This window comes from Kaistia sp. UC242_56 (genome assembly GCF_044452255.1).
In the GTDB taxonomy this organism is placed as follows: domain Bacteria; phylum Pseudomonadota; class Alphaproteobacteria; order Rhizobiales; family Kaistiaceae; genus Kaistia; species Kaistia defluvii_A.
Genome location: NZ_JBIOAN010000002.1, coordinates 755,878 through 982,681, shown reverse-complemented (window position 1 = coordinate 982,681; position 226,804 = coordinate 755,878). Strand labels below are relative to the sequence as shown.

Annotated in this window: 205 protein-coding genes, 1 tRNA gene, 2 pseudogenes and 3 riboswitches (1 of these 211 cut by a window edge); of the genes and pseudogenes, 100 read left to right on the top strand and 108 right to left on the bottom strand. The window is 65.4% G+C overall.

The window, feature by feature from the left end:
- Positions 1-1,243, bottom strand: the 5' portion of a protein-coding gene (locus ACHMWQ_RS07315) for a basic amino acid/polyamine antiporter (protein WP_354551946.1). Its footprint begins 191 nt before the window's first position; 1,243 of the gene's 1,434 nt are visible here — the first part of the coding sequence; its start codon is at positions 1,241-1,243; its stop codon lies off the left edge, out of view.
- Positions 1,244-1,585: 342 nt separating this feature from the next.
- On the opposite strand from ACHMWQ_RS07315, the gene ACHMWQ_RS07310 reads away from it, so the two are divergent.
- From ACHMWQ_RS07310 to pip, 3 genes are all read left to right on the top strand, one after another.
- Positions 1,586-2,812, top strand: a complete 1,227-nt coding sequence (locus ACHMWQ_RS07310; protein ID WP_396306924.1) for an amidohydrolase family protein — start codon at positions 1,586-1,588, stop codon at positions 2,810-2,812.
- A gap of 95 nt (positions 2,813-2,907) precedes the next feature.
- The gene (locus ACHMWQ_RS07305; protein ID WP_396306923.1) at positions 2,908-4,746 is read left to right on the top strand and encodes a hypothetical protein; all 1,839 of its coding nucleotides are present in this window, start codon (positions 2,908-2,910) and stop codon (positions 4,744-4,746) included.
- Position 4,747: 1 nt separating this feature from the next.
- On the top strand, positions 4,748-5,722 hold the full coding sequence (gene pip, locus ACHMWQ_RS07300; protein ID WP_396306922.1) for a prolyl aminopeptidase: 975 nt from the start codon (positions 4,748-4,750) through the stop codon (positions 5,720-5,722).
- Between the two features lie 18 nt (positions 5,723-5,740).
- Here pip and ACHMWQ_RS07295 read toward each other — a convergent pair whose 3' ends face one another.
- Both ACHMWQ_RS07295 and ACHMWQ_RS07290 read right to left on the bottom strand, forming a co-directional pair.
- Entirely contained in the window at positions 5,741-6,250 is a 510-nt protein-coding gene (locus ACHMWQ_RS07295) for a hypothetical protein (protein WP_396306921.1), read from the bottom strand.
- Between the two features lie 174 nt (positions 6,251-6,424).
- Positions 6,425-6,883, bottom strand: coding sequence for a MerR family DNA-binding transcriptional regulator (locus tag ACHMWQ_RS07290; RefSeq protein WP_266330781.1), 459 nt, complete (start codon positions 6,881-6,883; stop codon positions 6,425-6,427).
- A 451-nt stretch (positions 6,884-7,334) separates the two neighbouring features.
- On the opposite strand from ACHMWQ_RS07290, the gene ACHMWQ_RS07285 reads away from it, so the two are divergent.
- From ACHMWQ_RS07285 to ACHMWQ_RS07275, 3 genes are all read left to right on the top strand, one after another.
- A complete protein-coding gene (locus ACHMWQ_RS07285) occupies positions 7,335-10,472 on the top strand; it encodes a hypothetical protein (protein ID WP_396306920.1) in 3,138 nt (1,045 codons plus the stop codon).
- 208 nt (positions 10,473-10,680) lie between these two features.
- Positions 10,681-11,610, top strand: a complete 930-nt coding sequence (locus tag ACHMWQ_RS07280; RefSeq protein WP_396306919.1) for a sulfite exporter TauE/SafE family protein — start codon at positions 10,681-10,683, stop codon at positions 11,608-11,610.
- Positions 11,607-12,383, top strand: a complete 777-nt coding sequence (locus ACHMWQ_RS07275) for a TIGR02186 family protein (protein WP_354551935.1) — start codon at positions 11,607-11,609, stop codon at positions 12,381-12,383. The genes ACHMWQ_RS07280 and ACHMWQ_RS07275 overlap by 4 nt, the downstream gene beginning before the upstream one ends.
- 16 nt (positions 12,384-12,399) lie before the next feature.
- Here ACHMWQ_RS07275 and ACHMWQ_RS07270 read toward each other — a convergent pair whose 3' ends face one another.
- Positions 12,400-12,669, bottom strand: a complete 270-nt coding sequence (locus tag ACHMWQ_RS07270) for a DUF6460 domain-containing protein (protein ID WP_396306918.1) — start codon at positions 12,667-12,669, stop codon at positions 12,400-12,402.
- Positions 12,670-12,774: 105 nt separating this feature from the next.
- Entirely contained in the window at positions 12,775-14,436 is a 1,662-nt protein-coding gene (locus tag ACHMWQ_RS07265; protein WP_396306917.1) for a cisplatin damage response ATP-dependent DNA ligase, read from the bottom strand.
- A gap of 108 nt (positions 14,437-14,544) precedes the next feature.
- A riboswitch (FMN riboswitch) is annotated at positions 14,545-14,695 on the top strand.
- A gap of 88 nt (positions 14,696-14,783) precedes the next feature.
- Here ACHMWQ_RS07265 and ACHMWQ_RS07260 point away from each other — a divergent pair.
- Positions 14,784-15,677 carry a DMT family transporter gene (locus tag ACHMWQ_RS07260; protein ID WP_396306916.1) on the top strand — a complete coding sequence of 298 codons (894 nt, stop codon included), beginning with the start codon at positions 14,784-14,786 and terminating at the stop codon, positions 15,675-15,677.
- A gap of 160 nt (positions 15,678-15,837) precedes the next feature.
- Here ACHMWQ_RS07260 and ACHMWQ_RS07255 read toward each other — a convergent pair whose 3' ends face one another.
- On the bottom strand, positions 15,838-16,860 hold the full coding sequence (locus ACHMWQ_RS07255; protein ID WP_396309411.1) for a ligase-associated DNA damage response exonuclease: 1,023 nt from the start codon (positions 16,858-16,860) through the stop codon (positions 15,838-15,840).
- 354 nt (positions 16,861-17,214) lie between these two features.
- Here ACHMWQ_RS07255 and ACHMWQ_RS07250 point away from each other — a divergent pair, with 354 nt between their 5' ends.
- The 4 genes from ACHMWQ_RS07250 to ACHMWQ_RS07235 all read left to right on the top strand — a co-directional run bounded on the left by ACHMWQ_RS07250 (position 17,215) and on the right by ACHMWQ_RS07235 (position 21,926).
- Entirely contained in the window at positions 17,215-19,758 is a 2,544-nt protein-coding gene (locus tag ACHMWQ_RS07250) for a ligase-associated DNA damage response DEXH box helicase (protein ID WP_396306915.1), read from the top strand.
- Between the two features lie 162 nt (positions 19,759-19,920).
- Entirely contained in the window at positions 19,921-20,637 is a 717-nt protein-coding gene (pdeM, locus tag ACHMWQ_RS07245; RefSeq protein WP_396306914.1) for a ligase-associated DNA damage response endonuclease PdeM, read from the top strand.
- A gap of 156 nt (positions 20,638-20,793) precedes the next feature.
- Positions 20,794-21,183 carry a DUF930 domain-containing protein gene (locus tag ACHMWQ_RS07240; protein ID WP_396306913.1) on the top strand — a complete coding sequence of 130 codons (390 nt, stop codon included), beginning with the start codon at positions 20,794-20,796 and terminating at the stop codon, positions 21,181-21,183.
- 65 nt (positions 21,184-21,248) lie between these two features.
- On the top strand, positions 21,249-21,926 hold the full coding sequence (locus ACHMWQ_RS07235; RefSeq protein ID WP_396306912.1) for a spermidine synthase: 678 nt from the start codon (positions 21,249-21,251) through the stop codon (positions 21,924-21,926).
- On the opposite strand, the gene ACHMWQ_RS07230 is transcribed toward ACHMWQ_RS07235, so the two are convergent.
- Positions 21,927-23,768 carry a glycosyltransferase family 2 protein gene (locus ACHMWQ_RS07230; RefSeq protein ID WP_396306911.1) on the bottom strand — a complete coding sequence of 614 codons (1,842 nt, stop codon included), beginning with the start codon at positions 23,766-23,768 and terminating at the stop codon, positions 21,927-21,929. It lies immediately after the preceding gene.
- A gap of 143 nt (positions 23,769-23,911) precedes the next feature.
- Here ACHMWQ_RS07230 and ACHMWQ_RS07225 point away from each other — a divergent pair, with 143 nt between their 5' ends.
- Positions 23,912-24,790: a transporter substrate-binding domain-containing protein gene (locus tag ACHMWQ_RS07225; RefSeq protein ID WP_396306910.1), complete on the top strand. Its 879-nt coding sequence runs from the start codon at positions 23,912-23,914 to the stop codon at positions 24,788-24,790.
- A 237-nt stretch (positions 24,791-25,027) separates the two neighbouring features.
- Here the strand turns inward: ACHMWQ_RS07225 and ACHMWQ_RS07220 are convergent, their stop codons facing one another.
- The gene (locus tag ACHMWQ_RS07220; protein ID WP_396306909.1) at positions 25,028-25,453 is read right to left on the bottom strand and encodes a tellurite resistance TerB family protein; all 426 of its coding nucleotides are present in this window, start codon (positions 25,451-25,453) and stop codon (positions 25,028-25,030) included.
- 202 nt (positions 25,454-25,655) lie between these two features.
- On the opposite strand from ACHMWQ_RS07220, the gene ACHMWQ_RS07215 reads away from it, so the two are divergent.
- Together ACHMWQ_RS07215 and ACHMWQ_RS07210 are read left to right on the top strand one after the other, a co-directional pair.
- On the top strand, positions 25,656-27,320 hold the full coding sequence (locus tag ACHMWQ_RS07215) for a lysine--tRNA ligase (protein ID WP_396306908.1): 1,665 nt from the start codon (positions 25,656-25,658) through the stop codon (positions 27,318-27,320).
- 113 nt (positions 27,321-27,433) lie between these two features.
- The gene (locus tag ACHMWQ_RS07210) at positions 27,434-27,943 is read left to right on the top strand and encodes a hypothetical protein (protein ID WP_354551913.1); all 510 of its coding nucleotides are present in this window, start codon (positions 27,434-27,436) and stop codon (positions 27,941-27,943) included.
- Positions 27,944-28,172: 229 nt separating this feature from the next.
- On the opposite strand, the gene ACHMWQ_RS07205 is transcribed toward ACHMWQ_RS07210, so the two are convergent.
- Positions 28,173-29,075: a histone deacetylase gene (locus ACHMWQ_RS07205; RefSeq protein WP_396306907.1), complete on the bottom strand. Its 903-nt coding sequence runs from the start codon at positions 29,073-29,075 to the stop codon at positions 28,173-28,175.
- A 98-nt stretch (positions 29,076-29,173) separates the two neighbouring features.
- Between ACHMWQ_RS07205 and ACHMWQ_RS07200 the strand changes: the two genes are divergently transcribed.
- Positions 29,174-30,502, top strand: a complete 1,329-nt coding sequence (locus ACHMWQ_RS07200) for an MATE family efflux transporter (protein WP_396306906.1) — start codon at positions 29,174-29,176, stop codon at positions 30,500-30,502.
- Here the strand turns inward: ACHMWQ_RS07200 and ACHMWQ_RS07195 are convergent.
- Both ACHMWQ_RS07195 and ACHMWQ_RS07190 read right to left on the bottom strand, forming a co-directional pair.
- Positions 30,497-31,213 carry an anti-sigma factor domain-containing protein gene (locus tag ACHMWQ_RS07195; protein ID WP_396306905.1) on the bottom strand — a complete coding sequence of 239 codons (717 nt, stop codon included), beginning with the start codon at positions 31,211-31,213 and terminating at the stop codon, positions 30,497-30,499. The two genes, ACHMWQ_RS07200 and ACHMWQ_RS07195, sit on opposite strands and share 6 nt — an antisense overlap.
- Entirely contained in the window at positions 31,210-31,779 is a 570-nt protein-coding gene (locus tag ACHMWQ_RS07190) for a sigma-70 family RNA polymerase sigma factor (RefSeq protein ID WP_396306904.1), read from the bottom strand. Before ACHMWQ_RS07190 ends, ACHMWQ_RS07195 begins: the two co-directional genes overlap by 4 nt.
- A 133-nt stretch (positions 31,780-31,912) precedes the next feature.
- Between ACHMWQ_RS07190 and ACHMWQ_RS07185 the strand changes: the two genes are divergently transcribed.
- Positions 31,913-32,716 (top strand): DUF4394 domain-containing protein, encoded by an 804-nt coding sequence (locus ACHMWQ_RS07185; protein ID WP_396306903.1) that lies wholly within the window; start codon positions 31,913-31,915, stop codon positions 32,714-32,716.
- 69 nt (positions 32,717-32,785) lie between these two features.
- Here the strand turns inward: ACHMWQ_RS07185 and ACHMWQ_RS07180 are convergent, their stop codons facing one another.
- Both ACHMWQ_RS07180 and ACHMWQ_RS07175 read right to left on the bottom strand, forming a co-directional pair.
- The gene (locus ACHMWQ_RS07180; protein ID WP_396306902.1) at positions 32,786-33,862 is read right to left on the bottom strand and encodes a quinone-dependent dihydroorotate dehydrogenase; all 1,077 of its coding nucleotides are present in this window, start codon (positions 33,860-33,862) and stop codon (positions 32,786-32,788) included.
- Complete coding sequence (locus ACHMWQ_RS07175; protein ID WP_396306901.1) at positions 33,859-34,203, bottom strand: DUF952 domain-containing protein; 345 nt, start codon at positions 34,201-34,203, stop codon at positions 33,859-33,861. Before ACHMWQ_RS07175 ends, ACHMWQ_RS07180 begins: the two co-directional genes overlap by 4 nt.
- A 209-nt stretch (positions 34,204-34,412) precedes the next feature.
- Here ACHMWQ_RS07175 and ACHMWQ_RS07170 point away from each other — a divergent pair, with 209 nt between their 5' ends.
- Both ACHMWQ_RS07170 and ACHMWQ_RS07165 read left to right on the top strand, forming a co-directional pair.
- Entirely contained in the window at positions 34,413-35,063 is a 651-nt protein-coding gene (locus ACHMWQ_RS07170; RefSeq protein WP_396306900.1) for a helix-turn-helix transcriptional regulator, read from the top strand.
- Positions 35,030-35,896 (top strand): hypothetical protein, encoded by an 867-nt coding sequence (locus tag ACHMWQ_RS07165; protein ID WP_396306899.1) that lies wholly within the window; start codon positions 35,030-35,032, stop codon positions 35,894-35,896. Before ACHMWQ_RS07170 ends, ACHMWQ_RS07165 begins: the two co-directional genes overlap by 34 nt.
- Before the next feature lie 118 nt (positions 35,897-36,014).
- Here the strand turns inward: ACHMWQ_RS07165 and ACHMWQ_RS07160 are convergent, their stop codons facing one another.
- On the bottom strand, positions 36,015-36,275 hold the full coding sequence (locus tag ACHMWQ_RS07160) for a hypothetical protein (RefSeq protein ID WP_354551897.1): 261 nt from the start codon (positions 36,273-36,275) through the stop codon (positions 36,015-36,017).
- 298 nt (positions 36,276-36,573) lie between these two features.
- On the opposite strand from ACHMWQ_RS07160, the gene ACHMWQ_RS07155 reads away from it, so the two are divergent.
- From ACHMWQ_RS07155 to ACHMWQ_RS07095, 13 genes are all read left to right on the top strand, one after another.
- Positions 36,574-37,539 (top strand): aliphatic sulfonate ABC transporter substrate-binding protein, encoded by a 966-nt coding sequence (locus ACHMWQ_RS07155; protein WP_396306898.1) that lies wholly within the window; start codon positions 36,574-36,576, stop codon positions 37,537-37,539.
- Positions 37,540-37,624: 85 nt separating this feature from the next.
- Complete coding sequence (gene ssuD / locus ACHMWQ_RS07150; protein ID WP_396306897.1) at positions 37,625-38,779, top strand: FMNH2-dependent alkanesulfonate monooxygenase; 1,155 nt, start codon at positions 37,625-37,627, stop codon at positions 38,777-38,779.
- Complete coding sequence (locus ACHMWQ_RS07145) at positions 38,779-39,543, top strand: ABC transporter permease subunit (protein WP_396306896.1); 765 nt, start codon at positions 38,779-38,781, stop codon at positions 39,541-39,543. The genes ssuD and ACHMWQ_RS07145 overlap by 1 nt, the downstream gene beginning before the upstream one ends.
- 13 nt (positions 39,544-39,556) lie before the next feature.
- A complete protein-coding gene (locus tag ACHMWQ_RS07140; protein ID WP_396306895.1) occupies positions 39,557-40,411 on the top strand; it encodes an ABC transporter ATP-binding protein in 855 nt (284 codons plus the stop codon).
- 64 nt (positions 40,412-40,475) lie between these two features.
- Entirely contained in the window at positions 40,476-41,153 is a 678-nt protein-coding gene (locus tag ACHMWQ_RS07135; protein ID WP_396306894.1) for a transaldolase family protein, read from the top strand.
- 60 nt (positions 41,154-41,213) lie between these two features.
- The gene (locus tag ACHMWQ_RS07130) at positions 41,214-41,714 is read left to right on the top strand and encodes a cytochrome b (protein ID WP_396306893.1); all 501 of its coding nucleotides are present in this window, start codon (positions 41,214-41,216) and stop codon (positions 41,712-41,714) included.
- A gap of 273 nt (positions 41,715-41,987) precedes the next feature.
- Positions 41,988-42,683: an outer membrane protein gene (locus ACHMWQ_RS07125; protein ID WP_396306892.1), complete on the top strand. Its 696-nt coding sequence runs from the start codon at positions 41,988-41,990 to the stop codon at positions 42,681-42,683.
- Between the two features lie 201 nt (positions 42,684-42,884).
- Positions 42,885-43,082 (top strand): hypothetical protein, encoded by a 198-nt coding sequence (locus ACHMWQ_RS07120; protein ID WP_396306891.1) that lies wholly within the window; start codon positions 42,885-42,887, stop codon positions 43,080-43,082.
- Positions 43,083-43,182: 100 nt separating this feature from the next.
- A complete protein-coding gene (locus ACHMWQ_RS07115) occupies positions 43,183-43,647 on the top strand; it encodes a hypothetical protein (RefSeq protein WP_396306890.1) in 465 nt (154 codons plus the stop codon).
- A gap of 167 nt (positions 43,648-43,814) precedes the next feature.
- Entirely contained in the window at positions 43,815-44,018 is a 204-nt protein-coding gene (locus ACHMWQ_RS07110) for a hypothetical protein (RefSeq protein WP_354551882.1), read from the top strand.
- Between the two features lie 199 nt (positions 44,019-44,217).
- Positions 44,218-44,292: transfer RNA gene (locus ACHMWQ_RS07105), tRNA-Gly, on the top strand.
- A gap of 170 nt (positions 44,293-44,462) precedes the next feature.
- Positions 44,463-45,509: a glycosyltransferase family 2 protein gene (locus tag ACHMWQ_RS07100; protein WP_396306889.1), complete on the top strand. Its 1,047-nt coding sequence runs from the start codon at positions 44,463-44,465 to the stop codon at positions 45,507-45,509.
- Between the two features lie 284 nt (positions 45,510-45,793).
- Complete coding sequence (locus ACHMWQ_RS07095; RefSeq protein WP_396309410.1) at positions 45,794-46,366, top strand: BA14K family protein; 573 nt, start codon at positions 45,794-45,796, stop codon at positions 46,364-46,366.
- Positions 46,367-46,450: 84 nt separating this feature from the next.
- Here ACHMWQ_RS07095 and ACHMWQ_RS07090 read toward each other — a convergent pair whose 3' ends face one another.
- The 3 genes from ACHMWQ_RS07090 to ACHMWQ_RS07080 are packed head-to-tail and all read right to left on the bottom strand — an operon-like array spanning position 46,451 to position 51,432.
- Entirely contained in the window at positions 46,451-47,383 is a 933-nt protein-coding gene (locus tag ACHMWQ_RS07090) for a lytic transglycosylase domain-containing protein (protein ID WP_396306888.1), read from the bottom strand.
- Between the two features lie 21 nt (positions 47,384-47,404).
- Positions 47,405-49,570 (bottom strand): methylmalonyl-CoA mutase, encoded by a 2,166-nt coding sequence (scpA, locus tag ACHMWQ_RS07085; RefSeq protein ID WP_396306887.1) that lies wholly within the window; start codon positions 49,568-49,570, stop codon positions 47,405-47,407.
- The gene (locus tag ACHMWQ_RS07080; protein ID WP_396306886.1) at positions 49,567-51,432 is read right to left on the bottom strand and encodes a methylmalonyl-CoA mutase family protein; all 1,866 of its coding nucleotides are present in this window, start codon (positions 51,430-51,432) and stop codon (positions 49,567-49,569) included. Before ACHMWQ_RS07080 ends, scpA begins: the two co-directional genes overlap by 4 nt.
- Positions 51,433-51,620: 188 nt before the next feature.
- Between ACHMWQ_RS07080 and ACHMWQ_RS07075 the strand changes: the two genes are divergently transcribed.
- Positions 51,621-52,109 carry a BA14K family protein gene (locus ACHMWQ_RS07075; protein WP_396306885.1) on the top strand — a complete coding sequence of 163 codons (489 nt, stop codon included), beginning with the start codon at positions 51,621-51,623 and terminating at the stop codon, positions 52,107-52,109.
- A 72-nt stretch (positions 52,110-52,181) separates the two neighbouring features.
- Here ACHMWQ_RS07075 and dps read toward each other — a convergent pair whose 3' ends face one another.
- Positions 52,182-52,664, bottom strand: a complete 483-nt coding sequence (dps, locus tag ACHMWQ_RS07070) for a DNA starvation/stationary phase protection protein Dps (protein ID WP_354551868.1) — start codon at positions 52,662-52,664, stop codon at positions 52,182-52,184.
- Between the two features lie 254 nt (positions 52,665-52,918).
- On the opposite strand from dps, the gene ACHMWQ_RS07065 reads away from it, so the two are divergent.
- Positions 52,919-53,929, top strand: coding sequence for a zinc-binding alcohol dehydrogenase family protein (locus ACHMWQ_RS07065; protein WP_396306884.1), 1,011 nt, complete (start codon positions 52,919-52,921; stop codon positions 53,927-53,929).
- Between the two features lie 106 nt (positions 53,930-54,035).
- Positions 54,036-55,097: an aldo/keto reductase gene (locus tag ACHMWQ_RS07060; RefSeq protein ID WP_396306883.1), complete on the top strand. Its 1,062-nt coding sequence runs from the start codon at positions 54,036-54,038 to the stop codon at positions 55,095-55,097.
- A 530-nt stretch (positions 55,098-55,627) separates the two neighbouring features.
- Here the strand turns inward: ACHMWQ_RS07060 and ACHMWQ_RS07055 are convergent.
- From ACHMWQ_RS07055 to ACHMWQ_RS07040, 4 genes are all read right to left on the bottom strand, one after another.
- Positions 55,628-56,263: an outer membrane beta-barrel protein gene (locus ACHMWQ_RS07055; RefSeq protein ID WP_354551863.1), complete on the bottom strand. Its 636-nt coding sequence runs from the start codon at positions 56,261-56,263 to the stop codon at positions 55,628-55,630.
- A gap of 221 nt (positions 56,264-56,484) precedes the next feature.
- Positions 56,485-57,750, bottom strand: a complete 1,266-nt coding sequence (locus tag ACHMWQ_RS07050) for a glycerate kinase (protein ID WP_396306882.1) — start codon at positions 57,748-57,750, stop codon at positions 56,485-56,487.
- 74 nt (positions 57,751-57,824) lie between these two features.
- Entirely contained in the window at positions 57,825-58,334 is a 510-nt protein-coding gene (locus ACHMWQ_RS07045) for a hypothetical protein (protein WP_396306881.1), read from the bottom strand.
- Between the two features lie 151 nt (positions 58,335-58,485).
- Positions 58,486-59,271 carry an SDR family oxidoreductase gene (locus ACHMWQ_RS07040; protein WP_266330737.1) on the bottom strand — a complete coding sequence of 262 codons (786 nt, stop codon included), beginning with the start codon at positions 59,269-59,271 and terminating at the stop codon, positions 58,486-58,488.
- Between the two features lie 201 nt (positions 59,272-59,472).
- Between ACHMWQ_RS07040 and ACHMWQ_RS07035 the strand changes: the two genes are divergently transcribed.
- The gene (locus ACHMWQ_RS07035; RefSeq protein ID WP_396306880.1) at positions 59,473-60,279 is read left to right on the top strand and encodes a 2-keto-4-pentenoate hydratase; all 807 of its coding nucleotides are present in this window, start codon (positions 59,473-59,475) and stop codon (positions 60,277-60,279) included.
- Positions 60,280-60,694: 415 nt separating this feature from the next.
- Here the strand turns inward: ACHMWQ_RS07035 and ACHMWQ_RS07030 are convergent, their stop codons facing one another.
- Positions 60,695-61,780 carry a 2'-deoxycytidine 5'-triphosphate deaminase gene (locus ACHMWQ_RS07030; RefSeq protein ID WP_354551858.1) on the bottom strand — a complete coding sequence of 362 codons (1,086 nt, stop codon included), beginning with the start codon at positions 61,778-61,780 and terminating at the stop codon, positions 60,695-60,697.
- Between the two features lie 221 nt (positions 61,781-62,001).
- Positions 62,002-62,082: riboswitch (SAM riboswitch) on the top strand.
- Between the two features lie 59 nt (positions 62,083-62,141).
- Between ACHMWQ_RS07030 and ACHMWQ_RS07025 the strand changes: the two genes are divergently transcribed.
- Both ACHMWQ_RS07025 and hemA read left to right on the top strand, forming a co-directional pair.
- A complete protein-coding gene (locus ACHMWQ_RS07025) occupies positions 62,142-63,338 on the top strand; it encodes an O-succinylhomoserine sulfhydrylase (RefSeq protein WP_396306879.1) in 1,197 nt (398 codons plus the stop codon).
- 239 nt (positions 63,339-63,577) lie between these two features.
- Positions 63,578-64,867, top strand: a complete 1,290-nt coding sequence (hemA, locus tag ACHMWQ_RS07020; protein WP_354551855.1) for a 5-aminolevulinate synthase — start codon at positions 63,578-63,580, stop codon at positions 64,865-64,867.
- A gap of 101 nt (positions 64,868-64,968) precedes the next feature.
- Here hemA and ACHMWQ_RS07015 read toward each other — a convergent pair whose 3' ends face one another.
- From ACHMWQ_RS07015 to mscL, 4 genes are all read right to left on the bottom strand, one after another.
- Positions 64,969-65,727, bottom strand: a complete 759-nt coding sequence (locus tag ACHMWQ_RS07015; RefSeq protein ID WP_396306878.1) for an SDR family oxidoreductase — start codon at positions 65,725-65,727, stop codon at positions 64,969-64,971.
- A 227-nt stretch (positions 65,728-65,954) separates the two neighbouring features.
- Complete coding sequence (metA, locus tag ACHMWQ_RS07010; RefSeq protein ID WP_396306877.1) at positions 65,955-66,902, bottom strand: homoserine O-succinyltransferase; 948 nt, start codon at positions 66,900-66,902, stop codon at positions 65,955-65,957.
- A 39-nt stretch (positions 66,903-66,941) separates the two neighbouring features.
- A riboswitch (SAM-I-IV-variant riboswitch) is annotated at positions 66,942-67,049 on the bottom strand.
- A 178-nt stretch (positions 67,050-67,227) separates the two neighbouring features.
- Positions 67,228-68,400 (bottom strand): pyridoxal phosphate-dependent aminotransferase, encoded by a 1,173-nt coding sequence (locus tag ACHMWQ_RS07005; RefSeq protein WP_396306876.1) that lies wholly within the window; start codon positions 68,398-68,400, stop codon positions 67,228-67,230.
- 150 nt (positions 68,401-68,550) lie between these two features.
- Positions 68,551-68,964, bottom strand: coding sequence for a large conductance mechanosensitive channel protein MscL (gene mscL / locus ACHMWQ_RS07000; RefSeq protein WP_354551851.1), 414 nt, complete (start codon positions 68,962-68,964; stop codon positions 68,551-68,553).
- A gap of 222 nt (positions 68,965-69,186) precedes the next feature.
- Here mscL and apaG point away from each other — a divergent pair, with 222 nt between their 5' ends.
- Entirely contained in the window at positions 69,187-69,579 is a 393-nt protein-coding gene (gene apaG / locus ACHMWQ_RS06995) for a Co2+/Mg2+ efflux protein ApaG (protein WP_266330728.1), read from the top strand.
- 561 nt (positions 69,580-70,140) lie between these two features.
- A complete protein-coding gene (locus tag ACHMWQ_RS06990; protein WP_396306257.1) occupies positions 70,141-71,148 on the top strand; it encodes an IS30 family transposase in 1,008 nt (335 codons plus the stop codon).
- Positions 71,149-71,251: 103 nt separating this feature from the next.
- Here ACHMWQ_RS06990 and ACHMWQ_RS06985 read toward each other — a convergent pair whose 3' ends face one another.
- The 3 genes from ACHMWQ_RS06985 to ACHMWQ_RS06975 form a co-directional block, all read right to left on the bottom strand.
- On the bottom strand, positions 71,252-72,235 hold the full coding sequence (locus tag ACHMWQ_RS06985) for an Hsp33 family molecular chaperone (protein ID WP_396306875.1): 984 nt from the start codon (positions 72,233-72,235) through the stop codon (positions 71,252-71,254).
- Positions 72,235-73,101 (bottom strand): ornithine carbamoyltransferase, encoded by an 867-nt coding sequence (argF, locus tag ACHMWQ_RS06980; protein ID WP_396309409.1) that lies wholly within the window; start codon positions 73,099-73,101, stop codon positions 72,235-72,237. The genes ACHMWQ_RS06985 and argF overlap by 1 nt, the downstream gene beginning before the upstream one ends.
- Positions 73,102-73,175: 74 nt before the next feature.
- On the bottom strand, positions 73,176-74,408 hold the full coding sequence (locus ACHMWQ_RS06975; RefSeq protein ID WP_354551847.1) for an aspartate aminotransferase family protein: 1,233 nt from the start codon (positions 74,406-74,408) through the stop codon (positions 73,176-73,178).
- Positions 74,409-74,816: 408 nt separating this feature from the next.
- Between ACHMWQ_RS06975 and ACHMWQ_RS06970 the strand changes: the two genes are divergently transcribed.
- The gene (locus ACHMWQ_RS06970) at positions 74,817-75,350 is read left to right on the top strand and encodes a GcrA family cell cycle regulator (RefSeq protein WP_396306874.1); all 534 of its coding nucleotides are present in this window, start codon (positions 74,817-74,819) and stop codon (positions 75,348-75,350) included.
- A 210-nt stretch (positions 75,351-75,560) separates the two neighbouring features.
- Here ACHMWQ_RS06970 and phoB read toward each other — a convergent pair whose 3' ends face one another.
- From phoB to ACHMWQ_RS06935, 7 genes are all read right to left on the bottom strand, one after another.
- Positions 75,561-76,259, bottom strand: a complete 699-nt coding sequence (gene phoB / locus ACHMWQ_RS06965; protein WP_266330722.1) for a phosphate regulon transcriptional regulator PhoB — start codon at positions 76,257-76,259, stop codon at positions 75,561-75,563.
- 32 nt (positions 76,260-76,291) lie between these two features.
- Entirely contained in the window at positions 76,292-77,008 is a 717-nt protein-coding gene (gene phoU, locus ACHMWQ_RS06960; RefSeq protein ID WP_354551845.1) for a phosphate signaling complex protein PhoU, read from the bottom strand.
- A gap of 25 nt (positions 77,009-77,033) precedes the next feature.
- Positions 77,034-77,819 carry a phosphate ABC transporter ATP-binding protein PstB gene (pstB, locus tag ACHMWQ_RS06955; RefSeq protein WP_354551843.1) on the bottom strand — a complete coding sequence of 262 codons (786 nt, stop codon included), beginning with the start codon at positions 77,817-77,819 and terminating at the stop codon, positions 77,034-77,036.
- The gene (gene pstA / locus ACHMWQ_RS06950; RefSeq protein ID WP_266330719.1) at positions 77,816-78,718 is read right to left on the bottom strand and encodes a phosphate ABC transporter permease PstA; all 903 of its coding nucleotides are present in this window, start codon (positions 78,716-78,718) and stop codon (positions 77,816-77,818) included. The genes pstB and pstA overlap by 4 nt, the downstream gene beginning before the upstream one ends.
- 11 nt (positions 78,719-78,729) lie before the next feature.
- A complete protein-coding gene (gene pstC, locus ACHMWQ_RS06945) occupies positions 78,730-79,722 on the bottom strand; it encodes a phosphate ABC transporter permease subunit PstC (RefSeq protein ID WP_396306873.1) in 993 nt (330 codons plus the stop codon).
- An 84-nt stretch (positions 79,723-79,806) separates the two neighbouring features.
- Positions 79,807-80,856 carry a phosphate ABC transporter substrate-binding protein PstS gene (pstS, locus tag ACHMWQ_RS06940; RefSeq protein ID WP_354551842.1) on the bottom strand — a complete coding sequence of 350 codons (1,050 nt, stop codon included), beginning with the start codon at positions 80,854-80,856 and terminating at the stop codon, positions 79,807-79,809.
- A 131-nt stretch (positions 80,857-80,987) separates the two neighbouring features.
- Complete coding sequence (locus tag ACHMWQ_RS06935; protein ID WP_396306872.1) at positions 80,988-82,334, bottom strand: ATP-binding protein; 1,347 nt, start codon at positions 82,332-82,334, stop codon at positions 80,988-80,990.
- Positions 82,335-82,681: 347 nt separating this feature from the next.
- Here ACHMWQ_RS06935 and ppk2 point away from each other — a divergent pair, with 347 nt between their 5' ends.
- Positions 82,682-83,569 carry a polyphosphate kinase 2 gene (gene ppk2 / locus ACHMWQ_RS06930; RefSeq protein WP_396309408.1) on the top strand — a complete coding sequence of 296 codons (888 nt, stop codon included), beginning with the start codon at positions 82,682-82,684 and terminating at the stop codon, positions 83,567-83,569.
- A 116-nt stretch (positions 83,570-83,685) separates the two neighbouring features.
- Positions 83,686-85,437 (top strand): hypothetical protein, encoded by a 1,752-nt coding sequence (locus ACHMWQ_RS06925; RefSeq protein WP_396306871.1) that lies wholly within the window; start codon positions 83,686-83,688, stop codon positions 85,435-85,437.
- Between the two features lie 567 nt (positions 85,438-86,004).
- Here the strand turns inward: ACHMWQ_RS06925 and cysN are convergent.
- The 3 genes and pseudogenes from cysN to cysQ form a co-directional block, all read right to left on the bottom strand.
- Positions 86,005-87,916: pseudogene (gene cysN, locus ACHMWQ_RS06920) on the bottom strand (sulfate adenylyltransferase subunit CysN).
- Complete coding sequence (cysD, locus tag ACHMWQ_RS06915) at positions 87,916-88,839, bottom strand: sulfate adenylyltransferase subunit CysD (protein WP_396306870.1); 924 nt, start codon at positions 88,837-88,839, stop codon at positions 87,916-87,918. Before cysD ends, cysN begins: the two are co-directional and overlap by 1 nt.
- A 154-nt stretch (positions 88,840-88,993) precedes the next feature.
- On the bottom strand, positions 88,994-89,806 hold the full coding sequence (cysQ, locus tag ACHMWQ_RS06910; protein WP_396306869.1) for a 3'(2'),5'-bisphosphate nucleotidase CysQ: 813 nt from the start codon (positions 89,804-89,806) through the stop codon (positions 88,994-88,996).
- A gap of 109 nt (positions 89,807-89,915) precedes the next feature.
- Between cysQ and ACHMWQ_RS06905 the strand changes: the two genes are divergently transcribed.
- Positions 89,916-91,466 carry a hypothetical protein gene (locus ACHMWQ_RS06905; protein ID WP_396306868.1) on the top strand — a complete coding sequence of 517 codons (1,551 nt, stop codon included), beginning with the start codon at positions 89,916-89,918 and terminating at the stop codon, positions 91,464-91,466.
- Between the two features lie 101 nt (positions 91,467-91,567).
- Positions 91,568-92,317 (top strand): ArsR/SmtB family transcription factor, encoded by a 750-nt coding sequence (locus tag ACHMWQ_RS06900; RefSeq protein WP_396306867.1) that lies wholly within the window; start codon positions 91,568-91,570, stop codon positions 92,315-92,317.
- On the opposite strand, the gene ACHMWQ_RS06895 is transcribed toward ACHMWQ_RS06900, so the two are convergent.
- From ACHMWQ_RS06895 to ACHMWQ_RS06880, 4 genes are all read right to left on the bottom strand, one after another.
- On the bottom strand, positions 92,318-93,940 hold the full coding sequence (locus tag ACHMWQ_RS06895; protein ID WP_396306866.1) for an arylsulfatase: 1,623 nt from the start codon (positions 93,938-93,940) through the stop codon (positions 92,318-92,320).
- A 421-nt stretch (positions 93,941-94,361) separates the two neighbouring features.
- Positions 94,362-95,360 (bottom strand): ABC transporter substrate-binding protein, encoded by a 999-nt coding sequence (locus ACHMWQ_RS06890; protein WP_396306865.1) that lies wholly within the window; start codon positions 95,358-95,360, stop codon positions 94,362-94,364.
- 36 nt (positions 95,361-95,396) lie between these two features.
- The gene (locus tag ACHMWQ_RS06885) at positions 95,397-96,530 is read right to left on the bottom strand and encodes an ABC transporter permease (protein ID WP_396309407.1); all 1,134 of its coding nucleotides are present in this window, start codon (positions 96,528-96,530) and stop codon (positions 95,397-95,399) included.
- A 253-nt stretch (positions 96,531-96,783) separates the two neighbouring features.
- Entirely contained in the window at positions 96,784-97,716 is a 933-nt protein-coding gene (locus ACHMWQ_RS06880; protein ID WP_396306864.1) for an ABC transporter permease, read from the bottom strand.
- Between the two features lie 68 nt (positions 97,717-97,784).
- Between ACHMWQ_RS06880 and ACHMWQ_RS06875 the strand changes: the two genes are divergently transcribed.
- Positions 97,785-98,204, top strand: a complete 420-nt coding sequence (locus ACHMWQ_RS06875; protein WP_396306863.1) for a cupin domain-containing protein — start codon at positions 97,785-97,787, stop codon at positions 98,202-98,204.
- Between the two features lie 67 nt (positions 98,205-98,271).
- Here the strand turns inward: ACHMWQ_RS06875 and ACHMWQ_RS06870 are convergent, their stop codons facing one another.
- The 5 genes from ACHMWQ_RS06870 to ACHMWQ_RS06850 form a co-directional block, all read right to left on the bottom strand.
- On the bottom strand, positions 98,272-99,111 hold the full coding sequence (locus tag ACHMWQ_RS06870; RefSeq protein WP_396306862.1) for an ABC transporter ATP-binding protein: 840 nt from the start codon (positions 99,109-99,111) through the stop codon (positions 98,272-98,274).
- 7 nt (positions 99,112-99,118) lie between these two features.
- Positions 99,119-100,576 (bottom strand): dihydropyrimidinase, encoded by a 1,458-nt coding sequence (hydA, locus tag ACHMWQ_RS06865; protein WP_396306861.1) that lies wholly within the window; start codon positions 100,574-100,576, stop codon positions 99,119-99,121.
- 162 nt (positions 100,577-100,738) lie between these two features.
- A complete protein-coding gene (locus tag ACHMWQ_RS06860; RefSeq protein ID WP_396306860.1) occupies positions 100,739-101,989 on the bottom strand; it encodes a Zn-dependent hydrolase in 1,251 nt (416 codons plus the stop codon).
- A 155-nt stretch (positions 101,990-102,144) separates the two neighbouring features.
- Complete coding sequence (locus ACHMWQ_RS06855) at positions 102,145-103,653, bottom strand: CoA-acylating methylmalonate-semialdehyde dehydrogenase (protein ID WP_396306859.1); 1,509 nt, start codon at positions 103,651-103,653, stop codon at positions 102,145-102,147.
- A 17-nt stretch (positions 103,654-103,670) separates the two neighbouring features.
- On the bottom strand, positions 103,671-104,993 hold the full coding sequence (locus ACHMWQ_RS06850) for an aspartate aminotransferase family protein (RefSeq protein ID WP_396306858.1): 1,323 nt from the start codon (positions 104,991-104,993) through the stop codon (positions 103,671-103,673).
- 122 nt (positions 104,994-105,115) lie between these two features.
- Here ACHMWQ_RS06850 and ACHMWQ_RS06845 point away from each other — a divergent pair, with 122 nt between their 5' ends.
- Together ACHMWQ_RS06845 and ACHMWQ_RS06840 are read left to right on the top strand one after the other, a co-directional pair.
- Positions 105,116-105,679, top strand: a complete 564-nt coding sequence (locus ACHMWQ_RS06845) for a cupin domain-containing protein (RefSeq protein WP_354551818.1) — start codon at positions 105,116-105,118, stop codon at positions 105,677-105,679.
- 159 nt (positions 105,680-105,838) lie between these two features.
- On the top strand, positions 105,839-106,486 hold the full coding sequence (locus ACHMWQ_RS06840; RefSeq protein ID WP_354551817.1) for a TetR family transcriptional regulator C-terminal domain-containing protein: 648 nt from the start codon (positions 105,839-105,841) through the stop codon (positions 106,484-106,486).
- A gap of 118 nt (positions 106,487-106,604) precedes the next feature.
- Here the strand turns inward: ACHMWQ_RS06840 and preA are convergent, their stop codons facing one another.
- From preA to ACHMWQ_RS06825, 3 genes are read right to left on the bottom strand one after another with little or no spacing between them, the layout of a single operon-like run.
- Entirely contained in the window at positions 106,605-107,927 is a 1,323-nt protein-coding gene (gene preA, locus ACHMWQ_RS06835; protein WP_396306857.1) for an NAD-dependent dihydropyrimidine dehydrogenase subunit PreA, read from the bottom strand.
- A 9-nt stretch (positions 107,928-107,936) separates the two neighbouring features.
- Positions 107,937-109,295 carry an NAD(P)-dependent oxidoreductase gene (locus ACHMWQ_RS06830; protein ID WP_396306856.1) on the bottom strand — a complete coding sequence of 453 codons (1,359 nt, stop codon included), beginning with the start codon at positions 109,293-109,295 and terminating at the stop codon, positions 107,937-107,939.
- 14 nt (positions 109,296-109,309) lie between these two features.
- Positions 109,310-109,726, bottom strand: a complete 417-nt coding sequence (locus ACHMWQ_RS06825) for a hypothetical protein (protein WP_396306855.1) — start codon at positions 109,724-109,726, stop codon at positions 109,310-109,312.
- A 29-nt stretch (positions 109,727-109,755) separates the two neighbouring features.
- Here ACHMWQ_RS06825 and ACHMWQ_RS06820 point away from each other — a divergent pair, with 29 nt between their 5' ends.
- From ACHMWQ_RS06820 to ACHMWQ_RS06790, 7 genes are all read left to right on the top strand, one after another.
- On the top strand, positions 109,756-110,745 hold the full coding sequence (locus ACHMWQ_RS06820; RefSeq protein ID WP_354551813.1) for an ABC transporter ATP-binding protein: 990 nt from the start codon (positions 109,756-109,758) through the stop codon (positions 110,743-110,745).
- 38 nt (positions 110,746-110,783) lie between these two features.
- Positions 110,784-112,064 (top strand): PotD/PotF family extracellular solute-binding protein, encoded by a 1,281-nt coding sequence (locus ACHMWQ_RS06815; RefSeq protein ID WP_396306854.1) that lies wholly within the window; start codon positions 110,784-110,786, stop codon positions 112,062-112,064.
- A gap of 186 nt (positions 112,065-112,250) precedes the next feature.
- Positions 112,251-113,132 (top strand): ABC transporter permease, encoded by an 882-nt coding sequence (locus ACHMWQ_RS06810; RefSeq protein WP_354551810.1) that lies wholly within the window; start codon positions 112,251-112,253, stop codon positions 113,130-113,132.
- 2 nt (positions 113,133-113,134) lie between these two features.
- A complete protein-coding gene (locus ACHMWQ_RS06805) occupies positions 113,135-114,094 on the top strand; it encodes an ABC transporter permease (RefSeq protein WP_354551809.1) in 960 nt (319 codons plus the stop codon).
- A 198-nt stretch (positions 114,095-114,292) separates the two neighbouring features.
- Complete coding sequence (locus ACHMWQ_RS06800) at positions 114,293-114,550, top strand: hypothetical protein (protein WP_396306853.1); 258 nt, start codon at positions 114,293-114,295, stop codon at positions 114,548-114,550.
- A 27-nt stretch (positions 114,551-114,577) separates the two neighbouring features.
- Positions 114,578-114,883 carry a YqjD family protein gene (locus tag ACHMWQ_RS06795; RefSeq protein WP_266330691.1) on the top strand — a complete coding sequence of 102 codons (306 nt, stop codon included), beginning with the start codon at positions 114,578-114,580 and terminating at the stop codon, positions 114,881-114,883.
- Between the two features lie 56 nt (positions 114,884-114,939).
- Positions 114,940-115,221 carry a hypothetical protein gene (locus ACHMWQ_RS06790; RefSeq protein ID WP_396306852.1) on the top strand — a complete coding sequence of 94 codons (282 nt, stop codon included), beginning with the start codon at positions 114,940-114,942 and terminating at the stop codon, positions 115,219-115,221.
- A 122-nt stretch (positions 115,222-115,343) separates the two neighbouring features.
- On the opposite strand, the gene ACHMWQ_RS06785 is transcribed toward ACHMWQ_RS06790, so the two are convergent.
- A complete protein-coding gene (locus ACHMWQ_RS06785; RefSeq protein WP_396306851.1) occupies positions 115,344-117,155 on the bottom strand; it encodes a PAS domain-containing protein in 1,812 nt (603 codons plus the stop codon).
- Between the two features lie 94 nt (positions 117,156-117,249).
- Between ACHMWQ_RS06785 and ACHMWQ_RS06780 the strand changes: the two genes are divergently transcribed.
- A complete protein-coding gene (locus ACHMWQ_RS06780) occupies positions 117,250-117,450 on the top strand; it encodes a CsbD family protein (RefSeq protein WP_354551804.1) in 201 nt (66 codons plus the stop codon).
- Between the two features lie 39 nt (positions 117,451-117,489).
- Here the strand turns inward: ACHMWQ_RS06780 and ACHMWQ_RS06775 are convergent, their stop codons facing one another.
- Positions 117,490-118,293 (bottom strand): response regulator, encoded by an 804-nt coding sequence (locus ACHMWQ_RS06775; RefSeq protein WP_354551802.1) that lies wholly within the window; start codon positions 118,291-118,293, stop codon positions 117,490-117,492.
- 139 nt (positions 118,294-118,432) lie between these two features.
- On the opposite strand from ACHMWQ_RS06775, the gene ACHMWQ_RS06770 reads away from it, so the two are divergent.
- A complete protein-coding gene (locus tag ACHMWQ_RS06770; RefSeq protein WP_354551801.1) occupies positions 118,433-118,678 on the top strand; it encodes a NepR family anti-sigma factor in 246 nt (81 codons plus the stop codon).
- A 57-nt stretch (positions 118,679-118,735) separates the two neighbouring features.
- The gene (locus ACHMWQ_RS06765) at positions 118,736-119,281 is read left to right on the top strand and encodes a sigma-70 family RNA polymerase sigma factor (RefSeq protein WP_354551800.1); all 546 of its coding nucleotides are present in this window, start codon (positions 118,736-118,738) and stop codon (positions 119,279-119,281) included.
- 80 nt (positions 119,282-119,361) lie between these two features.
- Here the strand turns inward: ACHMWQ_RS06765 and ACHMWQ_RS06760 are convergent, their stop codons facing one another.
- A complete protein-coding gene (locus ACHMWQ_RS06760; RefSeq protein ID WP_266337211.1) occupies positions 119,362-119,526 on the bottom strand; it encodes a DUF1328 domain-containing protein in 165 nt (54 codons plus the stop codon).
- A 109-nt stretch (positions 119,527-119,635) separates the two neighbouring features.
- Positions 119,636-120,739: a 3,4-dihydroxy-2-butanone-4-phosphate synthase gene (gene ribB / locus ACHMWQ_RS06755; protein ID WP_354551798.1), complete on the bottom strand. Its 1,104-nt coding sequence runs from the start codon at positions 120,737-120,739 to the stop codon at positions 119,636-119,638.
- Positions 120,740-120,905: 166 nt separating this feature from the next.
- On the opposite strand from ribB, the gene ACHMWQ_RS06750 reads away from it, so the two are divergent.
- On the top strand, positions 120,906-121,655 hold the full coding sequence (locus tag ACHMWQ_RS06750) for an SDR family NAD(P)-dependent oxidoreductase (protein ID WP_354551797.1): 750 nt from the start codon (positions 120,906-120,908) through the stop codon (positions 121,653-121,655).
- A 78-nt stretch (positions 121,656-121,733) separates the two neighbouring features.
- On the opposite strand, the gene eno is transcribed toward ACHMWQ_RS06750, so the two are convergent.
- Together eno and ACHMWQ_RS06740 are read right to left on the bottom strand one after the other, a co-directional pair.
- Positions 121,734-123,056 (bottom strand): phosphopyruvate hydratase, encoded by a 1,323-nt coding sequence (eno, locus tag ACHMWQ_RS06745; protein WP_396306850.1) that lies wholly within the window; start codon positions 123,054-123,056, stop codon positions 121,734-121,736.
- Positions 123,053-124,057: a phosphotransferase family protein gene (locus tag ACHMWQ_RS06740; protein WP_396306849.1), complete on the bottom strand. Its 1,005-nt coding sequence runs from the start codon at positions 124,055-124,057 to the stop codon at positions 123,053-123,055. The genes eno and ACHMWQ_RS06740 overlap by 4 nt, the downstream gene beginning before the upstream one ends.
- 366 nt (positions 124,058-124,423) lie before the next feature.
- Here ACHMWQ_RS06740 and ACHMWQ_RS06735 point away from each other — a divergent pair, with 366 nt between their 5' ends.
- The 4 genes from ACHMWQ_RS06735 to ACHMWQ_RS06720 all read left to right on the top strand — a co-directional run bounded on the left by ACHMWQ_RS06735 (position 124,424) and on the right by ACHMWQ_RS06720 (position 130,338).
- Positions 124,424-125,053 (top strand): TetR/AcrR family transcriptional regulator, encoded by a 630-nt coding sequence (locus ACHMWQ_RS06735; RefSeq protein WP_354551793.1) that lies wholly within the window; start codon positions 124,424-124,426, stop codon positions 125,051-125,053.
- Positions 125,054-125,125: 72 nt separating this feature from the next.
- Complete coding sequence (locus tag ACHMWQ_RS06730; RefSeq protein ID WP_396306848.1) at positions 125,126-126,352, top strand: efflux RND transporter periplasmic adaptor subunit; 1,227 nt, start codon at positions 125,126-125,128, stop codon at positions 126,350-126,352.
- Positions 126,349-129,762 carry an efflux RND transporter permease subunit gene (locus ACHMWQ_RS06725; protein ID WP_396306847.1) on the top strand — a complete coding sequence of 1,138 codons (3,414 nt, stop codon included), beginning with the start codon at positions 126,349-126,351 and terminating at the stop codon, positions 129,760-129,762. The genes ACHMWQ_RS06730 and ACHMWQ_RS06725 overlap by 4 nt, the downstream gene beginning before the upstream one ends.
- A 267-nt stretch (positions 129,763-130,029) precedes the next feature.
- On the top strand, positions 130,030-130,338 hold the full coding sequence (locus tag ACHMWQ_RS06720; protein WP_354551790.1) for a Dabb family protein: 309 nt from the start codon (positions 130,030-130,032) through the stop codon (positions 130,336-130,338).
- A 26-nt stretch (positions 130,339-130,364) separates the two neighbouring features.
- Here the strand turns inward: ACHMWQ_RS06720 and ACHMWQ_RS06715 are convergent, their stop codons facing one another.
- From ACHMWQ_RS06715 to ACHMWQ_RS06705, 3 genes are all read right to left on the bottom strand, one after another.
- Positions 130,365-133,625, bottom strand: a complete 3,261-nt coding sequence (locus ACHMWQ_RS06715) for an error-prone DNA polymerase (protein WP_396306846.1) — start codon at positions 133,623-133,625, stop codon at positions 130,365-130,367.
- A gap of 148 nt (positions 133,626-133,773) precedes the next feature.
- Positions 133,774-135,339 carry a Y-family DNA polymerase gene (locus ACHMWQ_RS06710; RefSeq protein ID WP_396306845.1) on the bottom strand — a complete coding sequence of 522 codons (1,566 nt, stop codon included), beginning with the start codon at positions 135,337-135,339 and terminating at the stop codon, positions 133,774-133,776.
- The gene (locus tag ACHMWQ_RS06705; RefSeq protein ID WP_396306844.1) at positions 135,230-136,063 is read right to left on the bottom strand and encodes an ImuA family protein; all 834 of its coding nucleotides are present in this window, start codon (positions 136,061-136,063) and stop codon (positions 135,230-135,232) included. Before ACHMWQ_RS06705 ends, ACHMWQ_RS06710 begins: the two co-directional genes overlap by 110 nt.
- 253 nt (positions 136,064-136,316) lie before the next feature.
- On the opposite strand from ACHMWQ_RS06705, the gene ACHMWQ_RS06700 reads away from it, so the two are divergent.
- Positions 136,317-137,015, top strand: coding sequence for a YafY family protein (locus ACHMWQ_RS06700; protein ID WP_354551785.1), 699 nt, complete (start codon positions 136,317-136,319; stop codon positions 137,013-137,015).
- Positions 137,016-137,067: 52 nt separating this feature from the next.
- Positions 137,068-137,442, top strand: a complete 375-nt coding sequence (locus ACHMWQ_RS06695; RefSeq protein WP_396306843.1) for a VOC family protein — start codon at positions 137,068-137,070, stop codon at positions 137,440-137,442.
- Positions 137,443-137,492: 50 nt separating this feature from the next.
- On the opposite strand, the gene ACHMWQ_RS06690 is transcribed toward ACHMWQ_RS06695, so the two are convergent.
- A complete protein-coding gene (locus ACHMWQ_RS06690; RefSeq protein WP_396306842.1) occupies positions 137,493-139,553 on the bottom strand; it encodes an ATP-dependent helicase in 2,061 nt (686 codons plus the stop codon).
- Between the two features lie 212 nt (positions 139,554-139,765).
- On the opposite strand from ACHMWQ_RS06690, the pseudogene ACHMWQ_RS06685 reads away from it, so the two are divergent.
- From ACHMWQ_RS06685 to ACHMWQ_RS06675, 3 genes and pseudogenes are all read left to right on the top strand, one after another.
- Positions 139,766-140,074, top strand: a pseudogene (locus ACHMWQ_RS06685) (Wzz/FepE/Etk N-terminal domain-containing protein); the annotation flags it as partial.
- 226 nt (positions 140,075-140,300) lie between these two features.
- Positions 140,301-141,977, top strand: a complete 1,677-nt coding sequence (locus tag ACHMWQ_RS06680) for an AAA family ATPase (RefSeq protein WP_396306841.1) — start codon at positions 140,301-140,303, stop codon at positions 141,975-141,977.
- Between the two features lie 135 nt (positions 141,978-142,112).
- The gene (locus ACHMWQ_RS06675) at positions 142,113-143,537 is read left to right on the top strand and encodes a mannose-1-phosphate guanylyltransferase/mannose-6-phosphate isomerase (protein WP_396306840.1); all 1,425 of its coding nucleotides are present in this window, start codon (positions 142,113-142,115) and stop codon (positions 143,535-143,537) included.
- Between the two features lie 238 nt (positions 143,538-143,775).
- Here the strand turns inward: ACHMWQ_RS06675 and ACHMWQ_RS06670 are convergent, their stop codons facing one another.
- From ACHMWQ_RS06670 to ACHMWQ_RS06645, 6 genes are all read right to left on the bottom strand, one after another.
- Complete coding sequence (locus tag ACHMWQ_RS06670; RefSeq protein WP_396306839.1) at positions 143,776-144,642, bottom strand: NAD(P)-dependent oxidoreductase; 867 nt, start codon at positions 144,640-144,642, stop codon at positions 143,776-143,778.
- A gap of 184 nt (positions 144,643-144,826) precedes the next feature.
- Positions 144,827-145,609 (bottom strand): amino acid ABC transporter ATP-binding protein, encoded by a 783-nt coding sequence (locus ACHMWQ_RS06665; protein WP_266330666.1) that lies wholly within the window; start codon positions 145,607-145,609, stop codon positions 144,827-144,829.
- On the bottom strand, positions 145,606-146,262 hold the full coding sequence (locus tag ACHMWQ_RS06660) for an amino acid ABC transporter permease (protein ID WP_396306838.1): 657 nt from the start codon (positions 146,260-146,262) through the stop codon (positions 145,606-145,608). Before ACHMWQ_RS06660 ends, ACHMWQ_RS06665 begins: the two co-directional genes overlap by 4 nt.
- An 18-nt stretch (positions 146,263-146,280) precedes the next feature.
- A complete protein-coding gene (locus ACHMWQ_RS06655; RefSeq protein WP_396306837.1) occupies positions 146,281-146,940 on the bottom strand; it encodes an amino acid ABC transporter permease in 660 nt (219 codons plus the stop codon).
- An 18-nt stretch (positions 146,941-146,958) separates the two neighbouring features.
- Complete coding sequence (locus ACHMWQ_RS06650) at positions 146,959-147,789, bottom strand: transporter substrate-binding domain-containing protein (RefSeq protein ID WP_396309406.1); 831 nt, start codon at positions 147,787-147,789, stop codon at positions 146,959-146,961.
- 275 nt (positions 147,790-148,064) lie between these two features.
- Positions 148,065-149,426: an aspartate aminotransferase family protein gene (locus ACHMWQ_RS06645; RefSeq protein ID WP_396306836.1), complete on the bottom strand. Its 1,362-nt coding sequence runs from the start codon at positions 149,424-149,426 to the stop codon at positions 148,065-148,067.
- A gap of 129 nt (positions 149,427-149,555) precedes the next feature.
- Between ACHMWQ_RS06645 and ACHMWQ_RS06640 the strand changes: the two genes are divergently transcribed.
- From ACHMWQ_RS06640 to ACHMWQ_RS06615, 6 genes are all read left to right on the top strand, one after another.
- Positions 149,556-150,353, top strand: a complete 798-nt coding sequence (locus ACHMWQ_RS06640; RefSeq protein ID WP_396306835.1) for an IclR family transcriptional regulator — start codon at positions 149,556-149,558, stop codon at positions 150,351-150,353.
- A 257-nt stretch (positions 150,354-150,610) separates the two neighbouring features.
- On the top strand, positions 150,611-151,066 hold the full coding sequence (locus tag ACHMWQ_RS06635) for an RbsD/FucU family protein (protein WP_354551770.1): 456 nt from the start codon (positions 150,611-150,613) through the stop codon (positions 151,064-151,066).
- Between the two features lie 13 nt (positions 151,067-151,079).
- Positions 151,080-152,018 (top strand): ribokinase, encoded by a 939-nt coding sequence (rbsK, locus tag ACHMWQ_RS06630; RefSeq protein ID WP_396306834.1) that lies wholly within the window; start codon positions 151,080-151,082, stop codon positions 152,016-152,018.
- Between the two features lie 357 nt (positions 152,019-152,375).
- Positions 152,376-154,052 carry a sugar ABC transporter substrate-binding protein gene (locus ACHMWQ_RS06625; protein WP_354551768.1) on the top strand — a complete coding sequence of 559 codons (1,677 nt, stop codon included), beginning with the start codon at positions 152,376-152,378 and terminating at the stop codon, positions 154,050-154,052.
- Positions 154,053-154,234: 182 nt separating this feature from the next.
- Positions 154,235-155,350: a sugar ABC transporter permease gene (locus ACHMWQ_RS06620; RefSeq protein WP_354551767.1), complete on the top strand. Its 1,116-nt coding sequence runs from the start codon at positions 154,235-154,237 to the stop codon at positions 155,348-155,350.
- An 11-nt stretch (positions 155,351-155,361) separates the two neighbouring features.
- Positions 155,362-156,303 (top strand): carbohydrate ABC transporter permease, encoded by a 942-nt coding sequence (locus ACHMWQ_RS06615; RefSeq protein WP_396306833.1) that lies wholly within the window; start codon positions 155,362-155,364, stop codon positions 156,301-156,303.
- A 179-nt stretch (positions 156,304-156,482) separates the two neighbouring features.
- On the opposite strand, the gene ligD is transcribed toward ACHMWQ_RS06615, so the two are convergent.
- The 5 genes from ligD to ACHMWQ_RS06590 all read right to left on the bottom strand — a co-directional run bounded on the left by ligD (position 156,483) and on the right by ACHMWQ_RS06590 (position 164,202).
- On the bottom strand, positions 156,483-159,242 hold the full coding sequence (ligD, locus tag ACHMWQ_RS06610; protein ID WP_396306832.1) for a DNA ligase D: 2,760 nt from the start codon (positions 159,240-159,242) through the stop codon (positions 156,483-156,485).
- Position 159,243: 1 nt separating this feature from the next.
- The gene (locus ACHMWQ_RS06605; RefSeq protein ID WP_396306831.1) at positions 159,244-160,125 is read right to left on the bottom strand and encodes a Ku protein; all 882 of its coding nucleotides are present in this window, start codon (positions 160,123-160,125) and stop codon (positions 159,244-159,246) included.
- Between the two features lie 181 nt (positions 160,126-160,306).
- Complete coding sequence (locus ACHMWQ_RS06600) at positions 160,307-162,568, bottom strand: N,N-dimethylformamidase beta subunit family domain-containing protein (RefSeq protein WP_396306830.1); 2,262 nt, start codon at positions 162,566-162,568, stop codon at positions 160,307-160,309.
- A gap of 70 nt (positions 162,569-162,638) precedes the next feature.
- Complete coding sequence (locus ACHMWQ_RS06595; RefSeq protein WP_266330652.1) at positions 162,639-162,959, bottom strand: hypothetical protein; 321 nt, start codon at positions 162,957-162,959, stop codon at positions 162,639-162,641.
- A 22-nt stretch (positions 162,960-162,981) separates the two neighbouring features.
- Entirely contained in the window at positions 162,982-164,202 is a 1,221-nt protein-coding gene (locus ACHMWQ_RS06590; protein ID WP_396309405.1) for an ROK family protein, read from the bottom strand.
- Positions 164,203-164,532: 330 nt separating this feature from the next.
- Between ACHMWQ_RS06590 and ACHMWQ_RS06585 the strand changes: the two genes are divergently transcribed.
- The 4 genes from ACHMWQ_RS06585 to ACHMWQ_RS06570 all read left to right on the top strand — a co-directional run bounded on the left by ACHMWQ_RS06585 (position 164,533) and on the right by ACHMWQ_RS06570 (position 168,934).
- On the top strand, positions 164,533-165,981 hold the full coding sequence (locus ACHMWQ_RS06585) for a substrate-binding domain-containing protein (protein WP_354551760.1): 1,449 nt from the start codon (positions 164,533-164,535) through the stop codon (positions 165,979-165,981).
- A gap of 152 nt (positions 165,982-166,133) precedes the next feature.
- A complete protein-coding gene (locus tag ACHMWQ_RS06580) occupies positions 166,134-167,048 on the top strand; it encodes a sugar ABC transporter permease (RefSeq protein ID WP_354551759.1) in 915 nt (304 codons plus the stop codon).
- A gap of 1 nt (position 167,049) precedes the next feature.
- Entirely contained in the window at positions 167,050-167,883 is an 834-nt protein-coding gene (locus ACHMWQ_RS06575) for a carbohydrate ABC transporter permease (protein ID WP_266330648.1), read from the top strand.
- 7 nt (positions 167,884-167,890) lie between these two features.
- Positions 167,891-168,934 (top strand): Gfo/Idh/MocA family oxidoreductase, encoded by a 1,044-nt coding sequence (locus ACHMWQ_RS06570; protein WP_354551757.1) that lies wholly within the window; start codon positions 167,891-167,893, stop codon positions 168,932-168,934.
- A 66-nt stretch (positions 168,935-169,000) separates the two neighbouring features.
- On the opposite strand, the gene ACHMWQ_RS06565 is transcribed toward ACHMWQ_RS06570, so the two are convergent.
- From ACHMWQ_RS06565 to ACHMWQ_RS06510, 12 genes are all read right to left on the bottom strand, one after another.
- Positions 169,001-169,807, bottom strand: a complete 807-nt coding sequence (locus ACHMWQ_RS06565) for a Ku protein (RefSeq protein ID WP_396306829.1) — start codon at positions 169,805-169,807, stop codon at positions 169,001-169,003.
- A gap of 21 nt (positions 169,808-169,828) precedes the next feature.
- A complete protein-coding gene (locus ACHMWQ_RS06560) occupies positions 169,829-169,981 on the bottom strand; it encodes a hypothetical protein (RefSeq protein ID WP_354551755.1) in 153 nt (50 codons plus the stop codon).
- 46 nt (positions 169,982-170,027) lie between these two features.
- The gene (locus ACHMWQ_RS06555; protein WP_396306828.1) at positions 170,028-170,345 is read right to left on the bottom strand and encodes a plasmid stabilization protein; all 318 of its coding nucleotides are present in this window, start codon (positions 170,343-170,345) and stop codon (positions 170,028-170,030) included.
- 74 nt (positions 170,346-170,419) lie between these two features.
- Positions 170,420-170,872 (bottom strand): PTS sugar transporter subunit IIA, encoded by a 453-nt coding sequence (locus ACHMWQ_RS06550; protein WP_396306827.1) that lies wholly within the window; start codon positions 170,870-170,872, stop codon positions 170,420-170,422.
- A gap of 63 nt (positions 170,873-170,935) precedes the next feature.
- A complete protein-coding gene (locus ACHMWQ_RS06545) occupies positions 170,936-171,628 on the bottom strand; it encodes a response regulator transcription factor (protein ID WP_396306826.1) in 693 nt (230 codons plus the stop codon).
- Positions 171,625-174,327, bottom strand: a complete 2,703-nt coding sequence (locus tag ACHMWQ_RS06540; protein WP_396306825.1) for a DUF4118 domain-containing protein — start codon at positions 174,325-174,327, stop codon at positions 171,625-171,627. Before ACHMWQ_RS06540 ends, ACHMWQ_RS06545 begins: the two co-directional genes overlap by 4 nt.
- A 67-nt stretch (positions 174,328-174,394) precedes the next feature.
- A complete protein-coding gene (gene kdpC / locus ACHMWQ_RS06535) occupies positions 174,395-174,964 on the bottom strand; it encodes a potassium-transporting ATPase subunit KdpC (protein ID WP_396306824.1) in 570 nt (189 codons plus the stop codon).
- A gap of 12 nt (positions 174,965-174,976) precedes the next feature.
- Positions 174,977-177,049: a potassium-transporting ATPase subunit KdpB gene (gene kdpB, locus ACHMWQ_RS06530; protein ID WP_396306823.1), complete on the bottom strand. Its 2,073-nt coding sequence runs from the start codon at positions 177,047-177,049 to the stop codon at positions 174,977-174,979.
- A 42-nt stretch (positions 177,050-177,091) separates the two neighbouring features.
- Positions 177,092-177,277: a hypothetical protein gene (locus ACHMWQ_RS06525; RefSeq protein WP_354551747.1), complete on the bottom strand. Its 186-nt coding sequence runs from the start codon at positions 177,275-177,277 to the stop codon at positions 177,092-177,094.
- A gap of 9 nt (positions 177,278-177,286) precedes the next feature.
- Positions 177,287-178,990 carry a potassium-transporting ATPase subunit KdpA gene (gene kdpA / locus ACHMWQ_RS06520; RefSeq protein ID WP_396306822.1) on the bottom strand — a complete coding sequence of 568 codons (1,704 nt, stop codon included), beginning with the start codon at positions 178,988-178,990 and terminating at the stop codon, positions 177,287-177,289.
- A 49-nt stretch (positions 178,991-179,039) separates the two neighbouring features.
- Positions 179,040-179,129, bottom strand: a complete 90-nt coding sequence (locus ACHMWQ_RS06515) for a K(+)-transporting ATPase subunit F (protein ID WP_266330635.1) — start codon at positions 179,127-179,129, stop codon at positions 179,040-179,042.
- Positions 179,130-179,502: 373 nt separating this feature from the next.
- Positions 179,503-179,721: a hypothetical protein gene (locus ACHMWQ_RS06510; protein ID WP_396306821.1), complete on the bottom strand. Its 219-nt coding sequence runs from the start codon at positions 179,719-179,721 to the stop codon at positions 179,503-179,505.
- Between the two features lie 401 nt (positions 179,722-180,122).
- Between ACHMWQ_RS06510 and ACHMWQ_RS06505 the strand changes: the two genes are divergently transcribed.
- Positions 180,123-181,553, top strand: a complete 1,431-nt coding sequence (locus ACHMWQ_RS06505) for an aldehyde dehydrogenase family protein (protein ID WP_396306820.1) — start codon at positions 180,123-180,125, stop codon at positions 181,551-181,553.
- Positions 181,554-181,609: 56 nt separating this feature from the next.
- Here ACHMWQ_RS06505 and ACHMWQ_RS06500 read toward each other — a convergent pair whose 3' ends face one another.
- Entirely contained in the window at positions 181,610-182,062 is a 453-nt protein-coding gene (locus ACHMWQ_RS06500) for a PPC domain-containing DNA-binding protein (protein WP_396306819.1), read from the bottom strand.
- A 159-nt stretch (positions 182,063-182,221) separates the two neighbouring features.
- On the opposite strand from ACHMWQ_RS06500, the gene ACHMWQ_RS06495 reads away from it, so the two are divergent.
- From ACHMWQ_RS06495 to ACHMWQ_RS06480, 4 genes are all read left to right on the top strand, one after another.
- Entirely contained in the window at positions 182,222-182,443 is a 222-nt protein-coding gene (locus ACHMWQ_RS06495) for a hypothetical protein (protein ID WP_396306818.1), read from the top strand.
- A 213-nt stretch (positions 182,444-182,656) separates the two neighbouring features.
- Positions 182,657-184,675 (top strand): HWE histidine kinase domain-containing protein, encoded by a 2,019-nt coding sequence (locus ACHMWQ_RS06490; protein ID WP_396306817.1) that lies wholly within the window; start codon positions 182,657-182,659, stop codon positions 184,673-184,675.
- An 11-nt stretch (positions 184,676-184,686) separates the two neighbouring features.
- Positions 184,687-185,064: a response regulator gene (locus ACHMWQ_RS06485; RefSeq protein ID WP_396306816.1), complete on the top strand. Its 378-nt coding sequence runs from the start codon at positions 184,687-184,689 to the stop codon at positions 185,062-185,064.
- A gap of 308 nt (positions 185,065-185,372) precedes the next feature.
- Positions 185,373-185,666 (top strand): HdeA/HdeB family chaperone, encoded by a 294-nt coding sequence (locus ACHMWQ_RS06480; RefSeq protein WP_396306815.1) that lies wholly within the window; start codon positions 185,373-185,375, stop codon positions 185,664-185,666.
- A gap of 160 nt (positions 185,667-185,826) precedes the next feature.
- Here the strand turns inward: ACHMWQ_RS06480 and ACHMWQ_RS06475 are convergent, their stop codons facing one another.
- A complete protein-coding gene (locus ACHMWQ_RS06475; protein ID WP_396306814.1) occupies positions 185,827-186,027 on the bottom strand; it encodes a hypothetical protein in 201 nt (66 codons plus the stop codon).
- Positions 186,028-186,183: 156 nt separating this feature from the next.
- Between ACHMWQ_RS06475 and ACHMWQ_RS06470 the strand changes: the two genes are divergently transcribed.
- Entirely contained in the window at positions 186,184-186,420 is a 237-nt protein-coding gene (locus tag ACHMWQ_RS06470; RefSeq protein ID WP_354551736.1) for a hypothetical protein, read from the top strand.
- Positions 186,421-186,467: 47 nt separating this feature from the next.
- Here ACHMWQ_RS06470 and ACHMWQ_RS06465 read toward each other — a convergent pair whose 3' ends face one another.
- Genes ACHMWQ_RS06465 through ACHMWQ_RS06455 form a run of 3 tightly spaced genes read right to left on the bottom strand, consistent with a single transcriptional unit; the run spans position 186,468 to position 190,075 of the window.
- Positions 186,468-186,821, bottom strand: a complete 354-nt coding sequence (locus ACHMWQ_RS06465; RefSeq protein ID WP_396306813.1) for a hypothetical protein — start codon at positions 186,819-186,821, stop codon at positions 186,468-186,470.
- Positions 186,822-186,830: 9 nt separating this feature from the next.
- The gene (ctaD, locus tag ACHMWQ_RS06460) at positions 186,831-189,341 is read right to left on the bottom strand and encodes a cytochrome c oxidase subunit I (RefSeq protein ID WP_396306812.1); all 2,511 of its coding nucleotides are present in this window, start codon (positions 189,339-189,341) and stop codon (positions 186,831-186,833) included.
- A 47-nt stretch (positions 189,342-189,388) separates the two neighbouring features.
- Positions 189,389-190,075 (bottom strand): cytochrome c oxidase subunit II, encoded by a 687-nt coding sequence (locus ACHMWQ_RS06455; RefSeq protein WP_396309404.1) that lies wholly within the window; start codon positions 190,073-190,075, stop codon positions 189,389-189,391.
- Between the two features lie 57 nt (positions 190,076-190,132).
- Here ACHMWQ_RS06455 and ACHMWQ_RS06450 point away from each other — a divergent pair, with 57 nt between their 5' ends.
- A complete protein-coding gene (locus tag ACHMWQ_RS06450) occupies positions 190,133-190,633 on the top strand; it encodes a DUF2231 domain-containing protein (protein ID WP_396306811.1) in 501 nt (166 codons plus the stop codon).
- On the opposite strand, the gene ACHMWQ_RS06445 is transcribed toward ACHMWQ_RS06450, so the two are convergent.
- The 3 genes from ACHMWQ_RS06445 to ACHMWQ_RS06435 are packed head-to-tail and all read right to left on the bottom strand — an operon-like array spanning position 190,611 to position 192,401.
- Positions 190,611-191,108, bottom strand: coding sequence for a CopD family protein (locus tag ACHMWQ_RS06445; RefSeq protein WP_396306810.1), 498 nt, complete (start codon positions 191,106-191,108; stop codon positions 190,611-190,613). The two genes, ACHMWQ_RS06450 and ACHMWQ_RS06445, sit on opposite strands and share 23 nt — an antisense overlap.
- Positions 191,096-191,839 (bottom strand): cytochrome c oxidase assembly protein, encoded by a 744-nt coding sequence (locus ACHMWQ_RS06440; RefSeq protein WP_396306809.1) that lies wholly within the window; start codon positions 191,837-191,839, stop codon positions 191,096-191,098. Before ACHMWQ_RS06440 ends, ACHMWQ_RS06445 begins: the two co-directional genes overlap by 13 nt.
- Positions 191,840-191,888: 49 nt before the next feature.
- Positions 191,889-192,401: a superoxide dismutase family protein gene (locus ACHMWQ_RS06435; RefSeq protein WP_396306808.1), complete on the bottom strand. Its 513-nt coding sequence runs from the start codon at positions 192,399-192,401 to the stop codon at positions 191,889-191,891.
- 921 nt (positions 192,402-193,322) lie between these two features.
- On the opposite strand from ACHMWQ_RS06435, the gene ACHMWQ_RS06430 reads away from it, so the two are divergent.
- On the top strand, positions 193,323-193,742 hold the full coding sequence (locus tag ACHMWQ_RS06430) for an HXXEE domain-containing protein (protein ID WP_396306807.1): 420 nt from the start codon (positions 193,323-193,325) through the stop codon (positions 193,740-193,742).
- A gap of 237 nt (positions 193,743-193,979) precedes the next feature.
- Positions 193,980-195,320 (top strand): amidohydrolase family protein, encoded by a 1,341-nt coding sequence (locus ACHMWQ_RS06425; RefSeq protein ID WP_396309403.1) that lies wholly within the window; start codon positions 193,980-193,982, stop codon positions 195,318-195,320.
- A 114-nt stretch (positions 195,321-195,434) separates the two neighbouring features.
- On the opposite strand, the gene ACHMWQ_RS06420 is transcribed toward ACHMWQ_RS06425, so the two are convergent.
- From ACHMWQ_RS06420 to ACHMWQ_RS06385, 8 genes are all read right to left on the bottom strand, one after another.
- Positions 195,435-196,934 carry an aldehyde dehydrogenase family protein gene (locus ACHMWQ_RS06420; RefSeq protein ID WP_396306806.1) on the bottom strand — a complete coding sequence of 500 codons (1,500 nt, stop codon included), beginning with the start codon at positions 196,932-196,934 and terminating at the stop codon, positions 195,435-195,437.
- Positions 196,931-197,947, bottom strand: a complete 1,017-nt coding sequence (locus ACHMWQ_RS06415; RefSeq protein ID WP_396306805.1) for an ABC transporter permease — start codon at positions 197,945-197,947, stop codon at positions 196,931-196,933. The genes ACHMWQ_RS06420 and ACHMWQ_RS06415 overlap by 4 nt, the downstream gene beginning before the upstream one ends.
- Positions 197,948-197,950: 3 nt before the next feature.
- Positions 197,951-198,883, bottom strand: coding sequence for a tol-pal system YbgF family protein (locus ACHMWQ_RS06410; RefSeq protein WP_396306804.1), 933 nt, complete (start codon positions 198,881-198,883; stop codon positions 197,951-197,953).
- A complete protein-coding gene (locus tag ACHMWQ_RS06405; protein ID WP_396306803.1) occupies positions 198,880-199,872 on the bottom strand; it encodes an ABC transporter permease in 993 nt (330 codons plus the stop codon). Before ACHMWQ_RS06405 ends, ACHMWQ_RS06410 begins: the two co-directional genes overlap by 4 nt.
- Entirely contained in the window at positions 199,869-201,413 is a 1,545-nt protein-coding gene (locus ACHMWQ_RS06400) for a sugar ABC transporter ATP-binding protein (protein WP_396306802.1), read from the bottom strand. The genes ACHMWQ_RS06405 and ACHMWQ_RS06400 overlap by 4 nt, the downstream gene beginning before the upstream one ends.
- Before the next feature lie 38 nt (positions 201,414-201,451).
- Positions 201,452-202,663, bottom strand: coding sequence for a CaiB/BaiF CoA transferase family protein (locus tag ACHMWQ_RS06395; protein ID WP_396306801.1), 1,212 nt, complete (start codon positions 202,661-202,663; stop codon positions 201,452-201,454).
- A 50-nt stretch (positions 202,664-202,713) separates the two neighbouring features.
- Positions 202,714-203,505, bottom strand: a complete 792-nt coding sequence (locus tag ACHMWQ_RS06390; RefSeq protein WP_396306800.1) for an enoyl-CoA hydratase-related protein — start codon at positions 203,503-203,505, stop codon at positions 202,714-202,716.
- A 114-nt stretch (positions 203,506-203,619) separates the two neighbouring features.
- Complete coding sequence (locus ACHMWQ_RS06385) at positions 203,620-204,600, bottom strand: substrate-binding domain-containing protein (protein ID WP_396306799.1); 981 nt, start codon at positions 204,598-204,600, stop codon at positions 203,620-203,622.
- 389 nt (positions 204,601-204,989) lie between these two features.
- Between ACHMWQ_RS06385 and ACHMWQ_RS06380 the strand changes: the two genes are divergently transcribed.
- From ACHMWQ_RS06380 to ACHMWQ_RS06315, 14 genes are all read left to right on the top strand, one after another.
- Positions 204,990-206,594, top strand: a complete 1,605-nt coding sequence (locus tag ACHMWQ_RS06380) for a GMC family oxidoreductase (RefSeq protein WP_396306798.1) — start codon at positions 204,990-204,992, stop codon at positions 206,592-206,594.
- A 57-nt stretch (positions 206,595-206,651) separates the two neighbouring features.
- Positions 206,652-207,722, top strand: a complete 1,071-nt coding sequence (locus ACHMWQ_RS06375; protein WP_396306797.1) for a LacI family DNA-binding transcriptional regulator — start codon at positions 206,652-206,654, stop codon at positions 207,720-207,722.
- 8 nt (positions 207,723-207,730) lie between these two features.
- A complete protein-coding gene (locus ACHMWQ_RS06370; protein WP_396309402.1) occupies positions 207,731-208,303 on the top strand; it encodes a DUF1349 domain-containing protein in 573 nt (190 codons plus the stop codon).
- A gap of 91 nt (positions 208,304-208,394) precedes the next feature.
- Positions 208,395-209,570 carry a glycoside hydrolase family 88 protein gene (locus ACHMWQ_RS06365; protein ID WP_396306796.1) on the top strand — a complete coding sequence of 392 codons (1,176 nt, stop codon included), beginning with the start codon at positions 208,395-208,397 and terminating at the stop codon, positions 209,568-209,570.
- A 300-nt stretch (positions 209,571-209,870) separates the two neighbouring features.
- Positions 209,871-211,037 carry a tyrosine-type recombinase/integrase gene (locus tag ACHMWQ_RS06360; protein ID WP_354554528.1) on the top strand — a complete coding sequence of 389 codons (1,167 nt, stop codon included), beginning with the start codon at positions 209,871-209,873 and terminating at the stop codon, positions 211,035-211,037.
- Between the two features lie 336 nt (positions 211,038-211,373).
- Positions 211,374-212,378, top strand: a complete 1,005-nt coding sequence (locus tag ACHMWQ_RS06355; RefSeq protein ID WP_396306795.1) for a hypothetical protein — start codon at positions 211,374-211,376, stop codon at positions 212,376-212,378.
- A gap of 118 nt (positions 212,379-212,496) precedes the next feature.
- Positions 212,497-212,700, top strand: a complete 204-nt coding sequence (locus ACHMWQ_RS06350; protein ID WP_354554531.1) for a helix-turn-helix domain-containing protein — start codon at positions 212,497-212,499, stop codon at positions 212,698-212,700.
- Between the two features lie 132 nt (positions 212,701-212,832).
- Positions 212,833-213,444, top strand: a complete 612-nt coding sequence (locus ACHMWQ_RS06345) for a DUF1376 domain-containing protein (RefSeq protein WP_396306794.1) — start codon at positions 212,833-212,835, stop codon at positions 213,442-213,444.
- Entirely contained in the window at positions 213,441-214,094 is a 654-nt protein-coding gene (locus tag ACHMWQ_RS06340) for a helix-turn-helix domain-containing protein (protein WP_396306793.1), read from the top strand. The genes ACHMWQ_RS06345 and ACHMWQ_RS06340 overlap by 4 nt, the downstream gene beginning before the upstream one ends.
- Positions 214,078-215,172 (top strand): tyrosine-type recombinase/integrase, encoded by a 1,095-nt coding sequence (locus ACHMWQ_RS06335; protein ID WP_354554536.1) that lies wholly within the window; start codon positions 214,078-214,080, stop codon positions 215,170-215,172. Before ACHMWQ_RS06340 ends, ACHMWQ_RS06335 begins: the two co-directional genes overlap by 17 nt.
- A 411-nt stretch (positions 215,173-215,583) precedes the next feature.
- Positions 215,584-216,882, top strand: a complete 1,299-nt coding sequence (locus ACHMWQ_RS06330) for an AAA family ATPase (protein WP_396306792.1) — start codon at positions 215,584-215,586, stop codon at positions 216,880-216,882.
- A gap of 168 nt (positions 216,883-217,050) precedes the next feature.
- Positions 217,051-218,340, top strand: a complete 1,290-nt coding sequence (locus ACHMWQ_RS06325) for a hypothetical protein (protein ID WP_396306791.1) — start codon at positions 217,051-217,053, stop codon at positions 218,338-218,340.
- Between the two features lie 284 nt (positions 218,341-218,624).
- Positions 218,625-219,653, top strand: a complete 1,029-nt coding sequence (locus tag ACHMWQ_RS06320; RefSeq protein WP_396306790.1) for a hypothetical protein — start codon at positions 218,625-218,627, stop codon at positions 219,651-219,653.
- A 209-nt stretch (positions 219,654-219,862) separates the two neighbouring features.
- Positions 219,863-220,495 (top strand): tyrosine-type recombinase/integrase, encoded by a 633-nt coding sequence (locus ACHMWQ_RS06315; protein WP_396306789.1) that lies wholly within the window; start codon positions 219,863-219,865, stop codon positions 220,493-220,495.
- A gap of 160 nt (positions 220,496-220,655) precedes the next feature.
- On the opposite strand, the gene ACHMWQ_RS06310 is transcribed toward ACHMWQ_RS06315, so the two are convergent.
- From ACHMWQ_RS06310 to ACHMWQ_RS06280, 7 genes are all read right to left on the bottom strand, one after another.
- Entirely contained in the window at positions 220,656-221,486 is an 831-nt protein-coding gene (locus ACHMWQ_RS06310; RefSeq protein ID WP_396306788.1) for a Shedu anti-phage system protein SduA domain-containing protein, read from the bottom strand.
- 373 nt (positions 221,487-221,859) lie between these two features.
- Positions 221,860-222,297 (bottom strand): DUF2721 domain-containing protein, encoded by a 438-nt coding sequence (locus ACHMWQ_RS06305; RefSeq protein WP_354554543.1) that lies wholly within the window; start codon positions 222,295-222,297, stop codon positions 221,860-221,862.
- A 76-nt stretch (positions 222,298-222,373) separates the two neighbouring features.
- Positions 222,374-222,733, bottom strand: coding sequence for an HdeA/HdeB family chaperone (locus ACHMWQ_RS06300; RefSeq protein ID WP_354554545.1), 360 nt, complete (start codon positions 222,731-222,733; stop codon positions 222,374-222,376).
- 50 nt (positions 222,734-222,783) lie between these two features.
- Entirely contained in the window at positions 222,784-223,443 is a 660-nt protein-coding gene (locus tag ACHMWQ_RS06295; RefSeq protein ID WP_354554547.1) for a hypothetical protein, read from the bottom strand.
- Between the two features lie 428 nt (positions 223,444-223,871).
- Positions 223,872-225,314, bottom strand: a complete 1,443-nt coding sequence (locus ACHMWQ_RS06290) for a DUF1254 domain-containing protein (RefSeq protein WP_354554560.1) — start codon at positions 225,312-225,314, stop codon at positions 223,872-223,874.
- 42 nt (positions 225,315-225,356) lie between these two features.
- A complete protein-coding gene (locus ACHMWQ_RS06285; protein ID WP_396309401.1) occupies positions 225,357-225,698 on the bottom strand; it encodes a hypothetical protein in 342 nt (113 codons plus the stop codon).
- Between the two features lie 160 nt (positions 225,699-225,858).
- Positions 225,859-226,680: a hypothetical protein gene (locus tag ACHMWQ_RS06280; protein ID WP_354554550.1), complete on the bottom strand. Its 822-nt coding sequence runs from the start codon at positions 226,678-226,680 to the stop codon at positions 225,859-225,861.
- Positions 226,681-226,804 lie beyond the last annotated feature (124 nt).

The window sequence follows — 226,804 nt, the reverse complement described above, 5'->3', positions numbered from 1 at the left end:
CGAACATGACCAGCGTGTAGAAGACGGCGATCCAGGCGAATATCTGGTCGCGGCGACGCTCCTCCGGAGTGGTCTCATAGCCTTCGCCGCGGCGCGCCAGCAGCACGCCATAGCCTGCCACAAGCAGATAGGGCAGCAGCGCCGTGACGCTGGTCATGTCGAGCATGAAGTTGAAGGCGTCGCGCGACCAGTAGGTCGAGATGACGAACAGCGACACGACGATGTTGGTCAGCCACAGCGCGTTAGCGGGAACGCGGTTGCCGTTCTGGGCGGCGAAGAGTTTTGGCATGTCCTTCGATTTGGCCGCGGCGAACAGCACCTCGGCGCAGATCAGCGACCAAGCGAGATAGGCGCCCAGCACCGAGATCAGGACGCCGATCGAAATGAACACCGCGCCCCAATGGCCGACCACCAGTTCCAGCGCCCCGGCCAGCGACGGGTTGCTGACGCCGGCGATCGCGGCGCGCGGCTGGGTGGCATAGGGCAGCAAGGTAATGGCCACCATCAGGCCGGTCACGCCGACGAAGCCCAGAATCGTCGCGGTGCCGACATCGGCGCGGGTCTTGGCGAAGCGCGAATAGACGCTGGCGCCTTCGATGCCGAGGAAGACGAACACGGTGATCAGCATGGTGTCGCGCACCTGGGCGACCAGCGTCTTCTCCGGCATGCCGACGCCGCCGAAGAAGTTCTCAGCGAACTGGTGGTAGTTGAAGGCAAACAGGAAGGCGAGGATCGCGACAAGAATCGGCACGATCTTCGCTACGGTCACGACCGTGTTGATGAAGGCCGCCTGCTCAACGCCGCGCAGGATCATGAAATGGAACAGCCAGATGCCGGCGAGCGACACGATGATCGCCGTCGGCGAACTGCCGTCGCCGAAGATTTCCGGAAAGAAGCGGCCCAGGGTCGAGCCGATCAGCACCCAGTAGAAGACGTTGCCGAGGCAGCTGCCGAGCCAATAGCCGAAGGCCGACAGGAAGCCCATATAATCGCCAAAGCCTGCCTTGGCATAAGCAAACACGCCGGAATCAATATCCGGCCGCTTCTCGGCCAGGGCCTGGAACACCCGCGCCAGCATGTACATGCCGGTGCCCGCGATGGCCCAGGCGATGATCGCGCCGAACGGTCCGGTCGCCGCGCCAAAGCGCCCCGGCAGGTTGAAGATGCCCGCCCCGACCATGGAGCCGACGACCATGGCGGTCAACGCCCCGAGAGACAACTTTCCAGCCGTCGTCGACGCCATCGTCTTCCCTCCCCGGTTTCCAAGACGTAGAGACTTTATGCCCGCTTCCCGACAGGGAGGCATGAGCGAGGAATCCCAAGTCTAGCCGTGCCGTTCCATTCTTCCGGCATCTTGTGATTACGCTAGGGAATATACCTGCCGCGACCGTCCGACAATGGCGGCGCCCAAGTGATGGCCAGCGGAATGCCATGCCCGCCTTGGAATCCCGAAGTAAAGAGACGCAGGACGCAGGCCAGAAGTCTCTGGGATCGCGCTGCGCCATGGCGTGAAAATTGCTTCGGATATCCCGCAGCCCGCTTGAACGTCCCGCCTGGCTGCGGCGCATCCCAGCCCGGAATTTGCATGCCCTTCGATCTCGTCCTGCGCAACGCCCGCCTGCCCGAACGCGGTCCGGAACCCGTCGATATCGGCGTTCTCGAAGGCAGGATCGCGGCGATCGGGGCCCGCCTCGGCCCGGCCCTGCGGAGCGAGGATGCGCAGGGACGGCTGGTCCTGCCTGGCTTCGTCGACAGCCACATCCATCTCGACAAGTCCTGCATCCTCGATCGCTGCACAGCGGAAGGAGCGCTCTCGGAGGCGATCGCCGAAGTGGCGCGGCTGAAGCGCGACTTCAGCGAAGACGACGTCTATGCCCGCGCCGAGGCGACGCTGGTGAAGGCGATCCTGCAGGGCACGATGCGGATCCGCACCCATGTCGAGATCGACCCGCGCATCGGCCTTCGCTCGTTCAAGGCGTTGAAGCGGCTGCAGCGCGACTATGCCTGGGCGGTCGATCTCGAACTCTGCGTCTTTCCGCAGGAAGGGCTGCTGAACGATCCCGGCACCGAGGAACTGCTTGTCGAAGCTTGCAAAGGGGGAGCGGAACTGATCGGCGGCTGCCCCTATACCGACAGCGATCCGGTCGCCCATGTCGACCGGATCTTCGCGATCGCCGGCCGCTTCGACCTCGATATCGACTTCCACCTCGATTTCGACCTCGACCCGAGCTGGATGCATCTCGACGCGGTCATTGCCGCCACGGAGCGGACGGGCTGGGCAGGCCGCGTCGCCGTCGGCCATGTGACCAAGCTTTCCGCACTGCCGCCGGACGCGCTGACCGCCATCGGCAACCGGCTCGCGGCGGCCGGCATCGCCGTCACCGTGTTGCCGGCTACCGATCTGTTCCTGATGGGGCGAAAGCAGGATCACAACGTGCCGCGCGGCGTCGCCCCGGCGCATCGGCTGGCCGAGCTCGGCGTCACCTGCTCGCTCGCCACCAACAACGTCCTGAACCCATTCACACCCTTTGGCGACGGCTCGCTGAACCGCATCGCCAATCTCTATGCCAATGTCGCGCAGCTCGGCCGCAAGGCGGAGATGCTCTGCTGCCTCGACATGGTGACGGCGAGCGCGGCCCGGCTGATGCGCTGCGCCGATTACGGCATCGACATCGGCAAGGCCGCCGATTTCGTCATCATGGATGCGACCGACTCCGCCTACGCGGTCGCCGAGATCGCGCAGCCGCTGATGGGCTTCAAGCGCGGCATCCAGACGTTCGAGCGCGCCGCCGCCCGCCTGATCCGTCCCTGACGATCTCCATCCAACGCCCGGCCGCATTGACAAGGCCGGCGGGGTCCTGTCCGATCCGCTCCGGATTGGACAGAGAGGCTGGCGTGGTCGGAGAAGTGCGTCTGGGAACAATGGCGACCGTGGCGATGGTCGTCGTGCTGGCGAGCCTCGGACTGGTCGATGCCCTCGACCGCTTCGGCGCATGGCCGGTGCTGCCGGCGCTGTTTCCGCTCGTGCCGCTGGCCATCGCCGCCGCCGTCGCGATCGCCATGCGGTCGCTCGATTTCAACGACATCCTGCGTGGCGGCAACATCCAGTCTTCCAGCATGGGCTGGGCGCTGGGCGGCGCGGCTCTTTCCACCGTAGTGCTGGTCGCAAGCCCCGTCGCGACCGCGCTGGGCGGCGGACGCGGCGTGGTGCTGATCGCCGCCTTCGTCGTCGGCCTTGCGCTCGCGAGCCTGGTCGTCGCGCCCGCCATGCGATCGGCGCGGACCACGACGCTGGCCGAGGCGATCGGCCTGCGGTTCGGCGCTCCGACGCGCACCATCGCGGCCGTCGCCGTCGTGCTGACGTTGCTGCCGCTGCTCGCCGCCGAGACTGCGCTGGCCGGCACCGTCGCGGCGCGCATGCTCGGCCTGTCGCCGCGGCTCGCCGAAGACATCATCCTGGGCCTTGCGGCCATCGCCTGTATCGCCGGCGGCCTGCGCGCGGCGATCGCGCTCGCCGCCGTGCTCGGCCCGGTGGTGGCGCTCTCCTATCTGGTGCCCGTGGCGGCCGTGTCGCTGGGCGAAACCTGGCTGCCCATGCCCTGGATCGGGCTGGTCGAACCGGACACGCTGACGACGGCCACCCGGATCCCTGACGTCGTCATCCTCGCCTTTTCGGTTTCGCTGGTGGCCGGCGTCGCGGTGATGCCCACCCTGCTCTTCCCGGCCTGGACGACCGCCAGACGACCTCCGGCCCGCCGGCATGTGCTTTGGGGCGTCGCCTTCGCGGCCATCATTCTGCTGGCGGCGCCGAGCTATGCCGTCTATGGCCGCCTCGCCGGCATCGACGCGGCGAGCGATCCGCTCGGCCTCGTCGTCAGCTTCCCCGATCGCGTCGGTCTTTCCGCCATGCCGGCCGTGCTGCTGATCGGCGGGCTCATATCGGCCGCGCTGATCACCATCGCCATGGCGCTGGCGACCGCCGCGACGACGCTGGGCCACGACCTCTATGGCGGGTTCATCGAGCGCCGGGCGCCGGCCGGACGGCGGATCTTCATCACCCGCCTCGGCATGATCCTCCTCGGGCTGGCGATCCTCGGCCTCAACCGCCTATCGATCGGCAGCGTCGCCATGCTGGCCGGCCTGTCTTTGTCGATCGCGGCCGCCAGCCTCGCGCCGGTCCTGCTGCTCGGCTGGCGCCTGCCCGCCACGTCCCCGGCCGCGACTTTCGCTGCCATCGCGGTCGGGCTGTGGCTGACGGTCGCCAACGTGCTTCTCGCCCGCTTCGCGCCCGAATTTTCCAGCGCCTATCTCGGCATGGGCACGGTCACGCCGACCGTACTGGGCCCGACCGGCTGGTTCGGCCTGCCGGTCGGGCTTTCCGGACTGATCGGGCTTTGCTGCGGACTGGCGACCTTGCTCGCCGTCTCGCTGCTGCCGCGGGTGCAATGGCCGCTGCTGTGGTTGCGCGTTCGCTATACAGCACGACGGCTGAAGCGAAAGCTTGCCGCCGCCCGCCCCAGGCGAGCCCCCGCGCCCGTCGTCGTGCCGCCAGCGGCGCCCGTCGCGGAGGCCGCTGCCGAACCCGTGGCGGCGGAGACCGCGCCGGAAACCGAACCCAAGCCCGAACCCGGGACAGAGGTCGCCGCGCCGGCGGCCGCTGTTCCGATGTTCGGCCCGTTCCCCGAATTCGTCGGCCCGACGGAGCCCGGCGCGCCCCACCCGATCCGTCGCCTTCCTGGAGTTTGACATGCCGCCTGATTCATCCGCGCAGAGCCGCCTGCAGCTGTTTCCCGCCATCGAGCCCTATGCGGCCCACCGCCTCAAGGTGTCGGATCTGCACGAGATCCATGTCGAGGAATGCGGCAATCCGCAGGGCAAGCCGGTGCTGATGGTGCATGGAGGCCCGGGCGCCGGCTGCGGCCCCAACATGCGGCGCTATCACGATCCCGCCGCCTATCGGATCATCCTGTTCGACCAGCGCGGCTGCGGCCGCTCGACGCCACATGCGGAACTGCGCGAGAACACGACCTGGGATCTGGTCGCCGACATGGAGCGGATCCGGACCCATCTCGGCATCGAGCGCTGGCAGCTGCTGGGCGGTTCCTGGGGCTCCTGCCTGGCGCTCGCCTATGCCGAGACCCATCCCGAGCGGGTGAGCGAACTGGTGCTGCGCGGCATCTTCACCCTGCGCCAGCGCGAACTGCTCTGGTTCTACCAGGAAGGCGCGTCCTGGCTATTGCCGGAGGCTTTCGAGATCTACCGGGCGCCGATCCCGAAAGACGAGCGCCACGACATGATCGGCGCCTATCACCGGCGCCTGACCTCGGGCGACGAAGCCTCGCAGATCAAGGTGGCGCGCAACTGGGCGATGTGGGAGGGCAATGCGCTGTCGCTCCTGCCGGACCCGCTGCGCGTCTCGGCCTTCGGCTCGCCCTATTACGCGCTCGCATTCGCGCGCATCGAGGCGCACTACTTCGTCAACAAGGGCTTCTTCGAGCGCGACGACTACCTCCTGGCGAATGCCGGAGGGATCGCCGATATTCCGGGCGTCATCGTGCACGGACGCTATGACCTCTGCACGCCGGCGGCGATCGCCTGGGATCTGGCGAAGGTGTGGCCGAAGGCGGATCTGCACATCGTGCCGGATGCCGGCCACGCCATGTCGGAGCCTGGCAACATCCACGAACTGGTCGCAGCGACCGAGCGCTTCAAGACAGGCTGATGCGATCGCGGCGGCGGCTCAGCTCTTGTCGCCGTCCGCCTCGCGCTTCATCTCGCGCACCATGCCGAAGAAGCGGCTCATCAGCTCCTCGCTGAAGTTCAGCGCCTTGTCGAGTTCGGGATCCCCCGTGGGCGCGACGGCGCGCGTGTTGGCGCGTCCCTCGACATCCTCGAGCCGGGCGCGCAGATCGGCAACCTCGTGCTCGAGTTCCGTGACCTGGGCACTGAGCGCGACGGCGGGATCAGGTCGGGACAGAACGTCCTCGGGAATGGCGGCGCAGGTCCAGACGGAGCCGCTCCCGGCATCCCCGCGCCGGCAGTGCGATACCGTGCCGGTTTCCGTGTCGAGGCGGACGAAGCCGCCTTCGGCGGGAACCATGGTGTAGCGCCCGGGGCGGGCGACATCGGCGGCAGCCGGTGGCAGCGGCGAGGCCGTCGGCGTCTCGGCAAGGGCCGAGCCCGATATCGGCATGACCGCCAGTCCGAACAGGATCAGTCCGGCACGCCAGGCGGTGAACAAGATCCGCATCGGCTTCCTCCCTCTGATTGGCCCCCGAAGCATGCTAGCACGGAGAACCCATCGGGCGAACCCGGCATGGCTCGTCGGAATGCCAAGGCCGGTGCCCGCGGGAGGAGATTTCCGGGCACCGACCTCGGTGGCGCGCCGAAAAGCGGCGCAGCCAGCCAACCTCGTTCCGGCGCCTTAGGCGGCGCCGGCTTCCTTCTGGCGCAGCAGACCGGCGACGACGTCGACGGTGCGGCGCAATTCGTCGAGCGCCTGCTCGATGTCGACCTTCTGGCGCTCCAGAACGTCGATCTGTTCGTTGAACTTGCGCAGCGCCAGGCGCATCTGCAGAACCTGGCCGTCCTTCAGATCATAGAGATCGAGCATCTCCTTGATCTCGGTCAGCGAGAAGCCGACCTTCTTGCCCATCAGCACCAGCTTGAGGCGCGAACGGTCGCGGCGCGAATAGATCCGGTTCAGCCCTTCCCGGCGGGGGTTCAGGAGGGCCTTGTCCTCATAGAAACGCAGCGTGCGAAGCGTTACGTCGAATTCGCGAGACAGATCACCAATGGTGAAGGTGGTCTGCTTGTTGCCATCAGAGGCACCGGCACCATCGATGTCGTCGCGGGAAATTCCCGCAAGTTGGGCCATGCTCATCTTGTCATCCTTATTCTTGATCGTCGCGAAAAACGGCGGGCCAACGGGCAGCCCGTCGAAATGCGTTCCCCAGTCATGCAGGTGTCGCAGCGTCAGGTAAAGCGCTTTAGCGTCACCTAACGGAAATCTCTTTCCTGATAACTGTTAAGTGGGGCTTCAAAAGCGACGGTTTACGGCGAGAAGGGGAGCAATTCGGGGGAAAACCGTTAAGCCTCCTTACCGAAGCGTTGCCCATGGCGCAGAGGGTTAACGCGTTGTTTACCATGTTGCGGCCAATCTTCGTGAACACGCGGGAGTGGGAATCACGCGTCGCTGCAGCCGAATGCGACGGCACGGAGCGCGGCGAGACGATGAAACGGGGACGATGCCGCTGATAACGGGCATCCGGGGGTTGGACGTCATGAAAACTGGCAGCAGGTCGGGTTATGGAGCGAACCGTTCGGGCCCGGACGTGCCGCCGCGTTCCGCGGCCGACCTCCCGCGACGCTCCGAGCCCGATGGCGCCGAACGCCTGGCTGCCCTCTCCGCCCTCGTCGACAGCCTCTCCCAGCAGATCGAAGTGATCGAAGGCACCTCGGCGCGCCAGCCGATCCGGCACGCGACCCAGCGGCCGGCCGCGCCCGCGCCGACCCCCGCTCCAGCCAAGGCCGCCGAGCCCGATCCCCGCATCTCGCTTGAAGGCCGCTTCGACGCCCTCGGCCGCCAGCTCGACGAACGCCAGTCCGAACGGCTGAGCGGGATCGAGACACGGCTCGCCGGCATCGCATCCCAGCTGGCCGCGGCCAAGGCGGCCGCCGCTCCGGCGCAGAACCCCGCCTTCCGTGCCCTCCCGATAGAGGAGCCGGCCCGCCCGCGGGAAACGCTGACCAGCCTGCAGGCGGCGATCGCCGAGATCTCCAGCCGCCAGAAGGCGATCGATCACGAGATCAGCGCGCCGGCGAACCAGTTCGACGCCATTGCCATCGAGGACGCCATCGCGGCGCTGCGCGACGACATCGCGCTGCTCGGCCGCCGCGTCAGCGCCGAATCGCGCCGCCATGACGAAGCCGCCCAGACGCTGAAGAACGAACTGGCCGCCCGCATCGAGGCCCTGAGCGGCGCCCGGGCGGCGCCGGAAACCGACGCCATCGCCCAGTTGCGCCAGGACCTCGCCGAGATCCGCCAGTCGCTGGACCTCGCGGCGCGCGAGACGACCCTCGCCAGCATCGAATCCGGCTATGGCCACATCATCGAGCGGCTGGACGACATCGTACGCCGCGAGCCCGAGACCGAACGCTTCGACCGGCTGGCGCGCGAGATCGCGCAGCTGGCCAACTCGATCGAGTCCGTCGCGCCATCGCGCGAGGTCGAGACCGAGCTTGAGGATATCCGCAATGCGGTCGCCTCGCTGTCGATTTCCCGCTCCGACGCGGTCAGCGCCGCCGTCGAGCGGCAGATTTCCGGCCTGCATGCCGCGATCGACACGCTGGCCGCCCGGCCCGCGCCTCCCGTCGACCTTTCCGGCATCGAGCGCGAGATCGACGCGCTGCGCCGCGACATGGACGGCTTTTCGCGCGGTGCCGATCCGCTGGCCCTGATCCGGCTGGAAAAGCAGATCGCCGGCATCCGCTCGACGATCGACGAGATCGACCCGCGTCCCGTGGGCCTCGATTCCACCGCGCTGTCGCGGCTCGAAGACCGGATTGACGCGCTGGCCGGCCGCTTTGACGCGCTCGCCGAACTGCCGACGCTGCGGGCGCCCGCCGCTCCCGACGCGCTGGACGGGCTGCGCTCGGAAATCACGCAGCTGCGCGAGGATTTTGCCCTGCCGACGCGGTTCGACGCCATCGAAGAGCAGATGCAGGCCCTGGTTCGCCGGCTCGACGCAACGACGCGCCAGGACGACAACCAACAGCTGGCGCAGCTCGAAGCGCAGGTCGGCGCTCTCGCCGAGCAGTTTTCCGCCGTTCCCGGCGTGCACGCGCTGGCCCGCGTCGAGGAAAACCTCGACCGGCTGCAGGACCTGCTCGGCAATACCCGGCAGGACACGATCGAAGCCGCCCGCGACGCGGCGCGCTCGACCTTCCGCGAATTCGCCAGCACCCTGCCCGCCCGCACCGACGACGCGTTGATCCAGGCGCTGCGCGAGGACATGCGCCAGTTGCAGCAGGCAGCCGAGCGCTCCGACCGGCAGACGCATGACACGCTGGAAGCCGTGCACAACACGCTCGCCAAGGTCGTCAGCCGCATCGCGCAGCTGGAGATCGACGAGGGAGCGGCATCCGGCGCCCTGACCGCGACGCGCGCCCCTTCGCCGCGCGAAACCGCTTCTTCGCTCGCCGATGGCCTGCCCGAGGCGGACCGCCCGCTGGCGCCGGGCTCCGGCCGCCCGGTGCTGCCACCCTTCGTCGAGCCCGAAGCGAGTATCGCCCGCACGCAGACCAGCGTCGCGCCGCAAACCACCCGCCCCGGCGACCGCAAGGCCGACTTCATCGCCGCCGCGCGCCGTGCTGCCCAGGCAGCGCAGGCCGAGTCCGCCGAAGCCGTCGCCGAAGACCATGAGGCCCGCCCGAGCACGCTGGCGCGGATCGGCGATGCCCTGCGCTCGCGCCGCCGCCCGATCGTGCTGGCGATCGCCGCCATCGTTCTGGCGATCGGCGCGATGCAGCTGACGCCGCCGCTCTCGCGCCAGGCCCAGAAGCCCGCCACCGACCCGGTCGCCACCGGCTCGATCCCGGCCACGCCGATGCGCGACGTCACGCCGCCGCCGGCCGCGGCCCCGCAGCCCAACGCCATGGTCGCGCCCTCGACCGACGGCACCAGCGCGCTCGCTTTCACGCCGCCCGAAGCGGGCGACAGCGAGATCGCGGCCCTGGCGACCGACCCGCCGCCGGCGACCAGCTTCAGCGCCATTCCCGACCTCGCCGAGGATGGCTCGGCCCTGCAGACCGCGGCCGCCAAGGGCGATCCCATCGCCGCCTTCGAGGTTGCCCGTCGCCTTGCCGAGGGCAGCAACGGCACGCCGCAGGACCCGCGTCTCGCCGCCGACTGGTACGAGCGCTCCGCCAAGGCCGGCTTCGCCATGGCGCAATACCGCATCGGCAGCCTGTATGAGCGCGGCGAAGGCGTGCCGCGCGACCTGTCGCTCGCGCAGTCCTGGTATGCCAAGGCGAGCGAGAAGGGCAATGCCCGCGCCACGCACAATCTGGCCGTCCTGCTCAGCGAGGGCGCCACGGCTGAGCCCGACTACGTCCGCGCGGCGCAATATTTCACCCAGGCCGCCAATCTGAATGTCGCCGACAGCCAGTATAATCTGGGCGTGCTCTATGCCCGCGGCCTCGGCGTCGACGTTGACCTGGTGCAATCCTACAAATGGTTCGCGCTGGCGGCCCAGCAGGGCGACCGCGATGCCGGCAAGCGCCGCGACGAGGTCGCCAAGGCGATGAAGCCCGACGCGCTGGCCGCCGCCCGCGCTGCCGTGCAGACCTTCAAGCCGAAGCCGCTCGACACCACCGCCAATTCGGAACCCGCGATCAAGCCGGAATGGAAGCAGACCACCGCGCGGACGTCCCTGCGCGACACCAAGCCCGGCGTCCCGACGCGCGGCTAGCGGAACCAACGGCTGGCGCGTTCGCCGCTGCCGCCGGAACAGGCGTTGACAGGGCTGGCCCAAGCGGCTTTATCGGCCCGGTCGGCGATCGCGTCATGATTTCGTCAGCGATGCCGCCTATGGCCTTGCCGGGCTGATGCCCGGCCGGGCTTCGTCGGCCGTCCCGGCCCTTGCCTCCACGCCACCCTTCGCCAGCGGTTCTGTCGTCGTGCAGATCTACCTCCCCATAGCCGAGATGCCGGTGAACATGTTCATCATCTTCGGCATGGGCGGCGCCGTGGGCTTTCTTTCGGGCCTGTTCGGGGTGGGGGGCGGCTTCCTGCTGACACCGCTCCTGATCTTCTCGGGCATCTCGCCGGCCGTGGCGGTCGCCAGCACGACGGCGCAGGTCGTCGCCTCGTCCTCCTCGGCCGCGATCACCTACTATCGCCGCCGCATGATCGACATGAAGCTCGCCGGCGTGCTGGTCGCCTCCGGCGTGGTCGGCTCGTCGATCGGCGTCGGGATCTTCAGCCTGCTGCGCCGCTGGGGCCAGCTCGATCTCGTCATCGCGCTTTGCTACGTCACCTTCCTCGGTCTGGTCGGCGGCCTGATGCTGACGGAATCGATCCGCGCCATGATCAATGCGCGCAAGGGCCGCCCGGCGCTGCTACGCCGGCCCGGCCAGCACAATTGGGCGCATGGCCTGCCGTTCAAGATGCGCTTCAAGCGCTCCAAGCTCTATGTCAGCGTCATTCCGATCATCGCCATCGGCGTCGGAATCGGCATTCTGGGCTCGCTGCTCGGCATTGGCGGCGGCTTCATCCTCGTGCCAGCGCTGATCTATCTGCTGCGCGTGCCGACCAACATCGTCATCGGCACCTCGCTGATCCAGATGACGGGCACCATGGCCGTCGCCACCGTGCTGCAATCGACCAGCAACCACACGGTCGATGGCGTGCTGGCGCTGATCCTGATGGTGGGCGGCGTGATCGGCGCCCAGTTCGGCGCGCGGGTGGGCGCGCATGTGCGCGGCGACCAGCTACGCGCCATGCTGGCGCTGCTGGTGCTGGGCGTCGGCATCCGCTTCTTCGTCGATCTCGTGCAAACGCCGGCGGAACTGTTTTCGCTGGCGACGCTGGCGGGCGACACGCGGTGACGCGGTTCGCCGCCTGGTTCACCCTCTGCGCCCTCGCGCTGGCAGCGACGCCCGCGCGCGCCGAACAGCTGATTGTCGCGCTTTCGGCCGAGGAAGTCCGGATCACCTCCAACTTCACCGGCACGAGCATCACCGTCTTCGGCGCGATCGAGCGGGACGCTGCGACCGTCTCGCGGGCCGAGTTCTACGACGTCGTGGTTTCCGTCAAGGGACCGCCCGAGACCGTCGTCACCCGCCGCAAGGACCGCTTTGTCGGCGTCTGGCTCAACAGCGCGTCGCGCACCTTCGTCAACATTCCCTCGTTCTATGCGGTGAACGCGTCGCGGCCGCTATCCGAGGTGACCACGCCGCAGATCCTGAAACGCTTCCAGATAGGCGCCGACGACCTCGTCTTTCCCGTCTCGGCCGACGATGGAGCGCAGAGCGCTGGACAGGACGATGCGTTTCGCCAGGCCTTCGTTCGCCTGAAGCAGCAGGACGGGCTCTATCGCAGCGAGGCCTATGGGGTGAAATTCCCCGGCACGGAGATCTTCCAGACCGCCGTGCAGATCCCGGCCAATGTGCCGGTCGGACGCTATGTCGTGACGGTCTATCTGTTCCGCGACGGTGCGATGCTCGCCTCCGATCAGTCGGAGATCCGCATCTCCAAGATGGGCTTCGAGCAATTCACCTTCGACCTCGCCCACAATCAGGGCCTGATATACGGCCTGATCTGCGTCATCCTCGCCGTCTTCACCGGCTGGCTCGCTGGCGTCATCTTCCGCCGGGATTGAGCGGGTTCAAAGGCTCTCAGCCGCCCTTGCCGAGATTGAGCAGGCGGATAACGATCCAGATGGGGATGACGATCACCGCACCGAGCAGGAAATACTGCCAGATCCATTCGATCGCGCCGAAGCCCATGTTCCAGACGCGCCGGACCATCTGCTGGGCGTTGTGGACGATATCGTAGGGCGAGATGCCGAGCGCCGACAGCACGATGCCGACGATCAGGGAAATGACGATCAGCCGAAGCAGAACCTGGGCGGGCGAGCCGCCCATGAAGCGTTGAAGGCCGTTCATCGTCATCTCCTGTGACGCCGCCCCGACGTGGGGCCGGCGTTCGATTCGGCCGGATGATAGCGGATCCCTGCGGCGGGAAAACGGGCTAAAATGGTGGCCCGCGTTTCACCCCGCCTCGGGCTCGAGCAACGCCTCCAGCGTCTCGATCCGGTCGGCCTCGCGCGGCGGCTTGTCCCAGCGCAGCCGGCTGACGCGGGGAAAGCGCATCGCGACGCCCGACTTGTGCCGGGCCGACCGGTTCAGCCCCTCGAACGCGACTTCCAGCACCAGCCCGACATCGGCGTTGTGGGTTACCTCGCGCACCGGCCCGAAGCGGTTCAGCGTGTTGCGGCGGACAAAGCGATCGATCTCGACCAGTTCCTCGTCGGTGAAGCCGAAATAGGCCTTGCCCACCGGCACCAGCTCGTCGCCGCCCTCGCCCGCCTTCCAGACGCCAAAAGTGTAATCCGAATAGAAGGACGAGCGCTTGCCATGGCCGCGCTGCGCATACATCAGAACGGCGTCGACAGTGTAGGGATCGCGCTTCCACTTGAACCACGGACCTTTGGGCCGGCCCGGCTCGTAGACCGAGTCCCAGCGCTTCAGCATCAGCCCTTCGATGATGGGCACCGGCGGCAGGCTTCGCTTCGCCATCAGGTCTTCGGCCGAGTCAAAGGCAACCAGCGGCGACAGGTCGATGCGGCCGGCGAGCGAGCCGGCGACCAGGGTTTCGAGCCGCGTCCGCCGCTCGCGGAACGGCAGCGTTCGGAGATCGTCCGTGCCGTCGACCAGGCAATCATAGGCGCGGATGAAGGCCGGATGGCTGGCGATCAGCTTGCCGGAGACGGTCTTGCGGTTGAGCCGCTGCTGCAGTTCGGAGAAGGAGCCCGGCTCGATCGCCTCGCCCGCGCGCCGGCCGACCAGCAATTCGCCATCGATGGCGCCGTCGAAATCGAGCGCGTCGAGCATGTCGGGGAAGGTATCGCCGATATCCTCGCCGGTGCGGGTATAGAGCCGTCGCACGCCGGCATCCGACACGGCCTGGACGCGGATGCCGTCCCATTTCCACTCGGCCGCATAAACTTCCGGCACGATGCGCGGAAGATCGTTTTCCTCCAGCGGCTGCGCCAGCATGACCGGCCGGAACGGCCCGCGCGCCGAGGAGATCGGCTTTTCCTCCCGCCCCTCCAGCCAGGCGAACAGCGCCAGATAGGGCGGCTTCAGCCCGTGCCAGAGCTCCTCGATCTCGTTGACCTGCAGCCCCTCGATCTTCTCGGCGCCGAAATCGGCCAGCGCCTGCTTGGCAAGGCGAGCGGAGACGCCGATGCGCAGCCCGCCGGTGACGAGCTTCAGCAGCGCCCAGCGGCCGTCGGAATCGAGCGCGTCGAGAAACGCCGCCACCCGCTTCGGCCCATCGGCGCGCGACGAGGCGAGCAGCGTCTCGACGATCGCGGACAAAGACGGGATGTTGCTGCCGGTTTGCGGGGCGGGGCTGGCGCGCATCGTCGGGCCGCCGCGCTCGTCCCAGACCAGCGCGATCGTCTCGGCGAGATCGCCGACATAGTCGTAGGAAAAAGCGAACAGCACCTCGTCGATGCGCTCGGCGACCAGAGCTCGCAGCATGGCCGGCTTCACCGATGGCACGTCGAGTCCGCCGGTCAGCGCCGCCAGCGCCCAGCCGCGATCGGGATCGGGAGTGACCCGGAAATACTCCGCCATCAGCCGCAGCTTGGCATTGCGCGAGGGCGTCAGGATCAGGCGGTCGAGGAGGGCGGCAAAATCCTGCATGGCGCCAATCTAGGTTCTGCAACCGGCTGCGAAAAGCCCCCGCCCGGGCACGGGTTGCGATGATGCGGCCGAGCGCCTAAATATCGGCGGCTCGGCCTCGCGGCCGGGACTCGTTCTCAGGGCGGGGTGCAACTCCCCACCGGCGGTAAGAAGGTTTTCCTTCAAGCCCGCGAGCGCCTTTCCGTTCCAACGGGAAGGGTCAGCAGATTCGGTTGAATTCCGAAGCCGACGGTCATAGTCCGGATGGAAGAGAACGGCGAAGACGATGCGAACCGGCCGCTTGCGGCCGGCGCGTGCCTATTCGCTCATGCCCTGATTTCGTGTTGTCGAACCCGATGGGAACCAACATGAGTCAGTCTACCCTTACCAAACCTTCCGCTCTCGGAGCGCCCGTTGCGGGCGCCTTCTGGATGATCCTGGCCGGCGTCGCCTTTGCCGGCGTCAACACGCTCGAACAGATCGCCACCGTCACCCTGCACCTGCCGGCGCCGACGGCGGCCTTCCTGCAATATGCCGTCGCCCTCGTCGTCATCCTGCCGTGGGCGGCGCGACGCGGCCTGCCGTCGCTCAGATCCCGCCGTCCCGGCCTGCAGGCGTTGCGCGTTTTGTTCGCCGCCGTGGGCGTGCAGTTCTGGGTGATGGGGCTTTCGCACGCCGTGCCGATCGGCCAGGCGATCGCGCTGGTCATGACCTCGCCCTTCATCGTCACGCTCGGCGCCGGGCTGTTTCTGGGCGAAAAGGTCTCGCTGGAGCGCTGGCTCGCCGTTGTCGCCGGCTTTGCCGGCGGGCTGATCATCCTGGATCCGTTCTCCGCCAGTTTTACCACCGCCAGCCTTTATCCGCTGGTGGCGTCGGTGCTATGGGCCGGCGTCTCGCTGATCCAGAAGAAGCTGCTCGCCGAGGACAGCCCAGAAACCGTGACGGCCTGGCTTCTGCTGCTGCTCGCGCCGGTCAATCTGGTGCTGGCGCTGCCTTCCGGCATCGCCATTCCCTCCGGCGATGCCTGGATGGCGATCGTCGCGGTCGGTGTGCTCACCGCCGCCGCGCAGGGCTTTCTGGCGCTCGCCTATGCCAAGGCGGACGCCGCCTATGTGCAGCCCTTCGACCATGTGAAGCTGCCGCTCAACGTGCTCGCCGGCTGGCTCGTCTTCGGTTGGGTGCCGTCGAGCCAGCTCTGGCTCGGCGCGGCGCTGATCGTAGGCGCGTCAATGTTCCTGCTCTGGCGCGAAACGCGGCACTAGCTGGGGCAAACGCAGGCACTATTCTTCACCTCTCCCTGAGGGAAAGGCCGACGGCCAAAGGCCGGCGGGTGAGGGTTTACGGCCTCTCCGGATGGTTCCCTAAACCCTCACCCGGAGCTTCGCTCCGACCTCTCCCTCAGGGAGAGGTAAGAAACCAAGCCTACTCCGCCTCGTCCTCGTAGCCGACCATGTGGAGGGGGCGGGCGCGGATGCCGGCCAGTTCGCACCAGCGCACCAGCGCTTCCTCGCGGCCATGCGTGACCCAGACCTCGGCGGGAGCAATCTCGGCGATGGTCTCGGTCAGTTCGCCCCAGTCGCAATGATCCGAGATGATCAATGGCAGTTCTACGCCGCGCTGCTTGGCGCGTTGGCGGATCGACATCCACCCCGAGGCAAAGCACGAGACCGGATCGGGAAAGCGCCGCGCCCAGCGATCGGCGAAAGCGGAAGGGGGGCCCACTACCACGGCGCCGGCGAAATCGACCGCGTCCTTGGATTTTCGCCCGGTCTCGATGGTGGCTTGCTCCAACGGGCCTAGGTCGATGCCCTCTTCCTCATAGAGTCGGCAGAGCTTTTCCAGCGCGCCGTGGATATAGATCGTCCGGTCGTAGCCTTCCTCGCGCAGCCGCTTGATCACCCGCTGCGCCTTGCCCAGCGCATAGGCGCCGACAAGGTGCGCCCGCTCCGGAAAGGACTCGAGCGAGGCCAGCAGCTTGTGGATCTCGTGGCCGTCATCGGGATGGCGGAATACCGGCAGGCCGAAGGTCGCCTCGGTGATGAAGACGTCGCATTGCACCGGCTCGAACGGGGCGCAGGTCGGGTCGCGCCGGCGCTTATAGTCGCCGGACGCGACAATCCGCAGGCCCTTCGCCTCGACAGCGATCTGCGCCGAGCCCAGCACATGGCCGGCGGGGTGGAACTGCACGGTGACGTCGCCGATGCGCGTGACCTCGCCGAAATGCGCCACCGTCTGGCTGGTGGTGAAGCCCTCGCCATAACGCGCCGCCATGATCTTCAGCGTCTCGCGCGTCGCCATCACGGCCTGATGGCCGGGGCGGGCGTGGTCGGCATGGCCGTGCGTGATCAAGGCGCGCGCGACCGGGCGCACGGGGTCGATGTGGAACCCGCCGAGCGGGCACCAGAGACCATCGGGCGTCGGGCAGAGGAGTTCTTCGGGACGGATCATCTCCTTAGGATAGGGATGGAATTTGGCAATGAAAGCCCCTGCAGCCGATCTCGGAAGAGGACGATGGAGCGGATAAGCCTCAAAAACCCTTCCTCTCTTTGCGGTCCAAGACTCCATCCTCATCCTGAGGTGCCCGGCAGAGCCGGGCCTCGAAGGAGGATCCAGACGACACCGTTGGCGAAGGGATCTATTGGAACTCCAGTGAAAGAATGGCCTGCTCCGCTGGACCCTCCTTCGAGGCTTCGCTAACGCGAAGCGCCTCAGGATGATGGCGGAGGGCGTGGCTGCACGCGTTCGCGCCCGATGCTCAACACCCTCGACTTCCGCCCTCCCCGCTCCTACCTCTAGATCGTGACCGAAAGCCCCGACGCCGGATCCTCCCCAGACCTCCTGCCCGCCCCCTTTCTCGACTGGTTCGCCCGTCGCGGATGGGCGCCGCGGCCGCATCAGCTCGCCCTTCTCCAAAAAGCGCGCGAGGGGCATTCCGCGCTGCTGATCGCGCCGACCGGCGCCGGCAAGACTCTGGCCGGCTTCCTGCCCAGCCTCGTCGACCTGGCGACCCGGCCGCCCGCCGGCAAAGGCGGGCGCGGACCGCACACGCTGTACATCTCGCCTCTGAAGGCGCTCGCCGTCGACATTGCGCGCAATCTGGAAGCGCCGGTCGCCGAGATCGGCCTCAAGATCGCGATCGAGACCCGCACGGGCGATACGCCGGCGCACAAGCGCCAGCGCCAGAAACTGAAGCCGCCGGAAATCCTGCTGACGACGCCGGAGCAACTGGCGCTGCTGATTTCCAATCCCGATGCCGGCCGCTTTTTCGGCGATCTCGAGACCGTCATCTTCGACGAATTGCACGCGCTGGTGACGGCCAAGCGCGGCGACCTGCTTTCGCTCGGCCTCGCCCGGTTGCGCAAGCTGGCGCCGGGCCTGCGTGCTGTCGGCCTTTCAGCCACCGTCTCGGAGCCCGACGATCTGCGCGCCTGGCTGATGCCGCAGGCGCCGGAAACGGAACGGGTGCTGGCCGATCTCGTCACCGTCTCCGGCGGCGCCAAGCCCGAGATCACCATCCTCGACACGGAAGAGCGGCTGCCCTGGGCAGGCCACTCGGCCGTGCATGCGATCGGCGAAATCTACGAGGCCGTCCGCGCCAACAGCATGGTGCTGGTCTTCGTCAACACCCGCAGCCAGGCCGAACGGGTCTTCCAGGAGCTCTGGCAGGTCAACGAGGACGCGCTGCCGATCGCGCTGCATCACGGCTCGCTCGAAGTCGGCCAGCGCCGTAAGGTCGAGACGGCGATGGCGGCCGGCAGCCTGCGCTGCGTCGTCTGCACCTCCACGCTGGACCTCGGCATCGACTGGGGCGATGTCGACCTCGTCATCAACATCGGCGCACCCAAGGGCGCCAGCCGTCTGGCGCAGCGCATCGGCCGCGCCAACCACCGCATGGACGAGCCCTCGCGCGCCCTGCTGGTGCCGGCCAACCGCTTCGAGGTGATGGAATGCACCGTGGCGCTGGAGGCGAGCACGTCCGGCGCGCAGGATACGCCCCGACTGAAGGCTGGTTCGCTGGACGTGCTGGCGCAGCATGTGCTGGGCATGGCCTGCGCGGCGCCGTTTTCGGTCGAGGCGCTGCATGACGAAGTCACCTCGGCCGCGCCCTACACGGAACTGCCGCGCGAGATCTTCGAGCAGGTGATCGATTTCGTCGCCACGGGCGGCTATGCGCTGCGCAATTATGAGCGCTTCGCCAAGATCCGGCGCGGACCGGACGACCTCTGGCGGATTTCAAACCCCGCGGTTGCCCAGCAGTACCGGCTGAATGTCGGCACCATTGTGGAGTCCCCCATGCTGAAGGTTCGCCTGGCCTCGCGCAGGCGCGGCGGGCCGCTCGGCATGGGCGGCCGGGTGCTCGGCGAGGTCGAGGAGAATTTCGCCGAAGCCCTTTCGCCGGGCGACACCTTCCTGTTTTCCGGCCTGGTGCTGCGCCTGGAAGGCATCCGTGACAATGAGGCGATCGTCAGCCGCACGGTGAACGAGGCGCCCAAGGTGCCCTCCTACCAGGGCGGCAAGTTCCCGCTCTCGACCTACCTCGCCGATGGGGTGCGCGGCCTGCTCGCCGACGAATCCGCCTGGGGCCGGCTGCCGCACCAGGTCTCGGACTGGCTCGCCCTGCAGCAATGGGCGTCCGTCCTGCCGAAGCGGGACGAGCTGCTAGTCGAGACGTTTCCGAGGGGAAATCGCTTCTACATGGTCGCCTACCCGTTCGAGGGACGGCTGGCGCACCAGACGCTGGGCATGCTGCTGACACGGCGGCTGGAGCGGGCGAAGCTGAAGCCCATGGGCTTTGTGGCTTCCGATTATGCGCTGGCGGTCTGGGGGCTCGGCGACATGGGCGCGGCCTTCGCCAAGCAGAAGCCTTCGGTCGGCGACCTGTTCGACCAGGATATGCTCGGCGACGATCTCGACGCCTGGCTGGCGGAAAGCCATCTGCTCAAGCGGACCTTTCGCAACTGCGCGCTGATCTCCGGCCTGATCGAGCGCCGCCACCCCGGCAAGGAGAAGTCCGGCCGCCAGGTGACGATCTCGACCGACCTGATCTACGACGTACTGCGCTCGCACGAGCCCGACCACATCCTGCTGCAGGCGACCTGGGCCGATGCCGCGACCGGCCTGCTCGACGTGCGCCGCCTTTCCGACATGCTGGCGCGGGTGAAGGACCATATCCGCCACCAGCCACTCGACCGCGTCTCGCCGCTCGCCGTGCCTGTCATGCTGGATATCGGCCGGGAGCCCGTCGCCGGCCAGGCCAACGAGGAAATCCTGCGCGAGAATGCGGACGATCTGGTTCGCGAAGCCATTGGCGAGATGACCGAGGCGCCAGCCGAAGTGGAGTGAGGTTTCCGCCGGCTCCCTGCCCTTACCGTCATCCTCGCCTTTGCCATCTCGATCCGCTGCGGCGATCGGAATCAGGGCTTCGGGGTGTTCGCCGCGTCTTCGAATGCTAAACTCGACGTGAATCGGATGCGTCGGGCGAGATTCCCGGAGACGAAGGCTGGAATGCAGAGCGAGGCAGTGGCGCGAAACGAGACGGAAACGACGCAGCCGGGCCTTTCGGTCGCCTCCGTGTCGCTGATCCCGCTCGTCGAGGGCGCCCTCTGGTGGCCGGAGGAGCGGACCCTCGTCGTCGCCGACCTGCATCTCGAAAAAGGTTCGTCCTTCGCGCGGCGCGGCCAGATGCTGCCGCCCTATGACACGATGGCGACACTGCAGCGGCTCGCCGCGATCCTCGCCCGCCTGTCGCCTTCCCGCGTCATCGCGCTTGGCGACAGCTTTCATGACCGCAGCGCCGGCGACCGGCTGAACGCCGCCGACCGCGCCTCGCTGCGCGCCATGACTGCCGCCGCCGAATGGATCTGGATCGCCGGCAACCACGACCCCGACCCGCCGCGCGGCCTCGGCGGCTGGGCGACGAGCGAGCTTTCGATCGGCCCCCTCACCTTCCGCCATGAGCCTCGTCCGGGCGCGCAGCCGGGCGAGATCGCCGGCCACCTGCATCCCTCCGCCCGGCTCGTCGGCCGCGGCCGTTCGATCCGCCGCCGCTGCTTCGCCGCCGATGGCCGCCGCCTGGTCCTGCCGGCCTTTGGCGCGCTGGCCGGCGGCCTCAACGTCCTCGACGCGGCGTTCCGGCCGCTCTTCGAGGGCCGCGCCTTCCACGCCTGGATGCTGGGCGACGCCGTCCACGCCATCGCCGGCCATCGCCTGGTCGACGGCTAGCCTTCCCGATCTGCCAAGAGAAAGTCCCACGCCGCCCCCTCCGCCTGGCCGCGCCCTTCTACGTTCCTTCCGCGACGGCCCCAGTGCACCAGATGGCCCCGGCAACCGCTGCCGGTCGCACCTGACGCCCTTGAATACCCCTGAAAGGAAACCGCGATGCGCCGCCTGGCCCTGATCCTGCCTGTCCTGATGGCCGCCCTGCCGGGTTCTGCGCTCGCGGCCGACCCCGGCCTTGCCGCCAGCCTGAAGGAACTCGACGCCACGACGCGCCTGATCCAGGTCTGCGACATCGCCGTGATGGACAAGACCTCGAGCCGCAAGGACGGCGTCACCGATCGCGCCTTCATCGACATGCTGCACCGTCCGGAGATCGAGGGGGATGTCGCCGTGGGCGATGGCGGCGCCTTTCGCCGCAAGGGCGAATGGTACGAGTTTTCCTATCGCTGCGCCGTCACGCCGGACCATATGCAAACAACGAAGCTGAGCGTGAACAGCATCCGGCACGTGCCGCATTCCGAATGGGAAGCGAAGAACTTCTATCCCTGACCGGCCAAGCCCGTCCGGCCCGTGTATGGTGCCGGCGATTGTCCCTGCAACAATGGAAACGCCGCTTGATACCCTGGGTCCGGCTCGACACGGCAACCATTCCCGGCGCCAGCGGCGAACTGCGGCTGATGCAGCGGGGCGCCGAATTCTCGATCATGATCGGCTCGAACGAGCTGATGAACAGCCGGCTGAGCGGCTCGGAAGAGGCGCTCGCCTCCCTGTCGGCCGCGAAGATCGCGGGTCGGCCCGGGGCCAGCGTGCTGATCGGTGGCCTCGGCATGGGCTTCACGCTACGTGCCGCGCTAGCCGAGTTCGCCCCCGACGCAGCGATCACCGTGGCGGAGCTGGTGCCGGCGGTCGTCGCCTGGGCGCGCGGCCCGATGCAGCCGGTGTTCGGCGATTGCCTCGACGATCCCCGCGTCACCATCCACGAGGGCGATGTCGGCCCGCTGATCCTCGCCGGCCGCAAGGGTTTCGACGCGATCCTGCTCGATGTCGACAATGGTCCGGAAGGGCTGACGCGCGAGTCGAATGACGGGCTCTACACGATGCGCGGCCTTGGGGCCGCCTTTGCCGCGCTGCGTCCCGGCGGCGTGCTCGCCGTCTGGTCGTCTGGCCCGAACGCCGCCTTCACCCAAAGGCTGAACAAGGCCGGCTTCGCCGTCGAAGAGGTCAAGGTCAAGGCCCATCGCGGCCGCAGCGGCGCCAAGCACGTCATCTGGATCGCCGTCCGGCGCGATTGATCAGGCTTGCCGCAGCCGGGATCGCGGCGCTGCCAGCAGCCTCGGCGGCCGGGGCGGCGGGGCCTGAGGGATCTTGGCGGCCATCGCCTGGGCGGGCGGTTGCTGGCCGTGATGCCGGGTCTTTTCCCAGTGATGCGGCGCGACGATCAGCTGGAAGAAGGCGCGATAGCAGGCGAGCGACAGCAGCAGCCAGTAGCCCGGCAGGAAGGGCAGCACGCCCGGCTGCCGCTTCTTGCGCCTCAGCCGCAGCGTGGCGCGCGACAGCATTCCGAACGCGACATAGCCGGCAACGAAATTGAACACGTTCAGGAAGATCACCGCGGCCGCCAGCGGGCTGCCGGACCGCCAGATGATCGTCGGATCGATCACCAGCGCCACCGCCGAGGCGATATAGACCGGGTGGATCGCCGCCGCGACCAGCGTTCCGAAGCCGGTCAGCACGAAGCCGAGCATCCGTCGCGTGCCGATGCCGCGCCATAGCTGGATCGGGTGGCGGGTATGGACCAGGGACGTCTGCATCCACCCCTTGAGCCAGCGCGTCCGCTGCTTCAGCCAGAGCCGCATCGTGCGCGGCGCTTCCTCATAGGTCGGCCGCGTGATCGTGGCGGAACGATAGCCGCAGCGCACGAAGCGTATGCCGAGATCGGCGTCCTCCGTCACATTGTACGGATCCCAGCCGCCGACCGCGCGCAGCGCCTCGATGCGGAAATGGTTCGACGTGCCGCCGAGCGGCAAGGGCATGTCGAGCGCCGCCAATGTCGGCAGCACACCGTCGAACTGCATGGAATATTCCATGGCGAAGAAGGCGGTCAGGCCGTTGACGTCGTCATTGTCGATCAGCAGCGGCGCCTGGATGCAGGCGAGGCGCTCGTCCCCCGCCTTGAAGGCGAGGTAGGCCTCCAGCAACTGGCCGGGATCGGGCCGGTCCTCGGCGTCATAGACGGTGACGAAGCGCCCGCGCGCTAGCGGCAGGGCGAAATCGAGCGCCTTCGGCTTGGTGCGCGGGGCGCGGTCCGGTACCACCAGGATCTCGAAATGCGGGCCGAGATCGAGACGGTCGAGCGCCCGCTTCGTCGAGCGGTCGCGCGCCTCGACGATGAACTTGATGTCGAGCCGGTCCTTCGGCCAATCGAGCCGGTCGAGCGCCCGGGCCAGGTCGGCCACCATATGCGCCTCGTCATAGAGCGGCACGAGGACGCTGTAGACCGGCAGGCGCGACCGGTCGACCTCGATCGAGGGCGGCGGGCGGAAGGTGCGCTCGAGCGCGACGCTGATCGAGAGCAGGCGCAGCATGACCAGCGCCAGGAACAGCAGGCCGGCGGCGATGTTGAAGATCTGCACGACCAGCCAGCCGGTCTGCCACAGCGCCAGCGCCACCAAAGCCAGGAACACCAGGCCTGCCAGCGACTGGGCCGGCGTCAGCAGGCGACGGGCCGACCAGTCCGGATGGTTTCGAGCAAGTTCGGACACCGCCTCCTCGACCAGTTGCGGCGCAGCCGCCTCTGTGAGGCAGCGCCGGATCGCCGCGGGCGTGGTGACCGTCAGCCGCGCCGCCAGTTCGGGCTTGCGGGCGAGCGCCTCCGCCAGCCTGTCCGCATCCTGCGGACGGGGCGCGATCACTAGGCGGCGCGACCCGCCATCGTCGAGCATGGCGACACGGCCGGCGCGAATGCCCGCCGCGAGGCGTTGCACGTCACCGACGCCACCCTCGTGCGGCACCACGGTTTCAAAATTCTTCTTCGGCGCGAGATCGAAGGGAAGCCCGAGGCGTGCGGCCAGAACCGCATAGCGCAGCGGCTCGTCCGGCGGCTCCCCGCCCGGCGGATTCCACCCATAGCCCATTGGCTCCCCCGCCACGCCTATCCGGGCAGCCCATTGTCCGGGTTCGTGCCCATCGACAATTCGTCTATAGTCGCGCACGCGCCATTCTCGTGGCTTACGTAACGGCAACCAGAACGCAGAGTGATACAGGCATGCGACGGCATTTGGCAAGCATCGCAATCTGGACGAGCATCGCGATGCTGGCGGGCCTGATGGCGACCGTCGGCGGGACGAAGGCCCAGGATGCGGCGGCGACGCTGGCGGCCGGCCCCGCGCCTGCCGTCGCCATTCCCAACCTGTGGGACCCCAACCGCCGTCTCGATCGGCCGGCCACGACCGCGCTGACCGGCATCCGCTTCACCACGACCGACGATTTCCCGCCCTTCAACTTTACCGGCCCGGACGGCAAGCTGACGGGCTTCAACGTCGATCTCGCCCGCGCCATCTGCCGCGAACTGAGCGTGCCCTGCACGATCCAGGCACGCCCCTGGGACGGCCTGGTCGAGACCATTGCCGCGGGCCGCGTCGACGCCGCGCTGGCCGGCATCGCCATCACGCCGGAAAACCGGGCGAAGCTGGATTTTTCCGACGTCTATCTCCGCCCGGTCGCGCGCTTCGCCGGCCGCAAGGGCGAAACCGCCGCGCGGCTCAACGCCGAGGGGCTGGCCGGCCGCAAGATCGCTGTCACCAAGGGCAGTTCCCACGAGGCCTATCTCGCCGCCTTCTTCCCGGCGAGCACGCGGGTGGCCGTCGAGACGCCAAGCGCGGCCGAGGAAGCGCTGAAGGCGGGAAGCGTCGACCTCGTCTTCGGCGACGGGGTGCAGTTGGCCTTCTGGCTGCAATCCGAACCGGCGGCGGGCTGCTGCGATTTCGTCGGCGGCGCCTATGTCGAGCCGCACTTCTTCGGCCAGGGCCTGGCGATCGCGCTGCCGCCCAACCGCAACGACCTGCGCCTCGCGGTCAACTGGGCGCTCGACAGCCTCTATGACAAGGGCGTCTTCGCCGAGCTCTATCTGCGCTATTTCCCGGTCGGATATTTTTGAGGGCGGACGAGTTCCTGCGGGGGCCCGGGAGATCTCTCACCTCTCACGGAGGCCTAGATCTCGATTTCAACATCCTGAGGAGGCTTGCGGAGCAAGCCCTCTCGAAGGACGCACAGCCTAAGGGCAGATCTTGATCCCGCCGCCGCTGCGTGCTTCGAGACGGCCCTCCGGGCCTCCTCAGCATGTTGAGGGTGGTGTTAGCGACGATCTCCCTTAGGGGGAGTTGAAGTCTTTGCCTCAGATCGTGCGGTGCCGGGCGCGGGCGCCGCGTTCGATGGCCGCGGCCGTCAGCGAATCCACGTCGAGCACGTCGCGCAGCAGTTCGAGGAAGCGCAGCTCTTCCTGCTCGACATGCAGGTCGGCCGCCGCGACCTCTACGGCGAGCGCATAGGCCGTCTCATGCAGCTTCTTGGGCAGCGAGGTGGCGATCGTCGCCAGCACGGCGTGCAGGCCGTCCTCTTCCTGGGTGATGGCGGCGCAGTCCTCGGCGATCTTGATCAGCCGGTCGGTATCGAAACCGCCGAAGATCGGCAGCGTGTTCACGACATCGCCGATCTTGCGCAGTTCGCGATCCGTCATCTGCTTGTCGACCGCCGAAAGCGTCACCATCGCATAGATCAGAGCCTCCTGCGGGGAGACCGTGCTGCCGGTGGGCTTGTCCATGTCGAAACGCTCCTAAGGCGGACGGTTGCCGTCCAGAATTGACGGTCCTTAGGGTAGGATCTCTTGCGTCGCCATTCAACAGGCCGGCATGGCATCGCCAAGGCCGATCTCGCGGGCGGACCATTGACGCGGCGCGGGCCGCTGCCTAGGGTCCGCGCCCACGCGCGCCGTCTCGCGCGCGTTTCCCCAGAAGAGGTTTTCGATGTCGACCGGTACGCTCCCAGTTCTCGATCTTGCGCCCGAACTCGTTCAGGCTGCGCAGGTTTCGAAAGCGTGGCCGTTCGAGGAAGCGCGACGGATCGTCGAGCGGCTGAAGCGGCAGGGACGTCCGGACGGCCCGGTGCTGTTCGAGACCGGCTACGGCCCCTCGGGCCTGCCGCATATCGGCACGTTCGGCGAAGTTGCCCGCACGACCATGGTGCGCAATGCCTTCCGCCTCCTGACCGAAGACAAGATCCCGACCCGGCTGCTCTGCTTCTCAGACGATCTGGACGGCCTGCGCAAGGTGCCGACCAACGTTCCGAACCAGGAGATGATGCAGGCCTTTATCGGCAAGCCGCTGACCCGCGTGCCGGACCCGTTCTCGAACGAATATCCCTCGTTCGGCGCGGCCAACAACGCCCGCCTGCGCGCCTTCCTGGATGGCTTCGGCTTCGCCTACGAATTCGCCAGTGCGACCGACTACTACACCTCCGGCCGCTTCGACCACGCGCTGCTGCGCATGCTCGAGGTCTATGACGAGGTGATGGAAATCATCCTGCCGACGCTCGGCCCTGATCGTCGCGCCACCTATTCGCCCTTCCTGCCGATCTCGCCCACCACCGGCGTCGTGCTGCAGGTGCCGATGGTCGACCGCAATGTCGAGAAGGGCACGATCACCTATATCGACCCCGACACGAACGAGCGCGTCGAGGTGCCGGTCACCGGCGGCGCGGTCAAGTGCCAGTGGAAGGCCGACTGGGCGATGCGCTGGTTCGCACTCGGCGTCGATTATGAAATGAGCGGCAAGGACCTGATCGACAGCGTCAAGCTCTCGACCCGGATCTGCCGGGCGCTTGGCGGCGAGCCGCCGGAAAGCTTCACCTACGAGCATTTCCTCGCCGAGAACGGCGAGAAGATCTCGAAGTCGAAGGGCAACGGCCTGACGATCGAGCAGTGGCTGACCTATGCCGACAATGACAGCTTGGCGCTCTACATGTATTCGAAGCCGAAGACGGCGAAGCGCCTTTCCTTCGAGGTGATCCCGCGCACGGTCGACGAATATTTCGGCTTCGTCGACGCCTATCCGCGCCAGCCGGTCGAGCAGCAGCTGGGCAATCCCGCCTGGCACATCCATTCCGGCCACCCGCCGGCGGAAGCCTCGCCGATCCCCTTTGCCATGCTGCTGAACCTCGTCAGCGTCTCGGACGCTACCGACAAGGGCGTGCTCTGGGCCTATATCTCGCGCTACATGCCGCATCTGACGGCCGCGACGCATGAGAAGCTCGACCGCCTCGCCGGCTATGCGATCCGCTACTTCAACGACGTGCTGAAGTCCGGCAAGCATTATGTCGTGCCGGAAGGCGCCATCCGCGAGGCGCTCATCGCCCTCGACGCGGCGCTGGCCGAACTGCCGGCGGGCTCCACGGCAGACGAGATCCAGACCATCGTCTTCGATATCGGCCGGAAGTATTTCCCCGACCCGAACAAGAAGGGTCCGGACGGCAATCCGCCGGGCGTCTCGCTCGACTGGTTCCGCGGTCTCTACCAGGTGCTGCTCGGCCAGGATCAGGGTCCGCGCTTCGGCTCCTTCGTGGCGATCTACGGCATTCCGGAGACGCGCGACCGCATCGCCAAGGCGCTCAAGGGCGAACTCGCGGCCGCCTGAAGCGCCAACGACCCATCGCGATCCGATACTTTTGACCGGATCGTGATGGGTTGTGCATCGCCACCGACGCAACGATTGCCATAGTCAGTCTTTGCCGTTCGGGAGCGATTGCCATGACCTTGTTGAGAATCCTTGTCCTCGCAGTCCTGTTCAGCCCGGCGGGCCTCGCCTTGGCGGACGAACAGGGCTTTCTGAACCGCTTCACCGGCGACTGGTCGGGCAGCGGCGCGGTTCGGCGCAATGCGCAATCGCCCGTCTTCAACGCCCGGTGCACGGTCGCCGGCGACCACGCCGCCAACAGCATGTCGATTGGCGGCATCTGCCGGGGCGCCATCATCGTCTCGCGCGATATCAGCGCCAATGTCCGCTACAACGCCGCCACCGGGCGCTACACGGGCACCTATGTCGGCGCACGCGCCGGGCCGGCGGCGATTTCCGGCAAGCGCAATGGCGACCGCGTCAATTTCACCATGGTGTGGCCGAAGCCGGTCAATGGCAGCACCAAGGCGCGGATGACGATCGTCAATGACGGCAAAGGCCTGCTGCGCATCCAGGTCGTCAGCCAGCCCGATCCAAACGGTCCGACAACGACGCTGTCAGACCTGACGTTTCGAAAGAACTGAGCGGCCTACATCAAGCCTCCCCGGCGGGGACCTTCGCGCAACGCGATGATTGGCTTGCAGGACTCGATCTCCAACATCCTGAGGAGGCTTGCGGAGCAAGCCGTCTCGAAGGACGCACGACGCTAGGGCAGGTCGTGGTGTCGACACCGCTCTGCGTGCTTCGAGACGGCCCGTTGGGCCTCCTCAGCATGTTGAGGATGGGGTTCCGCGACGATCTTGCTCAGGAGAGCTACCCCGCAAACGCCGCCGCAGCATGGTGCAACAAAGCGTGGCGGCGGGCGATCGGCTCGACGTCGGCGCCATATCCGCCGCCGATCACTCCGGCCAGCGGAATGCCCCGGCTGCGCACCGCCTCGATCACGCGCCGGTCGCGCTCCGCCAGCCCGGCATCGGACAGCGACAGGCGGCCGAGCCTGTCCTCCTCATGCGGATCGACGCCGGCATTGTAGAAGACGATATCCGGATGGGTGCGATCCAGCAGCGGCGCCAATATGCCGTCGAGCGCCGCGAGATAGGCGCGGTCGTCGGTCCCGTCGGCGAGGCCGATGTCGATTGTCGAGGCGCGCTTGCGGACCGGATAGTTCTTCTCGCCATGCAGCGACAGCGTGGTCACAGTGGCGTCGGCGGCGAAGATCTCGGCGGTGCCGTCGCCCTGGTGCACGTCGCAATCCACCACCAGCGCCGTGCCGATCATCCCCTCCGCCATCAGCACGCGGATCGCCACGGCGACGTCGTTGAAGGTGCAGAAGCCGGCACCCTGGTCGCTCCGCGCATGATGGCTGCCGCCAGCCGTGTTGCAGGCAAGTCCGTGCGCCAGCGCCAGCCGCGCCGCCAGGATGGTGCCGCCCGTGGCGGCGGCGGCGCGTCGCACCACCGTCTCGTTCATCGGCAGGCCGATCTCGCGTTCGATCGCGGGCGGCACGGCCAGAGCCAGCACCGCCTCGACGTAGGACTGGTCATGCGCCAGCGACAATTGCGCCGAGGTCGCGGGCTCCGGCACGACGAAGCCCGCCGGCGCGAGCCCGTCGGCTGCCACGATCTCCGCCAGGCGGCGGTATTTCTGCATGGGGAAGCGATGGTCGGCCGGGATCTCGGCGGTATAGGCGGGATGGTGGACGATGGGTGGGAGCATGCGCCGAACATAGGGCCTCGCAACGAGCGCGTCGACGCCGGCCGGAGAAGCCGCTATCGCTTTTCAGGCCCCACCACAGCCGCGCGCGCCCCGATTCCATGACCGCCATCCGCCCTTTCGAAGTCACCCATCGCGGCATCCTGGCGATCGCCGTGCCGATGACGCTCGCCTATCTCTCGACGCCGCTGCTCGGCCTTGTCGGCATGGGCGTGATCGGCCGGCTGGGCGACGCCGCCCTGCTCGGTGCCGTGGCGCTGGGCGCGGTCATCTTCGACTTCGTCTTCGCCACCTTCAATTTCCTGCGCAGTGGCACGACGGGACTGGTCGCCCAGGCGCTCGGGGCCGATGACCGCACCGAGATCCAGGCGACCTTCTTCCGCGCGCTGATCGTCGCCTTCGGCATCGGCCTGGTCGTGATCCTCCTCTCCGGGCCGATCCTATCGGTCGCGCTGGCAGCGCTCGGCGGCAGTCCGGCGGTGCAGGCCGCGACGTCCGAATATTATTCGATCCGCGTGTTCTCGACGCCCTTCGCCCTCGCCAACTACGTCATGCTGGGCTGGCTGATCGGTCTCGGCCGCTCGACCCTCGGCCTGTTCCTGCAGACCTTCCTGAACGGCCTCAACATCGTGCTCAACATCGCCTTCGTGCTGGGCCTTGGCTGGGGGATCGCGGGCTCGGCCTGGGGCACGACGCTGGGCGAGGCGGTGACCGCCATTCTGGGCCTCGCCATCGTGATGCGCCGGCTCGACCGCGCGCACCGGCCTTCGATGGCGCGGATCCTCGACCGCACGCAGATCCTGCGCATGGTCGCAGTCAATCGCGACATCATGATCCGCTCCTTCGCGCTGCTGTTCGCCTTCGGCTTCTTCGCCTCGCGCGGCGCCAAGATGGGCGATGTCGTGCTCGCCGCGAACGCGATCCTGATGAACTTCTTCCTCGTCGGCGGCTATTTCCTCGACGGCTTCGCGGCAGCGGCCGAGCAATATGCCGGCCGCGCCATCGGCGCGCGCTACAAGCCCGCCTTCCTGCGCTCGATGAAGCTGACCCTGGGCTGGGGCTATGTGCTGGCGACGATCGCCGCGCTCTGCTTCTGGTTCGGCGGCCCGTATCTGATCGACGCCATGACGGTGAACCCCGAGGTGCGCGAAACGGCCCGCCACTACCTGTTCTGGACGGCGCTGACGCCGCTTGCCGGCGTGCTCGCCTTCGAGATGGACGGCGTGTTCATCGGCGCGACCTGGTCGGACGACATGCGCAACATGATGCTGCTGTCGCTCGTCCTCTATCTCGCCGTGTGGGCCGTGGCGGAGCCGCTCTGGGGCGCGCATGGCCTGTGGCTGGCCATGCTCGTCTTCCTGTCGGCGCGCGGATTCACCCTGCTCTGGCGATGCCGTGTCCGCACCAAGGTCGCCTTCGCCGGATCATGACGGCGAGAAGCGGGCATAGCCCTTGACGAGGATCGGCCCCGTCGGCTTGCCCGTCGGCGAGCCGGGGCTCGGCTCCAGCGTGATCTCGTAGAGCTGCCCCTCATGCGGCAGCGGCAGGTCCGGTCCCTGCAGACGTGTCGTCGCCTGCCGCGGCAGCGTGCCGAGCGAGACCGGCCCCGTCTCGCGGTCGGGCAGCGTCCAGACCTGCAGGATCTTGCCTTCCGGCACGGTGAAGGCGCGCAGCGGCCGCAGCGTGACGCTGTCATCGGCATAGGCCTGCACGATCGCGCCGGGCATCGAATCCGTCTCGTTGAGCAGGACCGCGACGGCGACCGGCTCGCGCGGCGCGCCAAGGCGCGTGCCCGCAAGGTAGCCAACGCCCAAGGCCAGGACGAGGCTGGCGGCAAGGGCCGCCGGCACCCAGCGCCGCCGGGCCCGCGCCGCTTCCAGGCTTACGATGGTCTCGGCGCGGACCGGGCCAAGCTGCGCCATGCCGGCGGTGCGCGCCTCGATCGCCTTCCACATGCCGCGCGGGATGGCGGCGGGCGTCACGGTGTCGTCCAGCGCCTGCATCGATTGCGCCAACCGGTCGACCATCGACGCCAGTTCCGCATCGGCCTGCATCGCCACTTCGAAATCGTCGCGCTCGCGGCCTTCCATCTGGCCGAGCACATAGCGCCCGGCGCGGGCCATCTGGTCCTGGCGGCTCATGACAGGCACTCCTGCAAGGCGATGACGCCGCGCCGGATCCAGGATTTCACCGTGCCGAGCGGCGCCTTCATCGTCGCGGCGACCTCGCCATGGTCGAGCCCGGTGACGTAGCAGAGCAGGATCGCCTGGCGCTTGGGCTCGTCGAGCGCGCCAAGGCAGGATTTGAGCGCGTCGCGGTCGGAAAGCTGGTTCAGCGCCGCCATCGCGTCGCAGGCGCGGTCACCAATGGCGGCGACATCCTCGGCGTCGTGGAATTCGAGGCGGGCATCGTTGCGGATCAGGTTGAGGGCGCGGTTGCGCACGATGGTCGTCAGCCAGGCTCGGGCCGAACCCCGCTGCGGATCGAAGCGAGCCGCCGATTGCCAGGCCGAGACGAAGCCGTCCTGCACCGCCTCCTCCGCCAGATCCTGCCGCCGGACGATGCGGCGCGCGATGGCGATCAGCCGGCCTGCCTCCGCCTCGAACAGCGCGGCAAAGGCGGCGCGGTCGCCGCGCGCCATGGCGAGCATCCATCCGTCCGGTGTCTGATCCAGCATCGGCTCCTGCGGCATGGCGTGGGCGGTCATTCCCTTCATACACATGGCGGCGGCATCGCGATGCAGGATCGAGAATTATTTTCGTCCGCTGCATCCAGCGGCCGGGCTGGTGGGTAACGGACCTGCAGGGCTGCGACCCGCAGTCGTTCCAAAGGAGATGATCGTGCCCAAGAACCAGACCGCCATCCACCAGACCGCCATCCGCCTCGCCGCCACCGCCTTCGTCAGCGTCGCCGGGCTCTCCGCCGCCGCGGCCGCCCCCGCCATAGGCCTCTCCGGCGACAAGACACTGGTGATGTTCGATACCGAGACGCGCAAGGTCACCGGCTCCATGGACGTCGCCGGCGTCGACAAGCTGCATGGCATCGACGTGCGCCCGGCCGACCAGATGCTTTATGGGGTCGCCTCGGATGGCCGCATTGTCACGATCGACCCGGCCTCCGGCAAGGCGACCGACAAGAGTAAGCTGTCGCAGATGCTGCCCGATGGCGTCTCGGCGATCGTCGATTTCAATCCCGCTGCCGACCGCCTGCGCCTGATGGGTACGGACGGCACCAATCTCCGCGTCAATGTCGATGACGGCAAGGTGACGGTCGACGGCTCGCTCGCCTATGAGGCCGGGGATATGCATGAAGGCGAGAAGCCGGCGATCGTTGCCGCCGCCTATACCAACTCCGTCGGCAAGCCGGAAAAGACGGCGATGTTCGACATCGACGCCACCATCGTCGCGCTGATCCAGCAGACCAAGCCGAATGACGGCACGCTGAAGGCGATCGGCAAGCTGAAGATCGACGGAGCGCCGAGCTACGCCTTCGACATCCTTTCGACTGGGGATCTGGTCAATACGGCCTATCTGGTCGCGGGCGATACGCTCTATACGGTCGATCTCGCCAGCGGCGAAGCCAAGGCATCGGGCAAGCTGGAAGGCCTGACGGGCACGCTGCGCGACATCGCCATCCTGCCATAAGCGGGACCCAACCTTACGCAAGACGAGGCAAGGGTTTTAGCGAGCCCTTGCCGAATAGCGGCGGAACGGTCAGGCCGTTTCGCTCGCCCACTTTTCCGTCTCGATGCCGACGGCCTCGGCGATCGAGGGGATGCCGCGGCGGTCGAGGATGCGCGACAGCCCGGCCAGCATGGCGGCGGGCAGGCCGGGGCCGCCATAGACGAAGCCCGAATAGAGCTGCACCAGGTCGGCGCCGGCCGCGATCTTGGCGAAGGCGGTCTCCGCCGACTCGATGCCGCCGACGCCGATCAGCGGCAGGTCCGGGCCGACCAGCTTGCGGAAGCGGGCGAGCTGGATCGTCGACAGGCGGAACAGCGGCCGGCCGGAAAGGCCGCCGGCTTCCTTCGCCGTCGCCCCATCGATCAGCTTCGGCCTGGAGATCGTCGTGTTGGAGACGATGACGCCATCGATTCCGCGCGCCAACGCCACATCGGCGACGTCGGCGAGCCCCGCCTCGTCCATGTCGGGCGCGATCTTGAGCAGCACCGGCACGCGCCGGGATTGCCTGTCTCGCGCCTCGAGCACGCGGGAAAGCAACTCGTCGAGCGCGCCACGCGCCTGCAGGTCGCGCAGGCCGGGCGTGTTGGGCGACGAGACGTTGACGGTGAAATAGGAGGCGAGGTCGGAGAAGGTCTCGATCCCCGCGACATAGTCTGCGATGCGATCCGTGGCATCCTTGTTGGCGCCGATATTGACGCCGACGATCCCACTCTTGCCGCGCCGCGCCTCGAGCCGGCGCCGCGCCGCCGCATGGCCTTCATTGTTGAAGCCGAGGCGGTTGATCACGCCATGGTCCTCGACGAGGCGGAACATTCGCGGCTTGGGATTGCCAGGCTGGGCCAGCGGCGTCACGGTGCCGATCTCGACGAAGCCGAAGCCCATCGCCAGCAGCGGATCCGGCACCTCGGCATTCTTGTCGAGGCCTGCCGCGATACCGATGGGATTGGGAAAATCCAGCCCGAACAGTTTTCGCGCAAGGCGCGGATCACGGTCCGGGCGGACCGACGGGTGCAGCCCCGACGACAGCACCTTGATCGAAAGGCCATGCGCCAGTTCCGGATCGATCCGGAAGAGCAGCGGCCGGACGAGGCTGCCGAACGCGCTCATGCGGCGAGCTCGGGGAAAATGTGCTGGCCATCCGTGCCGACCGGCAGCGCCTTGGTCCAGAGCACGGCGGAGAAATCGAGCGGGCCGTAGAGATGCGGGAACAGCGCGCCGCCGCGCGAAGGCTCCCATTTCAGCTTGTCGCCGAGCTTCTCGCCATCGACGGCGACCAGCAGCAGGTTGGTCTGGCCGTGGAAATATTTGTCGGCCGTCTCGCGCGCCTGCTCGGCGGTCGAGAAGTGGATGTAGCCATCGGCGTGGTCGATCGGCGCGCCGGTGAAGACGCCCGCGTCCTTAGCCTCGCTCCAAAGGGTGTCTGGTGCGATCTTGAAGATGATGGTCATGTGGAATCCTTGAGAAGCTGGCCGCAAACTAGTCACGCGGCCGCGCCGGAACAAGGGCCGCCTTGCCGCAAGCCGCAAAATGCCGAATGGGCGGCTGGACAGGTCTGGCGCGCGGGGATAAAGCTGTTGGAAAGGGATATATTCCTTTCCGTGGCCTTCCAGGCGCGGGACGACGCGGGCGTGGGCCCGCATTCGCAGAGGTGTCCGCCATGTTGTCGCACGAGCGGATCTGGGCGGCGATCGATCGCCTTGCCGCCCGCAACGCCCTGACGACCTCCGGCCTTGCGCGCAAGGCCGGGCTCGACCCGACAACCTTCAACCGTTCCAAGCGGATCGCTGGCGACGGCCGGTTGCGCTGGCCCTCGACCGAGAGCATCTCCAAGATCCTCGACGCCACCGGCGAACCGCTTGACGGCTTCATGGAACTGATCGCGGCCAGGCGAACCACGCCGCCCGAGCAAGCCGGCCCCTTCCGCCATGTGCCACTGCTCGGCTTCGCACAGGCCGGCGCAGGCGGCTATTTCGACGATGGCGGTTTCCCGGTCGGCCAGGGCTGGGACGAGGTCGCGATTCCGCAGACCAACGCCACCGAAGGCGTCTATGCGCTCGAGGTCTCGGGCGAATCGATGATGCCGCTCTATCGCGCCGGCGACATCATCATCGTTTCGCCGACGGCGACCTGCCGGCCGGGCGACCGCGTTGTCGTGCGTACGCAGGGCGGCGAGGTCATGGCCAAGGTGCTGGCGCGCCGGACGGCCAAGGTCGTCGAACTCATCTCCCTCAATCCCGAGCATCCCAATCGCGAGATCGCCGCGCGCGAGATCGAATGGATGGCGCGGATCATTTGGGCGAGCCAGTGAGGACGGCGCTCGCCGTGCTATGTCTCGCCGCGATGCTTGGACTCGCCTTCATCGTCACCTCCCAGATCGGCGGCCTCGACCGAAAGGAACTTGCGGGGCTAATGGGCGCGCCCGCTCCGGGAACGGTTTCGGCCGCGAAGGAGGAGCCAGACCCGACGAACGCCCACCCTACCGACGGTCAGACGCTCGACGACGACGAGCCTCTCAGCGCCGCCACGCCGGCGTCTCCGGCGATGCCGCCGCCCCAGCCGCAAACGGTCAGCGAGACCACCCCGGAACCGCCCCCGCTGGAACCGGCCGAGCCTGTCGCGCGCGCGACCCGAAATGTCACCGCGCCGGGCATGACCCCCGCCCCTTCGGGAAGCGGCCCGCTCGAACGCGAGACTCAGCCGAAAAAGGCGACGACGCCGCCGCGCTGGAAAGCCTATGCGCCGGTGGTGGTGGAGGAAGCCGGGCTGCTCGATATCGGCCCGCGCAAGGTGCGGCTCGCCGGGATCAACACGCCCACCGCCGACCGGCTCTGCAGCCCGCCCGCCAGCGATGGCACGGAGGCCAGGGTGGCCTGCTCTCATCTGGCGCTGGTGGCTCTCCGCCGGCGGATTCGCGCGTTTGGCGTCGAATGCCGGATTTCCGCCGACGAGACAGCCGATCCGGTCGTTGCGTCATGCCGCATCGGCCCGACCGACCTAGCCCTCTGGCTGGTCGAACAGGGCTGGGCGCAGGCGGCGAAGCAAGCGCCCGAGGGCTATGTCGCCGCCGAGAAGGAGGCGCGCTGTGCCAGGCGTGGTGTGTGGCGTGAAGTCGAGACGCCGCCCGATTGCCTGCAGAACTAGCGAGGCTTGCGGCTGCGCAAGCCGGTCACGCCGAGCTTGGCAAGGGAGTTAATTGCTGGAGATAGGATGCCGTTCCGGCCCTCAGCACCGGAAGCCGGAAATACAGCTTGAATCAGGCTCAGACCTTACGGGCCGGCTTGGCCAGGGTCTGCTTGCCGTCGGAGGGCTGCAGGCATTCCGGGGCGATATAGGGCCAGGACTGGATCTCGCAGCCCTTGCGACCGCCCACCGAAGCCTTGTCGAACAGCGTCAGCGCAGTCGGATCCTTGGCGCCGCTCGTGCGGCTGATGGCTTGTCCGCCATAGACCGTGACGCCGAACGCGACGAGCGCCGCGGTGGTGATCAGACTGATGGTAGTGCGCGTGGTGACTGCTGTCATTTTCGATCTGCGTCGCGTTAGACGCCCCCTGTTTCCCGTTGCAGGCCCAACGCCCGCTGTCGTGAGTTCGTTCCACCATGACGGCAGGGAACCGTCAGTGATGGCCATCACAAACTGAGGGATATCAGGCGCAAACACGGCCATCGCGCCAAGGCGGGCGGCGGGGGTTTTCCTTTTCAAGAAATGCAGCCGCAGCAACACTCCATTTTCTTGATCAAACTACTCGTCATTCTGTCCAATGGAGCTCCAGGACGCGCCTCGTCCCCACCCGCAACCGCCTGCGCCTCGGAGACTCGCCATGCTCACACGTCGTCATTTCGAACTTCTGGCCGGCACCGGCCTGGTCGGCCTCGCTGCCACGACCCTCGCGGGACGCACCGCCTCGGCTGAAACGGCCAAGACGCTGCGTATCGGCTACCAGAAGGCGGGGCTGCTCGCCGTCGCGCGGCGCGAGACATCGATCGAGAAGCGGCTCGCGGCCGATGGTGTTGCTGTCACCTGGGTGGAATTCGCCGCCGGGCCGCCGCTGCTGGAGGCGCTCAATGTCCGCGCCATCGATTTCGGCTGGACCGGCGACGCCCCGCCGATCTTCGCGCAGGCCGCCGGCGCCAATCTCGTCTATGTCGGCGCCGCCCCCTCCAACGGCAAGGGCGAGGCAATCATCGTCAAGGATGGCTCGCCGGTGAAGGCGGTCGCCGACCTCAAGGGCAAGAAGATCGCCGTCACCAAGGGCTCCAGCGCGCACAACCTTCTGGTCGCGGCCCTCGAAAAGGCCGGCATCGCCTTTGCAGACATCACCCCGGTGTACCTCTCGCCCGCCGACGCCGCCGCTGCCTTTGCCAGCGACAGTGTCGATGCCTGGTCGATCTGGGATCCCTTCCTGGCGTTGGCCGAGGCGCGCCAGCCGGTTCGCCTGCTGACGACGACGGCCGATACCATCGCGGTCAACACCTACCTGCTCGCCAACAAGACCTTCGCCGGCGCCAATCCCGCTATCGTGACCAAGACCATCGCGGGCCTCGGCGACACCGCCGACTGGGCCAACGCCCATCGTAGCGACGTGGCCGCGGCGCTGACGGAGATCACCGGCGTGCCGAGCGGCCCGCAGACCGTCGCGGTCGAGCGCGCCGTCTACGGCATCCTGCCGCTGACCGACGAGATCATCGCCGGCCAGCAGGTGACCGCCGACCGTTTCTTCAAACTCGGCCTGATCCCCAAGCCAATCACCGTCTCCGACGCCGTCTGGAGCGCGCCGAAGGCTTGATGGAGCGTGCTTCGAGACGGCCTGACCGGCCGCGTCTCGGACCACGCCCCCATGAAGACCGTGCCCCACCACAAAGGCCGCCGCCATGACCGTCACCACCGATCCGCTCAACTTCTTCTGGTTCATCCCGACCTATGGCGATGGCACCTATCTCGGCTCCGAGACGCAGCAGCGGCCGCCCGAGTTCGGCTATTTCAAGGAGATCGCCCAGGCAGTGGATCGGCTCGGCTTCGGCGGCGTGCTGCTGCCGACCGGGCAGGCCTGCGAGGAAAGCTGGGTCACGGCGGCCGGTCTCGCGACGGTGACGGAAAAGCTCAAATTCCTCGTGGCGCTGCGCCCCGGCGTGGTCCAGCCCGCCTATGCCGCGCGGCAGACCGCGGCGCTCGACCGCCTCTCCAACGGCCGGCTGCTGCTCAACGTCGTGGTCGGCGGCAACCCGGTCGAGCTGGCCGGCGACGGCGTGTTCCTGCCGCATGACCAGCGCTATGAGCAGGCGGCCGAATTCCTCAGGATCTGGAGCGGCCTCGTCTCCGGCGAGCGGGTCGACTTTTCCGGCAAGCATTACCGCGTCGAAAAGGGCCGGCTCGACTTTCCACCCGTACAGAACCCGCCGCCGCTCTATTTCGGCGGTTCGTCGGAAGCCGGCATCGATCTCGCCGCCGAGCAGTGCGAGCTTTACCTCACCTGGGGCGAGCCGCTCGAGGCCGTCGCCGCCAAGATCGAGGCGGCCCGCGCCCGCGCCGCGAGCCATGGCCGCAAACTGCGCTTCGGCATCCGCCTGCATTTCATCGTCCGCGAGACCGAGGCCGAGGCCTGGGCCGCCGCCGACAGGCTGATCAGCCGGATCTCTGACGAGCAGATCGAGATCGCATACAAGCGCTTCACCAAGGAAATGGATTCGGTCGGCCAGCGCCGGATGGCGGAACTGCATGGCGGCCGGCGCGACAAGCTGCTGGTGGCGCCCAACCTCTGGGCCGGCGTCGGCCTGGTGCGCGGCGGCGCCGGCACGGCCCTGGTCGGCACGCCGCGCCAGGTGGCGGAACGGCTGCGCGAATACCAGGCGCTCGGCATCGATACGGTGATCGGCTCCGGCTATCCGCATCTGGAGGAGTCCTACCGGGTGGCCGAACTGCTGTTCCCCGAGCTCGGCATCAACGTGGCACGGCGCGGTGTCAGTCGGGCGATCCAGAACGAGTTCGGCGTCGACGAGACGGCGCGCAAGCTGGCCTCGGCCTCGTGATGACGATCCCGCGCGCGCTCATCGGCTGGATCCTGCCGGCCGTCGTCCTGATCGTCTGGGAATTCCTCGCCCGCATCGGCTTCATTCCGGAAAACGTGCTGCCGGCGCCGACCGCGGTCGGCGTGGCGCTCTGGCGCGTGCTGCAATCGGGCGAACTGGTCGAAAACATCCGGGTCAGCTTCTGGCGCGCCAGCGTCGGTTTTCTCATCGGCGGCGCGGTCGGCTTCGCCTTCGGGCTCGCCAACGGCCTCTCCCGCTTCAGCGAAGCGCTGACCGACACGACGCTGCAGATGGTGCGCAACGTGCCGCATCTCGCGCTGATCCCGCTGGTCATCCTCTGGTTCGGCATCGACGAGCAGGCCAAGCTCTTCCTCGTCGCGCTCGGCGTGTTCTTCCCGATCTACATCAACACGCTGGCCGGCATCCGCTCCGTCGACCCGCAGCTGGTCGAGATGGGCAAGACCTATGGCATGAACGGCAGCGACCTGTTCTGGAAGGTGATCCTGCCGGGCGCCCTGCCCTCGATCTTCGTCGGCGTGCGTTTCGGCCTCGGCATCATGTGGCTGACCCTGATCGTCGCCGAAACGATCGCCGCCTCCTCCGGCATCGGCCATATGGCGATGCAGGCGCGCGAGTTCATGATGACCGACGTCGTCGTGCTGACGATCCTGATCTATGCGCTGCTCGGCAAGCTCGCGGACACCACGGCCCGGATCCTGGAACGGCGGACGCTCGCCTGGAATCCGGCCTTCCAGAATGTTTGAGGGAAGCCACGCCATGTTCGCCGATACGCTCGCCTTCATCGAGACCGCCAGCCGCACGGTGCCGCGCGACCTGCCGGCCTCCCGCCCGGCCCCGTTCGAGGTCACCAACGAGGCGGCGCCCGGCACGCGCGGCTTGGGGCTTTGGATCCGCGGGCTGGTAAAGGCCTTCGACGGCGCGCCGGTGATCCGAGGCATCAACCTTGAGATTCCCGCCGGCCAGTCGATCGCGGTCGTGGGAAAGAGCGGCTGCGGCAAGAGCACACTTTTGCGCCTCATCATGGGGCTGGAAACGCCGACCAGCGGCACCATCACCCGGCTTGGCGAGGCGGCAGGGGAATCTGCGCGCTTCATCTTCCAGGAGCCGCGCCTGCTGCCCTGGGCGACCGTCGCGAACAATGTCGCTATCGGCCTCGGCCGGGCCGGCACGGCCAAGACCCGTCGCGAAGCGGCGTTGAAGGCGCTGGCCGAAGTCGGCCTCGACGGTCGCGCCGACGCCTGGCCTTCCGTGCTTTCCGGCGGCCAGAAGCAACGCGTGGCGCTCGCCCGCGCGCTGGTCTCGCGGCCGCGCCTGCTCGCCCTCGACGAACCGCTCGGCGCGCTCGATGCGCTGACGCGGATCTCGATGCAGGGGCTGGTCGAGCGCGTCTGGCGGGCGCAGCGCTTCACTTCCATCCTCGTCACCCACGACGTCTCCGAGGCGATCGCGCTGGCCGACCGCATCCTGCTGATCGAGGATGGCCGCATCGCGCTCGATCTCGCCGTGCCGCTGGCCTGGCCGCGCCAGCGCGGAACGCCAACCTTTGCCAGCCTGGAAAAGACAGTTCTCGACCGGCTTTTCGGCGGCTTCGAAGGTGGTGCAGCGATCTGACGCGTTCGTTCCGGGAGGCGATCCATACTATGCCGGGCCCAATCGAACCACCGGCAGGCTTATGATGCACGACCAGACCCAGACGATCCGCCCACGCCTCTTCCTCGACAGCGCGGACAGGGCGGCCTGGGACGAATGGCTGCCGACCGGCCTGTTCCACGGCATCACCACCAACCCGACCATCCTCGCCGATGCCGGCATTGCCAACACGCTGGCCGAACTGAGCCGGCTGTCGCACATCGCCTTCGAGGCCGATGTCAGCGAATTCCAGGCCCAGACCTGGGGCCGCAGCAGCGACGCGCTGATCGACAATGGCCGCGTCATCGCCGCGCTCGATCCGCGCATGGTCGTCAAGGTGCCGATCACCCGGGAAGGCGCCATCGCCGCCGCGACGCTGAAGGCCGAGGGCGTGCGCATCACCATGACCGCCGTCTATGCCGCCCACCAGGCGCTGAGCGCCGCTGCGCTGGGTGCCGATTACGTCGCCCCCTATCTCGGCCGCATGAACGATGCCGGACGCGACGGCTTCGGCGAGATCGCCGCCATGCAGGAGATCATCCGCGCTTCCGGCAGCGACACCCGGGTCCTCGTCGCCAGCCTGCGCGCCGCGGACGACCTGGTCCGCCTCGGCCGGCTCGGCCTCGACACCTTCACCTTCTCGCCCAAGGTCGCCGCCTCCCTCTTCGCGGAGGAACTCACGGAAGCCGCGGCCGAGGTGTTCGAGATGGCCGCCGAAGGCTGAGGCTTGCTCCGGCGCGGTTTTTGTCTAGATTTATTCTAAACAACTCCGCGCCAGCGAGGCATGATGCAGCAGCCGGTCACCCGAGGCTATTCGGCCAGTCAGATCGCGCTGCATTGGCTGATCGTCGTCATGGTGCTTTTCCAGCTCATCTTCGGCGAGAGCATGTCGCACAGCGTCCGGGCCGCCCGGCGCGGCACGGCGCTTGACCCGTCCGACTCGACGCTCGCCACCCTGCACATCTGGGTCGGCTTCGCCATCCTTGCCGCGGTCGCCATCCGGCTGATGCTGCGCCTGCGCTTCGGGGCGCCGCCCCTGCCCCCCGGCTCGACCCTGCTGGGCACGCTGGCCCGCCTCACCCATATCGCCTTCTATGTCCTGCTGGTCGCCGTGCCGGTGACCGGCATTCTGGCCTACTGGTTCATCCCGTCGCTGGGCGACGTGCACGAACTGGGCAAGCCGGCCTTCATCGTGCTGATCGCGCTGCATGCGGCGGCGGCCTTGTGGCACCAGTTCTGGCTGCGCGACGGCCTGCTGCTCCGCATGCTCAAGCCTGGAAGCTGACGGGCATCCGCATCCCGCTCCGTCTCTACGATTGCTCCGGAACCCGTTTGGGCCGCTCCGCGCCCCAAGGGTGCGCTCCAGATATGCCCGTTGGCGGCGCAACCTCGAGTTACATAAATCCAGAAATACACGACAACTTGAAGTAATCGACTGGCGTAGTCTCTACTCTCGCCGATTTCGCGGCTAATAAAGGTGCAAAAGCGCAACAGCATCCCGTTGGGTAATATGTATATTGGGCTTACAGATTTACTTTCTCGCACCACTGGGAATGTCATGAAGCTCCTTCGTATCCTTTCGGCCACCACCGTCCTCGCCTCTGGCGTCGTTGCAGCCCAGGCGGCTGATCTCACCTACGAGCCCGCTCCGGCGGTCGTGGAAGTTGCCCCGGTTGGCAACTGGACCGGCTTTTATGTCGGCGGCAGCGTTGGCTACGCCTGGGGCAAGACCGACCAGACCGATGGCTTTGACGGCCTGATCACCGCGAATTCGGGCGACCTGAAGCCGGATGGCTTCATCGCCGGCCTGCAGATCGGTGGCGACTACCAGTTCCCGAGCAATGTCGTCATCGGCGCCCTGGTAGACGTGTACTATTCGAACGCCAAGGACACGTTCAACTTCGACGACGGCTTCACCAGCTACACGACCGAATCGAAGATCCAGTATTTCGGCACGGGCCGCGTCCGCGCCGGTTACGCGATGGACAAGTTCCTGCCCTACGTCACCGGCGGCTTCGCCTGGGCGAACAACAAGATCGACGACACGATCTATGGTTCGGACAGCCAGACCCATTTCGGCTGGACGGCCGGCGCCGGCGTGGAATACGCCTTCACGCAGAATTGGACGCTCAAGGCCGAATACCTCTACACGGACTTCGGCTCCAAGACCTACACGTTCCCCGACGACAATGGCTCGTATGACGTCGGCCTGAAGTCGCAGACCGCCACCATCGGCGTGAACTACCGCTTCTGATCGAAGCCTAAATTTCCGGATGCAGGGACCCCGCCGAGACGATCGGCGGGGTCTTTTTTTATTGGTCTGCCCGCCTGTGTGGACCCAGAGGCCAACGCTTTTGCTATCGCATTCGGGATTCGCGTGGACAGGCGAAAGGGCTGGATTGACTCCTGCTGTCATGAGAACAAAATAGGAACATGCCTTTTTGGAGTTCCGCTGATGGCCGAAGCCGCCCACCCGATCGATCCGGCCCAGAGCGCCCTGGACCAGCGTGTCGACAGCCTGATGTCGGCCCATCAGGGCGATGCCCGCGCCGTGATCGAAACCCTGTTGCTGGCCATTGACGCGCGTGCGGCGCGGATCTCCTTCGGCTTCGTCCGGGGCCGGTTGCCGGGCCCGGACGGCGGCGAGATCTGAGCGCGCGGCGGGCTTGTTTTGCCCCGGCGGAAGGGAACGACGCCCGGTTGGCGGCGTTGTCGATCGGTGGCGGGCAGGTTGCAATGTGGAGGGCCGGAAAATGGCGACGTCGACGGAATTGAAGGACAGCCTGCAGAGAATTTCTGCGCTGATGGGCCTGCTCCGCTCCGACTTCCTCGAACTGTCGGAGGCCAAGAGCACCCTGCAGCGCGGCCCCATCGTCGAGCATATCCAGTGGATCGCCGACCAGCTGGACGAATTGCGAAACGAACTGGCTGCCGACAAGCCGCGCCGCTCGCATGCGACGCACTCTCATTCCAAGGAGGCGGAGCCGAAGCACACGGCGCGCCATGACGCCAAGCATCACGGCGAAAACGTCGAGACGCCGCCCATCCCCGACGATCCGAAACAGCCCGATGTCGGCTTGGACGACGTCGACCTCTTGAAGGGCGAGCCGGCGCCCATGCCGGAAGAACCTCAGCCCGCTGCATCCCATGACGAGGCCGCGGCAATTCCGCCGCCACCCGACGTGCCGAAGCCGCACGATAACGACAAGACCCACTGATTTCCCGACCGCGACTACCCCGGGCGGCCCTTGCGGGCGCTTCGGGAGTGCACCTTGCCAGCGCCTCGCCATGGCGGCGCGCTCTGCCGCCATGACGAGATTGCAATGCCATACCCACGCCAGCCCGGGCGGCCCCTGCCGCTTGCACCGCGAGCAGCCAGACGGACATGACGACGACGCTGCTGATGTCAGAATTGATCATTTGCGAAGTGCTGACCGCCCTCGAGCAGCACGAACCGGTAGACCTTCGCGCTTCCGCCCGCCGCTGCAAGGAGCGGCTGCCGGCGCATCACGAAACCGAGGCAGAACTTTGCGAGCGTCTCGAAAGGCTGGCCATGGAATATGGCGCCGCCATCGTCATCGAAGGTTAGGCTGACCGCTCGGTTCCATCCCGGTCCTGGCATCTGCCATGCCGCCTGTCCCGCTGCCCTCCTTTGGCAAGAAATCCCCTGGGTCGCATGACGCGGCCTTGATCCCGGCGGGATGAAACGGGTACAACGTTCCAGCCTCTTCGAACCATTGGATGGGCGGCTCATCGCGCCGGACTCATCGATTGGGGGCGGCAGATGTGCGGGCGTAGTTCAGAGGTAGAACGTCAGCTTCCCAAGCTGAATGTCGTGGGTTCAATTCCCATCGCCCGCTCCATTTTCCTCGCAGGACCCGGCCTACCAGCAGCCCTGCGCTGCGAACTGTGCTACACTCATAAATTGCGCCACGGTCCGAAAGCACGTATCGATCGTGGGCGCGTCGCCACGCCTTTGCGCGAGGCGCACTCCACGTCCTGAAGCAAATTCCGCGGGAATAGGTAAGGGCAGATGGAAAATCTAACGATCGCGGCCGTCATACCCCTTTATAACGGCCAGGATTTCATCGCCGAGGCGCTGCGGAGCGTCCTGTCGCAAACCGTTCTTCCGGACGAGGTCATCGTCGTCGACGATGGATCGACCGACGATGGCGCCGACATCGTCCGCACCATTGCCCTGGAAAACGATCGCGTCCGGCTGCTGACCAAGAGCAATGGCGGCCAGTCGTCGGCGCGCAACCTCGCCATCCGCAGCACGCAATGCACCCATATCGCGCTGCTGGATCAGGACGATGTCTGGTACGACGACCATATCGCCATCCTGAAGGCCGCCGCCCTCGACTTCGACCGGTCCAATCTGGCGCTGATCTATGGCGACCTCGATCAGATGGACGAGACCGGCCGGATGTTTCTGCCGTCCTGCCTGCGCTCCAATCCAAGCCCGCAGCCGAAGCGGTCGCTGTTGGAATGCCTGTCGCGCGACATGTTCATCCTGCCGGGGGCCTCCCTGGTCCTGCGCGAGGCGATCCTGGATGTCGGCATGTTCGACGAGCGCCTGTCCGGCTACGAGGACGACGATCTGTTCCTGCGGCTCTTCCTGAGCGGCTATCGGAGCCTCTTCGTGCCGAAGGGCGTGACGAAATGGCGGATCCATTCGGGCTCAACCTCGTACAGTCCGAGGATGGACCGGTCGCGTCGGATCTACTTCGGCAAGCTGGTCGAGATGTTCCCGGACGATCCGCGCCTGGAACATTACTGGATCCGCGATGCGGTGGCGCCCCGGTTCCTCGGCAAGGGATTGAGCGAATTCGTGTCGGCCACCCGCGCCGGCGACCGGCCGCGCATGGAGGAAGCCTTGCGCGACATGGATTCGATCCTCCCCTACGCCAAGCGCAAGGTCCGGCGGCGGAGCCGCTGGCTCATGCCCCTCATCCGGGCCCTGGGGCCGACCCGGTTCGACGGGCTCGCCCGGACGCTGGCCCGCCTCTGTTTCCGCGATCGCCCTCCAAAGCCGCGCTACCCGGCCCCCTCGGCCGACGATCGCGGCTACCAAACCTGAGCGCCCGGAAAGCCACTCTTTTCGGTCCGGCACACCCTGCCGGGCGGGGGAAGTCTATCGCCGGGCCAAAGCCTGGCGAGGCGTGGCGGGAACCAATCACCAGCCACCACGTTTCTCGTACGCCGGGGCAAATCTGTCTGCCAGACTGATGATCAGCTGGACAGAGTCAAAGCGTTTCATCTATCCGTAGGCTCGAGTCTTTTGGGTCTGGTCAATTAACGTGACCCGCCTTGGCGCCCGCAGAACCCTGCTTGGGCGCAACAGGCAGGGTCTCATGGGAAGGAATACACATGGGTTTGAGCAAATTCAGCACGGCGGCCATGGCGTTCGTTTTCGCCGCTGCGGCCATGCCGGTGCAGGCAGCGCCGCTTATGCGCGTCGATCCGGGCGCGAGCACCTCGTCGGATGTCATCCAGGTCCAGGGCCGGCCCTGCCCGCCGCAGGGTTGCCGTCCGGGCGATCGTCCCGGTCGTCCCAACCATGGCGGCCCGAATCGTCCCGGCCCCGGCGGTCCCGGCTGGAATGGTCCCGGCCACGGTCCCGGACATGGCGGTCCCAACTGGAATCGCCCGAACAACCGTCCGGGCTACTGGAACGGCCACCACGGCTATAACGGCCCGCGCAACGGCTATCGCCGCCATAGCGACGGCTACTGGTATCCGCTGGCAGCCTTCGGCGTCGGCGCGCTGATTGGTGGCGCGATCGCCAACCAGGGCGGCCGCGAAGTGGCTCCGCCGAGCCTGTCGCGCGACCATCTGCGCTGGTGCGAGAACCGCTACCGTTCGTTCCGCGCCTCGGACAACAGCTTCCAGCCGAACAACGGCCCGCGCCAGGCTTGCGTCTCGCCCTACTATTGAGATCGTTCGCCAAGAGTGTTGAAGGAGCCCGCCTTTTGGCGGGCTTCTTTTTTGTCCGCCCGATATCGGACAGGCTGACCGCGTTCAGTTCCGCAGCACCACGCACGCGCCGCCAAGCTTCTGCAAAGCTTTGCAAAGCTGGTTCGCCTTGCCCAGCGTGTCGGCCGGCAGTCGCACCCGATAGAACGCGCGCCGGCCGCGACCGGCGAGGCGCGAGCCCAGGATCAGGGTCGGCTTGCCCTCCAGCAACGAGGGATAGCGCGCCACCTGGCGGTGATAGGAGGCGATCGCGCGGCTCTTGGAGAAATTGCCGGAGAGCTGGACCCCGAACGGCGCATAGGCGCCCTCGATCAGCGCCGGACGATAGGCGCGGATCGCCGCCACCAGCGTGACGCAATCCCTCGCCTTCGGTTCGGCCCTGGCGGCTAAGGATTTCTGCTTAGCCGGATTCGGATCGGCCGCTCTCGCCTCGGCCGGCCGCGGATCGGATGGCCTCGGCTCGACCGCGCCGGGCGGGTCCAGAACCTCGATCTCGCCGACTTTCCAGTCCTGAACGCTGCGGCCGGTGACGAAGGCCACATAGTCCTCCGTCTCGCCGGGCAGATAGCCGCCGCGCTCGATCCAGCGCGCCAGACGCGTCGGGCCGGCATTATAGGCTGCCGCAGCAAGACCCAGATTTCCAAACCGATCCCTTAAGCTTTTCAGATATTTGGCGGAGGCGGGAATCGCGAATTCCGGATCGAACGGGTCGTCCAGCCCCTGCTCTTCCGCCGTCCCCGGCATGAATTGCGCAATGCCCTGCGCGCCGGCGCTGCTGGTCACATGCGAGCGAAAGCTCGACTCGCGCCAGATCAGCCGTGTGAAATAATCGCGGGGCAGACCCTGCGCATCCGCCGCCGTCTCGATCAACCGGCAGATCGTCTGCACCGTCGTCTCCTCCGCCGCCCGCGCCGCGAAGGGAAGCAGCATCGCGCATACGAAGAGCAGCCCGGCCAGGGCGGAGGGGCGAAGCAACATCAGGCCGCCCTCCCCGTCCCGTCAGACATAGGCGGAAGGATGCTTTTGCGCGAAGCCGAGATGACCGCGCAATTTCTCCAGCAGATCGGCGGCGGCTTCGGTGACCGGCGTGCCCGGCGGGAAGATCGCCGCGGCGCCCGCCTCCATCAACGCCTCGAAATCCTGCGGCGGGATGACGCCGCCGACGACGATCATGATGTCCGGCCGGCCCTGCCGGGCCAGTTCGGCCTTCAGTTCCGGCACAAGCGTCAGATGGCCGGCGGCGAGCGACGAGACGCCGACGACATGCACCTGTTCGGCGATCGCATGCGAGGCAACCTCCTCCGGCGTCGCAAACAGCGGGCCGATCACGACGTCAAAGCCGATATCGGCAAAGGCGGTGGCGATCACCTTCTGCCCGCGGTCATGGCCGTCCTGGCCCATCTTGGCGACGAGGATGCGCGGCGGGCGGCCCTCGTCCTGGGTGAATTCGGAGACGAGGCCGGACAGCCGCTGGATCGGCGCGGGATCCTGCCCGAACCCATCGCGATAGACGCCGGAATTGACCTGGATGACCGCCTTGTGGCGCTTCCATGCCTTCTCCAGCGCCGCGGAGATTTCGCCCACCGTCGCCTTGGCGCGGGCCGCGTCGACCGCGAGCGCCAGCAGGTTGCCCTCGCCCGAGCGGGCCGAGCCTGCCAGCGCCGCGAGCGCAGCCTCCACCGCGGCCGGATCGCGCTCGGCGCGCAGCTGACGCAGCTTCTCGATCTGCTGCGCGCGGACGGAGGAATTGTCGACCTTCAGCACGTCGATGTCAGGCTCGTCGTCGAGGCGGTATTTGTTGACGCCGACCACGGTCTGCTGGCCGGAATCGATGCGCGCCTGCGTCTTCGCTGCGGCTTCCTCGATGCGAAGCTTCGGGATGCCGGCCTCGATCGCCTTGGCCATGCCGCCGAGCTTTTCGACCTCGTCGATATGCGCCATGGCGCGCTCCGCCAGCTGCGCCGTCAGCGCCTCGACATAGTAGGAGCCGCCCCAGGGGTCGATGATCCGCGTCGTGCCGCTCTCCTGCTGCAGGAAAAGCTGGGTGTTGCGGGCGATGCGGGCGGAAAAATCGGTCGGCAGGGCCAGGGCCTCATCCAGCGCATTGGTGTGCAGCGACTGGGTATGGCCCTGCGTCGCCGCCATCGCCTCGATCGTGGTGCGGACGACATTGTTGTAGACATCCTGCGCGGCGAGCGACCAGCCGGAGGTCTGGCAATGGGTGCGCAGCGCCAGCGACTTCTCGTTCTTCGGCTCGAACTGGCTGACCAGCTTCGCCCAGATCCGGCGCGCGGCGCGCATCTTGGCGACTTCCATGAAGAAGTTCATGCCGATCGCCCAGAAGAACGAAAGACGCGGCGCGAACTGGTCGATGTCGAGGCCGGCCGCCAGACCGGCGCGGATATATTCGACGCCGTCGGCGAGCGTATAGGCGAGCTCCAGATCCTGCGTCGCACCGGCTTCCTGCATGTGATAGCCGGAAATCGAGATCGAGTTGAACTTCGGCATGTGCTGCGAGGTATAGGCGAAGATGTCGGAGATGATGCGCATCGACGGTTCCGGCGGGTAGATGTAGGTGTTGCGGACCATGAACTCCTTGAGGATGTCGTTCTGGATCGTGCCGGAAAGCTTTTCGGGCGGCACGCCCTGCTCCTCGGCGGCGACGATATAAAGCGCCAGGATCGGCAGCACGGCGCCGTTCATCGTCATCGACACGCTCATCTGGTCGAGCGGGATGCCGGAGAACAGCGTGCGCATGTCGTAGATCGAGTCGATCGCCACGCCCGCCATGCCGACATCGCCGGCGACGCGCGGATGGTCGCTGTCATAGCCGCGATGGGTGGCGAGATCGAAGGCGACCGAAAGCCCCTTCTGCCCGGCGGCGAGATTGCGCCGGTAGAAGGCGTTCGAATCCTCGGCCGTGGAGAAGCCGGCATATTGGCGGATCGTCCAGGGCTGGTTCACATACATGGTCGGATACGGCCCGCGCAGGAACGGCGCGGCGCCGGGGAAGCTGTCGATCGCCTCCAGTCCCTCGCGGTCGGCAGCGGTGTAGAGGGGCTTCACCGCGATCTCTTCCGGCGTGAGCCAAGGCGCGCCATCGGCCGGCGCCGAAAGCGGCGCATCGGCAAAGGGAATGGACGAAAAATCCGGAATGCGGGTCATGGCTGGCCCTCGATCCCGTCGAGCAGTTTCGAGGGATAGTCGGTGATGTCGCAACCGGCATACAGGAAAGCCTCGACGCCGGCATGGCGATAGGCCGCCTCGTGCTCGCCAGGCCGTCCGGCGAGGGCGACATGCTCGAACCCTGCCTCGACCAGCCGCCGCGCCGCCGCTTCGGCCAGCGTCTCGCCCCCGGAGCCGCTCTCGGCCTGATAGACCTCGTCGGAGGCGCAGAGGCAGGCGGCCGCCGCGCCGGAGTCGCGCGCCGCAGCGAGCAGTTCGTCGAGCGAGGCGAACCCGTCCTGCATCGGCGCCGCGATGCCCGCCGCCTCGAACCCGCCCTTGGCAAAGCCGGCGCGGGCGCTGAACGAAGCAGCCTTGCCGAGAGTCGCCAGGAAGACGGAGGGGCGCCGCCCCGTCACCTCGGCCAAGGCATCGGCGCGGTCGCGCAGTTGCTCGAATGGCTCGGCGGTGCGACGCGGCACGAGACGCGAGGGGGCATGCGGCAGGACCGCCGAAGGCGGCGTAGGCGCCAGGATCGTGACCGGCGCTTCGGCGAGGTTGGGGAACTCGCTGGTGCCGGTGATCGGCAGCTTGCGGCGGCGCACGTCGCGATCGCGCTTGTCCGCGACGGTGCGGATCTCGCCCGCCACCCAGCCGGAGGTAAGGGCCGCAACAATTCCGCCCTGCCGCTCGATCTCCTGGAAGATCGCCCAGGCCTTGTCGCAAAGCGCATCCGTCAGCGCCTCGAAGCCGCCTGCGCCGGCAGCGGGATCGAAGACATGGCCAAGGCCGGATTCCTCGAGCAGGATCGTCTGCGTGTTGCGCGCGAGCCGCCTTGCGCCCGCATCGGCAAGGCCGAGCGGCGCGGTGAAGGGCAGCACGGTGACGCTGTCCGCGCCGCCGAGGCCTGCGGAAAATGCTGCGATCGTGCTGCGCAGCATATTCACATGCGGATCATGCCGCGTGGTCATGCGGAAGCTGGTTTCGGCGTCGAGTTGGATCGGCTTCGGCGCCAGGCCGCAGGCATCTTCGACCCGCGCCCAGAGGCGACGCAGCGCTCGAAACTTGGCGATGGTGAGGAATTCGGCGGCATCGGCGGCCAGCAGGAACGATATCAGGCCCCGCGCCCGGTCGAGCGCGACGCCGCGGGCCTCCAACCCGCGCAGGCCGGCGACCCCAGTCGCAAGGGTCAGCGCCAGTTCCTGCGCTTCCGAAGCGCAGGCCTCGTGATACACGCGCCCGTCCGCCCGCAGTAGACGGGATCCTGCCTCCGGGCCGAACAGGCCGGCCAGCTCGACCGCGGCATCGAGCGCCGCGGCGATACCGTCATCGCCATCGCGCGCCAGAACCGAGAACGGATCGATACCGAAATCGAGAGAGAGGCTATCGAGATCGAGGCCCTGGCCGCGCACCAGCGCCAGGACGGAGCGCGCCGCCTCGACGCCGGATCGCCCAGCTTCCAGGCGCAGCGAGACGAGATCCAGCATCACGCCGTCGAGGGCGGCGGCGACCGTCGCCGCGTCGGCGGCGGCAAGGCCGAAGCCGCGCGCGGAAACGGCATCGGCGAAGACCAGCGCCAGGCCGCTGGCGCCCTGGTTCAGATCCTCCAGCGCCTGAAGACTGGCCGCGCCGGCCTCTGGCAGATCGACGCGCTGGACGACGCGCCAGGCGCCGAGCGTGGCGCGGACCGGACGGGCGTGATCACCCTCGGCCTTGGGATAGAGCGGTTCGATGCGGATGTCGTCGGCGGTGCGGGAGACCAGCTTCGCCTCGAAATCGGCACCCTGGATTGCCTTCACCGCCCTTTCGCGCCAGGCGGATTCGGCGCTGCGAATCCCGGGTGACGCCTCTGGCCTGCTCATTGCCGCCTCGATCCTTGCCGCTTTCGTCCTGCCGTTTCGACCATGGATAGGCCGTGGCGCGCTTGCGTTCAACGTGCGAACCCGTCGCGCCCGTGCAAGCCGCTGGAACAAAGTCGCCACTTATGAATTGATGCTTCGATAAAGCTACTCGGTTCTATTGGGAAATTGTTCGAAAGGATGATCGCACCTTGACCCGTCTCTTCACAAAGATCTGCGCCGGCACACTGGCCGCCGCCTTCCTGCTCTCGGTGCCGCTGCCGGCCATGGCCTTGCCGGCCGTCGCCGATCCCGGGATCCGCCCGGACGCCGCGTCCAACGTGCTCGACGTGCAATATCGTCACCGCGGCCGCGACTATTATCCGCGCCATCGCCCCGGCTACCGGCCCGGTTATCACCCCGGTTACCGTCCCGGCTATCGGCCGGGCTACTGGAATGGCCACTACGGCTACCGCTACCAGCGGCCGGGCTATCGCTACTACAATGGCTGGTGGTACCCGCTGGCAGCCTTCGGTGTCGGCGCGGCGGTCGGATCCGCCATCGCCCAGCCGACCTATCGCGGCGGCTATTCCAACGCCCATTACCAGTGGTGCGAAGATCGCTACCGTTCGTACCGGGCTTCGGACAACACGTTCCAGCCCTATAACGGCCCGCGCCAGCAATGCGTCTCACCCTACTAAGGCGCTCCGCCCGCTGAACGACAAAGCCCGCCAATCGGCGGGCTTTGTTTTGCGCGCAATCGGCAGCCGGTCCTAGACCTCGCGGTGCGATTCCAGGAACCAGAGCGACTTGTCGAGGCTGCGAGAGAAGCCGGTGAGGATATCGGCGCTGTCGGCATCGCCGAGGTCGGCGGCCTTGTCGATGCCCTTGCGGACCTCGTTCGCGACCTGAGCGTAGTGCTCGATCAGCTGCGCCAGGTGATCCTTGATCGCCGAGATGTCGGTCGGATAGGGCTTGAGCTTCGTCGCCGCCGACACCGACTGGACCGTGCCGAGCGCAAAGCCGCCCAGCTGCGCCACACGCTCGGCCACCGTGTCGACATGGTCGTCGAGATCGGCCCGGAAGGTATCGAGCATCTCGTGGATGGCGATGAACTGCGGGCCCTTCAGGTTCCAGTGCGCCTGCTTGGTGACCAGCGACAGATCGATGCCGTCCGCCAGCACGGCGTTGAGCAATTCGATCGAGGCGGTCTTCGTATTGGACTTCAGATCAATCGAGGATTTCAGGGGCGCCATCGCGTTTCCTTTTGTCAATCAACTCTGGGGCCTGCGGACAAGGCCCGCGGGCTGCGATCCCAGCGGCGAAGCGGGCCTAGAGTGCCGCGCTGCCGATTCCGATCGCGTTGTGGACGATACGCCCTGGCAACGCAGGCGGGAAGCGCGGCGAGGACAGGCGCGACATTCCTGCCGCCCGTTGCCAACTGTCATCTGGCCGGAAGGCCGCAGCTGCGCTAGGACGGTCGCCACTGGATGATGTCGAAGAGGACAATATGAAAAGCGTGATCTGCGTGGAACCGGGCCGGCTGGAATTCATCGAGCGGCCCGACCCGGAGGCGCCCGCGGCGGGCTTTGCCGTCGTCGACATCAAGCATGTCGGCATTTGCGGCACCGACTACCACATCTTCGAAGGCAAGCACCCCTTCCTCGAATATCCGCGCGTCATGGGCCATGAACTTTCCGGCGTCGTCTCGGCGGTCGGTCCCGGCGGCACGCTCAAGGTCGGCACGCCGGTCGTGATCAATCCCTATATCGCCTGCGGCCACTGCGTTGCCTGCCGCAAGGGCAAGCCGAACTGCTGCACCTCGATCCGCGTGCTCGGCGTCCATACCGATGGCGGCATGGCCGAGAAGATCACGATGCCGGAAGGCAATCTCTATCCGGCGGAGGGGCTGTCGCTGCGCGACGCGGCCATGGTCGAGTTCCTGGCGATCGGCGCGCACGCCGTCCGCCGTTCGCAGCCCGAGGGCGGCCGCGCGCTCGTCGTCGGCATTGGCCCGATCGGCCTCGGCGCGGCGATCTTTGCCCGCATCGCCGGGCTTGAGGTGACGCTGCTCGATTCGAGCGAGGAACGGCTCGCCTTTGCCCGCGAGACGCTCGGCTTCCAGAATACGGCGCTGACCGGCCCCAACGCCCAGGCGACGCTGCTGGAGCAGACCCAGGGCGACGGCTTCGACGTGGTGTTCGACGCCACCGGCAATGCGCAGGCGATCGAGGCGGGCTTCGCCCTGGTCGCGCATGGCGGCGCCTATGTGCTGGTCTCGATCGTCAAGGACAGGATCAGCTTCTCCGACCCCGAATTCCACAAGCGCGAGATGATGCTGATCGGCAGCCGCAACGCCACCAAGGTCGATTTCGACCATGTCGTCGCCTCGATCAAAGCCGGCCTGGTGCCGCTCGATGCGCTGGCGACCCACAGCACGACGCTGGACAGGCTCACCACCGACATGCCGGTCTGGAGCCATGACAAGCGCGGCCTGATCAAGGCGATCATCGCCGTCTGACGCGTCGCTTCCCCGGCGAAATCCCGCTTTGACAGCGCTGTCCGAATGCAGGACGGTGCTGTCCCAATTTTCTCCGGAATCAACCGCAACGGCATAGGAGCGGACGATGGAATATCGGCAACTCGGCAATTCGGGCCTCAAGGTCTCGGTGCTGACGATGGGCACCATGACCTTCGGCGCCAAGGGCGATTTCGCCAAGGTCGGCAACATCACCGATGTCGGCGAAGCCCGCCGCCAGATCGAGATGGTGATCGACGCAGGCGTCAACCTGCTCGACACGGCGAACGTCTATTCGGCCGGCGATTGCGAGGCGATCATCGGCGACGCGCTCGGCGGCAAGCGCAAGAACGACGTGCTGATCGCCACCAAGGCGCGCTTTCCCACGGGTGACGGCCCGAACAATCGCGGCCTGTCGCGCTATCACCTGATCCGCGAATGCGAGGCCAGCCTCAAGCGGCTGAAGACCGACGTCATCGATCTCTACCAGGTGCACCAGTGGGACGGCGTGACGCCGCTGGAAGAGACGCTGGAAGCGCTCGACAGCCTCGTGCGCCAGGGCAAGGTCCGCTATATCGGCTGCTCCAACTATTCCGGCTGGCACATCATGAAGGCGATGGAGATCGCCCGCCGCGACAACCGCATCCCCTTCATCTCGCAGCAGATCCACTACACGCTCCAGGCGCGCGAGGCGGAACAGGAGCTCGTGCCGATCAGCATCGACCAGAAGCTCGGCATCCTGGTCTGGAGCCCGATCGCCGGCGGCCTGCTCTCGGGCAAGCATCGCCGCGACAAGGAAACCCCGAAGGGCAGCCGCCTGTCGCAGGGCTGGACCGAGCCGCCGATCCACGACTGGGACCGGCTCTGGAACATCGTCGACGAGCTGGTTTCGATCGCCGACGCGCGCGGCGTTTCCGGCGCGCAGGTGGCGCTCGCCTGGCTGCTCGGCCGTCCCGGGGTCACTTCGGTGATCATCGGCGGCCGCACGGAAGCCCACTTCAAGGACAACCTCGCCGCCGCCGAGCTGAAGCTCACGGCCGAGGAGCGCGCCCGCCTCGACAAGGTGAGCCAGAAGCCGCTGGATTACCCCTACTGGCACCAGGTCGCGGCCGCCAAGGACCGCCTCGGCGCGGCCGACCTCGCCTTCCTCCAGCCCTATGTGAACGGCTGAGGCCAGGCGGCTAAAAAACGGAAAAGGCCCGGCATGACCGGGCCTTTTTTTCATCGCAAGACCCACGCCCCGGTGTCAGACGCCCCCACACTCTGGCGTCATCCTCGCGAAAGCGAGGATCCATGCAGTCGGGGATTCGGGAGGTTCTTGCGGGCCAATCGCACGGCTGAATGGATCCCGGGTCAAGCCCGGGATGACGGCGAGGGTCGTGAGAGGCAATATCTCGCGAGACCAGCGCCGTGGAACGGACGCCGCAACGGCTACCGACGTTGATCCCGCAGCCCCACACACGCGCCGTGATCCCGGCGAAGGCCGGGATCCATACAGCGGAAATTTCGGGAGGTTGGCTCGGACTCGACTGCGCAAAATCTGGAGCGCACCATGTCACGGCCGGTGCTTGTGACCCCGATGGATCCCGGCTTTCGCCGGGATGACGGGGGAGGGTGTTGCAACCGGGGGGCAACCGTCGGCGGAGCAAAGGCACCCGCCCCGGACGGCGGCTCCCAGCCTGCGACAGAGGCGCAAAAGCCCTAGAACTTGTAGTTCAGGCCTGCCTTGACCGCGTTGGTGGTCACGCCGGCTTCGGATTGGGCCGGGGTGCCCTCGAAGATCGTTTTCTTGCCGAGATCGACATAGTCATATTCGAGCCGGCCGGTGAGGTTCTTCGTGAAGCCGTATTCGACGCCGGCGCCGGCCGTCCAGCCGATCGCCCACTGGCTGTCCGAACCGAGCCCGGCCTGCTTGGCCTCGATATCGCCATAGGCGATGCCGCCCTTGCCGTAGAACAGCCACTTGTCATAGGTGAAGCCGATGCGGCCGGTGGTCGAGCCGATCCAGTTCAGATCGAGCGCGGCGCTGCCTGCCGTGTCGCTGAGGCCGCTATAGGCGATGTCCGTCTCGAAGCCGACCAGCCAGGGATCGGCCTGGTAGTTGTAGCCCGCCTGCACGCCGAACAGCCCGCCGCTCAGGCTGTCGAGGAAATCGGCGTCCTTGGTCCCGCCACCCCAGCCATAGCCGCCATGCACGCCGGCATAAAAACCGTTCCAGTCGAAACCGGCCGGGGCCGCGGGAGCAACCGGGGCCGGCGATTCATACGCGATGTCCGCGGCGGAAGCCGCGCCCGAAAGCGCCAGCAGGGCAACACCCGCCAAGATCCAATGCTTCATCACGTACCCTCTCGACCGGAAACGCCGTCGATACCCGCCGCCCGGATCCAAAATGCCGCCCAAAAAAGGCGTCAAGGTGGCTCATCCAGCCCAGAAATCGGTATCCGCAGCCCTCCCGTCAAGACAAGCGGGCGTGAGCATGACGAAGAGTCATGCAGCGCAGCATCCTTGCAACAGGCATTCGATGGAATCCCGAAGCAATTCGTCCGGGATCGCGACGGTCAGCGGACAAGAATCGCCCTGAAATCATTGACGTTTGTCAGGGTCGGGCCGGTGACGACCAGGCGTCCTAGCGCCTCGAAGAAGCCATAGCCGTCATTGTCGGCCAGGCGTGCCACCGGGTCGATCCCCCGCGCCCGTGCCGCCTCCAGGATGCCGGCATCGATCCAGGCGCCGGCATTGTCCTCGGAGCCGTCTATGCCGTCCGTATCGCAGGCGATGGCCGCGATGCCCCTGTGACCGCCGAGCGCGACAGCCAGCGCCAGCAGGAACTCCGCATTGCGTCCGCCCCTGCCGCGCCCGCGCACGGTCACGGTGGTTTCGCCGCCTGAGAGGATGACGCAGGGCTTCGCCACCGGCTGGTCATGCGCCGCCGCATAGGTGCCGATCGCCGCCAGCACGCGCGCCACGTCCCGCGCCTCGCCCTCGAGCGCATCGCCCAGCACCAGCGGCGTCAGCCCGATAGCGCGCGCCGCCTCGGCCGCCGCATCCAGCGCCATCTTCGGCGTCGCCAGCATCTCGACTGTCCCGCCCTCGCCGGCCTCGACCGCGTTGGCGCGGATCGCCTGCTCGATGCGCGGCTCGATGGCGATGCCGTATTCGGCGAGGATCGAAAGCGCGCCGTCGGGATCGGAGGCTTCCGGAATGGTCGGCCCGGAACCGATGGCGCCGGGATCGTCGCCCGGCACATCGGAGATCAGATAGGTCACCCGGCGTGCCTTCGCGGCGGCAGCGGCGAGACGGCCGCCCTTGATCGCCGACAGCGCCTTACGCACGCGGTTCATGGCGCCGATTGGCGCGCCGCTCTTCAACAGCGCGCGGTTCAGCGCCTGCTTGTCTTCCAGGCTCACGCCCGGCGCCGGCAGCGCCAGCAGCGACGAGGCGCCGCCGGACATCAGGAAGACGACCAGATCGTCCGGTCCCGCCGTGCCGGCGATGTCGAGGATGCGCTGCGCCGCCGCCATGCCGGCCGCGTCGGGAACAGGATGCGCGGCTTCCACCACCTCGACGAAACGGGTTGGCGTGCCATGGCCATAGCGGGTGACGGAGAGGCCTTCCGGCGCCCGGTTGCCGGCCGCCTCCCAGGCATCCTCGAACGCCCGCACCATGCGCGCCGCGCCCTTGCCGGCGCCGAGCACGATGGTCCGCCCCTTCGGCGCCTCGGGCAACCGGCCCTCGAACCGGCCATCCGGCAGCGAGGCCGCCAGCGCCGCGTCGAATAGCGCGCGAAGAATGGCCTCGTCGGGCGAATTCGTGTCGAGTGTCATGGTCACATGTCTGTCCGCAAAGAAGCCGAATCGTCCACTTTCATAGCGCATTCCTCGATCGAGCTGCCGCTGGATCACCGCTCGGTTTCGATCCGCAGCGTCCGGATGAGCGCCTCGAACAGCGGACGTGCCCTGTCGAGCGCCGCCGCGGTGGTGGCGCAGGAAAGGCTGATCCGATAGGCCGGGGTCTCGGCGAGGGCGATGTATTGGCGAACATTGGCGTGGTCCGGCCCGAAATGCGGCGTCATTACCGCCGCGACCCCGCGAACGCCATTGCCGAAATCGAGCGGCTCGATGGAACCGACACGGCCCATCAGCGCCAGCGTCGCGCGTACGGACTCGACCTGTCCTTGCAGCATTTCCGGGTCGTTCAGCGCCGCCTGGTCCAGCACCCGGACTTCTTCCGGCTGCGTCTTCAGCGCGGCGCCGCACAGGCTTTTCGACGTCCCCGCGCGGGGAAGAGCCGGATCGTCGCTGTGGATCTCGATGACGAAATCATGCCCACGATGACCGCGCCGCTGGCCGATGACGAGCGGCGATGGCGCGGAGAAGGCGAGCCCGGTTTCGGGGTCGCGAAAATCCATCCGGGCCGGTGTCGCCGATGTTTCGGCGGCCGCGCCCATCGTGGCACCGGCACCGAGACCCAACGCACAGAGGCATGCCAGCACAGCGATGCGCCGGCAGGCAGGAAGCCAGGTCGTCCGGTTCGCACAGTCCCCCGGGAGCATCGCGCGCTTAGTCGCGCACGCCGACGACATAGTCCTGGATCTGGTCGACGATGGCGCCGGTCATCGGGATGGCGGCGTCGCTCATCAGGAACAGCGCCAGGCGGGCGACGTCCTCCGGCTTGATCAGCCGGCCCCAGGGCATCATCGCCTCGGCCTCTTCCAGCCAGCCCTCGCCCTTGCCGAGCTTGACCGCCTGCATCTCGCGCTCGCCCGGCGTATCGGCCCAGCCGAGATTGATGCCGTTGACGCTGATCCGGTCGAAGCGGTGCGAATGGGCGGCGTTCTTGGTCAGGATCGACAGCGCCGCCTTGGACGAGGCATAGACGCCCAGCTCCGGCGTGCCGCCATAGGCATTGACCGAGAGGATGTTCACGATCGTGCCGGGCGCGCCGCGCGATTTCAGGTGCTGGATGACGCCCTGCATCAGGAACATCGGCGTGCGCACATTGGTGGCGAACACCTTGTCGAAGAAGTCGATATCGGCATCGGCGATCGAGCCGCGATCCGTGCTGGCGGCGGCGTTGACGAGGCCGTCGACATGGTCGAACCGGTCGAGCGTCGCGTCCATGACGATCTCGGCCGCATCGGAATCGGCGAGATCGACGGAGACGAAGCCGCCGCCGACGCCAAGCGCCTCCAGCTCGGCCACGACATCCGCGCCGCGCTGAGGATTGCGCCCGACCAGCATCACGCCTTCCGCGCCCGAATGCGCCGCCTCCAGCGCCACGGCCCGGCCCACGCCCTGCGTGCCGCCGGTCACCAGAAGGATCTTGCCGTCTACACGCGCTTCCATCGTCTCATCCCTGCCCGTTTTCGCTGTTCGTCAGCGGATCTGATTGTTCGCTCTTGCCCCCAGCGCGCCGTCGCGGCACGCTGGCCCGAGGGGCGGAGACACGATCTGCGAGCGATCCTAGCCGGGCTCGTTCCGGCGATGCAACTCATGCGCGCCCCGCTTCGAGCCGAAAAGCCGTCACGCGCCAATCCGGAATCGCCCATGCCTCAACCCCTTACGCCGCCAAAGGATGCCGCCGCCGCGCGCATCGCGGACGCCCGCATCGCCTTGGCGGCCCTGGACCTGCTTCCCGAAGCGATCCGGCCAGCCGACGAAGCCAGCGCCTATGCCGTGCAGGCGGCCGTGCACCAGCGCCTGGCGGCGAGCCGTTATGGCCGACGGATCGGCTGGAAGATCGGCTGCACGACGCCGGTGATGCAGAGCTATCTCGGCATCCCGAACCCCTGCGGCGCCGGCCTGTTCGAGGGCACGCGGCATGCTTCCGGCGCGACGATCTCGGCGGCCGGTTTCCGCCATGTCGGCATCGAATGCGAGATCGCGGTCCAGCTCGCGCGCGACCTGCCGGCGACCGGCGCGCCGTTCACGGCGGAGCGTGTCGCAGATGCGGTCGGGAGCGTGATGGCGGCGATCGAGCTGGTCGACGACCGCTATGCCGACTGGCGCCAGACCGACACGCCGACGTTGATCGCCGACGATTTCTTCGCCGCCGGCTGCGTGCTGGGCGGCCCGCTTGCCCTGGCCGACGCGCCGGATCTCGCCGCCGTCGTCGGCGTGACGCGGATCAACGATGTCGAGGTCGGCCGCGGCGTCGGCGCCGACGTGCTCGGCCACCCCTTCAAGGCGCTCGCCTGGCTCGCGGACAGCCTGGCGGCCCGAGGCGAGATGCTGCGGGCGGGCGAGATCGTGCTGACCGGCAGCCTGGTCGAAACCCGCTGGCTCACCGCCGGCGACCGGGTGGAGATCGAAATCACGGGATTGGGCGGGGTGGCACTGACGGTTTCGGAGTAGGCGGCGAACGCGCCATTCCCTCACCTCTCCCATCGGGAGAGGTCGACGCACGAAGTGCGGCGGGTGAGGGGTTCAGGCCTCACCGGTCAGATCACATCCCCTCACCCGGAGCTTTGCTCCGACCGCTCCCCATCGGGAGAGGTGAAGGAGAAAGCCCAGACGGTCGCGATCGCTCCCGCTCGCGGGAGAGGGCTGGGATGACGGTCTTGCCGACAGACAGACCGCCACGTTCCCTTCACCTCTCCCTGAGGGAGAGGTCGGAGCGAAGCTCCGGGTGAGGGTTTAGGGAACCATCAGAACAAGACTGCAGATGTCGGGCACCAAGCCGGATAGGCCGTAAACCCTCACCCGCCGGCCTGCGGCCGTCGACCTCTCCCTCAGGGAGAGGTGAAGGAAGCGCCCTTATCCGGCAATCCTACCGAAAATGCTTCGAGAGCTTCAGGCCCTGGGCCTGGTAGTTGGAGCCGAGGTCGCTGCCGTAGAGCTTGGCGGGACGTTCCGACATCGTCTCGTAGACGAGACGGCCGACCGTCTGGCCATGTTCGAGGATGAACGGCACCTCATGGCTGCGCACTTCGAGAACGGCGCGGCTGCCGGCGCCGCCGGCTGCCTGATGGCCAAAGCCCGGATCGAAGAAGCCGGCATAGTGGACGCGGAATTCGCCGACCAGCGGGTCGAAGGCGACCATTTCGGCGGCGTAATCCGGCGGCACGTGCACGGCTTCGCGCGACACGAGGATGTAGAACTGGTCGGGATCAAGGATCAGTTCGGCCTTGCCGCGAACCGGGATCGGCTCCCAGTAATCGAGGACGTCGCAGGCGGCGCGCTTGTCGACGTCGACGACGCCCGTATGGCGCTTGGCGCGATAGCCGATGATGCCGTTCGAGCCCTCGAGATCGATCGACAGCAGCAGCCCGCCGGAAGCGCGGAACGCGCCATCGACCAGAGGCTCGCGGGCATTGAGGGCAGCCAGTTCGGTATCATTCAGATGGGTGTCGCCGCGGCGAAACCGGATCTGCGACAGGCGCGAGCCGGTGCGCGCGACGATCGGGAAGGTGCGCGGGGAAACTTCGAGATAGAGCGGGCCGTGATAGCCGGCGGGAATCGTGTCGAAGGACTGCGCCCGGTCGGTGATGACGCGGGTGAAGATGTCGAGCCGGCCGGTCGAGGATTTCGGGTTGGCCGAAGCCTGGATATCCGGCGGCAGCGCCAGCCCTTCGAGCAGCGGCACGATGTAGACGCAGCCGGTCTCCAGCACCGATCCGGCGGAGAGGTCGATCTCGTGCAGGGTGAGCTCGGCGAGGCGGTCCTTCACCAGCACGTTCGGGCCCGGCAGGAAGCTGGCGCGCACCCGGTAGGCGACGGCGCCAAGGCGCAGGTCGAGGCTCGCCGGCTGCACCTGGTCGTCATCGAGCGGCCGGTCGATGACGATTTCGCCCAAGGCGAGGCTCGCCCGGATCTGCTCGGCCGAGAGAATTCCGATTGCTGCGTTACCCGTCATCCGCTCCGGTCCTGCCTAATCTTCACCTCTCCCTGAGGGAGAGGTCGGCCCGCAGGGCCGGGTGAGGGTTTACGCCCTCTCCGGAAAATTCCCTAACCCCTCACCCGCCGGCTACGCCGTCGACCTCTCCTCAGGGAGAGGTGAAAACGCGCCGCGGGACCGAAGGAAGCACTTAGCTCAACTCGCCGTTGACGCCAAGCCGCCAGAGGCATATCAGGAAACGCACCATCCGTGGTCTATTTGAGCCGACCGGCTTGCCGCCACGTTAAACAATGTCGCTAAAAGGTCGGTTGCCGGAAATCCGACATCCGATTTTTGCCCGACCTCGCGTCGGGTTTTTCTTGATCGGGATCAGAGCCAAATGTCCGAAGACAAAGCCAAGCGCCCCCGCCGCCCCGCCACCCAGCTCGTGCATGGCGGCACCCTCCGTTCGCAATTCGGCGAAATCTCGGAAGCGATGTTCCTGACCCAGGGCTTCGCCTATGACACGGCCGAAGCCGCCGAGGCGCGCTTCAAGGGCGAGGATCCGGGCTTCATCTATTCGCGCTTCTCCAACCCGACCACCTTCATGTTCGAGGAGCGCATCCGCCTGCTCGAGGGCGCCGCCGCCGCGCGCTCGACCGCCAGCGGCATGGCCGCCGTCACCGCCGCGCTGATGTGCATGCTGAAGGCGGGCGACCACGTCGTCGCCGCCAAGGCGCTGTTCTCGTCCTGTCTCTATGTCGTCGAAGACCTGCTGCCGCGCTTCGGCGTGCAGTCGACGCTGGTCGACGGCACCGATTTCAACCAGTGGCGCGACGCCGTGCGGCCGAACACCAAGGCGTTCTTCCTGGAAAGCCCGACCAATCCGACGCTCGAAGTCATCGACATCGCCGAGGTCGCCAAGATCGCGCATGAGGCCGGCGCTCTGCTCATCGTTGACAACGTCTTCGCGACGCCGATCTGGCAGCAGCCGATCAAGCTCGGCGCCGACGTCGTGGTCTATTCCGGCACCAAGCATATCGATGGCCAGGGCCGGGTCCTGGGCGGCATCATCCTCTCAGCCGATGAGGCCTATGTCACCGACCACCTGCACAATTTCCTGCGCCAGACCGGCCCGACGCTGTCGGCCTTCAATGCCTGGGTGCTGCTGAAGGGGCTTGAGACGCTGGATATCCGCGTCCGCCGCCAGACCGAGAGCGCGGCGAAGATCGCCGACGTGATGGCCAGGCACCCGAAGGTCGCGAAGCTGATCTATCCCGGCCGCGCCGACCATCCGCAGGCCGATGTCGTCAAGAAGCAGATGGGCGCCGGCTCGACGCTGATCGCGTTCGAGGTCGAGGGCGGCAAGGAAGCGGCCTTCCGCGTCGCCAGCGCCATGGAGGTCGTCACGATCTCCAACAATCTCGGCGACGCCAAGAGCCTCATCACCCATCCCTCGACCACGACGCATCAGCGCCTCTCGGAAGAGGCGCGGCTCGGCTTCGGCATCACGCCCGGCATGCTGCGCCTGTCGATCGGTCTCGAAGACGCCGACGACCTGATCGAGGACATTACCCTGGCGCTCGACCAGGCCTGATCCCCCCGACAGGAAAAGCCGCCGGAGGCGCCCGCCCAGGCGGCTTTTTCGCATCCCGAAACGCGGTCAAGGCGTTGCTGGAATAAGAAAAGTTGCAAGATGCGCTAAATTGCGCAGTGGCGGCGCAGGCGCGGCCATGATTATTGACGCCAAGTTGACTGCCGCCAAAGCCAAACGTCGTTGGACTCGCTGTGATTCCCGCGCTAGTTTGGAACCCATCCAAAAAGCGGGCGCTGCTGATGGACTATCAATCTTTCTTCGTAGACGCGATCGACGCTCTCCATTCCGAGAAGCGTTATCGGGTCTTCGCCGATCTCGAGCGGATCGTGGGCCGCTTCCCGCATGCGATCTGGCGCTCCGAGCGCGGTCCGCGCGAAATCACCGTCTGGTGCTCCAACGACTATCTCGGCATGGGCCAGCATCCCGACGTCGTCCGCGCCATGGTCGAGACCGCGCAGGGCATGGGCACCGGCGCCGGCGGCACGCGCAACATCTCCGGCAACAATCACCCGCTGGTCGAGTTGGAGCATGAGCTCGCCGACCTGCATGGCAAGGAAGCCGGCCTCGTCTTCTCCTCGGGCTTCGTCTCCAACGACGCGGCGCTGTCGACGCTCGGCAAGCTGCTGCCCGACTGCCTGATCCTGTCGGACGAGCTAAACCACGCCTCGATGATCGAGGGCATCCGCCGCTCCGGCGCGCAGAAGCGCATCTTCCGCCACAACGACCTCGAGCATCTCGAAGAGCTGCTCAAGGAAGCCGGCCCCGGCCGCGCCAAGCTGATCGCCTTCGAGAGCGTCTATTCGATGGATGGCGACATCGCGCCGATCGCCGGGATCTGCGATCTGGCCGAGAAGTATGGCGCCATGACCTATCTCGACGAAGTGCACGCCGTGGGCATGTATGGCCCGCGCGGCGCCGGCATCGCCGAGCGCGAGGGCGTCATGCACCGCGTCGACGTCATCGAGGGCACGCTGGCCAAGGCGTTCGGCACGTTCGGCGGCTACATCACCGCCAGCCGCGCCGTGGTCGACGCCGTGCGTTCCTATGCGCCGGGCTTCATCTTCACCACCGCCCTGCCCCCGTCGATCGCCGCCGCCACCACCGCCTCGATCCGCCACCTGAAGGCTTCGCAGGTCGAGCGCGACCTGCAGCAGCATCACGCGCAGCGGACCAAGGAAGTGCTGATCGCCGCCGGCCTGCCGGTGATGCCGTCCGAGACGCATATCATTCCGCTGTTCGTCGGCAATCCGGACCTTTGCAAGAAGGCCTCGGACATGCTGCTCGACGAGCATGGCATCTACATCCAGCCGATCAACTACCCGACCGTGCCGCGCGGTACTGAGCGGCTGCGCATCACGCCGACGCCCTGCCATGACGAGACGCTGATCCTCGGCCTGCGCGACGCGCTGGTCGATGTCTGGCACCGTCTCTGGCTGCCGCTCGGCCGCACCGCCCCGGCCAAGACCGCCCGCCTGGTTGCCAATGGCGGCAGCTCGCATTTCGACGTCTTCCCGCCCGCCGGCGGCTGACGGTTTCGAGTTCGATTTCGAAAAGGCCCGCCGAGCGATCGGCGGGCCTTTTTTGTTGCGTCGTGGGTCGCAGCCGACGGCTCCTTGCCCGGACCGGAGGGTCAGATCAACCGGACGGACATGCCGCCATCCGCGATCATCGGGCTTCCCGTCATGAAACTCGACCGATCGGAGAGCAGGAACAGCGCCGCCTGGGCGATCTCCTTCGCGCTCGCCATCCGCTTCATCGGATGCAGCGTCGCGATGTACTCCATGAAGTCCGGATTGTCTTCGCCACCAGCGGGCGTGACCGTCCCGCCGGGCAGTAGCGCGTTGACGCGAATGCGTTCCGCCGCATGGTCCGACGCGAGCGACTGCGCCAAGCCGATCAGTCCTGCCTTGGAGGCGGCATAGGCCCCCATCCCCGGCAGGCCGCCATTGCTGAAGCCGACGAAGGATGACGTGAACACGATAGAGCCGCCGCCCCGCGCCCTCATGGCCGGGATCTGCGCCTTGGCCGCCAGGAACGCTGCCGTCAGATTGACCGAGATGACGTCGTTCCAGCTCCCGAGCCCCATGTCGGCAACCGGGGCCAAGTCCCCGACGATGCCGGCATTGTTGAACGCGGCGTCCAGCCCGCCGAACGCCGTGGTGGCGAGGTCGACCAGAGCCGTGGCATAGCGCTCGTCCCGGACGTCGCCGGCCAAGTATACGGCCCTGCCGATGCCCTGGTTGATCGTCTCCGCAAGGGTTTCGAGTTCTGCCGACCGTCGCGCGCCGAGCACCACGTCGGCGCCCTCGGCCGCGAACAGCAGCGCTGCAGCCCTGCCGATGCCGCTGCTCGCGCCGGTGATCAGAATCGACTTGTTTTCCAGCTCCATGACGTCCTTTTCCTGTCCTGGTTTCCCGCCCTTCGGGCGGTTTCCAGCGACACGGTGTCATGGCCGGGTCGCGTCGCGCGATCCGTTTCCTGCGCTTGAATTAGCGGGATCCGCTCCAAGGCGCCCACCGCCCGTCATCGAGCGGCGATGCCGCAACGAGCACGGTTGAACGACCTTCCCCCGGGTGCGGGAGAAGCCTGGGCCGAGGGTCGTGCCCGATCTCGCGGCTACGCAGCGACCTCCGCCGCCTCGGGCTCACCGATCTTCGCGATGTCGAACGGCACCGTCTGGTAGATCTCGTTGATCCAGTTGCCGAACAGCAGATGCGCATTGCCGCGCCAGCTGTTGACCGGCGGCCGGGTAGGGTCGTTCTTCTGGAAATAATCGACCGGCAGGGCGACATCGATCTTGGCGTTGATATCGCGGAAATACTCGTCGCCCAGCGAGTGCGTGTCATATTCGAGATGGTTGAACATGTGCAGCGCGCGGTGGCGCGTGTCGTCGAGCAGGCAGAGGCCCGTCTCCTCGCTTTCGGCCAGCACGACCACGCCGCTATCCGCCGGGATCTCGCTCTTGCGCACTTCCGACCAGCGCGACACCGGCACGGCGAACTCGTCGGCGAGCCCGCGCAGATAGGGCGATGTCGCGGCGGGGGCCGGGATCTGGTGGCGGAAGATGCCGAATGCCTTGCCCGGCAGGTCGTATTTCTGCATGCCGTGGAAATGGTGCACGGCCGCCTGCGCCGCCCAGCAGATGTTGAGCGAGCGGTGCACATGCGTCTGCGTCCAGTCGAAGATGCGGCGCAGCTCGTCCCAATAGGTCACGTCCTCGAACGGCATCCGCTCGACCGGCGCGCCGGTGACGATGAAGCCGTCGAAGCGCTCATGCTTCACCTCCTCCCAGGGGCGGTAGAAGGAGAGCATGTGCTCGGCCGGCGTGTTGCGCGGCGCGTGGTCGGTGATCTGCACCAGCGAAAGCTCGATCTGCAGCGGCGTCGCGCCGAGGAGGCGGGCGATCTGCGTCTCGGTCGAGATCTTGTTGGGCATCAGGTTGAGCAGGCCGATCCGCAGCGGACGGATATCCTGGCGTACCGCATCCGCCGCGCGCATGACCATGACGCCTTCGGCTTCAAGCTTGCGGCGGGCTGGCAGGTCGTCGGGGATCTTGATCGGCATCGGGCATCGTCCTGTACTGGAAGAGCCGACGCTGTGTGACTGGGTCCGTATTCTTGCCGGATCGGCCACATCCTCCCTTGCAGGAGTGCCACCTTGCCCGGATAGGCAGGTTGGCGTCGGGCGTCGGCCCAACTCTTGATGTATGCGCCTGATTTAGCCGAGCCAAGGCCACTTGGCAATAGAATCTGCGGCGGCGGGCCAGACCCTCACCCCAGCCCTCTCCCGCTTGCGGGAGAGGGGGCGCGCCGCGTCTGGTGCGAGATCGACATGGCACCGGCAGAAAAGCCCTCGCCCGCTTGCGGGAGAGGGTTGGGTGAGGGTCTTGCTACTTCGCCAGCCACTCGGCCAGACGGCGGGTGGCTTCACGGATCTGGTCGAGGTTGCGCAGGTAGCAGAGGCGCATGAAGCCCGCGCCGCCCGCGCCGAACGCATCGCCCGGCGCGAGGCCGACATTCGCCTCGTCGACCAGCCGCAGCGCCAGCTTGCGCGTGTCGGGCTCGCCGTCGACGGAGAAGAAGGCATAGAACGCGCCGGCCGGGCGCACGAGGCGGATGCGCCCCGTCTTCTCCAGCCCGGAACAGACAATCTCGCGCGCTTCCACGGCGCGCTGGCGCTGGAAGTCGATGAAGGCGTCGCCCTGCTCCAGCGCCGCAACCGCGCCGCGCTGCAGGAACTTTGGCGTGCCCGAGCTCGAATACTGCACGAGATTCTCGATCACCTGGCCGAAGGCCGGCGGCGCCGACAGCCAGCCGACGCGCCAGCCGGTCATCGCCCAGTTCTTCGACATGGTGTTGACGTAGAGGATGCGATCGTCCGGCTCGGCGATGTCATAGAAGGAGGGCGAACGCTCGCCTTCGTAGAAGAAGCGCGTATAGACCTCGTCGGAGATGATCCAGAGGCCCCTGGCGCGGGCAAAGTCGAGAATGGCCTGAAGCTCGTCGCGCGTCGCCGTCCAGCCGGTCGGGTTGCAGGGCGAATTCAGGAACAGCGCCTTGGTGCGCGGCGTCACCGCCTCGAAATAACGGTCCAGGTCGAGCGTCCAGCCGGCATTGCCATAGGTGAGCGGCACCTCGACCACCTTGGCGGCGCCGACTTCCGCGGCGGCGGCGAAATTCGGCCAGGCCGGGGTCGGCACGACCACCTCGTCGCCATGGCCGGCCACCATGCGCAGCGCGATCTGGATCGCCGGCATGCCGCCCGAGGTGACGAAGAAGCGCTCGGGGTCGAACGGCCGGCCATAGAGGCGCGCGTGATAGCCCGCCAGCGCCTGCCGGAGCTCGGGAATGCCGCGCTGGTGGGTGTAGAAGGTCTCGCCCGCCGTCAGCCCCGCCTGGGCCGCCTCGCTGATGAAGCCCGGCGTCGGGAGGTCGCCCTCGCCGACCCAGAGCGGGATCAGCCCCTGGCGGTCTCGGCCATAATTGAAGACCTCGACGATGCCGCTTTCGGGAGCCTGGCTCGCTTCGGGGCGCAGCGTATTCAATGCGGGATGGACGGACACGCACGTTTCCAATGTCTGCAGGCGCCAAATCCACGGGCGGGCGACGCCATTGGGGATGATGTAGCGGATTTTAACGGCCAACCAAGACAAAACGGCGGCCAGGAAGCCGCCGTTTCACTGCGCGCGGGCGTGGCCGCAAGGCCGGCCGGATTACTTCTTGGCGAGCAGGTCGCGGATCTCGCGCAGCAGGGCCACGTCTTCCGGCGTCGCAACCGGGGCTGCCGCCGCGGCGGCCTTCTCGCGCTTCATGCGGTTCATGCCCTTGACGATCAGGAACAGGATCCAGGCGACAATGATGAAATTGATCAGCAGCGTCAGGAAGTTGCCGTAGGCGATTGTCGCGCCGGCCTTGCGCGCGGCGTCGAGCGTCGGCTGCGGGTCGCCGGCCAACTGGATATACTTGTTGGTGAAGTCGATGCCGCCCGTGATCACGCCGACGATCGGCATGATGATGTCATTGACGATCGAATTGACCAGGCCGCTGAAGGCGGCGCCGATGATGATACCGATGGCCAAGTCGACCACGTTGCCCTTGAGGGCAAACTCTCGGAATTCCTTCAGCATTCAATGTTCCCTTTTCGCCCGGCTCGATGCGAACCTGTCTTCACAACCCGCGCGACTATAGCGCAGCGGATTTGCAGGCGAAACGTGCCGGCAGCAACTGTCGCGCGGTGTTGCCAGGCTGCACTGCGCAACGGCGAACGCGCGCGATGCGGCGCAGCGCGCAATTGACGCCCTGCCTCCCTTGGCGTTATGAGCCACGGATCATTTTCGAAAAGAGCGCCGATGTATCGAACCGTCACGCGATCGATCCAGGTGACCGTGCGGCCCAGCTTCGTCGAGGACGATTCCTCGCCGGGCGAGAACCGCTACGTCTGGGCCTACACGATCGAGATCGTCAATCTCGGGCTTGAGAACGTCCAGCTGCGTTCGCGCTTCTGGCGGATCACCGATGGCAAGGGCCGCACGGAAGAAGTGCGCGGCGTCGGCGTCGTCGGCAAGGAGCCGTCGCTGAAGCCCGGCGAGAGCTTTGAATATACCAGCGGCTGCCCGCTCTCGACGCCGTCGGGCATCATGGCCGGCACCTACCAGATGCAGACCGAGAGCGGCGAGATGTTTTCCGTCGAGATCCCGGCCTTCTCGCTCGACGTCCCCAACGCGCCCCGAGTGTTGCATTAGGATCTGGGCCGGCACACGCTTTCTCGAATACGCTGCCGCTCACCTCTCCCCGCGGACACCTTCGCACAACACGATCCTCGACATGCTGAGGAGGCCCGCAGGGCCGTCTCGAAGCACGCAGGGCGTGGCAGCATGAAGATTTGCCCTTAGGCAGTGCGTCCTTCGAGACGGCTTGCTCGCGCAAGCCTCCTCAGGATGTCGGGATCGAGATTGGCGCAACCGCTTTCCAGGTTCCGCGAGAGTCACCTCAGGGAGAGGTGAATGGCACCCCCACCTCCGCCGTCGTCCTCGCGCAGGCGAGGACCCATGCAGCAGGTTTTTTCGGGGGGTCGACGGTTCAAGCCGTCCGGGCAGTCCTTGGAAACGCCCAAGCCATCGGCTGAATGGATCCTCGCCTGCGCGAGGATGACGCCGAGCGTGGCCGCGGGCTCGTCGCCCCGGCGAAGGCCGGGGCCCATACGCTCAGTCTTGAGAATGGGGCGCAGCCCTAAGGCCAGGCGCCGGTGTGTCTGGATCCCCTAAGTTCACAAACGAAGTGCAACACCAGCTTAAGGTGTTGCGATGGGACGAGAGTACAGCCAGCTCGGGCTTGAGGAGCGGATCGAGATTGCCCGTCTATCAGACGAAGGCGCCTCGATCCGGAAGATCGCTGCAGCTTTGGGTCGCGCGCCATCGTCCATTGCCAGGGAACTGAAGCGCAACACCGGCAGCCAGGTGGGCTATCAGCCGCTCTATGCCGACGCCCAGACGCAGGCGCGGCGCTGGAACGGTAGCCGGCTCGATCGCGATGCCGCCCTGCGCGAGCGGGTGCTCGGCCAGTTGAAGACCGGCTGGTCGCCCGAGCAGATCGCCGGCCGGCTCCGGCGCGACGGCCCGATGCGCCTCAGCCATGAGAGCATCTATCGCTTCATCTATGCCCAGATCCGCCAGCACAACGACTTCACCTGGCGCAACTACCTGCCCCGGGCCAAGTCGCGGCGCGGCTGGCGCGCCCGCAAGGGCGGCAGTCCGGCCCTGCATATGCGCCATCGGGTGCCGCTGGCCGAGCGGCCTCGCGACGTGCTGGACCGCCAGACGCCCGGCCATTGGGAGGCCGACCTGATGGCCTTTGCTCGCTATGGCCAGAACCTCTTGTTTCTGCACGACCGCATGAGCCGGGTGCTGATCGGCAGCCCGCTGCCCTCGAAGCGGGCCGAGCCGGTCGCCGGTGCGCTGACCGCGGCCTTGCAGACCCTGCCGCCGGCCTGCCGCAAGACCGTCACCTTCGACAATGGCACCGAGTTCGCCCGCCACTATGAACTCGGCGCCATCGGCATCGACACCTATTTCTGTGATCCGCACGCGCCGTGGCAGAAGGGCGGCATCGAGAACGCCATCGGCCGCATGCGCCGCTTCCTGCCGCGCAAGACCGATCTCGCCACTCTCGACAGCCGTACGCTGATCGGCATGATGGCCGCCTACAACAACACGCCGCGCAAATGCCTCGGCTTCCAAACCCCGGCCGAGGCCTTCTCACAACAAGTGTTGCACTTCAAATGTGAATCCACCTCCCGGCCTTCGCCGGGATGACGCCGGGCGGGTGGCTGCGGGCGGGTGGCGGCCGCCTTCCCCGCGGGAGAAGGCCGGGGCGCGGCGCTTGCCTAACCCCTGCCCTCAACGTCGCAAAGACACCTCAGCCGAGGAATTCCTGCGGATCAAAACTGTATTTCTGGCCGCAGAACTCGCAGGTCACCGAGATCTCGCCGTCCTCGATGCTCGACGTGATTTCCTCGGCCGAGAAGCTGCCGAGCACGCCCTGGATGCGGTCGCGCGAGCAGGAGCACTGCTCGCGGACAGCCATCGAGTCATAGACGCGCACGCCGCGCTCGTGGAACAGGCGATAAAGCAGCCGTTCGGCCGGGACGTCTGGATCGATCAGCTCGTGATCCTCGACGGTCGAGACCAGCGAGGTCGCCTCCGCCCAGGCATCCTCTTCCTCGGCCTGGTGCTCCATGCCTTCCGGCGCGTCGCCACCCGGCAGGTCGCGCTGGACGCCGATCGAGGCTTCCGGCAGGTACTGCACCAGCAGGCCGCCGGCGCGCCAGCTATGCGCGGCGCCGCCATCCTCGCGCGTCATCATCTCGGCCACCGCCAGGCGGACGAGGGTCGGGATCTGTTCCGACTGCGAGAAGTAGAGATGCGCCACTTCCTCGAGGCTGACGCCGTCGAGCTGGACGATGCCCTGGTAGCGGCTGGTGAACTCGCCCTGGTCGATGGTCATCGCCAGGATGCCCTTGCCGAGCAGAAGCTCGGGCTTGGACAGGCCGTCAACGTCCATCTCGGCCACCCGCTCCTTGTTGAAGCGGGCATAGGCGCGGATATCGCCCGAAGTGCGATAATCGACGACCAGCATGTCGACCGGGCCGTCCGTCTGCGTCTGCAGCAGGAACTGGCCCTCGAACTTCAGCGACGAGCCGAGCAGCACGGCGAGCACGACGGCTTCGCCAAGCAGCTTCGACACCGGCAGCGGATAATCGTGGCGCGCCAGCAGGGCCGACAGTGCCGGCCCCATCTGGATGGCGCGGCCGCGCACGTCGAGACCGTTGACCTCGAAAGGCAGCACGGCGTCATCACCCGCCGGATCGATCGATCCGGGGCCGAACGGGATTTCTTCCATCAAAGTGCCTCCGGGCCGCCCAGGCACCAGGCAAGAATGCCCTTCTGTGCGTGCAGCCGGTTTTCAGCCTCGTCGAAGACGACCGATTGCGGGCCGTCCATGACTTCGGCCGTCACCTCCTCGCCGCGATGGGCAGGCAGGCAATGCATGAACAGCGCATCCTTCTTGGCGCGCGACATCAGGCGGGCGTTCACCTGGTAGGGCTTCAGCAGATTGTGCCGGCGCTCCGCCTCGCTGTCGCCCATCGACACCCAGGTGTCGGTGACGATGCAGTCGGAATCGGCTGCCGCGTCGTCCGCGTCCTCGCCGGCGATCACCTCGCCGCCATTGGTGCGCGCCCAGTCGAGCAGCTTGTGCGAAGGCGCAAGCTCCTCCGGCGTCGCGATCTTGAGGCGGAAGTTGAAGCGCGCGGCGGCGTGGACCCACGACGCCATGACATTGTTGCTGTCGCCCAGCCACGACACGGTCTTGCCGGTGATCGGGCCGCGATGCTCCTCATAGGTGAGGATATCGGCCATGATCTGGCAGGGATGCGAGCGGCGCGTCAGCCCGTTGATCACGGGGACGGTGGCGTTGGCCGCCAATTCCTTCAGCGAGTCGTGGTCGAGGATGCGGATCATGATGCCGTCGACATAGCGCGACATGACCCGCGCCGTGTCGGCGATGGTCTCGCCGCGGCCAAGCTGCATCTCGGCGCCGGTCAGCATCAGCGTCTGGCCGCCGAGCTCGCGCATGCCGACATCGAAGGAGACGCGCGTGCGGGTCGAGGGCTGCTCGAACACCAGCGCCAGCACCTTGCCGGCCAGCGGGCCGACGCCATCACGCGCGCCATTGCGCACCGACTTGATGCGCTTGGCGCCTTCCATGATCTGTCTAAGAGTGGCGGAATCGAAATCCGTCAGGTCGAGAAAATGCCGAACCATAGGTCTGTCCTGTCCGCTCAGGCGGATTGCCGTGCCGCTTGCGCAGCCTCGGCTTCGATTGCGGAAAAGGCGGCGTCGAGCTTGTCGATCGCCGCGTCGACTTCTGCCTTGCCGATGTTGAGCGGCGGCAGCAATCGCAGGACATTGTCGCCCGCGCCGGCGGCCAGCATCTTCTGCTCGCGCAGCGCCGCCACCACTTCGGGCACCGGCTTCAGCGCGTGGAGGCCGATCAGCAGGCCCTCGCCGCGAATGTCGTCGATGACGCCGGGATGGCTGTCCATCAGCCCGCCAAGGCGCTGGGTCAGATAGCGCGCGGTCTCGCGCACATGCTCGAGGAAGCCATCGCCGAGCACGACGTCGAGCACGGCATTGCCCACCGCCATCGCCAGCGGATTGCCGCCGAAGGTGGTGCCATGCGTGCCGGGAGTCATGCCCTTGGCCGCCTCGTTGGTGGCGAGGCAGGCGCCGAGCGGGAAGCCGCCGCCAATGCCCTTGGCCGCCGTCAGGATGTCGGGCGCGATGCCGGTCCATTCATAGGCGAACAGCTTGCCGGTGCGGCCGATGCCGGTCTGGACCTCGTCCATGATCAGCAGCATGCCCTCGGCGTCGCAAAGCGCCCGGAGCTCGCGCAGGAAGGCGTTCGGGAAGGCGCGCACGCCGCCCTCGCCCTGGATCGGCTCGATCATGATGGCGGCGGTCGCCGGCGTCACCGCGGCCTTGATCGCCGCCATGTCGCCGAACGGCACCTGGTCGAAGCCGTCCGCCTTCGGGCCGAAGCCGTCGAGATATTTCTGCTGCCCGCCGGCGGCGAGCGTCGCCAGGGTCCGGCCGTGGAACGCGCCCTCGATGGTGAGGATGCGGTACCGGTCGGGCTGGCCGTTGACGTAATGATAGCGCCGCGCCGTCTTGATGGCTGCCTCGTTGGCCTCGGCGCCCGAATTGGCGAAGAAGACCCGGTCGGCGAAGGTATTGGCGACCAGCGTGTCGGCAAGCTTCTCCTGGCCCGGGATCCGGAACAGGTTCGAGGTGTGCCAGAGCTTGCCGGCCTGTTCGGTCAGCGCCTGCACCAGGATCGGATTGGCATGGCCGAGCGTGTTCACCGCGATGCCGGCGGAGAAATCGAGATAAGCGTCGCCCTCTCGCGTAAAGACCCAGGCCCCCTCGCCTCGCTCGAACTCGAGCGGCGCACGCGAAAAGGTGTCATAGAGGCTGGACGAGGTCTTTTTAACGCTGGTATCGGGGGCGCTCATATCCCCTCCTTCGGATGAAACCACGGAAATGGGTGCTTAAAAATCAAAGGTGCCGCCCGAGGCCAACGCGCCGGGCAGCACCTTTATGCGTTGCCCTTATATCACGGTCGTGACGATTTGTGTCAATGAAATCGCCGCTCGCGCGCGGTCATGACGGCTAAGCGATTGACGGGACTCATGGATCCGAAATCCGTCGCAAGTTGGGGAAAACAGCCCGATCGGCCGCTACCCATCCCTCCGACTCTTGTCACCGAGTCACGCCATATAGTATCTTAATTTTCGTTAAGACACGAAATATCGAGCAGGTACCTCCCCCTGACCCTTGTATGGCGTCCGCAGTCGTCCGGCATCCCGGCTGAACGACCGCGACAGGATTCCGGGTATCGCTCCGACCGACAAGGACACGCTATGACTTGGACGGACGAACGGGTTGAGTTGCTGAAAAAACTCTGGACCGACGGCTTGAGCGCAAGCCAGATCGCTTCGGAACTCGGCGGCGTAACGCGCAATGCGGTCATCGGCAAGGTACACCGGCTGAGCCTTTCCGGCCGTGCCAAGCCGGCAACGGCGCCGGTCGCTCGCGCCCGCAAGCCCGCGGCTGCCACCAACGGACGCTCGGTCACGACAGGGCGCCCCAATCCCGTCAGGCCACTCGTCGCCGGCAACACGGCCCTGAAGCCGATGAGCCAGATCGCACCCGAGCCGCGGCGCATGCCCAGGGCGGTTGGCTCGGACGACGTCGTCGTTCCGATCAGCCTGCACGCGACGATCCTCACCCTGACCGAGCAGACCTGCAAGTGGCCGATCGGCGATCCCAGCACCGAGGATTTCCACTTCTGCGGCCAGCGCTCGAATTCCGGCATTCCCTATTGCGAATATCATTCGCGGGTTGCCTATCAGCCCGTGCATGATCGTCGCCAGAAGAAGGCTGTCGGCGCCTGATTGCGCCGCGCCGCGGCTGACGGCGTCCTCCCACCGTCGGCCTGCGATGCAAGTCTGGCCGTGCCGCCTCCCCCGGGGCGCACGGCCTTTTTTTGTGCCCTGGCTCGTTGCATGCAAAAAGCCGCGTGGAGGGCCACGCGGCTTTTTGGTTGGGCTGAATTTTTGGAAGACTGCCCCGCCCCTCCCATCCGGGAGAGGCAAGGGAACGCCTCACGCCATCGCGAACTGGTCGTCGAAGGAGTAGCCGGAGCCGCGCACCGTGCGGATCGGGTCCTTGACGCGGCCGCGATTGACCGCCTTGCGCAGCCGACCGATATGCACGTCGACCGTGCGCTCGTCGACATAGACGTCGCGGCCCCAGACGCCGTCGAGCAGCTGCTCGCGGGAAAACACGCGGCCCGGGCTCTTCATCAGATATTCGAGCAGGCGGAACTCGGTCGGGCCGAGATGCAGCTCGCGGCCGGAGCGGCGGACGCGATGCGTCTCGCGGTCGAGCTCGATGTCGCCGGCGCGCAGCAACGAGGCGATTACCTCCGGCTTCGAGCGGCGCAGGATGGCGCGCACGCGGGCCATCAGTTCCGGCACGGAGAACGGCTTGACGACATAGTCGTCGGCGCCGGTGGCAAGGCCCCGGATGCGTTCCTGTTCCTCGCCGCGCGCCGTCAGCATGATCACCGGCAGGGTGCGGGTGGCGTCGCGCGCCCGCAGGCGGCGGCACAGCTCGATGCCGGAAATGCCCGGCAGCATCCAGTCGAGCAGCAGCAGGTCGGGTACGGTTTCGAGCAGGCGCATCTCGGCGTCGTCGCCGCGCGGCACCACCTCGACGGCATAGCCCTCGGCTTCGAGGTTGTAGCGGAGGAGGAGGCTCAGCGCCTCCTCGTCCTCAACGATCATAACGCGTGGCGTCATTCACGGATATCCCAGTAAACCTGACGCAGGCGTCAGTTCTTCTCATACGCGACGGCGGTCGTGCTGGATTCGTCCTGCTTGGGACGATCCTCGGCCAGGACCTGGCCGGTGACGACATAATAGACCGTCTCGGCGATATTGGTCGCATGGTCGCCGATGCGCTCGATGTTCTTGGCGCAGAACAGGAGATGCGTGCAGAAGGTGATGTTGCGCGGATCTTCCATCATGTAGGTCAGCAGCTCGCGGAAGAGCGACGTGTACATGGCGTCGATTTCTTCGTCGCGCTTCCAGACCTGGTAGGCTTGGTCGACGTCGCGGGTCGCGTAGGAATCCAGCACGTCCTTGAGCTGCGCCAGCGACAGCTGCGCCATGTGCTCGACGCCGGTGTTGAAACGCTTGGACTGGATGTGGCCGTCCAGCGCAATGACGCGCTTGGCGATGTTCTTGGCTAGGTCGCCGATGCGCTCGAGATCGCTGGCGATACGCTGCGCGGCGATGACTTCGCGCAGGTCCATCGCCATGGGCTGGCGCCGGGCGATGATCATGATGGCGCGCTCTTCGCATTCGCGCTGCAGCACGTCGAGCTTCTTGTCGTCCGCGATGACGGTGCGGGCGGTCGCGGCATCGACGCGCATCAGCGCGCCGACCGCGACGTCGACGAGACGCTCGGCCATGCCGCCCATCTCGGCGATGCGGCGGGCGACGTCGTTCAGTTCTTCGTCGTACTTGGAAACGATGTGTTCGGACATGTCGTGCTCCTACCCGTGGCCCGGCTTAGCCGAAGCGACCGGTGATGTAGTCCTGCGTGCGCTTGTCGCTCGGGGCGGTGAAGATCTTCGTGGTCTCGTCGAACTCGATCAGCTCGCCGAGATACATGAAGGCCGTGTAGTCCGAGACGCGGGCGGCCTGCTGCATGTTGTGGGTGACGATGGCGATCGTGTAGTCGGTCGTCAGTTCGTCGATCAGTTCCTCGATCTTGGCGGTCGAGATCGGATCGAGCGCCGAGCAGGGCTCGTCGAACAGCACGACTTCCGGCCGCACCGCGATGGTGCGGGCGATGCAGAGGCGCTGCTGCTGGCCGCCGGAGAGGCTGAGACCGCTGGTGTGCAGCTTGTCCTTGACCTCGTTCCAGAGCGCGCCGCGCGTCAGCGCCGCCTCGACCCGGCCGTCCATCTCGGAGCGCGAGATGTTTTCATAGAGGCGGATGCCGAAGGCGATGTTGTCGTAGATCGACATCGGGAATGGCGTCGGCTTCTGGAACACCATGCCGACGCGGGCGCGCAGCATGTTGCGGTCCTGGTCGGGGTCGAGCACGTTCTTGCCGTCGAAGATCACCTCGCCCTCGGCCCGCTGGCGCGGATAGAGGTCGTACATCCGGTTCAGCACGCGCAGCAGGGTCGACTTGCCGCAACCCGACGGGCCGATGAAAGCGGTGACCTTCTTCTCGAACAGCGGCAGGTTGATGGTCTTCAGCGCGAGGTTGTCGCCGTAGAAGAACTTCAGATTGCGGATCGAGATCTTCTCGGCCATGCCGGCCGTGTTCATCGCGGACTGGGTCATTTTTGAGCCTTGGGGCTGAGGAAGGCGCGAGCGACGATGTTGAGCGCCAGCACGGTAAAGGTGATGAGCAGGGCACCGGTCCAGGCCAGCTTCTGCCAATCCGGATAGGGCGACAGGGCGAACTGGAAGATCGTCACCGGCAGCGACGACATCGGCGCGTTCAGGTTGGTGCTCCAGAACTGGTTGTTCAGCGCGGTGAAGAGCAGCGGGGCGGTCTCGCCGCTGACGCGGGCGATCGCCAGCAGCACGCCGGTGACGATGCCCGACATCGCGGCCTTGTAGGCGACGTGGCGGATCATGATCGAGCGCGGCAGGCCGAGCGAGGCGGCAGCCTCGCGAAGCTGGTTCGGCACCAGGTTGAGCATGTCCTCCGTCGTGCGGACGACGACCGGAATGACCAGGATGGCGAGCGCCGCCATGCCGGCGAAGGCCGAGAAGTGCCCCATCCGGACGACGACCACCTCATAGACGAACAGGCCGATGACGATCGAAGGCGCCGCCAGCAGGATGTCGTTGATGAAGCGCACAACCATCGTCAGCTTGTTGTTGCGGCCGTATTCCGACATGTAGGTGCCGGCCAGGATGCCGATCGGCGTGCCGATGATCACGCCGCCGAAGGTCATGACCAGGCTGCCCATTATGGCGTTCAGAAGACCACCGGCCGAGCCCGGCGGCGGCGTCATTTCGGTGAAGACCGCCAGCGAGAGACCGCTGAAGCCCTGATAGAGCAGCGCGCCGAGGATCAGCACCAGCCAGGCCAGGCCGAAGATGGTGGCGCCGACGGAGAGCGTCAGCAGGATCTTGTTGCCGCGACGGCGGCGGCGGTAGATCGCCTGGGCGGCGGGCGTCGAGGCGGCGGAAAGGCCGCCGGAGCCGATTGTGCCGAGATTGCTTGCCATGATCGGGCGCCTCAATTGCCGGCTTTGACGTTCATGCGCATCAGCAGCAGACGCGCCGCGGCGAGAACGATGAAGGTGATGACGAAGAGGATCAGGCCGAGCGCGATCAGCGACGAGGTGTAGAGATCGCCGACGGCTTCCGTGAATTCGTTGGCGATCGAGGCCGAGATGGTCGTGCCGGGCGACAGGATCGAGGCGGAGATCTTGTGGGCGTTGCCGATCACGAAGGTGACGGCCATGGTTTCGCCGAGTGCGCGGCCAAGGCCCAGCATGACGCCGCCGATGACGCCGACGCGGGTATAGGGCAGCACCACCTTGGTCACGACTTCCGAGGTCGTGCAGCCGAGGCCGTAGGTTGCTTCCTTCAGGACCGGCGGCACCGTGTCGAACACGTCGCGGGTGATCGAGGTGATGAAGGGCAGCACCATGATGGCCAGGATGAAGCCGGCGGTCAGGATGCCGATGCCGTAGGGCGGGCCGGCGAAGAGATTGTTCAGCACGGGGATCGGCGCGAAGATGTCGATCAGGAAGGGCTGGATCGTCGTCTGGAAGAATGGGGCGAAAACGAACAGGCCCCAGATGCCGTAGATGATCGAGGGAATGCCGGCGAGCAGTTCGATGGCGACGCCGATCGGACGCTTCAGCCAGGGCGGGCACAGCTCGGTCAGGAAGATGGCGATGCCGATGCCGACGGGAACGGCGATCAGGAGCGCGATGAAGGAGGTGATGACCGTACCGTAGATGGGCGCCAGCGCGCCGAACTTCTCGGTGACGGGATTCCAGGACTGGCTCGTGATGAAGCCGAAGCCGAAGGTCGAGAGCGCCGGGATCGAGCCGTGCACCAGCGAGACGATGACGCCGCCCAGCAGCACCAGAACCATCAGCGCGGCGCTCAGGGTCAACGCCCGGAAGGTGGCATCCCCGGCCTTGAACCGTCTCATGCGTTTCAGCTTGGCACTATCCATGCCGGCGCTGATCGCGCCTGTCATCGCAGCATCGACCATGTTGTTTTCCCGGTTCCGCATTGGGAGCCAATATTGTGAAGGAAGAAAGAGGGGCAGCGCGCCCCTCTTTCCGTCTGATCGAGCCTAGTTGGCAGCGAAGACCGGCTTGCCGTCGGCGCCAAGGATTTCCTTGGCCCAGGTCGCCTTGATGTTGGCGACGACCGAGTCGGGCAGCGGGATGTAGTGCAGCTCTTCGGCTGCAGCGTCGCCCTTGTCGTAGGCCCAGCTGAAGAACTTCAGGGCTTCGGCGACGTCGGCGGCGTTGTCGGGCTTGGCGTGGACCAGGATGAAGGTCGCGGCGGTGATCGGCCAGGAGGTCGCGCCGGGCTCGTTCGTCAGGATGACGTAGTAGCCCGGAGCATTGGCCCAATCGACGTTGGCGGCGGCGGCGGCGAAGTTAGCCGCTTCCGGAGCCACGATCTGGCCGTCCTTATTGACGAGCTTGGTGTAGGACATGCCGTTCTGGGCAGCGAAGGCATACTCGACGTAGCCGATCGAACCCTGGGTCTGGCCGACATTGGCGGCGACGCCCTCATTGCCCTTGGCGCCGAGGCCGACCGGCCATTCGACGGCCGAAGCGGCGCCGACTTCGTCAGCCCAGGCCTTGGAGGACTGCGACAGGTAGGTCGTGAACACGAAGCTGGTGCCCGAACCGTCCGAGCGGCGCACGACGGCGATCGCCATGTCCGGCAGGTTGACGTTGGCGTTGAGCTTCTTGATCGCCTCGTCGTTCCACTTGGTGATCTTGCCCTGGAAGATGTCGGCCAGCGTCTGGCCGTCGAGGGTCACTTCACCGGGCTTCAGGCCGGGGACGTTGATGATCGGAACCACGCCGCCGATGACGGTCGGGAACTGGACCAGGCCGGCCTTGGCCAGCTCTTCCGGCTTCAGCGGCGCATCGGACGCGCCGAAGGTCACCGTCTTGGCCTTGATCTGCTTGATACCGCCGCCGGAACCGATCGACTGGTAGTTCATGCCGACGCCGGTTTCCTTCTTATAGGTGTCCGCCCACTTGGCGTAGACCGGATAAGGGAAGGTCGCGCCGGCGCCGGAAATGTCCGCTGCCTGGGCCGAACCGAAGCCGATGGTGGCGGCGAAAAGGCCGGCCGCGAGTGCGAATTTCTTGAATGTCACCTGACGTCTCCCTGACGGGGTTCCGGAACTTGCGAGTTGCTTGCCCCGACGACTTGCGACCGGGACGCGAGCGGACCCTAGTCACCACAGGTAATGGTTCTATGACGGTATCATCACTCTTTTATGACAGTCTAAATATATGAAACATCACGACTTTTCCCTTCAGCAGGCAATGAAGCCCCGGAGAAGGCGACGTTGAATGCGACAGTGAAGCTCGACCCCTCGCCTGGGCGGCTCTCGATCAGCAGGCGGGCGCGGTGGCGGTTGAGGATGTGCTTGACGATGGCGAGGCCAAGGCCGGTGCCGCGCTGGGCGTGACTCGCCTGGATGTCGGCGCGGTAGAATCGCTCGGTGAGGCGCGGCAGGTGCTCGGCCGGGATGCCGGCGCCGAAATCGCGCACCGTGACCACCGGCCCGCCGCGTCCGCCGGGCGGCGGCGTCGCCGTCACCTGCACGCGCTGGCCGAGCTTTCCATACTTGCAGCCATTCTCGATCAGGTTCTGGAAGACCTGCACCAGCTCGTCGCGGTCGCCCGGCACCACCAGCGGCGTCTCCGGCAGCTCCGTCTCGATGGTGACGCCGAGATCGCGCGCCAGCGGCTCCAGCGCATCGACCACGCCGCGAATGACACCGGTCAGGTCGACTGGCGCCTCGGGGCGCATATGCGCCTTCATCTCGATGCGCGACAGCGACAGGAGATCGTCGATCAGCCGGCTCATGCGCGTCGCCTGGTCGTGCATGATGCCGAGGAAGCGCTGGCGCGCCACGGCGTCGTCCTTGGCCGGGCCCTGCATCGTCTCGATGAAGCCGGAGAGCGAGGCGAGCGGCGTGCGCAGTTCATGGCTGGCATTGGCGACGAAATCGACGCGGATCTTCTCGCTCACCCGCTGCTCCGTCAGGTCGGAGAAGATCAGGATGATGAAGCCGGAACGGTCGCTGGCGCCGCCGGCCGGCTCCAGCGCCGAGAACCAGGCCAGATACCAGCGCTCGGTCGCGCCGCGCTCGAGAAACTGCACCTTCTCCGCCGCGCCGCCGGCGGCGACGCGGTCGAAGGCGCCGACGAAATCGGGATTGCGCAGCCGGAAGGTCAGGGGATCGCCCGGCCGGATCGGGAAGGTCGCCTCGGCGCGGCTGTTGGCATAGCGCACGACGCCGCGCCGATCGAGGATGACGCAGGGATCGGGCAGCGCGTCGGCCATGCGCTTGATGCCGGTCTCGGGCCAGATCGACGGCGGCGGGCGGCTGCTGAGCCGGACCGGCAGTTCGTCCGGCCCGCGCAGGAAGAGCGCGAAGAAGCCGATCGTGGCGGCCAGAACCAGGCCGGCGGCGACCGCGCTCACCTGGTCGATCAGCACGAGAAACAGGAGCAGCGCCGCCATCGTCAGGAAAAACGGCCGCGCCTCGACCAGCCGGGCCATCGCCCCGCGCTTCGCGGCCTCCTGCGCCTCGTCCTCGACGATCCGGTCCCTGTCGCTCATTCCGTTTCCGCTTCCCAAGATGGCGCTCCCCAAGCGGGAGATCCGCCATGACTATGCCGGCTCATCATCGCATGTCGTACAGGACAAGCAGATGACAGCATGGCAGTGTCGTCCTCCAAACGGCTCCTATGTAAGAGATCGGGATCGACATGGCGAATTCAGACAAGAAGAAGTCCAAATCCGACAATCTGAAAGCGGAAGCGGGCAAGTCCGACGAGCCGAAGACCGGCAAGGACGCCGGCAAGAGCGACGAAGGCAAGAACGGCAACGGCAAAAACGGCGACGCCAAGAAGAACGGCAAGAATGGCGACAAGGGCAAGCCGGAAGAGGGCAAGGCCGCCGCGCCGCTGCCCAAGCAGCTGGAGCCCAGCGTCGACTCCCCGCCGATCGAGACCAAGCTCGGCAGCTTCGACCTCGACGATCCCGTCCTGCCGGCCTGGGTCGAGGAGGCAGCGTTCCGTTCGGGCGGCTATCCCTATGACAAGTCGATGAAATCCGACAAATACGAGGAGGAACTGACCGCGCTGCAGATCGAGCTGGTCAAGCTGCAGCATCACGTCATCGAAAAGGGCCTCAAGGTGGTGATGCTGTTCGAGGGCCGCGACGCCGCCGGCAAGGGCGGCGCCATCTTCGCGCTGCGCCAGTATCTCAATCCGCGCAACGCACGCGACGTCGCCCTGCCCAAGCCCTCCGATACCGAGCGCGGCCAGTGGTATTTCCAGCGCTATATCGAGCAATTGCCGACCGCCGGCGAGATCGTCACCTTCGACCGCTCCTGGTACAACCGCGCCGGCGTCGAGACGGTGATGGGCTTTTGCACGCCGGACGAGCGCAAGGTGTTCCTCAGCCAGGCGCCGCTGCTCGAGGCCGGGCTGATCGATGCCGGCACGATCCTGTTCAAGTTCTGGCTCGATATCGGCCAGGAGATGCAGCTGAAGCGCTTCCACGAGCGCCGGCATAACCCGCTGAAGATCTGGAAGCTGTCGCCGATGGACTATGCGGCGCTCGGCAAATGGAAGGACTATTCCAAGGCCCGCGACTCGATGCTGGAATCGACCCACACCGACAAGTCGCCCTGGATCATCGCGCTCGCCAACGACAAGCGCCGCGCCCGCCTCAACATCATCCGCTACGTGCTGAGCAAGATCGACTATCCCGGCCGCGACAAGAACGTGGTGCGCGAGCCGGATCCGCTGATCCTCGGAGCCGGTCCGCGCTTCCTGAAGAAGGGTTGAAACATGCGGCTCCTTCGGGATTCAGCCCCTGAAGGAGCCGCGCGCTTGCCGAAGTTTCGCCTTCAGGCGGTGCTATCAACCGTTCGTTCACCCTTTTCCGGTCATTCCCGAGCGTTATGAGCCAACTCCAAACGGTCCTGCGCCGCTCCGTCGCGCACCTCGCCCCATCGGACCACGACGGTCGGGAGCGCATGTTCACCAGCGCGCGCGAAGCGATGATCCGGCTTCTGTGGTCCTATGACCCGCCGCTGACGCCGAGCGAGATCGACAGCAAGATCGACGAGTTCGACGGCGTCGTCGCGTCGATCCTCAGCGAACACCGGAACGCGGACGGCGATGCGCCCGAGGGCGACGAGGCCGAGGACGAACCGTCCAGCCTGGTCACACCCGAGCCGGGCGTGCTGGCCAAGCCGGAAGCCCTGCCCTTTTCCACCGCGCTGGCGCTGCCGCCGCGCGAACCCGCGCGCAAGCTGGCGCGCTTCGAGCCGCTGTCGCAGATCGGCTCGCCCACGCCGACCCGCAGCGACGGCGAGAACAGCGCGGGCACCGCGCCGCGCGCCGACGCCGCCCTGTTCGCCGCCCTTGCCGCGCTCGACGGCACGGTTTCCGACAAGCCGGCCGGCCGACGCGACAGCGCCATTCTCTCCAAGTCGACCCAGGCAGCCCCCGCGGCCGCGCCCGGCGTGACGCAGGGCTGGCGCCCGGAAGAAGAGCCCGACTCGGCGGATGAGGAAGCGTCGCGCCCCTGGGACAAGCCGGCCGAGGACGAGCCCGCCCCGGACGACCGGCCTTCCGAAGCGGATGAGACGGAAGACCTTCCCGACGACGAGGCCGCAGACGACGCGGATTCCGACGAGGCCGAGCTTCTGGACGAGCAAGAGCCCCTCGACGACGACGCACCGGACGACGAGCCCGACGAGGATGACCCGGATGACGACGATTCCGGCCCGGAATCGGCCGAGGACATCCTGCGCCGCCACCGCGAGCGCTTCGACGTTCGCGCCGCCTCCCGCGCCCAGCCGCTCCCGGCTTTGGAAGACGAGGTCGAAGAGGACCGCGACGAAGAACCCTTCGACACGGATGCGCAGGACGAAGACCCGCTCGACGAAGACGAGCCCCGCCGCGGCCTTGGCGACAGGCTGCGCGATTTCGCCGGCGCGATCAGCGGCCGGATGATCGGCATCATCGCCGGCGTCATCCTGCTGCTCGTCGCGGGCCTTGGCGGCGCCGCCTTCCTGCTGTCGCGCGGCCCGACGCCGACCGCGACCGCCACGCAGACCGAGCCTTCGGCCCCTGCCCCGGCGCAGTCCGCGCCGCCGACCGATATTGCCGGCGTCATCGCCGCCGCCCCCCCCGAAGAGGCCCCCACCCCCGCGGCGCCTGCGACGCCGGCGCCGGTGGCGGAGATCCCGGCCGGCGCGCTGGCGCTCGAGACGCTCAACCTGTTCGACGGCCGCGATCCCAGCGTGTTCCAGTCGCTGCCGGACAATCCGGTCCGCTTCGAGGGCGACACGCAGGGCGGCTTCGCGCGCGTTTCCTCCTCGATCCATTCGACGGGATCGCGGATTACCGTCGGACGCGGCGTCTATGAACGCCTGGCCGGCCGCACCATCCGCATCGTCGTCGTGGCGCGCGCCGCCGCAACCAGCCCGACCCACTCGCTCCGCTTCGCCTATCAGAACGGCCGCAGCCTCAGTCCGTGGAAGGACGGCGAGCTGGGCAAGGACTACGCCCCGCTCTCGGCGACCTGGACGGTGCCGAAAGAACGCGGCGGACCCGAGACGGACGCGGTTCTGATCGAACCCGGCATCCCCGGCGACGGCACGGCCGCCGACATCAAGTCGGTGCGGATCGAAGTCCTGAAATAGGAAGCCGTTCCGCTGGATCCTCCTTCGAGGCTTCGCTGCGCGAAGCACCTCAGGATGATGGCGGAGATTGTTCAAATGTCTGTAGGGCGGCTCACCTCTCCCTGAGGGAGAGGTGGCCGGTAGAGCGCGGTTCCTAGGGCTAGGTCGTTCTGCGGCGGCAGAAACCCTATCAAACCCTCGACCATCATCCTGAGGTGCCCGGCGAAGCCGGGCCTCGAAGGAGGGTCCAGGGAGCGCCCATGATCATGACCGCCAAGCGGCCTTCGTTCCGCTGGATCCTCCTTCGAGGCTTCGCTGCGCGAAGCACCTCAGGATAATGGCCGAGATTGTCCAAGGGGTGAGAGGAACTCCACACGACGATCCGACCTCGCCGTCATCCCGGCGAAGGCCGGGATCCAGACACTCCGTCTTGCACCAGACAATTCGCCAGGATTTGCGCGGCCGTTGTTCATGGGCCCCGGCCTACGCCGGGGCGACGGACTTTCCTGCCCCCGCCATTTGCATGGGTATCTTCGAGACGTTTCCCTCACCTCTCCCGGGGAGCGGGGGGAAGGCCACCCGGCGGGGCTACCCCGCCGAATAGCCCTTTGCCACCAGGTAGGCGACGATCTCATCGGCGAGCTGTTCGCTGTCGCCCGAGGTCGTGTCGAGGTGAATGTCGGCGGCGAGCGGCGCCTCGTAGGGGCTGTCGATGCCGGTGAAGTTCTTGATCAGCCCCTCGCGCGCCTTCTTGTAGAGGCCCTTCACGTCGCGCTCCTCGGCGACCGAAAGCGGCGTGTCGACGAAGATCTCGATGAACTCGCCCTCCTCCACCAGGTCGCGCGCCAGCTGGCGCTCCGAGCGGAAGGGCGAGATGAACGAGACCAGCACGATCAACCCGGCGTCGACGAACAGTTTCGCCGTCTCGGCAACGCGGCGGATGTTTTCCACCCGGTCGGCGTCGGTGAAGCCGAGATCGCGGTTCAAGCCATGGCGGACATTGTCGCCATCCAGCAGGTAGGTGTGCCGCCCCATCAGGTGCAGCTTCTTCTCCACCAGATTGGCGATGGTCGACTTGCCCGCGCCCGAAAGGCCGGTGAACCAGAGGATGCCTGGCTTCTGGCCCTTGGCGGCACTGCGCGCCGCCTTATCGATATCGAGCGCCTGGCGATGGATGTTGGTGGCCCGGCGCAGGCCGAAGCGGATCATGCCGGCCGCGACCGTCTGGTTGGTGAAGCGGTCGATCAGGATGAAGGCGCCGGTGGCGCGATTGTCCTCGTAGGCGTCGAAGGCGATCGGCTCGGCCAGCGAGAGGTTCGCGAAGCCGATGTCGTTCAGCGCCAGCGTCTTGGCGGCGAGCGGCTTCAGCGTGTCCGCCTCGACCCGGTGCTTCAGCTCCGTCACCGCCGCGCCGACCGTGCGCGTGCCGATCTTCATCAGATAGGGTCGCCCGGGCAGCATCGGCTCCTCGGCCATCCAGATCAGATGGGCGGCGAGCTGGTCGGAAACCTCCGACCGCGCCTCGGCCGCCACGAGAACGTCGCCGCGCGAAACATCGATCTCGCGGTCGAGCGTCAGCGTCACGGCCTCGTCGGTGCCGGCGACGGCGAGGTCGCCATCATGCGTAACGATGCGCTCGATTTTCGCCACCTGGCCCGAGCGCGCCACGACCAGTTCGTCGCCCGGACGCACCGTGCCGCTGGCGATCGTGCCGGCATAGCCGCGGAAGGTCAGGTCCGGCCGGTTGACCCATTGGACGGGAAAACGGAACGGCCGGTCGATGCCGGGTTCCAGCTCGACATTTTCCAGATGCTCGATCAGCGTCGGGCCGCGATACCAGTCGGTGTTCGGGCTGAGCGCGCTGACATTGTCGCCATGGCGGGCCGACAGCGGGATCGCGACGCGGCTGGCGAAGCCATAATGGGCGGCATCCGCGTCGAAGGCGGCGACGATGGCGTCATAGACGCCGCGATCGAAGCCGACGAGGTCGATCTTGTTGATCGCCAGCACGACATGGCGGATGCCGAGCAGCGAGGCGATGGTGGCGTGGCGGCGCGTCTGGGTCAGGATCCCCTTTTCGCGCATCGATGAGCAGCACCGCGAGATCGGCCGTCGAGGCGCCGGTCGCCATGTTGCGGGTATATTGCTCGTGACCGGGCGTATCGGCGACGATGAACTTGCGCTTGTCGGTGGCGAAGAAGCGATAGGCGACGTCGATCGTGATGCCCTGCTCGCGCTCGGCCTCGAGGCCGTCGACCAGCAGCGCCAGATCCATGTCGTCGCCGACGGTGCCGAACTTCTTCGAATCCTTTTCGAGCGTGACCAGCTGGTCCTCGAACAGCTTCTTGGTGTCGAACAGCAGCCGGCCGATCAGGGTCGACTTGCCGTCGTCGACGCTGCCGCAGGTCAGGAAGCGCAAAATGCCCTTGTCGTCCGACGCGGCGAGGAAGCTGGCGCCGTCATCGGGAGCGACGGCATGGGCGGAAAAGATCTCGGCCATTAGAAATATCCCTCGCGCTTCTTCTTCTCCATCGAGCCGGATTCGTCATGGTCGATCAGCCGACCCTGGCGCTCGGACGTGGTGGCGAGGAACATTTCGCGGACGATTTCGGGCAGGGTGTCGGCGTCGGATTCGACCGCCGCCGTCAGCGGATAGCAGCCGAGCGTGCGGAAGCGGACGCGGCGGTTCTGCGGGACTTCGCCGGGTAGGAGCCGCATCCGGCTGTCATCCACCATGATCAGCTGGCCATTGCGCTCGACCACCGGCCGCTCGGCCGAGAGGTAGAGCGGCACGATCGGGATCTCCTCGGCGAGGATGTATTGCCAGATGTCGAGCTCGGTCCAGTTCGACAGCGGGAAGACGCGGATCGTCTCGCCGGGCTGGATGCGGGTGTTGTAGAGCGACCAGAGCTCGGGCCGCTGGTTCTTCGGGTCCCAGCCGTGATTGGCCGAGCGGAAGGAGAAGATGCGCTCCTTGGCGCGGCTCTTCTCCTCGTCGCGGCGGGCGCCGCCAAAGGCCGCGTCATAGCCGCCGGCGTCGAGCGCCTGCTTCAGCGCCTCGGTCTTCATCACCTGGGTATAGTTGGACGAGCCGTGATCGAACGGATTTATCCCGGCCGCCTTGCCCTGCTGGTTGGTATGGACGCGAAGCTCCAGCCCCAGCCGCTTCACCGTCTCGTCGCGAAACGCGATCATCTCGCGGAACTTCCACGTCGTATCGACATGCAGCAGCGCGAAGGGCGGCTTGGCCGGATAGAAGGCCTTCATCGCCAGATGCAGCATGACCGACGAATCCTTGCCGATCGAATAGAGCATCACGGGATTTTCGAAATTCGCCACGACCTCGCGCATGATGAAGATCGCCTCGGCTTCGAGGCGGCGAAGATGCGACGGGGCATGCGGCGATGGGGGGCGTGGCGACATCGGGGAACTCCGGACTGGAGCCGAAACCTAGTCTGCCGGGGGCCTTCGCCTCAAGCAACGGGGATGCCGTATATCCACGCGGATGCCGTGATCCGTGCCGCGATCGGGCCGAATCCCGCAACCTGATTTCAGTAAACTAGATCGAATTAGTCGTCTAAGGCCCGGATCCAACCCTTGCGCCGCGGGCCACGAACCACGGATTGGCATAGGCCCGCACGCCCTCGCCAGGGCCGGGGCCATAGGTGAGCGCCGCGCCGCCGACCGTCTCGACCGCGCCGCCGGCCGCCCGCAGCACCGCATCGCCCGCCGCCGTATCCCACTGCATGGTCGGCCCCATGCGCGGATAGAGATCGGCCTCGCCGGCCGCCATCAGGCAGAATTTGAGCGACGATCCCGCCGCGACCAGCGACGCGCCCGGGAAGCGGGCGATGAAATCATCCGTCTCGGGCGTGCGGTGCGAGCGGCTGGCAAGAATTCGCGGCGGACTTTGCGCGGGATCGGCAACCTGGATGCTCCGGCGGACCGAGACCTCGAAATCGACGATGGAGAGATGCTCGGCGCCAAGGCCGATCCGGCCGGCATAGAGATCGCCCCGCGCCGGCGCATAGACGAGGCCGAGCACCGGCACGCCATTCTCGACCAGGCCGATATTGACCGTGAAATCGCCGTTGCGGCTGATGAATTCGCGCGTGCCGTCGACGGGATCGACCAGGAAGAACAAGCCGCCGACGGTCGGGATGCGCCCCTCGGCGCAGGATTCCTCCGCCACCACCGGGATCTCCGGCGTCAGGCGCGCCAGATCGGCGAGGATGACGATCTCGGCCTGCTTGTCCGCCTCGGTCACCGGCGAGGCATCGCCCTTGTGCTCGACCGCGAAGGCGCCGTCATAGACCTGCATGACGACACGGCCGGCGGCGATCGTCGTCGCGATCAGGGCTTCGTAGAGGGCGTCGTCGAGCGCGGGCATCGGATCTCGCTGGGCTGGCGAAGGAAAGTCTCCGCGGCTCGTAGCCCGATGCGCGGCCTTCGACAAGCGGCAAGCGCGGTCGCGATTGCCAGCCGGCCGCGCCGACGCCATGATCGCGCCGACCCAAGAGGACACCGACATCGCCACTTCGCCGCCGACCCCTGGCCATCTCGCGCGCAAAACCTTCGTGCTGGCCCCCCTCCCCGTCTTTCTCGCCGCCTTCGCGCTCTGCCTGGTCATCCGGCTGTCGACGCTGGGGCATCTGGCGCTCTGGTTCGACGAGACGATCACCGCCGACGTCATCGCCGGCTCCTGGCGGGACCTCGTCGCCGACCGGCTCGCCAACGGCCATTTCCCGACCTATTTCGCGCTGCTGAAGATGCTGGGGCTGGCCGGCGCCGACGAATTCTCGCTGCGCCTGCCCTCCGCCATCCTCGACAGCCTCGCGGGCGGCCTCATCGCGCTGGTGGCGCTCCGGCTTGCCGGAGGGATCGGCGCCGTCGCGGCGGCGATTCTCTACGCGCTTTATCCGGCGCTGATCCAGTATGGCCAGGAGGCGCGGCCCTACGCGCTGATGCTCGCCTTCATCGCACTCGCCATCACCGGCCAGATCGGGCTGCTCACCCGGCGCGCCACGTCGCGCCGGCAGGCAATCCTCGCCACGATCGGCACCATCGGCGCGGCGCTGGCTATGCCGGCCGGCATCGTCTCGGTCGCCATGCAGCACCTCGGCTTGCTTGCCTGCGGCTTCCGCCGGTTCGAACCGGCCGAGAAGCGGCTCTGGTTCCGGCATATCGCCGTGACCTGGGCCGCCATCCTCGCCGCCGCGCTGTGCCTGCTTCCCGCCATCCTCGACCAGGCGGCCAAGCCGGTCGGGCTGATGAAATGGCAGAGCCGGATTCCGTCGGCGTTCCGCATCCGCGAGGCATTCGGCGAGACCTATGGCCTGGCCGTGCCGCGCGACCTGCACCGCTTCCTGCCGGAGGAATGGACCGCGCCGCTGGCGCTCGCCCTGCTGGCGCTGATGGCGATCGGCCTGATCGCCAACCGCCAGCGCGCGCCGCACCGGATGCTCGCCGTCTCGGCCTTCCTGACGCCGCTGGTCTTCCTCGCGCTCGGCGCCTTCTCCGCCAGCGCCGGGCGCTACCTGATCGGAATGCTGCCGGCCGCGATCCTGCTGGCCGCCGCCGGCGTCGCCGCCCTGCTGGCGGACCGAGGCATGCGGCTTGCCGTCGGCGCCACGCTGGCGCTGCTCGGCGCCGGGCTGCTGCTGCAGGCGCTCGACATGCTGGTCTCGCCGCGCAAATTCGACTGGCGCCCGGTCGCCGCGCTGCTGCACGAAAAGGGAGTACGCGACACGACAATCCTGGCCGATGCGCCGCCGATCGAAAAGGCGCTGCGCCACTACGCCCCGGCGTCCGACCATCTCGCCTTCGACACGCTCGACCCCGATACCGACCCGATCGCCACGCTCTGGGCCAAGGCGGCGGACCGGCCGATCGCCTTCCTCGTCCTCGGCGCCTACCAGACGATCCCGGCGGCGATCGCCAGGGACGCCACCGTCTGCGCCTTCCCGCTCGGCGATGTGCAGTTGGTGATGGTCGCCCGGGACGCCAGGCTCATTCCGCCGGCGATGCAGGGCTGCACTCGGGTTGAGTGAAGACGCTCTTCACCTCTCCCTGCGGGAGAGGTCAAGATATTTCGGCCGCCGCCGAAACGTCCTTCGATGACCGGCTGCGCGGCTCGGCCTATGCTGGGCGCATGAGCAACCTCGTCTCCGGCACCACGCTTGCAGAGATCGCCGCCCTGATCGGCGACGTCGCCCGCGCCAACATGCTGTCCGCGCTGATGGACGGGCGGGCGCTTTCGGCCGGCGAACTCGCCTTCCATGCCGGCGTCGGCGCGCCGACCACCAGCGGCCACCTCGCCAAGCTGACCGAGGCAAACATCCTCGCCGTCGAGAAGCAGGGCCGCCACCGCTATTACCGGCTGGCGACGCCCGCCGTGGCCGAGGCGCTGGAAGCGCTGATGTCGCTGGTCGCCGACGGCCCGAAGCGACACCGCCCGACCGGGCCGCGCGACGAGGCGATGCGTGCGGCGCGCACTTGCTACGATCATCTCGCCGGCCGCCTCGGCGTCGCCATCGCCGACAGCCTGGTGGCGCGCGGCCATGTGAGGCTCGCCGATGGCGCGGGGCTGGTGACGCCGGAGGGCGACCGCTTCCTGTGCGATTTCGGCATCGATCTGAACCGGAAATCGGGCAGCGCCCAGGCAAACGCCTTTGGCGCTCCGGTCGCCAGGACTCTCGACAAGGGCTCGCGCCCGCTCTGCCGGACCTGCCTCGACTGGAGCGAGCGCCGCCATCATCTGGCCGGCCGGCTCGGCGCCGAGCTCTGCCGGCACCTGCTCGAGCGCGGCTGGATCGAGCGGATCAAGGACAGCCGCGCGATCGCGGTCACGCCCATGGGCGTGACCGGATTTCAGGAACGCTTCGGCTTCACGCCGGCGTGACTACTTGCCGGGGGCCTGAGCGGCGATCGCGGCTTCGATCTGCGCCTTCACGGCCGACATGTTGAAGCTGGCGCCCTTCTGCATCGGCGGATAATCGATGAAGCTCTGCGCGGCCTTGGCGACTTCCTGCTGGACGAAGACGAACCGCCAGAACTGGTAGACGAACCAGTTGTAATAGGAGAGCGATCCGCTCTTGCCGTCGGAAATGCCCGTCCGCTCATAGGGATCGAGGCGGAGATTGGTCAGGATCGGCCAATCGACCTTCTGGGTCGCGCCAAGCCAGCCATTCGGCTGATCCGTGAAGCGATATTTGTAATCGTCGATGCGAACCGCCGAAAGCGTGCTCTCGGTCAGGTAGAAGATCTCATGCCGGTTGGACGGGCCCTTGCCGGTGATCAGGTCCATCTGGTTGTAGCCGTCGAGATGGACCTTGTAATTGCGGCCGCCGAGATCCTGCCCCTTCATCAGCTGCGCCTTGATGTCCGGATTGCCGGCGGCGGCGAGGAAAGTCGGGAACCAGTCGAGCCCGGAAACGATGCCGTTTTCGACCTTGCCCGCCGGCACCTTGCCCGGCCAGCGGATGATCGCCGGAACGCGGAAGCCGCCTTCCAGCGCCGTGCCCTTGCCGCCCGCGAAGGGCGTCTGCCCGCCATCCGGCCAGGTGAAGTTCTCGGCCCCGTTGTCGGTGGTGAAGACGACGATGGTGTTGTCGTCCAGGCCCGACTGCTTCAGATGCTGCATCACGGAGCCGACGACATCGTCGAGCTGGGCCATGCCGGCTTCCTGCTCCGACCAGCCATTCTTGGAATTCCGCAACGCCTCGTATTTCGGCGAGAGATGCGTCACGACATGCATGCGGGTCGGATTGAGCCAGACGAAAAACGGCTTGTTGTTGCTCTTCGCGCCGTCGATGAATTTGAGCGTATTAGCGAGGATCTCGTCATCGACCGTTTCCATGCGCTTGGGATGAAGCGGGCCGGCGTCCTCGATCCGCTGCATGCCCACCTTGCCCCAGCGGGGCAGCACGGTCGGGTCATCCTCGCTGGTCGCCCAGGAGTGGACCATATTGCGCGGCCCGACGACGTTCAGCAGTTCCTGCGGATAGTTGGGATGGGCCGGGTCCTCCATCGCGTCGAGATGATAGAGGTAGCCGAAGAACTCATCGAAACCGTGCACCGTGGGCAGGAACTCGTTCAGGTCGCCCAGATGGTTCTTGCCGAACTGACCGGTGGCATAGCCCATGCTCTTCAGCGCCGTCGCAATGGTCGGCGCCTCGGCGGGAAGACCGATGGGCGACCCCGCCTGGCCCACCGTCGTCATGCCGGTGCGAATGGGCAGTTCCCCCGTGATGAAGTTGGCGCGGCCCGCCGTGCAGCTCGCCTCGGCGTAATAGTCGGTGAAGCGCATGCCCTCATTGGCCAGGGTGTCCAGGTTGGGCGTTCGCCCGGCCATGATGCCCTGATTGTAGACGCCGATATTGCTCCAGCCGATATCGTCGCCCATGATCACGATGATGTTCGGTTTGGCGGATTGCGCCTGGGCCGGCAGGGCGGGCAGCATCATGCCCATGGCCGCTCCCAGAAGCAGGCTCCTCGCAGCTTTTCGTCTCGATGAAACTCGCATGGCACTCCTCCCGCAAAGTCGCCGCAGGTTCAACGGCGGAGGACAACCTATGCTTTCATCGGCCCCTGTAAACTTGAATGCGATCACATCTTCGACAGAGTCTTGCCGACGATAAGTAATCGCATCGTATTACTTACAACCTATTTTCGACGCTTCCATCGATTTCATCAATTCTTGCGCCAGGAAAGTCCGATGGACGTGCGGCCCCGCTTGGTTTCCCGGGGCGCCGGCACAAAGCTAAGGCTCTCGCAGACGAGTTCTTGCTCGAGGCTCGGCGATTCAGGCAATGGCGACGCGGTCGCCAGATGTCTCGCATGCCGTCGAAGCCTCCCCGGAACGAAAAACGGGCGCCCGAAGGCGCCCGCTTGCGTTTGGCATGTACCAAGCCTGTGGCTTGGGGATCCGGCGTTGTGCAGCCCGCTTACTTCAGGCCCGCCGCATCGGTCACGGCATGTGTCCAGGCGCCGGTCGGCTCCTTGGTGATGACGGGCGATTCACCACCGGCTGCCAGCAGAGTCGCCACGGTGCGCTTGTAGTCGGCCTCGTCCAGCGCGCCGGTCGTGCCTTCGGTCAGCTTGTTGACCTCGCCCATCATGAACTTCTGGTGGGCTTCGGTCTGCGCGCCGGTGTCGTCGTTCTCCAGAACGATCTTGGCGGCTTCATCGGTATTGTCGCGGGCATAGGCCCAGCCCTTCATCGAAGCGCGGACGAACTTCGCCATCTTCTCGACGAAGGCCGGATCCTTCAGCTTGTCTTCCATGACATAGAGGCCGTCTTCCAGCGTCGCGACGCCCTGGTCCTCATACTTGAAGACGATCAGTTCGCTCTCCGGAATGCCCGCGTCCAGCACCTGGCCGAACTCGTTATAGGTCATGGTCGAAATGCAATCGGCCTGCTTCTGGATCAGCGGGTCGACGTTGAAGCCCTGCTTCAGCACGGTGACGCCGTTGGCGCCGCCCTCGGTCGAAAGGCCGAGCTTGGCCATCCAGGCGAGGAAGGGATATTCGTTGCCGAAGAACCAGACGCCGAGCGTCTTGCCCTTGAAGTCGTCCGGCGACTTGATGCCGGTTTCCTTGCGGCAGGTCAGCATCATGCCCGACTTCTTGAAGGGCTGGGCGATGTTGACGAGCGGCACGCCCTTTTCGCGGGAAGCCAGCGCCGCCGGCATCCAGGTGGTGATGATATCGGCGCCGCCGCCGGCGATCACCTGCTCGGGGGCGATGTCGGGACCGCCCGGCTTGATCGTCACGTCGAGGCCTTCCTCGTCGTAGAAGCCCTTCTCCTTGGCGACATAGTAGCCGGCGAACTGGGCCTGCGGGACCCATTTCAGCTGCAGCGTCAACGCATCGGCCGCATGGGCCGAGACGCTGGTCATGAGCCCCGCCGCGATCGCGAGCGCTCCAATCATAAGCTTCTTCATTGACCCCTCCAGGTTCTTCGTTAGCTGGCCCCGCCCTCAGGTGCGGAAGGACGGATGCCAGAAGGTCGAGGCGCGCTCGATGAGCGCGATCACCCCGTAGAAGACGGAGCCGGCGAGCGCCGCCACCGCGATTTCCGCCCACACCATGTCGATGTTCATGCGCCCGACTTCGGTGGAGATACGGAATCCCATGCCCACGATCGGCGTTCCGAAGAACTCGGCCACGATGGCCGCGATCAGGGCGAGTGTCGAATTGATCTTGAGTGCATTGAATATGAAGGGCAGCGCCTCGGGAAGCCGGAGCTTGAAGAGAGACTGCCAATAATTCGCGGCATAGGTGCGCATCAGGTCGCGCTGCATCGGCTGCGAGGCGGCAAGGCCCGTGACGGTATTGACCAGCATGGGGAAGAAGGTCGCCACCACGACCACCGCCGCCTTGGACGGCCAGTCGAAGCCGAACCACATGACCATGATCGGCGCGATGCCGATGATCGGCAGCGCGGAGACCAGATTGCCGACCGGCAGCAGGCCGCGCTGCAGGAAGGGAACGCGGTCGACCAGGATGGCGACGAGAAAGCCGGAGCCACAGCCGAGCACATAGCCGGCGATCACCGCCTTCAGGAAGGTCTGGCGGAAATCGGCGGCAAGGATCGGGATCGACGAGATCAGCTTGCTCCAGATCGCCGAGGGTGGCGGGATCAGCACGAACGGCACCTGGAGGGCGATGACGATCACCTGCCAGAAGACCAGCAGCCACGCGCCGAAGATCAGCGGTATGGCGAGCTTGAGCGCGAAGCCGGCCGGGCCTGCGCGCGGCTTGATGGCGGCGAGTTGCGACACCAGCGCCCAGGCAAGGAGCCAGGCCGTGAGCAGCAAGGCCCAGAAGCCGGGGCCCGTATGGCCGGCAAGGCCGGGCAGGATGGCGAGCGCCGCCCAGGCGCCGGCGCAGGAGGCCAGCGCCAGCAGGATGGCCGTGACGGGGCTGCGCTCCGCCTTGACCGCGGCATAGGCAGCGGCCGCCAGGAGAAGGATCACAACCCAGCCAAAGGCGCCCTCGCGCGGCAGCAGCCGCCAACTATCGGCGGAATCCAGCGGCAGGCCGACGGCTGCGAACAGGCCGAGAAAGGCGATCCAGGGCTGGAGATGCCCGCGCTGGTGGGTGGCGCCCATCGCCCTCATGACCGGCCCTCCGCGTGCTCAGTAAGCCCTCTCCCGTTGGCGCGAGAGGGTTGGGTGAGGGTCTTGCTTGCTTCGAACTGGCGGGCGGTTTGGGTGAAGGAAAGAAAGCCCCTCACCCCCGCCCTCTCCCGCAAGCGGGCGAGGGAGCGATCCGCGCTCCATCCGGCTCGAAAAAGCCCTCGCCCGCTTGCGGGAGAGGGTTGGGTGAGGGTCTTGCTTGCGCGGGTTTGGCGGAGGCTATCGTTCATCGCGCCATCCCCATGCGCCGCACGACGAGGCGGTTGGCATAGCCGACGATCGCTACCAGCACGGCGGCGAGGATCGAGGCGGCGAGAAGCGCCGCCCAGATCTGCACCGTCTGGCCATAATACGAGCCGGCCAACAGCCGCGCGCCGAGGCCCGCCGCCGCGCCGGTCGGCAGTTCGCCGACAATGGCGCCGACCAGGCTGATCGCGATGGCGATCTGCATCGAGGTGAAAAGGTAAGGCAGCGAGGCCGGGAACCGCAGCTTCCAGAAGGCCTGCCAGCCCGTCGCCGAATAGGTCCGCATCAGATCGAGATGCATCGGATCGGGCGAGCGCAGCCCCTTCACCATGCCGACCGTGATCGGGAAGAAAGACAGGTAGGTCGAGATCATCGCCTTGGCGAGGAAGCGCGACGTATCGGTCGAGAGGCCGAGCTGGCCGTTCATGAGGTTGTAGCCGACCACGACGATCATCGGCGCGATCGCGACGATGGGGATGGTCTGCGAGGCGACGACCCAGGGCATCAGGCTCTTGTCGAGGCTCGAGACATGCACGATGCCGACGGCGAGCAGCAGGCCGAGCAGCGTGCCGATGACGAAGCCGGCGAGGGTCGCCGAGAGCGTCACCCAGCCGTGATAGACGAGGCTGCGCTTGGAGTTGATGGCGTAGCCGGTCGTGCTCTTCCAGAGCTCGGTCGCGACCTGGTGCGGCGCCGGCAGCAGCGGCCGCTCCATCGAATAGGTGGCGCCGATCATCTGGCCGAGGGTCGGCTCGACCTTCTGGCGGGCGAAGACGTCGCGCGCCAGCTGGGCATTCAGGAAAAACGCGCCGACATACCAGATGGCGAGGATGGCGACGACGACGACCATCACCGGAAACAGCTGGCCGGGCTTCTTCAGCGGGCGAGGCGCGGGAACGGCGAGCGTGGTCATGCCGCGAGCCTCTCCCCATATCTTGCGCTACCATGGGGCAAGGACGCCGCCAGCCGAGGGAAACCCAGATGAGCACCACGACCGCAACCCGGCCGACCTGCCGGATCATCCGACCCAACGAGGCCTATGCCGGCAAGCAGGGCTTTTCCTATCTCGAGGGCATCTCCGCCCAGTCGGTCGGCTCGACCGGCCTGTGCATGGTGCTGCTCACCATTCCGCCCGGCGGCCGCGCCAGCGCCCACAAGCATGAGCACCACGAGACCGCGATCTACGTGATCGCCGGCGAGGCCGAGACCTGGTTCGGCGAGCGGCTGGAGAGCCATGTCGTCGTCAAGGCCGGGGAGATGTTCTACATCCCCGCCGACATGCCGCATCTCGCCGCCAACCGGGGCACCGAACCCTGCGTCGCGGTCATCGCCCGCACCGATCCGAACGAGCAGGAAAGCGTCGTGCTGCTGCCGGAGCTGGAAAGGCTGGTGCCGCGCTGACGGAAGGGTAACGGATGGGTAACGCGCCGGGTGCGTGTTACCCCCCTCCCCGGCGGTGCGCGCGACGTCAGTCCTCATAGGAGTGCCCCGCCCGGAGACCGTTGCGGACGCGGGCGGCGACCTCCAGGAATTCCGGCGTCTCGCGGATGTCGAGCGTCCGGTCGCGGGGAAAGCCGCAATCGATGATGTCGGTAACCCGGCCGGGACGCGGCGACATCACGACGATCTTGGTCGAGAGGAAGACGGCCTCGGGGATCGAATGGGTGACGAAGACGACGGTTTTCTGCGTCTTCGCCCAGAGCTTCAGCAGCTGTTCGTTGAGGTGGTCCCGGACGATTTCGTCAAGCGCGCCAAAGGGTTCGTCCATGAGCAGAAGCTCGGGCTCGACCGCGAGCGCGCGGGCGATCGAGGCGCGCTGCTGCATGCCGCCGGAAAGCTGCCAGGGATATTTCTTCTCGAAGCCGGCCAGATTGACCAGAGCGAGATTGTCGGCGATCCGCCGCTCCCGCTCAGCCCTGGGCAGGCCCATGATCTCGAGCGGCAGAGCGACGTTCCTGGCGATGGTGCGCCAGGGATAAAGCGCTGCCGCCTGAAACACATAGCCATAGGCGCGGGCCTGCCGCGCCTCCTCCGGCGACACGCCATTGACCGTGATTGACCCGCCGGTCGGCTGCTCGAGATCGGCAATGACCCGGAGCAGCGTGGTCTTCCCGCAACCCGATGGCCCGATGAACGAGACGAAATCGCCCCGCTTCACATCGAGATCGATGTTGGACAGCGCCTGGACCGGCCCGTCATTCGTCTCGAAAGTGAGCGAAAGCCCACGGATATCGATGACGGATGCGGCGTTCCCGGCTGCTGGCTGACCGTCGGCTCTCTCCTCGAAAGGCTGGAACACGGCGCTCATCCCCGCCTCAAACGCCGATCGGCATATGCTCGGGCGAGCGGGTCACGGCGCGCGGCGCCGTGACTTCCTTCCACTTCGAAAGGGCGGCGTTGACCGCCGGGAACGGCTTGCGCTTGATGAACTTGCCACGGCCGGGCTGGGGCTGCGAATTCTGCCCGTCCGCCCAGACGATCTCGCCGCGCGACAGCGTATAGCGCGACATACCGTTGACCGTGAAACCCTCGAAGACATTGTAATCGATGATGGATTTCTGATTGGCTGCGGAAATCGTCTTCGACAGCTTCGGATCCCAGACGACGAGATCGGCATCCGAGCCCGGCAGGATCGCGCCCTTCTGCGGGTAGATGTTGAGGATCTGCGCGATGTTGGTCGAGGTCGCGGCGACGAACTCGTTCGGCGTCAGCCGGCCCGTCTCGACGCCCTTGGTCCAGAGCACGGAGAGCCGGTCCTCGACGCCGCCGGTGCCGTTCGGGATCTTGGCGAAATTGCCGAGGCCGAAGCGCTTCTGCTCGGTGGTGAAGGCGCAGTGGTCGGTGGCGACCACCTGCAGCGAGCCGGCGGCAAGACCGGCCCAGAGACTGTCCTGGTGGATCTTGTTGCGGAAGGGCGGCGACATCACGCGGCGGGCGGCATAGTCCCAGTCGCGGTTGAAATACTCGCTTTCGTCGAGCGTCAAATGCTGGATCAGCGGCTCGCCATAGACGCGCATGCCCTTCTGCCGGGCCCGGCGGATCGCCTCGTGGCTCTGCTCGCAGGAGACATGCACGATGTAGACCGGCACGCCGGCCGCGTCGGCGATCATGATGGCGCGGTTGGTCGCCTCGCCCTCGACTTCCGGCGGCCGCGAGAAGGCGTGGCCTTCCGGTCCCGTGGTGCCTTCGGCCATGTATTTCTGCTGCAGGGCGGCGACGATGTCCCCGTTCTCGGCATGGACGAGCGGCAGCGCGCCCAGCGCCGCGCAGCGCTGGAACGACGCAAACATCTCGTCGTCATTCACCATCAGCGCACCCTTATAGGCCATGAAGTGCTTGAAAGTGTTGATGCCGCGATCGACCACCTTGGCCATGTCGTCAAAATGCTTCTGCGACCAGCCGGTGACGCACATGTGGTAGGAATAGTCGGAGGACGCCTGCCGCGTGGCGCGACCTTCCCATTCCTCCAGCGCCGCCAGCATGCCGGCTTCGCCCGGAATGACGAAATCGACCACGGTGGTGGTGCCGCCGGAAAGGGCGGCGAAGGTGCCGCTTTCCCAGGTTTCGGCCGCCGTCGTGCCCATGAAGGGCATTTCCAGATGGGTATGCGGATCGATGCCGCCGGGGATGATGTAGGCGCCCGACGCATCGACGACCGTATCGCCGGAGAGACCCGGCCCGATCGCCTGGATGGTCTCGCCTTCGATGAGGATGTCGGCTTCGTAGCTGCGGTCCGCCGCCACGATCGTTCCGCCCTTGATAACCGTCGACATAGCGTAATTCCCTCTGGTATCTCGGCCGACTTTGCCAGCCCTTTTGTTCTTGTGCCGGAGGTTAGAGCCTTTCGCCGTTTCGTTGAACGGCGAAAGGCTCTAACGCCCTGACTGGTCGCGTTTTCTTCACGCGAACCGGAATCCACTTCGCTCGAAAACGCGCTAGCCGGCGATCTCGGCAGTCTCCAGCACGGCGTGGAACAGCACGTCGGCGCCGGCCGACGCCCATTCCGGACTAATTTCCTCGGCCTCATTATGCGACAGGCCGCCGACACAGGGGCACATGATCATCGTGGTCGGCGCGACCTTGGAGGTCCAGCACGCATCGTGGCCCGCGCCGGAAATGATATCCTTGTGGCTGTAGCCGAGCCGTTCCGCCGCGCTGCGCACGCGCCCGACCAGGATCGGATCGAAGGTGACGGGGTCGAAATGGCCGACGGCCTCGATGGCGCAGCCGACGCCCAGCGCATCGGCGATCTTGGCGGCTTCCGCTTCGATGCGGGCGCGCATGGCATTCAGCTTGGCCAAGTCGGGGGTGCGGATGTCGATGGTGAAAACCACCTTGCCCGGCAGCACGTTGCGCGAATTGGGCGTGAAATTGACTTGGCCGACGCCGCCCACGGCGCCCGGCTGGTTGTCCATCGCGACGGTCTGGACCATCTCGAGAATGCGCGCCATGGCGAGGCCGGCATTGACGCGGAGGTTCATCGGCGTCGAACCGGTATGCGCCTCGCGGCCGGTCAGCGTCACTTCCAGCCACCAGAGGCCCTGGCAGTGGGTGACGACGCCGATCTGCTTCGACTCGGCCTCGAGGATCGGGCCCTGCTCGATGTGATATTCGAAGTAGGCGTGCATCTTGCGGGCGCCGACTTCCTCGTCACCGACCCAGCCGATCCTCTTCAGCTCGTCGCCGAAGGTCTTGCCCTCGGGATCCCGGCGCTCATAGGCGTAATCGAGCGTCAGCGCGCCGGCGAACACGCCGGAGGCCAGCATGGCGGGAGCGAAGCGCGCGCCCTCCTCATTGGTCCAGTTGGCGATGGCGACCGGATGCCTGGTCCGGATGCCGAGATCGTTGAGGCTGCGGACCACCTCCAGCCCCGCCAGGACACCCAGCACGCCGTCATACTTGCCGCCAGTCGGCTGGGTATCGAGATGGCTGCCCATATAGACCGGCAGCGCGTCGGGATCCGTGCCGGGACGGACGGCGAACATGCTGCCCATCTTGTCGACGCCCAGCGTCATGCCGGCCGCCTCGCACCAGGACTTGAAAAGGTCGCGGCCCTCGGCATCGGCGTCGGTCAGCGTCTGGCGGTTGTTGCCGCCGGCAATTCCCGGCCCGACCTTGGCCATCTCCATCAAGCTTTCCCAAAGGCGCTCGCCATTGATGCGGAGATTGTCGGTCGGGCCAGTCATGCGTTCATCTCTCTACAGGAAGGCTTTCAGCCGTCATTACGGGCAGAGCCGGGACATTCCCGCGTTGCATCCAGCCGGAAGAAGCGCCGGCCGGATGCGTCCCCGGCCAAGCGGGGATCGCGGCAACAAGATTCTGTCCCGACAACACCTTAGCGTCACATCGTCGGGAAATTGAAGACCGCGCCGGACTTGATCCCGTCCGGCCAGCGCGTCGTCACCGTCTTCAGACGGGTGTAGAAATGGACGCCCTCCGGTCCGTAGATGGCATGATCGCCGAAGATAGACCGCTTCCAGCCGCCGAAGGAATGATAGGCGACGGGGACCGGGATCGGCACGTTGATGCCGACCATGCCGGCCTCGACCTTGTCGGCGAAGGAGCGCGCGGCGTCGCCATCGCGGGTGAAGATCGCGGTGCCATTGCCGAATTCGTGGGCATTGATGAGTTCGAGGGCATCGGCATAGGAGTTCGCCCGGAGCACGGAGAGCACGGGACCGAAGATCTCCTCGCGGTAGATCGTCATGTCCTTGTCCACATGATCAAAAAGCGTGCCACCGACGAAGTAGCCGTTCTCGTAGCCCTGCAGCTTGAAGCCGCGGCCGTCGACGACCAGCTTGGCGCCTTCGGCCACGCCCTTGTCGATATAGCCGAGCACCTTTTCCATGTGCTGCTTCGTGACCAGCGGCCCCATCTCGGCGTCGCGGTCGGTCGCCGGGCCGATCTTCAGCGCGCGTACGCGCGGCGCCAGCGTCTCGATCAGCGCGTCCGCCGTCTTCTGGCCGACGGGAACCGCCACGGACACGGCCATGCAGCGCTCGCCGGCCGAACCATAGCCGGCCCCCATGAGCGCATCGGCGACCTTGTCCATGTCGGCGTCCGGCATGACCACCATGTGGTTCTTGGCGCCGCCCAGCGCCTGGACGCGCTTTCCGGCCGCCGTTCCGGTCGCATAAACATATCGCGCGATCGGCGTCGAACCGACGAAGGAGACGGCCTTGATGTCGGGATGGTGCAGGATCGCGTCGACGACTTCCTTGTCGCCATGCACGACGTTGAGCACGCCGGCCGGCAGGCCCGCCTCATGGAGGAGTTCCGCCACCAGCATGGCGGCGCCCGGATCGCGCTCCGACGGCTTCAGGATGAAGGTGTTGCCGCAGGCGATCGCCACCGGATACATCCAGAGCGGCACCATGCAGGGGAAGTTGAACGGCGTGATGCCGGCGACGACGCCGAGCGCCTGGCGATCGGAATAGGTATCGATCGCCGGACCGACATTCTTCGAATATTCGCCCTTGAGCAGATGCGGGATACCGCAGGCGAACTCGACGACTTCGAGGCCGCGCTGCACTTCTCCGAGTGCATCGTCATGGGTCTTGCCGTGCTCGGCCGAGATGGCGCGCGCGATCCGGTCGGCGTTCTGTTCCAGCAGGTCCTTGAACTTGAACATCACGCGGGCGCGCTTCATCGGCGGCGTGTCGGCCCAGGCCGGAAACGCCGCCTTGGCCGAGGCAACGGCGGCGTCGAGCTCGGCCGCGGTCGAAAGCGGCAGCGTCGCCGAAGGCTCGCCGGTCGCGGGATTGTATACCGGCTGGCTGCGGGTCGAGGTCGAGGGCGACGGCTTGCCCCCGACAAGATTGGTGATGGTATTCAAGGCGATGGCGTCCATGGTTTCCTCCACGAGCCTCAGTCGATCTGCTTCAGCAAGCTCGAAAGCGTATCGAAGATCTCGTCGATCTGGCTCTTCTCGATGATCAGCGGCGGCGACAGGGCGATGATGTCGCCGGTCGTGCGGACCATCAGATTGCTCTCATAGGCCTTCAGGAAAGCCTGGAAGGCGCGCTTGGTCGGCGCGCCCGGGATGGGCTCCAGCTCGATCGCGCCGATCAGGCCGAGATTGCGGATATCGATGACATGCGGCAGGCCCTTCAGGCTGTGCAGGCCGTCTTCCCAATATTGCGCGATCTCGGAGACGCGGGTGAGCAGGCCTTCCTCGGCATAGACGTCGAGCGTGGCGAGCGCCGCGGCGCAGGCCACCGGATGGGCCGAATAGGTGTAGCCGTGGAACAGCTCGATCGTGTTCTCCGGCGCATTCATGAAGGCTTCGTAGATCTTGCTCGACGCGAACACGGCGCCCATCGGCACGACGCCGCTGGTCAGGCCCTTGGCGGTGGTGACGAGGTCCGGGATGACGTCGAAATAATCGACGGCGAAGGGGGTGCCGAGACGGCCGAAGCCCGTTATGACCTCGTCGAAAATCAGCAGGATGTCGTGCTTGTCGCAGATCTCGCGCAGGCGCTTCAGATAGCCCTTCGGCGGCACCAGCACGCCTGTGGAGCAGGCGACCGGCTCGACGATCAGCGCCGCGATGTTGGACGCGTCATGCAGCGCGATGACCTTTTCCAGATCGTCGGCGAAATCGGCGCCATATTCCGGCTGGCCGCGCGTGAAGGCGTTGTGCGCCAGGTCATGCGTGTGACGGATGTGATCGACGCCGGTCAGCATGGTGCCGAAAGTCTTGCGGTTGCCGGAGATGCCGCCGACCGAGATCCCGCCGAAGCCGACGCCATGATAGCCACGCTCACGACCGAGCAGGCGATACTTGGTGCCGTTGCCCTTGGCGCGATGATAGGCGAGCGCGATCTTCAGCGCGGTATCGACCGATTCCGAGCCCGAATTGGTGAAGAACACATGGTCGAGCGGCTTCGGCATCATCGCCGCGAGACGCGCCGCCAGCTCGAAGGCCTTGGGGTGGCCCATCTGGAAGGCGGGCGCATAGTCGAGTTCCGCGACCTGCTTCGACACCGCCTCGACGATCTTGGGACGGCCGTGGCCGGCGTTCACGCACCAGAGGCCCGCCGTGCCGTCCAGGATCTGCCGGCCATCCGCCGAAGTGTAGTGCATGTCCTTCGCAGCGACGAGCATGCGCGGATTCTGCTTGAACTGGCGATTGGCCGTGAACGGCATCCAGAAGGCTTCGAGGTTGTTCGAATACTGCGCGCTGGTCATTTTTTCGGGGGTCCTCATACGGCCGACTTCCCTGTACGGCCGATCATTTTTATGAACGTATCCGCAGGGTATGGGCCGGTCAATTCGTTGCGACCGTTAAGAATGTTCTTTATAGTGAACGGATGAACGCTTCGAATTTCGATGTCGACGTGGGCGCCCGGCTGCGCGAACTGCGCGTGCGGCACGGCCTTTCGCAGCGCGCGCTGGCCAAGCGCGCCGGGGTCTCCAACGCGACCGTGTCGATGGTCGAGGCGAACCGGATGAGCCCCTCGGTCTCGGGCCTCCGGCAGATCCTGTCGGGCATACCGTTCAGCCTGTCCGAGTTCTTCGCCGAAGCGAAGCCGACGGTCGAGCAGGTGGTGTTCCGCGCCTCGGAGCTGAAGGAGATCGCGGGCGGCAAGATCTCGTTCCGCCAGGTCGGCAGCAATCTGGAAGGACGCTCGCTGCAGATGATCCATGAGCGCTACAAGCCGGGCGCGGTTTCGGGCAAGGCGATGCTGTCGCACCAGGGCGAGGAAGCCGGGCTGATCATTCGCGGCCGCATGGGACTGGAAGTGGACGGCGCCCGCTACGAGCTCAATCCGGGCGACGCCTATTTCTTCGACAGCCGCAAGCCGCACGCCTTCAAGAATATCGGCGATGAGGATCTGGAACTCGTCTCGGCCTGCACGCCGCCGAGCTTCTAGCCGCCGCGCCAAAGGCGAAACCATTGAAGTCGGGCTAGAATCGACCGAAAGTCGAGTGGGGATGGCAAGTCGGCGTCGCGACGCTCCGCGAAGGAAGGCCGGAACTTGCCGGGTGGTCGGGCGCGCCACGCAGAACCAACGGGAAAATCGGCCACCACCATGACACCTGCCAACACCGCCCGCGCCGGCCAAACGAAGAAGCGGACCCGCATCCAGGAAGAAAACGAGGAGCGCATCCTCGACGCGGCGCTGGAGATCTTCTCGAGCTACGGCTTTCGCGGCGCGACGGTCGACCAGATCGCCGAGCTGGCGGGCATGACCAAGCCGAACCTGCTCTATTATTTCCGCCGCAAGGACGACATCTATCTCGCCATCCTGCGCCGGACGCTGGAGCTCTGGCTGCAGCCGCTGGAGTCGCTCGGCGACGGCGATGACCCAGCGACCGAGATCCGCGCCTATATCGACCGCAAGCTGGAGATCTCGCGCGACAACCCGAAGGCGTCGCGGCTCTACGCCATGGAAATCCTGCAGGGCGCGCCGGTGATGGGGACCATTCTGAACAGCCGGCTGAAGACCCTCGTCGACAGCAAGGCGGAGGTGATCCGGCGCTGGATCGACGAAGGTCGCCTGGCGCCGATCGATCCCTACCATCTTTTGTTCATGATCTGGGCGACGACGCAGCATTACGCGGATTTCGATGTTCAGGTCCGCGCCATGCTGGGCGACGAGACCGATGACAACCGCCACTTCGCGACGGCGACGCGGACGCTCGAGGACCTGTTCCTCAAGGGCATTTTCCGCAGCTGAAGCAGTAAGGCCCGGCTCATTCCCCAACAGGTGAAAGAGGCTTACGCCGCCGCTCTCAAACAGACGCCCGACATAGGAAGTCCCCCTCCCGCGCGGCACGCGGGAGAGGGTTGCGTTCCTATTCGGCGGGCTCAACGACCGCGACGGGAGCGGCCATCGGGTTGTTCTTGTGCGTCGTCCAGTTGGCATATTCGCCGGTGATGGCGTAGCCGGTGCGCGGATCGACGCCGTCGACCATCTGCTCCATCGTGATGCAGTTCTCGACCGGGCAGACATTGACGCAGAGATTGCAGCCGACGCATTCGGCGTCGATCACCTCGAAATGGCGCTTACCATCGAGCATCGAGGTGATCGCCTGGTGCGAGGTGTCCTCGCAGGCGATGTGGCAGCGGCCGCACTTGATGCAGGCATCCTGGTCGATCTTCGCCTTGGCCACATAGTTCAGGTTCAGATACTTCCAGTCGGTGACATTGCCGACCGCGCGGCCGACGATCTCGTCCACCGAGGTGAAGCCGTGCTTTTCCATGTATTCGGACAGGCCGGTGATCATCTCCTGCACGATGCGGAAGCCATAGGTCATGGCGGCGGTGCAGACCTGCACATTGCCGGCGCCGAGCGCCATGAACTCGACCGCGTCGCGCCAGGTCGTGATGCCGCCAATGCCGGAGATCGGCAGTTCGCGGGTCTGCGGATCGCGGGCGATCTCGGCCGTCATGTTGAGGGCGATCGGCTTCACCGCCGGGCCGCAATAGCCGCCATGGCTGCCCTTGCCGTCGACCGTCGGGATCGGCGCGAAATTGTCGATGTCGACGCCGATGATCGAATTGATGGTGTTGATGAGCGACACGGCGTCGGCGCCGCCATTATGCGCGGCGCGAGCCGAGGTACGGATGTCGGAAATATTGGGCGTCAGCTTGACGATGACCGGCATGCGCGTGTGCTGCTTGCACCAGCGCGTGACCATTTCGACATATTCCGGCACCTGGCCGACGGCGGCGCCCATGCCGCGCTCGCTCATGCCGTGCGGGCAGCCGAAATTCAGCTCGACGCCATCCGCCTCCGTGTCCTCGACCTTGGCGAGGATGTCCTTCCAGTAGTGCTCCTCGCAGGGAACCATCAGCGACACGACCAGCGCCCGATCCGGCCAGTCGCGCTTGACCTCCTTGATCTCGCGCAGATTGACGTCGAGGGGGCGATCGGTGATCAGCTCGATATTGTTGAGGCCGATCAGCCGGCGGTCGTTGGAGTGGATCGCGCCATAGCGCGGGCCGGAGACGTTGACGACCGGCGGATCGGTGCCGAGCGTCTTCCAGACGACGCCGCCCCAGCCATCCTTGAAGGCGCGGATGACGTTATAGGCCTTGTCGGTCGGCGGCGCGGAGGCCAGCCAGAACGGATTGGGCGACTTGATGCCGACGAAACTGGACGCGAGATTGGCCATGGGTTCCTCCTAGGCCGCGACAGACGAGAGCGCGCGATGGATGGACTCGGCGGCGATGCGGCCGTCGGCGACGGCAGCGACCGTCAGATCTTCTCCGGTGGCGGCGCAATCCCCGCCGGCCCAGACGCCGGGAAGCGTCGTGCGTCGCTCGTCGTCGACGCGGATCTTGCCACCATCCAGCGCGATCGTCTCGGCCGATCCGTTCAAAGCTGCGGGAACGAGGGTCTGGCCGATCGCCTTGAACACGGTGTCGGCGGGCAGCGTGAAGGTGACGCCGGTGCCGACCAGCCGGCCGGCCTGCTCGACCGTCTCCTCGAACTCGATCGCCGCGACGCGGCCATCCTCTGTCAGGAGACGGCTCGGCTTGGCGTTGTGGCGGATGACCACGCCGTCGGTCTGGGCAAGATCCTGCTCATAGCCCGAAGCGCCCATTTTCTCCTGGCCGCGCCGATAGACGACGGTCACGTCCCGGGCGCCGAGGCGCTTCGATTGCACGGCGACGTCGATGGCCGTCATGCCACCGCCCACCACGACGACACGGGCGCCGACCGGCAAGGTCGAGAGATCAGTCGCCTGGCGAAGCTCGGCGATATAGTCGACCGCATCGGCGACGCCGGCGAGCTCCTCGTTTTCGAGGCCGAGTGCGTTGACGCCGGCAAGGCCCATGCCGAGGAACACGGCATCATAGCTGTTGCGCAGGTCCGACAGCTCGACGTCGCGGCCGATCGCCTTGCCATGCTCGACGGTGATGCCGCCGATCGACAGCACGAAGTCGACTTCCTTCTGGGCGAAATCGTCCGGCGCCTTGTAGGCGGCGATGCCATATTCGTTGAGGCCGCCGGCCTTGGGACGCGCATCATAGATGACGACGTCGTGGCCATGCATGGCGAGGCGATGGGCGGCCGCAAGGCCGGCAGGCCCGGCGCCGACCACGGCGACGCGCTTGCCCGTGGAGGGGGCGCGGGCAAATGGCTGCTCGCCCTGCTCTTCCATCAGCACGTCGGTCGCATAGCGCTGCAGAAGGCCGATCTTGACCGGCTTACCTTCCGCTTCCTCGCGAACGCAGGCTTCCTCGCACAGCGTTTCGGTCGGGCAGACGCGGGCGCACATGCCGCCCAGAATGTTCTGCGACAGGATCGTCTCGGCCGAGCCGATCGGATTGTCGGTCATGATCTGGCGGATGAAGAGCGGTATGTCGATCGAGGTCGGACACGCCTTCACGCAGGGCGCGTCATAACAGAAATAGCAGCGATCCGCCTCGACCACGGCTTGGTGGTGGTCGAGCGGCGGATGGATATCGAGAAAATTGGCGGCATATTCGTCGGGCGCAAGACGGCCCGATGCGATGCCCGGCAGATGCGACGGCATGCGCTAATCCCTCCCTACCGGCCAAGCGTGGCCCTGGGTTCCCATGGTCCGGCAGGCGCTCCGCCCACCGGTCGAAACTGCTGCCGCGACCACCCCTCATTTTTTTGATTTTTAGGGTCGCGGCTCAAAAGCTTGATCATTTGGACAAATTCTAGAAATTTCGTCAAGGCTTGATTTGAGCCATTCCAAAGTGTGCGCTGCACAAGATCGAGCCAGTGGCGCGGCGGCCCGGAAACGCGCGGATTCGCTTCTGCATGGAAATTGCGCAGCGCCCTGAAAACGGGCTGCCCATCATCCGCCAGCCAATCGGACTGCTTAAAAATTCGGCAGGCATCATATTTCGCCATGCCAAACAGTTGGGACGTCTCCTCGCCTAAGCCTTGCCCAATGCGAAAACCGCGGATTTCCGCCGCTGGCACGCGATTTGCCACTCTCTCCGCAGGTTCCATTGGAGACGATGATGGCACGACCCGCAGATCTGGAATTGGCATCGGTCACCAAGAGCTATGGCGGCACGATCGCTGTCGACGCGATCAACCTCAAGATCAAGGCCGGCACCTATTGCTGCCTGCTTGGCCCCTCAGGCTGCGGCAAGTCCTCGACGCTGCGGATGATCGCCGGTCACGAGGTCGTCTCCGATGGCGACATAGCGCTCGGCAACGAAATCGTGAACAAGCTGCCGCCCGCCAAGCGCGGCACCGCGATGATGTTCCAGTCCTATGCGCTCTTCCCGCATCTCTCGGTGCGCGACAACGTGGCCTTCTCGCTGAAGATGAAGGGGGTCGGCAAGGTCGATCGCTCGATCAAGGCCACCGAGGCGCTGAAGCTCGTCGACATGGAGCGCTACGCCGAGCGCCTGCCGGCGCAGCTTTCCGGCGGCCAGCAGCAGCGCGTGGCGCTGGCCCGCGCGCTCGTTACCGATCCGCAGATCCTGCTGCTCGACGAACCGCTCTCGGCGCTGGATCCGTTCCTGAAGATCCGCGTGCGCGCCGAACTGAAGCGCTTCCAGCGCGAGCTCGGCATCTCCTTCATCCATGTGACGCACAGCCAGGAAGAGGCGATGGCCCTCGCCGACCTGATCGTCATCATGAACAACGGCAAGATCGAGCAGGCGGGCACGCCGCGCGAGATCTTCAACGCCCCGGCGAGCGAGTTCGTCGCCCGCTTCATCGGCGGCCATAACGTCCTGCCGGTCGACGGACGCACGGTCAGCGTCCGCGCCGACCGGCTGAGCGTCTCGCCGGGCGGCGGCGAAGGCGTCGCCGCCGCGGTGCGCGACGTCGAGTACCAGGGCACCGCCGTCTATCTGAGCCTCGCGACCGACGCCGGCATCGAGATGACGGCCATCGTCCCCGAGCGCGCCTTCTACCAGCAACCTTTCGAGACCGGCGACACCGTCACGGTGCACTGGGATCCGAACGACGTCCACGAACTCTCCGCCTCGGCCTGAGCGCGGATCACGGCAACAAACCCAGAGGAGAACAGGGAATGAGCGACAAGACCAAGAGCGGGATCTCCCGCCGTACGCTGCTGAAGGGCTCCGCGATCACCGCCGGCTTCCTCGGCACCACGGCCGTGACCGGCTTCCCGGCCGTGCATGCCGACGAACCGATCACGCTGCGCTACCTCTCGACCGCGACCAACCAGTCGCCGGCCATCGCCGCCAAGGCGAAGGAAATCACCGGCATCAACATCGAATACGTCACCGTCACCACCGATGACGTCACCAAGCGCATCATCACCCAGCCCGACTCGTTCGATCTGGTCGATACCGAATATTTCTCGCTGCGCAACCTGATCCCGTCCGGCAACTTCCAGGCGATCGACGCCAAGAAGGTCAAGCTGGTCGACAAGCTCGCGACCGCCATCACCAAGGGCGAGATCGACGGCAAGAAGATCGGCGACCAGGGCACCGCGCCGCACAAGGTGATGTATCTCGAGAAGCAGCGCGGCAAGGAGTTCGCCAAGGAGCAGACCGAGTGGATCACCCTGATCCCGACCACCTACAACGCCGACACGCTCGGCATCCGTCCCGACCTGATCAAGCGCCCGATCGAGAGCTGGGCGGAGCTGCTCAACCCGGAATTCAAGGGCAAGACCTCGATCCTCAACATCCCGTCGATCGGCATCATGGACGCCGCGATGGTCGACGAAGCCCTCGGCACCGTGAAGTACGGCGACAAGGGCAACATGACCAAGGAAGAGATCGACAAGACGATCGCGACCCTGATCGAAGCCAAGAAGGCCGGCCAGTTCCGCGCCTTCTGGTCGGACTTCAACGAGAGCGTCAACCTGATGGCCTCGGGCGAGACGGTCATCCAGTCGATGTGGTCGCCGGCCGTCACCGCCGTCCGCCTGAAGGGCATCCCCTGCACCTTCCAGCCGCTGAAGGAAGGCTATCGCGCCTGGGCTTCGGGCTTCGGCCTGCCGAAGACGCTGAAGGGCAAGAAGCTCGACGCCGCCTACGAGTTCATCAACTGGTTCCTCGACGGCTGGGCCGGCGCCTACCTGAACCGCCAGGGCTACTACGCCGCCGTGCTCGATACCGCGCAGAAGAGCATGGAACCCTATGAGTGGGCGTTCTGGATGGAAGGCAAGCCGGCCGAGAAGGACATTCTCGGTCCGGATGGCGGCCTGCTCGAGAAGGCCGGCTCGATCCGCGACGGCGGCTCCTACAACACCCGCATGGGTGCCGTGGCCTGCTGGAACTCGATCATGGATGAGAACGCCTACATGATCCAGAAGTGGAATGAGTTCATCGCCGCCTGATCGGACATGACCTTGCTTGCGGGCGGGATCCCAACCCCCGCCCGCAGGCAAACCGCGATCCTAAGCGCTCGCGCCCGCCCGCCCTTCTCGCCCTGTCGCACCCGCAATGCCCCTGCCCCTACGCGGCGGGAACGATGCGATCTCCGGTTTTCCGCCTTCTTCCATCGAAATGGAGCCTGCCCGACCATGCTGGAAATGAAATCGCGCTGGGCACCCTATTGGCAGGCCGCGCCGCTCGCGATCGTCTTCCTGATCTTCTTCGTGCTGCCGCTCCTGGTGACCCTTGCCGTCAGCTTCTGGACCTATACGGGCTACTCGATCGAGCCGGCCTTTGTCGGCGACAATTACGCGACGGCGTTCGACAAGTGCCTGGCCTCGCTGCCGGACCTCTGCACCACCTTCCGCACCTATCTTTCGACGCTGAAATTCTGCCTGATGGTCTGGCTGATCACGCTCGTGCTCGGCTTCACGATCGCCTATTTCCTCGTCTTCGAGATCAAGTCCAACAACATGCGCCTGATCCTGGCGCTGGTGACGACGATCCCGTTCTGGACCTCGAACGTCATCCGCATGATTTCCTGGATCCCGCTGCTGGGGCGCAACGGCGTCGTCAACCAGTGGCTGATGAGTGTCGGCCTCACTTCCGAACCGCTCGACTGGCTGCTCTATTCGAATTTTTCCGTGGTGCTGGCGCTCGTCCACCTCAACACCGTCTTCATGATCGTGCCGATCCTGAACTCGATGTCGCGCATCGACAAATCGCTCGTCGAGGCCGCCTATGACACCGGCGCCTCCGGCTGGCAGACGCTGTGGAACGTCATCATCCCGCTGTCCAAGACCGGCATCGCCATCGGCTCGATCTTCGTCATCACCGTGGTGATGGGCGACTTCATCTCGATCGGCCTGATGGGCGGCCAGCAGATCGCCTCCGCCGGCAAGGTGATCGAAAGCCAGATCAACGCGCTTCAATTCCCGATCGCCGCCGCCAACGCCGTCGTGCTCCTGGCCATCGTTCTGATGATCATCTGGACGCTGCTGCGCTTCGTCGACATTCGCAAGGAGCTCTGAGCATGACCGAAGGACGCTCCCGCGCATTCTACGTGCTGTCGGCGGTTTTCGCCCTCTATGTGCTGTTCCTCTACGGCCCCACCATCACCATCCTGGTGCTGTCGTTCCAGGGCCCGAACGGCGGCATGACCTTTCCGATGAATGGGGTCTCGCTGCACTGGTTCCACAATCTGTGGGCCGGCATCGGCGTGCCCAACGTGGTCGACGCGCTGATCAACTCGCTGAAGCTGGGCCTCGTGGTGACGCTGGTCACCGTGGTGATCTCGGTGATGGCCGGCTATGCCTTCCGGCAGAAGTTCAAGGGTTCCAACATCCTATTCTTCACCGCGATCGCCAGCCTGATCCTGCCCTCCATCGTCGTGTCGCTCGGCATCGCGCTGGAATTCCAGCTGTTCAACCAGACCATCACCGGCCTCGGCGACCGCCTGGTGGAAAACTATGTCGACATCCCCGACCCGACGATGTGGACGAACTTCCTCGGCAATATCGGCATCCTGATCCAGGACAATTTCCAGACGCTGATGGGGCTGTTCACTTCTGGCCTCGGCGCGCACCTGACCTGGACGCTGCCCTTCGGCCTCTTGATCATGTTCGCCGTCTTCAACCGCTTCAACCCGGCCTATGAGGAAGCGGCGCGCGACCTCGGCGCCTCGTCCTGGCAGACCTTCCGCTATGTCGTGCTGCCGATGATCGCCCCGTCGCTGGTCGGCGTCGCGCTGTTCGGCTTCACCCTGTCCTGGGACGAGATCGCCCGCTCCAGCCAGACGGTCGGCTCGGTCAATACCCTGCCGCTGACGCTGCGCGGCCTCACCACCACGGTGACCACCCCGGTCATCTACGCGCTGGGCACGGTGACGACGGCGGTGTCCTTCGCCGTCATCGGGCTCGCCATCATCGCCATGCTGGTCGTCCAGCATCGGCGCAAGCGCCATGGCTCCGACGCAGGCAAGGGCACGACCTGAGCGGCCCGGCCGGGCGCGAAGAGCGCTCGGCCTATTCAAGGATGACACGTTCCGCCGCGTCCGGGCCGCCCGGGCGCGGCGGATTGCATTGGCAGGCCATGCACGAGCCGTGAAGTGCGGCCGCGATCCTACTGGAACCATTGGCGATTTGGACCGTTCTCCTTGCGGGTCGCTTGGAATGAAACCAGGATGGAACAAATGATCGCATATCAGGGATATGCCGGCTTTTGGCGGCCCGGGGACATCGTCGAGGACAAGGTTCTCTCGGACAGCCAAAAGGCGGAAACGCTTCTGCATTGGCGGAGGGCGGTCAGCCGGCTGGCGCCCCTTGCATCAGCCGAGGAGCGGGAAGCTTATCAAAAGCTAACCATGGAACTCTCAACCGCGCTGAAACATGTCGACAACTCGACCCCCACGCCGCATATACTTCCGGGTAGATCTCTCAAGCCTTCTTAAACTTGAGCAACGCACAGGAGTGCCAAAATGGTGACCAAGACAGACGGTTCGGACCTCTCCGACCAGGTGAAGGCCATTCAGGCCGAATTGGCCTCGCTGACGGATACAATTCGCAAATTCGGCTCGGAACAGGCGAGCGCCGGTGCTGACGCGCTGCACAACGCCGCTGGCCGCGCCAGCGAAACCTTCCGCGCCTCGGCCGACGAGGCTCGCCGCCGCGGGCAGCGGGTCGCCGAAGATATTGAAGGCCAGATCACCGGCAATCCGGTTCCCGCCGTGCTGATCGCAGCCGGCATCGGCCTCTTCATCGGTGCGCTCATAGGCCGGCGATGAGCGGCCTGTTCCAGGCCCTGACAAGCGTGGCGGCAGCAGCCGCCACGCAAACCACCGTGCGCACCCTTAAGCGGGTCGGCCTTCTGGCGATCGCGGGGGTGTTCATCACCGTTGGCGTCTGCTTCGGCGTCGCGGCCGGCTATCAGGCGCTTGCCTACAGCTACGGCTCGCTGGTCGCCAAGCTGGTCGTGGGCGGGGCTTTCCTCGTGGTCGGATTGATCATCCTGCTGGTGGCGAACTGGCGCAAAGGCCGCCGCCAACAGCAGGAGGTCGGCACCACCAGCGTCGCCCTCGCCTTCGCCATGGGCCTTCTGGGCGGCCTAGCGCGCAAGCGCTGAATTCCCACCGGGCATGATCTCCGGCTGACATCCAAATCGCGGACACAGAGAGGAGCCTTTGACGGGCTCCTTTTTTGTTGGGCGGTCGGCAAGCAGCCGTGCCGCCGAAACCCCGACGGGCCTCAGTCCAGCGCGTGGCTCGAGGGGATGTCGATCTCGCAGACGACGCCGCCCGGCGTGAACTCCAGTGTGACAATGCCGTCGAGCGCCTGGCCGACGCTGCGCTCCAGCAGCGTGACACCGAAGCCGGTCTTCTCCGGCTGCTGCACCATCGGCCCGTTGGTCTCCTCCCAACGGAGGTGAAGCCGATCGCCGTTGCGGATGCCCCAATTCAGCGAGATCCGTCCGTCCGGAACCGACAGCGCGCCATACTTGGCCGCGTTGGTGGTCAGCTCATGCAAGGCGAGACCGATATTCTGCACGGCATCCGGCCGCAGGCTCAGCGTCGGCCCTTCGATGACCAGCTGATCGGAGCCTGGATCGATCGCCTGCGAAAGCTGGGCGCTGACGAGGTCGTTCAGCGTGGCGCCGTGCCATTCGCGGGCGACCAGCAGATCGTGCGACGCCGCCATCGCCCGCAACCGCGCGGAGAAGCGGGTGACGAAGGTCTGCGGATCGTCCGAGCGGGCGGCGGTCTGGCGCGCCATGGCCTGGATCACCGCAAGCAGGTTCTTGGAGCGGTGCGTCAGCTCGCGCATCACCAGCCGCAGATGCAGTTCCTGCTGATGCGCCTCGGTGACATCCACCGCCACGCCCGCCAGTCCCTGCACGCTGCGATCGCGCCCGAGGATCGGTTCCAGCCGGAGCTGGAAATAGCGCTGCTTGTCGTCGAGCGTCATGACGATTTCGCCATGCTGCGCTTCGCCGGATGCCACCGCCGCCTTCTTCATCTCGACGATCGGCTGGCTGCCCTCGCCCTGCCAGAACTCTTCGTCGGTGCGGCCGATCATGTCATCGGCATTGAGGCCAATCGCCGGGTTGTAGACCCAGTTGTAGCGGAGGTCACGATCGTGGCTGAACACCATGATCGAGGAGCCGCGCAGCGCCATGTCGAACCGGGCATTGGCCTCGGCCAGGCCGGAGGTCAGCGCCGACAGGCGCGTCTCGTAGTCATGGCGCTCGGTCAGGTCGACGACGGCGGACGTCAGGCCAATGATCTCGCCGGCACTGTCGCGCATCGGCTCGATCGAGAGGCGCAGATATTGGGAGGCGCCATCCGTCTTGACCACCACGTTGAGCGAAGTCCCCTTCCCGCTCTCCAGGACGCTGCGCTTGGCATCCATCACGGAAGGCGCGACATCTTCCGGGAACAGGTCGGCATCGGTCTTGCCCACAACCTCCTCCGGCGTCAGCCCGCGCCGCGGGTCATAGGCCCAGGTAAAGACCAGGTGCGTGTCCTGGTTGAAGACTGCAATGTCCGAACCGGAAAGCGCTGCCTCGAAACGTTGCTTCGTCGCCGTCAGCTCGCGCGTGCGGACATGCACCTTCTCCTCGAGATCGCTGCGGATGTCGGTCAACTGCCGCATCGTGTCGATATGCGCGTCGATCTCGGATTTGAGATGGCGATTGTTGCGCTCCAGCAGCCGGGGCGACGGCAGGGCGAGCAGCTCCGGAAGCACGTAGCGGATGAGGAACACCGCCACGAGCGCGCTGAGGGCCGCGACGATCTCGAAGACGCGGGCATAGAAGGACGGGCGCAGAACCGGGAAGGCCGCGATCAGGTAGGAGATCGAGATGCCGAACAGCAGCAGGATAAGGGACAGCGCCACGCGCCGATAGACGGGGGGGAGATCGCGGCGACGCCACAGGAACGATATCGCGGCCACCGCGATCGCAAACGTGCTGACCGAAACAATCAGTCTCGGAATCGATCGCAACAGATTTCCGCCCAGCGCATCCGACCCCTGAGAAAGGATGTTGAGCAGCCAATCCATGGAATGGTCCTTTTGCGCGCTGCGTAGATGCGGGAACGATCCGGCCGACCCACCATTGATCTTCCACTACTCCACCCGAAAGAGGAGACGGACAATGAACCGGGACGCAGTCCAAGGCAATTGGAAGCAGTTCAAGGGCTTGGCCCGCCAGCAGTGGGGAAAGCTCACCGACGACGACCTCGCCGTGGCGGCTGGCAAGCGCGAGGAACTGGCCGGCCGGCTTCAAGAGCGCTACGGCATCGCCCGCGAAAAGGCAGAGGCCGAAGTCGACGAATGGATGAAGCGGCTTTCATGATCTGGCGGGAGAGGCCCGGCTTCGCGCCGGGCCTTCGCCTCAGGCTGCGACCGATGCCGTTGAGTTGAAGAACAGAGCCTGGCTGATCGCCGCCTTGACGGTGCGGGGATCGAACGGCTTGGTCAACAGGAACGTTGGCTCAGGACGCTCGCCGGTCAGCAGGCGCTGGGGGAACGCCGTGATGAAGATGACGGGAAGCGTGAAGCCGGAGAGGATATCCTTGACGGCATCGATGCCGGAGGAACCGTCGGCCAGCTGGATATCGGCGAGTACCAGACCGGGCTGCTCGCGCGCAGCGGCCTCGACGGCGTCTGTGCGGGTGCGCGCCACGGCGGCAACCTCGTGACCGAGTTCCTGCACGATGCCAGTCAGATCCATCGCGATCAGCGGCTCGTCTTCGATGATCAGCACGCGGGTGCGGGTCTGGCGATCGATTTCCGCGAGCGCGTCGGTCAGCAGCGGCTGGATGCGCTCGGCGGGAATGCCCATCACGGAGGCGGCATCCTCATCCGAGAAGCCTTCCATCGTGGTCAAGAGCAGAGCCTGCCGGCTTTCCGGCGTCATGGCGGCAAGACGCTGCTGCGCCGTCGTCTCCTGGCGGCTCAGGCCGTCGATGACAACGTCGTTTCCAAGCTGCGTGCCCGACCAGATGGCGTGAAACAGGCGATATAGAGCGATTTTGGGATGGACCGTGCGATCGATGATCGCGGGTGCATTGACGATCGCCAGCAGGCAAGCCCGGACATAAGCGTCGCCGCTGATCTGGCCGCCGGTCAGGGCACGCGCGTAGCGCCGCAGAAACGGCAGATGCGGCGCAAGCGCCTGCGACAGACTTTCGGGCATCTATTCCCCCTTCAAAAGGATCGTTCCAGCCAAGAGAACGCGGTGCGTTCTATTCGGTTCCAAAAATTCCGGAACCTTTTTTAGCGTCCCGCATTGCCACCGACAGAGAGACGCGCCGCACTCACCAACGGAGCGCAAATTGGGCACAGCCAGGACAAGAAACGTGGATAATAACGATAGCAACGCGAAAAGCGCCGAGTTTCGCTCCGCGCCTCCTTCGGCCAACAGCCAGGGCGAGAAAGAGGACTGGATCGGCCGGCAGTTGCGCCGCGTCTTCGACAATTCGTTGAGCGAACCTCTTCCCGACGACATCATGTCGCTTCTCGACCGGATCGACGACGAGCCGTCGAAGTCCGAGCAGTCGCCGCCGAAAGGCGCCGAGTGAGACTGCTGCCGCATATCCTGAAACTGCCCCAAGGCATGGATTGCCACGGAGACAGACATGAAGAATGAACTGGTCGACGCACTGCCCATGCTGCGCGCCTTCGCTCGCTCTCTCAGCGGCAATCGCGATCGCGCCGACGACCTTGTGCAAGAGACTGTCATGCGTGCCTTGGCCAACAAGGACAAGTTCCAGGTCGGGACGAACCTGCATGCCTGGCTGGTGACCATCTTGCGCAACCAGTATTATTCGGAAGGCCGCAAACGCCGGCGCGAAGTCGAGGACGCGGAAGGCACGCACGCCGCCCGTCTGTCCGATATCGGCGCCCAGCACGGCCATCTGGAACTGGACGACTTCCTGCGCGCCATGCAGCTTCTTCCCGACGAACAGCGCGAAGCGCTCGTCCTGATCGGCGCCAGCGGCTTTTCCTATGAAGAAGCGGCCGAGATCTGCGAAGTGAAGGTCGGCACGGTGAAGAGTCGCGTCTCGCGCGCCCGCGCCCGGCTGGAAGAAATCATGAGCGGCGGCGTTCCCTTGCCCCCGGCCGAAACCGCGAAGCGCTCCGCCGACGAGATCGAACAGGCGATGGCTTTGCGCACCGGCTGATCCATCCACCTCAATAGTCCAACAAAAAACCCCGCGATCCGAGATCGCGGGGTTTTTTTCGTCTGGCGCGCTCTAGAGCGTCAGGCCCGACGCATCAGGTGCATGACACCGGAGATCAGGAACAGAACGATCGCGACAACGAAGATGATCTTCGCGATGCCAATGGCCGTACCGGCAATGCCGCCAAAACCAAGAATGGCAGCCACAAGCGCGACCACAAGAAAAAATATCGCCCAGCTCAGCATCAAACCCCTCCATGGGTGTACGCGGTATCACACCGCTCACGCATCTAATGCGGATGGCGGCTGGCGGTTCCCTCTCCTGGACGAGGCTTGCGAGGTCAGCCCGTTGAAATCATTCGTCGGATGCTTCGCGGCCCGTGATCGCGATGCCAAAGCCCTGCAGGCCGACATATTGGCGCTCCTGCGAGGACAGCAGGCGGATCGAGCGGACCTTGAGATCCCGCAGGATCTGGGCGCCGACGCCGATCTCGCGCCAGCGCTCCTTGCGCTGCCGGGCCGACATGTGACGCTCCTCGCCATCGCCCGCGGCCGAGCCATCCGGACGCACCACCGCGGGATCGCGGATCAGCACGAAGACGCCGCGATCGGCGGAGCCGACCTTGCGCAGGGTCGTTTCGAGCCAGCCCTTGGAGTCCGGGCCGCGCGAGATCAGGTCGGAGATCGGATTGGCGCGATGGATACGGACAAGCACGTCGGGCTGCTCGGCGACATCGCCGAAGACGATGGCCAGATGCTGCAGCGGATCGAACGGGGTCTCGTAGACGAAAGCCGTCGCGGTACGGCCGCCGACCGGAACCTGGAAACTGTCGACCACCTTGACGAAGTTTTCGGTCCGGGCGCGATAGGCGATCAGATCCTCGATCGAGACGATCTTCAGGCCATGCTCCTTGGCGAACTCCAGCAATTCCGGGAGGCGCTTGACGGTGCCATCGTCATTGACGACCTCTGCCAGCACGCCGGCCGGCTCCAAGCCCGCAAGGCGCGCCAGGTCGGTCGCAGCCTCGGTATGGCCGGAACGGATCAGCACACCGCCCTCGCGCGAGATCAGCGGGAAGATATGGCCGGGACGGAGGAAGTCCGACGCGGTGCAATTATCATTGGCAAGCGCCTGGATCGTATTGGCGCGCTCCTCGGCCGAAATGCCGGTGGTGAGGCCCACCTTGTAATCGACCGTGACGGTGAAGGCGGTGCGCATCGGGTCGCGGTTGTTGGCGACCATGGGCGGCAGATGCAGCGCCTCGGCGCGATCGGCGTGGACGGGAACGCAGATGATGCCGCTGGTATGGCGGATCATGAAGGCCACCTTCTCGGCGGTTGCCTTCGACGCGGCCATGATCAGGTCGCCCTCATTCTCGCGATCCGTATCGTCGACGACGACAACCAGTTCGCCGGCAGCGATCGCGGCGACGGCTTCTTCAATCGTATTGAGGGCCATGAACCATGTCCGTGAGCGGAAAAGATCCTGTCCTTATAAGCAATCGACCGCCGAGTGCCACTCCGCAAGCGCGCAAAACGGGTTGTCTGATGACCGTATGGGCCTTACCAGTATCGCCACCGTAGAAGCGGCGTTGTTCGGACGCGGACAGAGGAAGAATAGACGAATGGCAGATATCAAGCGTTTTTCCGGTCGGGGAGCGATCGTGACAGGCGGCGCTTCGGGAATCGGGTTCAAGACCGCCGAGCGCATTGTCTCCGAGGGCGGAACAGTCTGTATCTGGGACGTGGACGCAGCCCGGATCGACGCTGCCAAAGCCGCGCTGGGCCCGAACGCGCATGGCGTGCAGCTCGACATTTCCAAGCCTGACCAGGTCGAAGCCGCCGCCAGGACCGCCGAAAGCCATCTCGGCAAGATCGACATCCTGATCTGCTCGGCCGGCATCGCCGGCAAGAACGCGCTCGTCGTCGATTATCCGATCGAGGAATGGCAGCGCGTGTTCGAGATCAACGTCCACGGCCTGTTCTACTGCAACCGCTTCGTCGCGCCGCTGATGAAGAAGAACGGCTATGGCCGCATCGTCAATGTCGCCTCGATCGCCGGCAAGGAAGGCAATCCGACGGCCTCCGCCTATTCCGCCGCCAAGGCCGCGGTGATCGGCTTCACCAAGTCGCTCGGCAAGGAACTGGCCAAGGACAACATCACGGTCAACGCCATCACGCCGGCGACGATCGACACGCCGATCCTGAAGCAGGTCAGCCAGGCGCATATCGACTACATGCTGTCGAAGATCCCGATGGGCCGCTTCGGCACGGTCGAGGAAGCCGCCGCCATCCTGACCTGGCTCGCCAGCGAGGAATGCTCCTTCACCACCGGCGCCGTGTTCGACCTCTCGGGCGGCCGCGCGACCTACTGATCCGAACCCGAAGGGCCCTCTGGCCGACGCTTCGCGCTAAGCCGGAGGGCCTTTCGTCACCTCTCCCTTAGGGAGAGGTCAGGAGATTTCCCCGAGTCTACCCTGCTCTGAGCCCGACTTGCGCAGGCCCAGCGCCGCCTTGCCGGCATAGACGGCGTCGGCGCCGAGCGCTTCCTCGACGCGGAGCATCTCGTTCCACTTCGCCATCCGCTCGGAGCGCGAGAACGAGCCGACCTTGAACTGCCCGGCATCCCAACCGACCGCGAGATGGACGATGGTGACGTCCTCCGTCTCGCCGGAACGCGCCGAGACGATTGTGCCGAAGCCCGCCTTCTTGCCGGCATCGAGCGCCGCCTTGGTCTCGGTGACCGTACCCGCCTGGTTCGGCTTGACCAGCACCGCCGTCGCGGAGCCCTTCGCCGCCGATGCCTCGACGCGCGCCGCGTTGGTGACGAGGAAGTCGTCGCCGATCACCTGGCAGCGGTCGCCATAGCGCTCGGTGAAGGCGAGGAAGCCTTCCTCGTCATCCTCGGCAAGCGGATCCTCGATCGAGAGGATCGGATAGGCGTCGAGCCAGCGCCCGAGCAGGTCGATCATGCCGCCCGTGTCGAGTTCGCGGTCGTCCAGCGCCAGCTTGTAGCGGCCGTTGCGGCCGAATTCGGATGCGGCGATATCGAGCGAGATGCCGATATCGGGGCCGGGCGTGAAGCCGGCATCGGTGATCGCGCCGACCAGTTCGTCGAGCGCCTCTTCGTTGGAATGGAAGGCCGGCCAGAAGCCGCCCTCGTCGGCGACGCCCTGCAGCTTGCCGGCCTTCTTCATCCGGAGACCCGCGGCGCGATAAACCTCGGCAGTCCAGTCGAGCGCCTCGGCGAACGAGCCTGCGCCCGGGCAGATCAGCATGAAATCCTGCACGTCGACCCGCCGTGCCGCATGCGCGCCGCCGCCAAAAATCTGGATTTCCGGCACCGGGATGCGAACCTTGCTGCTACCCGCGAGATAGCGCCAGAACGGCTGGCCCGCCCCTGCCGCCGCCGCATGCAGGACGGCCATCGAGGTGGCGATCAGCGCGTTGCCGCCAAGGCGGGCCTTGTTCGGCGTGCCATCGAGCGCGATCAGCGCCGCGTCGATCCCGGCCTGATCGGAAGCCTCCATGCCGACCAGCGCAGAGGCGATTTCGCCCTGCACCGCCGTGACGGCGCGAACCACATCCAGGCCCCCAAAGCGCTCGCCGCCGTCGCGGAGATCCACCGCCTCGCCGGTGCCGGTTGAGGCGCCCGCCGGCGCGATGGCCCGGCCGATGGCGCCGGAGGCCAGATGGATCTCCGCCTCGACCGTCGGACGGCCGCGCGAATCCCAGACGCGGCGCCCCAGCACCTTGCGGATCGTGGTGTCGGTCACTTCGAAAGTTCCTCTTCCCAGGCGTCGCGGATGGCCGCGAGTGTCGTTGGCGGTGTGGCGATCAAGGGCCGGGCGACGCGACGGACGCGGTCCCGATCCGGCTCGGTGGTGACGTATTCGACCGGCGATTTGCCGTCGACCCGCGCCAGGAACAGGCCGGGCAGCAGGCGCGCAGCGCGCGCTTCGACCTTTTCCCTGGGTTCCCAACCCACGGCATCGAGGTAGGCTTTTGCGAGCGCATCGAACGCGGCGAGGTAATCTTCGCGGGACGTCGGAACCCAAAGACATTTCAGCAGCAGATGGTTCAGGCAGAAGGCGAGATCGAAGGCCGGATCGCCATACCAGGCGCATTCGGCATCCAGGAAGATGGGCCCCTTTGGCCCGACAAGGATGTTTTTCGGGCTGACATCGCCATGCACCAGCGCGATCTTCGTCGCGAGTGTTTCGCGCGACAACGCCATCAGTTGCGGCGCGAGATCGGGATGCGCTTCCGCGGTCGCCTCAAGATAGGGCTCGAGCCGGATCGAGTGGAAGATCGCGTCGGTGTCGAAACGGGCAGCGATCTCGGCCGAATGGGCGGTTGCGCCATGGATGGCAGCGATCGCGCGGCCCACCGCCGCGGCGAAAGCGGGATCGGCGCGGCCGGCGCGCAGTTCCGCCTTCCACACCGGATGGTCCTCGGGCCTCAGATATTCCATGGCGAAGGCGCCAACCTCGGCGTCCTGCGCCAGCACATGTGGCACCGCATCCGGGACGATCCGACCGGCCTGCAGAAGCCATTCGACTTCCTTGCCATTGCGCGATATCGGGGCGTGCCAGTCGCGCGCGACGCGGAGCTTTTCCAGCGCCCGCTTGACCGCGAAGCTGCGCCCTCCCGCCTCGACCCGCCAGATGTCGGACGCCACGCCACCCGTCAGCGGTTCCGCGACGATCGCGTTCGGGTCCTCGACGAGACCGGCGCGCGCCAGCCACGCCGCCAGTTCGCGGTCGATTGTCTCCACCCTCGCCTCCCCAGGCCTCTCGGATCTCCGACCGTTCCTCAGCGGAAACCAGCGGTCCTGTCTAAGGGATTTGCCAGGCAAATGCACCGGAAGAGGAACCGCAGCCCTGCGCCGTGACGCCATTCCCGCTCACCTGTGTCGTCAATATCTCACCCCGCATCAGCCGACGACCTTGCAGAGGACCGGGTCGCTCCCGATCTCTGCATCCTGCGCGACCGGTGTGGGAAAACTTGTGACGGATTTGCCGCAGATTCGCGGGCCGGATGAAGATTCGGCAGCGGCTCTTCCAGCCGCATCTTGACTTAAGGGCATGGCGACGGCATCTGCTGCGAGCGAACATTCATTCGCAAGTCAGTCCGGATGCTTATGACCCAGCTCGCGCAACCTGAAATCACCGAACTCTCGCCGCGCGAAAGCGCGCAGGATGCGCGACGCACGCAGATCCTCGACGCGGCGCGCACCTGCTTTGCCCGCTCCGGCTTTCGCGGCGCTTCGATGCAGGAGATCTGCCTCGAAGCCAAGATGAGCCCCGGCGGCCTCTATCGCTATTTTCCTTCCAAGGAAGCGATCATCGAGGCCATCGCCCAGGAGGAACGCTGCGGCGCTGCCGAGCTGATCGAGACCATGCGCGGAACCGGGCCGCTGCTGGACCGGATGATGAGCTGCGCCATGGGCTATTTCGCCTATATGCGCGATCCCGGTGCCTGCGAGCTGATGGCGGAAATCAGCGCGGAAAGCCTGCGCAATTCCGAGATCGGCAAGCGCTTTGCCCAGATCGACGACAGCGTGCGCGACATCATGCGCGAAGTTTTCCTTGAGGCGATCGAGACGGGCGAAATGCCGCCGAACGCCGATCTCGATGCGACGATCAGCATGCTGCAGGCCGCCGTCGACGGCATTGCGCTGCGCCAGATCAACGACCCCGACCTATCGCTTGCCCGGGTGGAGCCGCTGCTGCGGCGGCTCGTCGCCGGTGTTTTGGGAATGAAAGCCTGAGCGGCATGACGGCGGCGTGAGACCGCCCGTGCCAACCTGACCAGAGGGGCCGCTTGAGGCGGCCGAACGAACATGAAGCGTATGACCCGTCTCGCGGCTTCGGCCGCCTTCGTCGCCGCCATCGCCGCCGGGGCCCTCGCCCTGCCGGACTCGATGTTTTCGGCGTCGGCCAACGAACCCAAGCCCGCTGCGGAAGCTCCCAAGCCGCCGGCGATCACCGTCATTCCCGCTGCGCGCAAGGAGGTCGTCCAGACCGCCATCGTCATCGGATCGCTGGTGCCGCGCGAAGAGGTGCTGGTCGGCGTCGATCTCGACGGCTACCGACTGACCGAGCTTTCGGCCGAGGAAGGCGACCACGTCAAGGCCGGCCAGGTTCTGGCACGGCTTTCGACCGACATGCTTGATGTGCAGCTCGCACAGAACGCCTCGTCGCTCGCCCGCAATGACGCGGCGATCGCCCAGGCCAAGAGCCAGATCGCCGAGGCCAGCGCCGTCGAGGCGCAGGCCAACGCCTCCTTCGATCGCGGCCAGTCGCTCAAGACCAAGGGCATCGTCGCCCAGGACACGCTGGACCTGCGGGAATCGACCGCCAAGACGGCCGCCGCCCGCCGCGACGCCGCCGCCCAGGGCCTGGCGCTCGCCGAGGCCGACAAGACGCTGACCGAGGCGCAGCGCCGCGAACTGGAGCTGCGCGTCGCCAAGACCGAGATCAAGGCCCCGACCGAAGGCCTCGTGCTGTCGCGCTCGGCCCGCATCGGCGCGATCGTCTCCGGCGGCGGCGAACCGCTGTTCCGCCTGGCCGAAGATGGCGCCATCGAGCTCGAAGCACAGGTGCCGGAAGCCGAACTGGCGCAGATCGCCGTCGGCCAGCCGGTCCTGGTTACCGTCCAGGGTGTGCCGGAAGGCATTCCTGGCACGGTGCGCCTCGTTGCCCCGCGCATCGACAATGCGAGCCGGCTTGGCCGCCTGCGCGTCGCGCTGCCGGCCGACGTCAAGGTCAATGCCGGCGCCTTTGCGCGCGGCACGGTTGAACTCGCCCGTCATGAAGGCGTGACGATCCCCGTCTCCGCCGTCGTCACCACTGCCGGCGAAGCCACCGCGCAGGTCGTCGTCGATGGCAAGATCCAGACGCGGCCGATCAAGACCGGCATTTCCGGCAAGGGACTGGTCGAGGTCGTCGAGGGCATTTCGCTGGGCGACGCCGTGGTGCTGCGCGCCGGCACGTTCGTCCGCGATGGCGATGCCGTGACCCCGGTGGAAGCCAAGCGCGAAGGCGACAGCGAGGGAGCGAAGGGATGAGCTGGAACTTCTCAGCCTGGGCTATCCGCAATCCGGTTCCGCCGATCCTCCTGTTCGTCGTGCTTTGCGCCTTCGGCATCGTCTCGTTCATGGGACTGCCGATTACGCGCTTTCCCAACATCGACGTGCCGATCATCTCGGTCACCGTGACCGACGCCGGCACGGCGCCGGCCGAGCTGGAAACCCAGATCACCAAGAAGGTCGAGGACGCGGTTGCCGCCATCACTGGCGTCAAGCACGTCTCCTCGACCATCACCGACGGCCAATCGACGACCGCCATCGAATTCCGCCTCGAGGTCAATACCGACCGCGCGCTGAACGACGTCAAGGACGCGATCGCCAAGATCCGCGGCGACCTTCCGCGCACGGTGGACGAGCCGATCGTCCAGCGCATCGACGTCGAAAGCCAGTCGATCATCACCTATGGCGCGCTGGCGCCGACCATGTCGCCGGAGCAGCTATCCTGGTTCATCGACGACAGCGTCATCCGTGACCTGCAGGCGCTGAAGGGCGTCGGCCGCGTCGAACGCATGGGCGGCGTCACCCGCGAGATCCAGATCCGTCTCGATCCCGACCGCCTGATGGCGCTCGGCGTCACGGCGGCGGACGTCAATCGCCAGCTCCAGATCACCAATGTCGACCTCGCCGGCGGCAAGGGCGAAGTCGGCAGCCAGGAGCAGACCATCCGAACGCTGGCGGGCGCCAAGTCGATCGAGGATCTCGCCAACGCCCGCATCGTGATTTCCGGCGGCCGCGAGGTCCGGCTCGGCAATCTCGGCACGGTCGAGGACCATTGGGAAGAGCCGAAATCCTTCGCTCGCCTCGACGGCAAGCCGGTCGTGGCGCTGGCGATCTATCGCGCCAAGGGCGCCAGCGACGCCTCCGTCGCCGAGGTCGTGGACGCCAAGATCGCCGAGATCGGCCAGACACATCCCGACGTCACCTTCTCGGTCATCGACAACACCGTCCACTACACTTACGGCAATTACGAAAGCGCGATGGATACCCTCTATGAGGGATCGATCCTCGCCATTCTCGTCGTGCTGCTGTTCCTGCGCGACTGGCGCGCGACGCTAGTCGCAGCGATCGCGCTTCCGCTTTCGGCGATCCCGACCTTCTGGGCGCTGTCGATGCTGGGCTTCTCGCTCAACCTCGTCAGCCTGCTCGGCATCACGCTGGTGACGGGCATCCTCGTCGACGACGCCATCGTCGAGATCGAGAACATCGTCCGCCATACCCGCATGGGCAAGAAGCCCTATCGCGCGGCGCTGGAGGCGGCCGACGAGATCGGCCTCGCCGTCATCGCCATCTCGGCGACGATCATGGCGATCTTCGCCCCGGTCTCCTTCATGGGCGGCATCGCCGGCCAGTACTTCAAGCAGTTCGGCCTGACGGTCGCCGTCGCCGTGTTCTTCTCGCTGCTGGTCGCCCGCCTGATCACGCCGATGATGGCCGCCTATTTCATGCGCGCGCCCTATCTCGGCGATGGCTCGGACGGCGAGCCCGTCTATGGCGGCTTCCTGAACGATCTCGGCCGCAAGCTCCGCGCGATGATTCCCATCGCCGTGGTGATCGGGCTCGGTGCGCTCGTGCTGCAGATCACCGGCGAAGCGCTGGTCGGCGTGCCGCTGCTGGGCACGCTCGCCGAACGCGTCGCCTCGATCGGCTGGACCAGGATCGCGCTTGGGGCGCTGGCGCTGGCCGCCGGCTTCGCCCTGGTGCGCGCCTGGCTCGGCCAGCCGCACCCGGCCGAGGAGCATGATGGCCTCATCATGCGGATGTATACCGGCCTGCTCCGGGCGACGCTCGCCCGCGGCATGCGCTGGGTGACGCTCGGTATCGGCATCGCCACCTTCGCGGTCTCGATCTGGGCGACCGGCCTGCTGCCGTCCGAGTTCATCCCGGAAGGCGACGAGGGCCGCCTGATGGTCTCGGTCGAGCTGCCGCCGGGCACCGGGCTCGACGAAACTACCGTCACCACCGACAAGATCGCCGCGGCGCTCGGGCGATTGCCGGAGATCCAGCGCGTGTTCGTCATGGGCGGCACCTCGCCGACCGGCACGCTCGAAACTCGCCGCGCCGCCGTCATCCTGGAGCTCGTGCCCAAGAAGGAGCGCAGCGTCAGCCAGAAGGACATGAAGCCGATCGTGGCTTCGGTCCTCTCGACCATTCCCGACATCCGCTTCTACGTCGTCAACGAACGCGGCGACCGCGAAACCACGATCGCCGTTACCGGACCGGATGGCGACGGCGTCGCCAAGGCGTCGGGCGACCTCGAGGCGGCGATGAAGGCCGACCCGATGTTCCTGAACCCGGTCGCGCTGTCCTCCTTCGCGCGTCCGGAAATCCGAATCGTGCCGAAGCTTGACGAGGCTTCGGCGCTCGGCATCGCGCCGGACCGGATCTCGGAGACGATCCGCGTTGCCACCACCGGCGACGCCGACGCCAACCTCGCCAAGTTCACGGTCGATGGCCGCCAGGTGCCGATCCGGGTCGAACTCGACCGCGTCGCCCGCTCCGATCTTTCGGTGCTGTCGGCGCTGCGCGTACCCTTGCCGGCCGGCGGTTCGGTGCCGCTTTCGACGGTTGCCGATGTCAGCTTCGGCCAGGGTCCGGCGACGATCGAGCGCTATGACCGCGAACGGCTGGTCAAGGTCGGCACCGACATGGCGCATGGCTTTACGTCGGGCCAGGGCACCGAGCGGATCAAGACGATGGACGCCGTCAAGAACTTCCCCGAGGGCGTCCGCCTTCAGGAAACCGGCGATGCCGAGGCGCAGGCCGAGGTGTTCTCCGCCTTCGGCGTCGCCATGGGCTCCGGCATCCTGCTGGTCTTCGTCGTGCTGATCATCCTGTTCAACAGCGTGTTCCAGCCGCTCACCATCCTCGCCTCACTGCCGCTTTCGATCGGCGGCGTGGTGGCGGCGCTGCTGCTCACCAACAACGCCTTCTCGATGCCGGTCATCATCGGCATGCTGATGCTGATGGGCATCGTCACCAAGAACGCGATCATGCTGGTCGATTTCGCGGTCGAGCAGGTCAAGCACGGCATGGACCGCAAGGAGGCGATCATCGACGCCGGCCGCAAGCGCGCCCGACCGATCGTGATGACCACCATCGCCATGGGCGCCGGCATGCTGCCGGCGGCGCTGGCGCTTGGCGAGGGCGGCGAATTCCGCGCGCCGATGGCAATCGCGGTGATGGGCGGGTTGTTCCTGTCGACGATCCTGTCGCTGGTCTTCATCCCGTCGGTCTACACGCTCATGGACGACCTCTCCCGGCTCGTCGGCCACCTGTTCCATCGCGCCTTCGCACCGAACGAGGTCGACGAAGACGAGCCCCATGCCGGCCACAAGCCGACCCCGGCCGCGCCGCCGCTCTCGAAGGAACTGCGGATCGCGGCGGAATAAGGCTGCGATTTCGGCTGTTCAAAGCCCCTCACCCCAACCCTCTCCCGCGCGCGGGAGAGGGCGTCTTCCCTCCGCGGCGCTGCATCGACTTCCGGTTCATGGCTGGCGCCTGGACCTCACCCTTTGGCCGCCTCGGGCTAGAGCCTTGGCCCGCGCGCGGGAGAGGTTGGGCAAGGGTGCTGCTTCTGGCGGCATGCGGCTTCGAAACAGCGTGACGCCCTGTCCTCCGACCGCCTATCCTGCGGGCCACGGAGGAAACCCAGAATCATGATCACCCACTGCGTCTTCATCAATTACCGCGCCGACACCACCGCCAAGACCAAGGTGGCGATCCTCGACGCGCTGCTGGCGCTGCGCCCGCGCATCGACGGCCTGATCAACATCATCGTCGGCAACAACATGAGCCCCGAAGGGCTCGACAAGGGCTTTTCCGAAGGCTTCATCGTGACCTTCCGCGACGTCGCGGCGCGTGACCAGTATCTGGCCGACGAAGAGCACGCCAAGGTCGGCGCTGCCATCGTCGCCGCCGCCGAAGGCGGCCTCGACGGCATCCTGGTCTACGACCTGGAGCACTGAAACGCTTGTCTCCCGCCAACCGCCCTTCAGTGAAAGTCCCGCGATTTCGGGATGATGCGGACGTTGCGCGGGTGGCTGCCGCCGGGGTGGCGGGGCTGTTGCGGGTGGACGAATTCGTCGGCCCGCGACAGAGCCAGGTTCGGGCGGCGGTCTTCGTCGAGGTGATCGAGGTCGCCCGTGCGGTCGATCAGCTTCTTCGCCACGAGATGGACGATGCCTTCCGCGCTCTTCTGGATGTTGCCCTCTACCAGCACCAGCTTGGCGCCGATGATGGTGCGGCGGAACTCGTCGAACAGCCGCGTCCAGACGACGACATTGACGATGCCGGTCTCGTCCTCGAGCGTCATGAACACGACATTGCCCTTGCCGGGACGCTGGCGGACCAGAACGACGCCCGCCGTCCGCGCGAAGGCACCATCGGCCAGCGCCGTCATCGCCGCGGCGGACAGGATGCGCTCGCTCGTATAGCGCTCGCGCAGGAAACGCATCGGATGCGCCTTCAGCGACAGGCGCAGCGTCTGGTAATCGGCAACGACATGCTCGGAAAGCGGCATGGCGGGTAGCGGCATATCCTGCTCGCGGCCCAGTTCGGCCGCATCGGCGGCGGCGAAGAGCGGCAGGATGTCGGAACTGGGCAACCGCCGCACTTCCCAGAGTCCCTGCCGCCGGTCGAGCCCGAGCGAGCGCAGCGCATCGGCGTCGGCAAGCTTTTCGTAAGCCCGCCGCTCCAGCCCCGTATGGCGGACGAGATCGTCCATCGCCGCGAAACCGCCCTCGCCCCGCCGCGCCGCGACCGTCTCCGCCCAATCCTTGCGAAAGCCGTCGATCTGGCGAAAGCCGAGCCGCAGCGCCAGCCCCTTTTCGGTCGGCTCCAGCGTGTTGTCCCAAAAGCTCGCACTGATGTCGACGGGATGGATCGGCACGTCGTGATCGGCAGCGTCGCGCACGATCTGCGCGGGTGCGTAGAAGCCCATGGGCTGCGAATTCAGCAACGCCGCGGCGAAGGCGGCCGGGTGGTGGCACTTGATCCAGGCCGAGACATAGACGAGCCGGGCAAAGCTCGCGGCATGACTTTCGGGGAAGCCATATTCGCCAAAGCCCTTGATCTGCTCGAAGCAACTGTTGGCGAAAGCGGGGTCATAGCCGCGCGCGATCATGCGCCCGACCATCTTCTCCTCATATTGGTGGATGGTGCCATTATGCCGGAAGGTCGCCATGGCGCGGCGCAGGCCATTCGCCTCGTCGCCGGTGAATTTCGCCGCGACCATGGCGAGCTTCATCGCCTGTTCCTGGAAGATCGGCACGCCCAGAGTCCGCGACAGAACTTCCTTCAGCTCGTCGGGATGGCCATGCTCCGGGGATGGCGAGGGATAGGTCGGCTCTTCGAGGCCGGCGCGGCGCTTCAGATAGGGATGCACCATATTACCCTGGATCGGGCCCGGCCGGACGATCGCCACCTGGATGACGAGATCGTAGAACCGGCGGGGCTGCAGGCGCGGCAGCATGTTCATCTGCGCCCGGCTCTCGACCTGGAAGACGCCGATCGAGTCGCCCTTGCAGAGCATGTCGTAAACGGCGGGATCTTCGGAGGGCAAGGTGTGGAGTTCGTGACGCTCTCCGCCCGCCTCCGCTATGAGATCGAAAGCCTTGCGGATGCAGGTCAGCATGCCGAGGGCCAGGATATCGACCTTCATCATGTCGACGGTATCGATGTCGTCCTTGTCCCATTCGATGAAGCTGCGATCCTTCATCGCCGCCGGGCCGCTCGGCACGAGGTCGTTCAGCAGCTTCTGCGTCAGCACAAAACCGCCGACATGCTGCGAGAGGTGGCGCGGAAAGCCGCGCAGTTCCATGGCCAGCTTGACCGCGCGCTCGATCTCCGGGTTTTTCGGATCGAGGCCTGAATCGGTGATGTGCTTGTTCTGGATATCCGAGCCCCAGCCACCGCCCCAGACGGTGCCGCCGAGCGCAACGATGACATCCTCCGAGAGCCCCAGCGCCTTGCCGACCTCGCGAATGGCGCTTTTCGTCCGGTAGGAAATGACGGTGGCGCAGATCGCGGCGCGGTCGCGGCCATAGCGCTCATAGATGAACTGGATCACCTCTTCGCGCCGCTCATGCTCGAAATCGACGTCGATATCGGGCGGCTCCTCGCGCTCCGACGACAGGAAGCGCTCGAACAGCAATTGATGCTGGACCGGGTCGACCGAGGTCACACCCAGGCAATAGCAGACGGCGGAATTGGCGGCGGACCCACGTCCCTGGCAGAGAATGCCGACGCTGCGCGCGAAGACGACGATGTCATGCACCGTGATGAAATAGGCGGCGTAGTTACGCTCCCGGATCAGTGCGAATTCCTTGGCGAGCGTCGCTCGGACCTTGGCGGGGATGCCCTGGGGATAATGACGCTCCGCCCCCTGCCAGGTCAGGATCTCGAGATAGTCCTGCGGGCTCATGCCTTTCGGCACGGCCTCATGCGGATATTCGTATTTTATCTCGTCGAGGGTGAAGGTGATGCGCTTCAGGAAGCGCATCGTCTCGCCGATGGCGCTTGGAAAATCGCGAAACAGCCGCACCATCTCAAAGCCCGGCTTCAGATGCCGCTCGGCGTTGGCCTCCAGCAAGCGCCCCGCCGTCTCGATCGTCGTCTTGTGGCGGATGCAGGTCAAAACGTCCTGCAACGGACGCCGCTCGGTCGCGTGATAGAGCACGTCGTTGACGGCGATGAGCGGCAGCCGGCATTCCCGCGAAAGCTCCAACAGGGCGGCGAGCCGGCGGCGGTCGTCGCCCTTGCGGTAGAGCACGGCGGCGATCCACGCCCGGCCGGGCGCGAGAGCGGCGAGCTTTCGCGCCGCCGCGCCAAAATCTCCCGGCACCCGAGCGGGCGGCATCAGGATGAAGAGCGAGCCCTCTGCATGATCGGCCAGATCGTCGAAATCGAGATGGCATTCGCCCTTCGGCGCGCGACGCTTGCCGAGGCTCAGCAACTGGCAAAGCCGACTATAGGCGGCGAGATCCGCAGGATAAGCGAGGATATCCGGGGTGCCATCGCGAAACACGAGCCGGACGCCGACGACGAGGCGGAATCCGGCAGCCCGCGTGTTGCCAAAGTCCTCGCTGGACCACGCATCATGCGCCCGGACGATACCGGCAAAGGTGTTGCGGTCGGCGATGCCGATGCCTTTCAGCCCCAGCGCATGCGCCTGGACGATCAGTTCATAGGCATGCGACCCGCCCTCCAGGAAGGAGAAGTTCGACATCACGGCGAGTTCGGCATAGGGGCTCATGCAGCCTCGCAGAACGCATAGGGTTCACGCCGGCTCGTCGCCCCGGCGAAGGCCGGGGCCCAGGAACACCGGCCCAATCGCAGGATCGCCTGCCGATGGATCCCGGCCTTCGCCGGGATGACGGCCTCTGCGGGCCTTTCTCCGATCCTCATGCGAACAATCCATGCAGGAACCAGCGCGGCTGCGGCCGGTCGGCCGTATAAAAGCCTTCCCGGTAGAGCCAGAAACGGCCGCCATTGCGATCTTCGACGCGGAAGTAATCGCGGTCGGGCCAATCGCCGCCGGCGCGCCACCATTCCGGCGCAATCCGCTCCGGGCCCTCGGCGCGGGCCACCTGGTGCAGCACCCGGCGCCAGCGAAAGCTGAGCGGCGGGCCGTCCGGCACCTCGCCCATCGCCTCGATGGGCTCGGGCGGATCGAACAGGCTGAGCGGCCGCAGCGGCGGGTCGCCGGGCTCCAGTTCGTCCTGCCAGGGGGCCGTATTGCCGCCCATGGCGAAGACCGGCACCCGCCGCGTCCGCCGCTCGGGAATATGCGTGTCTTCCCGCAGGAACCCCTGCACCCGCTCGGGCCCGAAACGGGCACCGAGACGATCGACCAGATCGGCCACCGCCTCGTCATCGAGCGCATGCCCCTCGAGGCTCGATTGCGCGGCCAGGAAAGGCTCGGTGCGAAAGGCGCCGAGGCGGATCAGGTCGAAGCCGAAGCCGGCATCGAGCGGATCGGAAAGCGCATCCAGTTTCTCGTGGAACAGTCTCGCGATCGCCTTCGGCGCCCGGTTGGGCCGCGCGGTCGTGACATCGATCCGCCGCACGGCGCCGTCGACGCGATAGAAGCTCGCCTCGAAATGGCGGCCACCCTCTCCCCGCGCCTCCAGCAGCGAGGCGACATCGGCGGCGAGGCGGGCGAGCGTGGCGGCGATATCGTCCTGATGGGCGATTGGCTGGAAGAAGATCCGTTCGGCCAGCGCCGCGGGAACCGGCCGGCGCGGCGAGATCGGATGCTCGGCAATGCCGGCCAGCCGTTCCAGCCGTTCGACGCAATCGGCGCCGAAGCGGGCGGCGAGTGGGGCGCGCGGCCGGTCGATCAGATCGGCGACGATCTTCAGCCCGGCCCGCCGCAGCGCCTGCACCCGCGCGGCGTCCAGCCCCAGCGCCGTGATCGGCAGGGGCCGGACCGCCTCCGCCTCGCGGCCGGGCGGCACGATCACGCGATCCCGGCCCCGCGCCAACGCACGGGCGGTTGCCGGCGCGCCGGCGATCGCGCCATGCGCGGTGAGGCCAAAGCCGGCAAGCCGCGTCAGCAGGTCCTCGAGCAGCGCCGCCTCGCCTTGGAAGAGATGCGCGACGCCGGTGATGTCGAGCATCAGGCCGCGCTCGCCATGGCGGGCGACCAGCGGCGTATAGCGATCGCACCAATCGGCGATCCGCTCCATCAAGGCCTCGTCGGCGGCGGGGTCATGCTCGGCCACCACCAGATTGGCGATGCGCGCCCGCGCCTCGGCCAGCGTCAGGCCGGGGCCAAGTCCCTGCCGCAACGCCGCCGGGTCCGGCGCGGCCAGCGCCAGCGCGCCCTTCGCCTTTTCGACGATCAGCAGCGGCGCTTCAGCCGGCAAGCCGGAATGGGGCGCGTTCGGCAGGTTTCGGAGCCGGTTCGATGCGAGGAAGGGCAGCCGGATCGCGCAATAGCGCCGGGGGCTTGAAGAGTTTTTCATCGCGGTTCCACTCCAGCCGCCAGGGTCCGCCGGGCGGTCCATGGCGATGGCGCAACAAGGTCAGGTCAAAGGTCGGATGGCCCGGCGCGTTCATGGCGAGCGGCGCGGCCGGTTCGGAACGCACGAGCCAGCGGGTCTCCGCCCCGCCCGGCATCGGCCGCGCGCCCGGCCGCAGCAGCAGGACGGTGACGCCCGAAGCCTCCGCCGCCAGCGAAAAGCGGCGCTGTGTCGTCAAGTCGAGCGCCTTCGGTTCGCCCCAGGGCTCGATGATCACGGCGCCCAGCGCGCCGCAGCGGGCCGCCTCGCCGCCGGCGCGCAACACGGCCAGCGCATCCCGCAACTGCACCAGGATCAGCGCGGAGGGATCGAGACCCAGCGCCTGCAGGCCATCGGCATGGAGGTCGCCGCCCTCGCGGGCGGCATAATCCTGCCGCACCCAGACGATCGGTCGCCCGGCGGGGGCCGCGGCCAGCGCCAGGGCCAGCGAAAAGCCCGACGCCGCGATGGTGTCGGCGCCCGAAGCGGCATGGATTTCATGCAGCGCGCCGCGCGCCAGCCCGCCCCCCAGCGCGGCATCGACCGCGTCCCGGTCGAGCGCGATACGGGACGCGCGCGCGGTTGCCCTCGGCGAAAGGGCCTCGCCCGGCGGTGCGGGCCGGGCCGTCGTCTCCAGCGCGGCAATGCGCTGCCGCAATGCGGAAAGGGTCGTCCTTGCGGTATCCATCCTGGTCGTCGCTATCCGATCCGATCGCCATTGTTCCTGTTTTGTTCTATCCAATACGACTCCAAATCAGGCAAGAGTTCAATCGCGCGGCAAGCGAACTACCCAGCCTGTCGCGTATCAGAACGGGTACCCTCATCCGGAGGGGGCGATCGCCTGCGGGGAGATCCTGGAGCGTCACGAAAAGGAGAAAGGACCGCGGGTCGCCGTGCCAATGCTGCCAGTTTATGGCATCATGGGATGAAAGGGATGCGCCATGTCGCGATCGCAACGCCTGCTGGACCTGATCCAGATCCTGCGCCGTCACCGCCGGCCGGTGAGCGGCCAGGTGCTGGCCACGGAACTCGGCATCAGCCTGCGCACCCTCTATCGCGACATCGCCACGCTCCAGGCGCAGGGCGCGTCGATCGAGGGCGAAGCTGGCATCGGCTATATCCTGAAGCCCGGCTTCATGCTGCCGCCGCTGATGTTCTCCGAGGACGAAATCGAGGCAATGGTGCTGGGCTCGCGCTGGGTTTCGAAACGCGCCGATCCCCGGCTGGCGCTCGCCGCCAGCAATGCGCTGGCCAAGATCGCGGCCGTGCTGCCGGCGGATCTGCGCGAGGATCTCGACAGTTCGACGCTGCTGGTCGGCGCCAGTTCGACCGAGACGCCCGGTGTCGACCTGGCCGCGATCCGCGCGGCGATCCGCGGCGAGCGCAAGCTTGCCTTCGCCTATGTCGACGCGGTCGGCGCCGCTTCGCAGCGTACGGTCTGGCCGTTCGCACTTGGCTTCTTCGAGAAGGTGCGCGTGCTCGTCGCCTGGTGCGAGACACGGGAGGACTTCCGCCATTTCCGCACCGAGCGGATGGCCGATCTCGTCGTCACGGAAACGCGCTACCCGCGCCGGCGGCAGGCGCTGCTGAAGGAATGGAAGATCGCCGAGGGAATCAGCCATCCGACACTGCTGCCATAAACTGACAGCAGGCTCGGCTACACCTGCCTCCATCGACAACGGAGGCAACACCATGACGACCCCGAACATGATCCTGCTCTATGTGAACGACACGGCCGCCAGCGCCGCCTTTTATGGCGACCTGCTGGGCCATCCGGCCGCGAGCCTGTCGCCCAACTTCGCCGCACTGCCGCTCGACAACGGCCTGACGCTCGGCCTCTGGGGCCGCGCCCAGGCCAACCCCGCCACCACCGCCACGGCAAACGGCGCCAATGGCGAGATCGTCTTCATGGTCGAGAACAAGGACAGGATCGACGCGCTCTATGCCGACTGGCAGCAGCGCGGGCTCCAGATCGAGCAGGCCTTGACCGTCCTCGATTTCGGCCCGACCTTCGTCGCCCTCGACCCCGACGGCCACCGCCTGCGGGTCTGCCTGCAGGACGAGTAAGGTCCTCGCTTGAACCCTCCCTCAAGGGGAGGGTTCAAGCGAGGCGCGCCCTACTTCCACATGCCCCGCATCCGGGCCGCTATGTCGACGGGGACGCGCGGCATGGCGGCGGCTCCCGCCACTTCGCTCGGCGCCGGGGGCCAGATCACCTGCTGGAACAGGCCGATGATGGCGGAGGGAATGAAGCGAGTACGGGTCGCGTAGATGTGACGGTCGCCGCCGCGCGTCTGCTGCGTGACGAAGAAACGCTGCGGCATGACGAGGTGCAGTTCGTCCTTGGCGCGCGTCATGGCGACATAGAGCAGCCGCCGTTCCTCCTCGATCTCCTCGGCCGTGCCGGTCGAGAGATCGATCGGCATGCAGCCATCGACGACGTTGAGCACGAACACCGATTTCCACTCCTGCCCCTTGGCGGAATGGATGGTCGAGAGGATCAGATAATCCTCGTCGAGCAGCGGCACGCCCGCCTCGCCGCTTGTGGCATCCGGCGGATCGAGCGTCAGCTCGGTCAGGAAGCGCTCGCGCGAGGCAAAGCCGGCGGCGATCTGCTCCAGCTGCACCAGGTCGGCCAGCCGCACCGTCGCGTCCTCGTGGATGCGCTCGAGATGCGGTTCGTACCAGCTGCGCACCGCCTCGATCTCGGCCGGCCAGCCCAATTTCGCCTGGCGCAGATGGCCCACCAGCTCAACAAAGGCCGGCCAGTCGGCCGCCGTCTTCTGCGGCGGCTTGAACTCGGCCAGCGCCGCAACGGGATCGACCGCGCCGGCCATCGATTCCAGCATCTTGCCCGCCGTGCCCGGCCCGACGCCCGGCAGCAATTGCGCGACACGAAAGCCGGCGACGCGGTCGCGCGGATTTTCCACGAAACGCAGGACGGCGAGCAGATCCTTCACATGCGCCGCGTCGAGGAACTTCAGCCCGCCAAACTTGACGAAGGGGATGTTGCGCCGGGTCAGCTCGAATTCGAGCGGGCCCGAATGATGCGAAGCGCGGAACATCACCGCCTGTTCCTTCAGCGCCACGCCGCGCTCGCGCGCCTCCAGCACCGTCTCGACGACATAGCGCGCCTGCTCGGCCTCGCCGCGCACGGTCACCAGTTGAGGCTTGTCGCCGCTTTCGCGCTCGGTCCAGAGGTTCTTGGTGAAGCGCTCGGTCGCCAGCGAGATCACGCCATTGGCGGCGGCGAGGATCGGCTGGGTCGAGCGGTAATTGCGCTCCAGCGTGACGATCTCGGCGGCCGGCGAGAAATGGCCGGGGAAATCGAGGATGTTGCGGACGGTCGCGGCGCGGAACGAATAGATCGACTGCGCGTCGTCGCCGACCACCGTCAGCCCGTCCCCCTTCGGCTTCAGCCCGAGCAGGACGGAGGCCTGCAGCCGGTTGGTGTCCTGGTATTCGTCGACCAGGACATGGTCGAAGCGGGCGGCGATCTCGCCCGAGATCGAGGGCTCGGCCATCAGATAGGCCCAGTAGAGCAGCAGATCGTCGTAATCGAGCACGTTCTGCGCCTGTTTCGCCTCGACGTAAGCGGCGAACAGCGCCTTCAACTCGTCTTTCCACATGGCGCACCAGGGGAAGACCCGGACCAGTACCTCGTCGATCGTCGTCTCGGAATTGACCACGCGCGAATAGATGGCGAGGCAGGTGCCCTTGGCGGGAAACCGGCTTTCTTTCTTCGAGAGCCCGCGCTCGTGCCGGACCAGGTTCATCAGATCCGCGGAATCCTCGCGGTCATGGATCGTGAAGGCAGGATCGAGGCCGATCCATTGCGCGTGCTCGCGCAGGATTTTGGCGCCGACGCCGTGGAACGTACCGGACCAGGCGAGCGCATCGGTCAGCACGCCACCCTTGGCGCCGAGCACGCTCGCAGCGATGCGCTCGACCCGCTTCGCCATCTCGCTCGCCGCGCGGCGCGAAAAGGTCATCAGCAGGATGCGGCGCGGATCGGCGCCGTTCAGGATCAGATGCGCGACCCGGTGCGCCAGTGTGTTGGTCTTGCCGGAGCCGGCGCCGGCGATCACCAGCAGTGGGCCGCGCTCCGGCGTGGTGACCCCGAATTCGACGGCGCGGCGCTGGTCGTCGTTCAGCCGGGCGAGATGGGCAGCCGTCATGGAGATACGTGGTTCCGTCGAATCAAGGGCGGGATCGTCCCGGATTGGAGCATGTTTCCCGTTTTGTTCGCAATGCGGACGACCGCCGCATGGGCCGGTGTTGACTCGCCATTTCCGTTACGTCACCTTGAGTTGTGCGGCCGGCTTCCTGCATCCAGGACCACCGCACCCAGCATCTGCGAAACGGATCGGCTTCGACGGGGGAAGTCAGGATGTCGGACGGCAGGGGCCTGCGCCTCGCCTCGGAGGATGGCCAGGCCTCGCCTGCGCCGCCGCCCTCCGGGCCATGGGCCGCATCGCTCGCGGAGCCTCCCGATCCGTGGCGGCTGTTCCGCCTGCTGCGCCGCCAGATTTGGACTTTTTTCGGCGTCGTCATCGCCATCAACCTGTTGGCCGCGCTCTTCCTCTGGCAGGCAACGCCGGCCTACAAGGCCTCCGCGCTGGTCATCGTCGATCCCTGGCAACGAAGCATGCTCGACGCGGACCGGCCCGAAGGCGGCAGGTCGGCCGATGCGGCGCGGGTCGAGAGCGAGGTCGAGATGCTGCGCTCGCCCTCGGTGTTGCTGTCGGTGGTCAACACGCTGAACCTGGTTCGCGACCCAGAATTCGCGCCGAAGCGAGGCTTGCGGGCGCGTCTGGCAAGCCTGCTTGGCCTTGGTCCAGCCACGCTGTCCGCCGAACAGGCGACCCGGCTGACGCTGAAGCGGCTGAGCCAGGCGATTGCGGTCACCCGTCGGGGGGCGACCTATGTCATCGAAGTCGCGGCCCGTTCCCGGGATCCCGACAAGGCGGCGCGGATCGCCAATCAACTGGGCCGCTGCCTATATCGACGCGCAGATCCGCGCCAAGGTCGATTTCGCGGCCGATATGCAGAAGCGGCTCGCCCAGCAGCTCGAAAGCGCGCGCGCCGCGCTGCGCGAGATCGACCGCAAGCTCGACAGTTTCCTCGACGACAATATTCTCCAGATCGAAGACACCGAGCTTCGCGCCGAGCTGCGGGACATCCGCTCCGCCATCAAGGAGCAGGAGGCGAACCGCCTTCGCTACGACGCGCTCGCCGGCCGCTCGCGCGAACGCGCCCGCAAGCGCGAATGGGACGCGCTGATCGCCGAACTGAACTCCGAGCGTATGGTGCGGCTCCAGGCGCAGGCAGCGGCGATCCGTCAGGGACCCGCTCCCGCCGACAGCGCCGACACGCAGACCCGGCTCGCCCAACTCGACCGGCAGATCGACAAGGAAGCCCAGGCCGTGATCGCGAGGATCGCCGCGGAGGCGAGCACGGCACAGCAGAACGAGGCCGAGTTGCGCAACCGCCTCAGCCAGCGGCTGACGGGGCCCGACGTGCCGGCCGACCTTGTGCTGCATTTTCGCGAGGTCGAGGGGGATGCAGCGGCGCTGCGCCTGGTCGTCGACAAGCTCACGACCAATTCGACGACCGCGACGGCCGAAATCGACCTGCAGCTTCCCGACAGCCGGATCGTTTCGGCAGCCCTGCCCCCCTCCACCCCGACCTATCCGGACACGCCGCTGATCGCCGGCCTCGCCATGGCTTTCTCCCTTCTGCTCGGCGTATCGGCCGCCATCCTGCGCGACAGCCTTTCTGGAGGCTTCGCGGACGAGAGCGCGCTCGAGGCGTTCTCCGGCGTGCCGGTGCTCGCTTCCCTCCCCGCTATCGAGGCACGACGCACGGGGGACAAGCCGGCGGACGAAATCCTCGAAAATCCGGCCGGCCCTTATGCCGAAAGCGTGCGCCGATTGCGGCTCGGGCTCGATCTCGCCCCGTCCGTTCCGCGACCGCAGGGAACCGCGCGCATCGCGCTGGTGACGGCGGCCCTCCCCGGTGAGGGCGCGACGCTGACTGCGATCGCGCTGGCGCGATCCTTCGCGCTATCCGGCCGCAAGACGCTCCTGATCGATGGCAATCTGCGCGAGCCCGGCATTCACGCCGCGCTCGATCGCGATCGCCGGCACGGCCTCGCCGATCACCTGGCCGGACGCATCGCCTCGGTCCTGCCCGCCGACGCCTTTCAGTTCGACGACGTCACGCCGCATCTGACCGTCGCCGCCGGCCCCGGCGATGCGCGCCTCCGGGTGGATGCGCTGCTGCAATCCGGCCGGCTCGGCAACTGGCTGCAGACGGTGCGGCAGGCCTATGACCAGATCGTCATCGACAGTTCGCCCGTGCTTGGCGTCGTCGACACGCTGCTCTGGCTGCGCCATGTCGACGATGTCGTCCTGGTCGTCGAGGCCGCGACGCGGGCCCGCGATGTCCGCGCTGCGCTCCGCGCAATGGCGCGCGGCGGGCGGGGCACGGCGCATCTCTGGCTGGCGCTCAATCACGCGGCCCGCCCCCGACGCCACGCTTCCCGAATGGCCCGCATCGCTCCGCCGCTGCAACCATTCGGAAAGAATGTTCCAAACTGACGGGTCCGAACCGAACTCCTGAGAGACCCGCGCGTTGAATTGGTAACCCCCGGCCATGCAACATCCCCGCAAAGCGAGGGGGCATCCCCGGCAAAAGGCGCATGAAGCGCAAGCTGCGTTTGAGAGGCTATCACTATGGCAGGTTCGAAGATTGTTCCGGTTATTCTGGCGGGCGGATCGGGAACACGACTCTGGCCGATCTCGCGCGACAGCATGCCGAAGCAGTTTTTGGCGCTCGGCTCCGATCGCACCTTCTATCAGGACACGCTGCTGCGCGTGCCACCCAAGAGCGCCGGCGGAACGGACCCGATCATCATCACCGCCGATGCCTTCCGTTTCTTCGCTCGCCGTCAGGCCGCGGAAATCGGCGTCGACGTCACCATCATCCTGGAGCCGGCACGACGCGATTCCGCGGCGGCGCTGATCGTCGCAGCCCGCTATGCGCAGAAGATCCATGGCGATGATTGCCTGGTGCTGGCGCTGGCCGCAGACCATCTGGTGCCCGACGTGGCCCTGTTCCAGCAGGCCTGCCTGGACGCCGCCGCGGCCGCCGAGGAAGGCCATATTGTCACCTTCGGCATCACACCGACCGAGCCGCGCACCAGCTATGGCTATATCAAGCCCGGCAAGCCGCTCGGCACGCCGGGCGCCTTCGCCGTCACCTCCTTTGTCGAGAAGCCGGACCGCGAGACCGCGGAACGCTATGTCGCCGACGGCTATCTCTGGAATTCCGGCAATTTCATCTTCCCGGCTGCGCTGATGCTGTCCGAGGCCGCCAAGTTCGAGCCGGAGATCGCCGCCGGCGCCGAAAAGACGATCGCAGGCGCGATCGAGGACATCGGCTTCATTCGCCTGGACGAGAAGAGCTTCGTGGCGATGCCGGCCAAGTCGATCGACTACGCCGTGCTCGAGCGCACCGACCGCGCCGCCGTCATCGAGGGCCGCTTCAGCTGGTCCGACATCGGTAGCTGGGACGCCGTGCGCGACAGCCGCGAGGCCGGCGAACATGGCAATGTCACCTCCGGCCCCGTCGCGCTGATCGACAGCCACAACGCCTTCATCCACTCCGAGGGTCCGCTGATCACCGGCATCGGCCTCGACAACATGACCGTCGTCGCCTCCGAGGACGCGATTCTGATCATGCCGTCCGACCGGGCCCAGGACGTCAAGCATCTGGTCGCCAGCCTGAAGGCGGAAAAGCGCCACGAGGCCAACGAGCACATCAAGATCCACCGGCCCTGGGGCACCTACCAGACGATCTGCCGGGGCGACCGCTTCCATGTGAAGAAGATCGTCGTCGAGCCCGGCGCCAAGCTGTCGCTGCAGAAGCACCACCATCGTGCCGAACATTGGGTCGTCGTGCGCGGCACCGCCGAGGTGACGCTGAACGACAAGATCTCGACGGTGAATGAGAACGAGTCGATCTACCTGCCTCTTGGCGCGATCCACCGCGTCTCCAACCCCGGCCTGATCCCGCTCGAACTGATCGAGGTCCAGACCGGCTCCTATCTCGGCGAGGACGACATCGTCCGCATCGAGGATATTTACGCGAGGGTGTGAGGGGCGCCAGACGCCCGCATGGCCGGAAGCGTGGACCACCACGCCTCCCCACCTCGTCTGGGATGGAGACACCCCACACCTCCCCACCCTCGCCGTCATCCCGGGCCTGACCCGGGATCCATTCAACAGGGTTGCCAGCCGTGCCAAACGCCCAAGTTCACGGCTGGATGGGTCCTCGCCTTCGCGAGGATGACGGCGGAGGTTGGGCGTTGGCGGGAGCGCGGACCCAAAAAGGCCCCTACTTTTCCAGCCGGGCGATCAGGCTCGACGTGTCCCAGCGGTTGCCGCCGATGGCCTGGACGTCGGCGTAGAACTGGTCGACCAGCGCGGTGAGCGGCAGCTTCGCGCCGTTGTTGCGCGCCTCATCGAGGCAGATGCCGAGATCCTTGCGCATCCAGTCGACCGCGAAGCCGAACTCGAACTGGCCGGCATTCATCGACTTGTAGCGGTTCTCCATCTGCCAGGACTGCGCCGCGCCCTTCGAGATCACCTCGACCACGGCCTCGACGTCGAGGCCGGCGCGCTTGCCGAAATGCAGCGCCTCGGCCAGGCCCTGGACGATACCGGCGATGCAGATCTGGTTCATCATCTTGGCGAGCTGGCCAGAGCCCACGGGTCCGAGCAGGCGGCAGGCACGGGCATAGCTGGCGATCACCGGCTCGACGCGGGCGAACGGCTCGGCATCGCCGCCGCACATCACCGTCAGCAGGCCGTTCTCCGCACCCGCCTGGCCGCCGGAAACGGGAGCATCGATGAAGGCGAAGCCGCGGCTCTCGGCCTCGGCGTGCAGCTCGCGCGCCACCTCCGCCGAAGCGGTGGTGTGATCGACAAAGACGGCACCCTGACCGAGCCCGGCAAATGCGCCGTCCGGACCGATGGTGACCGAGCGCAGATCGTCGTCATTGCCGACGCAGGCGAAGACGATGTCCTGCCCCTCGGCAGCTTCCTTCGGGGTCGCGGCAGCGCGGCCGCCGAATTCGGAAACCCACTTCGCGGACTTGGCGGCGTTGCGGTTGTAGACGGTGACCTCATGGCCCTTTGCCTGCAGATGCCGCGCCATCGGGTAGCCCATCACGCCGAGGCCCAGGAACGCTACCTTCGTCATCTCGATCTCCGTCCAATTCCATCCTGCCGGCGTCGATCCGCGACGCCCTGGCACAGGCCTAACATGGCCCCCGCTTCCTGACACCCCGCCCCGGCCGAGACACCGCCCTGCCCCATGAAAAAAGCGGGCGCCGGTGAGGGCCGCCCGCTTCCGTCATGCGGATAGATGTCCAGCGCCGCGCCGTTCAGTGGCGCGAGCTCTTCAGGAACTCGTTGAGACGCTGGCTGCGACCCTCGCCGAAGATCTCCGCAGGCGTGCCTTCCTCGGCGATCCGGCCCTGCTCCATGAAGACGATGCGGCTGGAGACCTCGCGGGCGAAGCGCATCTCATGCGTGACGATCAGCAGGGTCGCGCCGTCATCGGCGATGCTCTTGATGGTGGTCAGCACTTCCTGCACCAGTTCCGGATCCAGCGCCGAGGTCACCTCGTCGAGCAGCACCAGCTTGGGGTTCATCGCCAGCGCGCGGGCGATCGCGACGCGCTGTTGCTGGCCGCCGGAAAGCTGGCTCGGATAATGCTCGAGGCGCGCGCCGAGCCCGACCCGGTTCAGCCATTTCTCCGCGATCACGAAGGCTTCTTCCTTGCCGAGCTTCTTCACCTTGCGCAGGCCGAGCATGACGTTGCCGGCGGCGGTCAGGTGCGGAAACAGGTTGAAGCTCTGGAACACCATGCCGGTCATGGCGCGCTGGCGCGACAGCTCGGCGTCGCGGAGCCGCACCCGCTTGCCGCCGACCGTCTTGTAGCCGATCGTCTCGCCATCGAGGATGATGTCGCCGCCCTGGAATTCCTCCAGCAGATTGACGCAGCGAAGCAGCGTCGTCTTGCCGGATCCGCTCGAACCAATGATCGAGACGACGTCCTTCGGACGGAGGCTGAGATCAACGCCCTTGAGGATTTCCACGGCGCCGAAATTCTTCCGGAGCCCGCGAATGTCGAGCAGCGGTCGCGCGGTGTCTGTCGTGGTCATTGGCGGGCTCCGAGACGGCGTTCCATCGACTTGCCGAGCAGGTCCAGGGCGATATTCACCACCAGATAGAGGACGCCGGCGAAGACGTAGAATTGAATGGTCATGAAATTGCGGCCGATCACTTCCTGCGTCTTCAGCAGCAGTTCACCGACGCCGATCATCGAGAGCAGGCTGGAGCCCTTGATCAGCTCGACGCCGGTGTTGATCCAGGGCGGCAGCGACGTGCGGAGCGCCTGCGGCAGCAGCACATTTGCGAGGATCTGCGGGAAGGTGAGGCCGATGGAACGACCCGCCTCGATCTGGCCGGGCGGGATCGCCTGCAGCGAACCGCGCAGCAGCTCGCCGATATGGGCGCCGGCGAACAGGCCGAGCGCCAGCGTGCCGGCCTGCGCCGCCGACAGCGATAGCCCCAGCACGGCCGGGATGTAGAAGGCGGCGAGGATGAGGACCAGGAGCGGCGTGCCGCGCATGATATCGACATAGGCGCGGAACGGAAGACGGAGCCAGAGCGGCGCGAAGACGAGCTGGATGCCGACGATGCAGCCGAGGATCGTGCCGAACACGATCGCCCCGACCGAGATGCCGATCGTCATCAGGAAGCCGTCGAATATCGGCCATCGGGCGATCCAGAGCTGGGCGAGAAAAGCGTCCATTGGATAGGTGTGACCCGATCAGAATTTGGGGAAGCGGCGCTCGAGCCTTCGCAGCAGGGCGGCGATCGTGAAGCAGGCGGCGATGTAGAGGCCGCTCGCGACGGTCCAGGTCTCGACCACACGGAATGTGTCGACATTGATCTTGCGGGCTTCGAAGGTCAGCTCGGGAATGGCGATCGCCGCGGCGATCGAACTATCCTTGAACATGCCGATGAAGGTGTTGCCGAGCGAGGGCAGCGAGTTGCGCAGCATCACCGGCATGACGACCGACAGATTGGTCTGCATCCGCGTCAGGCCGATCGCCCTGCCAGCCTCGACGATGCCCTTCGGCACCGAAAGCAGCCCGGCGCGGAACACCTCGGTCAGATAGGCGCCGGCATAGAGCGCCAGCGAGCCGATGAAGCTTTCATATTTGTCGAGCCGGATCCCGGTTGCCGGCAGCGCGAAATAGACCAGCAGCACCAGAACCAGCAGCGGAATGTTGCGGATCAGCAGGACGTAGGTCCCGCTGATCCCGCGCAGCACGCGTGATTTCGACACGCTGGCAAATGCCGAAAGCAGCCCGAGGATCGTACCTACCGCCACGGCGGCGACGGCAAGAGCCAGTCCTATGGCGAGCCCGGCCAGAAGATGATCGAAGCTCGCCCAGACGGCACCGAAGTGCAGCGTGTAGTTCACGGTGGAAGCGGTCCCGGACTAGCGGAATTCAGCCGGGAAGCCGATCGTCGGCTCGGACGGCGACGTGCCGAACCAATGCTCATACGCCTTCTTGTACATCGGGAAGGTCGTGCCGGTCATCGACTCGCGCAGCGCGACATTGACGAAGTTCAGCCAGTCCGGATCGCCCTGCTTGACGATGCAGGCATAGGTCTGCGGGTTCCAGCTGAAGCCGGAGTCGACGTAGCGACCCTCGTTCTGCTTCATGTAGTAGGCGAGCGACGACGTGTCGGTCGCCGCGGCGTCGGCCCGGCCGGAGTTCAACGCCTGGTACATCAGGTCGACGCTCTCGAACTGATCGACCTTGGCGTCGGGCAGCGCGGCCTTGACCATGCCCTCGGCGAAGACGTTCTGCAGCACCGAGACGGTCACGGCATTGCCGGCAGCCTTGAGCGCGGCATAGTCGGGATACTTGCCGCCGGCCACCATCATCAGGCTGACGCCCTCGCGATAATAGGGAACGGTGAAGGCGACCTGCTGGGCGCGGGCTGCCGTCACGGTGATGAACTGGCAGCTGATGTCGACCTTGTCGGTGACGATGTTCGGGATGCGGGCGTCGGACGCCTGGTTCACGAACTCGATCTTGGTGTCGTCGTCGAACAGGCCCTTGGCGATGATCTTGGCGACGTCGATGTCGAAACCGACCAATTCGCCCGATTCATCCCGGAAATGCCAGGGCGGATTGGTGCTGCCGGTGCCGACGACAAGCTTGCCGCGGCTCAGCACGTCCTGGAGCTTGCCGGCGGCGGAAGCCACCTGCGTGAAAGACATCGCCAGCGAAAGGGCACCAAGACCCGCCGCAACCTTCAATGCAGTAGAGCGCATATTATTCCCCTTTGTCAGGCCGCGCGACAAATCCGAAGACTTTCCCTGTCGCGCGGCGATTGGATAAGATTGCGTGGCGAATTAAACTTCGCCTACCCAAAATTTCACTCTCGATTTTGCTGGCGCGGGCACGGCTTGGCGCCGTTTCTCTGCGCCGCAGTTTCGAAGCTGCGGCGCACAACGTCCCCTGCGGATGGACGCAAAGCAAGACGGCATCGTTTCACGTGGTGGAATTTTTCCCGACCGCCGCGCTTTACAACCTAAAGGATACCGCGGCCCTTCAGCTCGCCCACAGCCCCCTCGACGGCCGCCAGGGTGGCGTCGATAACGGCCTCGTCATGCGTCACCGAGAGGAACCAGGCGCCGCGTTCGAGCGCGCGAACGCCGCGCTGCAGCAGCGCCGTGGTAAAGGCGACATAGGCCTTCTTGTCGGAGCGGGCGAGATCGCGATAGTCGCGCGCCGGCGCATCGAGGCCGAAGGCGACGTGGAAGATTTGCGGATAGCCGGTGACGACCGCCTTGACGCCGGCCTTGTCGAACACGGCGCGCATGCCTTCCATCAGTCGCGTGCCGTTGCGGCCGATCGTGGCATAGAGCTCCGGCGTCAGCGACTTCAGCGTCGCGACGGTCGCCGCCATCGACAGCGGCTGCGAGTTGTAGGTGCCGCCATGCACGACGCCGCCGGACACGAACATGTCGAGCAGGTCGGCGCGGCCCGCGATGGCCGCGACCGGGAAGCCGTTGGCGATCGCCTTGCCGAAGGTGGAGAGGTCGGGCTTGACGCCGAAGTGCGCCTGCGCGCCACCGGCGCCGAGGCGGAAGCCCGTGATCACCTCGTCGAAGATCAGGATCGTGCCGGCCTTGGTGCAGGCCTCGCGCACGCCTTCGAGATAGCCGGGCGCCGGATGAATGGCGCCGGCATTGCACATCGTCGCTTCCATGATCACGCCGGCGACGTCGCCCTTGGCGAGACGCTGCTGCAGCAGCGCGAGATCGTTCCAGGGCAGGACTTCGAGGCCCTCGACCGATTGCGGCAGCTGGCCCTTGCTGCCGGCGAAGGGCACGGGCTTGTCGGCCGGGCCGGCGGCGTCGAGGGGCGGCGCGGTCGACCACAGCACGTTGTCGAACCAGCCGTGATAATGGCCTTCGAACTTGATGATGACCTGGCGGCCGGTGGCGGCACGCGCCAGCCGCAGCGCGGCCTGGTCGGCTTCCGAACCGGACGAGGCGAAGCGCATGCGCTCGGCGCTGGGTACCATCTCGCAGACAAGGCGCGCGGCCTCGACTTCGACCTTCGACTGGCCGCCGAACAGGATGCCGTGCTGCATCTGCTCGGTGACGGCGTCGGTGAGCGCCTTCGGATTGTGGCCGAGGATCATCGGCCCCATGCCGAGGTAGTAGTCGATGAGCTTGTTGCCATCGACATCGAACAGATAGGGGCCTTCCGCCTTCTCGAAGACGAGCGGCGTCGGCGAGATGTTCAGGCGGAAGTTGCTGTTGACGCCACCGGCGATCCACTGGGCATTGCGGCGGATTTCCTCCGCGGAACGCTCGAAGGTCAACGGCTTGGACGACTGGGCGGTTTCGGTGGACGTGCTGGCCGCCTGGTTGTGGATGGTCAACGCTAGCTCCTCTGCTTGGTATGCCCAGCACCAAGCCAGAAGGCCCGTTTCATGTAAACGAGCGCTTGTTTCGCGTGACGGAAAAAAGCTAGTTTCCGGGCGGCGGAAGCAGGAATGGAACGACCGGCGATGAGCATGGAAACAGACGACCGCTATATTGTCGGCCCGGTCCTGAAGGCCCTCAAGGTGCTCGATGCGATCGCCCAGAAGGGCCATCCGGCCTCGCTGACGACGATCGCCAGCGAACTGGGCCTGCCGAAGACCAGCGTGTTCCGCTATCTGCGGACGCTGAGTGCCGCCGGCTTCCTGACCTATGACGCCAACCGCGACCGCTACAGCGTCGGCATCCGCTTTCGCGCGCTGGCGACCGCCGACAAGAGCATCCAGAGGCTGCGCGAATGCGCGCTGCCGGCGCTGACCGAGATCAACCGCGAATTCAACGAGACCACTAACCTCGCGGTCCTGGCAGACAACCACGTCGTCTATATCGACATCATCGAATCGACCCGCGCGCTGCGCATGCAGGCGCGCATCGGCAGCCGCGATCCCGTGCACTCGACCGCGCTCGGCAAGGCCATCCTGGCGCAGCTGCCCCTCGCCGAACGCACGCAACTGCTTTCCGACGCGCTGCCGCAACGCACGCTGCGCACCATCACGCAGCTGAAGACGATCGAGAAGCAGCTCGTCGAAGCCGCGGCGACCGGCGTTGCCATCGAGATCGGCGAGAACGAGGAAGGCACGATGTGCATGGGCGTCGCCATCCTCAACGAGGCCGGCTATCCCGTCGCCGCGATCAGCATCTCGGCGCCCGAGCGACGTGTCACCGCAGAAATCCGGCCTCGCCTCATCGCCAGGTTGCAGGAAGCGACGGCACAGATTTCGCAGAAGTTGTCCTCGTCGCAATTGCAGCGCCAGACCGCCGACTGACCCCGTCCGTTGCGACCGCCCCGGCAACGCCGAACGGCCTCGCGCACCTTTGTGGATCGGTCCCGTCGCGGCGCTCGAACGTGCTGCGACGCGCAGAAAACCGCGATTCTTTTTGTGCACCGCAGGCCCGAGTCGGGCGAGAATCGGCGATCTGCCCATTTCCGCCGCCGCACGTGTCACGCTAGAGTGGCGCGGTAACCGGCCTGTCGGCGACGCCAAGATCTGCTCAAGCGGACGGACGGACAACGGAGGGACTCATGCTGAAATCGATCAACCCGCTTTTGAACGCGGACGTGCTGTACGCCCTGAGGGCGATGGGCCATGGCGACGACCTCGTCATCTGCGACACCAATTTCCCCGCCGACTCCGTCGCCCGCGAAACCGTGCTGGGCGAGCTGCTGCGGATCGACAATGTCTCGGCCGCCGAGGCGGCGCGCGCGATCCTCTCCGTCCTGCCGCTCGACAGCTTCGTCGACCAACCGGCACTACGCATGGAAATCGTCGGCAGCCCCGACCAGCTTCCCGACGTGCAGAACGAAGTGCAGGCCGAGATCGACGCCGCCGAAGGCCGCTCCTGGCCGATGGGCTCGGTCGAGCGCTTCGATTTCTACGAGCGCGCCCGCAATGCCTATTGCGTCATCCAGACCGGTGAACGCCGCTTCTATGGCTGCTTCATCCTGAAGAAGGGCGTCATTCCGCCCGACGCGCGCTAGGCGGAGGCGCAACATGACGGATACGAGGCGCGGCGTCGCCATTCTCGGAATCTTCGTGGCGGATCTCGCGTTTCGTGCCGGCCGGATGCCGGCCGTCGGCGAAACCATCGCCGGCTCCGGCTTCAAGATGGGCCCGGGTGGCAAAGGGTCCAACCAGGCCGTCGCGGCGGCCCGCGCGGGCGCGCCGGTTACCTTCCTGTCCAAGATCGGCAAGGACGCCTTTGGCGCCGTGGCGCTTGACACCTGGCGGGCGGAGGGCATCGCCGCCAATGTCGCCGAGATGGCGGACCAGCCAACCGGTGCGGCCTTCATCTATGTGAACGACGCGACGGGCGAAAACGCGATCATCGTTGTTCCCGGCGCAGCGGCGACGATCAGCGCCGCCGACGTCGATGCGGCGGCGGACGCGATCCGCGAGGCGGCGGTGTTCATCACCCAGCTCGAACAGCCGGTCGAGGCAGCAAGGCGGGGCCTCGAGATTGCCCGCGCCGCCGGCGTGGTGACGATCTTCAACCCGGCCCCGGCCGAAGCCTTCGACGACGCCCTCTACGCGCTTTGCGACTATTTCACGCCGAACGAGAGCGAAGCGGCGCTGTTGACCGGCATCGCCGTCACCGACCTCGCCAGCGCGCGCCAGGCGGGCGATGCTTTTCTTGCCAAGGGCGTCGGCACAGCGTTGATCACGCTGGGCGAAGCCGGGGTGCTGCTGCATAGCCGCACCGGCTCGATCCACATCCCGGCGATCAGCGCCGGCCCGGTGGTGGAGACGGCCGGCGCGGGCGATGCGTTCAATGGCGGCTTCGCCGCGGCGCTGGCGAGTGGGGCCGATCCGGTCGCCGCCGCGCGCTTCGGCTGCGCCGTCGCCGGCATTTCCGTCACGCGCGCGGGCACCGCACCCTCGATGCCCTATCGGGCCGAGGTCGAGGCGCAGCTTCAGGCGGCTGCCCCATGAGGTGGAGAATCCGGCGCCGGTGATGACCGCACGTGCGCCGGGCAAGGGAGGATAGCAACAGTCTTGGAATATCGCAGAGGCAGATAGTATAGCTTCCATACTTTTTTGATTTTTCGCATATGAAAAACAAAAAGCAAGGAAGAAAAACTTACCCGTTGACGCCGAGTGCGATTGCCGCTTTTGTTGCTTCCCAGCCCCGCGGGCGCAGACTTTGCGCCACGCCGGCCGGATAGGGAATTGTGCCGCCGCAAGGCGGCATGGAGGAAGGTGAATGCACGCGCTCGCCAGATGAACCGTCAAACGGTCCGGCATCAGCAGCGGCAATCACCGAAACGTCATCTCAATCGGGAGGATTTCATGAAGACGCAGGACTACGAACAGCATTCGAAGTGGCTGGCCAGCCGCCGCGGCATCCTGAAGGGCGCCGCTGGCCTCGGCGCCTTGGCCGCGACTGGCGCGCTCGGCATGGGCGGCGCCAGCCTGTTCGCCCAGCCCGCCATGGCGCAGGCCGGCGACCTTCGCGCCCAGCTTCTGGCGGTTCCCGGTGTCGGCAAGGGTTCGCCCACCGACGCGGACTGGCAGAAGGTCGGCGAGATGGTGCTCGACGCCACCAAGAAGAACGTCAAGGAAGGCGAGTTCGCCGGCGTTGAGCTGACCTTCATGGGCCTCAACAACCAGAACCTGCACAACATGCTGTTCCGCGGCTTCCTGAAGCCGTGGGAGGCCTATACCGGCGCCAAGATCAACTGGATCGACCTCGCCCAGGCCGATTATAACGCCCGCCTGCAGCAGTCGATCGCCACCGGCACCGTCGATTTCGACGTCATCGAGATGGGCGCTCCCTTCGAGGGCGACGTCTGCGGCAAGGGTCTCGCCTCCGAGATGCCGGACTGGGTCAAGGCCCAGATCGACATGGACGACTATGTCGGCTACCTCAAGGCGCCGGTCGGCACCTGGAACGGCAAGACCTATCGCGTCTCGATCGACGGCGACTGCCACACCTTCAACCACCGCACCGACGTGTTCGCCGATGCCGACCTCGCCAAGGCGTGGAAGGACGAAGGCCACGAGGGCGAATGGGGCGTGCCCAAGACCTGGCAGCAGGTTCAGGCCGCGACCAAGTTCCTCAAGGGCAAGAAGCTCGGCGGCCAGGATCTCTATGGCTATCTCGACGCGCCGAAGGCCTGGGGCGGTTTCGGCTTCTACTTCCTCGGCAGCCGTGCGACGGCCTACGCCAAGCATCCCGACGACAAGGCCTGGCTGTTCGACGCCGACACGATGAAGCCGCGCATCAACAATCCGGCCTGGGTGCGCGCCATCCAGGACGTGATCGACGCGCTGCCGTCGGAGCCGGCCGACCAGATCAACGCCGACCCGAACACGACCGCGTTCCAGCAGTTCCTGGGCGGCACCGGCTCGATGGTCTCGTGGTGGGGCGACGTCGGCTCCAACGCCAAGACCAGCGACACCTCGGTCGTCGGCGACGTCACCGGCTTCTCGATCCTGCCGGGTTCGGACGACGTCTACAACGCCAAGACCGGCCAGTGGGACAAGCTCGCCTCCGGCCCGAACTATGCGCCCAACATGGCCTTCCTCGGCTGGGGCGTCTATGTCATGGCGCGCGTCGATGCCGACGAGAAGAAGAAGAAGGCAGCCTGGTCCGCCGCCGCCCATCTCGGCGGCAAGGACATCGCGCTCTGGATGTCGGCCTATCCCTCGGGCTTCCAGCCCTACCGGAACAGCCAGTTCAACATCCCGGAATGGGTCGCTGCCGGCTATGACGAGGCGTTCATCACCGCCTACCTCAATGCCAACAAGGACAGCTACAACCACCCGAACGCGGCGATCGAGCCGCGCATCCCCGGCATCTTCCAGTACTACTCGATCGCCGAGGACGAACTGGCCAAGACCTTCGCCGGCCAGGGTACCGCCCAGGAAGGCGCCGACAAGATCGCTGCTGCCTGGGAGAAGCTGACCGACCAGATCGGCCGTGACAAGCAGATCGAGCTCTACAAGGCCTCGCTCGGCGGCTAAGCCTGGTACACGCCGGCTCCGGCGCCAGCAGGCGGTTCTTCGGCCCCAGGGCCGGGGAAGCGTTCATCGGCCGCAAGCCGGCGGACATGCCAGCGGAACGTAATGGGCTGGCGGCGCGAATGCGTCGCCAGCCGGTTTTTCTGGGAGCGTCGTTCGCGACGTTCATTGATGAGCAAACCTCTATGCAGACGTCCCAAGTTGCCGCGCCGCAGGACCTGATCGCCACGCACGACATACCGCCGGCGCGCCGCGCGGCGGGCAAGTGGCTGATCACGCTGGCGACCCTCGCGCTCGCCGCGATCGTGCTTTTCCAGATGCTGTATGCCGCCGGCCAGACGGAAACCGGCTTCGCCAACTGGCGTCCGGTCCTCTACGCCTATCTCGCCTGGGGTGTCGCGCTCGGCGCCGGCCAGGTGATGATCCGCGGCGAGGGCGGCAAGCGGGCGCTGTTCGTGCTGCCGGCCATCCTTTTCACCGTCGCCGTGGTGATCTTCCCGACGGTCGCCGGCCTCTATATCGCCTTCACCGACTGGAACCTCGCCTCGTTCGAGGGCCGCTCATTCAACGGCCTCGCCAATTTCTGGGCGCTGATGCAGGACGGCTATTTCTGGAACGCGCTGCGCAACATGGGCTATTACGTGCTGGCCGTGCTGGTGCAGTACGCCATCGCCTTCGGCCTCGCGCTGCTCCTCAACGCCGAAATCCGCGCGCGAAAATTCTTCCGCGTCGCCTTCCTGATGCCCTTCATGCTGAGCCCGGTCGCCGTCGGCTGGATGGTCGGCAAGTCGCTGATGGAATATCGCTTCGGCCCGGCCGCCACCCTCGCCCGCCATCTCGGCTGGGAGAATCCCGCCTTCTTCGCCTCGCCTTGGATCGCCCGCTTCTCGATCATGGCGATGGACGCCTGGGTCTGGATCCCGTTCGTGATGATCCTGCTGCTCGCCGGCCTGCAGGCGCTGCCCAAGGAAATCATGGAGGCCGCCAAGGTCGACGGCGCCAATGGCTGGCGCTCGTTCTGGCAGATCGTCTTCCCGCTGATGCTGCCGGTTTCCATCACCGCCATCATTATCCGCATCATCTTCCAGCTGAAGCTCGCCGACATCGTCATCACCGTAACCTCCGGCGGCCCGGGCGGCTCGACCGACACGGTGTCGAGCTTCATCTTCCGCGAATATCGCGACCGGTCCAATGTCGGCTACGGCACCATGGTGGCTGAGTTCTACTTCATCCTGATCGCCCTGTTCATCGCCCTGCTGCTCTGGGGTTCCAGCCGCTGGATGAAGCGGGTGACCGGATAATGGCCACGAGCATGAAAGCACAAACCGCCATGGCCACCCGCTATCAAGCCTATCGCGAACCGCCGAGCGAGCTCGTCAGCAATTCGAAGCGCATCGCCGGAAAGGTAGCGATCTACACGCTGCTGATCCTGTGGACCTTCATCGCGCTGTTCCCGATCTACTGGACCATCACGACGTCGTTCAAGGTCGCCGTCGACGTCACCCAGGGCCATATGATCCCCTGGTACGACTACACGCCCGACTGGCGCGGCTGGCGTTCGATCGGCCTGTCGCCGGACACGATCTTCAGCACCTCGACGGTGCGCGAAGAGTTCATGAAGCGCTTCCTGAACTCGGCAATCATGTCGATCGGCGCCTCGCTGCTGGCCGTCATCCTCGGCTCGCTTGCCGCTTACGGCCTGGTCCGCTTCGACTACAAGTTCGCGATCTGGCGCAACCGCGACATCTCCTTCTTCTTCCTGTCGCAGCTGATCCTGCCGCCGGTCGTGCTCGCCATGCCTTTCCTCGTTCTCTACAAGGAGCTGGCGCTGCTCGACACCCGCATCGGCCTGATCGTCGTCTACACGCTGATGGTGCTGCCGATCGTGATCTGGATCATGCGCGACCAGTTCCGCGGCATTCCCGTCGAGCTGGAACAGGCGGCCCTCGTCGATGGTTGCTCGACCTGGGGCGCGTTCATGCGCATCGTGCTGCCGATCTCGCTGCCGGGCATGGTCGCCGCCTTCATCCTGTCGGTGGTGCTGTGCTGGAACGAGTATTTCTTCGCGGCCCTGCTGACCTCGACCAACGCCAACACGCTGCCGGTGATGGTGGCGAGCCAGACCGGCTCGCAAGGCATCAACTGGTGGTCGATGGCCGCGCTGTCGACGGCCGCGATCGCGCCGCTCGCCATCGTCGGCATCTTCCTGGAGCGCTACATCGTTAAGGGCCTGACGGCCGGCGCGGTGAAGTAGCGGAGCGAGCTTCAAGCAAGCCCCTCACCCCACCCTCTCCCGCTCGCGGGAGAGGGCTTTTCGGTCGGCGGGCTTCACCAACTGCGAGTTTATCCAGCGCAGCTCGATCCCCCTGTCCCGCACGCGGGAGAAAGTTAGGGTGAGGGTCTTTCTACCCAGCTGCTAGCCGAAAAGGGGCGCTACTTCTTGGCCGCCCGGGCCTTCTTTTTGCCGGCTGGAGCGATTTCCAGCGGCTTGGCCGCCTTGCGAAAATCGGCCCAGGGATCGGTGCCAAGCGAGGCCAGCCGGGTCGGCATGTTGAGCACCGTGAAATAGGCCGGGCCGATCGCCGGGCTCAATTCTTCCCAGGCGAGCGGCGCCGAAACCGGCGCGCCAGGGCGCGCGCGGGTCGAATAGGGCGCCACCGCCGTCTGGCCGCGCTGGTTGCGCAGATAGTCGATCAGGATCTTGCCGGGGCGCTTGGCCTTGCTGATGGTCGAGACGTAGAGGTCCGGGCTGTCGGACGCCATCGCGTCGGCGAGCCCCTTGGTGAAGGCCTTGATATCGGGCCATTCGGCCTTCGGCGCCAGCGGCGCCACGACATGCAGCCCCTTGCCGCCGGATGTCTTGACGAAGGCGGCGAGCCCCGCATCGGCCAGCCTCTGCCGGACCTCCTGGGCCGCGTCGATCACCGCCTGCCAGTCGGTCCCCTCGCCGGGGTCGAGATCCAGGATGATCATGTCCGGCTTCTCCCAGGCGTCGAGCGTCGAGCCCCAGGGATGGATTTCGAGCACCGCCGATTGCACCAGCGCCGTCAGCCCGTCGAGATCCTCGATGCTGATCAACTGCTCGACTTCCTGCGTCGACGGGTCGTCGACCAGGACGATCGCCTCGTTCAGCCCCTTCCAGGCGTTCTTCTGGAAGAACTGCTCGCCCGTGATGCCGCTCGGACAGCGCAGCAATGACAGGGGGCGATGGGTGATATAGGGCGCGATCGAGGGCCAGATCTCGGCATAGTAGTCGGCCAGGCCCTGCTTGGTGACGCCCGCATCCGGCCAGTAGACGCGGTCGGGATGGGTCAGCTTGACGGTGGAGCGCGCAGGTCCTCCCCGCGCAGGCTTCTTGTTGCTCGCCGGCTTCTCATCCATGGCAGCGGTCTCCCGGGTAATCTCGACGGCCGGCTTGTCCTCGCGCAGGCCGCGGAAGGAAGCATGGCGAAGATGGCCATCCGCCGTCCAGGCCCGGAACTCGACTTCGGCGACCAGATCCGGCCGGACGAACCGCACCTGGCGCCCCTCCTCCGCCGTCAGCGGCGAGCCGAACGGACTTTCGCTGGTCCGCATCCTTTCGAGCGTCTTGAACAGATCCTCCGCCACGCTCACGGAAAAGCCAGTGCCGACGCGGCCGACATGTTGAAGCGCCCCGCCCTCCTGCACGCCCAGCACCAGCGAGCCGATGGCGCGACGCGATGTCGTCGACGGTACATAGCCGCCGATGACGAACTCCTGCCGCTTCGAACTCTTCGTCTTCAGCCAACTCTTGTTGCGGCCGGAACGGTAAGGCGAATCCGCCACCTTGGAGACGATGCCTTCGAGGCCCAGCCGGCTCGCATGACGGAACACAACCGCGCCATCATCCTCGAAATGCTGGCTGAGCCGCAGGCATGGCCCGCCCTGGGTCACGACCTGGGCCAGCAGTTGCTGGCGCTGGGTAAGCGGCAAATCGCGAAGATCGTAGCCGTCGAGATAGAGCAGGTCGAAGACATAGAACACGAAGCGATCCGAGCGCCCCTCACTCAGATCGGCCTGCAGCGCCGAAAAATCCGACGCGCCGCCATCCGTCTCGACCACCAATTCGCCGTCGATCCAGGCCGTGCCGATCGGCAACGCCTGCAGCGCGCCGGCGACCTCCTTGCCAAACTTTTTGGTCCAGTCGAGGCCCGTGCGGGTGAGCAGCTTGACCCGCCCGGCCGCGACATGCGCGAGCAGCCGGTAGCCGTCGAACTTGATCTCGTGGATCCAGCGCTCGCCGGCGGGCGGCGTATCGGTAAGCGTCGCCAATTCCGGCTCGATGGAGGCCGGCATGGCCATCTTCTTGGCGCCCTCGAACTGGGCCGGGTCCGGCAGTGGCGGCGGAGGCTCGGCTTCGTCCTCCGACGCCGCTTCGGCCTTTGCGGAAGAATCTTTTCCAGCCGCCTTGGCCCTGGCCGGCGCTTTGGCTTTGGTCGGAGGCTTGGCCTTTACCGCCGGCTTTGCCGCGGCCTCGGGCTTTGCCTTCGCCCCCGCCTTGCGGGCAGGCTTGGCCTTTTCCGCTTCGTCCTCGCCGTGCTCGATCTTGCCGGTCTTGGACGACCAGCCGGGCTCTTCGCCCGCAACATCTTCCAGCGCACGGCCGGTCTTCACCGAATCCGGCATTTCCTCGAGGATATCCGGCGCGCCGGACGGACGGGCGGCCTCGTCCTCGGCCTTGATCAGCAGCCAGTTTTCGCGCTTCTCGGCGGGCCGGCCATGCATCTTCACGAGATGCCAGCGGCCATGCAGCTTCTCGCCTTTCAGCTCGAATTCCAGATGCCCCTTGGCGTAGCCCTTGTGCGGGTCACCGACCGGCTCCCAGCTGCCGCGATCCCAGACGAGCACGGTGCCACCGCCATACTCGCCCTTCGGAATGGTCCCTTCGAAGCCGCCATATTCCAGCGGGTGGTCCTCGACATGCACGGCAAGGCGCTTTTCGGAAGGGTCGAGGCTTGGGCCGCGGGTCACAGCCCAGCTTTTCAGGACGCCGTCCATCTCCAGGCGAAAGTCGTAGTGCAGCCGCGTGGCGTCGTGCTTCTGGATGACGAAGCTGTGCCCCGCCTCTTCGACCTTGGCCGCTTTGCGATTCCTGGGGGCCTTGCCGCCCGCCGGCTCGGAGGTGACCTTGAAATCTCGCTTGCTGCGATAGACTTCGAGCGGCGCGGCCATGTCAGCTTGCCTTGCGGCGCGGCGCGGCCGCGGGCTTCGCCGCCTTGGCCGCCGTCTTGCTCTTGCTCGCGGTCTTGGCCTTGCCCTTGGCCGGGGCGCTCTCCTTGGCCTTCACGCCCGCGCTCTCGCGCAGCGCCGCCATCAGGTCGACGACTTTGGCGGTCTTGCGCGGCGGCGGCGCCTTGAACGTCTTGCCTTCGAGCTTCGCCTTGACGAGATCGGCAAGGGCCGCCTCATAGCGATCGTCGAAGGCGGCCGGGTCGAAAGTGCCGCGCTTGGTCTCGATGATGTGCTTGGCGAGTTCGAGCATCTCGCCTTCGATCTTCAGCTTAGGGATCGGATCGAACGCCTCGCGCGCCGGGCGAACGGCATAGTCGAAACTCAGCGTCGTCGCGACCAGCCCTTCCTCGTCCGGACGGATCAGGACGCTGCGCATGCGGCGGAACAGGACGGCCCTGGCGATCGCGACGGCGCCGCTCTTGCGCATGCCGTCGCGGATTAGCACGAAGGCCTCCATCGCGGCCTTGTCGGCGGGGGTCAGGTAATAGGGGCGATCGAAATAGACGTCATCGACCTGATCCAGCTTCAGGAAGGTCTCGACGGCCAGCGTCTTGTCGCTCTCGGGCGTCGCGGCGGCGATCTCCTCGGGGTCGATCTCGACATATTCCCCGGCGGCGATTTCATAGCCCTTGATCTGCTCGTCGGTCTCGACGGGCTTGCCGGTATCCTGATCGACGAATTGCCGGCGGATGCGGTTGCCGGTGGCGCGATTGAGGGTGTGGAAGGCGATGCGCTCGGAGGTCGAGGCGGCAGTATGCAGTGCCACCGGACAGATGATCTCGGCCACCTTGAGGTAGCCCTTCCATACAGCCCTTGGAGCCATCTGCCGTACTCCCACGCCACCACCACACGATCCGCCAACCCTAGCAAAGGGGGCGAACGGAGAGTCCAATGACCATTGCGTGATTCAGTTCCGGTTCAGCGAAGCCCTCCGGGTAGAGGGCGGCACCGGGCACCGCCCCCGATGGATGACGGCGGAGCCAAGGCTCCGCCGTCCTGTCCCTTCAGACGAAAGGCGTCTCGTCCAGGAAGCGCTCGAGCACGTTCCAGGTGATGCGCGAGACGTTGTTGTCATAGTCGTTGTGCGAAAGCGAACCGCACCAGGCGATCGACGAGGTGGCGAACAGCGCGCCGCCCGACGGCGTTTCGCCGAAGGCGAGATCGGCGTGGACGCGCTCGTTCTGGTCGCCGCCGAGATTGGGCGGCACCACGCCGAATTCCTCGTTGACCAGCATCATCATGGCGCTGTGCCCGTCCGACGAGGCGAGCCGCAGCATGTTGGGGGGGCCGCCGAGATTGGCCGAGATGCAATCGAGCTCGATGCCGGCCGCGCCGCCGCCAACCAGGCCGAAATCGCCGATGATCTCGTCCGGCACATCCTTGAAGATGAAGGCCGCGCGCGGATTGTCCGCGTCGGGTGCGCGCCGGTAGAAGGTCGAGATGTCGAAGCCCTGGGCGATGAAGCCGACGCCGGCCATGACGTTCGGCGCCCGGCCGATGCGCCGCCACAGGCCGCCGAACTCGCCGTTGAACGACTGGTAATATTCGCCGGGCTCGGCCGCCCAGGTACGGATGCCGTCCTCGGCGCGCCGCACCTCGATGACGCCGGGTTCCGTCTTGTGGAAGCCGATGCGCCAGTACCAGCCATTGCCGCCCATATACATGAGCCGGCCGCCGCGATCGATCCACGCCTTCATGCCGTCCCACATCGCCGTCGAATGATATTCGGGATGGGTGCCGGTGATGACGATGCGATAGTCGGCGAGAAGGTCGTAGCCCTCCTCGTGCAGATCCTCGTCGGTGATCAGGTCGTAGTCGACCCCCTTGTGGTCGAGCCAGTCGAACAGATGCGTGTCGGCATTGTACTGGTAGAGCGCCGAACCGGGACCGCCGAGCCAGGAATGATAGCGCGGGGAGAAGTTGAGGTTCGGCCGCAGACGGCTGGAATAGCAGACGCCCGAGCCGTCGGCATGGGTGTCGTAGTGCGAGCCGCCCAGTTCGGGGTGGTCGTACATGTAGAGATCGGTGTGGCCGAAGGTCAGCAGCCGGCCCATCTGCCGCTCCGCGCCGCGCGCCGTGATGTGCTCGGCGTGGTTGCAGTAGGAGAGATAGGACATGGTCGGCGCCAGCACCAGGACAGGCGGGCGCTTGCCGCGCTTGGCCTTGTCGCGCGGCGGGCGGACGAAGAAGGGAATGTAGGTCTCGCGCGTCGCGGTCTCGTCGCTGTCGCCCGACCAGGCATGCAGCGCATAGGCACCGCTCTTCAGATCGTCCGGAATGCTCAGCGAGACCGAAGTCTCCCACTGGGCGTCATAGATGTCGTCATGGTGGAAATGCACCGCGCCGTAATGCTCGGGCTTATTCGGCCAGGCCTGTTCCTCGCCGGTCCAGTTATGGCCCTTCATGGCACGGGCCGGCATCTGCATCAGCCGGCCATGCCGGCCGGACGGACCGACATCGATCGCGTTGACGCTCTCGATCTCGCGGGAAAAATCCCAATGGGCGATCCGCGCCGTCACCACGTCCTGCGGCGCGCTGCCGGCCAGCAGGCCATCATGATCGGCATGGGTGCGAACGCCCGAAAGCAGGATCGGGCCGTCGATCTTGCCATCGAAATGATGGCCGACCGTGCCGTCGGTGTTGGGCCGGCCGGCGAGATAGAAGGCTACCGGCGGCGCCTGCACTTCCAGGCGGATGCGGCCGCGATACTGGCCATGGTCGCGGACCACCGCATAGGGGATGAGCGGGCGCTGGTCGAGCGTGACCTCGCCGCTGGCCGGATCGAAGGTGACGGCGATCTGGTACCACTGGCGCTCCAGCATCGGATGGTCTACGCGCACCGTCTCGGTGCCGCCGCTGCCGTCGCCGACCGTCAGCGAAAGCCTACCCTCGTCGCCGATGCCGATCTCGAAACCCGCCTGGGTCGCGGGATCCCATTGCGCCGCGATCACCTGCTCGTCGCGCCTCGGCATTGTCGGCCAGACGAAGCCAAGGAAGGAGAAGGTCTGCGCGGCCACCGCCGGCAGGTCCGTGGCCACCATGTAGGAGCCGGCGTCGATACGCTGGGGCTTGCCAGCATGGATGCCGTCGATCTCGGTCGGGATGTGGGGGAACTTCAGGCCGGGGCCGGCGGGATTGCAGTCGCCATTGACGACGCGGACCAGCCGCGCCTCGAAGGTCTCGCCTTCCTCCAGCGAAATCTTGAAGGCGATCTCTTCGCCCGGGGCAACGCTGTAGCGGTCGGGATAGCCGACGATCTTGAGCATGGAATGAAATCCGGATTGGCGCATGAAACGGGATCGCCGTGGCGGCGATCTGCTTTTCGAACGGGAAGGATCAGTCGCGCAGCGGCCGATTGATGCTTTCGCCTGTCAGCAGGCGCCAGCGGCGACGGAAGACTTCCCATTCCGCCTCTTCGATGTCGGTGAAGACGGGACCGTCCTCGATCGCGATCGGTTCGCGACGATCGGCCGGCATCAGACCCAGCACCCATTCCTCGAACGGGCGCTTGCAGACCAGCACCACCTGCTTGCCGGAAGGGTCGTGGCGCATGGTGTTGAGAAGCCGCTGCAGGCCGGGGCTGTGCGCGCCGATCGGCTTCTGCCGGAACTCCTCGATGTAGTGTCGATCTATCTCCGGATCGATCTTGTAGACCATGAGCACTCCCCCTGCGTCGAACCTACAATGGAAACTGAAGCAACTCCGACAAGACAAGACCGGCCGCGCCCAGCAGGGCTGCGCGGTCTTCCGTCTCGCCGATCGCGAAGCTGATTTCTCCCCCGCTGCGCGATGGTACGAGGGCGCGGACATGTCCCGCAATCGCCTCGGCCATGATTTCCCCGCCACCGACGACATCGCCGTGCAAAACGTAGAAATTCGGCGCTACCGTTTGCTGCAGATTGGCGATGCCGACGGCGACGTTGCGGGCATAGAGATCGAGCAGGTTGCGCGCGCCCGGCACGCCCGCGCCGGCCAGGGCGACCAGGCGGCGCGAATTGATCTCGTCGGGCGCGTCGAGGCCGATGGCGCGCGCCTGGCGGCGCAGCCAGCCCACCGTCGCGATCGTCTCCCAGCAGCCGCGCCGGCCGCAGGAGCAGACCTCGCCATCGACCTGCACGAAGGTATGGCCGAGTTCGCCGCCGGCGCCGCTGCGGCCGCGATAGAGATGACCGCCGAGATAGAGCGCGCCGCCCAGCACCTCGCCGGTGTAGACGGCAGCGAAATTCTGCATGCCGCGTCCCTTGCCGAACCAGCGATCGCCGACCAGCAGGGCGCGCGGATGATGATCGAGCAGGGCCGGCAGGCCGTAGCGCCGGGTCAGCATGTCGCCGAGTTCGAAGCCGTTCAGCACCGGCGCCAGATTGACGGCGATGATGGCACGGCGATCGGTGTCGACCATGCCGCCGACCGCGACCCCGATGCCAAGCGGTTCGCGCCGGGCGGAAGCCAGCGTGCGCGAAGTGCTCAACTCGATGGCGCGCTCGATATCGGCGATCTTCGGATTGTCGGGAAAGCGTCCGCTCTGCTCGGCCGAGAGGGTGCCGGCCAGGGTGACGAGGCAGGTATGCACCGCGTCCGGCATCAGCATCATGCCGCAGATCGGCCGTGCATCGGGCGAGAACCAGAGCGGCCGCGCTGGCTTGCCGCCCGCCTCGCTCGGGCGGATCGGATTGCCCTCGACCAGCACCTGCTGGTCGAGCAGTGGCTGGACGATGCCGGAAATCGTGGTGCGGTTGACGCCGGCCAGCCGCGCCAGCTCCGCCCGGCTGGTCGGGCCGAGATCGAACAGCGTTTGCAGGACCCGGCCGCGATTGGCCGATCCGACCATGGAGGACGACAGCAGCGACCGGCCATGCGGCACCGCCGTCCGCACGTCGCCGGAGACATCCTCCTCGTCCATGGACCAACGCTGGGTGGAAGGTTCGCGCTCCAAGTTGCCCTCGTTGTGCTCGCGGCGGGGTATGTCCGCCCTCCGCTTCCTATACGGAAACTCGGCTGGGTGCGCGCGCTGCCAGTCCGACCTCCGAATTAATTCTTAGCCGATCATCGGGTCGTTGACGAGTTAAAATGTTTGTGCGAGCCTCATACTAACAAGACGATCCGGACGCCGCCACAGCCTTCGATGGGAACCGAGGCTGCATCGGCCAGTAAGAACCCGTGCCCGTCGTGATCAACGAGCGCCAGGCATGGATCTGGCGCCGGACAATGCTTCCAAGAGGAGAGTGGGAACATGAAGTCTGGATTCGATTTCAATCTTTCGCGTCGAAGCCTACTGAAAAGCGGTGCGGCGCTTGCTGGTACCGCGGCCGTCGGCGGCGGGCTGATGCCGCGCCGTGCCATGGCTGCCGACAAGACCTTGCGCGTTCTGCTTGCCGGCGACCCGTTCTACTATGCGATCGAGGGCCTGAAGGATCAGTTCGAGCAGGAAACCGGCATCAAGCTGCAGATCGAGGCGATCTCGCTCGAAGCGCTGCAGGCGCGCCTGACCTCGTCCTTCATCAGCAACGAGCCGGACGCCGACGTCATCTCGGTCGACCAGATGTGGCTCGGCCAGTATCTCGAGAGCAAGTGGATCACCCCGCTCAACGAGTTCATCAAGGCGGATAGCGACACCCATATCGAGGATTACATCCCCGAGGTGCTCTATTCGCTGAATACCTGGCGCGGCCAGATCGGCACGCTGCCGGTCGCGGCCTATGGCCAGATGGTGCTCTACCGCAAGGATTTCGCCGACAAGGCCGGCATCACGGTGCCGGAGGATGGCAGCTGGTCGTGGAACGACTATCTCGCCGCCGTGCAGAAGATGAACGGCCAGGATTTCGACGGCCACAAGATGAGCGGCACCGTGCTGGCCGGCCAGCAGCCCGCCCCTGTCGTGCACATGTACTCTCAGCTCGCCGCCAGCATGGGCACGCGCTGGTTCAAGGATTTCCCGGCCGCGACGGCCTGGGACTTCCAGCCCACCATCAACAGCCCGGAAAACCTCGCCGCGCTGAAGATCTTCGCCGAGCTCTACAAGAACGCGCCGGCTGAATCGGTCGGCTACAACTGGTTCGACGCCGGCATGCGCTTCGCCAAGGGCGATGTCGGCATGTTCTACTGGTGGACGCCCTATGCCTACCTTTGCAAGAAGGACGGCTATATGAGCGGCAAGGACTCGGTCGTCGCCGATAAGCTCGGCATCGCCCGCCTGCCCAAGGGTCCGGGCGAACAGGTCGTCTCGCTCGGTGGCCACAGCCTCGGCATCACCGCGAACACCGCCAATCGCGACGCTTCCTGGCAGTTCGTCAAATGGGCGACCTCGGCCAAGACGCAGAAGGCCATGGGCCTCTACAACAAGTATGGCTACCAGTTCTCCGACTTCGCCCGTCCTTCGCTCTACAAGGATGCCGAGCTGCTGAAGATCTACCCGCATCTGACCGCCCAGCTCGGCGATCTGGAGCGCGGCAACGGCAAGATCGTCCGTCCGCCGGTGCCGGTCTACACGACGCTCGAAGGCATTTATGGCCTCAACCTCAACAAGGTCCTGACCGGCCAGCTGACGCCCGAGGCCTGCCTCTCGGATACCTCGACCTTCTTCGAGACCATCCTCAAGGGCAACTTCCTGATCCCGTACCAGCAGGCATCGTTCAACGATACGCTGGATGCGACCAAGAGCCTGCTCAAGTCGCTCGCCTGAGTGTAGCGGCCAGCTGGAACCTCCCTGCCAGGCGGTTCCGGCTTCAAGCAGACCCTCTACCTGAGAGCAAAGAGCCCAAGATCTTTGCTTGACCAAGAGCAGACGGGGCTACCCTCCCGGCCCCGTCCGCTCTCTTTTCCATTGGAGCGTCCATGTCCGCAGTATCCATCGCCACGCCGCCGCGGGCGCGACGGCGCTTGCCCGATTACACCCCGTGGCTGCTGATCAGCCCATCCATTCTACTGCTGGTGGCGCTGATCGCCTTCCCGCTGCTGTTCGCGCTCAAGAACAGCTTCTATTTCTGGAACCTGCAGATGGGCCCCTCGCCGATGGGCTTCATCGGCTTCGACAATTACAAGATGGCGTTGTCGAACGGCATGTTCCTCGACTCGCTGAAGACGACGCTGATGATGACCGTCGTCGGCACGGCGGTGGAGTTCACGCTCGGTCTCGCCATCGCGCTCCTGCTCCTGCGCAAGCTGCGCGGCATCAAGCTCACCCGCGTGCTGCTGATCATGCCGACGACCATCGCGCCGATCGTCGTCGGCTTCCTGTTCCGCTACATGTACGACCCCAATGGCGGCCTGATCCCCTGGCTGCTCACCTCGGCCGGCATCCCCCTGCCCGCCGCCGGCCTGCTGGGCTCGCCTTCGACCGCGCTCTGGGCGGTGCTGTTCGCCGATATCTGGCAGTGGACGCCATTCTTCGCCATCGTGCTCTACGCCGCCCTGCTCGCCGTGCCCGGCGAGATCGTCGAGGCGGCGAAGATCGATGGCATCACGCCCTGGAAGCAACTGCTGCACATCAAGCTGCCGCTGATCCGCAAGACCGCGATGATCGTGGTGATGCTGCGCTTCATGCAGATCTTCAACACGTTCGACCTGGTCGTTGTGCTCACCAAGGGCGGGCCGGGAACGTCGAGCCGGACGCTTGGCTACAGCCTCTATCAAGCCGGCATGGTCGATTTCAACATCGGCCTCTCCAGCGCCATGACGTGGATGATGGTCATCGTCGTCAACGCGATCATCGGCCTCTTTGTCTTCTTCGCGTTCAAGGATTGGGATTGATATGGAAGGCTCGGAAAGCGTCGCCGGCCGGCTGCTCGGCTATGCAGCCATGGGGCTGCTGCTGCTGATCTTCATCGGCCCGATCCTGTGGTTCGTGTTGCTCGCTATCCGGCCGGCGGAAACCTATTTCGCCATGCCGCCGGTGCTGTCGTTCACGCCCAACTGGGAATCGATCCGCTACACCTTCTTCAACCCCGGCAACAACGCGCCGCAGCTGATGAACAGCCTAATCGTCGCCGTGGGCGCGGTCGCGCTGAACCTGCCGTTCTCGTTTCCGGCCGCCTATGCGCTGTCGCGCTACAAGATCCGCGGCCGCAAGCACATCATGCTCTGGTATCTCGGCCTGCTGATGGCGCCGCCCGTCGCCTTCCTCATTCCCTATTCGATCCTGGCGAGCCTCGCGGGCGTCAAGGGCACCTATTTCTCGATGATCCTGATCTCGCAGACCCTGACCATCCCGTTCTCGGTCTGGCTGATGCGGAGCTTCATCGACGAGGTGCCGATCGAGATCGAGGAGGCCGCGCGCATCGACGGCGCCGGCACGACGACGATCCTGCTCAAGTTCATCCTGCCGATGGTGATGCCGGGCCTGATCGTCACCTCGATGTTCGCCTTCGTGTTCTCGTGGAACAACGCGGCCTTTCCGCTGGTGCTGGCCAACCGCAGCACGACGACGCTGCCGGTCGGCACGCTGCAATATTTCGGCACCGCCGGCGTCACTTGGGGCTTCATCGCCTCCGCCGCCGTCGCCGCCATGATCCCGCCCATGCTGATCTTCCTCGTGCTCGACCGCTATGTCGTCCGAGGCCTGACCTTTGGTTCCGTGAAAGGATGAAACGGAAATGACGTCATCGCGCAAAGTCCGCTTCGGCGTAGTGGGAGCGGGCCTCTGGGGCTCGTTCCATTGCAAGACGCTCAGCGCCATCGAGGGCGCGGAACTCGCCGCCGTCTGCGATCTCGATCCCGCCCGCGTCGCCGATATGCAGAAGCAGTTCGGTGCGGCCAAGACCTATACGGATTATCGCCAGCTGCTGGCCGATCCCGATATCGACGCCGTCACCGTGGCGACGCCCGATTTCGCCCATGGCGACATCGTCCTGGCCGCGATCCAGGCCGGCAAGCATGTGATGAGCGAGAAGCCGCTGGCGACCACGTTGGCCGAGGTCGAGGCGATCGCCGCCGCGGCCGACAAGGCCGGCGTCAAGGTCATGGTCGATTTCCACAACCGCGTGAACCCGGCCATCGTCGCTGCCCGCGAGGCCATCGCCGCCGGCGAGATCGGCATGCCGCTGCACGCCTCCGCCAAGCTGTCGAACACCGTGTTCGTGCCCTATGACCTGCTGTCCTGGGCCGGCCGCTCCTCGGCACTCTGGTTCCTGGGCAGCCATTCGCTCGACGCGCTGCGCTTCATCATGGGCGCCGAGGTCAAGCGCGTGCAGGCGATGGTCCGGCGCGGCTATCTGGCGTCGAATGGCGTCAACACCGCCGACGTGCATCTCTCGATCCTCGAATTCGACAATGGCGCCATCGCCCAGATGGAAAACAGCTGGGTGCTGCCGCGCGACATGCCCGGCGTCGTCGATTTCCGGATGGAATTCATCGGCGAGAAGGGTGCGATCCAGACCGACACGGCGCAGAACAGCGCCTTCAGCAAATATACCGGCTCCGGCCGGCGCGCCCATGACCTGCTCGGCGTGACGCCGGCGGCGGGCGGGCGCATCGGTGGCTTCGTCATGGAGGCGATCGCCCGCTTCATTGACTCGGTCGCGGACGACGCGCCGCTGCTTGCCGACGCGCAGGACGGCCTGCGCGTGACGCGCGTGCTGACGGCGATCGAAGAGGCTGCCGCGACGGGCAAGATCATTACGCTTGCCGACGGCGTCTAGGCTCGTCGAACACAAAAAAAGGCAGCGCGGATCCCTCCGCGCTGCCTTTTGATTCCGGTTTGGGGCTCAGCGCCCCTTCGGCTTTGGCTTGGCCTCGGAAGCGATGCTCTTGCGCAGCGCATCCATGATGCTGACCACATTGCCGTGGCTGGCCGGCGCTTCCTTGCGGGCCGGGGGCTTCTTGCCCTTCTTCTTCGCCGCGATGATATCCAGCAGCCGATCCTGCACGGGATCGCTGACCATCGCCGGCGACCAGGGCTTGGTCCGCTCCTTGATCAGCGTCTGCATCATTTCCATCAGCTTCGGATCCGCCTTGGCATCGCCGATCGCCTCGAAATAATCGTCCTCCTGGCGGATCTCATCGCCGTAATGGAGGGTCCAGAGTTCGATGCCATTGTCGCGCGGCTTCAGCATCACGGCCCGCTCGCGCCGATAGAGCACCAGCCGGGAAATGCCGACCGTGCCCGTCGCCGCCATGGCGTCGCGGATGACCGAGAAAGCCTCTTCGCCGACCGGATCGTCCGGCACGAGGTAATGCGGCTTGTCGTACCAGATCCAGCCGATGTCATCGGCCGGCACGAACATCTCGATATCGATCGTCCGCGTGCTTTCCAGTGCGACGGAATCGATCTCGTCGTCCTCCAGCATCAAGTACTCGTGCTCGCCGCGCTGGTAACCCTTGACCTGCTCGTCGTCCTCGACGAGGTCGCCGGTTTCCGTATCGACATACTGGCTGACGACGCGGTTGCCGGTGGCGCGGTTCAGCGTGTGGAACCGAACCTTCTCATTGTCCGTGGTAGCCGGGATCATCGCCACCGGGCAGGTGACAAGCGAGAGCTTCAGATAGCCTTTCCAGAACGAACGCGGCGCCATGATGCTCTCCGACCTCGGCGGCTACTGGATCATGAAATAGACGGCGAGGAAGCCGAGCACCACCGCCGCGATGCCGGCCACCAGCATGTAGCGCAGTCGATGCGGCGCAACGGCCTGCCGGGCTTCGGTGGTGGTCGCGTGTTCTTCAGTAGACTGTCCTACTCGCCGGTCCATGATTGCCTCTTTCTGTCGTGGGGAATTGGGACCGATAACCGTGCGCTCAACCATGCGCCCGATGCTCCGCATTACGCTTTCGGGTGGCTGCGGCCTTCTTGGCGGCGGCCGAACGATCGGCTGCCGGGCGGGCAGCCGAAGCGGCCCCGCCTTTTTCGCCGCCCTCATGCGCGGCAGGATGGCCGGTTTCGACCCCGCGGCCGGAGCCGGATTTCTTGCCGCCGCCATCGTCCTTGTTGACGGTGGCCCAGGCGCGGCGCTCCGCTTCCTTCTCGGGAACGCCGCGCTCTTCATAGCCTTCGGCGATATGATCGGCCTTGCGTTCCTGCTTGTCGGTATATTTCGATTTGTCGCCCCGGGGCATGACGCACCTCCGTTTGCTTCAACCGGGGGTCAACGCAGCGACGCAGCGGGGGTTCCGGCCAGGGCCGCCTGCGGTCAGGCCGCCTCGTCGCACAGGGCCGTATAGACCTGCTCGGTCAGCACCGCCTGGCGGATCGACTTGACCACCTTGGGCGAGCGCAGCTTGCGCGCCATGGAGGCCAGCACGTTCAGATAGGTCGTGGAGCTCTGGCCCGGCATCAACAGCAGGCAGACAATGTCGACCGGGATATCGTCGATCGACTCGAAATCGATCGGCTTCTTCAACCGGATCACCATGCCGAACGGCGTTTCGAGGCCGGGAACCGGCGCATGCGGAATGGCGATGCCCTCGCCGACGCCGGTGGAGCCCAGCTTCTCGCGATTGTGGATCGCCTGAAAGATGTCGTCCGCCGGCAGGTCCAGCGCCAGCGCGGCCTGGTCGGACAGGCTGCGCAGCAGCTTCGTCTTGGACGGGGCCGGAAGGTCAATCATCACGCTTTCGGGCTTGATGAATTGGGAAAGGATCATCGTCTCACTCGCATCGGCGCCAAAGGGCGCTTCGGATCACGGCACGGCCTGTGCCAGTTCGGTTCATTCGACGTCGCGCAACCGGTAACCGACACCCGTTTCGGTGGTGATATATTCGGGCTGGTCCGGCTGACGTTCGATCTTCTGGCGGAGCTGGCGCACATAGACGCGCAGGTATTGCACATCTGTCGACCCACCCCAAACCTGGTTCAGGAGATATTGGTGGGTCAGCACCTTGCCTGCGTGCTGAACGAGCACGCGCAGGATGTCGTATTCCTTCGGCGACAGCTTGATCTCCCGGTCCGCGACCTTGACGATCCGCTTGACGAGATCGACAGAAAGCTCGCCCGTCTGGAAGATCGGCTTCTCGCCCTGCTGCTGCAACTTGTGGCGGAGGGCAACGCGAATGCGCGCAACCAGTTCCTTCATGCCGAAGGGCTTGGTCATGTAGTCATCGGCGCCGAGCTCCAGCGCGCGGACGATACCGGCCTCGTCTGTGCGGCTCGACAGCACGACGATAGGGAGATCCGGCAGATCCGTCCGCCAGCGGCCGATCAGCTCATGCCCAGGCATGTCCGGCAGGCCGAGATCGAGCAGGATCAGGTCCGGCTTTTCGGCCGCGACATGCTCGATCGCGGTGCGGGCATTGGTCGCCTCGTCGATGGCAAAGCCCTCGGATGTGAGCCCGACCCGAAGCAGGCGGCGGATCGGCGGTTCGTCGTCGACGATCAGGATTCGTACCATAGGACTGGTCATGGCAGCTCTTCCAGCGTGGCGGCGTCGGCCGGGACCGGCATCTTGATGGTGAAGACCGCGCCCGAGCGGTCGGAACGGTTGCTGGCCTCTATCGTCCCGCCCATCGCCACGACGAAACCGCGGCAGATCGAAAGCCCCAGCCCCGTTCCGGCCAGCACATGGTCGGTCTTGCGCACCCGATAGAAGGTATCGAAGACGCGTTCAAGGTCGGCGGGCGGGATGCCAGGCCCCTCGTCCATCACCTGCAGCAGCACGGATCCGCCATCGGCCCAGCCCTGGATCCGCACCGTCGAGGCCTCCGGCGCATATTTGGCGGCATTGTCGAGCAGGTTGAACAGCACCTGCTCGAACAGGACGGGATCGAGTCGCACCATCGGCAGGTCCGAGGGTATCTCGACCTCGACGACATGATGCGACAGGATCTTGGCCGCCCGGCGCAGCGCGGTGCCGACGACGTCGCCGACATATTGCGCCGAGGCATTCGGCGCCATCGCGCCGGATTCGATCCGCGTCATGTCGAGCAGATTGGCGATGAAGCGATGCAGCCGCTCGGACTCGTCGATGACGGTCGAAAGCAGTTCGACCCGGTCGGCCTCGGCAATGGTGTCCGGATAGTCGCGCAGCGCCTCGGCCGCGCCCATAATGGCGGCGAGCGGCGTCTTCAAGTCGTGCGAAATCGAGGTCAGCAGCGCCGAGCGCAGCCGGTCCGCCTCGGCCGCGAGCCGGGCGCGATCGACATCGGCGACCAGTTCAATCCGCTCGATGGCGAGCGCCGCCTGGTCGGCGAGCGAGTCGAACAGCCGCTGTTCTTCCGGCGTCAGCAAGGGCCCCTGCCCGTCATCGTCGAGCCCGACAACACCGACCGCTGTTCGGCCGGTGCGCAGCGGCAGATACAGCCGCCGGGCCCCGGGCAGCGTATCGGCACCGCGCCCGGCCGGGCGATCGTGCTCCCAGGCCCAGCGCGCGGCGGCGATGTCGGCGTCGACCAGCGTGTCATCCGGCGGATAGCCGGCGCGCACGGCAATCGTGCCGTTCTCCGGCAGCAGCACGACAACGCGCACCTTCAGCATCGACGCGATCTGATAGACGGTCGCCCACAGCACGTCTTCGAGCGTGCCGGCGCCGGCCAGCTTCTTGCTGAAGAGATAGAGCCCTTCGGTGGTGCGGGCGCGCTGGCGCGCCGCCGCCGCCTGGCGCTGCACGCGGGCGGTGAGGTTGCTGGCGATAACAGCGACGCCCAGGAAGAAGACGAAGGCGATCACGCTCTCCGGGTCGCCGATGTTGAGCGTGTAGAGCGGCGGCAGGAAGAAGAAGTTGAAGGCGAGCGCGGCGACGGCCGAGGTGAACAGCGCCGGCCAGAGCCCCGCCGTCACCGCCGAGGTCAGCACCGCCATCAGGAACACCAGCGCCAGGTTGCGCACGTCGAGCACGTGCAGCAGCAACATGGCGAAGCCGAGCCCGATGCCGACATAGCCGACGCCGAGCACATAGGGGCGCAGGCGGAAGCGGGACGGCGCAGCCAGCGCCACGCCGCGGGCCGGTGGCGCTTCGCGATCGTCGCCGGAGATGACGTGAACGCTGATGTCGCCAGCAAGCCGGATCAGCTCATGCGACACCGAGCCTTCGATCGCCTCGCGCCAGCGCGACTTGCCGGGCTTGCCGACGATGATGTGCGTGACATTGTTGGCCAGGGCGTGGCGGACGATGTCCCGGGCGACGTCCTGGCCCGGCAGCGTGATCGCCTCGCCGCCCAGTTGCTCGGCCAGCCGCAGCGTCGCGGCGATGCGGTCCTTGTCGGCCTCGGAGAGGCCGGCCGAGCGCGCCGTCTCGATATGGATCGCCGCCCAGGGTGCCCGCAGCCGGTCCGCCTGGCGGCGGGCATAGCGCACCAGTGAGACGCTGCGCGGCTGCTCGTCGATGCAGACCAGCACGCGATCGCCCGCCGCCCAGGGGCCGGAAATGGCATGCGCCTGCATGTGGCTGACGAGTTGCTCGTCAACCCGCTGCGCCGTGCGGCGAAGCGCCAGCTCGCGCAGCGCGGTCAGATTTCCGGGCGAAAAATAGTTCTCGATCGCCCGCTTCGCCGTGCCGGCAAAATAGACCTTGCCCTCATGCAGGCGCTTGATCAGGTCGTCGGGGGTGAGGTCGATGACCTCGACGTCGTCGGCGCGGTCGATGATCGAATCCGGCACCGTCTCGCGCACCCGGATCCGGGTGATCTGGGCGACGACGTCGTTCAGGCTTTCGACATGCTGGATGTTGAGCGTGGTGTAGACATCGATGCCGCGCGCCAGAATCTCCTCGACGTCGAGATAGCGCTTGGGGTGGCGGCTGCCCTCGGCATTGGTGTGGGCGAGTTCATCGACCAGCACCAGCGCCGGTCGCCGCGCCAGGATGGCGTCGAGGTCCATCTCCTCCAGCACGCGGCCGCGATAATCGACCGTCTTTCGCGGAATGACCTCGAAGCCCTCGACTAGCGCCTCAGTCTCGGCCCGGCCATGCGTCTCGACCACGCCGATGACCACATCGACTCCGTCCGCCTTGCGGGCCCGGCCGGACATCAACATCTCGTAGGTCTTGCCGACGCCGGGCGCGGCGCCGAGGAAGATCTTCAGCCGGCCGCGCGTCTCGCGCGTCGCCCGCTCCAGCAGCGCCTCCGGCGATGGCCGGTTCGGTGCGTCTCGATTGTCGTCAGGCATCCAATCTTGACCCATCTGTCCAAACGGCCGGAACCGGCGCCGGGGCGCTGGTTCCGGCCCCTGCCTGTCATTGCGCGCCGGCTGCGTCCAGCGCAAGGTTCAAGGCGAGCACGTTGACGACCGGCTCGCCCAGGAAGCCGAGCTGGCGGTCCTCGACATGCGCGGTGACCAGCGCCTTCACGGTGACTTCGTCCAGCCCGCGCGCCTTGGCGACGCGGGGCACCTGGAACAGGGCGGCCTCCGGCGAGATATCGGGGTCGAGGCCGCTGCCCGAGGTGGTGACAAGGTCGATCGGAACGGCGGCGCCGGGGTTTTCCGCCTTCAGCTTTTCCGCGTCGGCCTGGATGCGCTCGATCAGCGCCGGATTGCTCGGGCCGAGATTGGAGCCGCCGGAAGACGCTGCGTCATAACCCTTGCCGGCGGCCGAGGGGCGGCCGTGGAAGTAGCGGTCGGTGGTGAAACTCTGGCCGATGAGTTCGGAACCGACGACCTTGCCATCGCGCTCGATCAGGCTGCCATTGGCCTGGCGCGGGAACAGCGCCTGGGCGATGCCGGTCATCCCCAGCGGATAGATCAGGCCGGTGATCACGGTGAGCGCGACGATCATCAGGATCGCAGGGCGTAGCTGTTTCAACATGACAGATATCCTTCAGACGAGGCCGAGGGCCGTGATGGCCATGTCGATGGCCTTGATGCCGGCGAACGGCACAATGAGACCGCCGACGCCGTAGATCAGCAGGTTGCGCGACAGCAGGGCTCCGGCGCCGACGGCCCGGTATTTGACGCCGCGCAGCGAGAGCGGGATCAGGGCGACGATGATCAGCGCGTTGAAGATGATCGCCGACAGGATCGCGCTTTGCGGCGTGGCGAGCCCCATGACGTTGAGCGCGCCAAGCTGCGGGTAGAAGGCCAGGAACATCGCCGGGATGATGGCGAAATACTTGGCGACGTCGTTGGCGATCGAGAAGGTGGTGAGCGCGCCGCGCGTCATCAGCAACTGCTTGCCGATCTCCACGATCTCGATGAGCTTGGTCGGATCGCTGTCGAGATCGACCATGTTACCGGCCTCGCGCGCCGCCACCGTGCCGGTATTCATCGCCACGCCGACATCGGATTGCGCCAGCGCCGGGGCGTCGTTGGTGCCGTCGCCGCACATCGCCACCAGCTTGCCCTTGGCCTGCTCCTCGCGGATCAGAGCGAGCTTCATCTCAGGCGTTGCCTGGGCCAGGAAGTCATCCACGCCCGCCTCGGCCGCGATGGCCGCTGCCGTCATCGGGTTGTCACCGGTGATCATCACCGTGCGGATGCCCATCCGGCGAAGCTCGGCGAAACGCTCCCGGATACCACCCTTGACGATGTCCTTGAGGTGGACGACGCCCAGCAGGCGGCCATCCTTGACCACGGCCAGCGGCGTGCCGCCGGTCTTGGCGATCTCGTCGGCGATGGTCTGGAGTTCGCGGATCGTGCTGGTGCTGGCGCGGTTACCACCGGTAGCCGCGCTCGCCTGGTCGACATGCTTCAGCACGGCGTCGACCGCGCCCTTGCGGATGGACGACCCGTCGAGATCGACGCCGCTCATCCGGGTCTGCGCCGTGAACGGCACGAAGGTCGCATGCAGGCTCTGCATGTCGCGGGCGCGGATGCCGTATTTCTCCTTGGCGAGCACGACGATCGAGCGGCCCTCTGGCGTCTCGTCGGCAAGCGAGGCGAGTTGCGCCGCGTCGGCCAGTTCCGGCTCGGTGACGCCGCGCACCGGGCGAAGCTCGGTCGCCTGGCGGTTGCCGAGCGTGATCGTGCCGGTCTTGTCGAGCAGCAGCGTATCCACGTCGCCGGCCGCCTCGACAGCGCGACCCGACATGGCGAGCACGTTGAAGCGCACCAGCCGGTCCATGCCGGCGATGCCGATCGCCGAGAGCAATGCGCCGATCGTCGTCGGGATCAGGGTGACAAAGAGCGCCACCAGCACGACGACGGGGATATAGCCGCCGGCGTAGTTCGCAAAACTCGGGATGGTCACGACGGCGAGCACGAAGATCAGCGTCATGCCGGCGAGCAGGATGTTGAGCGCGATCTCGTTCGGCGTCTTCTGCCGTTCGGCGCCCTCGACCAGCGCGATCATGCGATCGATGAAGGTCGAGCCGGCCGCCGCCGTGATGCGGACGCGAATCCAGTCGGAGAGCACCTGCGTGCCGCCGGTGACGGCCGAACGATCGCCGCCGGATTCGCGGATCACCGGCGCGGATTCACCGGTGATCGCCGCTTCGTTGACCGAGGCGACGCCCTCGATGACCTCGCCATCGGACGGGATGATGTCGCCGGCTTCCACCAGCACGACGTCGCCGACCCGAAGGCTGGTGCCCGGCACCAGCTTGAAGGTGGCGGGGTCGTTGCCCGAAAGCAGCTTGGCCTGCGTCTCCGTGCGGGTACGACGGAGCGATTCCGCCTGCGCCTTGCCGCGCCCTTCGGCGACGGCCTCGGCGAAATTGGCGAACAGCACGGTGAACCACAGCCAGATGACTATCTGCAGCGAGAAGCCGAGATTGGCGCCCCCGGTGGCGAGATCGCGCAGGAACAGCACTGTGGTCAGGGCCGAGACGACGGCCACGACGAACATCACTGGATTGCGCGCCAGGCTGCGCGGATCCAGCTTGCGGAACGCGCCGCCTATGGCGGGAACGAGGATGCGAGCGTCCATTATGCTCGCGGATTTGGACTGGCTCATCAGAGACTCCAGCATGAAGTTCCGGGACAGGCGGTTGGACCTTCAGGTCGCCGCGATCCACCGGATGAAAAGGTCAACGACCAGCGCGAGCACGAACATCGCCACGGTCAGCCCCAGGATCAGGGACGACGCGCGGGGCGCCCTCCGCTTCCCCCGCGCCAAACCGGCGCGAGGAGATTGGAGCGAGAGGGCGAGGTGCGGGCTGGCCAGCCAGGAACGGTAGCTCATGATGCTTCCTCACAGCCCCGGCGGCTGGATCATGGCGAGGTCCTCGACGATCGGGCCGAGCGCCAGCGCCGGGAAGAAGGTCAGGCCGCCCACGATCAGGATGACGCCGACCAGCAGGCCGACGAAGAGCGGCCCATGCGTCGGGAAGGTGCCGGCCGAGGCGGGCGCGACCTTCTTGGTCACCAGCGAACCGGCGATCGCCATGGCCGGGATGATGACCAGGAAGCGACCCATCAGCATCGCCATGCCGAGGGTGAGGTTGTACCAGGGCGTGTTGCCCGACAGGCCGCCAAAGGCTGAGCCGTTATTGGCAGCCGCCGAGGTATAGGCATAGAGAACCTCGGAGAAGCCATGCGGGCCGGGATTGGCGATCGAGCCGAGGCCCGTCGGCAGGACGATCGCGATCGCCGTGAAGCCGAGCATGGTCAAGGGCAGGCAAAGCACGGAGAGCATCGCCATCTTGACCTCCTTGGCCTCGATCTTCTTGCCGAGATATTCCGGCGTGCGGCCGACCATCAGGCCGGCGACGAAGATGGCGATGACGATGAACAGCAGGATGCCGTAGAAACCGGCGCCGACGCCGCCGACGATGATCTCGCCCAGCATCATGTTGATCATCGGGATCATGCCGCCGAGCGCCATGAAGCTGTCATGCATGGCGTTGACCGCGCCGCAGGAAGCAGCCGTCGTCACCACCGCGAACAGGGCCGAGAGCACGATGCCGAAGCGGGCCTCCTTGCCCTCCATGTTGCCGCCGTCGACGCCGAGCGCATGGACCAGCGGATTGCCTGACGCTTCCGCCCAGTAGCAGACGATGACGCCGGCCAGGAACAGCACGCCCATGGCGGCCAGGATCGCCCAGCCCTGCTTCTCGCTGCCGACCATGCGACCGAACACGTTGGTCAGCGCCGCGCCGATGGCGAAGATCATCACCATGTGGATCAGGTTGACGAGCGCGGTCGGGTTCTCGAAGGGATGCGCGGCATTGGCGTTGAAGAAGCCGCCGCCATTGGTGCCGAGATGCTTGATCATCATCTGCGAGGCGACCGGCCCCTGCGCGATGGTCTGCTGCGCGCCTTCCAGCGTGGTCGCGACGGTATAGGCGTTGAGGTTCTGCGGCACGCCCTGCCAGACCAGCACCAGCGTGCCGATGACGCAGATCGGCAGCAGGATGTAGAGCGTGGCGCGGACGATATCGGCCCAGAAATTGCCGAGCGTCTTCGCCGATTTGCGCGAGAAGGCGCGGATCAGCGCGACGGCGATGGCGATGCCCGATGCGGCCGAGACGAAGTTCTGGACGTTCAGCCCCGCCATCTGCACGAAATAGGACATCGTGCTTTCGCCGGCATAGTTCTGCCAGTTGGTGTTGGAGACGAAGCTCGCGGCGGTGTTGAAGGTAAGTTCCGGCGGCACGGCGCCCATACCGGCCGGATTGTAGGGCAGCCCGCCCTGCAGCCTTTGCATCGCATAAAGCAACAGCAAGCCGGCTAAGTTGAACAGCAGGAACGCGCCGGTGTAGGTCGTCCAGTGTTGCTCCTCGCGGTCGCTGGTGCCGGCAAGCCGGTAAAGCCCGCGCTCGAGCGGCCCGAAGACAAAGGAGAGGATTGTGCGCTCGCCGTTGAAGACGCGGGTCATGTAACCGCCGAGCGGCTTCACGAGCGCGAGGATGATCCCGCAGAAGAGCAGGATCTGTAACCAACCGTTGACGGTCATGGGACGTGCTTTCCGAGAATGGCGTCTCGAACGGGGATCGCGCTGGCGATCAGAACCGTTCCGGGCGCACCAGCGCGTAGGTGAGATAGACGAGCAGGAACACCGTCACGGCGCCGCCCAGAATGTAATCGACAAGCATGGTCGGCTCCGGCTCTACAATTTCTGGCAGAGTTTCACGTAAGCGAGGGATGCGGCGAAGAACAGGACGCCCATCCCGACGACGATGAAATCCATAATCATGACTCCTTGCAGTGTTCAGCCCATCCCACTGCCAATTTCGAATATCGATGCCGTGCAACGACAGGCAAAGCCTGCGCGTCCACGTTTGCCGGATCGCTCGGCTGGATCGAAGGACGACGGGAATATGGCCCCGAACCGCATAGGCGTTCGAGAGAGGCCGGGGAGCCAAGATATAAAGATCCCATAGGAATCCGGCCCCTCGGCACGCCCTGTCCGGTCGTATTGGCGTGCGAGCCGCGGCGTCGCCCAACCTTGGCGAGTCGAGCCGGCGCTCAGCCGGTGAGGCAGAACATCAGCAGGGCCATGCCGCCGAAAAAGGCCATGACCGCGAGAAGGCGGAGGGCGAGGCCGAGTTCTTCTGGATGCTGGCGCGCCAGGGCAACCGCCCTGAAGCGTCCGGCGGCGCGATGGCCGGGACGCGGCGACGAAGCGGCTGAACCGCGCCAATCGTGGCTGGAGGGCAAGACGTCAAAGGGGCTGCGAAGCTGCATGATTCCAATCCTTGTCCGGTCGGCATGCCAACGCGCTTCGCGCCGAAGGCGGCCGGAGGATCCGGACGCGAAATCGGCGGCGCGTCGCTGCGACGCAGAAAAGGTAGATCGAACCGCATAGGTTCTCGATCGGGCTGGCGCAGCAACTCTATAAAAATATCATATAGAAAAAATTCAACTTCGTTAATTTTACATCCCGGAATCACGGTTCGACTTGCCAGCGCCATAGCCAGCGCGGCTCACATCTTGCGGAGGCCGCGTCCCGAGGCAGGACGGTCTTGCCAAGCCGGCCGCCGGGTTCACCGCCAGCCGCCTCCTCGGCCGATCGGCCGATATCCGGTTGAACATGGCAGGGTCCATCGCCAAACTATAAGCGAACCGGATCAACGGGAGGATTTTCGATGTCGCATAATCTGCAGTTTTATATTGACGGCGCCTGGGTCGACCCCGTCGTCCCCAAGGTCATCGACGTGATCGATCCCTCCAACGAGGACGCATTCGCGCAGATCTCGCTGGGCTCGAAGGCCGATGTCGACAAGGCTGTGGCAGCCGCCAAGCGCGCCTTCGCCACCTTCGGCTTCACCAAGCCGGCCGAGCGGCTCGAATTGCTGCGCAGCATCCTCGCCATCTACAACAAGCGCGCCAACGACCTCGCCGATGCGATTTCGCGCGAGATGGGCGCGCCGCGTCCCTTCGCGCTCGACAGCCAGGTCGGCATCGGCCGCGCGCATCTCGAAAAGATCATCGAGGTTCTTGGGAATTTCCAGTTCCAGCATCCCAAGGGCACCTCGCTGGTGGTCAAGGAGCCGATCGGCGTCGTCGGCCTGATCACGCCCTGGAACTGGCCGCTCAACCAGATCACCTGCAAGGTCGGCCCGGCGCTGGCCGCCGGCTGCACCATGATCCTGAAGCCGAGCGAGATCGCGCCGCTCGACGCCATCATCTTCGCGGAAATCCTCGACGAGGCCGGCGTCCCCCCCGGCGTCTTCAACCTGGTCAATGGCGACGGCCCGACCGTCGGCGAGGCGCTTTCCAGCCACCCCGACATCGACATGATGTCGTTCACCGGCTCGACCCGCGCCGGCATCCTGGTGGCCAAGGCCGCCGCCGACACGGTGAAGCGCGTGGCGCAGGAGCTTGGCGGCAAGTCGGCCAACATCCTGTTCCCGGACGTCGATTTCTCCGTCGCCGTGCCGAAGGGCGTCGCCAATTGCTTCGGCAATAGCGGCCAGTCCTGCAACGCGCCGACGCGAATGTTCGTGCCGCGCGAGCGGCAGGACGAGGTGATCGGCTACGCTCGGGAAGCGGCGGAAAAGTTCGTCGTCGGCCCGGCCGATGCGCCGAACACCAAGCTCGGCCCGGTGGTCAGCCAGGTGCAGTACGACAAGATCCAGAACCTGATCGAAAGCGGCATCGCCGAAGGCGCGACGCTGGTGACCGGCGGCCCCGGCCGGCCCGCCGACCTCAATCGCGGCTACTATATCCGCCCGACCATCTTCGCCGACGTGACGCCGGACATGCGCATCGCCAAGGAAGAGATCTTCGGGCCGGTGCTGTCGATCCTGCCCTATGACAGCGTCGAGGAAGCGATCGAGGAGGCCAACAACACGGTCTACGGCCTCGCCGCCTACATCCAGTCGGCCGATCTGCAGACGGCCCGTGACGCCGCCGCGAAGATGCGGGCGGGCGCCGTCCACATCAACTACCCGGCCTGGGATTCGGGCATTCCGTTCGGCGGCTACAAGCAGTCCGGCAATGGCCGCGAATATGCCGAATACGGCCTCGAGGACTTCCTCGAGACCAAGGGCATCCTCGGCTACGAGGCGGCTTAAGCAAAAGGGGGAGCCGATCGCATCGGCTCCCCCTTTTCCGCTAAAGATCCGTCCGCTCACCCGCTACTGGCGGCAAGCGAGATCAGGGTCAGCCCGCTTTCCGGATCCTCGCGCTTACGCAGATGGGCGGGCGATTCCGTCAGGATGATCTCGAGCGTTGGGCGCACGACGCCGCTCTTCAGATGCCCAGCCAGGGCGGATCCGTCGGCGCGTCCAAGCACCGCATGCAGATGCAGGGCGGGCTTCCCGTCGGGGCCGAGCGCGACGTCGCCGATCAGCGAGGCGACCTCGACCTGCTCGTTCACGGGAATGGTCGAATATTCCTTGGTCTGCCAGTCGAGGAAAGCGAGCTCCGCGCGTTCGAACGCGCCGATTGCCTTCAGACTGGCGGCGGAGAGACCGGCTTCCGCGGCGAAGGCCTGGAGGCAGGCCATCACCTCGTCTCCCGCCGAAAGGATCACGGCGTAGGTCTTCTGGCCGTCCGCCTCATGGATCAGTTTGCTTTGCAAGCTCGCCTCCTTTTCCGGCTTAGCACACGCCCCGTTCGGGCAACGCCAGCGGGCCCGGGAACGTTGCCGCGCTAAAGATCGCGCGGCGGGGCGCGGAACCCTGCCCCGCGCTCTCCGTTGCCTCCCATAACCCTCGCGAAGGAGGCCATCATGTCTAATATGCCGCTGGTACCGCCGATTCTCCCGTTGGTGGAAGACGAAGCGAACAAGCCCGAGCCGGGCAGCGAAGCCGAGGCGCGCGAAAAGGCCGAGCGGATCGACCGGCTCGAAAAGGGCGAAGGGACCGTCGGGAACGACCCGTTGGGCGAGCCGGTCGCAGATACGGTACGCCGTGAGATCGAGGAAGCCGAGCGCCTCCAGCGGAACGAACGCGACTCGTAGACAGGGTTTGGCATTGATCCAGAGGCCTGCCTTCTCGAGGGAGGGCGGGCTTTAATTGTCCTGATACAACCCCGCGCGCATCCAATCCTCGGATCCGCTCGTAAAACCTCTCGGACGACGATTATGATGTGCCGTTGGACGCCTGCCCACCGGCCCATCACGACGACCGAACGGCAAGGTTCAGACTGAATGAATGTATATCCGATTGGAACCATGGATCTCGAAGAGCGCCGGCTCGCGGCGCTCGCGAGCTATGACGTTCTGGATACGCCGCGCGAACGCGAATTCGACGAAATCGCACGCCTGGCGTCGGATATCTGCGAAACCCCGATTGCCGTGGTCAACCTGATCGGCGCGTCGCGCCAGTTCTTCAAGGCCGAGGTGGGGCTCGGCGTCCGGGAGACGCCTTTCGAGAGTTCCTTCTGCGCCAGGGCCATTCTGGAGGACGACTTCCTGCTCGTCCCAGACGCGACCAAGGACAAGCGCTTCGACTGCAACCCGCTGGTCACGGGCGAGCCGCATCTGCGCTTCTATGCCGGCGCGCTCCTGAAGACATCCGACGGCCTGCCGATCGGAACCGTCTGCGTTCTCGGCTACGAGCCCAAAACCCTTACCGAACTGCAACAGCGTACCTTGCGGGTGCTCGCCGGCCAGGTCATGGCCCAGCTGGAGCTCCGCAAGATCCTCCGCACGCAGGCGCGCGAGCTCGCCATCGAACGCCGACTGAGCGCCCGCCGCCAGGCCCAGGCTTCCAAGCTCGGCCGGGTCAGCGACGAGGCGCGGCTGGAGGAGGAACGCTACCGGGCGGCGCATGGCGCCGGGCGCGTCGGCGTCTTCGAGATCGATGTGCCGACCGGGCAGATGACGGTCTCGGAAGAATTCTGCCGCATCTTCGGCGTGCCGGTGCGCCGGCACTATCCGGCCTCGACCTTCGAGAACATCGTGCTGCCGGAAGACCGACGGGCGATTTCCAGCGACGACAGCCGGCGCGAGGGTACCGCCGAGCTGGATGTCGAATATCGCATCCGCCGCGAGAACGATCAGAGCCTTCGCTGGATATCGCGGCGCGCCCGCTTCACGGTTGGCGAGACCGGCGTCGACCGCATGATCGGCATCATCCTCGATATCACCGAGAGCAAGCAGAAAGACGTGCGGACCCAGGCGCTGCTCTCGCTCGGCGACCGACTTCGCGTTGCCCAATCGACGCAGGAAGCGGCGCGCATCGCCGCCGAGACCCTAGGCGAAGGCCTCGGCGTGAACCGGGCCGGCTATTCGACGATCGACCTGCCGGCCAATGCCTTCGTCGTCGAGTTCAACTGGCTGGAGCCCGGGGCAAGCTCGATGGAAGGCCGCCACCCCCTCACCGCGTTCCAGTCCACCATCTCCCGGCTGGAAAACGGCGAGACCCTGGCGGTCCCGAACATTCCGGCGGCGCCCTGGCTGGGCGAGGACGCCCTTTCCTATGAGGCGGAGGGCATCCGGTCCTTCATCAAGGTCCCCATACTCGAAGCGGGCACGCTGATCGGCATTCTGTTCGCGCATGACGATACGCCGCGCTTCTGGACCAATGACGAGATGGCGTTCGCCTGGGGCGTCGCGGACCGCACCTATGCGGCGCTCGGCAAGCTCAGGGCGGAAGCGCAGCAGCGGCTGCTGAATGAAGAGTTGAGCCACCGGCTGAAGAATACGCTGGCCATGGTGCAGGCCATCGCCGGGCAGACGCTGAAGAACGTTACCGAGCAGGTGGCAGTGAAGGCATTCACCAGCCGCCTCCAATCGCTGAGCGCGGCCCATGACGTGCTGCTGCAGCAATCCTGGACCGCCGCCGACATGCGCGAAATCGTCCAGGCGGTGCTTCGTCCGCATGCCGAGCCGGAACGCTTCTCCATCTCCGGCCCCGAACTCAAGATCGGGCCGAAGGCGGGCCTGTCGATCTCGCTCATCCTGCATGAGCTCGCGACCAACGCGCTCAAATATGGCTCGCTTTCCAACAGCGAGGGGCATGTCGACATCTCCTGGGAAATCCAGGGCGAGGCGGGCGACAGTCGGCTTGTCTTCACCTGGGCCGAAAGGCTTGGCCCGCCCGTCACCGAGCCGTTGCGCAAGGGTTTTGGTTCCCGGTTGATCCGCATGGGAATTATCGGAACCGCCGACGTGGATAAAAGTTACTTTCCCACGGGTCTCGTGGCAGTCTTCCGTGCCCCGCTGGGGTTGGTCCGGGAAGTCGGATAGAAAGAGCAGACGTGGCATCAGCGCAAAAACCAGTCGCAGCCGTTCTTGTCGTCGAGGACGAGCCCCTGATCCGCATGTCCGCGGTCGACCTTGTCGAGGAAGCGGGCTTCAAGGCCGTCGAAGCCGATAATGCGGACGAGGCCCTGGCTATCCTTCAGAGTGGCGAGCCCATCCATGGCGTCTTCACCGATATCGACATGCCGGGCTCGATCGATGGCGTGGGACTGGCCAATGTGGTCCGCAAACAATGGCCGGGGATCGTGATCCTCGTCGCCTCGGGCAAGCGGCGCGTTTCCGAGGTTCAACTGCCGGATGGGGCTCACTACTTCCCCAAGCCCTATGATGCGAAATCGATCATCCGGACTTTGGAAGATCGCTTGCCGGACTAGCGCGTCCGGCCGAGGTAACGCGAGTGCGCCCGACGTCGCAGAAGGAGGGCGCGTACGGCGCGACCGACGTAATCTGGCCAAAAACGCTGGCTGCAAGGAATCCGGCTTTCCTTGTAAACACCAGGAAACCCGAACTCGGCACATCCGGAACACTTCCTCCGAAGCCAATTTAAACCATAGTATTGTAAACTTATCGACGAGCCTATCGCACAGGTCAATTCGTCGTGAGCCTTGTACTTACACGCTGAACGCGAGTTCAATTCGCACTACTGTTGCCGTGGACGGGGATTTCAGAGGGATACCCGACCATGAAACGTTATCTTCTGATAGCCATTGCATCTCTGTGTGTCGGATTCGCAGGCCAGGCCACGGCCAAGGAAGTCGACATGTCCAAGCTCACCTGCAAAGAGGTTGGCGCCATGCCGCCGGCCAGGATTGCTGGGGTAGCCATGTGGATGAGCGGCTATGTCCATGGCAAGGCCGGCAACACCATGGTGGACAGCGAAGTCGCCCATGCCAATGCCGAGAAGATCGCCGCCTATTGCAAGAGCAATGCGAGCGCCACGCTGGCGAGCGCCGTGGAAGCCGTCTTCAAAAAATAGACGAGATGTCCAAGGGAGCGGCCTCTCGCGGCGCTCGGGGTCATGCGCGCCGAGCGCCGAACTAGGCACGAAAAAGGCGCCCTTCCGGGCGCCTTTTTTCTCTTCAACTGCGTGCCGCTTCCGCGACGGTCGCCTGCCACCGAAAGCTGGGACGACCCTTCTAGATTTGACGCCTCAGGGCGATCAGCAGCTTTCCCTGCTCGGTGGGACGCCAGATTCCCGCTACGCGCTCGATCAGGCCGCGGCCGCTCAGGAAGTCGAGGTCGGCCTCGATGTTTTCGAGGTCCAATACGCCGAGTTCGATAGCGTTCATGAGTACCCACTGCGGAACCGTCAACGGCGCGCTATCGTGTTCGGACATCGACTTTTCCTCCGTTGTGCGGTCCAACGCCCAACCTCGGAAATTCGTTCACCACCTCGTTCGAATTACTCGCTGGGCGCCAGTGCCGGCGCAAAAGCTCCGTTTGCTGCGGCGGCTGCGGCAAAATAGGCTTTTGGGCATATTATACGGGTGCCCATGAAACCGACCGTGACCCTGGCGCGTATCCATCCCCTAGCGGCATCGGGATCGATCGGGGTGGACGTGAGAATGCAGGATTCGGACACGGACAAGGGCCCCGCCATGGAAGCGGCCGAGCGACGCTTGGAAAAATCCATCAAGAAGGGGGCAGCCGCCCTACGTCGTTCCGCCGATGCACTGAAGAAGATCGACGATCTGCTGAAATCACGGAAGAAGACCCGACCGGGCTCCTGAACGGGTGCTCAGCCGGCCACCGCGAGGGTCCCTCCCTTGTCCTGCTGCTAGTCGCATATGCTGAGCGTCAGCACGCCGGCGAAGGTGAAGAACGTCGCGACCAGGGCGGCGAGGCTGGCCTGGAGCGCAAGAATGGCAAGGAAGCGCTCCGACGCCCTGCTGCCGCCTCGTCGCCGGGCGACCAGCGCGGCGACCACACCGGCGCAGGCGGCGAGACTGACGATGAATACCGCGACGAGTTGCAGGCGCAGCAGGCTGACCGATCCGACCACGGCGATCTCGTTCCACCCGTAGGCGCACCCGACCGAGAGGAGCGCATAGAGCGCCAGGAAGCCGACGGCCCAGATGGAAAACCCTGCTACGAGGAAGAACGGCTGGCCGAGGACCGATGTGCGGTTCATGGGGTTCTCCTAGGGGGCGGACCCGATCCACGCAAACAGAAGCGCGATCGTGACGACGAGGGCCGAAGCGCCGTGCCACATCGCGCCGATGCGCAGATCGATGCTGCGGGCCGGGGAAAGAAACCCGCTTCTGTCCCGCCAGAGGCCAAAGGCGGCAAAGACCATTCCCAGCGCGGCATGAAGGGCTGCGAAGGCGAGCAAGGCGAAGTGCGTCGCGCGACTGGCATGCGCGGTCGGATCGCCCAGCCCCGCTATCATCGCGACCAGGAGCGCCATCGCCGCCAGATGGGCTCCCGCGCAGGCGACGAGCGCCACGGGGAGCGGGCGGCCGGACAGGAGGCGCCGCACGGCGTGACGACCCGCCAGGGCGGCCAGCCCGGCCGCGGCGATCGCCGGCAGGGCGAGGCGAAGATCCAGCATGGGCCCCTGCGAGGCCGGCCAATCCGGCGACACCACCCGCAGGAACAGCACGCCGAACAGCAGCGAGGCGAAGAAGACACCATCCGCCGTCAGCGTGAAGCTCATCGCCCACCAGGACGGGGGACGCTCGACCTGCCAATGCGGCGGAGCGGTCTTTCCCGGCGCAATCGGGAGATCCTCGAGATCCCGCCGGCTGCCGGAGCTGACCGTCCAGGCGAGGAAAAGCCCGAGCACGACCAGGAGCGGCACGATCGACAGCGCATAGGCCTTGAACAGCAGGCAGAGCACGAAGGCCCCGGTCGCCAGCGCGGTGAAGAGCGGCAGATAGGTCGGCCTGGGGAGGATGACCACTTCGCGCGGCTCGCCGGAGGCGATATCGACGCCGAGCGTCTCCATCCATCCGTTTCGCGCGGCGCCGAGATAGCCGCGGCCAGCGGCGAGCTCAGGCCCGATCCGATCCGGATCGAGACGATCCGCCCGGTACGCCCGGTCCGAAATAACCGGCAGCGAGGCGAACGCATAGGAGGGCGGCGGCGTGGGCGTTGCCCATTCCAGGGTCCGCGCGCGCCATGGATTGCGCCGGAATCGTTCGCCGAAGCGGAGCTGAAGGAAAATGTCGACGGCGAAGAGCGCGAAGCCCGCTGCCATCACGAAGCTTCCGACCGAGGAAATCAGGTTGAAGATGTCCCAGCCGGCAGCCTCGGGATAGGTCCAGACGCGGCGGGGCATCCCCAGGAGCCCGGTCAGGTGCATGATGAAGAAGGTCAGGTTGAAGCCGCCGAACAGCAGCCAGAAAGCCGGGACGGACACGGAATGCCGCGCCATGCGGCCCGTGATGTGGGGCAGCCAGTAATAGGTGGCGGCGAGCAGCGGAAAGACGAAGCCGCCGACGAGCACGTAATGGAGATGGGCCACGACGAAATGCGTGTCATGAGCCTGGAAGTTGAACGGCACCATGGCCAGCATGACACCGGTCAGCCCGCCCAGGATGAACACGACGAAGGCGCCGCCGAGATAGAGCATCGGCACGTCGAAGCGGGGCCGGCCTTGGGCGATCGTCGCGATCCAGGAGAAGAGCTGGACCGCCGTCGGGATCGCGACCAGCCCGCTCGCGGCCGAGAAGAAGGCGAGCGCGAGATGCGGGATGCCGACGGTGAACATGTGATGCACCCAGAGCCCGAAGGACAGGAAGCCCACGGCCATCACCGCCAGAATGACGCTGCGATATCCGACGAGCTCGTGCCGGGCAAAGGTCGGGATCATCATCGACACCGCCCCGGCCGCCGGCAGGAAGATGATGTAAACCTCGGGGTGTCCGAACAGCCAGAAGAGGTGCTGCCACAGCAGGGAGTCGCCGCCGCGCGTCGGGTCGAAGAACGGCAGGTCGAACGCCCGCTCCAGCTCGAGAAGAATGGAGCCGAGGATGAGCGGCGGAAAGCCGAACAACATCATGAAGGCGGTGACCAGCAGGTACCAGGCCATGATCGGCATCCGCTCGATCGACATGCCCGGCGCCCGCAGGCGCAGGATGCTGACGATGATCTCGATCGCCGCCGACAGCGCCGAGATCTCGACGAAGGTGATGCCGAGCAGCCAGATGTCCGCATTGATGCCCGGCGAATAGGGCTGCGAGTTGAGCGGCGTGTACAGGAACCAGCCGCCATTGGGCGCCACGCCCGCCAGCAGCGCCACGATCAGGATCGAGCCGCCGAACAGATAGCACCAGTAGCCATAGGCGGTGAGGCGCGGAAAGGCCATGTCGCGCGCGCCCAGCATCTTCGGCAGCAGGTAGATCGCGAACCCCTCGAACATCGGGATCGCGAACAGGAACATCATGATGGTCCCATGCATGGTGAAGATCTGGTTGTAGATCGGCGCGCCGATGAAGGCGCTGCCGGAGGTCGCCAGCTGCGCGCGGATCAGCATGCCTAGCAATCCGCCGATCAGGAACAATACGAAGGCGGTCAGCATGAAGCGCTTGCCGATTGTGGTGTGGTTCACCGCGGCCAAGCGGCCCCAGCCCGGCGGCGTATCCCAGATGGCGCTGAGCTCCTTGTGCAGCCTGATGCTGCTCCGGGCCCGGGTGTTGCCTTCGTCCATGCTTCCTCTCTGTCCAACGCCGGAGGCAACGGGTCGACGATCCCTCATCAAGGATCATTCCGCCCGAGCTGCCGCAGCTGATTCATGAACGCGGGCTCTTCGTGCGCCTCGACGGAAAAGTGCATCTCCGCATGCCGCTCGCCGCAGAATTCGGCACAGATCCCACCAAAGCGGCCCGGCACATCGGCGTGCAGGCGGATCCGGTTCCGATGCCCCGGAATGGCGTCGATCTTGCCGCCGAGACGGGGCACCCAGAGGCTGTGAATGACATCCTCGGTCGTGACGACGAGATCGACGTCCTCGCCGGCCGGCAGGTGCAGGATGTCGAGCGAGGTCGAACCGCCGGGATAGCGGAACTCCCACTGCCATTGGCGGGCGACGGCTTCGATCTGGATCCTGGCCGGCGCGTCCCGGCGGACCAGAAGCCGCTCGCCCAGCGCGAAGGCCGAGCCGACCAGCGCCACCAGGATCGCCGATGGCAGCACCAGTCCACCCCACAGGATCAGCGTCCGCGACCGGCGCTGTCCGAGCCACGCGGGGCGCCACCAGGCGACGGCAAGGGCCATCGTCGTCGCCGCGAAGATCGCCAGGCCGGCGATCAGCATGATCCACCAGAGCGTCGCGATCGCGCTGGCGGAAGGTCCGGCCGGGGACAGCGCCGAAAGGTTGCCTGTGCAACCGCTCAGGGCGAAGGCGGAGAGCAGCGCCAAGCCGCGCGAGAACCGACGATGCACCAAGCCCGGGAACCGGACGGCGGGTCTGGGACTTTGTCTCCGACAGGGAGACAAGCGATGAGCGAGACCGAGAATATCGAAAACCCGGTGATCGAGGCGGTGGCCGACAAGAGCGTCACTTCCGCCGTCGCGGTGGCGGGCCACCCGATTCACGCCATGAGCGTGCATTTCCCGATCGCCTTCGTCATGGCGACGCTGGGCACCGATCTTCTCTACTGGCTCACGGCCGACGTCTTCTGGATGCGCGCCGGCCTCTGGGCCTCGGGAATCGCCTTCTTCGGCGGCGTCTTCGCCGGCCTGATCGGATCGGCGGAGCTTCTGCTCGTGCCCGGAATCCGGGGACGGGTCGCCAGTTGGACCCATGCGATCGCCGCCATGATGCTGATCGCGATTTGCGGCATGAACTGGGGGCTGCGGCTCGATTCCGACTACAACGTCCTGCCCAACGGCCTCATGATCTCGCTTCTGGCGGCGGTGTTCACCGGCGTGGCTGGCTGGCATGGCGGCAAGCTCGTTTTCGATCATGGCGTGGGTCTCATGATCTCGGAAAAGGAATGAAGTCGGCCAGCAGGTCCTCCAGCGCGCCCGGCCGGCTCATGGCCGCGGGCAGCAGGTCCGGGATATCCGGCTTCGCCAGCACCACGACGAGGATGAGCAGCACGATGGCGAGGTTCGCGGCCGTTGCGGCGGGCATGCGCCAGCCCGCGTAGGTCTTGTCCGGATCGAACAGCCGGATGATGACGAGGCCGGCCAGGACATGCATCGCGACCAGGAGGCCCACCAGGCCAAGCTTCACGCCGAACCAGGGCGCATAGGTCGCCCGCAGGAAGATCAGGCCCGTGCCGCTGGCGACTGCCAGGAAGGCGGCGGGCGACATCACCACCACATAGAGCCGGCGCACCAGCCGATGCAGGCGGTTGAGGTCCGGCTCGTCCCGCACGCTGTTGCGGCGCATGAACAGGAGCGGCAGGCCGAGCATGCCGGCGCACCAGACCGAGATGGCCGCGATGTGCACCAGCTTCAGCCAAACCACGCACCGGCCCTCCTGGTCGCAGCGGGCTCAGCCAGCGAAAGCGACACGCGGTAGAGCGCCGCGGCGAGGTATGGCAGGGCCGCCGGGACCCACATGATCAGGCCGGCCAGTTGCTGGTCGTCCAGTGGGCTCATCCCGAAGACCTGGGTGGTGGCGAGATGCGGGGCGTAGAGCGGCGTGCCGGCAAAAACCAGCAGAGCGCCCAGCATTCCCATCTGCACGATCGTACCAAGGAGAACGAAGAGAACGGTCCCGGTAGGCTGCCGGCGGTCGAGCACGGCCCGCCAAAGCAGATAGCCGCTGCCGAGCAGGGAAAGCTGCATCAGCCAGTAGAGCGGCGCGCTCACAATGGCGCGCTCATAGACGGCAGGCACGTGCCAGAACCAGAGGATGCCCGCCTGCAGCACGGCGATCCATCCGAGCGGCAGCAGCGTTCGGGCTGGCCCAGGCCCGCGATAGGCCATGGCCAGGAGCGCCGCGACGATCGCGATCAGCAGGACGTGGTGCAGCGCGCGTCCGGCAAACAACGCACTGGTTAGCGCGCAGAGCGGCGAGAGGAACAAGAGCGCCAGAAGGCCGATCCCGAGCGAGAAGACGGCCGGACGGTCGCCTCCCGTCCGGAAATGCAGGGCGACCAGTACGATGCAGAGCCCGATCGCAACAGGATCGTACTGCCACGCCCAGGCGAGGGTCTGCGGCGTTGGCGGTGGCCCGCAATAGACCTGGTCCATCATCCTCACCCGATTGCCGCGGAGCGCGCCGCGCTGGAAACCGCGCCGACTACTCGATGACGCCGCATGCCAGCCTGTCTCCAGCGCCGCCGGAAGGTTGCGTCGCGTAGTCGTCCGCCTTGGCGTGGACCATCAGGGCGCGGCCTTTGATCCCCGTTGCGGCGTCGTCCAGCGTCACGGCAGCGTTCAGGACCTGTGCGCGCAAGGTCCCGTCGGACCCGACATACTGGTTGGGCATGTCGCCGGCATGGGCGCCTTCGGCGACCTTGAAGCCGTGCTTCTTGTCGCCCGGGTTGAAGTGCCCGCCGGCCGATTCATGCTTGGTCGCAGGATCGCAGCTTCCCGTCTCGTGCACGTGGAAAGCGACCCAGCTCCCCGCCGGCAGCCCCGTGACCTCGACCTCGATCAGCACGCCCGCGGGTGTCGAGGAGAGCGACGCGGTGCCATTGGCGGCACCGTCCGCGCCGACAAAGCTCGCCTTGGCCGCCTGCTCCGCCTGCGCGACTACCGGCACGGTCATGGCGAATGCCGCCAGCACGCCGAATGTGAGGAATGTCTTCATGGCTACCTCCCTGTTGGTTTGCAGGAGAGGATCCTCCCGCGACAGCGATTCTTTCGGGCGCGGACTGAGCGCCTTGTGAATGGCGCCCCTTCCCGCTCTGAAATCGCGAGGCCGAATTTGCGAAGCTGGATATCGGTCGCCATAGGCCGGGGACCCGGCTCCGCCAGGAAGCGATGGCGACATACGCATCGGGACAATCGGCACTGCCAGCGCTCCGACGGCGTAACGCTTAGAAAGCTTCGTCGAGCGACCCGCCCCTGCCATACCTTTTTCTCCCCTGAAGAAATATCAATGCGGAGCGGGTGCATGTGTTCCAAAAAATATGTCCAACCGCATCCGTCTTTGCGGGATCGCCAACTCCCGTGATTATCTGAAGCGCCAATTCGCAACGATGAGCCGGCGTTATTCGAATTCGACAGAAGTACTTCACTTTGTATTTTCTCGAATTGCTTGAAGGAATGACCGAATTGGCATGTAGCCGACCGATGACAATGAAGAAGCCGAAATGTCCGGCATCTCTTCTGTCGCGCTTCTGGTTTGTCCAAGAGAGTTGAGAAGCTCGCAAAGCTCTTCAAGCAGAGACGGAGCACCCGGCGCATGACCAACAAACCAGCAGCCACGGGAAGCGGCTCAGAAACCGCCATCGGCGACCATCCGCTCCGTGTCGCAACTGGCAGGGAAAGAACAGGTGTCGTATGGTAAGGTTGTGGACGACACGGGTTCAACCTGTCGCTCAGCCGATGGCGGAATTCTGGATCTTGGAAGACGAGAACTGGAACCGTCTGGGCCGGGAGCGAGAGGCTCGATCAGCGCGGCCCGAGGCAATAGAGGGGCCCAGCGCCTGCTCGCTAGCGAAGGGGTCTACACCACATGACCTTACCAACTCTAGCCTGGATAGCCGTGGCAGCCTACGCAGTTCACATGATGGAGGAATTCTCTTTCAACTGGCGGGATTGGGCCCGCGCCGTCATCAAGCTTCCCGTGGAATGGGGCGATTTCTACGTCACCAACGCGGTGGTTATCGTATTGGGAATTGCCCAGGCCTTCCTGGCCCCCACGCTCGCCGTCGCGCCGCTCGGCTTCGCATCCCTGATGGCCATAAACGCCATCTTCTTTCATATCCTGCCGGTCCTCGTGACAAAGGGGCGCTTCTCGCCAGGACTGTTCACGGCCGTCGTTCTGTTCTTGCCCGTCGCGTGGATTGTCTGGGCGAAAGCAATCGAGGACGGGCTGGTCAATGCCCAGACCGCCGCGATCGCGATCCTCGGGGCGGCGCTCCTGATGGCCTACCCGATCGTCATGCTGCACCTCCGATCCCGTCCCTACTTCCGGCAGACGTGACAATGTCGCAGGGCCCGCGCCGTTGGCGGCGGCCTCCTGATCGGCCACACCGCCCTGCCCCTTGGCCGGAGAGCCTCAACTCCGGTGGCATCGAATTCCACGGCCGTCTCGCTGGCCTGTTCATGGACGAGGCCGATAGAGCCCGCCGCGCCCGACGCCGACCTGACAGGCCGAAAGCGATCGGCTACACAGATTGTTCAGGACAATTTCGTCAACCAGGACACGCATATGAAGCTTATGGCGAAGCCGATCAGTGGACTGCTCGCAACGGCTTTGGCGGCGCTCGGTTTAGCCGCGCCGGCACAAGCCCAGACTGCGGCGCCCACGGCCGTCGTCTTCGAGAATGTCCGGGTGTTTGACGGCGCCGGACTGACCGCCCCGATGAATGTGCTCGTCGAAGGCAATCGGATCGCCACGATTTCGGCGGAGCCGATCCAGGCCTCGGACACGGCGACCCGCATTGCGGGCGAAGGCCGGACGCTCATGCCCGGGCTGATCGATGCTCACTGGCATACCTTCATGGTACGGCCAACCATGGCCGTGGCGTCGACGGCGCCGATGACGCTGATCACCTTGATGGCGGGGGCGGAAGCCGAAGCGACGCTGTTGCGCGGCTTCACCAGTGTTCGGGATCTTGGCAGCCCCTCCTTCGGGCTCAAGATGGCAATCGACAGGGATGTCGTCTTCGGTCCCCGCATCTGGCCGTCCGGCGCCATGATTTCGCAAAGTGGCGGCCATGGCGATTTCCGCATGCTTCACGAAGTGCCGGCCACCCCCGACAGGCTGAGCTACCCCGAACGGATGGGCATGTCGGCGATTGCCGATTCCCCGGACGAGGTGCGCAAGCGAACCCGGGAGCAATTGCTGCAGGGCGCCAGCCAGATCAAGCTGACCGTGGGCGGCGGCGTGTCGTCGCCTTACGGACCGATCGACACCGTGCAGTTGAGCGTTCCCGAAATCCGCGCGGCCGTTGAAGCGGCCTCCAGCTGGGGCACTTATGTGACGGTCCATGCCTACACGCCCGAGGCCATTCGAAGTGCCATTGAAGGCGGGGCCAAGGTCATTGACCACGGCCAGCTGGCAGACGAGGCCACGGCCAAGCTGATGGCGGAAACCGGGACGTGGTGGAGCCTGCAGCCCTTCCTGGCGGACGAAATGGCCAATGCGCAACCGGACGCCGCCGGTCGTGCGCAAGCGGCGGAAGTGCGCGCGGGAACCGACAACGCCTATCGTCTGGCCAAGAAATTCGGCGTGAAGGTCGCTTTTGGCACCGACATTCTCTTCGACGGCGCGCGGGCGGCTCGGCAAGGCGCCCAGCTTCAGACGATGACACGGTGGTATACGCCGGCCGAAGTGCTCAAAATGGCGACGGCCGACAATGCGGCGTTGCTGGCCCTGTCCGACCGGCGCAATCCCTATCCCGGCAAGCTCGGCGTCGTCGAAGTCGGAGCGCTGGCTGACCTGCTCTTGGTCGATGGCGATCCAACCGCCGACATCTCGCTGCTGTCCGACCCAGCCAAGAACTTGCTGGTGATCATGAAGGACGGCAGGATCTTCAAGAATTCGCTGAAAAGCTAAGCGCGACCAAGAGTGCTGGAACAAATGGAGCCGCGCCGCCCTTCGCATCGGCCGGCTCACCGGGCAGCATGCACCTGCCCAGGAAGACAGGGCAGTGGCGCCCCGCTCTCCATGTCACGCGACCCAATGCTTGCGCTTGCCAAGGGCGATGTGGACCGACTTGACCTCTGTGTATTCCTGCACGCCCAGAACACCCGTCTCACGGCCGAGGCCGGACTGCTTGAAGCCACCTATGGCCTGCTCCGGACCACCTGCAATGGTCGTGTTGACCCAAGTTCGTCCGGCTTGCACGCTACGCATGGCGCGGATGCCCTTGTCGATGTCCTTGGTCCAGATGCTGGCCGCAAGTCCGTAGGGGGTGTCATTGGCAAGCTCCAAGGCCTCGTCGAAATCCCGGAAGGTGATCAGGGAAAGCACCGGCCCGAAGATCTCGTCGCGGGCCACTCGCATCGAATTCTTTACGTCGGCGAGGAGGGTCGGCGCGACGTAGCGGCCATTACCGATCGGTAGCGTGTCGCCGCCGCAGACCAACCGGGCGCCCTCCTCCTGGCCGCTCCTGATATAGCCAAGAATCTTCTGCTGGTGCGCGTCCGAGACGATCGCGCCAAACTGGGTCGCGGGATCCAGGCAGTCGCCGGTCCGCACACGGCTGAACTTCTCGACCAGCAGGGCCTCGAAGCGTTCGGCGATCGTCTCCTCGACGATCAGGCGGCTGCCGCTGACGCAGCATTGGCCGGCATTGTGGCAGAGCCCGAAGACGACGCCGTCCGCAGCATCGTGAAGGTCAGCATCTGCGAAGACGATCTGCGGGTTCTTGCCACCCAGTTCCAGCGCAACCTTCTTGAAGTTGCGCGCGGCGGCGACCATCACCTTCTCGCCGACCCGGCTGGAGCCAGTGAAAGAAATCATGTCGATGCCGGGATGCTCCGCCATCGCCTGCCCGACGCTTTCGCCGAGCCCGGTGACGACGTTGTAGATCCCGGCCGGCAGGCCGCTCGCCGCGAGGATATCGGCGAGGATAAGGGTTGTCGCAGAGGTCAGCTCGCTCGGCTTGATCACGACCGAGTTGCCGGCCGCCAGAATGTAGGGGAGACGCTCGGCCAGCACGATGAACGGGAAATTCCACGGCGTGATCACACCGACGACGCCGACGGGTTCCCGGGTCACGATGCCGAACATGTCATCGCCGAGATTGTTGAACGAGTCGCCATGCAGCGTGCGGGCCACGCCCGCTGCGTACTCATAGTGTCCCGCCGCATCCGCCATCTCGGCCCGCGCCTGGGTGATCGGCTTGCCGGTCTCGAGCGTCTCCCAATAGGCAAATTCTTCGAGACGGTCGCGAATTCCGCGCGCAACGGCCAGGAGCACGGTTGCACGATCTGCACCCGAGGCACCGGACCAGGCCCGTGAGCGGAACGCCGCCCGCGCCGTCTCAATCGCCGCATCAAGGTCTGCGACATCGCAAAGTGCAATCCGCGTCACCGGTAGGCCATGCCCGGGGCTGTGGCGGACGCTCTGCGGGCGATCGCCAGCCGCGTGCCACACGCCTCCGACATAAAAGCCGAAATCGCGCAGCCCCTCGGGCAAGCCCGCGAATGTGCCAACGTGGTTCATCGTGAAACTCCCGTGGATGCTTGGGTTGCACCGTTCCGGACAGGGCGGACGGCACGCAGCGCTTTCGAAATCAGGGCTTTGAGGTGGTGGCTGCTATAGGTCGCGACCGCGATCGCAAGGACGAGGCCGACCACGATGCGCTGCCAATAGGGGTTGATGCCCAACAGGTTGAAGGCATTGGCCATCATGCCGATAATCAGCGCGCCGCAGAACGTACCGACCACCGTGCCGACACCGCCCATCAACGACATGCCGCCGATCGCCGCCGCGGCGATCGCATCGAGCTCCCAGCCAACGCCGGTCCGAACCGCGTCGCCCGACTGCATGCGGGCCGCCAGGATCAGGCCGGCGAACGCCGACAGCAGTCCGCTCAGCACATAGGTCAGGATCTTGATCCGGTCGACGCTGACGCCGGCAAGCCGTGCGGCCTCCTCATTGCCGCCGACCTGATAGATCTGCCGACCGGTCGCCGTGTAGTTGAGGAAGAAACCCGAGATAAGGCAGGCGCCAATAAAGAGGACGGTCGGCACGGGCAATCCGAACCAGGAGCCCTCAGCGAGCAGGAAATAGACATCGGGCAGCGTGCCGAAGATCGGCCGCGAGTCCGAGTAGGCCATTGCGAGGCCACGGACGATTGCCATCGTGCTGATCGTGACGATGATCGGCTGATAGCGGAACTTGGTGACGAGCAGGCCATTGGCGAGGCCGACCCCCATGCCGGCGATCAAGGCAAGGTGAATGCCCACGATCGGCGGCAGCGTCGCCGAGAAGCCGGCCACGAAGACCGACGACAGCGCCACCACGGACCCGACCGACAGGTCGATGCCCCGTGTAAGCAGCACGAACGACATGCCGAGCGCGACGAAACCGAGCATCGAGGCCTGTCGCAGGATGTTGGTGATATTCCGGGGCGCCAGGAACTCCGCATTCATCAGGCTGAAGGCCACACCAAGCAGAAGCAGCACCAGGATGATGGGATTGCGGCGGAAGAGACGGACGATCGCGGCAGCCATGCCTCAGTCCTCCACTTGGATCGAATGGGAAATGCCGAGCTCGACAATGTCGAAGTTCATCTCGACATCGAGGTCGAAGGCGTAGGTTCCGACCTTCTTGGCGAGAAGCTGCGCCTTGATCTCGACAGGCTTGTCGATGCCAGCGAACTGCCAGGCCCGGCGACCCCAGAAATCGGCGACCGATCTTGGATTGGGCGAGATCTGCTTCACGCTGAAACCCTGATAGAGCGGCAGGCTCGTCATCAGCGAGAAGTCAGGCGTCTTGCCGCCGGCCGGCGCCAGCGGGATCGTGATCTCGATGACGTCGCCGACCTTCGCCGTTTTCGGCACGACGATCGCGCCGGGATCGATCCGGAAGGGGAAGTTCGCCGGAAGCGCCGGAGCCGACGTCTGGCTTTCGGCCTTCACCCTATCGAGATAGACCCGACCGTCACGAACCGCCTCGGTACCGGGATAAGCGCTTTCAAGCTGTGCGAACACGGCGCTGAACCCTTCGGTGTCAGCATTGTCGCGATAGAGGCCCGCCATGCGTGCGAGGACCTGGTAGCGCTTGTCCTTCAGGGCGGCATCCGTCTCGAGCGTGGCGAGCAGACTCTTGTACTGTTCCAGCGCCAGATCGCGTTTGCCGAGGCCGACATTCGAGTTCGCGATGCCGATGCGCGCCAGCAGCGCGTAGTCAGAGTCCGGATAGGCCTCGATCACGCGTTCATAGAGCGGAATCGCGCGATGATAGACGCGGGTAAGCTCGAGATTGTTGGCCTCGGTATAAGGGCCCTTGGCCAGGTCGACGCGGAAGAGCGCCGGAGTCAGGACAAACAGGCAGCCATTCAGCAGGACCAGCGCGCCGAGCGTGATGCCCAGGCCGCGCAGCCAGGATTTGAGGCCACTCGGTGTCACGGGCCGTGCCAGTGCGCGCGAGGCGGCGTAATCCGTCATGGCTTCGCTCCCTCGCTGCGGGGCGACGCGCGAAACATCGTCCACGCGACGCGTGCATGATCGTTGAAGTACTGCAGGCCGACGGCGATCAGGATGATCCCGCCCTTGGCTACCTGCTGCCACTGCGGAGCCACGCCGAGTAGATTGAACAGGTTCGAGACGATGCCGATGATCAACGCCCCGACGAAGGCGCCCCAGACGGACCCCTTCCCACCCTGGAGCGCGGTGCCGCCGATCACCACGGCTGCGATTGCGTCGAGTTCCCAGAACTGCCCAGCCTGGCCGGGTTCGCCAGAGCCCATCCGCGCCGTCAGGATCAGGCCGGCGACGCCGGCGAGCAGAGCCGAATAGACATAGGTCGCGAGCTTGACCCGGTTGACCTGCACGCCCGACAGGCGCGCGGCGGTCTCGTTGGCGCCAATCGCATAGACCTGCCGGCCGATCACGCGCCACTTCAGGGCGTACCAGGTGACGAGGGTTATGGCGAAGAAGATCACCGCCGGTGCCGGCAGCCCTAGGATCCAGCCATTCGAGAGAAAGCGGAACGGCTCGGGATAGTCGGCGTAGATCGGCTGGCCGTTGGTGTAGACCAATCCCGCGCCGCGGACGACGGTCATCAGGATCAGCGTCCCTACGAAGGGCTGTAGCCCAATCGCGGTGATGAGAAAGCCATTGGCAAGGCCAACCAGCACAGCAACCAGGATCGGGATTGCGACAAACGCCAGCGGCGGCGCACCGGAGAGCCAGACGCTCGCCGCGATCGCGCCGGTCAGCGCCGCGACGGATCCGACCGACAGATCAATGCCGCCCGCGAGAATTACGACGTTCATGCCGATCGCGACGATGCCGATCAGCGAGGCCGCGCGGATCACGTTGAGCAGGTTCTCGGTGGTCCAGAAATAGGGCGAGATCAGTCCTGCGACGACGAACAGAGCGACGAGGACGAGGAAGTTTCCGCTCAGGAATACTCGCTTGGCAGCCGCACTCATGCGCGCCCTCCCGCGTGTGAGTGGGCGATGGCAGCCGGCGATGGTTCGGCGGTCTTGCCCATGACGTTGAGCATGATGGCGTTGAGGTCGAAATCCGCCCGGTCGTAGGTGCGCGTCACCTTGCCGAGATGCAGGCAGGCGATGGTGTCGCAGAGGCGGAGCAGTTCCTTGATCGCCGAGGAGATGACGATGACCGAGGCGCCTTGTTCCGTCAGGTCCCAGATCAGATTGTAGATCGCTTCCTTGGCGCCGATGTCGATGCCGCGGGTCGGTTCGTCGAGCAGGTAAATCTCCACGCCGGCGCCGACGAGCTTGGCAAGCACGACCTTCTGCTGATTGCCGCCACTGAGATTGCCAACGGCTTCATCGATGCTGGCGCACTTCACCTTCAGCTTCCGGCTCAGTTCCAGCGCCGCCGCCGCTTCCTCGCCAAGCCGGATGCCGGCCACGCCTGCATGCTTGCCAAGCGAAGGGAGGGTAATGTTCTGGCCAATCGGCATGGACAGGATGAGGCCCTCGCCCTTGCGGTCTTCCGGCGCGAGGCCAAGGCCCGCGTCGAGAGCCGCCCTGGGCGAGGCAAAGTAGCCGACCTTGCCCTTGACGGAGATCTCGCCCGCATCGAACCGATCGGCGCCGAAAATGGCGCGAACCAGTTCGGTCCGTCCCGCCCCCATCAATCCCGCGATGCCAAGCACCTCGCCACGGCGCAGGCTCAGATCAATCCCTTGAAGGTCCGGCGCGCGGCGCAGTCCCCTCACGGAAAGGACGACGTCGCCCCTCTTCAGCGCACTCGCCGACCGGTCGTGGTTCTCGGTCACGGCCTGGCCCAGCATCATCGCCACCAGTTCATCTTCCGTCAGTTCCGCGATCTTCGCCTCGCCGACGTATGAACCGTCGCGCAGCACGACGGCCCGGTCGCAGATCTCGAAGATCTCGTGCAGATGGTGTGTGATGAAGATGATCGAGATGCCGTCTTCGCGCAGCGTGCGAACGATCCGGAACAAATTGTCGACTTCCTCTCGCGCCAGAGAGGCCGTGGGCTCGTCCATGATGATCAGGCGGGAACGCCGGGTCAGCGACTTTGCAATTTCGATGAGCTGCATTTCGGCGATGCTGAGCGTCCTGGCGATAGTATCGACCGATGCCTCGAAGCCGAGGCTCGCCAGGATCGACTGTGCCTCCCGGCGCATGGCCGACCAGTCCACAAGTCCGAACCTTCCGCGCTTCAGATCGCCGAGGAACACATTCTCCAGGACCGTCAGCTCGGGAACGATCATGAGTTCCTGATAGATCGTGGAGATGCCCCAGGCCTGCGCGTCGCGCGGACCGGTGAAGACCACGACCTCCCCGTCGATCCGAATCTCGCCGCTATCGGGCGACTGGGCGCCTGACAGGATCTTCATCAGCGTTGACTTGCCGGCGCCGTTCTCACCAACGAGCGCCAGAATTTCGCCCGCACGAATATCAAGGCTTACCTCCCTCAGCGCTCGAACGCCCGGGAAGGACTTGGCGATGCCGCTTGCCTCAATGAATGTCTGCATGACGACCTACCCTTGCCAACCGGGGGTTCCCGCGAGGATCACCCGACATCGCAACGCTCCGACGCGCCGAAGCCCACGACGCCACGCCTGGCCAGATCGGTGATGGCGTCATCCGAATAGCCGAGACCTTCCAGAATGACCCGCGTCTGCGCGCCGAGCGGCTGGGGCGGCATACGGACCGCGGGTGCGACCCCGTCATATCGAACCGGATGGGAAACCAGGGTGATCTCCGCGCCATCCCACCCGGGCTGCCGCATCAGATCGCCGTTGTGACGGACCTGCGGATCCTCGGAAACGGCCCGGTAATCGTTGACCTCGGTGAACCAGATCTTGTGGCGGTTGAGCAAGTCGCTGAGTTCCGCGAACGACCGGGTCTTGACCAGGCTTCCGATCAGGCTGGAGACGTCGTCGCGCCGGACATAGGCGTCCTTCGCTGGAATCCGGTCCGCTGCCGGCACATCAAAGGCCTGATACAACCCATCCAACGCGCCGAGGGAGAGGCCGATATAGGCATCGGATGTCGCGTAGATGCCGTAGGGCGCCTCGTGATACCAGGTCCCGACCTGGGCGGGCTGACGGATGTCTTCCGGCGTGTCGCCGTTGAAATAGGCCACCAGGGATTCAGCCTGAAGGTCCAGCGCGGCGGACAGCAGATTGACATCGACGCGCCCGCCTTCCCCGGTCCGGGCCTTGCGCACCAGCGCCGCGAGAATGCCGGCGGCGAAGATCACGGCGCCATGGTGGTCGATGGCTGAGGTGCCGACCGGGCGCGGCGTTTCTCCAGGTTTCGCCGTGATCCACGCCAAACCGGAAACCGACTGGGCAATCAAGTCCTGGCCCGGGCGGCCAACATAGGGACCGCTCGCGCCGAAGCCCGTTGCCGCGGCATAGATGATGTCGGGCTTGATCGCCTTGAGCGCTTCGTAGCCAAGCTGCAGCTTGTCCATCACGCCGGGCCGATAGTTCTCGGCGACAATATCGGCCTGTGCAACCAGTTCGCGAGCGATCGCCAGCCCCTCGGGATCCTTGAGGTTGAGACAGATCGACTTCTTGTTGCGGTTGGCGACAAGCGCGAGCGCGGTCTCGCCGCCGCTGCGCTTGGAATCGACCGGGCCCCAGTGGCGCTGAAACGCGCCTTCCAATGGCTCGATAGAGATCACGTCCGCGCCGATATCAGCCAGGAACTGCATTCCCAGCGGCCCCATGAGGAAATGGTTGAAGCTGACGATCCGAATGCCGTCGAGTTGCATGTGCGTTTCCCGTCGATTGGAATTCTGGTGCGGTGCTAGCCGGGCTGGGCTCAACGGCCCTTGAACTCGGGCGGACGCTTCTCGAAGAAGGCTGTCATGCCTTCCTTCTGATCCTCGGTCAGGAAGGCGTGCGCGATGTTGCGCCGCTCCGTCCTCAAACCCTCCTGCAGAAACGTCTCGTACGAGGCGAGCACGGCGTCCTTCGCAAGGCGCAACGCCACAGGGGAGTGCCTGGCGATCGTCTCGGCGAGATCGAGAGCCCGGTCGACGCAGCGTTCCCCAGGGACCAGTTCAGCCACCAATCCGGCGCGGAAAGCCTCCTCGGCCGAAATCGGATCGCCCGTCAGGATCATCTTCATGGCGAGGTACTTGCCGACCAGGCTCGTCAGGCGCTGGGTCGCCCCGTCTCCCGGCAGGATGCCAAGCTTGATCTCGGGCTGCCCGAACCGCGCGTCATCCGCCGCGATCACGACATCCGCCAAGAGGGCCAGTTCATGACCGCCGCCAAAGCATGTGCCGCGAATGGCGGCCACAAGCGGCAGTCTCGTCTGCTCAATGCTGGCCCAGGAATGCCTGCGGCCCGCATTGTCGATCGCCGCGAAGCCATGCTCCCGCATTTCGGATATGTCGGCGCCGGCCGAAAACACACTGTCGGATCCCGTCAGCACCACGCAGCGAATATCGACCGACTGTTCAGCGCAGGAGAGTGCCTCGGCCAGTTCAGCCAGAAGGGCTGCATTGAGCGCGTTGCGCTTTTCAGGACGGTTGAGTCTGAGCAGGGCCACGCCCGCACGTGGGCAGCTCGCTTCTATGAAAGTGAATTTGCCGGGTGAGTTCAGCATGACCGGTCCATGAGCCGCGATAGGGAGAAGGCGTCCGGGCGTTCGCCAGCCAAGAAGACGGCGGCGTCACGCAGGCGAAGCGCCGGGGCAGAAATGCCCCGGCGACGTAGAGTGTCAGCGGACGTAGCGGAGGTTGGCGTCGTAGAATTCGTCCACATTCTCGGGCGTGATCACGGGCGTCTCGGTTGTGATGCGCTTGGGAACCGGTTCGCCCTTCAGGACGCGAACCGCCATATCGACGCCAAGGGCACCGCCGGTCGCGTAGATCGAGGTTGCCTGAAGCCAGCCATCCTTGATCGCTTCAAAGGCCTCTCTCTGGCCGTCGACGCCGATCAGGAAGACCTCGCCGGGTTTGAACCCGGCGCCCTTCAGCACATTGATGGCGCCCAGGATCATCGGGTCGCTATGGGCGTAGATTGCGTTGAACTGGCCGCGATAGCGGGTGACCCAGTCTTCGACGATCGGAATGGCCGGGGCCAGGTCGTAATTGGCCGGCTGCGCGTCCAGGCGCTTGATGCCGTCCTTGCCGGCAAGGGCGGATGCGAAGCCTTCGTGGCGCTGGATGGTGGGCGTGGCTCCCGGCACGCCCTCGATCTCGAGGAAGTTCCACTTGTCGCCGAGCTTGTCGACGGCGTACTTGCCGAGCCCTTCGCCGATCTGGAGGTTATTGCCGCCGATGAAGACGTTGTAGTCCTCGCCGACGACCTCACGATCGAGAACGATCAGCGGAATACCCGCCTTCTTGATCGCCTCGACGGCCGGAACGAGGGCCTGCGCCTCGCGCGGGCTCATCATGATGAGATCGACACCGCGCGAGATCAGGTCCTCGACGTCGGCGATCTGCTTTTCGTTCGTGCCCTTGGCATCCGTGAAGATGAACTCCTTGATGAGTTCGGGATACTTCTTGGCCTGCGCCTGCGCGCTAGTGACCATGAAGGCCCGCCAGGGCTGGTCCATCGTGTCCTGCGAGAAGCCGATGGTCCATGGGGGCGAACCCGCGGGACCTTCCTGGGCTTGAGCCGAGACAGACAGGCCCATCGATAGAGCCAAAGCGGCGGCAGGCATGGCCGCAATAAACTTGCGCCTGTTGAACATCTGATTCCTCCCGATGAACGGAAAGCGCTTTCAGCTTTCCGAGACGTGCAGCGCTCGACCCTCTGGATCGGTGCGCTTCCCCTCCCCTTGGCTGCCAACGAGCACGCCAAGTGACGGCAAAATGGAGGCCACCCTGATAAATTGTCAATAAAATATCTGCATAAAATTCCGTAAAATTTCGCTTGATCAATCATTCATCTTGTGTGCGATGCGGGATATTATTGAGAAAGTTCGGCTATTTAGCTCGAAACGGCTGATTGTTGTTGCGACGCAGTAAGAATGAAAATCGAATTTCACCAAACTAAAATTCAATAAATATTGACATCGCCTCGGCGCCGTTATTTTTTGGCATGCAACGCGCCTGCCGGAGGACGGGGGCCTGAGATGGAATGGGGAGCGAAATGTACGACTACATCATCGTCGGGGCCGGCTCGGCCGGCTGCGTGCTGGCCAATCGGCTAAGCCAGGACCGGGACATCAAGGTTCTGCTGCTGGAGGCCGGCGGTCGCGACAACGACCCCATGATCCACATCCCGGGCGGCTTCGCGAAACTGCAGAAGCCCAGCGTCAACTGGTGCTTTTCGACTGTCCCGCAGAAGCATCTGAACAATCGTCGGCTTTGGTTCCCGCTCGGCAAGACACTGGGCGGCTCCAGCTCGATCAATGGCATGATCTATATTCGCGGCCAGAAGGAAGACTATGATTCCTGGGCGGAAGGCGGCAATTCCGGGTGGTCCTACGACAACGTGCTGCCCTACTTCCGGCGGGCAGAGAACAATGAGCGCCTGGCGGGCCGCTATCACGGCACGGAAGGACCGCTCCGTGTCAGCGACCAGCGCTCGCCCAGTCCCTTGGCGCGCGCCTATGTGCTGGCGGCGCAGCAGGCCGGGTATCCCTTCAACCCCGATTTCAATGGCGAGAACCAGCTGGGTACCAACCTGTACCAGGTGACCCAGAAGGACGGCCGACGCGCGAGCGCCGCAACCAGCTATCTTCGCCCCGCCATGTCGCGCCCCAATCTGACGGTGATCACCGGCGCCATGAGCCGCCGGCTGATCGTGGAGCGCAATCGTGTCGTCGGCGTCGAATATGAGAAGAGCGGCAAGATCCAGGTGGCGCGCTGCGAACGGGAGGTCCTGCTGAGCGCGGGAGCCATCGGTTCGCCGAAGCTCCTGCTTCTGTCGGGGATCGGTCCCGCTGACGAATTGCGAGCCCTTGGCATCAAGCCGCTGCACGAGCTTCCGGTCGGCAGAAACTACCAGGACCACCTCAACTCATACGTCGTCTCCGATCTCAAGGAGCCGATCTCCTACGACGGCCAGAACGAGTTTCCCCGCAACATCAAGCACGGCATCCAGTATCTCCTCTACCGGACGGGAGCCCCGACATCCCCGGTGGCGGAAGGTGGTTGTTTCATCAGCAGCGACGGAAGCGGGCGGGCCGACATCCAGACCCACGTCTTGCCGGCCTATGTGGTCAATGCGGCGCGCACGAAGGTGCAAGGGCACGGCATCACCATCAATTCATGCGTCATGCGACCCAAGAGCCGCGGAACAGTCAAGCTCGCCTCGGCAAACCCCGAGGATGCTCCGCTGATCGATCCGAACTACCATGATCATGAATATGATCGACGGATGTCGATAGAAAGCATCCGGCACATTCGCGAAATTCTGGCGCAGCCGGCCATGGCAAAACATATCAAGGCTGAACGTTTTCCATCGGCCGAGTTGCGGACGGACGAAGAAATCCTTTCCTATGTCCGCCAGTATGGTTCGGTCGACTATCATCCCGCCGGCACATGCCGTATGGGCACGGGCGCCGACGCGGTCGTCGATCCGGAATTGAAGCTGCACGGCATGGACGGCATCCGCGTGATCGACAACTCGATCATGCCTTACCTTAACAGTGGCAATACCAATGCTCCCGCCATCATGATCGGCGAAAAGGGAGCCGCGCTGGTTCTTGGGGAAGCCCCCCTGCACCAGATCGCCTGACGTGCCATTGGCAGCACGCGCTGAGCGCGATAAAGACGAATCAGGAGCGTGGAACACTTGAGCGACGAATCCCTGGCCCCTACGCAACCATCGAAGCGTGCGACCATCCACGACGTCGCCAAGGCGGCGAACGTATCGCCTGCGACCGTCTCCCTTGTCCTTCATCAAAAGGGCCAGCTGGCGCTGGACACCCGCGAGCGCGTGTTGGATGCCATCAAGCTGGTGGGGTACCAGCGGCGCCGGTCAGAGGAATCGCAGAGACGCCGCCGCTCGACGACCTACTGCATGATCATCGACGATATCGGCAACCCGTACTTTCACGAGATCTACAACGGCATCTCCGACAATCTCGATTCAAACGATACCCTCATCACTCTCGCCTCAAGCGGAGATTCGCTGGAGCGACAGGCCCAGATGCTCGACAATTTCGTGCATTCGGCCATTGACGGCCTCGTTATCGTGCCCGCCTCGGGAACCAAGACCGAACATTTGGACGCGTTGTGTGAGAGCAACATTCCGTTCCTGATGGCGGTTCGCAACATCGGCTTCGGGTCGTTTGACTATATCGGCGGCAATCCGATGCTCGGCATGCTGATCGCGACGGAGCACCTGATCCAGCTCGGCCATCGACGCATCGCGTTCCTGGGAGGCTATCCCGCGAACTATGCCTTCAATGAACGCTATGCCGGCTTTGTCTCGATGATGAGAAAGCACGCCCTCCCCGTCGAGGAAAACCTGATCGTGAGCGGCGGCAGCAGCAAGGCGTTCGGACGAAAAGCGGCTGCGGAGCTCTTGCGGGCAGAGGATCCGCCCACGGCCTTCATCGGCTACAACGACCTCGTGGCCATCGGCATCATGAATGCAGTCCATGATGCCGGCCTGGTGCCCGGCAGGGACATCGCCGTCGTCGGCTATGACGACATCCCCGAAGCCAGCGAGCAGCCCGTGCCTCTCACCACCGTCGCTACCCCTCCCTACGAGCTCGGCAAAGTCATCGCCAACGCACTGGGCCGCATCCGGGATGACGCCGGACACGGCCCCATCAACATCACCTATCCGCCCCATCTCGTGCAGCGACAGAGTTGCGGGGGCGATCGCCCGAGCGTGGAGAAGGGACGGCAAAAATGACGGATAAGATGTTCGAGGCGATGGAGTGGCTGAACGAACCGCCCGAATGGTCCGTGCAATCCAACATTCTCAAGGTCACGACGGCGGCCGAGACGGATTTCTGGCAATCGACCTTTTACGGCTTCCGGCGCGACACCGGCCACTTCCTGCACCGGCAGGCCGAGGGTGACTTCACCGCGCTGGTGGAGTTCGAGGGCCAATACGAGACGCTTTATGACCAGGCCGGGCTGATGCTGCGGCTCGACGAGCGCAACTGGATCAAGCTCGGCATCGAGCATTCCGACGGCGTGACCAATTTCAGCCTCGTATGCACGCGCGACGGCCTATCAGATTGGTCGGTCACGGCACGCCCTCTGCTTACAGGTCCCCAGGCGGTACGCCTGACCCGCGTTGGGGGAGCGGCGATCGCGCATTACCGCGATACCGAAGGCGGCTGGCAACTAATGCGGCTATGCCCATTTCCAGAGACCTCAAGCTTGCAGATCGGCCCCATGACCTGCTCGCCGCAACGGGCCGGGTTCCAGACTCGCTTCCTGCGGTTTGAGGTTGGCCCGCCGATCGCGAACCCGCTGCACGGTTGATCCCGCGCCTGCATCCCAAGTGCCAACGCACACACGGCGCGGAATAGCGCGCCGTCGCGACAACGCGACCCGAGGAAACGCCATGAACCCGATGTCGACTGCGCCGTACCACGAAGCGCTCGATCTTCTCGCCGCCAAGCTCATCGAGGACGAGCGAACCATCGGCGTCGAGTTTCCCTATGTCACCGCCCCGGATGGCGCCTGGCAGACCATGCCGGCTTCGGTCTCGGCAGGCTACACCGGGGCAAACTGGAGCCACGGCAACTGGTTCTGCGGCTTCTGGGTCGGCCTGCTGCTCGCATCCTACCTGCACACTCGCGACGAGACGTTCCTGACACTGGCGCGCGAGCGCATGTTGCTGGTCGAGCAGCGCGCCGAGGACGGCAACACGCACGATATCGGCTTCATCTTCCTGAGCTCGGCGATGCCGTTCTACCGCATCACCGGCGAGCGCCGCTATCGCGACATCGCGCTGCGCGCCGCCGCCCGCCTGCGCGACCGCCTCGTCGTCACCCGGCAGGGCGCCTACATCTCGTCCTGGGGACCGATGAGCGATCCGCGTGGCCGCGCCAGCTCGGCGATCGACACCATGGCGAACATCCCCCTGCTCTACTGGGCAGCGACCGAGAGCGGCGATGCCAGCTTCCTGCTCGCCGCCGAGGCGCATGCGCGGATGACCGACCGCGCCTTCACCCGTCCCGACCTGACGCTCTATCACGCGGTCGAATACGACACGACGAGCGGCGATCGCCTGCGCGGCTACACCTATCAGGGCCAGCACGATGAATCCTCCTGGTCGCGCGGCACCGGCTGGTCGGTTTATGGCCTCGCGGCAACGGCGGGCGCCACCGGCGACGGCCAGTATCGGACGCGCGGCGGCGTCATCGCCGACAAATGGCTGGCGCAGCTCGGCGACGATGTCGTGCCGCCATGGGATTTCAACGACACCTCGGCCGATGCGCCGAAGGATTCATCGGCCAGCGCGATCATGGCGGCGGGTCTGATCGATCTCGCCCGCCTGCATCGCGACGAGGCCGAGCGCGCCAAGTGGCAGCAACAGGCAGACCGCCTGTTGACCGGCCTCTGCCGCGACTATCTCGCCCGCGAACCCTCCCATCGCGGCCTGTTGACCAAGGCCTGCTATTCGATGCCGCACCAGATCGGTGTGCAGTCGGCGGTGATGTTCGGGGATTATTTCTTCGTCGAGGCGCTGATGCGCGTCGCCATGCCCGGCGCCTTCAGCCTCGAGCACCGGCCGATCGTTTAGCCCAAAATCGCGGTGCGGCGAACTTGTTAACTCCCGTCGGGTGTCTCCGAAAGAGACAGCGCCGCCACGCGCTTTCCGTACGAAACACCCTCACGTGATCTAAATCTTTGAAAAGATTGGTGCACCCGAAGGGATTCGAACCCCTGGCCTCTGCCTTCGGAGGGCAGAGATTCAGCACACCACCAAACATTTACGCACACAGTAAGCGTTGATATCATTCAATTTTGGGCAATTATTGACCATTGACGTTCACCGATGTTTTCCGTACTTTTTTCGTACGCACAAAGTTGGAGCATCTGGTTGGCGATCGATTTGAGCAAGGTCGGGAGGCGGGGGGAGCTAAAGGCCCAGCGTGAACCGCATTGGCAGCGGCTCCGGACCGGAGCTTTTCTCGGTTTCCGTCCGTCGCAACGCGGTGGTCCAGGCACGTGGATTGCCCGCAGCTATGATGCCGATGCGGGCAAGTACAAAATGAGGTCGCTGGGCGACTTCGGCACGCTACCGGGAAACGAGCAGTTTGCCGCCGCAAAGAAGGAGGCCGAAGCGTTTGCGAACCAAGTCGAGTCTGGCGGCATCGCCAATGGTCACGTCAAGATCGTGACCGTGAAGGATGCATGCGCGGATTATGCAAGAACGCATGCCAACGAAGCTGACCGCCTGAAGCGCAATGTCTATAGCGACCCGATTGCTCACGTGAGGCTCGACAAACTGCGCAAGCACCACATCGAGGCGTGGCGCGCCCGGATTGAGGCCGTGCCTGCATTGGTGAGTCGGCGCAAGGAGGGCGAAAAGGTAACGCGTGCTCGGGCCCAATCCACGGTCAACCGCGATCTTGTGCCACTCCGCGCGGCACTCTCCAAGCATCTTGCACACGGCACTCCAAACACACCCGCCGCGTGGCAAGAAGCGCTGAGGCCAATAAAGAACGCAGACCGTCAACGGACACTGTATCTCGACATTGACGAGCGCCGCAGGCTGTTGGAGAGGATAGACGCCGAGGCACTTTCGTTCGTGAAGGCAATTGCCATGATGCCTCTTCGACCTGGAGCAATGTCGGGTCTTAGTGCCGGTGACTTCGACAAGCGCACGCGAGAATTGACTATCGGGAAGGACAAGACTGGCAAGCCGCGTCGGATTGCCGTTCCTGTCACATTGGCCGCATTCCTGGCAGAGCAAACCAAGAATAAGTCGCCGGCCGACCCCATGTTCATGCGCGGAAATGGCAAGCGTTGGACCAAGAATGATTGGAACGATCCAATTCGTCAGGCTGCAATTGGCGCCGGGCTTAGCCGTGCCGTGACAGCCTATGTATTCCGCCACTCCGTCCTAACCGACCTTGTGGACGGTGGCCTGCCGATCCTGACAGTCGCGCAGCTGAGCGACACCAGCGTGGAGATGATCGAAAGGCACTATGGACACCTGAACAAATCTGCTGCCGAGCAGGCGTTGGCAGCTCTAGCTCTGTAGCCGCCGATCCCCGCCGACGAAAGCGGGAAGACGGGCTTGGCCATGACCTCGTCTCACGGAAACGCTGAATCCTCCGCTACTCGCCATTCTCTCACACCAAGATATTGAAATCGCGCGTGAATGGGCGTTGCTGACAATAGCCTCTCCATCGTTACCCACTCAATGCCATCCGCGTTTGAGTCTCGTTCCATAACGACCTTCACGTGCACCAATACCCCGGATGCTCGGGCGGCTGGACGTAGACCTCATCTCGTGCCCTGAGATTTAAGCTGGTAAGCAGCGCTTTAGCCACGAGGAAACTTCTCGCTAGGCTCTCCGAGACTCGAGGAGGCAAACATGCAGAATGCAGCGTATAGATTCACATTTGACTTAGAAAACTTGCCGACCGGCGAATTCGTGAAGCTGTCCGATGCAATGGATCTGGCCTTCTACGGCGGCGTGCCCTCTGTCAGATATGAGGGTCCAATTCGCCTCCCCCCTGAGCTCGACAGGGAGTACGCAATCACTAACGCGGGCGAGTGGGTATTGATCACGGATGGGGCACCGCTTCTCGGACCCAAATACGTAGATATAGCCAATCCAGGGGCCATCCTCTTCGGCATTGACGACGACTCGACCCCCGACCTGGCACAACTCGCCGCGGCCGACGCGGCATATCAGGCGCGCCTTGAGCGCCACCAGATTCGTCTGACAAACGAGGCAGTCGTTTCACCTTCGTCCGGGGACCGGCAAGCGGGCGCGCTTTGTGGACCAACTCCCCGCCGATTTGATTTCGCCATCATCGACGGGTTCTGGCGGGCAGAGATCGGCCGCAGACGGACCAAGTTCTTCGGCCAGTTGAACGCTGCAGCTCGAGCCGGGGACGTGCGATTTATGGGAGTGCCTGCGGACGAAGCCTGGATACTGGAGCCTAGCCTCTTCAACTCAACGCCACAGCAAATCCCCACTGCTTACTTCGTCGAGGAACGAAGCTTCGATGAGGACAGTTGCATCCATGCCGTCGGCGAGGCCGCGCCAGAGCCGGACTACGATGGCGCCACGGCCAGCGGCCGATACGTGTCTTATCGGGACGTGGTCGTCGAGCGGGCCTCTTACCTTCGCTTTCTGAACAACTACTATCCCGCGGTGTTGAACCCCGCGCGGGCCAACGAAAAGCTAAAGTCTCAAAATGCAATAGATCGCCTTACTCAAGAACTGCGTGAGCGCCCCGAGTTGGCGAAGGCGGAAGCCGCCAACATCGTTGGTTGGGGAGTCCGCAGTCGTCCGTTTGACGTGATTTGGAAGAAGGCACGGGAGGGGGCCAGCCTCGATGCGCGGGCTCCGCCCGGACGCAAGAAGTAATCAGCGCAGACTTAATCGACGCAGAATTTTAATCGACGCGGCTATTTCCAGCTACCGCGGTCGCTCATGTCTCGGTCGTTCAGACACATTCTTAAGTGTCGCAACGAATGGGACGACCATGAACGCGAACATTTTTCGGCCGGCGGCCAACACGGTAGCGGAGGTTCTCCGCCGGGTCGGCATCAGCCGCACGAAGTTCTATCAGGAGATCAACGCCGGTCGCCTGAAGGCCCGCAAGATCGGCAGCAAGACCGTCGTCCTGGAGACCGATCTCCAGGCCTATCTGGACACGCTACCCTTCTACGATGGTCGCTCGGAGTAAAGCCGTGCCCTCACGGTCTCTCCCGCCCGTCCATTCCGTCCGCCCGTCGGCTGGAGAGTTGATCCTCGCCCAGGCGGCGATGGAACGCTTCATCTCGTGCGATGACGTGATGAGGATGAAGGAAGCGATCCCGTGATCGCCTCGCCCCGCATGCCCATCTCGGTTGTCGAGGAACTCGCCGCAGCTTCGGATCTGACCGCTGAAGAATACGGCGCTTACATGCTGCTTCGCATGCATCAGTGGCAGTATGGGGCACTCCCCACGGATAGCGATCGGCTGTCGCGGATCGCCCATGTCGCAGCGGACAAGTGGCCTCAAGTGGCCTCGGCAATCCGGCCGCGGTTTGGACCGAACTGGCGTCACGAGGACACCCACCGGACCCGTCAGAAGTGCGCCGCTACGCATGAGCGTTTGTCGAATGCAGGCAAGAAGGGCGGAAGCTCGAAGGGGAAGGCCAAGCCCAACGAAAGCCCCACCTTTGTCCAGGCTTCAAGCCAGGCCAAAGGCCAAGCCACAAGCCTGGCTTCGTTCGGGCTTGAGCCTGAGGTAGCCCCCCGTGATGGCGAGGCTTCCCTTGCGACTGAGGCCAGTGACCAGCCTCCCTTTCCCGCCATTGCTGATCCCCAGGCAGCTTGCGAATGGCTACTGGAACGTGGCGTCTTTCCGGGCGACCTTGACGAACTCCAGCGGCTTCTCGTGGCAGGCAAGCTCACGCCCTCCATCCTGGCGCGTTCAGCGCTATGACGAAGAAGCGCAGGAAGCGAGAAGATGCTTTGCCGATGGCGGATCTGTTCGATCTGCTCGTTCTGACCAAGCTGACGGAAGTGAGCAGCAATGCGGTCCCGCACGCGCCTCCTCCGTCGTCGGACGGGCCAGAGAAGCGAGCTCGGAAGCCCTTCAAAATCTTCCATCCGCAAAAGGCCAAGCAGCATCGCAACTATAGCCGCGCCCAAGTCATGAAGCTCTACAACGTCACCCGAAACACATTGACCAACTGGATCAACGAGGGATTGATCACGGTACCCGGCTCTCCGGTCTTGTTCCGTGGCGAGGACCTGAACGCGTTTCATAAAGCTCGGCATGATGGTGCGCGGTGGAACTGTTCTCCCGGCGAATTCCTCTGCTTCCACTGCAAGAATGTTTCTACGCTGGTGGGCCAAGCGGCGGATATCCGCTGGGACAAAAAGTCCGCGGGGACCCTGTCTTGGCGCTGCCCCTCGCCCTCCTGCGGCAAGCCGAATGGGATCTTTCAGTCGCGCTCTCAGGTCCAGATTCTTGAAGAGCTGGGAGTCAACCTGACCTCCAGCGAAGACGACTACTCTCCTTCTCGCCGTCCCGGTGAGATTGTGCAAATTCCCATCAATTTGGAGGTCCTCCATGAACCCGTGGAATGAGCGGCTTCGGCACGACTATATCGAGCACCTGAGCGACGCCAAGAAGCACGGCGACAAGACCATTGATGCTGCCATGCGTCACCTGACCGAGCTTGAACGCTACATGGGTGGCAAGAACTTTGAGAGCCTCACCAAGTCGCAGGCCAAGGCATTCAACGATCATCTGCACCAGCGCCCCTCCAAGGCGGGCGCCGACACGCTTTCGGACTCTTCCATCGTCCATACGTTGTCCGACCTGAAGGCGTTCTTTGACTGGCTCATTACATTCAAGAAGCTGAAGGTCGACTTGGAGGCGGTTGCCCGGCTTACGCCCTCTCCGCGTGTCGTGATTGGGCTCAAAACGCAGCCGGACAAGGCGCCACCCACCGCAGATAAGATCCGCCAGATGCTCGCTGCCATGGCCGATCAGACGGTGTTTCAGCGACGCAATCGGGCTCTGGTCGCTTTGATCTACCTTACCGGCATGCGCGTGGGCGCCGTGATCTCGCTGCGCTGCAAGCATGTGAAGCTTGCGGACCGTCAAATCCTTCAGAACGCACGAGAGGTGAACACGAAGTTCGGCAAGAATATGCTCACGAGCTGGTTTCCGGTTGGGGAGGATATCCAGCAAATCGTAGTCGCTTGGGTCAGGGAGCGCCTCGAAGGCGGCGCTGACCCTGACGCTCCTCTGTTCCCGGCCCGGCCTCGCTTCCGGCTCCCTGGGGACGAAACGCGAGAGAAGGAGGCGTTCTGGAAAACCTCGCAACCGTTGCGCGAGGTCTTCCGGTCAGCCTGCCGGAGCGCCGACATTGACTACATCAATCCCCACGCTGTGCGCGATACGCTGATGCTGCTGGGCCTCGAGATCTGCGCAACCTGGGAGGAGCTTAAGGCATGGAGCCAGAACCTCGGTCACGAGAAACTGGACACATCGCTGGTTCATTACGGAAAGCTCGACACCAATCGCCAGAATACGCTCATGCAGGGCTTGGTGCGGACCGATCTGACGGTGCGCGACGAGCAGGAACTGCTCATGCTGTATCGACGCCTTCCGGCGAAGAAGCGAGCCTCGCTTCTGGATGTCCTGACACTCGGTTAGCTACTGGACGGCCTCACGCGACTTCGTGGGCGCCGAAGAGCACCAAGTAGATCCAGCGCCCGCATTCGCGGGCGTTGGGGTTCTATGGTCCAGAGGTAATGAAGGTCTAGACTGGCCGTCATCCCCTTGAGGGGCCCGGCCTAGTGAGCTGCTGCCGGTTTCTGTGACCAATGGCCGCTTCGCGCCCTCATCGCGGACCTTCAGCTAGACTCTGCCATCACCAAGAAGCGGACGTTTCGGCTCGTACTTGGCGACCCTGACCGCGTGGCATTCACGGGTTCTGGCATCTTGGGGGCTGCTGGCGGAGGCTTAATTACCACCGCGCGACTCACCCCGATCAAACCTGCGACACTTGTGCCCACGAAGTACTCACGTCATGATTGAGTTGGGCAGAAATGGGGGGTGTATATTATGGCTGTACAGGCAGCGGCCTTCGCATTCGACGAGAATGCAAGTCTCGATGACAATCTATCCGCGTTCGGAAACTATATCGACCAGCTGGACGCCGCGCTGGGAGCGGATATGCGAAAGCAATTTTCGGCACTTCTCGTGGGAACGTACAAGGCGGACGAAGTCTGGGATCGGTTGTTCGAGATTTGCACCGCGCCGCCCACCGAGGACAAAAACACAGGCGAGGCAGAGGTCGCGGCAGCGCCCGCCAACGCGGCTACCGCCCAACCATTGGCCGCGCCCTTGCCGCCAGTGACCGGCTGGTTACTTGAAGGCGTTTCGATCGAGGGCTTCAGAGGCGTGAACAATGAGGGGCACCCCCTTGAGCTCAAACTGCAGCCCGCCAAGGTCAGCAGTATCTCTGCGGTGAACGGCGTCGGCAAGACATCCGTTTACGACGCCGTGCGTTACGCGATCACCGGAAAGCTACCCTGGCTGGATGAACTCCCCGCCGCCGAGCGGGACAAAGACTACTACCAGAATCGATTTCACTCGACCGGTCAGTCCACTATAAAGCTCCTGCTCGTCGCCGAACCCGGCGGAGAAAGATGCACGATCACCGTCGGCCGGAACACGCTGGGCCTTCGCTCGGTCGCAGCCACTCCGCCATGGGATGCCAGCGCGATTTTGACCGCGCTCAATCGCGAGTTCGTATTCCTTGATGGACCGACATTTCAGAAGTTCATCGCTGCGGCGCCACTCGTTCGCGGACGTACCTTTTCCGGGTTGTTGGGGCTATCGGCATACAGCGACCTTCGCCAGGCTCTCGCGGGTCTGGTGAACACGCGCGCGTTCAACAATCACTTCAGCGTTGCCGCCCATGCACAAAACAAGACGCGCGAAGAGCGGACCGCCGGTGAGCTGTCAGCAGCAATTGCCAAGGACTACGAGATTCTAGTTGGCGCGGCCGTTGGAGAGTTGAATGCAACGGCGGCGAAAGAGAAGTGCCAGGACGCGCTGGCCCAGATCGCGCCGCTGAAACCTGTCTGTGAAGGAAAGGCATTCGCAGCCATCGACATCGACGCCTGCATCGAGGCGATCAAGGATGCCGAGGGCGGGCCGAAACGCGAGCGCCTTGGCACCTGCATCCGAGAGCGTGGCGATCTCGCTAAAGTTAATCATGAGGCTCCAACTGCGGAGCGGGCCGCGCAACTGACCACGCTTGCCGCCGAGCGGGAGGACGCGCTGGCAAGGACCGCCGGCGATCTGATGCTCCAGCTTTATCAGGCAGGCTCGAAGGTTGTGGAAACCGAACAGTGAGAGGATCCGCATCTTTGCCCACTTTGCGATGGGACTGGAACTCACAGCCTGCGGGACCACATTGCCTCAAAGCTCTCCGAGTTCGACGACTTGGATAAGGCGACTACGGCGCTGGCGACGGAATGGAGCGAGTGCGGGTGGACTGAGCTTCTTCAACTCGAATCCACGATGGAGCCCACCGCCGAAAAACGCCTGCTCGCCGCCCGGCATACCCGAGCCGCTGCTGGCTCGATCACCAAGGCGGAAGCCGAGGCGTTGGTGGAACACCTTGCGGCGCTACGCGCCAAGGCTGGCGAGATCGATGCGCAGTTGGCAGCCGAGCAGGCCCAACTCGAGAAAGAATTGCCGCCGTCGTCGGTCGAGGTGACCAAGAAAGTGGAGACCGCGCGGCGCTTGCAGGATAGCTGGACTAAGCTCGAGCGATCCCGGAATGTGATTGCGGAAGAAGCCGCAAGAGACGCCTGTGTCGATCGGGTTCGTGACTTTCTTGTTGATGCATCCAAGACCTTCGCGACGGCGGAGGCAGGTATGAGCAAGGCGCGCCTCGCTAGAGTCGAGCCCGTCTTCAAGGACTATTTCAAGAAGATGTCGTTTCACGGCGTCGAGCCGGCCGTTTCCAAGAAGGCAGATAGCGAGGAACTGCGCATCGACCTTACCCAATTCTACGGGCTAACGAACGTCTCACCTCAGGCGCTTCTCTCCGAGAGCTTCCGCAACGCCTTCGCGATCTCGCTCTATCTGGCGGCCGCGTCTCTCTTCGGCGGACTGCCGAAATTCGTGGTTCTCGATGATGTCACGTCCAGCTTCGACGCCGGGCACCAGCACTTTCTCGTTGAACTCATCAGAACCACCTTCGCGAGGCCTGGAAACGCGACAGGACCGCAGGTGATCCTGTTAAGCCACGACACGATGCTCGAAAAGCTGTTCAACAAGCACAGCGGTTCGGGAACGTGGTGGCACCAGCGCCTCGAAGGATCGCCGCAGGTTGCCGTCCTGCCGCAGGCCGGAGCGGTCAACAAGGTGCGCGACCGCACCATTTCGATGCTTCAAGCCGGTCAGGTCGACTCCGCAAAGGAAGGCGTGCGGCAGTATTTGGAATATCGATTGAGCGATCTTATCAGCAAGCTCCGGATCCCGGTGCCGGTGGACATCGCCTTCAACGACGACAAGCAATTGTCGAGTGAATTCCTCAAGGCCATTGATGCGGCCGTCAAACTGCACAAGGCCGCCCACAGCCTCGAACTCGACGCGGCCCAGCAAGCCGGTCTGAACACCAATATGGTGACGATCGTTGGAAACTTCCTAAGCCATTGGGGCACCGGCCAGGCAGCGGCATTCTCCGGCCCATCCCTGCTCGGCGTGATGCAGGCAATCGATGACTATTGCGATTGCTTCACCTTCGAGCCCACGCCGGGCGCGGCCAGGGTTTACTACAAGTCACTATCGCAACGACAGTAGACACGCTTCTGCCACCGCCGATCGCCGATGCTTATTGCGTTCCTGAGTCCACACAGGCGGTGTTTCTGCGCGCCCGACAAGCTTTGCCGGCTCATACCGATCCGGTCTCATGCGGCCCCCGCCTAGTTTAAACGGCGGCTAAAAATTTACAGTGGGCCATCGAACGGCAATTTAGGTTGATTGTGACCGGCAACAAGGTGAGGTTTCACTCCATTGTGCGGAGAGGATTTAGGACTAACTTCTTCGCCTCGTTTCTTAGTTCTTGCAAACACTGGAGGCTAGGTTTGAACCCGGATCAGAAAAGCGTAGCCGATCAAGATACTTCATATATTTCGAAAATTCTCGCCGACCGCTATCGTGCCGGCGTCGGCGACCGAACCCATTGGCTGACCTATCACCTTAACAAAGGTCGCGTAACGGAGTTTGGCGAAGCCCTTATCTGCGCTTTGGCTTCCTGCGAGTATCGATTACCTGGTTTGGGCGAACGCCTTGTCGATGAGCTGATCGGTACGGGGTACACCCCAGCGGCGCAGAACCCTGGGGCATGGAGAGCGGGCTTCCAGCAACTGCTGCAGAAGTTCGCCGAAATCTTGGTGCTTAGGGTGTTGCTCGAAGCACCTTGGCCCGCAGGCGCACAATTCCAGCATGAACCAGCCAATCCCACCACCGGTCGTCGGCCAGAACTCGCCGTTGAACTCGAAGAGCGTGTCTATCTATTCGAGGTCAAATGCCCCTCCCTCGTCAATCATCAGGCAGCACGGGGAGCGAATCCTCGACAGATCCCCGCCCGTTCCAAACTGGGAGATACCCTTCGCGCGAACCCGAACCCGAACGAACCCGCTACCTGGCCGCGTGACAACGTCCTGAAGGACTTTCTCGAAAGCGCCGATGACAAGTTCTCAGGCTTCTCCGCAAAGGAGACGATTGGTGTGCTCGTCGCTTTCTGGGACGCCTATGTGTATGAACCCATTTCGGCGCTAACCTACCCGCAATCAGGTCTACTGACCGAGCACTCCTTTTATCAGTTGAATAGTGTGCGTGTTCCGTTCGATTCTGTCGACGGGGTGATCATTATGAATCATCTCGCAGTGCTCCATGCCGGCGCGCAGGAGCAGGGTCACGCGCACAGGCCGGGCTTTTTTCGGCTCGATCATGTTAATGGAGGCCTGCCGAACGTCTGGTGTCAGAATATCGGCGGCACGCAGCTCGATGCTTTCCTGATGGAAGCGTTCGACGCCATTCCCGTTGAAGAAGCTGAGCAGGTTGAGTATCAGCCTCACGAGTTCATTGTGTGGATCAACCTATCCGATTGATCGACGGAATCCCCACGGGCCTTAATCTTTCACTAGCAGGGGTCGCATGAGACTCGCGTACCCTAGTCGCGAACGTCTGTAATGGGGCAGTTGAACGAACGTCGGCTTTCTCAGTTTCCCGACCATAACCGGACAGTCCGCTCACGGCCCCCGAACGGTTGTGACACGCGCGTTTCATACTCGGCCAATCAAGGCCGAGGAGAACTCACATGGGCCATTCTCAATATGATGATGCAAGCCGCGAGCGCGCAGCTTGGAACGCCGGCAAGAAAGTGGGCACGAAGCGTCCGCTTACGCAGAAGCAGATCTGGGCCGTTCGCTTCTTTCTCGATAGTCAGCGCCGCATTCGTGACCGCGCTCTATTTGATCTTGCGATAGACAGCAAGCTCCGCGGCTGCGACCTGGTCAACCTCAGGATCCGTGATGTCGTCGCCGGACCGGAAATCAGAACCCGGGCGATCGTCATTCAGCAGAAGACCGGTCGCCCCGTCCAATTCGAGATCACCAGCGACGTGAGAGCAAGCCTTCTGGCCTGGCTTGAACGGCGTGGCGGCTCGGTCGAGGAATTTGTATTCCCGAGCCGGGTCGCTCACGAAAAACACATGAGCACGAGGCAGTATGCACGCCTCGTTGACGAGTGGGTGACTGCGATCGGTCTGCACCCTGAGGAATATGGAACCCATTCGCTTCGCCGCACGAAGGCATCGATGATCTACAGGGCGACAGGTAATATCCGTGCGATCCAGATATTGCTTGGTCATTCCAAGATCGAGAACACTGTCCGATACCTTGGTGTCGACGTCGAGGATGCGCTGCTCCTGGCGGAGCGAACCGAAATCTGAATTTCGAGCGGCTATCCGTCTCATCGCGGATAGCCGCTTCGGGATGGATAGCTGACAGGCAGCTATCCACCCCGCAAAGACCGTTTAGGGCCCAAAGCGGTCGTTGACGGCGGACAGACGGCGTCGTTTCGTCAATGGGCTCGGCGGTCGGCATTTCCCCTTACGCAACCGGTACGGCCGCCGGCGCCCCACGCCGCACTTTCACTTTCAGCGCGTTGGGATGGAGGTTGCTCGCGAGATGACCGTGACCTGGTATATGAAACGGTGCCGGCGTGTTCTTCGCAGCGACCTTCTCGATCTCGGTGTGCAGCTTCTCGCTCACCGTGAGCATGTGAGGATCTGCCCAGATGAAGATGCTTTTGTCGACGATCTCATCATCCTGCAAGTCTGTGAACTCTGCGCGGCGCACGCCTAGCCACAAACGCTCCTTGCCCGACAGTCCTTCGGCAAGGCTGTCGAACGTGATGATCTTGAAGTCTTCGCGCTCCTCCGCGCGAATGCGGCTGCGCCGCAACTCGCTGTCGTGGTACTCGGCACGACGGCCAAACACGAGGACGAACTTCGGGTAGGTGGGGTTACGCTGCATCGTGGTCGGCACCCGCAACGAGCTGAGCTGGCTCAAGAAGCCGGGCATGTTGCCGTCGATGGAGAGCCATGCACGCCAGCTGTTGATCTGCTGCAGTGCATGAACAAAGTCGGGATGGTATTCCTGACTACCGTCCTTGAAGAAGCGTGAGGTCGGCTTCTCGATTTCGATAAAAACAGCATTCCAGTCATCTGAGCTCTTCGAGAGGAAGAAGAAATCGCTCTTGAAGTCAGCTCCGAAGGATAGCTTGCGCAACACGAGGCTGAGATGGACGCCGTGGTTCTGCACAAAGTCGCGCGGCGTGAGTTGAGTGTGCATCTCGATGAAGCGTTGATAGACCTGCTCGTTTTCACCGCCATCGAGCAGCGTCAGGTACTCCTCTCGTAAATCTTTCGCGTTGGTCATCCGGCACCTCTGAGCAAGTTAAACGGTACACCTGGTGCTGACGCTGGCCTCAGCCTAAACAGTTCGACCTCGGCCCGTCACAACTCTATCGCTATACACGTTACCACTTCGCAGGTGAACTTGGCGTTTCTCGAATGGCCTTATTGGCTAGGAGCTGCCATTGATCGTCAATGTGACCGTGATGGGGTCGTTAGCGGACGAGCCAAATTTTGCCCGATGACCATAGATCAGAACGGCAGCTTACCGCCGGGTGCTTCCCAAAACCGGACCGTCCGCTGCCGGCCCCGAACCTGCCGGGCGGAACCCCGCCCCTATGTCGGTCGCTGAAATCGGCTTCGACATTTTCTGAAAGCGCACGTTTGGAACCGTTCGGTCAGGGTAGATGGTCGAGTTCGACCAGACCGATCGAAACCTCGCGCGCCAGCCCGATCAGCGCGGCGACGAAGAAAATCAGGGCTGCGACAAACAACATCGCTGCGCCCACCTCATGGTCGCGATTGAAAAAGGCGGCGATAAAACTCCAGACGATCAGCAGCGTGGTGCTGATAGCGCTGGCAATGGCGAGTGATATCGAGCGTTGCAGCAACTTGGCACGCACCTTCAATCGCGGAATGTCGGTCTTGAGCGGCAAGCGATCATCGTCGGGATCACGGATGCCGTGAATCGAGCGACTGCGCTCGATGATCACGTTGAGACGCGCGACGAGCAGGCCGACGAACGAGCCGGTCGCACCGAGCAGGAAGGCCGGGGCGGTGGCATGCAGCATAACCTGGGACAGCTGCGACAGTGTCGGCGTATCTTCAATCATCATTCGCCAAACCATTAAAAACACTTGCCTGAACCGGAGGGCGCCGGCTTTTAACCGCCTTGGCGCCCTCCAGACGCATTTACTTCAGTTCGATGCCGAGCTTGGCGCGTTCATCCTTGAAGACGACCGCGATCGCATCGATGATCTTCTTGTCGAGATTGGCCTTGCAGTAAACGATGACCTCGTGTTCCATCTGCTTGCCCTTCTTGATGTCGTAGTAGTGCTTCTTGGCCAGGCCGTTGTACCAGCCGCTATACCAGGCGGTGAGCGCATCGGCGTCCTGCTGATACGTTCCGGCAAGCTGGGCGCAGGTCAGGGCCTGAACGTCCAGGAAGCCATTTTCGTCGGCATAAGCGGAAAGCGGCGTCGCGCTCTGGGACAAGGCGACAGAAGCGCCGGATGCCAGGATGGCGCCGGCAAGCAGGACGGTTCGGATCATTCGGAAACTCCGAGACTAACTTGGTTTGTCATGCGGCGCCGATCGGCCGACTAGTAGGGGCGATAGGGTGGGTAGTAGGGCGGATAGACCGGGTACGCAGGATAAGGCGCATAGGCCGGCGGATAGCGATACGCCGCACCCGCCGCGGCCCCTGCATAGAACGCCCCGCGATAGGCCGTTCGCCGCGCCGCGCCGGCGAAGGAGAGCGGCGTCAGCGGCATGCCGATGATGTCGATGAACACCGATGCCGGGCCGTCAGCCTTGCCGAGGTCACCCTCGAGCACGGCGACGTCGAAGACGATGTTGGCGCCGTCTGCCTTGGGCGACATCAGCGTCACGACGGCGTCCTTGACGCTCGAGCCGTACTTGTCAAACACCGAAACCGTGGCGTTCGGCGGGTCCTTGGCAAAGCTGCCGGACCCTTCGGTCCATTCCTCGAGAAGGTGTGCGGTCAGGGCATGGCCGGCGGCGCGCACCGGGCGGTCGGCGAAGATGATCGAGTTGGCCGCGGTGCCCGTGAGGGTCAGCTTGTTGCCCTCGAGTTTCGCGCCTGCCGCGTTCATGACGATGAGGGCGGGTTCGATCTGGGTCTTGGCGCTGCCGCCGATCGTCTTCTGCGCCGGGCTCTGAATGGCATCCTGGGCCAGCGCCGCTGGCGCGGCGGCAATGGCGCATAGCACCGCCGCCGTCGACAAGAGGCTTCGTAGCATCCTCGTTCTCCTTGGGTTTTGATTGGAAGCGATAGCGGCCGCTTCACCGTCTGGTCTGCTCGTCCATGCGAACGCCGTTTTTTCAGGGCGCGGCCAACGAGGCCGCGCCAATCCTGCCGCCGTTCCGCGCGTGTCCTGTCCAGCCCCGGCCAAGCGCGACATCGTCGCCTCGGCCGGGGCACGTTCGCCTGAAATGTCTCGGCTCGATCGCTTGCTTGTCTGGTGCCGGCAGGGCGGTCTGTGCTCCAACCCGCGCCGCGCCTGCCTGCGAGATCGAACTCTAGCTCGCCGTGTCTTCTTCCCGTGTCATGGTGCCGTCACTGAAGCGCTGGCGGAGCTTTGGCGCGACTCGAAGGCCTGGTTCAAGACCCGTCAACCTGAAAACCAGACTGCTATCCGGCACGACGTATCAGCATGGGCGAGGATAACTATCGCGCGACCTGGATGCCGGGGGGCTGCCATGTCCCCGCACCCGCCGGCAGGATCGAAGGCGCTTCGGTCTTCGGCCAATACAGGCGCATCACGAGATAGATCTCGTCATCCGGCGCCGGAAGCCAATTGGACTCCTTGTCTGGACCGGGGCTGTCCTTTTGGAGGTACAGCGTCAGCGAGCCGTCCGCGCCCTTCTTCATCCCCTCCAACATCGGCGAGTTTATGAGGTAGCGATGGATCGGATTCTTGACCAGGAGCTGGCTCTTGCCGTCGTACATCGTAACGGACCAGAACGCATTTACCGGCGGCAGTTGGTCAGGCGCGAAAGTGATGGTGTAGTTATGCTTGCTGCCGTCGAGCGCTCCGCCGGCAGCGTCCGTTCGGGTGTAGGGGTACATCGCTTCCACGGCATCATTGCCCAGAAGACCGCCCTTCGCAGCCCCGGCGCGCATCACCCAATCGCCGTTGTAGAAGGCCTCGTCACCAAAGAACGAGCCGACATTCCAGCCGTTGATGCTCTTGTTTCCGCTGGCCAGCCATTTGTCGACTTTGTCGTTGCCCTGCTTCATGCCGACCAGGATTTCGGCTTTATGTTCGAGCGACAGATCTTTGAATTCGAAGGTCTTGCCCGGACCGATGCCGATCTTCGCCAGCTTTGCGCGAACAGCCTGATCCCTTGCCGTCTCGGGCACGAATTGCAGGGCTGCGTCGAGATATTCAAAGAAGTTGTCCTTGATCCCGGCCGTGGTGGCAGGAACGAACGCAATCTCCGGGGCGGCAGGCGGGGCGGGTTGATCCAGGAAGCCGGAAAGCGGCCGCGCCTTGTAGCCGGCCTGAATTTTCTCGACGTTCGGCATGTCGTCAGGGTTGAAGAGTTGCGTGCGGATAAGCGCGAGCGGGAATGGCGTTGTCGAGCGGAAGACCTGCTTGATCCCGGGGGGCGTTTCACCCTTCCAGTCGGGACCGACCACCAGATAGTCGCCCGCCTCTGATCCCGTGGCGCGCGTTCCGATATAGCCAAAATTGTAGGTGTTGCCGTCGATCAGCTGGACCGCGTAGTAGCGTTCCTTTTCGATCGCCGGCACCGAAATGACCATTGGCTCAGCGCGCAAATCCAGCCAGATGAACGAGTAGGGCGTGTCGCTGTTCGGCGTGATGACGGCCGTATCCGCCGGAGTGGCGACATGGTGCAGGCTGTTTATCTCGTTGAACGGCGCCTTGAACTGCCCCGAGTTCTTGTCGACAGCAAACTCTTGCATGACAGCATAGATCATCACGAGCGGCAGGCCGAAGGTGAAGCCTTCCTCGGCAATGTCCTTGGCCTCCAGCAGGCTGGGCCATTCCGCCTTGTTCTTTGCAATGGCGGGGGCGAACTTCGCCGTCGTTGCAACGATGGCAGCCATCGCAGCAGAGCGAAGGAGATCCCGTTTCGTCAGCATAAGCATCTGAATTACTTCCTTCTTGAACTTGCGAAGAGACAATTATCGCGGGCAAACGTCCCAAAAACCGCTCGTCCGGTTGGGCGTCGTATAGTACCAGCAGTATCCGGGCTTAGGCGGGGTGCCGGCGACAGCAACGGCTGTGGCACCAGCAATGAAACCGATGGCTGCCCCTGCGGCAATCGCGCCACCGGGGCGCCAATAGCGGTGCGGATTCACAACAACGACGCCGCGCGGGCGGTATCCCGGAACGCCATAGCCTGGCCTGACCGCACCGGCTGCGCATCCGCGTGGGCCACATCCGGCTGCCGCGCAGCCTCGGGGTCCACAGGCGGCTCCGCCAGACCGATAGGCCTGAGCCGGTGTGCTCGAGAGCAATGGCATGGCCAGCACAGCTGCAACCCCCGCCGAAAGGAGCGATAACTTAAGCATCTTTAGCACAGAAATTGCCTTCTACTATTAATCGAGTTGAAGCGCTCGAGTTCGACTTGCTGAGTGAGAAGCGTCGCGGGAGCCAGTTCAGCGGTTGCAGCCGGATGCGCACTCACTTTTTGGGGAACAGGAACTGCAATTGCGCGCGGATCTGCCATTGCGGACCGACATCGTCGGGCGCGATGACATTGTAGTAAGCGCCGACCTGCGCATTGATGGGTTGCTTGCCGAGCCGGAAGACACGGCCGAACGCCCCGCCGATCGGCAGGGTCCAGCGATTGTCGTTCTCGGCCATCCAGTTCGCCGTGACGAGCGGGGATGACGAAGCGTACCAACCGTCCTTGAAGTTGTAGTTCACGAACGGCTGGAGCGTCATCTGGTTGACGTCCTTCCGACTAGAATCGCCGGCGATCGACCAGATATTGTTGACCAGGGCGCCGTAGACCCACGGTCCGTCCATGATGAGACCGACGGCCGAGGGGCCAGCGCCCCACTTTCCGGATCCGAGGTCGTCGTCGGTGGCTGTCGGCAGCAGGACGGCCGGTCCAACGCCCCAGATGAACTTGCCCGAGTGAGCGGGCGACAGAAACGCGCTGACTGTCGTGTCGCCCAGGCCGAAGATTCGGTTGCTATCCGGATAGAGTTGCGGCTGGGAAATGACGGGGACGATCGTTCTGGTTATCAGATTCCAATCCGGTGAGAGACTAATCGGAATAACCGGCTGTATATTGATGACTTCCTGTGTCTCACTGTAGGGGCCGTAGCCGGGGTTTGTATTAAACTGAAATGGCAAACTGATCATGTCAGCGACTGGATTCTGAGCCGCCTTGGCAAGTTCTTCGGTGCTTGTCGATTTATCTTCGGCGAAGGATTTACCGGGAAACGACAAAACCGCGATCAGCGCCAACGCGAGTAGAGACCGATTGGTCCGCATCGGTGTGCATTTCCCACCGGCTCTAAATCTAGCGTCGGGCCATGCGAACTCAGCGGCATCCGTAGCAGACAGGGTGGAAACTGCTTGAATCCGGCCATGGGGGCGATTGACTAGCATGAACGTC

Bases quoted from the DNA above. Each gene is read 5' to 3' on its own strand.
- ACHMWQ_RS06750 (WP_354551797.1), top strand. From the start codon at position 120,906: ATGGCAGATATCAAGCGTTTTTCCGGTCGGGGAGCGATCGTGACAGGC.
- ACHMWQ_RS06585 (WP_354551760.1), top strand. From the start codon at position 164,533: ATGAAGTCTGGATTCGATTTCAATCTTTCGCGTCGAAGCCTACTGAAA.
- ACHMWQ_RS06890 (WP_396306865.1), bottom strand. From the start codon at position 95,360: ATGAAGAAGCTTATGATTGGAGCGCTCGCGATCGCGGCGGGGCTCATG.
- ACHMWQ_RS06330 (WP_396306792.1), top strand. From the start codon at position 215,584: ATGGCTGTACAGGCAGCGGCCTTCGCATTCGACGAGAATGCAAGTCTC.
- ACHMWQ_RS06820 (WP_354551813.1), top strand. From the start codon at position 109,756: ATGGCACGACCCGCAGATCTGGAATTGGCATCGGTCACCAAGAGCTAT.
- ACHMWQ_RS07145 (WP_396306896.1), top strand. From the start codon at position 38,779: ATGACGATCCCGCGCGCGCTCATCGGCTGGATCCTGCCGGCCGTCGTC.
- ACHMWQ_RS07100 (WP_396306889.1), top strand. From the start codon at position 44,463: ATGGAAAATCTAACGATCGCGGCCGTCATACCCCTTTATAACGGCCAG.
- hydA (WP_396306861.1), bottom strand. From the start codon at position 100,576: ATGTCGACGGTTATCAAGGGCGGAACGATCGTGGCGGCGGACCGCAGC.
- ACHMWQ_RS06550 (WP_396306827.1), bottom strand. From the start codon at position 170,872: ATGATCCTTTCCCAATTCATCAAGCCCGAAAGCGTGATGATTGACCTT.
- ACHMWQ_RS06795 (WP_266330691.1), top strand. From the start codon at position 114,578: ATGGTGACCAAGACAGACGGTTCGGACCTCTCCGACCAGGTGAAGGCC.
- pip (WP_396306922.1), top strand. From the start codon at position 4,748: ATGCCGCCTGATTCATCCGCGCAGAGCCGCCTGCAGCTGTTTCCCGCC.
- ACHMWQ_RS07125 (WP_396306892.1), top strand. From the start codon at position 41,988: ATGAAGCTCCTTCGTATCCTTTCGGCCACCACCGTCCTCGCCTCTGGC.
- cysQ (WP_396306869.1), bottom strand. From the start codon at position 89,806: ATGCCCGCGCTCGACGACGCCCTCTACGAAGCCCTGATCGCGACGACG.
- dps (WP_354551868.1), bottom strand. From the start codon at position 52,664: ATGGCGCCCCTGAAATCCTCGATTGATCTGAAGTCCAATACGAAGACC.
- ACHMWQ_RS07195 (WP_396306905.1), bottom strand. From the start codon at position 31,213: ATGAGCCGCCAGGACCAGATGGCCCGCGCCGGGCGCTATGTGCTCGGC.
- ACHMWQ_RS06765 (WP_354551800.1), top strand. From the start codon at position 118,736: ATGAAGAATGAACTGGTCGACGCACTGCCCATGCTGCGCGCCTTCGCT.
- ACHMWQ_RS06405 (WP_396306803.1), bottom strand. From the start codon at position 199,872: ATGAGTGCGGCTGCCAAGCGAGTATTCCTGAGCGGAAACTTCCTCGTC.
- ACHMWQ_RS07175 (WP_396306901.1), bottom strand. From the start codon at position 34,203: ATGACCATCATCTTCAAGATCGCACCAGACACCCTTTGGAGCGAGGCT.
- pstC (WP_396306873.1), bottom strand. From the start codon at position 79,722: ATGGTCGATGCTGCGATGACAGGCGCGATCAGCGCCGGCATGGATAGT.
- ACHMWQ_RS07140 (WP_396306895.1), top strand. From the start codon at position 39,557: ATGTTCGCCGATACGCTCGCCTTCATCGAGACCGCCAGCCGCACGGTG.
- ACHMWQ_RS07110 (WP_354551882.1), top strand. From the start codon at position 43,815: ATGACGACGACGCTGCTGATGTCAGAATTGATCATTTGCGAAGTGCTG.
- hemA (WP_354551855.1), top strand. From the start codon at position 63,578: ATGGACTATCAATCTTTCTTCGTAGACGCGATCGACGCTCTCCATTCC.
- ACHMWQ_RS06350 (WP_354554531.1), top strand. From the start codon at position 212,497: ATGAACGCGAACATTTTTCGGCCGGCGGCCAACACGGTAGCGGAGGTT.
- ACHMWQ_RS06860 (WP_396306860.1), bottom strand. From the start codon at position 101,989: ATGACTGGCCCGACCGACAATCTCCGCATCAATGGCGAGCGCCTTTGG.
- ACHMWQ_RS06705 (WP_396306844.1), bottom strand. From the start codon at position 136,063: ATGGATACCGCAAGGACGACCCTTTCCGCATTGCGGCAGCGCATTGCC.
- ACHMWQ_RS06625 (WP_354551768.1), top strand. From the start codon at position 152,376: ATGAAGACGCAGGACTACGAACAGCATTCGAAGTGGCTGGCCAGCCGC.
- ACHMWQ_RS07155 (WP_396306898.1), top strand. From the start codon at position 36,574: ATGCTCACACGTCGTCATTTCGAACTTCTGGCCGGCACCGGCCTGGTC.
- ACHMWQ_RS06690 (WP_396306842.1), bottom strand. From the start codon at position 139,553: ATGACGGCTGCCCATCTCGCCCGGCTGAACGACGACCAGCGCCGCGCC.
- ACHMWQ_RS07135 (WP_396306894.1), top strand. From the start codon at position 40,476: ATGCACGACCAGACCCAGACGATCCGCCCACGCCTCTTCCTCGACAGC.
- ACHMWQ_RS06700 (WP_354551785.1), top strand. From the start codon at position 136,317: ATGTCGCGATCGCAACGCCTGCTGGACCTGATCCAGATCCTGCGCCGT.
- ACHMWQ_RS07055 (WP_354551863.1), bottom strand. From the start codon at position 56,263: ATGAAGCATTGGATCTTGGCGGGTGTTGCCCTGCTGGCGCTTTCGGGC.
- ACHMWQ_RS07040 (WP_266330737.1), bottom strand. From the start codon at position 59,271: ATGGAAGCGCGTGTAGACGGCAAGATCCTTCTGGTGACCGGCGGCACG.
- pstB (WP_354551843.1), bottom strand. From the start codon at position 77,819: ATGACCCAGTCCGCGATGAACACGGCCGGCATGGCCGAGAAGATCTCG.
- ACHMWQ_RS07025 (WP_396306879.1), top strand. From the start codon at position 62,142: ATGTCCGAAGACAAAGCCAAGCGCCCCCGCCGCCCCGCCACCCAGCTC.
- phoU (WP_354551845.1), bottom strand. From the start codon at position 77,008: ATGTCCGAACACATCGTTTCCAAGTACGACGAAGAACTGAACGACGTC.
- ACHMWQ_RS07045 (WP_396306881.1), bottom strand. From the start codon at position 58,334: ATGGATTTTCGCGACCCCGAAACCGGGCTCGCCTTCTCCGCGCCATCG.
- ACHMWQ_RS07290 (WP_266330781.1), bottom strand. From the start codon at position 6,883: ATGAGCATGGCCCAACTTGCGGGAATTTCCCGCGACGACATCGATGGT.
- ACHMWQ_RS06800 (WP_396306853.1), top strand. From the start codon at position 114,293: ATGATCGCATATCAGGGATATGCCGGCTTTTGGCGGCCCGGGGACATC.
- ACHMWQ_RS07265 (WP_396306917.1), bottom strand. From the start codon at position 14,436: ATGCAGGATTTTGCCGCCCTCCTCGACCGCCTGATCCTGACGCCCTCG.
- ACHMWQ_RS06295 (WP_354554547.1), bottom strand. From the start codon at position 223,443: ATGCTACGAAGCCTCTTGTCGACGGCGGCGGTGCTATGCGCCATTGCC.
- ACHMWQ_RS06365 (WP_396306796.1), top strand. From the start codon at position 208,395: ATGTCGACTGCGCCGTACCACGAAGCGCTCGATCTTCTCGCCGCCAAG.
- ACHMWQ_RS06975 (WP_354551847.1), bottom strand. From the start codon at position 74,408: ATGAGCGCCCCCGATACCAGCGTTAAAAAGACCTCGTCCAGCCTCTAT.
- ACHMWQ_RS07190 (WP_396306904.1), bottom strand. From the start codon at position 31,779: ATGACCGCCCACGCCATGCCGCAGGAGCCGATGCTGGATCAGACACCG.
- argF (WP_396309409.1), bottom strand. From the start codon at position 73,101: ATGGAAGGCGCCAAGCGCATCAAGTCGGTGCGCAATGGCGCGCGTGAT.
- ACHMWQ_RS07015 (WP_396306878.1), bottom strand. From the start codon at position 65,727: ATGGAGCTGGAAAACAAGTCGATTCTGATCACCGGCGCGAGCAGCGGC.
- scpA (WP_396306887.1), bottom strand. From the start codon at position 49,570: ATGACCCGCATTCCGGATTTTTCGTCCATTCCCTTTGCCGATGCGCCG.
- ACHMWQ_RS06335 (WP_354554536.1), top strand. From the start codon at position 214,078: ATGAACCCGTGGAATGAGCGGCTTCGGCACGACTATATCGAGCACCTG.
- ACHMWQ_RS06505 (WP_396306820.1), top strand. From the start codon at position 180,123: ATGTCGCATAATCTGCAGTTTTATATTGACGGCGCCTGGGTCGACCCC.
- ACHMWQ_RS06280 (WP_354554550.1), bottom strand. From the start codon at position 226,680: ATGCGGACCAATCGGTCTCTACTCGCGTTGGCGCTGATCGCGGTTTTG.
- ACHMWQ_RS07030 (WP_354551858.1), bottom strand. From the start codon at position 61,780: ATGACGGGTAACGCAGCAATCGGAATTCTCTCGGCCGAGCAGATCCGG.
- ACHMWQ_RS07260 (WP_396306916.1), top strand. From the start codon at position 14,784: ATGAGTCAGTCTACCCTTACCAAACCTTCCGCTCTCGGAGCGCCCGTT.
- ACHMWQ_RS07240 (WP_396306913.1), top strand. From the start codon at position 20,794: ATGCGCCGCCTGGCCCTGATCCTGCCTGTCCTGATGGCCGCCCTGCCG.
- ACHMWQ_RS06850 (WP_396306858.1), bottom strand. From the start codon at position 104,993: ATGACCAGCGCGCAGTATTCGAACAACCTCGAAGCCTTCTGGATGCCG.
- phoB (WP_266330722.1), bottom strand. From the start codon at position 76,259: ATGACGCCACGCGTTATGATCGTTGAGGACGAGGAGGCGCTGAGCCTC.
- kdpC (WP_396306824.1), bottom strand. From the start codon at position 174,964: ATGTTGAAACAGCTACGCCCTGCGATCCTGATGATCGTCGCGCTCACC.
- ACHMWQ_RS06730 (WP_396306848.1), top strand. From the start codon at position 125,126: ATGAAGCGTATGACCCGTCTCGCGGCTTCGGCCGCCTTCGTCGCCGCC.
- cysD (WP_396306870.1), bottom strand. From the start codon at position 88,839: ATGTCGCCACGCCCCCCATCGCCGCATGCCCCGTCGCATCTTCGCCGC.
- ACHMWQ_RS06430 (WP_396306807.1), top strand. From the start codon at position 193,323: ATGATGGAGGAATTCTCTTTCAACTGGCGGGATTGGGCCCGCGCCGTC.
- ACHMWQ_RS06480 (WP_396306815.1), top strand. From the start codon at position 185,373: ATGAAACGTTATCTTCTGATAGCCATTGCATCTCTGTGTGTCGGATTC.
- ACHMWQ_RS06580 (WP_354551759.1), top strand. From the start codon at position 166,134: ATGTCCGCAGTATCCATCGCCACGCCGCCGCGGGCGCGACGGCGCTTG.
- ACHMWQ_RS07270 (WP_396306918.1), bottom strand. From the start codon at position 12,669: ATGAACGGCCTTCAACGCTTCATGGGCGGCTCGCCCGCCCAGGTTCTG.
- ACHMWQ_RS06605 (WP_396306831.1), bottom strand. From the start codon at position 160,125: ATGGCTCCAAGGGCTGTATGGAAGGGCTACCTCAAGGTGGCCGAGATC.
- ACHMWQ_RS07090 (WP_396306888.1), bottom strand. From the start codon at position 47,383: ATGTTGCTTCGCCCCTCCGCCCTGGCCGGGCTGCTCTTCGTATGCGCG.
- ACHMWQ_RS06285 (WP_396309401.1), bottom strand. From the start codon at position 225,698: ATGCCATTGCTCTCGAGCACACCGGCTCAGGCCTATCGGTCTGGCGGA.
- ACHMWQ_RS06415 (WP_396306805.1), bottom strand. From the start codon at position 197,947: ATGGCTGCCGCGATCGTCCGTCTCTTCCGCCGCAATCCCATCATCCTG.
- ACHMWQ_RS06305 (WP_354554543.1), bottom strand. From the start codon at position 222,297: ATGATGATTGAAGATACGCCGACACTGTCGCAGCTGTCCCAGGTTATG.
- ACHMWQ_RS06465 (WP_396306813.1), bottom strand. From the start codon at position 186,821: ATGAACCGCACATCGGTCCTCGGCCAGCCGTTCTTCCTCGTAGCAGGG.
- ACHMWQ_RS06635 (WP_354551770.1), top strand. From the start codon at position 150,611: ATGCTGAAATCGATCAACCCGCTTTTGAACGCGGACGTGCTGTACGCC.
- ACHMWQ_RS06590 (WP_396309405.1), bottom strand. From the start codon at position 164,202: ATGGACGAGGAGGATGTCTCCGGCGACGTGCGGACGGCGGTGCCGCAT.
- ACHMWQ_RS06815 (WP_396306854.1), top strand. From the start codon at position 110,784: ATGAGCGACAAGACCAAGAGCGGGATCTCCCGCCGTACGCTGCTGAAG.
- ACHMWQ_RS06840 (WP_354551817.1), top strand. From the start codon at position 105,839: ATGACACCTGCCAACACCGCCCGCGCCGGCCAAACGAAGAAGCGGACC.
- ACHMWQ_RS06760 (WP_266337211.1), bottom strand. From the start codon at position 119,526: ATGCTGAGCTGGGCGATATTTTTTCTTGTGGTCGCGCTTGTGGCTGCC.
- ACHMWQ_RS06780 (WP_354551804.1), top strand. From the start codon at position 117,250: ATGAACCGGGACGCAGTCCAAGGCAATTGGAAGCAGTTCAAGGGCTTG.
- ACHMWQ_RS07035 (WP_396306880.1), top strand. From the start codon at position 59,473: ATGCCTCAACCCCTTACGCCGCCAAAGGATGCCGCCGCCGCGCGCATC.
- ACHMWQ_RS07170 (WP_396306900.1), top strand. From the start codon at position 34,413: ATGTTGTCGCACGAGCGGATCTGGGCGGCGATCGATCGCCTTGCCGCC.
- ACHMWQ_RS07180 (WP_396306902.1), bottom strand. From the start codon at position 33,862: ATGAGCGCGTTCGGCAGCCTCGTCCGGCCGCTGCTCTTCCGGATCGAT.
- ACHMWQ_RS06300 (WP_354554545.1), bottom strand. From the start codon at position 222,733: ATGATCCGAACCGTCCTGCTTGCCGGCGCCATCCTGGCATCCGGCGCT.
- ACHMWQ_RS06900 (WP_396306867.1), top strand. From the start codon at position 91,568: ATGAGCAACCTCGTCTCCGGCACCACGCTTGCAGAGATCGCCGCCCTG.
- ACHMWQ_RS07220 (WP_396306909.1), bottom strand. From the start codon at position 25,453: ATGGACAAGCCCACCGGCAGCACGGTCTCCCCGCAGGAGGCTCTGATC.
- ssuD (WP_396306897.1), top strand. From the start codon at position 37,625: ATGACCGTCACCACCGATCCGCTCAACTTCTTCTGGTTCATCCCGACC.
- ACHMWQ_RS06545 (WP_396306826.1), bottom strand. From the start codon at position 171,628: ATGACCAGTCCTATGGTACGAATCCTGATCGTCGACGACGAACCGCCG.
- ACHMWQ_RS06785 (WP_396306851.1), bottom strand. From the start codon at position 117,155: ATGGATTGGCTGCTCAACATCCTTTCTCAGGGGTCGGATGCGCTGGGC.
- ACHMWQ_RS06425 (WP_396309403.1), top strand. From the start codon at position 193,980: ATGGCGAAGCCGATCAGTGGACTGCTCGCAACGGCTTTGGCGGCGCTC.
- ACHMWQ_RS06575 (WP_266330648.1), top strand. From the start codon at position 167,050: ATGGAAGGCTCGGAAAGCGTCGCCGGCCGGCTGCTCGGCTATGCAGCC.
- ACHMWQ_RS06555 (WP_396306828.1), bottom strand. From the start codon at position 170,345: ATGCCCCGGGGCGACAAATCGAAATATACCGACAAGCAGGAACGCAAG.
- apaG (WP_266330728.1), top strand. From the start codon at position 69,187: ATGTATCGAACCGTCACGCGATCGATCCAGGTGACCGTGCGGCCCAGC.
- ACHMWQ_RS06725 (WP_396306847.1), top strand. From the start codon at position 126,349: ATGAGCTGGAACTTCTCAGCCTGGGCTATCCGCAATCCGGTTCCGCCG.
- ACHMWQ_RS06495 (WP_396306818.1), top strand. From the start codon at position 182,222: ATGCCGCTGGTACCGCCGATTCTCCCGTTGGTGGAAGACGAAGCGAAC.
- pdeM (WP_396306914.1), top strand. From the start codon at position 19,921: ATGCAGAGCGAGGCAGTGGCGCGAAACGAGACGGAAACGACGCAGCCG.
- ACHMWQ_RS06355 (WP_396306795.1), top strand. From the start codon at position 211,374: ATGCAGAATGCAGCGTATAGATTCACATTTGACTTAGAAAACTTGCCG.
- ACHMWQ_RS06400 (WP_396306802.1), bottom strand. From the start codon at position 201,413: ATGCAGACATTCATTGAGGCAAGCGGCATCGCCAAGTCCTTCCCGGGC.
- ctaD (WP_396306812.1), bottom strand. From the start codon at position 189,341: ATGGACGAAGGCAACACCCGGGCCCGGAGCAGCATCAGGCTGCACAAG.
- ACHMWQ_RS07160 (WP_354551897.1), bottom strand. From the start codon at position 36,275: ATGACAGCAGTCACCACGCGCACTACCATCAGTCTGATCACCACCGCG.
- ACHMWQ_RS07130 (WP_396306893.1), top strand. From the start codon at position 41,214: ATGATGCAGCAGCCGGTCACCCGAGGCTATTCGGCCAGTCAGATCGCG.
- ACHMWQ_RS06985 (WP_396306875.1), bottom strand. From the start codon at position 72,235: ATGGAAGAAATCCCGTTCGGCCCCGGATCGATCGATCCGGCGGGTGAT.
- ACHMWQ_RS06540 (WP_396306825.1), bottom strand. From the start codon at position 174,327: ATGCCTGACGACAATCGAGACGCACCGAACCGGCCATCGCCGGAGGCG.
- ACHMWQ_RS06310 (WP_396306788.1), bottom strand. From the start codon at position 221,486: ATGACCAACGCGAAAGATTTACGAGAGGAGTACCTGACGCTGCTCGAT.
- ACHMWQ_RS06595 (WP_266330652.1), bottom strand. From the start codon at position 162,959: ATGGTCTACAAGATCGATCCGGAGATAGATCGACACTACATCGAGGAG.
- ACHMWQ_RS07210 (WP_354551913.1), top strand. From the start codon at position 27,434: ATGACCTTGTTGAGAATCCTTGTCCTCGCAGTCCTGTTCAGCCCGGCG.
- ACHMWQ_RS07310 (WP_396306924.1), top strand. From the start codon at position 1,586: ATGCCCTTCGATCTCGTCCTGCGCAACGCCCGCCTGCCCGAACGCGGT.
- ACHMWQ_RS07115 (WP_396306890.1), top strand. From the start codon at position 43,183: ATGGCGACGTCGACGGAATTGAAGGACAGCCTGCAGAGAATTTCTGCG.
- ACHMWQ_RS06805 (WP_354551809.1), top strand. From the start codon at position 113,135: ATGACCGAAGGACGCTCCCGCGCATTCTACGTGCTGTCGGCGGTTTTC.
- ACHMWQ_RS06325 (WP_396306791.1), top strand. From the start codon at position 217,051: ATGGAGCCCACCGCCGAAAAACGCCTGCTCGCCGCCCGGCATACCCGA.
- ACHMWQ_RS06515 (WP_266330635.1), bottom strand. From the start codon at position 179,129: ATGCTTGTCGATTACATTCTGGGCGGCGCCGTGACGGTGTTCCTGCTC.
- ACHMWQ_RS06340 (WP_396306793.1), top strand. From the start codon at position 213,441: ATGACGAAGAAGCGCAGGAAGCGAGAAGATGCTTTGCCGATGGCGGAT.
- ACHMWQ_RS06665 (WP_266330666.1), bottom strand. From the start codon at position 145,609: ATGACCACGACAGACACCGCGCGACCGCTGCTCGACATTCGCGGGCTC.
- ACHMWQ_RS06830 (WP_396306856.1), bottom strand. From the start codon at position 109,295: ATGCCGTCGCATCTGCCGGGCATCGCATCGGGCCGTCTTGCGCCCGAC.
- ACHMWQ_RS06895 (WP_396306866.1), bottom strand. From the start codon at position 93,940: ATGCGAGTTTCATCGAGACGAAAAGCTGCGAGGAGCCTGCTTCTGGGA.
- ACHMWQ_RS06390 (WP_396306800.1), bottom strand. From the start codon at position 203,505: ATGCTGAACTCACCCGGCAAATTCACTTTCATAGAAGCGAGCTGCCCA.
- ACHMWQ_RS06695 (WP_396306843.1), top strand. From the start codon at position 137,068: ATGACGACCCCGAACATGATCCTGCTCTATGTGAACGACACGGCCGCC.
- ACHMWQ_RS06510 (WP_396306821.1), bottom strand. From the start codon at position 179,721: ATGCAGCTTCGCAGCCCCTTTGACGTCTTGCCCTCCAGCCACGATTGG.
- ACHMWQ_RS06420 (WP_396306806.1), bottom strand. From the start codon at position 196,934: ATGAACCACGTTGGCACATTCGCGGGCTTGCCCGAGGGGCTGCGCGAT.
- ACHMWQ_RS06905 (WP_396306868.1), top strand. From the start codon at position 89,916: ATGATCGCGCCGACCCAAGAGGACACCGACATCGCCACTTCGCCGCCG.
- ACHMWQ_RS06855 (WP_396306859.1), bottom strand. From the start codon at position 103,653: ATGGACGCCATCGCCTTGAATACCATCACCAATCTTGTCGGGGGCAAG.
- ACHMWQ_RS06570 (WP_354551757.1), top strand. From the start codon at position 167,891: ATGACGTCATCGCGCAAAGTCCGCTTCGGCGTAGTGGGAGCGGGCCTC.
- ACHMWQ_RS06370 (WP_396309402.1), top strand. From the start codon at position 207,731: ATGTTCGAGGCGATGGAGTGGCTGAACGAACCGCCCGAATGGTCCGTG.
- ACHMWQ_RS06490 (WP_396306817.1), top strand. From the start codon at position 182,657: ATGGATCTCGAAGAGCGCCGGCTCGCGGCGCTCGCGAGCTATGACGTT.
- ACHMWQ_RS07165 (WP_396306899.1), top strand. From the start codon at position 35,030: ATGGATGGCGCGGATCATTTGGGCGAGCCAGTGAGGACGGCGCTCGCC.
- ACHMWQ_RS06870 (WP_396306862.1), bottom strand. From the start codon at position 99,111: ATGAGCGCCGTGTTCCAGCCTTTCGAGGAGAGAGCCGACGGTCAGCCA.
- ACHMWQ_RS06475 (WP_396306814.1), bottom strand. From the start codon at position 186,027: ATGTCCGAACACGATAGCGCGCCGTTGACGGTTCCGCAGTGGGTACTC.
- ACHMWQ_RS06680 (WP_396306841.1), top strand. From the start codon at position 140,301: ATGTCATCGAAGTCGCGGCCCGTTCCCGGGATCCCGACAAGGCGGCGC.
- metA (WP_396306877.1), bottom strand. From the start codon at position 66,902: ATGCCGATCAAGATCCCCGACGACCTGCCAGCCCGCCGCAAGCTTGAA.
- ACHMWQ_RS06600 (WP_396306830.1), bottom strand. From the start codon at position 162,568: ATGCTCAAGATCGTCGGCTATCCCGACCGCTACAGCGTTGCCCCGGGC.
- mscL (WP_354551851.1), bottom strand. From the start codon at position 68,964: ATGCTGAAGGAATTCCGAGAGTTTGCCCTCAAGGGCAACGTGGTCGAC.
- ACHMWQ_RS06385 (WP_396306799.1), bottom strand. From the start codon at position 204,600: ATGTTCAACAGGCGCAAGTTTATTGCGGCCATGCCTGCCGCCGCTTTG.
- ACHMWQ_RS06620 (WP_354551767.1), top strand. From the start codon at position 154,235: ATGCAGACGTCCCAAGTTGCCGCGCCGCAGGACCTGATCGCCACGCAC.
- ACHMWQ_RS06640 (WP_396306835.1), top strand. From the start codon at position 149,556: ATGAGCATGGAAACAGACGACCGCTATATTGTCGGCCCGGTCCTGAAG.
- ACHMWQ_RS06410 (WP_396306804.1), bottom strand. From the start codon at position 198,883: ATGACGGATTACGCCGCCTCGCGCGCACTGGCACGGCCCGTGACACCG.
- preA (WP_396306857.1), bottom strand. From the start codon at position 107,927: ATGGCCAATCTCGCGTCCAGTTTCGTCGGCATCAAGTCGCCCAATCCG.
- ACHMWQ_RS07060 (WP_396306883.1), top strand. From the start codon at position 54,036: ATGGAATATCGGCAACTCGGCAATTCGGGCCTCAAGGTCTCGGTGCTG.
- ACHMWQ_RS06880 (WP_396306864.1), bottom strand. From the start codon at position 97,716: ATGACCACGCTCGCCGTTCCCGCGCCTCGCCCGCTGAAGAAGCCCGGC.
- ACHMWQ_RS06560 (WP_354551755.1), bottom strand. From the start codon at position 169,981: ATGGACCGGCGAGTAGGACAGTCTACTGAAGAACACGCGACCACCACC.
- ACHMWQ_RS07050 (WP_396306882.1), bottom strand. From the start codon at position 57,750: ATGACACTCGACACGAATTCGCCCGACGAGGCCATTCTTCGCGCGCTA.
- ACHMWQ_RS06670 (WP_396306839.1), bottom strand. From the start codon at position 144,642: ATGACGAAGGTAGCGTTCCTGGGCCTCGGCGTGATGGGCTACCCGATG.
- ACHMWQ_RS06615 (WP_396306833.1), top strand. From the start codon at position 155,362: ATGAAAGCACAAACCGCCATGGCCACCCGCTATCAAGCCTATCGCGAA.
- ACHMWQ_RS06450 (WP_396306811.1), top strand. From the start codon at position 190,133: ATGAGCGAGACCGAGAATATCGAAAACCCGGTGATCGAGGCGGTGGCC.
- ACHMWQ_RS06845 (WP_354551818.1), top strand. From the start codon at position 105,116: ATGAACGCTTCGAATTTCGATGTCGACGTGGGCGCCCGGCTGCGCGAA.
- ACHMWQ_RS07230 (WP_396306911.1), bottom strand. From the start codon at position 23,768: ATGGGCTATGGGTGGAATCCGCCGGGCGGGGAGCCGCCGGACGAGCCG.
- ACHMWQ_RS07120 (WP_396306891.1), top strand. From the start codon at position 42,885: ATGGCCGAAGCCGCCCACCCGATCGATCCGGCCCAGAGCGCCCTGGAC.
- ACHMWQ_RS06775 (WP_354551802.1), bottom strand. From the start codon at position 118,293: ATGCCCGAAAGTCTGTCGCAGGCGCTTGCGCCGCATCTGCCGTTTCTG.
- ACHMWQ_RS06675 (WP_396306840.1), top strand. From the start codon at position 142,113: ATGGCAGGTTCGAAGATTGTTCCGGTTATTCTGGCGGGCGGATCGGGA.
- ACHMWQ_RS06470 (WP_354551736.1), top strand. From the start codon at position 186,184: ATGAAACCGACCGTGACCCTGGCGCGTATCCATCCCCTAGCGGCATCG.
- ACHMWQ_RS06885 (WP_396309407.1), bottom strand. From the start codon at position 96,530: ATGGGCGCCACCCACCAGCGCGGGCATCTCCAGCCCTGGATCGCCTTT.
- ACHMWQ_RS06970 (WP_396306874.1), top strand. From the start codon at position 74,817: ATGACTTGGACGGACGAACGGGTTGAGTTGCTGAAAAAACTCTGGACC.
- pstA (WP_266330719.1), bottom strand. From the start codon at position 78,718: ATGGCAAGCAATCTCGGCACAATCGGCTCCGGCGGCCTTTCCGCCGCC.
- ligD (WP_396306832.1), bottom strand. From the start codon at position 159,242: ATGGCCGCGCCGCTCGAAGTCTATCGCAGCAAGCGAGATTTCAAGGTC.
- ACHMWQ_RS06440 (WP_396306809.1), bottom strand. From the start codon at position 191,839: ATGGACCAGGTCTATTGCGGGCCACCGCCAACGCCGCAGACCCTCGCC.
- ACHMWQ_RS06720 (WP_354551790.1), top strand. From the start codon at position 130,030: ATGATCACCCACTGCGTCTTCATCAATTACCGCGCCGACACCACCGCC.
- ACHMWQ_RS06715 (WP_396306846.1), bottom strand. From the start codon at position 133,625: ATGAGCCCCTATGCCGAACTCGCCGTGATGTCGAACTTCTCCTTCCTG.
- ACHMWQ_RS06735 (WP_354551793.1), top strand. From the start codon at position 124,424: ATGACCCAGCTCGCGCAACCTGAAATCACCGAACTCTCGCCGCGCGAA.
- ACHMWQ_RS06290 (WP_354554560.1), bottom strand. From the start codon at position 225,314: ATGCTGACGAAACGGGATCTCCTTCGCTCTGCTGCGATGGCTGCCATC.
- kdpB (WP_396306823.1), bottom strand. From the start codon at position 177,049: ATGAGCCAGTCCAAATCCGCGAGCATAATGGACGCTCGCATCCTCGTT.
- ACHMWQ_RS06380 (WP_396306798.1), top strand. From the start codon at position 204,990: ATGGGGAGCGAAATGTACGACTACATCATCGTCGGGGCCGGCTCGGCC.
- ACHMWQ_RS07295 (WP_396306921.1), bottom strand. From the start codon at position 6,250: ATGCGGATCTTGTTCACCGCCTGGCGTGCCGGACTGATCCTGTTCGGA.
- ACHMWQ_RS06875 (WP_396306863.1), top strand. From the start codon at position 97,785: ATGAGCACCACGACCGCAACCCGGCCGACCTGCCGGATCATCCGACCC.
- ACHMWQ_RS07200 (WP_396306906.1), top strand. From the start codon at position 29,174: ATGACCGCCATCCGCCCTTTCGAAGTCACCCATCGCGGCATCCTGGCG.
- ACHMWQ_RS06435 (WP_396306808.1), bottom strand. From the start codon at position 192,401: ATGAAGACATTCCTCACATTCGGCGTGCTGGCGGCATTCGCCATGACC.
- ACHMWQ_RS07065 (WP_396306884.1), top strand. From the start codon at position 52,919: ATGAAAAGCGTGATCTGCGTGGAACCGGGCCGGCTGGAATTCATCGAG.
- kdpA (WP_396306822.1), bottom strand. From the start codon at position 178,990: ATGACCGTCAACGGTTGGTTACAGATCCTGCTCTTCTGCGGGATCATC.
- ACHMWQ_RS06710 (WP_396306845.1), bottom strand. From the start codon at position 135,339: ATGAAAAACTCTTCAAGCCCCCGGCGCTATTGCGCGATCCGGCTGCCC.
- ACHMWQ_RS06925 (WP_396306871.1), top strand. From the start codon at position 83,686: ATGAGCCAACTCCAAACGGTCCTGCGCCGCTCCGTCGCGCACCTCGCC.
- ACHMWQ_RS06660 (WP_396306838.1), bottom strand. From the start codon at position 146,262: ATGGACGCTTTTCTCGCCCAGCTCTGGATCGCCCGATGGCCGATATTC.
- ACHMWQ_RS06565 (WP_396306829.1), bottom strand. From the start codon at position 169,807: ATGGCGCCGCGTTCGTTCTGGAAAGGCTATCTGAAGCTCTCGCTTGTC.
- ACHMWQ_RS06990 (WP_396306257.1), top strand. From the start codon at position 70,141: ATGGGACGAGAGTACAGCCAGCTCGGGCTTGAGGAGCGGATCGAGATT.
- ACHMWQ_RS07215 (WP_396306908.1), top strand. From the start codon at position 25,656: ATGTCGACCGGTACGCTCCCAGTTCTCGATCTTGCGCCCGAACTCGTT.
- ribB (WP_354551798.1), bottom strand. From the start codon at position 120,739: ATGGCCCTCAATACGATTGAAGAAGCCGTCGCCGCGATCGCTGCCGGC.
- ACHMWQ_RS06935 (WP_396306872.1), bottom strand. From the start codon at position 82,334: ATGAGCGACAGGGACCGGATCGTCGAGGACGAGGCGCAGGAGGCCGCG.
- ACHMWQ_RS06395 (WP_396306801.1), bottom strand. From the start codon at position 202,663: ATGCAACTCGACGGCATTCGGATCGTCAGCTTCAACCATTTCCTCATG.
- ACHMWQ_RS06525 (WP_354551747.1), bottom strand. From the start codon at position 177,277: ATGAGCTACCGTTCCTGGCTGGCCAGCCCGCACCTCGCCCTCTCGCTC.
- ACHMWQ_RS07205 (WP_396306907.1), bottom strand. From the start codon at position 29,075: ATGCTCCCACCCATCGTCCACCATCCCGCCTATACCGCCGAGATCCCG.
- rbsK (WP_396306834.1), top strand. From the start codon at position 151,080: ATGACGGATACGAGGCGCGGCGTCGCCATTCTCGGAATCTTCGTGGCG.
- ACHMWQ_RS06810 (WP_354551810.1), top strand. From the start codon at position 112,251: ATGCTGGAAATGAAATCGCGCTGGGCACCCTATTGGCAGGCCGCGCCG.
- ACHMWQ_RS06315 (WP_396306789.1), top strand. From the start codon at position 219,863: ATGGGCCATTCTCAATATGATGATGCAAGCCGCGAGCGCGCAGCTTGG.
- ACHMWQ_RS07080 (WP_396306886.1), bottom strand. From the start codon at position 51,432: ATGAGCAGGCCAGAGGCGTCACCCGGGATTCGCAGCGCCGAATCCGCC.